This is a genomic window from Rubrivivax gelatinosus IL144 (assembly GCF_000284255.1).
Classification (GTDB): Bacteria; Pseudomonadota; Gammaproteobacteria; order Burkholderiales; family Burkholderiaceae_C; genus Rubrivivax; species Rubrivivax gelatinosus_A.
On the sequence record NC_017075.1, the window covers coordinates 4,252,753 to 4,477,206 of the forward strand.

The window sequence follows — 224,454 nt, forward strand, 5'->3', positions numbered from 1 at the left end:
ACGTCGACGGCGCGCTGGACCTGAAGTTCCTGAAGAAGGGCAGCGTCGCCAAGTTCCCCGACCAGCCCGACGTCGTCGAGGAGATGCGCGCCGCCATCGAGGTGCTGTCGCGCAACCCGAACGGCTTCGTGCTGATGGTCGAGAGCGCGCGCATCGACAAGTACTCGCACTCGATGGACGCCGAGCGTGCGATCTACGACACCATCATGCTCGACGACGCCGTGCAGGCCGCCAAGGACTGGTCCAAGGCGCGTGGCAACGACACGCTGATCCTCGTCACGGCCGACCACTCGCACCCGGTCAGCCTGATCGGCACCGTCAACGACGAAGCCCCGGGCCCCGAGATGCGCAACAAGGTCGGCGTCTACGCCAGCGCCGGCTGGCCCAACTACCCGGCGCCCGACGCCGCGGGCTACCCGGGCACGGTGGACGTCTCGCGCCGCCTGCGCTTCGTCTTCGGCGCCTACCCCGACCACTACGACACCTTCCGCCCCTACCTGGACGGCGAGAACGTGCCGGCGGTGAAGGGCAAGGACGGCGTCGTCGTCGCCAACGAGCAGTACAAGGACGTGCCCGGCGCCGTGCTGCGCATCGGCAACCTGCCCAACACCGGCCCCGACGCCGCGACGCAAGGCATCCACTCCGGCGACGACGTCGTGCTGACGGCCACCGGCCCCGGCGCCGAACGTGTGCGCGGCCAGATGGAGAACACCGAGCTGTTCCGCGTCATCGCCGAGGCGCTGGCGCTGGCGCCGCAGCCGGCCAAGGCCCAGCCCAAGGCCAGAGCGAAAGCCGCCACCGCCCAGTGAAGCCCGTGCTGAACGCCGCCGGCACCCGCCGGCGGCTTTTCCTTTTGAGCGCCGCGCTGCTGCCCTTCGCACCCGCAGCGCGTGCCGACGAGCTGCTCACTTTCGACGGCCTGTACGAAAGCGTCGGCGTGCTCGGCATCCGCTACTCGGAGCGCGCGCGGGCGCTGCGCGGCCAGGCGGTGCGCATGCGCGGCTTCATGGCGCCGCCGCTCAAGCCCGAGAGCCGCTTCTTCGTGCTGACGCGTGCGCCGGTCTCGGTGTGCCCGTTCTGCGCCTCCGATGCCGAATGGCCGGTCGACATCGTCGTCGTCTACCTGCGCGAAACGCTGGCGCCGGTGGACTTCAACCGCCGCGTCGAAGCGACCGGCCGGCTGGAGATCGGCTCCTGGACCGACCCGCATACCGGCTTCGTCAGCCAGGTGCGGCTGGTCGACGCCCAGGTGCACGAGGTCGGGCGGTGAGCGCGGGGCTGAGCGTCGACGGCCTGCGCGTGCGCTTTCGCGGCGAAGCCGCCGACCTGTTCACCATCGACACGCTGACGCTGGCGCCCGGCGCCAGCCTGGGCATCCGCGGGCCTTCGGGCGCCGGCAAGACGACGCTGTTCAACTGCCTGGCCGGCATCGAGACGCCGCAGGCCGGCCGCGTGGCCTGGCAGGGCGAGGACATCGCCGCGCTGCCCGAAGGCGCACGCGACCGCTGGCGGCGGCGCGCCGTCGGCCTGGTGTTCCAGGACTTCCACCTCGTCGACGGCCTGGACGCGCTGGCCAACGTGCTGCTGCCGGCGCACTTCGGCCGCTGGCGCCCGGCGGCCGACGAACGCGAGCGCGCCGCCACGCTGCTGCGCCGCGTCGGCATCACCTCGCCGCGGCGCGAGGTGGCGCTGATGTCGCGCGGCGAACGCCAGCGCGTGGCCATCGCCCGCGCGCTGCTGCACCGCCCGCCGGCGCTGCTGGCCGACGAACCGACCGCCAGCCTGGACCCCGAGCACCGCGCCGAGGTCGCCACGCTGCTGACCGAAGCCGCACGCGAAACCGGCGCCAGCCTCGTCGTCTTCTCGCACGACCTGGAGCTGCTGGCGCGCCTGGACCGCGGCGCCGAGCTGCGCGACGGCCGGCTGACGGAGGCCTGATGCCGCTGCCCAACCCCTTGCCCGTCGTCTGGGCCGACCTGCGCCGCAACCGCCTGCTGGGCGCGGTGACGGTGCTGCTGGTGGCGCTGGCGGTGGCCGTCGGCGTCGCCGTGATCTCGCAGGAACGCGCGCTGCGCCAGGGCAGCGCACGCGCCGCCGACGACTTCGACCTCATCGTCGGCGCGCCCGGCAGCCCGACGCAGCTGGTGCTGAGCACCGTCTACCTGCAGCTGCAGGCGCTGCCGCTCTTGGACGGCGCGGTGCTGGCGCGTGCCGCCAGCGCGCCGGGCGTGGCCTACGCCGCGCCGATCGCCTTCGGCGACCACTGGCAGGGCCACCCGGTGATCGGTACCGTCGCCGCCTTCGCCAGCCGCGGCGGCACGCTGGCGCCGGCCGAGGGCCGGCTGTTCCAGCGCCGCGGCGAGGCCGTCGTCGGCGCCGCGGTGCCGGCCGCGCTGGGCGCTGCGCTGCGGCCGGCGCACGGGCTGCACGACGAGGACGGCGACGAGGACGAGCACGCCGGCCACGACCCGCACCACGCCCACGACCTGAGCTACACCGTCGTCGGCCGCCTGCCGCCGCGCCACAACGCCTGGGACCGCGCGATCCTGGTGCCGGTGGAAGACGTCTGGGCGCTGCACGGCCTGCCCGGCGGCCATGCCGACGGTGACGATCACCTGGGCCCGCCCTGGGCCGCCGAGCGCCTGCCCGGCGTGCCGGCGCTGGCGATCAAACCGGCCAGCGTGGCCGCCGCCTACACGCTGCGCGGCCAGTTCCGCACGCCGCAGAGCGTGGCGCTGTTCCCGGCCGAGGTGCTCAACGAGCTCTACGTGCTGCTGGGCAACGTGCGCGACCTGATGGCGCTGCTGGCGCTGGCGACGCAGGTGCTGGTCGTGGCCGCGGTGCTGGTGGTGCTGCTGGTCGGCTTCCTGGCGCGCCAGCGCCAGTTCGCGGTGTTGCGCGCCATCGGCGCCGGCCGCGGCTACGTCTTCGCGGTCGTCTGGATCGAGGTGGCGGCGCTGATCCTGGCCGGCGCGCTGGCCGGCGCGGCGCTGGGGTATGCCGGCTCGCTGGGCCTGTCGGCCTGGCTGGCGCAGCGCACCGGTTTTGCGCTGCCGGCAACGCTGGGCGCGGCCGAGCTGCGGCTGGTGGCCGGGCTCGTCGTCGCCGGGCTGCTGATCGCGCTGCTGCCAGCGGCACAGGCTTTCCGCCGGCCGATCGCCGCCGGGCTGCGCGGCTGAGCGGGCGGCCCCGCGGCGCGGGCGTCTGTTCATCGACGGCGTGCGGGGAGCGCGCGATCATGCGGGCCACGGGCCCGGCGCGCGAGACACGCCCCGGCCCGGCGAGCGCCGGCGCACTCGCGGCGCATTCGACAGACACCCACGCTGAAGGAGAACCGCATGGCACGCACGATGAAAGCCGCCGTCTTCGTCGAGAAGGGCCGCATCGAACTGCGCGAGAAGCCCATCCCCGAGGTCGGCCCCAACGACGCGCTGCTGCGCATCACGACGACGACGATCTGCGGCACCGACGTCCACATCCTGAAGGGCGAATATCCGGTGGCGCCGGGCCTGACGGTGGGCCACGAGCCGGTGGGCGTGATCGAGAAGCTGGGCTCGGCGGTCGTCGGCTACCAGGAGGGCCAGCGTGTGATCGCCGGCGCGATCTGCCCCAACTTCAACAGCTATGCCGCGATGGACGGCAAGCCCAGCCAGGACGGCAGCTACCTGATCCCGTCGGGCCGCTGCGGCTGCCACGGCTACAAGGCGACGGCCGGCTGGCGCTTCGGCAACCTGATCGACGGCACCCAGGCCGAGTACGTGCTGGTGCCCGACGCCCAGGCCAACCTGGCGCCGGTGCCCGACGGCTTGACGGACGAGCAGGTGCTGATGTGCCCGGACATCATGTCCACCGGCTTTGCCGGCGCCGAGAACGCCGGCATCCGCCTGGGCGACACCGTCGTCGTCTTCGCCCAGGGCCCGATCGGCCTGTGCGCCGCGGCCGGCGCGCGGCTGATGGGCGCCACGACGGTGATCGGCGTCGACGGCAACGACCACCGGCTGGAAGTGGCAAAACAGATGGGCGCCGACTTGACGCTGAACTTCAAGCGCTGCGACGTCGTGGCCGAGGTGATGAAGCTGACCGGCGGCCGCGGCGCCGACGCCGCGATCGAGGCGCTGGGCACGCAGCAGACCTTCGAGGGCGCTCTGCGCGTGCTGAAGCCGGGCGGCACGCTGTCCAGCCTGGGCGTGTACTCCGAAGACCTGCGCATCCCGATGGCGGCGTTCGCCGCCGGGCTGGGCGACCACACGATCAAGACCGCGCTGTGCCCCGGCGGCAAGGAACGCATGCGCCGGCTGATGAACGTCATCGAGGCCGGGCGGCTGGACCTGTCGCCGATGGTGACGCACCACTACCGGCTCGACGACATCGTCGCCGCCTACGAGCTGTTTGCGAACCAGCGCGACGGCGTGCTGAAGGTGGCACTGAAGCCCTGACCCGGCGCGCCGCTGCGGCGGCGAGAACGCCAGGGCGAAAAAGCGGGCAGGTTCCGCACGCGGGCGGCAAATCTGGCGCAGCCGGGTGTTTTGGGTGATTTAGATGACGAAAATAGATAAATCACAAGTGCCGTGCCCGGCCGTGTGTTCCGATGCTGCTTTGCCGCCGCCCGGATCATTCCGGCCACGTCGGCGCTGTCTGAGTCGCGCCGTGGCTGCCGAGCCGGCGCACTCGGCGAGTCAACGGAACGGATTCCAGTGCCCATCAGAACCCTGACGACCATCCGCAAGTCGACCACCGGCGTCCAGGGCCTGGACGAACTCACCGCAGGCGGCCTGCCGTCTGGCCGCCCCACCCTGGTCTGCGGCGGCGCCGGCTGCGGCAAGACCTTGCTCGGCATGCAGTTCCTGGTGCACGGCGCGACGCAGGCGGGCGAACCCGGCGTCTTCATGGCCTTCGAGGAGACCGCTGCCGAGCTGGCCCAGAACGTGGCCTCGCTCGGTTTCGACCTCGAAGACCTGACGACGCGCGGCCTGCTCGCGGTGGACCACGTGCGCGTCGACCGCGACGCGTTCCAGGACAGCGGCGAGTACGACCTCGAGGGCCTGTTCATCCGGCTGGGCCACGCGATCGACCGCATCGGCGCGAAACGCGTCGTGCTCGACACCATCGAGACCCTCTTCGGCGGGCTGCCCGATCCGGCCATCGTCCGGGCCGAACTGAGGCGCCTGTTCCGGTGGCTGAAGGACCGGGGCGTGACGACGCTCGTCACCGGCGAACGCGGCAGCGACCCGCTGGCCCTGACGCGCCACGGACTCGAGGAGTACGTCGCCGACTGCGTCATCGTGCTCGACCACCGCGTGCAAGGCATGGTCTCGTCGCGACGGCTGCGCGTGATCAAGTACCGCGGCTCCAGGCACGGCACCAACGAGTACCCGTTCCTGATCGACGAAACCGGCATTTCGCTGCTCCCGGTGACGGCGCTGGGCCTGCATCACGAAGTCAGCGACGAGCGCGTGCCGTCCGGCGTGGCCGGGCTCGACGAGATGCTCGGCGGCGCCGGCTTCTTCCACGGCAGCAGCGTCCTGATCTCGGGCACCGCGGGCACCGGCAAGAGCAGCCTGGCGGCGCACATCACGGCGGCGGCGTGCGAACGCGGCGAGCGGGTGCTCTACTTTCCGTTCGAGGAGTCGTCCAGCCAGATCATGCGCAACATGCGCTCGATCGGCATCGACCTGGCGCGCTGGGTCGATTGCGGGCTGCTGCAGTTCCACGCCTCGCGCCCGACGCAGGCCGGGCTGGAGCTGCACCTGTCCAGGATGCTCGCGCAGATCGTCGCGTTCGACCCGCAGGTGGTCGTCGTGGACCCGCTCAACAGCTTCGTCACCACCGGCAACGCCGACGACGTCAAGCTGATGCTGCTGCGCCTGATCGACACCCTCAAGCAGCGCCAGACGACCGCGTTCTTCACCAGCCTGACGGCCGGTGGCGAAGGGCTGGAACGCACCGACACCGCGATCTCGTCGCTGATCGACACCTGGCTGCTGGTGCGCGACATCGAAAGCGGCGGCGAACGCAACCGCGGCCTGTACATCCTCAAGTCGCGCGGCATGCCGCACTCCAACCAGGTGCGCGAGTTCACGATCACGCACGACGGCATCGCGCTGCGCGAGCCTTACAACGGCCCGCAGGGCGCGCTGACCGGCTCGGCCCGGCTGGCACAGGAAGCGCGGGAGCAGGCCGATCAGGTGCTGCGGGAAGAAGAGGTCCGCCGCAAGCAGGAAGAGCTGTCCCGCCGCCGGGCGGCGATGGAAGCGCAGATCACCGCGATGCGCGAGGATTTCGCGGCGCTGGAAGCCGAGACCCAGACGCTCGTCGTGCAGGCCCGCACGCGCGAGGAGCAACTGCTGCAGGACCGGCGCGCGATGGCGCGCAGCCGCAAGTCGGAGGCGCAATGAACGAACAGGCACCGGCGGCCCCCGCCGAACACGAGTTCGTCCTGCGCCTGTACGTGGCGGGCCACACGCCGCGCTCGCTGCGCGCGGTGGCCAACATGCAGCGCATCTGTCTGGAGCAGTTGCATGGCCAGTACCAGCTCGAGGTGATCGACCTGTACCAGCAGCCGCAGCTGGCCGAGGGCGAGCAGATCGTCGCGGTGCCCGCGCTGATCAAGCGCCTGCCGCCGCCGCTGCGCATGGTGGTCGGCGACATGTCGGACACCGAGCGGGTCCTGGTCGGGCTCGACCTGCTGCCACGAAGCTGATCGAGCCATGGCGAACGCGCTCGAACCGCCGCACCAGGCGCCGCCGGCCGCGCAAGGCCTGCAGGCGCGGCACGACGCCCTGCTGCGCGAGTGCCGGGCCCTGCAGGCGAAGCTCTCGCGTGCCGAGCAGGCGCTGCGCGGGATCGGCGACGGCGAGGTCGACGCGCTGTTCCTGCCGGGCTCGAACGGCCTGGAGCTGTTCACGCGCGACGGCGCCGACCGGTCCTACCGGCTGCTGATCGAGGAGATGGGCGAAGGCGCGCTGACGCTTACGCCGGACGGCGTCGTCACCTACGCCAACCGCCGCTTCGCCGAGATGCTGCAGCGGCCGCTGAGCCGGGTCATCGGTTCGCTGCTCGCGGACTGCGTCGCCCCCGAGGCGCAGGCCGCGCTGGCGCCGCTGCTGGCGCACGACGGGCAGCCCAAACGCTCCGCCGAACTCGACCTGATCACCGACGGCGGGCAACGCGTGCCCATCCTGCTGACCGTCAACCGCCTGGTCGTCGACGGCCTGCCCGATGCGCTGTGCATGGTCGCGACCGACCTGAGCGGGCAGCGCATCAGCGATGCCGCGGCCCAGGCGCGGCGCGCGCTGTTCGACCTGGTGGCCGAGCAGGCGCGGACCGAAGAGAGCCTGCGCGCCAGCCTGGCCACGCTGCACCTGCGCGACCGCGCGCTGGGGGCGATCTCGCAGGGCGTGATGATCTCCGACGCCGCGGGCCTCATCACCTACGTGAACGCCGGCTGCACCGTGATCACGGGCTACACCGAAGCCGAGATGGTCGGCCGCCCGGCCGCCTTCCTGCACGGCGCCGACACCGACCCCGGCCTGCTGCGCGCCCTGCGCGATGCGCTGCGCACGTCCAGCCCCTTCCACGGCGAGCTGCTGAACTACCGCAAGGACGGCACCCCGTTCTGGAACGAGATGTCGCTCGCGCCCGTGCTCGACGCGCAGGGCGTGACCATCCAGTTCGTCGGCGTGATGTCGGACGTCAGCGCACGCCGCGAACTGGCGGCGCAGCTGCTGCTGGCGGCCAAGGTGTTCGAGCAGAGCGGCGAGGGCTTCTACGTCGCCGACCTGCAGCACCGCATCGTCAAGGTCAACCAGGCCTTCACCACGATCACCGGCTACGACGCGGCCGACGTGCTGGGGCGCACGCCGGACCTGTTCCGCTCCAAACGCCACGACCGCCAGTTCCACGCCGCCATCTGGGCCGAGGCGGCCGAGCACGGGCACTGGCACGGCGAGGTGTGGAGCCGCCGCAAGGACGGCAGCGAATATCCGCAATGGCTGTCGATGAGCCTGGTGGCCGACGCCGGCGGCCAGGCCGCGCACTTCATCGCCTCGTTCATCGACATCACGCGGCGCAAGGACGCCGAGGACAGCATCCGCCGGCTGGCGCATTACGACTCGCTGACCGGCCTGCCGAACCGCGCGCTGCTCAGCGACCGGGCCTCGCACGCGCTGCGTGTGGCGCGGCGCAACCGCGAGTCGATGGCGCTGATGTTCATCGACCTCGACCACTTCAAGATCATCAACGACTCGCTGGGGCATGCCGTCGGCGACGCGCTGCTGGTGGCGCTGGCCGAACGCTTCCGCGGGGCGCTGCGCGAGCAGGACACCTTGTCGCGCACCGGGGGCGACGAGTTCGTGCTGCTGCTGCCCGGCACCGACGCACCGGGCGCGTCGCGCGTGGCGCGCAAGCTGCTGGCGCTGGCCGAGAAGCCCTACCACCTGGAGCAGTACGAGCTGTCGATCACGCCTTCGGTCGGCATCGCGCTGTACCCGGCGGACGGGGCCGACTACAACGCGCTGGCGCAGTCGGCGGACGCCGCGATGTACCAGGCCAAGCAGAACGGCCGCAACCGCTTCTGCTTCTACACCGCCGAGATCCAGGCCCAGTCGGTGCGCATGCTGCTGCTGGAAAACGCGCTGCGCCGTGCGCTCGAGCGCGGCGAGCTGAGCCTGAACTACCAGCCGCAGTTCCGCAGCGACGGCCGGTGCATCGTCGGCGCCGAGGTGCTGCTGCGCTGGCAGCATCCCGAACTGGGTGCGGTGTCGCCCGCGGAGTTCATCCCGGTGGCCGAGAGCAGCGGCCTCATCACCTCGATCGGCGAGTGGGTGCTGCGCACCGCGACGCAGCAGCTGCGGACCTGGCTGACGAACGGCATCCCGGTGAAGACCTTGGCCGTCAACCTGTCGGCGGTGCAGTTCCGGCAGCCGCACCTGGCGGACATCGTCGCGGGCATCCTGTCCGAGGCGGGCATCGAGGCCGGCCGGCTCGAACTCGAACTGACCGAGAGCGTGGCCTCCGACGACCCGGTGGCCGCCGTGACCGCGATGAACGAGCTGCACGCCCGGGGCGTGCAGCTGTCGATCGACGACTTCGGCACCGGCTACTCGTCGCTGAGCTACCTGAAACGCTTCAAGGTCTACAAGCTGAAGATCGACCGCTCCTTCATCGGCGGCGTGATCGACAGCGCCGAGGATCAGGCCATCGTCACGGCCATCATCAACCTCGCCAAGGGCCTGGGCATGCGCACGATCGCCGAAGGCGTGGAGACCGAAGCCCAGGCGCACTTCCTGCGCAAACGCGGCTGCGACGAGCTGCAGGGCTACTGGCTGAGCCGGCCGCTGCGGGCCGACGAGTTCGCGGCCTTCGTCCAGGCGCACCGGGCCATGGCCGCTGACGAGGAGCCGCAGGCACTGCTGCCGGCTTGAGCCCGGCGGCCGGCTCGTCGGCGCGTAGCGCCCCGCCCCCCACCCACCGGCAGCTCCGGCTTCGGCGGTCGGCCCTGCGGGCCGACTGCGCTGCGCTGCTCGGTTTCGCGGTCGCGCGGCCCAACTCGCTGCGCTCACTGACGTGAGCTCCGCTCAAACAGTCGGCCGCGAGTCAGATCACGAAGCGCGCTCAAGCGCGCCGACCGCGAACCCTGCGCTGCTCGCCGCCGAAAAGTCGCAGCCGGCGGGTGGGGGGCGGGGCGCTCGGCAAGGCCCGTTGTTCGCCGTCAGTCGGCTGCGGTGCGCCAGTCCGGCTCGTCGCCCGACCAGCGCTCGCGCACGAAGTCGACGAAGCAGCGGACCTTGGGCGACTTGTGCGCGCCGGGCAGATGCAGCGCGTACAGGCTGCTGCCCAGGTTGCCGTGGGCCTGGTGGTCGGCGAGCACTTGGATCAGGCGGCCCGCGGCCAGATCGTCGTCGACGGCGAAACGCGGCAGCAGCGCGAAGCCCAGGCCGCGCACGGCCAGGTCGCGCACAGCCTCGCTGCTGTTGACCGAGACGCGTGTCGTCACCGGCACTTCCTGCGTCGCCGCGCCTTCCGTGAAGCGCCACCGCGCGCTGCGGCTCTTGAAGCCGTAGAACAGGCAAGGCCGGTCGTGCAGATCGGCCGGCGTGGCGACGCCCGCGCCGTGCGCCAGCCCGGGGCTGGCGACGACGGCGTAGTCGATGGCGCACAGGCGCTGCGCCACCAGGGGGTCGGGCGGGGTGTCGCACAGCCGCAGCAGCACGTCGACACCCTCTTCCACCGGGTCGACGTGGCGGTCCAGCAGGCAGAGCTGCAGTTCCACCTCGGGGTATCGCTGCATGAACGCCGGCACCATCGGGACGAGGTGGCGCGTGCCGAAGGCCACCGAGGCGCTGACGGTCAGCACGCCGCGTGGCTGGCTGCGCAGCGACAGCGTGTCGGCCTGGGTCTGTTCCAGCTCCTGCAGCAGCCGCTGCGCACGTTCGTAGACCTGCGCGCCGGCTTCGGTGAGCACCAGGCGCCGGGTGCTGCGGTGCATCAGCCGCGTGTCCAGCAGCTCCTCCAGCGCGCGCAGCTGGCGGCTGACCGCGCCCTTGTCCAGCCCGAGGCCGGCCGCCGCGCCCGAGATGCTGCCCTGCGCCGCGATGTGCGCGAAGGTGATCATCAGCTTGGCTTGCTGGACGGGGGAGTGGGCCATGTTGTCCTGCAGTCAACGATCGTTTGCCGATTAGACCGCTTCCGCCGCATTGGCGGCGTTTCAACAATGGTGGCCTCTCTCCCCATCGAAGGAGCCGCCATGACCACCACCGCCGCCCCGCTGGCCGCCGCGCCTGGCGCCACCGCCCCGACGACGCCGCTGCTCTGGCCGGCGGTCTTCATCCTGATGTGGAGCACCGGCTACGTGGCCGGCAAGCTGGGCCTGCCCTATGCCGGCCCGTTCACGCTGCTGTTCCTGCGTTTCGGCGTCGCCGCTGCCGTGCTGCTGGTGGTGGCGCTGGCGACGCGCGCGCCCTGGCCGCGCACGGCGCGGCAGTGGCTGCACGTCGTCGTTGTCGGCCTGCTGATCCAGGCGCTGCAGTTCTCCGGCCTGTACGCCGGGCTAGCGCTGGGCGTGTCGGCCGGGGTGTCGGCGGTGATCGTCGGGCTGATGCCGGTCTGCACCGCGCTCGGCGCGGTCGTCTTCCTCGGCGAGCGCATCGGCCTGCGCCAGGTCATCGGGCTGACGCTGGGACTGGCCGGCGTGGCGCTGGTCGTCGCGCACAAGCTGGGCGGCGGTGGCGGCGTGGCCGGCCATCTGGCCGTGGGCCTGGCGCTGCTGGGCATCACCGCCGGCACGCTGTACCAGAAGAAGTTCTGCGCCGGCATGGACCTGCGCAGCGGCGGCGCCATCCAGCTCGGCGCGTCGACGCTGGTCGTCGGCGTGCTGGGCGCCTGGCAGGAAGGGCTGGCAGTGCAGTGGACGCCAGCGCTGGTCGGCGCGTCGCTGTGGCTCAGCCTGGTGAACTCGATCGGCGCCGTCAGCGTGATGTTCGTGCTGCTGCGCCGCGGCGAGGCCAGCCGGGTGGCGAGCTTGTTCTACCTGATCCCGGCGGTGACGGCCGTCATGGGCTATGCGGTGCTGGGGGAGACGCTGACGGTGTGGCAGGGGGTGGGCGTCGGGGTGTCGGCGGCGGGGGTGTATCTGGCGACGAGGCGGGAGTGAGGCTGTTGCTCGGTCTGGTGTGGTGGGGGTGACCGAACCTCGTCAAACTTCGTGGGCGTTACGCCAACAAGGGGTGAGCGGGCTTAAGTTCGGTGGATTGCGCCTTTACTGGTCAGCCGCCGGAAAGCAGAGCCAGTCACAACTATCGGCGGCGATGCCGACAGCCTGGAAGTAGAAGTTACCGTTGACGAGCGGCCGCGCATCGCAAGAGTGCCTGCGCGTGCGCGGATTCCCCTGGAAGAAATCGTAGCCCGCGGCATAGTTTTGCCCTCTCATTACACAGTATCCCAACTTCCGCTCGAACTCCTTCATCGGAATCTCGATGGAGCACGAATAGACCTGCGGATCACCTTCTCGGACCTGCCCCGAGAATTCATGACGAGGCCGGCCCGCGACAGGCCCCGTCTCACTCAAGACGCACTTGTCAGGGCTCACCGATTGATATAGATAGACACGCGCCGGCGGAGTTTTGGAAACAGAGACGCAGCCCGTCATCAGGACGCAAAGAGAAATCGAAACCACGGCTTTCATGACGAAAGCTCCATTTTCGCGTTGCCCCCTCAGGGACTTTTATCACAGCCCGCAACTCGTGCCACAACCCACGACCGCATAAATCCGACCGCACGCCGGCAGAGTTCCCTAGGATGGGGCTGTAGTCGCGCCAATTCACCGAACCCAAGTCCAGGGAAGGCAGGATTGACGCCGTAATTCGTTGATTCGTTCATGATCCTTCCCTCGACAAGGCCGTCACCCATGGCGACCGGAATACTACCCAAACATCCGGTCCCTGCTGCTGATCTTACCGATCTCATCGCCTCGTCGTAGTTTTCCGAGCGGACGCGCCATATCTAATTCTCTCCCGCCTTGAGGCGCTGCCGGCGTTGATCGCCTTGCACCTGCGCGCCACGGCACTGGCCGTGCATCCCCCGCGCAACCCGCAGCTAGGCGACCACTCGCCGCCAACGCCCAGTGCTTCTGTCCGGGACGATTCCGCCCTCGTCGGCCGAACCTCGTCAAACGTCATGCGCGTTGTGCCTATAAGGGGTGCGCGGGCTTAAGTTCGGTGGATTGCATCCCACCACCGGCAGCTCCGGCGGTCGGCCCTGCGGGCCGACTACGCTGCGCTGCTCGGTTTCTCGGTCGCGCGGCCCAACTCGCTGCGCTCACTGGCGTGAGCTCCGCTCAAACAGTCGGCCGCGAGCCAGATCACGAAGCGCGCTATAGCGCGCCGACCGCGAACCCTGCGCTGCTCGCCGCCGAAAAGTCGCAGCCGGTGGGTGGGGGGCGGGCGCTGGGCGGCAGATTTGGCAATGCAGTAAGCAGCGAGAGGCGGGTGACTGCTGTGCGGCGGTTGCGGCCATTCATCTGGCAGGCGTCGAGGTCCGCAATGCAGCCGAAACCAGGCGCACAGAGGTTTCCACTAGGTCGCCGCTGTTGGACGACTCGGCCGCCAGTCGTGGATGTAGAGCACAGCACTGTCACTGAGTTGAATGACGCTCTGCTTTTGCAAAGTCTGAGCAGCCGTCGGCCCATATTTTTGAATCTCATCAAGCGCGATGAACGACTGCTTCTGGATCCTTGCGTACAACCCGATGAGATGGGCGACGGAGTCGTTCGAGATGTTCTTGAAGAGCACAGAATCGTGCGCAATGGCCGGAAGGCTGGTTGCCCGGAAGACCGCCATGTCGAACAGCACAAGCCCAAAGTAGGCTGTCCCAGTGCCGGTGTCCTCGAAAACCTCGAACTTGTAGGTGGAGTCGTCTAGCGACAGACGCGGGCTCTTGCGGTGCTCGCCGACGGCTTCGCTGACGATCTCGCGCATCCCATCGTTCACGCTGGTCTCGATCTCGGTGAGGATGCGTTCCTTCACCTCCGCAAGTGCTTCTCTTGCCTTTCGCAGCGTGTCGACATGCGCTTGCTCGAGTTCGTATCCATCTCTGCTGGCCCGTGCGGTCTGAAGCGACAAAGCAATCTTGTAAACGTGGTCGACCAGCGACCCGGGCTGTTCGACCGATCCCAACGCTGCCGCGATCTCCGAGTCGATTCCTGCAATACTCAGGTCGATGAGCCTCAACTCCTCTGCCAATTGCTCTTTGGACTGCTTCAACTGCTCCTTGAGGATGCGGGCAACGCCGTCATGAAACGCTTCGACCTCGGCGAGCCGTTCGGTGTTGATATCCGGGAAGAACCTTTGGAGATCCAGAAAATTGCCGCCATGGAGGGAGCGCTTCCCCCCGAGGTTACGGTCGATCCGCTGAAGGCGCCCGGCCACGGTCATTCGGCGCTGAAGTAAGTCGTCTTTGCGCTCTTTGAGATCGAGAACCTCTTTGTTGATCACCGCGTTCAGACTTGTCGCGTAGCTGGCCAAGTTTTGACGCACATCTTCAAGATCGCGCTCAAGACCCGCGATCTGCACCTTTGCCTGCGCGTACCCCGTCCTGGTTACCTTCGGAATGAGCTGCTTGCCTGCCGCGGCCCTGATGACCTTCAGGTCTGTGTCGGCCGTTCGCGCTGCATCGTCACGTTCTCGAATCGATTCGAACTTGCCGTACGTCTTGATAAGGTTGTCAATGCAATCCTTGTCCTTCTGCTTCGGAAAAGCGTGAAGCGGTTCGTCAGGAATCAGGTTGGTCTTACCCCAGACACGCAAATGAAGGCCGACGGCGGCGCGGAAAGTTTGGCCCGGCTGCGCGAGGCCGTACGCGTTCTTCAATAACGCGTTGAACTCGTCCAGCTTTATTGCTTCCAGCACCTTGTAGTCCGCATCGCAGACGTATACGGTTTCTGGCGTGATCGTCTCGCGCCGGAAACGATGGAGTTCGCCGTCGAACTCGAAGGCGAAGTCATAGTGATGGTGCCCCAACTCAGCCACGACGTCCTCGTTCCATTCCAGCAGTGTCGAGCCGCCGAATACAAAGTCGACCAGCATCAAAAGCGTGGACTTTCCGATCGAGTTGGTCGCGTTGTCGTCGCCCAGCACGACGTTCAGTCCTGGATGAAACCTGACAACGCCAGCGCGGAATTTCTCGCAGCGAATTTCACGCAGCATAGACAACCTTTTCAGTACCGAAGTCAACGGTCAACCGGTCGAGCAGAAACAGGACATCCAGCGCCAGCAAGAACTGGTCAATGCTCTCGAACTGGTCGCCTACCTGCTGGAACAGGTCCGCCAAGCGGGTCGGGTCCGGCCCCGCCTTCAGCACATGGGTTAGGTGCCCCAACACGGAGGCGGACAACGGTACGACCTTGTTAGGTGTGATCACTCGAAGACCTCGCAGTTCTGAATGAAAAACGAAGCCACGGCCTCAGCCGACTCCAGGGTTTGGGCCTTCGCACGGGCGCGGATCCAATCGACCAGGTTGGCAAACACCTGTGACTGCGGCAGGCCTTGACGCTTCTGCATCAAGTAGAACGCTTTGACCTGGACGAAGATCAGCTCGGAGCATCCGGGGTCGCTGCGCTCAAGCTCCAAGAAGGCAGCCTGGACATGCCGGAAGTAATCTTCTACTGCATTGCGAACCTTTCGCTTGGTGGGGGGCGGCATCGTCGCGTCCAGCTTGTCATCGACCGCCTTTGGAGTGAACGCCAGCGTTGCGTCCCCGGTTTCCTCTACTGAAGCGCTGTGCAAGTGAGCAACGACCGCGGCAATCTGTAACTCGAGTGGGTACTGCGAAGCCAGCGACCGTTGGCGCTCTTGCTGTAGCGCATCGAACTTGATTTGGTACAGGTCGAAGTACTCACCTGCGGTCCGGGGCTTGTCGAACTTCCCGTGGCATTCGACACACAGCGGGATGATGTTGTCCGGGTCGTTTACGTCAGCACACAGCCTAGGCGAGTTCGCTAACTCGACGACCTCCTCTGGACGTGGGTTCAGCGGGTAGATATGCGCCAGCTCGTAACCCTTGTACTGCCGCTGCTTCTTCCGGTAGAAGAGAGGAGCGTCACACAGTGGGCAACGGCTACTTACCTGCGAGAGCAGGGCAGCGATCTCTGCGTTGTTGTAGTCACGCCTCGTGTTCGTCACTCGGCCTCCCTCGTGCTTGAGAGCCGAATGCTCTCGATCTGCTCTTCTGAGTTCGATTTTTGCCGATGTTGAGCCACGTTACCTCAATTCGCGACCGGAAATGACAGATGCTCGCGGCGGCGGTCAGTCCACCGCCAGCGCTGAAAGCTGTATTCAGCCTGAAGCCGCCACTCGCCTCAGCGCCCCGCCGCCTGATGCTCCCTGCAATACTGCAACCCACCAAACCTCTTCTCGTTGTTCCAGCAAAACTTGCCTTCGGCAAACGAAATCTTGGCGCCGCAGGTCGCGCAGATGAGTTTGCGGCGCTCGGGCGCGGCGTCCTGAGGCGCAACGTCCGCCGCTAGTGAAGGTACCGGCGCCTGCACCGGCGCAACAGGCTCGCGCCGCGGCGCAACAGTCGGCGGTACAGCAGCCCCCACCTCCACCCTCGGCTTCATGAACTCCGGCAGCGCCAGCAGATCGCTCGGCCGGTGCTGGCGCACCAGCTTGCGGGCGAATTCCTCGATGGTGTCGGCGCCGCGGATGTTCATCAGCGCGCCGACGAAGCGGCCGGGCGTGAACGTCGTGTTCTGCTGGAACTTCTCGTGCCACGCGCGGAAACCGTCGGCCTTGATGACGTTGCTCGTGTCGAAGGCCTTGGCCGGCGGGCGGTGGGTCAGCGACGACGGGCTGACCAGCACGCAGTGTTCGATCTGCGGGGCGCCGCCGTTGCGGCCGCAAATCTCCAGGCGCTCGAACAGCTTGCGCAGCGGGCCTTCGTGGCGGCGGCTCTGCTCCAGCGGCGACGGGATGCCGAACACTCGTTCGCCGGAATACTCGACCGAGAACTCGCCGTGTTCGTTGATGCGCAGGTTGCCGTTGAAGTTCTTCGTCTCCAGCAGGTAGACGTAGAGGCTGCGCGTGATGATCAGGTGGTCGATCTGCACCACCTCGCCGTCGACCTGGAAACGCAGGTCGTGCAGCAGCATGCGGTCGGGGTCGTCCCGCAGGTAGTTGTCGAGGAAGTGCGCCGCATCGCGCTCGCCGGCGATGCCGCGTTTCAGGCGGAACTGCTCGTCACGCAGCCAGTCGCGCTGGCGGCGGTCCAACAGCGGGGATTTCTGCAAATCCTCGAGCAGTGCGAGCCGCTTCGACTTGTCGTCGGCGGACTTGATCAGCACGCGATGACCTCCCTGGTCACTTTTGCCAGGGATCATGCCACCGCGTTACGCCCGCATACAAAGCTTCGCCCGCCCGATGCGCGCGAACTGCGGCACACGGGGCGGGCGAATGCGGGGCTGTTTCGGCGCGGTTTGCGCCAGGTCTAATTCGGCCGGCCGGGAGGCCGGCCCGGCGCCATGGCGGGCGACCGGGCTTCGCGCCTTACAGCTTGTAGTTCAGCGTCAGCGACACCTGCCGCGGCGCACCGTAGATGGCGCCGTTGGACAGGCCACCGATGTACTTCTTGTCGGTGACGTTGTCGACGTTCAGGCGCAGCGTGGTGCGCTCGTTCCACTCGTAGGCGGCAAAGGCGTTGGCCAGCAGGTAGGCGCCCTGCTCCATGGTCTGGGCGGCGTTGCTGACGTCCGACTGCCAGCGCCCGCCCACGCCCAGGCGCAACTGGGGCAGTGCCGCCAGGCGCGTATCGAAGCGGAAGTTGACCGTCGTGCGCGGCACCCACAGGCTGGTGTCGTGGCCGTCCGGGCCGGTGAGCTTGAGCCGCGTGAAGCCCAGCGTGATGCGCGAATCGGCGCCGATGCGGCCGGTGGCTTCGGCCTCGAAACCGCGCGACTTCACGTCCTCGGGCGTGTACCAGTAGTTGCCGGTGTCGGGGTTGATGCCGGCATAGGTCGCCAGGCCCTTCTGCTCGGCGGTGAAGACGGCGAAGGTGGTCAGCAGCTTGCGGTCCAGCCACTCGGCCTTGACGCCGGCCTCGGTGTTCACGCCCTTCATCGGGTCCAGGTAGACGTTGTCGTAGTCGCTCTGGTCCTGGTTCTGGAAGATCGTCGAGTACGAGACGTAGCCCAGCACCGCCGGCGTGATGTCGTAGGTGAAGCCGACGTAGGGGCTGGTCTCCTTGGTGTCGGGGTAGCTGACGCCGTTGGTGCCGGCGTTGCCGTAGCGGCTGGCGCCTTCGCGCTGCAGCTTGATCGCGTTGACGCCGACGATGGCCTTCAGCCGGTCGGTCAGCGCCAGGCGCGACGCGGCGTACAGGCGGGTCAGCGTCTGCTCGCCGCTGGTCGTCGACGCGACGCCGGTCCATTCGGGCTCGGGGTAGACGTCGCCGCGGTACGGGAAGGCCGGCAGCGGCAGGTCCTGGTACGAGGCGTCGAAGCCCCGGGCGGCGACGTCGCTGGTCTGGCGCGAGCGGCTGAGGCCGGCGATCAGGCTGTGGCGGCGGCCGAAGGCGTCGAATTCGCCGCTCAGGTTCAGGTCGAACAGGTTGTTCGTCGTCGTGCCGTGGCTCTTGTAGGGCCAGCCGACGAGGCCGGTGTTGTCGGGCAGCAGGCCGGGGTAGTCCTTCAGGTAGGCGTAGAGGAGCTGGGTGTCCTCGGTCGTCTCGCGGTGGTTGAAGGTGGCCTTCAGCTCCCAGTCGGGCGCCAGCTCGTGGCGGTACTCGACGAAGGCGTTGTTGCTGCGCGTGTTCCAGTAGGTCCAGTCCTGCGAGGTCGACGACGAACGGTCGAACTCGGCTTGGCCGCCGCCGGCGTAGTTCAGCGTCAGCGAGCCCCACATCGGCGAGTCCTGGTTGCTGCGCTGGTGGCTGAAGCCGAAGGTCAGCATGCCGTGCTCGCCGATCTGGCCGTCGACGACGCCATAGACGGTGCTGCGCAGATCGCGCAGGCCGCGCAGGTAGGAGTCCTTGTCCTCGCGCGCGACGACCAGGCGGCCGGCCCAGCTGCCGTCTTCGGTCAGCACCTTGTTGTAGTCCAGCGCCAGGCGGTTGCTGCCCTGCGGGCCCCAGGTGACGTTGGCTTCGCCGCCGTCCTCGTTGGTCGGGCGCTTGCGCACGTAGTTGATCGTGCCCGAGGCGTTGCCGACGCCGGTCAGCAGGCCGTTGGCGCCGCGGATCAGCTCGATGCGCTCGAACAGGTAGCTGTCCTGCTGGCCGACGACCACGCCCCAGTCGTTGCTCATGCCGACGCCGTCGATCTGCGTCAGCTGGATGTCGAAGCCGCGCGCGTTGAAGCCCACGCGGTTGGTCTCGTACTGCTCGATGTTGATGCCGGTGCCCAGCTGCAGCGCGGCGTTGCTGCCGGTGGCGCCGAAGTCCTCGATGTCCTGGCGCTCGATCGTGCTGATCGACTGCGGCGTGTCCTTGATCTCCATCGGCAGCCCGGTGGCGCCCTTGGAGACGCGGTGCGCGCGTTTGGCGGTGACGACGATCCTCTCGGCAGTGCCGGCCTCGGTGGCCTGGGTGCCGGTGTCCTCGGTCTGGGCCTGGGCCTGCGCCTGGGCGGCCAGGCTGCACACGGCGAGCGCGCAGGCGCTCAGCATCAGTTTGCGGGTCATGCGGGTCTTCGGTGGTGATCGGGCCGTTACCACGCGGCGGTGGCCGGGGCGCCGGGTCGTCTGGGGCGACGTCGTTTGCTCGGATGATAACGGTTCTTGTTTCCATTACCATCTGCGAACCGGCCACCTTGTTCCGGCCACACGAAAGACAGCATGTCCACCGAGTTCCGCCGCCTCTGGGCCTGGCCGCTGGCCCTGGGCCTGCTCACCGCCTCCGGGCTGCTGAGCGCGCTCGTCTCCGACGCCTGGGGCGACGTCTGGGCCTGGGTGGCGCTGGGCGTGCCGGTGGCGGTGGGCGGCTGGTACTCGCTGGCGCGGGGCGCACGATGAAGGCCCGTTCGCTGCGCGCCTGGAGTTGGGTGCACACCTGGACCAGCCTGGTCAGCACGCTGTTCATGCTGCTGCTGTGCCTGACCGGGTTGCCGCTGATCTTCCACCACGAGATCGAGCACCTGTCGGGCGACGCGGTCGAGCTGCCGGCGCTGGCCGCACCGGCGTCGCCGCAGGCGCTGGACACGGTGCTGGCCTCGGCGCGCGCGCTGTACCCGCAGCGTGTCGTGCAGTACGCCGCGCCCGACGAGGAGGAGCCGGCCGTCTGGCACGTCACGCTGACGCCGACGCCGGCGCCCACCGACGACTACAAGTCGGTCGCCGTCGACAGCCGCACGGCGCAGGTGCTGCGCGACGCGAAGACCGGCGAAGGCTTCATGTACTGGATGCAGCGCCTGCACATCGACCTGTTCGCCGGCCTGCCGGGCATGCTGTTCCTGGGTTTCATGGGCCTGCTGATGGTGGTCGCCATCGTCTCGGGCGTGGTGCTGTACGCGCCCTTCATGCGCCGGCTGGACTTCGGCACCGTTCGCCGCGAGCGTTCGCCGCGGCTGAAGTGGCTGGACCTGCACAACCTGCTGGGCATCGTGACGCTGGTCTGGGCCACGGTGGTGGGCTTCACCGGCGTCATCAACACCTGGGCCGACCCGCTGGTGAAGTACTGGCAGTACTCGCAGCTGAGCGCGCTGCTGGCGCCCTACGCCGGCCAGCCGCTGGTGCCCGAGGCCGAACGCGCGCCGGTGCAGAAGGCGCTGGATGCGGCCTTGGCGCACACGCCGGGCCAGCAGGTGTCCTTCCTCGCCTTCCCGGGCACGGCCTACTCCAGCCCGCACCACGTCACCGTCTTCCTGCGCGGCGACACGCCGCTGACGGCCAAGCTGCTGAAGCCGGTGCTGGTCGACGCACGCACGGCCACCGTCACCGCCTCGCCCGCCCTGCCCTGGTACCTGACGGCGCTCTTGATCTCGCAGCCGCTGCACTTCGGCGACTACGCCGGCATGCCGATGAAGATCCTCTGGGCGCTGCTGGACGTGGCGACGATCGTCGTGCTCGGCAGCGGCCTGTACCTGTGGCTCAAGCGCCGGGCGACGCGCTCGCGCGAGGCCGCGGTCGGCGAGACCGAGGACGGCGTGCCGGCGCTGACTTGAGGCGCCTCAGGTCCGCCAGATGCGCGGCGGGTTCGGCTCCAGGCCCCAGAGCACACGCCGCCAGGCGGCACGCAGCTTGACGGCCAGCGCCATCGCCGGCTCGACGCGGTCGCCCAGCACGCGTGCCACGACCACCGGCGCGTGCGGCGAGGTGACGCCGGCGGTGGCGGCCAGCGCGTCGGCGTCGATCACTTCGCGCGCCGCCTCGACCAGCGCCGTGCGCCGCGCGGCGTCGAAACCGGCGCCGCCGGCGGCGCAGAACAGCGTGCCCAGCACACGGTGGCCGGCGAAGCCGCAGGGGCCGTCGAGCAGCACGCGGTCGTCGCCCGCCACGACGCCGGCGTCCAGCCAGACGCCCGGCAGCTCGCAGCGCTGGGCGTAGCGCCCGGCGTCGAAGGCTTCGCCGGCCGCGGGCAGGCCCAGCGCCAGCAGATCCCAGGCGATGGCCTCGGCGCCGGGCGCCAGGCGCAGGCTCAGGCTGTTGTCGGCCAGACAGGCGCGGTGGGCGATGGTCTCCATCGGCAGCCATTCCAGGCGCGCGCCGGCGGCGAGCTCGAAGCTCACGCGCTGGCGCGCGGTCTCGCCGGCGCTGCGGTAGAAGCGTGTCGCGCCGGGCGTCGTCAGCACGGCGTGCGCGCCTTCGGCCAGCATCGCGTCCAGCTCCAGCACGTCGCCGCCGACGATGCCGCCGGGCGGGTGCACCAGCACGTGGTGGCAGATGCCGGGGCCTTCGGGATAGAGCCGCTGCAGCACACGCAGCGGGCCGTGGTGGCGGTCCAGCGCGATGCAGCGTTCGCCGTCGCGGCGGTAGTCGATGCGGAGGTGGCCGTGCCAGCCCATGAACGACGGGCACGCAGCGCCCGGGAGTGAGGTCGGCGTCGAGTGTAGGGGGCTTCAGGCCGCAGCCGGCGTGCGCGCGGCTTCGGCGGCCAGTTCCTGCGCCAGCCGGCCGACACGCGCGACGGCCTCGCGCTGCGCCTCGCCCCAGTCGCCGCCCAGGCTCAGGCGCACGCAGTGGCGGTAGCGGTCGCTGGCGCTGAACATCGTGCCCGGCGCGATGCAGATGCCCAGCGCCAGCGCGCGGCGGAACAGCTCCAGCGAGTCGACGCCGGCCGGCATCTCGGCCCAGAGCATGATGCCGCCGGCCGGGTCGGTGATGCGCGTGCCGCGCGGGAAGTGCGCCGCGACGAGATCGCGCGCCTCGGCCATGCGCGGCGCCAGCGCGCGCCGCAGCCGGCGCAGGCCGGGTTCGTAGCCGGGCTGGGTCAGCAGCTCGGCCATCGCCATCTCGACGACGCCGGTGTTGCCGCCGCCGAAAGCCGGCTTGATGCGCCGCACTTCGGCGCCGTGGCGCCCGGCCTCCAGCCAGCCGACACGCAGCCCCGGCGCCACGGTCTTGGCGAACGAGCCGCAGACCATCACCAGGCCTTCGCTGTCGAAGGACTTGACCGCGCGGCGGTGCTCGTCGCGTTCGGCCAGGTCGTTGTAGATCACGTCCTCGATCATCGGCACCTGGTGGCGCGCCAGCAGCTGCGCCAGGCGGCGGCGCTCGGCCACCGGCATGCAGCCGCCCAGCGGGTTCTGCAGCGTCGGCACGGCGAGCAGCGCACGCACCGGCTGCGTCTGCAGGGCCAGCGCCAAGGCGTCGACCGACAGGCCGTGGCGCGGGTGCGTCGGGATCTCCAGCGCACGCAGGCCCTGGGCTTCGAGGATCTGCAGGAAGCCGAACGAGGTCGGCGACTCCAGCGCGACGGTGTCGCCGGGCCGGGTAACGGCGCGCAGGCACAGCGCGAGGGCTTCGTTGCAGCCGCCGGTGGCGACGATGTCGCGCGCGTCCAGCGCCAGCCCCATCGCCAGCGCGCGGCGCGCGATGGCGCGGCGCAGCGTCTCCTCGCCGAAGCCGCCGGCGTACTGCGTCAGCAGCGCGCGGTGGCGCAGCGTGGCCTGGCTCAGCGCGCGGCGGATGCGCGCCTCGGCGAACAGCGAGGCCGACGGGCAGGCGGCGCCCAGCGAGACGACGCCGGGCGCGCCGTTGAGCTGCATCATCAGCTCGTACAGCGAGGCGATGTCCACCGCCAGCGCCGCCTGCGGCGGCGACGAGGTCGCCGGCTCGGCCGGGCGTTGGCCGCGCTGGGCGCTGGCGACGAAGTAGCCGGATTTGGGCCGCGCCTGCACCAGGCGCTCGTCCTCCAGCGCGCGGTAGGCCTGCAGCACGGTGGCCACCGCCACCTGTTCGTCGCGCGCCGCCTGGCGCACCGACGGCAGCCTCGCGCCGGCCGGCAGCGTGCCGGCGCGGATCGCGGCGGCCAGCCGGTCGGCGAACTGGCGGTACAGCGGGCGGGCGACGTCCATCGGCCCATTGTCGGCGCGGCGCCGGGCAGCGGACCGGTACAGATGGCGACCGAACAGGGCAGCACAGCCGCACGCCACGCGCATCTGTGCCGGTGAAGCCCGCGCCGCGCTGTGGCTGGCGGGCGCCCGGCCGCGCCACGAGCATGAGCGCCATGGACACCACCGCCCTCCTCCTCGCCCCCGGTCAGGCGCTGACGCTGCCGCCGGGCCCCGCCGGCCGCCGGCTGCGTGTGCTGCAGGGGCGCGTCTGGCTGACGGCCAGCGGCTGCGCCGACGACGAGGTGCTGGCCGCCGGCACCGAGCACGTGCTGCCGGCCGGGCGGCGCGGTGCGCTGGTCGTCGAGGCGCTGGACGGGCCGGTGCGCGCCGAGCTGCTGGCGCCGGGCGCGGCGCCTAAGCCCGGCGCCAGAAGTCCCGGTGCAGCGCCGCGATCTCCGGCGTGGCGGCCGGCACCGGGCCGATGACCTCGATGGCGCGCTGGCCGCGTGCGAAGACCTCGCGGCAGGGCAGGTCCAGCGTCGGGTTCTCGGGGTGGGCGCCGGTCAGCGCGAGCAGCTCGCGCTCGGTCATGCCGTAGACCAGCCGGCCGATGCCGGCCCAGTACTGGGTGCCGGCGCACATCGCGCAGGGCTCGACGGTGCTCACCAGCGTGCAGCCGGCCAGGAACTCCGGCGCCCAGCGCCGCGCGGCCTCGCGCGCGAGCACGGCCTCGGCGTGTTCGACGGCGCTGACGTTGCCCTGCTCCAGCAGCACGGTCTCGCCATCGGGGGCGACGAGCACGGCGCCGAACGGGTGCCGGCCTTCGGCCAGCGCATGCGTGGCGACCTCGTTGGCGCGGCGCAGCCAGGCGAGCAGGCGCTCGGGTGTCGTCATGCGTTTCATCCTAGCGACGGCGCGCCAGCAGCAGCACCAGCACGGACACCAGGGCCGCCTGCAGCCACCACAGCGCGGCCGGGCGGCCGCTGGCTTCGATCAGCGCGCCGGCGGCGGTGGGGCCGCAGGCCGAAAGCGCCGTGTAGAGCAGCGAGACCTGTCGCACGCGCTGCGCGATCTCGGCGGCGTCTTGGCCTTCGGCGGCGTGCACCATGCCCAGCGTCAGCAGGCCGGCGCTGGCGCCGCCGATCGCGAACGCGGCGGCGGCGAGCACCGGCGTCGAAGCGGGCCCGACCAGCAGCGCCACGGTCGCCAGCGCGGCGGCGCCGGCGCACCACCATGCGGCCGTGCGCGAGCCGCAGCGGTCGGCGCACCAGCCCAGCGGCACCTGGCAGAGCATGCCGCCGGCGCCCATCGCGGTGAGCAGGCGCGCGGTGTCGGCGCCGTCCAGGCCCTGCGGCGCCAGCGCCACGCCCAGCTGCGCCAGCAGCGCGCCTTCGATCCAGCCGCCGATGCCGGCCAGCCAGGCGCCGGTGCCGACACGCCGCCAGGCCGCGGCGCCGTCGGCCGGCGCCTCGTGCGCGGCCAGCGGCCGCGCCAGCACCAGCGGCAGCAGCGCCGCCCCGCAGGCCGCGGCGCCGACCTGGAAGGCGTCGGCGCGCAGCGTGCCCAAGGCGGCGACGATCAGCGGCCCGGCCACCGACGCGATGCCGATCAGCGTCTCGTGCACGCCGACGATGCGCCCGCGTGCGTGGCCCGGCGCCAGCCGGTACAGCCAGGTCTCGTTGCCGATCCAGCGCCAGCCCAGCCCCAGGCCGATGGCCGCCGAGGGCAGCGCCCAGACGGCGTGCGGCAGCGCCGGCGTGGCGACGAAGGCCGCGGCGCTGCACAGCAGCCCGGCGAGCACCGTGCCGCGGTAGCCCAGAGCCCGCACCAGCAGCCCGGCGCTCAGCAGCCCGGCCAGCATGCCCAGCCAAAAGGCGCTGCCGACGACGCCCACCGCGCCGGCGCCGGCCCCGCGCGCCTGCAGCGCCAGCGGCAGCAGCACCGCGCCCAGCCCGTACTGGCCCAGCTGGGCCAGCAGCGAGACGGCGTTGAGCGCGGCGACGCTGCGCCAGGCGGGTGCGGCGTTCAGTGGTTCTGCGAGCCCCGGTGGGCCCAGCTCGTCGTGCGCTTCTCGATCCAAGAGAACGCCTCGTACATGACCATCGCCATCGCGCCGATCGTCACCAGCCCGGCGAAGGCCAGCGGCATACGCTGCTGGCTGCCGGCGGTCTGCATCAGGTAGCCGATGCCGGAGTCGCCGGCGGTCATCTCGGCGAGCACGGTGCCGACGAAGGCCAGCGTGATCGCGATCTTCAGCGAACCGTAGAAGTACGGCAACGAACGCGGCAGGCCGACCTTGACGAGCACGTCCCAGCGCCGCGCGCCGAGCACCCGCAGCACGTCCTCCAGCTCCGGCTCCAGCGTCGCCAGGCCGGTGGCGATGTTCACCGTGATCGGGAAGAACGAGATCAGGAAGGCCGTCAGGATGCCCGGCCCCAGGCCGATGCCGAACCAGACGACGAGGATCGGCACGATGGCCGCCTTGGGCACGGCGTTGAAGCCGACCAGCAGCGGGTACAGCGCGGCATAGGCGGCGCGCGAGCTGCCGACCAGGAAGCCGAGCAGCACGCCGACGACGATGGCCAGCGCGAAGCCGAGCATCGTCACCCAGAAGGTCTTCCAGGCGGCTTCGAGCAGCGGGCCGCCGAACTCGGTGAACTCGCGGCCGATCTGGATCGGGCTCGGGAAGATGAACTCGGGGATGTCGAAGCCGGCGACGAACAGCTCCCACAGCAGCAGCAGCAGCGCCAGCAGGCCCCAGGGGGCCCAGCGTTCGAAGGTCTTGCCCAGTTTCATGTGCACCTCAGGGCTTCACTGCGGGACGGCGACGCCGCTCTTGCGGATCGCACCGATGTGGCCGCGCAGCTCGTGCACGATCTCGGTGAACTCGGGCGTGTAGGTCACTTCCAGGTCGCGCGGGCGCGGCAGGTCGATCTCGCGGCGCACGACGAAACGCCCAGGGCTCTTGCTCATCACGTAGACGGTGTCGGCGAGGAACACGCTCTCGCGCAGGTCGTGCGTGACGAGGATGACGTTGAACTTCTGCGCCGCCTGCAGGTCGCGCAGCGTGCACCACAGCTCCTCGCGCGTGAACGCGTCGAGCGCGCCGAAGGGCTCGTCGAGCAGCAGCATCTTCGGCTCGTGGATCAGCGCGCGGCAGATGCTGGCGCGCTGCTGCATGCCGCCGGAGAGCTGCCACGGGTACTTGTCCTCGTAGCCGGCGAGGCCGACGCTGGCCAGCAGCTTGCGCGCCTTCTCGACGTACTCGGCCTTCTTCGCGCGGAAGCTGCTGCGGTAGGGCTCGACGATCTCCAGCGGCAGCAGCACGTTGGCCAGCGTCGTGCGCCAGGGCAGCAGGCTGGGCGCCTGGAAGGCCATGCCGGTGATCTTCAGCGGGCCGTCGACCTCGCGGCCGCCGATGATGATCGTGCCGCGGCTGGGCCGTCTGAGGCCCGTCGCCAGCTTCATGAACGTCGACTTGCCGCAGCCCGACGGCCCGACGATGGCGATGAACTCGCCCTCCTCGACCTGCAGCGTGATGTCCTCGACGGCGAACTGGCCCTGGGCCAGCAGCTCGTCGTTGTAGGCGAGCCAGACCTCGCGGAAGTCGACGAAGGCGCTCACTTCTTGACCGGCGGCAGGATGTTCAGCTCGGCCTTGCTCGGCAGGTAGGCGTCGGTCCAGACCGAGGTCGGGTTGACGCGTGTCTTCGTCGCGAACGCGTCGGACACCTGCGAGGCCATCAGCGCCAGGCGCCCCGGCACGGCCTGGCCGAAACCTTCGATGCGCGCGTCGGGGCTGGCGACGACCGAGTCGATCGCCATCTTCAGCCGGCGCTGCTCGAGCGCGACGTTGATGATGCCGTCGCGCGCCTTGACGTACTGGATCGCGCCATCGGGGTCGGCGATCACTTCCTTGGCACCCTTGGTGAAGGCCGACAGGAAGGCTTTCACCGCCGCCGGGTTCTCCTTCAGCAGCTTGGGGCTGGCGATGATGACGTTGCCGTAGAGCTTCACGCCGTACTGGGCGTAGGGCAGCACGACGATGTCCTGCGTCTTGATGCCGCGCGACTCGAGGTTGAGCAGCGAGGTGAACGAGAAGCCGGTGATCGCGTCGACGTCGCCGCGCGCGAGCATCGTTTCGCGCAGCGGCGGGTCCATGCTGACCCAGGTGACGTTGGCGACCTTGTTGGCCTTGGCGAAGATCGGCCAGCCGCGACGGCCGGCGTCGAAGACCGGGGCGCCGAGCTTCTTGCCGGCGAGGTCGGCGGGCTTGGTGATGCCGCTCTTCTTCAGCGCCAGCACCGCGGCCGGCGTGTTGTTGTAGACCATCATCACCGCGACCGGCTTGTTGGCCGCGTCGGGGTTGTTGGCGTGGAACTCCATCAGCGCCGCCATGTCGGCGAAGCCCATGTCGTAGGTGCCCGAAGCCACGCGCGTGACGGTGCCGCCCGAGCCGTTGCCGGCGTCGATCGTGACGTCCAGGCCGGCGGCCTTGTAGTAGCCCTTGGCCTGCGAGGCGAGGAACAGCGCGGCCGGGCCTTCGAAGCGCCAGTCGAGCTGGAACTTGATCGGCGTGGCGGCCTGGGCGAGCGCCAGCGCGGGCGCGGCGAGCAGCGCGCCGGCGGCGAGAAGGCTGCGGCGCTTGAGCGGGAACGAGGTCATTCGGGCGGGCTCCTGAGGGCTGGAACGGGAACTTCTGTATGCAAAACGCAAGTTCCGTGCTCACCCGCGGCGAGCCCGCCGCGCCCTCGCGCCGCCGCTATGCGTCGGCGCGGTGCACCGGGGCGGACAGCAGGTCGAACAAGGTGCGCGCGACGACACGCGTCGCACCGCGCAGGTCGGCCAGGTCGAGGTGCTCGTCGGCACGTTTGGCGTTGCTCTCGAGCACGGTGCGCGGCCCGGCGCCGTAGATGACGGCCGGCACGCCGCGCGCGCCGTACAGGCGCACGTCGGTGTACAGCGGCGTGCCCGAGACCTCGACCGGGTGGCCGAACACGTCTTGCGCATGGCGCTGCAGCGCCGACACCAGCGCGCCGTTGCCGGCCTGGGGCTTCAGAGCCTGGGCCAGCAGGATGCGGCGGATCTCGACACGCACGCCGTGCGAGGTGGCGACCGCGGCTTCGATCAGCGCACGCACCTCGGCTTCGACGGCGGCCGAGTCTTCCTCGGGGATCATGCGGCGGTCGAGCTTCAGCACCACCTTGCCGGGCACGACGTTGGTGTTGCTGCCGCCTTCGATGCGGCCGACGTTGAGATACGGGTGCGTGATGCCGGCGACCTGCGAACGGCGGCCGCGCAGCACGTCGTTGTGGGCGTAGAGGGCGGCCAGCAGCTTGGTCGCCGCCTGCAGCGCGTCGACGCCGGTCTGCGGATAGGCGGCGTGCGAGGCCAGGCCGTGCAGCGTCACTTCCAGCTGCAGGCAGCCGTTGTGCGCGGTGACGACCTGGTGGCTGAAACCCGCGGCGATCAGCAGGTCGGGTTTCGTCAGCTCGTGCTGCAGCAGCCAGCCGGGGCCGAGTTCGCCGCCGAACTCCTCGTCGTAGGTGAAGTGCAGCTCCACGGCGCCGGCCAGCGGCAGGCCCAGCGACTCCAGCGCGCGCAGCGCGAAGGTGTAGGTCGCGAAGTCGCTCTTGCTGACCGCCGACGCGCGGCCGTAGAGCTGGCCGTCGACCACGGCGCCGCCGTACGGGTCCTGCGTCCAGCCTTCGCCCGGCGGCACGACGTCGCCGTGCGCGTTGAGCGCGATCGTCGGGCCGCCGGCGGCGAAGCGCCGGCGCACGATCAGGTTGGTGATCGACTGCAGGCCGTAGGCGTGCACCTGCTCGGCCGGCACCGGGTGGTGCTCGGCTTCGTAGCCGAAGCCGGCCAGCAGCTCGGCGGTGCGTTCGGCGTGCGGCGCGTTGTCGCCCGGAGGCGTGTCGGTGGGCACACGCACCAGCTGCTGCAGGAAGGCCACTTCGTCGTCGAAGTGGGCGGCGATCCAGGCGTCGAGCGCGTCGTAGGCGGTGGGGGTCATTCGCGGGCGAGTTGGTCGAGCAAGGTAGCGAAGGCGGCGACAGCGAGTTCGGCGTCGTCGTCGGTCACGGTTTCGAGCGGGTTGTGGCTGATGCCGAGTTCGCCGCCGCGCACGAAGAGCATGGCTTGCGGCATCAGCCGGTGCAGCGTCATCGCGTCGTGGCCGGCGCCGCTGGGCAGGCGGTGCACCGGCAGGCCGAGCGCGGCGACGGCGGCTTCCCAGCGCGCCAACCAGGCCGGCGCGCTGGGCGCGGCCGGGGCCTGCATCGTCGGCGTCAGCGTGCAGTCGACGCCGCGGCGCTGCGCGATCTCGGCCAGGTCGGCGAGCACGGCGTCGGCCACCGCGTCGCGCGCGGCGTCGCTCGTCGCGCGCACGTCCAGGCTGATGCGGCAGCGCCCGGGCACGACGTTGATCGAGCCGCCGGGCACCTCGAGCATGCCGACGGTGGCGACCGCATCGGGCACGGCGGCGGCGCGGCGTTCGGCGGCGAGCACGAACTCGGCGGCGGCAGCGGCGGCGTCGCGGCGGCGGTCCATCGGCGTCGTGCCGGCGTGGCTGGCCAGGCCGGTGATCTGCCCGGTCCAGCGCCGGCTGCCGTTGATCGAGCTGACGACACCCAGCGGCAGGTCGAGTTCGGCCAGCACCGGGCCTTGTTCGATGTGGACCTCGACGAAACCGAGGTAGTGCGCCGGGTCGCGGCGTTCGGCGGCGATGGCGTCCATCGTCGCCGGCAGGCCGGCGGCGCGCATCGCGTCGCGCATCGTGATGCCGGCGGCGTCGGCCTGGTCCAGCCAGGCGGGGTCGAAATCGCCGGTGAGCGCGCTGGAACCGAGGAAGGTGGCGGCGTAGCGCTGGCCCTCCTCTTCGGCGAAGGCAACGAGCTCGATCGCGAACGGCAGCCGCCGGCCTTCGGCCTTCAGCGCGGCGACGGCTTCGAGCGCGACGAGGATGCCCAGCCGGCCGTCGTGGCGGCCGGCGTTGCGCACGGTGTCGTAGTGGCTGCCGGTGAGCAGCCGCGGCGCGTCGGGCGTGGCGCCCTCGTAGACGCCGACGACGTTGCCGACCGCGTCTTCGCGCACGCTGTCGAAGCCGCAGTCCAACATCCAGCGTGCGAGCAACCGCGCGCAGTCGCGATGCGCGGGGCTCAGGTAGGTGACGGTGAGTTCGCCACGTTCGGCGTACGGCGGCTCGCTGAAGGTGGCCAGCGCCTCGGCGCGGTCCCAGACGCGGCGCCCCCGATGCGGCTGGGTGTCGAGCTTCTCGGCCAGGCGGATCTCGGCGATGCGGTGCACCTGGCGCAGGCACTCGGCGAACTCGACGTCGGGATGCGAGGCCAGCCGGCGCTGCAGCGTCGCGATGATCTCGCTGCGCGTGAGCCCGCTGCCGCGTGGCCCGCGCACCGCGACGATGAAGGGCCAGCCGAAGCGTGCGTTGTAGGCCGCGTTCAGGCGCTGGATGGTCGCGAACTCCTCGGGCGTGCAGGCGGTGAGGCCGGCGCGCTGCTGCTCGCCGCTGCTCTCGGCGGTCAGCGTGCCGGCGACCATCGCCTTGCCGGCGAGTTCCGGGTGGGCGCGCAGCAGCGCGAGTTGCGCGTCGCGCCCGCCGGCGCGAACGGCCTGCACCAGCGCGTGCTTCAGCGCGGCGAGCGTGGCGAACGGCCGCGCGTCCCAGGCCGCCGCGGCGATCCACGGCGAGTGTTCGTAGACGCCGTCGAGCAGCACGACGAACTCGTCGCGCGACGTGGCGTTGAGTGCGGCCAGCGTCGTCATCGTCCGTCCCAGACGTGGGCAGTGGACGCGTCGAACGGATGGTGTTCGGCCCAGTGGCGCGCGATGTCGATGCGGCGGCAGACCCAGACGCCTTCGTGGCGGCCGATGTGGTCCAGGAAACGCTGCAGCGCCGCGATGCGCGCCGGCCGGCCGAGCACGCGGCAGTGCATGCCGACGCTCATCATCTTCGGCCGGTCCAGGCCGGCCGGGTCGCCTTCGGCATACAGCGCGTCGAAGCTGTCGCGCAGGTAGGTGTAGAAGTGCTCGGCGGTGTTGAAGCCCTGCACCTGCACGCAGCGCATGTCGTTGGTGTCCAGCGAATACGGCACGACGAGCTGCGGCGCGAGGCCGCCGTCGCTCTTGCGCACGTTGAGCCAGAACGGCAGGTCGTCGCCGTAGTAGTCGCTGTCGTAGGCAAAGCCGCCGTGGTCGGCGACGAGGCGGCGCGTGTTGGGGCTGTCGCGGCCGGTGTACCAGCCCAGCGGCCACTGGCCATTCGTCAGGCGGCGGATCTTCTGCACCGCCAGCGCGAGGTGCTCGCGCTCGACCGCCTCGTCGACCGCCTGGTAGTGGATCCAGCGCAGGCCGTGGCTGGCGATCTCGTCGCCGCGCTCCATGAAGACCTGGGCCATCTCGGGGTAGCGCTCCAGCGCGTCGGCGACGCCGAAGATCGTCAGCGGCAGCCCGCGGCGGTCGAACTCGCGCAGGATGCGCCAGACGCCGGCGCGCGACCCGTACTCGTACATCGACTCGATCGTCATGTGCCGGTTCGGGAAGGGCTGGGCGTTGATCAGCTCGGAGAGAAAGGTCTCGCTCGCCGGGTCGCCGTGCAGCGGGTTGTTCTCGCCGCCTTCCTCGTAGTTCAGCACGAAGGAGACGGCGATGCGCGCGCCGCCCGGCCAGCGGGCGTGCGGGGGGTTGCGGCCGTGGCCGCGCAGGTCGCGTGCGTAAGGTGTGCTCATGCGGCGGGTCTCAGCAGGTCGGCGAGGTCGCCGACTCTCGGGTGGCGTTGCAGGTTGCCGACGACGTTGCCCAGATGCTCGGCCATCAGGCGCGTGGCGGCATCGGCGTCGCGGCGCTCGATGGCGTCGACGATGGCCACGTGCTCGTCCTGCGAATGGCCGGCGGCGTCGGCCGACTGGTACATCAGCGCGATCAGCGAGCAGCGGCTCAGCAGGTCGGCCAGCAGCTCGGCCAACACGGCGTTGCCCAGGCACTCGGCGAGCACGACGTGGAACTGCGCCAGCAGCCGCGTGCGGCCGGCGACGTCATGCCGGCGCACGGCGTCGGCCTCGGCGGCGAGGTGGGCGCGCAGGCGCGCGAGGTGGGCCGGTTCGGCACGCGCGCAGAGCTCGCGCACCATGCCGGTCTCCAGCAGGCGGCGGGCGTCGAAGACCTGGCGCGCTTCGTCCACGCTGGGGCGGGCGACGAAAGCGCCGCGGCCGGGTTCGAGCGTCACCAGGCGGTCGCGGCTGAGGCGGTTGAGCGCCTCGCGCACCAGCGTGCGCGAGACGCCGAAGAGGTCGGCCACCGCCTGCTCGGCGAGCTTGGTGCCGGGCATCAGCCGGCGTTCGACGATCGCGGTGGTGATGGTGTCGACGATCTGCTGCGTCGTCGCGCCGGCGCCGGGCGCACGCTTGGGCGCCTCGTCGGGCGCGAGCGGCAGGGGGTCGGCGGGCGGGCGCGGCATCGGTGTGGCGGGGGGCGTCGATTAGTGTATACACTTTGGTCGACAACACGAACGGACCTCGCATGGGACACCTCAGCACCCACGTGCTCGACACCGCCCACGGCTGCCCCGCGGCCGGCATGGTGGTGACGCTGCAGCGCGTGCATGGCGACGCGGCGACGACGCTCAAACAGCTGACGCTGAACGCCGACGGCCGCGCCGACGGCCCGCTGCTGGCGGCGCAGGAGATGGCCGCCGGCCGCTACCGACTGCTGTTCGAGGTGGCGCCCTACTTCCGGGCACGCGGCGTCGAGCTGCCCGAGCCGCCGTTCCTGGACACCGTGACCGTGGACTTCGGCATCGCCGACGCCGCCGGCCACTACCACGTGCCGCTGCTCGTCAGCCCGTGGAGCCACTCGACCTACCGCGGCTCGTGAACAGGGCACGGGGCTTGCAAGTGACGACGCGTTAAGCTTTTGCAGTCGCCGTGGGCGGGCGGCCCGGTCTTGCGGGCTGCCCTCGGCGCGACACGATCCGGCTCAGAGCGCCCGCCGTGGTGAGCCCCCTCGCTTCGCGACGATTCCTGCCATGGAAACCTATCTTCTCGACTGGGCCAACCTGCTGCTGCGCTGGGCCCACGTCATCACGGCGATCGCCTGGATCGGCTCCTCGTTCTACTTCGTCTTCCTCGACAGCAGCCTGCTGCCGCCGAGCGACCCCGAGCTCAAGCGCAAAGGCGTCGACGGCGAGCTCTGGGCGGTGCACGGCGGCGGCTTCTACAACCCGCAGAAGTACCTCGTCGCGCCCAAGGCGCTGCCCGAGCATCTGCACTGGTTCTTCTGGGAGAGCTACAGCACCTGGCTGACCGGCTTCGGGCTGTTCACGGTGCTCTACCTGTTCCAGGCCGGCAGCTTCCTCGTCGACCGCACGCGGCTGGACTGGGCGCCGGGCGCCGCGGTGGCCGCGGCGCTGGCCTTCCTGGCGGTGTTCTGGATCGTCTACGACCTCATCTGCCGCACGCTGGGGCGGCGCACCGGCGGCGACAAGCTGGTGGGCGCCGCTATCGCCGTCGTCGTCGTCTTCGCCGCCTGGCTGGCCTGCCAGCTGTTCGCCGGCCGCGCGGCCTTCCTGCTGGTCGGCGCGATGATGGCCACGGCGATGAGCGCCAACGTCTTCTTCTGGATCATCCCGGGGCAGCGCACCGTCATCGCGCAGATGAAGGCCGGCCAGCCGGTGGACCCGGTGCACGGCCAGCGCGCCAAGCAGCGCAGCGTGCACAACACCTACTTCACGCTGCCGGTGCTGATCGCGATGCTGTCCAACCACTACGGCTGGTTGACGCAAGGCACGCACAACTGGCTGGTGCTGGTGGTGCTGATGGCCGCCGGCGCGGCGATCCGCCAGTTCTTCGTCGCCCGGCACAAGGCCAAGCTCAACGGCGTGCAGCCGCCCTGGGGCTATGCGGCGGCCGGTTTCGTCTCGATCGTCGCGCTGATCGTCTGGCTGGCGCCGGCGCCGCGCGCGCCGCAGGCGGCAGTCGCCGCGCCGGTGACGCTGGCGCAGGTGCAGGCCGTCGTCGAGCAGCGCTGCGTGCTCTGCCACAACGCGCAGCTGCAGCAGAAGAACGTCGCGCTGCACACGCCGGAGCTGATCCGCCAGCACGCGCAGCAGATCTACCAGCAGGCAGTGGTGCTGAAGGCTATGCCGCTGAACAACGCGACCGGCATCCGCGACGACGAACGTGCGCTGCTGGCGCGCTGGTACGAAGGAGGCGCCCGCTGAAGCGGCGCCGCGGCGGCGCTCAGCGCAGGTTGGCGGGGTAACCGGCCGGCAGCTCGCTGGCGGCGCGGTCGATCACCGTCTCGTCATCGGGGCCGCAGTCGCGCACCAGGGTGATCGTCGCGAACTCGTCGATGACCTCGGTCGGATAGGCCGGGCCGGCTTCGCGGTAGGCGATCATCTGCGCGATGTGATCGTTCTGGAAGCAGACCGTCTTCTTCGGGTCCTGGATCACCCAGCGCGGGAAGAAGATGGTGCCGTGGTAGACCATGTCGTCGAGGTTGGCGATCAGGCTGACGTCGGTGCCGGTGGGCTCGGTCCACGAGATCTTCCAGACGTTCTCGCCGACACGCGCGATGTAGACGCGCTGGTCCTTGACCCAGCGGCCGCCGACGATGCCGGAGTGGATGCGGTAGTCGATCGTCTGCGCGTTCTTGACGTAGATCTCGTAGTTCCAGCCGTTGTCGTAGGTGTAGACGATGTGCTTGCCGACGAAGCGGGACAGGTCGTGGGGATCGAAGCGGGCCATTGATTTGCTCCAGTTGGATGGCCGGGGTTCCAGCCGATGGAACCAGCTTATGTCGGCCGATTCGATGGATGAGTGCGATATCTCGATCTGATCGATTCGATTTTCAGATCGATTAAGCTCGCACCATGCTGCCCGGGACGACCCTCGAACAATGGGCGGTGCTGCAGGCCATCGTCGAGACCGGCAGCTACGCCAAGGCCGCCGAGCAGTTGCACCGCAGCCAGTCCTCGGTCAGCTACGCCGTCGCCGCCTTGCAGCAGCGCCTGGGCGTGACGCTGCTCGAACTGCGCGGCCGGCGGGCGGTGCTGACCGTCGCCGGCGAGTCGCTGCTGGCGCAGGTGCGGCCGCTGCTGAAGAACTTCGGCGAGATCGAGATGCGCGCGCGCGGCCTGCAGGCCGGCGAGCGCACGGCGCTGACGCTGATCGTCGACAGCGTGTTCCCGAAGGAACTGCTGTTCGCCGCGCTGCGTGGCTTCCAGCAGCGCCACACGGCGGTGAAGCTGCACGTCACCGAGGTGCTGCGCACCGAAAGCGAGCCGCTGCTGGCGGCGCATGAAGCCGACCTGTACCTGATCACCCAGCGCCCGGACGACCCGGCGGCCAGCGACTTTCTGCTGTCGGTGGACTTCGTCGCCGTCGCCGAGCCGGGGCACGCGCTGCACGCCGTCGAACCGCCGCTGAGCGCGGCGCAGCTGGACGCGCACCCGCTAGTCGTCATCGCCGACCGGCAGCTGCAGCGGCTGATCAAGGCGCACCCGGCGTCGCTGTGGTCGTTCACGACCATCGACGCGGCGATCGAGGCCGTGGCGCGCGGCGTCGGCTACGGCTGGCTGCCGCTGCACCGCATCCAGCCGCTGCTCGACGACGGCCGGCTGCGCCGGCTGCCGCTGGCGACGCAGCGGCTGCGCAAGACGCCGCTGTACCTGGTCTACGGCGACGAGTCGCTGAGCCTGGACCCGGTGGTCGCGACGCTGGCCGCGCTGATCCGCGGAGTCTGCAGCGAGCGCTGAGCGGCGCCGGAGATTCAGTCGGGCTGGTCGAGCTGCCAGACCGTCGTGCCCCAGTCGCCGCCCAGTTCGGGCATCACCGCCCCCGCCACGAACCGCCGCCGCGCCGGCGCCGCCGGTGTCGTCCACCAGCCGGTGCGCGGGCAGGCCTCGCCGGCAATGCAGCGCTCGCGGATGCCGGCGAGCCAGGGGTCCGAAGCGCCGGGAATGCCGCCGCCGGAGTCGGCGATCTTTTCGACGAGGGTCCAGGTGGTGGGGATGGCGCGTTCGTCCGTCGTGCGCAGGTCGTCCGGGTCGTCCGGCGGCAAAGCGCCGAGCGCTTCCTGACCCGCAATCAGGAACTGGGCGCAGCCGGCTTCGGCGGGGAGATAGACGCCGCTGACCTCGATCTTGTCGCCGGTCTTGACGCGAACTTGGGGATTGAGGCGGTAGACGGGCCAGGAAGAGGGAGCGTCCAGGGACCCGCGAGCTTCCTCGTTGTAGTCCCAGCTGAGATCACCGGGCTCCCAAACGGACTGGCACGAAAAGTCAATATTGCTTGCCATGCGCCAAGATTCAGTGCGAGCCGACTCAAATCTATCGCGAAAAGGCGACGACATCCATTCAACATCGTAATCCCTCATGATCGCCACAAAAACCGTGGACAAACCACCAGCACTGGAAGCAGCCGCCAGATGACCATGCGACATACGGATGTACGAATTATTCAATCCACCTAGCACACCCGCCATATTAGGGATAACGACTCCACCCCAGACCACGTCAGGCTGCATATTAATAGCCCGACTCCTGTAAGCCCTAGGAAGATTAGCAAGAAGCGCACCCAAAGCATCTTCCGCCGCGCGGACGCAGCCGGAATAGAGATCCCGCATATCACCAAAATAGCTCAACGACACGTAGCGCTCCAAAAGGAACGCCTCGCAAGGGTAGAAAGCAACAGTCATGACACCTCTCTCCCCCAATTATTCTTTACCACAGGGACCCCAATTGGCAAAACCAAGTCGTCGACCTCTTCGTTTGCATAACCCCAATCAGTCTTGAGCCTTCTTTCTAGAAAAGCGGGGTCAAGATTTGCAGGATTCAGCACAAACTGCTCGGTGCCGCCAGGCAACCAGTACATTTGCCCAGCATCATTGAGCACCGCTTCGCCAGATCGTTCCAGCCGCTGGGAAGCCGCTATTCCGCGCCATACAGGGAGTCCGTCACCAGGCGGAACGACATAAATAACGTACTCGCCGTTGCCATTCCAGTGCGACCATACGGCAAGTTTCTCGCGCCACTCCGCCTTACCCTTAAGTAGCAGAAAGTCACTTTCCAGCATCCAGAAAGGACTATCATCACGCGACTGCGGATCCACCACACGAACCAAACGCGTTCCCGGCGTAAGTCGATCTGGAATCGCACGCTTGGAGAAACTCTTGAACGCATTCTTGATTACGGCCGACTTATCCCCGCCGATATCAAAGTGGCCAGGCGGCGTTCGGGGCGCTCTTTTCAGCGCCGGAAAAGGCGCCTTCAAGGACTCCACGACCCAGGGGCGCCGCCCCTCCTGAATCGCTTCGAGCTCCTTGTCAAAAGCTTGCCTCGTAGGCACCAGCTGATGTCTATTCCGGGCATTCACCATCGCCCGGTACTGCATGTCCCCGTGCACCTCCAGCCGCCGAGCCACGCAAGCGAGCCAATATCGCAGGGGTTCCAAGACCTGCGCAAGACCATCGTTCATGCGATCTCGCGCTCGGCCGAGTGAAGCCAACAGTTCGCCGGCGGCACTGCCACTCGCGGCCGTTCCCCAGCGCTGAACGTGCTCCAGCAACCACTCCAGCACCTCGAGCGCACCGTCGTAGGCAGCACGCAGGCTCTTGGCATCGAGCGAGGCGGCCAAGGCGCGGATTTCCGTCGACAGATACTGATAGGGCTCGTCGATCCGAAGCCCGGCCAGCGCCTTGCGCATCGGCGCACTCGCGAGCAAGGCATCCAGCCGCCCGATACCGCGCTCGACGGACTCGGCCGTCTCGTTCCAGAGCTTCTGGCCCTCAAGCCAGTTCCGGCCCTTGTAGGCCCACTTGGCGGCCCGATAGACCTCTCGTCGCGCTTCCGCGACCACGACCTTCAGCCCGGTCTTCACCAGGCTGCCCAAGGTCGGGAACAGCCCGATTAGCGTCAACACCAGCGCCACCCAGCGCCAGGGATCGTTCTCATCCTCCCGCAACGCCCGCACATTGGCCACCAGGTCGCGCAGATCGCTCAGCTGGTCGACCAGCGGGATCATCGAGATCAGGCCGCCGGTGATCGTCTGCGCCGTCGTCGGGTTCTCGGCGAAGTCACCCTGCAGCACGACCCAGACCCACTCGGCCACCGCTTCGGCGTCGCTGCGCCAGCGCTCGGGCGCGCTGGCGAACCAGGCGAGTGCGTTCTCCAAGGGGTCGGCGTCTGACATCGGCGCCTTGATACGCGCCGGCCTGACGGGCCGCATCGCCCCGGCGGGTGGGCCGCCCTTCCGGGCGCCAGTCACCTTGGCGACGCTGCGGGCCACCCCGCATGCAGCGAGGCCGGGGGCTTGGACAGAATGGGCCGCGCCGCCCGTGCCGCGTCGGACACCGGGCCAGGACAAGACCAGGAGACAAGAATGAACGGCCTGATGATGCAGCAGCCGCTGCTGATCTCTTCGCTGCTGGTGCACGCCGAGCGCCACCACGGCGACCGCGAGGTCGTCTCGCGCCGCGTCGAGGGCGACATCCACCGCTACACCTACCGCGAGATGGCGGCACGCGCCCGCCGCCTGGCCAACGCGCTGGCGGCGCTGGGCGTCAAGCCGTCCGAGCGTGTCGGCACGCTGGCCTGGAACGGCTACCGCCACATGGAGCTGTACTACGCCGTCTCCGGCGCCGGCTCGGTGCTGCACACGATCAACCCGCGCCTGCACCCCGACCAGGTCGTCTACATCGCCGACCACGCCGAAGACCAGGTGCTGTGCTTCGACCTGAGCTTCCTGCCGCTGGTGCAGGCGGTGGCCGGGCGCACGAAGACGATCCGCCACTTCGTCGCGATGACCGACCGCGCGCACATGCCGGCGGACCCGAAGATCCCCAACCTGCTCTGCTACGAGGATCTGGTCGCCGCCGAGTCCGACCAGTACGAATGGCCCGAGTTCGACGAGAACACCGCCAGCTCGCTCTGCTACACCTCGGGCACCACCGGCAACCCCAAGGGCGTGCTCTACAGCCACCGCTCGACGGTGCTGCACACCTTCGCGATCGCCCTGCCCGACGCGCTCAACTGTTCGGCCAACGACAGCATCCTGCCGGTGGTGCCGATGTTCCACGTCAACGCCTGGGGCCTGCCGTACGCGGCGTGCATGACGGGCGCCAAGCTCGTCTTCCCCGGCCCGGGGCTGGACGGCAAGTCGCTGTACGAGCTGTTCGAGGCCGAGCAGGTGACGGTCTCGGCCGGCGTGCCGACGGTCTGGCAGGCGCTGCTGGCCTACGTCGACGCCAACAAGTTGAAGTTCAGCTCGATGCGCCGCACCGTCGTCGGCGGCTCGGCCTGCCCGCCGGCAATGCTGCGCAAGTTCGCCGAGGACTACGACGTGCACGTGCTGCACGCCTGGGGCATGACCGAGATGAGCCCCGTCGGCACGGTGGCCGCGTTCAAGCCGCAGCACCTGGCGCTGCCGGTCGAGCAGCGCTACGCGGTGATGGCCAAGCAGGGCCGCGCGGTCTACGGCGTCGACATGAAGATCGTCGACCCGGCCGGCCGCGAGCTGCCCTGGGGCGGCCCGGTCTCGGGTGACCTTCTGGTGCGCGGCCCCTGGGTGCTGTCGCGCTACTTCAAGGGCGACGGCGGCAACCCGCTGCGCGGCGGCTGGTTCCCCACCGGCGACGTCGCGCGCATCGACGCCGAGGGCTACATGCTGATCACCGACCGCAGCAAGGACGTCATCAAGTCCGGCGGCGAATGGATCGGCTCCATCGACCTGGAGAACATCGCGATGGCGCATCCGGCGGTGGCCATCGCCGCCTGCATCGCGGTGCCGCACCCCAAGTGGGACGAACGCCCGCTGCTGGTCGTCGTGCGCAGGCCCGGCGCCGAGCTGACGCGCGAGGAGCTGCTGGCTTTCTACGAAGGCAAGATCGCCAAATGGTGGACGCCCGACGACGTCGTCTTCGTCGACGCGATCCCGCTCGGCGCCACCGGCAAGATGCAGAAGAACAAGCTGCGCGAGATGCTGAAGGACTACCGCCTGCCCGGCGCCTGAGCGGCCGGCGCGCACGGCATCCCCTCGCCGCAGGAGGGCGCGCCGTGCACGCGTCAGGCCACCGGCATGAGGGAAACGCGCGCACGCATCAGGCGCGCGAAGGGCCGCAGGCGATGGAATCGCCTCGTAACCGACCTGAGCGCGGGCAAGCCACTTGTCCTGGCGCAGATGCCGTTTTTCCGGGCCGGCTGCAGCGCCTCCCGCTTGATCTGGCGCAATTGGCGCCCCGGAGGGCTACTGGAAAGTGCCTCCACCCGCCTGTAGGCCGGGTAGGGGTGACAACATGCAACACAGTTTCCAGATGCCCGAAGGCGCCCTGGCTGAACGACCAGCGCGTCCGCCATTGCGTCCGACGACGACGGCTCGCCCGAGCGCCGTGTCGGTGCGCGACGACGACCGGCCCGAGACCCGTGGTCCGGACGCGCGCACCTGGCAAGGTCTTTTCGGCACGCCGGCGCTGTCCACCGCCGAGCAGCTCGCGCTGTCCTCGGTCGCGCGCATGCGCACGGTTCCGGCCGGCGCGGCCGTGTTCGACCGTCGCGACAGCGCCAATGCGCTGGTGCTGGTCCAGAGCGGCGACGTCGCGCTGGGCTATCGCGGCGCCGACGGCGTCTTCCACATCGAACGTCCGGTGCGCGGCCCGGCCTGGCTGGACCAGAGCTCCGCGTGGCTGCACGAGAACCACGCGCTCGATGCCCGCGCGACGACCGAAGCGGTCATCGTCGAGCTGCCGCGTGACGCGGTCCAGGCGCTGATCGAGCGTTACCCCGCGCTCGGCCGCCACCTCGTCGCCAGCCTCGCGCGTGAAGTGCAGACGCTGCAGATGAACACGCACGAGCTGATGCACAAGGACGCGCCGGCACGTTTCGCCGCGTGGCTGGTGCAGCGCATCGAGCTGACCGACGCCGCCGGCCTGCGCGGCGTGGTGCGCCTGACCGAACGCAAGCGCGACATCGCGTCCCAGCTCGCGATCACCCCGGAGACGCTGTCGCGCCTGATGCGCAGCCTCACCCGCCAGGGCGTGATCTCGGTGGCCGGCTACAACGTCCAGGTGCTCGACGCACCGGCGCTGCGCCAGATCGCCACCGGCGGCTGATTCCTCCTCAAGGAACGTCGAAGGTTCGCGGGGGCTTCGGGCCCCCGCTTTTTCTTTGTGCCGTCAGCCGCGCGCGAGCAGCTGCGCGACGACGGCGACGGCGATGACCGCCGGCTCCTTGCCGGCGATGCCCGGCAGCCCGATCGGGCAGACCAGCCGCGCCAGCGCCTCGGCCGAATGGCCGCGGGCTGCCAGCCGGGCGAGGAAACGTTCGCGCTTGGTGCGCGAGCCGATCAGGCAGATCAAACCCAGCTCCGGCCGCGCCAGCGCCGCGTGCACGATCTCCAGGTCGAGGTCGTGGCGGTGCGTCATCACCAGCACGCAGGCGCCGGCCGGCGCGCGTGCCACCTCGTCGGCCGCCGCGGCGGCGGCCACGGCCTGCACCTGAGGCGGCAGCTCGACGCCGGCGAAGGCGTCGTCGCGTTCGTCGACCCATTGCACGCGGCAGGGGATCTCGTCGAGCACCCGCACGATCGCGCGGCCGACGTGGCCGGCGCCGTGCAGCTGCAGCACGAAACGCGGCGCCGGCAGCGGCCAAGTTTCGGGCGGGCAGTCCGACAGCGGCAGGAAGGCCAGCGTCGCATGGCCGCCGCAGCACTGGCCCAGCGCCGGGCCCAGCGGCACGGCCCATTCGGGCTCGACGGCTTCGCCGCGCAGCAGCGCGCGTGCACGCTCGATCGCCTTCAGCTCCAGGTGGCCGCCGCCGATCGTGCCTTCGACGCTGTCGGCCGCGACCAGCATGCGTGTGCCGGCCTCGCGTGGCACCGAGCCGCGCACCGCACGCAGTTCGACGACGACCGCCGGCCGGCGCTCGCGGCGCCAGAGTGCAGCGGTGGCGGCCAGCCTCACGCGGCGCTCCGCACCGCCTGCACGGCGGCGAGGATGGCTTCGCTGGTCGCCGGCGCCGACAGCGGCGGGTCGACGCGGTGGCCGCCGGCCGCCGAAACGGCGTCGCGGATCGCGAAGAAGACCGAGAACGGCAGCAGCAGCGGCGGTTCGCCGACGGCCTTGCTGCGATGGATGCTGTCCTGCGCGTTGGGCCGGCCGAACAGGCGCACGTGGAACTCGGGCGGCACGTCGTTGGCGGTCGGAATCTTGTAGGTGCTGGGCGCGTGCGTGGCCAGCAGCCCGGTCTTCGGGTGCCAGACCAGCTCTTCCATCGTCATCCAGCCCATGCCCTGCACGAAGGCGCCTTCGACCTGTCCGATGTCCAGCGCCGGGTTCAGCGAGGCGCCGACGTCGTGCAGCACGTCGGCACGCAGCAGCCGCCATTCGCCGGTCAGCGTATCGACCAGCACCTCGCTGCAGGCGGCGCCCCAGGCGAAGTAGTAGAAGGGTTTGCCGCTCATCGTCTGGCGGTCCCAGGACAGGCCGGGCGTGGCGTAGAAGCCTTCGCTCCAGAGCTGCACGCGCTCCAGGTAGGCGGCGTTGCAGAGCTCGGCGAAGGACATCGCCTGGCCACCGGCCTGCACGCGGCCGTCGGCGAACTGCACGTCGTCGGCGGCGACGCTCCAGCGCCGCGCGGCGAAGGCCACCAGGCGCTCGCGGATGCGGCGCGCGGCGTCCTGCGCCGCCTTGCCGTTCAGGTCGCTGCCGGTCGAGGCCGCGGTGGCCGAGGTGTTGGCCACCTTCTGCGTGTCGGTCGCGGTCACGCGCACGGCCTCGAATGGCAGGCCGAGTTCGTGCGCGACGACCTGGGCGACCTTGGTGTTGAGCCCCTGGCCCATCTCGGTGCCGCCGTGGTTCACCAGCACCGAGCCGTCGAGGTAGACGTGCACCAGCGCACCGGCCTGGTTCAGGTGCACGACGTTGAACGAGATGCCGAACTTCAGCGGCGTCAGCGCCAGCCCCTTCTTCAGCACCGGGCTGGCGGCGTTGAAGGCGGCGACGGCCTGGCGGCGCGCGGCGTAGTCGCTGCTGGCGGCCAGTTCGTCGACCAACGGCGCGACGATGTTGTCCTCGACCCGCTGGCCGTAAGGCGTGAAGTCGCGCTCACCGACCCCGTAGAAGTTGGCGCGGCGCACGTCCAGCGCGTCGCGGCCCAGGCGGCGTGCGACGCTGTCCAGCGCGTACTCGATCGCGAACGCACCCTGCGGCCCGCCGAAGCCGCGGAAGGCGGTGTTGCTCTGGGTGTTGGTGCGCGCCGCGTAACCCTGCATCGCGACGTCGGGCAGCCAGTAGCAGTTGTCGAAGTGGCACAGCGCACGCGTCATCACCGGGCCCGACAGGTCGGCGGAATGGCCGGCGTTGCTGACCATCGTGACCTCGGCGCCGAGCGCACGCCCGTCGTCGTCGTGGCCCAGCGCGAGCTGGTAGCGGAAACCATGGCGCCGGCCGGTGACGAGGAAGTCGTCGTCGCGGTCCAGCCGCAGCTTCACCGGCCGGCCGGTGCGCACGGCCGCCACCGCGGCGACGCAGGCCGGCAGCGCCGACTGCGACTCCTTGCCGCCGAAGCCGCCGCCCATGCGCCGGCACTCGACCTGCACCGCATGCGACGGCCGGTGCAGCGCGTGCGCGACCAGGTGCTGCATCTCGCTCGGGTGCTGCGTCGAACACAAGACCGTCATGCCGCCCTGCTCCTGCGGCTGGGCGTAGGCGATCTGGCCTTCGAGGTAGAAGTGCTCCTGGCCGCCGACGCCGAAGTCGAGTTCGACACGGTGCGGCGCCGCGGCCAAGGCAGCCGCCGCGTCGCCACGCGCCAGCCGCATCGGCGGCACGACGTACTGGCCGGCGGCGTGCGCCTGCATCGCGTCGAGCACCGGCGGCAGCGCGTCGAAGGTGATGACCTCTTTGGCCAGCGCCGCCGCGCGCCGCGCCGCTTCGCGTGTCGTTGCGACGACGGCGTAGACCGGCTGGCCCAGGTGGCGCAGCACGGCGCCCGGGCCGCCGGCGAGGATGGGCTCGTCCTTGACCAGCGAGCCGCACTGGTTCTCGCCGGGGATGGCGTCGGCGCAGAAGGCGTCGACGACGCCGGGCACGGCGCGCACGCGCTCCAGGTCGACGCCGCGCAGCACGCCGTGCGCCACCGGCGACAGCCCGAGCGCGGCGTGCAGCGTGCCGGCGAGTTCGGGCAGGTCGTCGGTGTAAGGCGCGCTGCCTGCGACGTGGGCCGCGGCCGACTCGTGCGGGCGCGAGCGGCCGACGACGCCGGCCGCAGACAGCGGATGCGCCGGCGCGTTCAAACGCGCACCTCGCGCTGCCAGACGTCCAGCGCCGCAGCGGGCAGCGGCGCGTCGGGCCGGGTCTCGAGCCACAGCCGTTCGAGCAGGTTCTTCGCGACCTGCATGCGGTAGGACGCGCTGGCGCGCAGGTCGCTCAGCGGCGTGTAGTCGGCGTCCAGCGCCGCCTGCGCGGCACGCAGCGCGGCTTCGTCCCAGCGCCGGCCTTGCAGCGCGGCTTCGGCAGCGGCAGCGCGTTTGACCGTCGCCGCCATGCCGCCGTAGGCCAGGCGCACCTGCTGCACGCGGTCGCCGTCCAGGCGCAAGGCGAAGGCGGCGCAGACGGCCGAGATGTCCGAGTCGTGGCGTTTGGAGATCTTCCAGCCGCGCACGACGGTGCCCGGCGCGGCCTGCGGCACGACGATGGCCTGCACGAACTCGCCCGGTTCCAGCCGGTTCTTCAGGTAGTCGACGTAGAACTCGGCGAGCGCCAGATCGCGCACACGTTCGCCGCGGCGCAGCACCAGGCGCGCGTCCAGCGCCAGCAGCACCGGCGCCGAGTCGCCGATCGGCGAGCCGTTGGCGACGTTGCCGCCCATCGTGCCGGCGTGGCGCACCGGCGGCGACGCGAAGCGCCGCCACATCTCGGCCAGCTGTGGGTGCTCGGCCACCAGCGCGGCCCAGGCCTCTTCCAGCGACGCCGCGGCGCCGATGAGCAGCCCGTCGTCGCGGCGTTCGACGCGGCGCAGCTCGGCCACGTCGCCGGTCCAGATCAGCTCGGGCAGCACGCGAAGCTGCTTGGTCACCCACAGGCCGATGTCGGTGCCGCCGCCGAGCAGGCGCGCCTCGGGCCGCGCTTCGCGCAGCGCGGCAAGCTCGCCGACGCTGCGCGGCGCGTGAAAGCCCGAGGCGGTGTGCAGCGGCGGCGCCTCGCGCATCTGCTTCAGCGCGGCGACGACCGGCGCGGTGTCCAGCCGCAGCGGCGGTGCGTCGAACATCGCCAGCCCGGCGTCGAGGATCGGCCGGTAGCCGGTGCAGCGGCAGAGGTTGCCCGACAGCTCGTCGGCCAGCTCCTGGCGTGTCGGCCGCGTGCCGGCCGCCTGGTGGCGTTCGTAAGCCGCCCACAAGGACATCACGAAGCCCGGCGTGCAGAAACCGCATTGCGAACCGTGGTGCGCCACCAACGCCTGCTGCACCGGATGCAGCACGCCGCCGGGCGCGACGTCCTCGACGGTGAACAGCGCGCGCCCGTCCAGCGTCGGCAGGAAGCGGATGCAGGCGTTGACGGTCTCCAGCTTCAGCCGCCCGTCTTCGCCCAGTTCGCCGACGACCACGGTGCAGGCACCGCAATCGCCCTCGGCACAACCTTCCTTGGTGCCGACCAGGCGCTGCTGCTCGCGCAGCCATTCGAGCACGGTGCGCGTGGCCGGCGCGTCGGCGATCTCGACGACGCGCTGGCGGTGGAAAACGCGGATCGGACGGGTTTCGCTCATCGGCAGCATCGAATGCGGTTGGAAGACAGTACAGCGCAAGCGGCGGCGGCGTGCGGCACGGGCAAAATATCGTCACCCGCGACGCGGCCCGGAACAGGGCCGGCGCGAGATCACCACCACCGTGAAGCCCGAACGCAGCGCCCCCGAGGTCGACCTGCGCGCTGCCCTCGGCATGCGCGTGCCTGCCTGCGCCCGGTTTTGCATGCAATCCGCGGGCCTGCCCCGGCGCACCAACGCGGCACGGAGCGCCCGGTGAGCAAGCTCGCGCTCCACGGCGACCTGCTGGACTTCGAGTCCACGCCCGGCTGGGGCGACCCGGCGCTGCACGGCGTTCGCTGGCGCCCCGACCACTGGCTGCTGATCGAGGACGGCCGCATCGCCGGCGCCCTGCCCGGCCGCGAGCCGCCCGGCGAGGACTGGCGGCGCGAGGAGCACAGCGGCCGGCTGCTGATGCCGGGTTTCATCGACACCCACGTGCACTGCCCGCAGCTCGACGTCATCGCGAGCTGGAGCCCGGGGCTGCTGCACTGGCTGGACACCTACACCTTCCCGGCCGAGCAGCGTTTCGCCGATCCCGAGGTCGCCGCCGCCGGCGCCGCGATGTTCCTCGACGCGCTGCTGGCCCACGGCACGACCAGCGCCGTCGTCTTCCCGACGGTGCACGCGGCTTCGGCCGAGGCGCTGTTCGCCGCCGCCTGCGCTCGCGGCATGCGCCTCGTCGCCGGCAAGGTGCTGATGGACCGCGGCGCGCCGCCGGCGCTGACCGACGACGTCGCCGGCGCCGAACGCGACTGCGAGGCGCTGATCGCACGCTGGCACGGCCAGGGCCGCAACGCCTACGCGCTGACGGTGCGTTTCGCGATCACCAGCACGCCCGGGCAGCTGGCGATGGCCGGGCGGCTGCTCGCGCGCCACGAAGGTCTCTACCTGCAGACCCACGTCGCCGAGAACCGCGACGAGGTCGCCGAGGTCGCGCGCCTGTTCCCCGAGGCGCGCAGCTACCTCGACGTCTACCACCGCCACGGCCTGCTGGGGCCGCGCTCGGTGCTGGCGCACGGCATCTGGCTCGACGACGAAGACCGCCGCCTGCTCGCCGACACCGGCGCGCAGATCGCGTTCTGCCCGACGAGCAACCTGTTCCTCGGCAGCGGCCTGTTCGACTGGCAGGCGGCGGTCGACCACGGCCACAAGGTGTCGATCGCCACCGACGTCGGCGGCGGCACCAGCCTGTCGATGCAGCGCACGCTGGCCGAGGCCTACAAGGTGCAGGCGATGCGCGGCACGCGGCTGACCGCCTGGTGCGCGCTGCACGCCGCCACACGCGGCGCCGCCGAGGCGCTGGGCCTGGGCGCCGAGATCGGCCACTTCGACGTCGGCGCGACGGCCGACGTCGTCGCCTGGGACTGGGCGCACGGCGCCGCGGCACTGCACCGCGACGCCGTGGCGCGCGGCGCGGTGGCGACGCTGCCGGCGCAGGATCTGCACGCCCGCGTCTTCGCCTGGATGACGCTGGCCGACGAGCGCAACGTCGCCGCCGCCTGGGTGGCCGGCGTGCCGCGCTTCGAACGCGGCCGCATGCTTCAAAATGTAGACATTGGCACGGCGCTTGCGACCCGTCCCGATCCACGAGACCCCCAACACGCCGACGGCGCCGACGTCCGTTCGCGGCACTCCTGAGTCCATGCACCGCCTCGAACTCGACGGCATCACCAAGCAGTACCCCGCGGTCCGCGCCAACGACGGCGTCAGCCTGCGCGTCAAGCCGGGCGAGATCCACGCCGTGCTCGGCGAGAACGGCGCCGGCAAGTCGACGCTGATGAAGGTGATCTACGGCGCCGTCCAGCCCGACGCCGGCACGATCCGCTGGAACGGCAGCCCGGTGACGGTGCGCAGCCCGGCCGAAGCGCGCGCGCTGGGCATCAGCATGGTCTACCAGCACTTCTCGCTGTTCGACACGCTGACCGCGGCCGAGAACGTCTGGCTCGGCCTGGACAAGGCGATGAAGCTGCCCGAGGTGACGCGCCGCATCACCGAGGTCGCGCACACCTACGGCCTGGACGTCGACCCGCAGCGCCCGGTGCACACGCTGTCGGTCGGCGAGCGCCAGCGCGTGGAGATCGTGCGTGCGCTGCTGACCGACCCGCAGCTCCTGATCCTCGACGAGCCGACCTCGGTGCTGACGCCGCAGGCCGTCGACAAGCTCTTCGTCACGCTGCGCCAGCTCGCCGAGCGCGGCACCAGCATCCTCTACATCAGCCACAAGCTCGACGAGATCCGCTCGCTGTGCCACCACTGCACGGTGCTGCGCGGCGGCAAGGTCACCGGCGAGGTCGACCCGACGCAGGAGAGCAACGCCAGCCTGTCGCGGCTGATGATCGGCGCCGAGCCGCCGCAGCTGCAGCACGGCACGCGGCCGGCGGGCGACGTCGTGCTCGCGGTCAAGGGCCTGTCGCTGGCGCGCGAGGACCAGTTCGGCGTCGACCTGAAGGACATCGGCTTCGACGTGCGCGCCGGCGAGATCGTCGGCGTCGCCGGCGTCTCCGGCAACGGCCAGCAGGAGCTGATGGCCGCGCTGTCGGGCGAGGACACGCGCTCGCCGGCCGGCAGCATCCGCCTGTTCGGCCGCGACATCGCCCACCACGGCGCGCGCAAGCGCCGCCACGAGGGCCTGCACTTCGTGCCCGAGGAACGCCTGGGCCGCGGCGCGGTGCCGACGCTGAGCCTGGCGCAGAACACGCTGCTGACGCGCACCGAGGCGGTGTCACGCGCCGGCTGGATCCCCAGCGGGCGTGTCACGGCGCTGGCCGACACGATCATCCGCCGCTTCAACGTCAAGGCCGGCGGCCCGGGCGCGGCGGCCAAGAGCCTCTCGGGCGGCAACCTGCAGAAGTTCATCGTCGGCCGCGAGATCGACGCCGACCCGAAGCTGCTCGTCGTCAGCCAGCCGACCTGGGGCGTGGACGTCGGCGCCGCGGCGCTGATCCGCGGCGAGCTGCTCAAGCTGCGCGACGCCGGCTGCGCGCTGCTGGTCGTCAGCGAGGAGCTGGACGAACTGTTCGAGATCAGCGACCGGCTGATCGTCATCGCCCAGGGGCGCGTGTCGCCGTCGATTCCCGTCGCCGAGGCGACGATCGAGAAGATCGGCGAATGGATGAGCGGCCTGTGGGCGCCGCGGGAGACGGCCTGATGTTGAAGCTCGAGGCACGGCCCGAGCCGTCGAAGTGGATGTCGATCGCCTCGCCGCTGCTGGCGCTGGCGATCACGGTGCTGATCGGCGTGGTGCTTTTCGTCCTGCTGGGCAAGGACCCGGTGCGCGGGCTGCAGGTGTTCTTCGTCGAGCCGGTGAAGAACCTGTACGCGCTGTCGGAGCTGACGGTGAAGGCCACGCCGCTGGTGCTGATCGCGCTGGGGCTGGCGGTCTGCTACCGCTCCAACGTCTGGAACATCGGCGCCGAGGGCCAGTTCGTCGTCGGCGCGCTGGCCGCCGGCTGGGTGGCGATGCAGGCGCCGTCGCTGGCCTGGATGGGCCGCGGCATCGTCGTCGTGATCCTCTTCGCCGGCGTGCTGGGCGGCATGGTCTGGGCGAGCATCGTCGCCGCGCTGCGCGACCGCTTCCACGCCAACGAGATCCTGGTCAGCCTGATGCTGGTCTACGTCGCCGAGATGGTGCTCGGCTGGCTGGTCTACGGCCCCTGGAAGGACCCGAACGGCTACAACTTCCCGCAGACCGTGACCTTCGACGCGGTGACCAAGATCCCGCGCCTGGTCGACGGCCTGCGCGCCAACATCGGCGTCGTCATCGCGCTCGTCGCGGTGGTCGGCTTCTGGGCCTTCATGTTCCGCACCTACCGCGGCTTTCAGCTGCAGGTCGGCGGCCTGGCGCCGGCGGCGGCGCGTTATGCCGGCTTCTCGTCGCGCAGCGCGCTGTGGACCTCGCTGCTGCTGTCCGGCGGCATGGCGGGCCTGGCCGGCGGGCTGGAAGCGGCCGGGCCGCTGGGCCAGCTGACGCCGTACGTGCCGGCCGGCTACGGCTTCGGCGCGATCATCGTCGCCTTCGTCGGCCGCCTGCACCCGGTGGGCATCGTCTTCTCCGGGATCCTGATGAGCATGTTCTACATCGGCGGCGAACTCGCACAGTCGCGCCTGGGGCTGCCCAAGTCGCTGACCGGCGTCTTCCAGGGCCTGCTGCTGTTCACGCTGCTGGCCTGCGACACGCTGATCCACTACCGCGTGCGCAGCTGGCGCGCCGCCCGCGCCAAGGGCTGAGGACATGGACTTCACCACCCTTCCCCTGCTGATCGCGGCGACGCTCAACGCCGGCACCGTGCTGGCCATCGCCGCGCTCGGCCTGCTGATCAACGAACGCGCCGGCATCGTCAACCTCGGCGCCGAAGGCCTGATGCTGGTCGCCGCGATCGCCGGCTTCGCCACCGCGATGCACACCGGCAGCGACTGGCTGGGCTTCGCCGCCGGCATCGGCGCCGGGGCGCTGCTGTCGGCGCTGTTCGGCCTGCTGGTCATCTGGCTGAACACCAACCAGTACGCCAGCGGCCTGGCGCTGAGCCTGTTCGGCGCCGGCTTCTCGGCTTTCGTCGGCATCGGCTACGTGCAGGGCAAGCTCGGCGAGCGGCCGTCGTTCGCGGTTCCCTTGCTGTCGGACATCCCGTTCGTCGGCCCGGCCTTCTTCCGCCAGCACCCGATGGTCTACCTGGCGATCGTGCTGACCGCGGGGCTGGCCTGGTTCCTCTACCGCTCGCGCGCCGGGCTGGTGCTGCGTGCGGTCGGCGAGTCGCCCGAATCGGCGCACGCGCTGGGCTATCCGGTGCGCAAGATCCGCCTGGCGGCCGTCGTCGCCGGCGGCGCGCTGTGCGGCCTGGCCGGCGCCTACCTGTCGGTGATCTACACGCCGCTGTGGGTCGAGGGCATGGTCGCCGGCAAGGGCTGGATCGCGCTGGCGCTGACGACCTTCGCGACCTGGCGCCCGGCACGAGTGCTGCTTGGGGCTTACCTGTTCGGCGGCGTCACGATGCTGCAGTTCCATCTGCAGAGCCAGGGCGTCGAGATCCCGAGCCAGTTCCTCAGCATGCTGCCCTACGTCGCGACCATCGTCGTGCTGGTGCTGATCTCGCGCAATCCGGCGTGGATCCGGGTCAACATGCCGGCGTCGCTCGGCAAACCGTTCTTCCCCGGCTCCTGAGCCGGACCAATAATTTCCGTTTTCGTCACCCCCTGGAGAAAAGACCGATGTCTTTCGAATCGAAGCGCTCGCTGCTGAAGCTGGCCGGCTGGTCCACGCTCGCGGCGGCCGCCGCCCTCGTCGGCTGCGGCAAGAAGGAAGAAGCGGCGCAACCGGCGGCCGAACCGGCGTCGGCGCCGGCCTCGGCCGCTGCGGCCAAGCCCGAGCCGCTGAAGGTCGCGTTCGCCTACGTCGGCCCGGTGGGCGACGGCGGCTGGACCTTCGCGCACGACAACGCGCGCAAGAAGCTCGAGGCCGAGTTCGGCGACAAGATCGTCACCACCTTCGTCGAGAAGGTGCCCGAAGGCGCGGACGCCGAGCGTGTGTTCCGTGACCTGATCGGCCAGGGCAACAAGCTGATCTTCGGCACGACCTTCGGCTACATGGAGCCGATCCAGAAGGTCGCCGCCGACGCCAAGGACGTGAAGTTCGAGCACGCCACCGGCTACAAGCAGGGCGAGAACATCCGCACCTACGACGCCCGCACCTACGAGGGCGCGTACATGGCGGGCGTGATCGCCGGCTCGATGACCAAGAGCAACACGCTGGGCGTCGTCGGCTCGATCCCCATTCCCGAGGTCATCCGCAACATCAACAGCTTCACGCTGGGCGCGCAGAGCGTGAACCCGAAGATCAAGACCAAGGTGGTCTGGGTCAACGAATGGTTCAACCCGCCCAAGGAAACCGAAGCCGCGCAAAGCCTGATCAACGGCGGCGCCGACATCCTGTTCCAGAACACCGACTCGTCGGCCGTTCTGCAGACCGCGGCGAAGAACAAGAAGTACGCCTTCGGCTGGGACAGCGACATGACGGCCTACGCGCCGGAAGCCCACCTGGCTTCGTCGATCATCGACTGGTCGCCGTACTACATCCAGGCCACGCGTGCGGCGCTGGAAGGCAAGTGGACCGGCGGCACGGCCACCTGGTGGGGCGTCAAGGAAGGCGCGATCGACATCGTCTCGATCAGCGACAAGGTGCCGGCCGAAGCCAAGGCCAAGCTCGACGAAGTCAAGGCCGGCCTGAAGGACGGCAGCTTCGTGATCTGGAAGGGCCCGATCGTCACCAACGCCGGCAAGGAAGTGCTGAAGAAGGACGAGGCCGCGGACGACAAGTTCCTGGGCGGCATCAACTTCTTCGTCAAGGGGGTCGAGGGCAAAGTCCCGACGGGGAAGTAAGAGCCCCCGGCCGCCTGGCGGCCGCCCCCCCGAGGGGGGCAACCTGACCGGACCGGGGGACCCGGATCCGGTCAGGCGCGTTAACACCGCCGCTCCCCCTGACCGCCTTCGGCGGTCTGTCCCCGAGGGGAATGCAGAACAGCCACCGTGGTTCGCCCGGTGGCTGTTTTGTTTGGTACGGGCGAAAAAAAGCGGCACCCGGAGGTGCCGCTGAAGCTGAGGTACCGAGGCGGGCGCCCCCGCCTGGGTCAGGTTCAGAACTTGTGGCGGATGCCGACGGCGTAGGTGTCGCCGGTGTCGAGGCCCGTCACCTTGTCTTGCATGTAGATCGCGTAGACGTCGGTGCGCTTGGACAGGTTGTAGTCGTAGCCCAGGGTCAGCGTCTTGTTGGTCTTGTCGCCCAGACCATCGTCCTTGGCGTGGCCGTACTGGGCCAGGACCTTGCCGCCGGCCAGCGGGATCGAGGCGCCGACGCCCCAGATGTCGGTGCCGGTGTCGGCCGCCGCGCTGGTGTCGATCTTGGTGTACTGACCGAACAGCTTGGCGACGCCGAGGTCGTACGAAGCGCCGACTTGCTTGGTTTCCTGATCCTTGAAGCCGACCGGCGCGCCGAAGGCGTCGTTCTTGACCTTCGAGTACGACACGGTCGCCGCCAGCGGGCCGCTCATGTAGAGCACGCTGCCGCCGAGGTTGTTGCCGAACGCGTTCGCGGCCTTCTCGCCGACGTTGGCTTGCACGTTGAAGCTCAGGCCGTTCCAGCTCTTGCTCTTGAACAGGACCGAGTTGCTCCAGCCGGTGTCGCCGTAGAACTGCAGCATCTCGGCGTGCGGGGTCAGCACTTGCAGGATGCTCGGCGAGAACGCGAAGGAGTCGCCGATCGCGTTGAACATCAGCGTCGACACGAACATCGTCGTCGTCGTGCGGCCGAACTGGTACTCGCCGTAGTTCGTGGCCAGGCCGACGTAGGCGTTGCGGGCCCAGAACTTGTCGCCGTCGAAGCGGCCGGCGGTGCCGGTGTCGGCGCGCAGGAAGTGCTCGATCGCGAACGTGACCTTCAGACCGTTGCCGACGTCTTCGCTGCCGCTGAAGCCGATGAACGAGGTGGTCATGTTGCCGCTCTGGACCTTGGTGGTCGAGTCGGCACCGGCCATCTGGAAGCTACCGACGGCGGCGTCCATCAGGCCGTAGATGTTGACGTTGGACTGGGCCTGGGCCAGACCGACACACAGCAGCGCGGCTGCGCCGGCGACCGCCTTCAGCGAACGGGACATGGGAACTCCTGGGGAGATTGGTGAACAGGAAGAGACGAGAAACAGCTTGTCACGAAGCAAGCGTTATGCCGCAGCTGTATACAAGTCTGCGGTCGGCGTGATTGTGTGACAGCGGGGTGAAGGCTCCGGGGGTTTTCCCTCAACGCACCGCGATGGGCGTGGGCGCGGCACCACAGCCGCGCGCATGCACCGCGCCGAATCGCGCAAACCCATGAAAAAGCCGCCCCGGAGGGCGGCTTCGCGAGGTGAGCGCAGGCTTACTTGGCGGCCGGTTGCAGCTTCGCGGCCTCGGCTTCCATGCGCGTGACGAGCTCGTCGAGCTGGTCGACGACGGCCTGCACCGTCTGGCGCTGGGTCAGGTCGACACCGGCCTTCTGCAGCTGCTTCATCGGCTGGTCGTTGCCGCCCGAGGACAGCAGCGTCAGGTAGCGCTTGACCGCCGCGTCGCGCTCGGCCTTGGGGCCCTGCGTCATCGACTTGAACAGCTTGGCCGACGAGGCGAAGCAGGTCGCGTACTGGTAGACGTAGTACGGCGTGTTGAAGAAGTGCGGGATGCGCGCCCAGGTGTACTTGTAGAAGTCGTCGGCGGTGATCGCGTCGCCCCAGTACTCCTTGAGCACCTGGGCGTAGAGCTGGTTCAGCGCCTCGGTGGTCACGGGCTCGTCGCGCTCGACGAGCTGGTGCGCGCGCAGCTCGAAGTCGGCGAACAGCACCTGCGTGTAGAAGGTGCCGACGATGGCGTCGACGGCCTCCTGCAGCAGCAGGAAACGCTCCTTCGGGTCGGTGGTCTGCTTGAGCAGGTGCTCGAGCAGGAACCGTTCGTTGGTCGTCGAGGCGACCTCGGCGACGAAGATCGTGTAGTCGGCGGTGACGAAGGGCTGGTGCTCGTAGGACAGCACGGTGTGCATCGCGTGCCCCGCCTCGTGGGCGAAGGTGAACATCGCGTCGCGCGTGTCGTTGTAGTTCATCAGCAAGTAGGGGCCGACGCCGTAGACGCCGGCGTTGTAGGCGCCGCTGCGCTTGCCTTCGTTCTCGTAGACGTCGACACGGCCGCCGCTGACGAACTTCTGGTAGCGCTGCACGTACTCCTTGCCCAGCGGCGCCACCGAGGCGATGGCCTGCTGGCGCGCTTCTTCGTAGGGCCAGGTCTTGTCGCTGCGGAACACCGGCACGAACTGGTCGTACAGGTGATAGCTCGGCAGGCCCAGCAGGCGCTGGCGCAGCCTGGCGTAGCGCTGCAGCGGCGAGGTGCCCTTGCGCGCGACGTCGATCAGCGTCTCGACGACCTGGCGCGGGATCGCGTTCTCGTCGAGCGCCGCGTCCAGCGTCGTCGGGAAGTTGCGCGCGCGTGCCAGGAACCAGTCACGCTGCAGGATGCCGTTGTAGATCGCGGCGTAGGTGTGCGCGGTCTGGCCGTAGGTGCCGACGTGGGCGGCGGCGGCGGCGGCGCGGTCGGCCTGCACGCTGCTCTCGGACAGCAGCGCCGAGTAGTTGCCCGGTGTCAGCGTGACCTCCTTGCCGTCGGACAGGCGGATCGTCGGGAACTTGATGTCCGAGGTGCTGAGCTCGCTGTAGGTCTCGTTGGACGCGCGGTTGCTGCGCGAGGCCAGCGCCAGCAGGCGCTCGCCCTTCTCGTCGAGCACGTGCGCCTGGCGGCGGAAGGCCTCGAGGATCGGGAAGCGGTACGGCGCCAGCGCTGGCGTCTTGTCCAGCCACTCGTGCATCGTGGCTTCGGGCACGGTCAACAGCTCGGGCGTGAACCAGGCACTGGCGGCGTCGAACTTGGCGAACATCGCACCGACGCGCTGGAAGCGGCCGGAGACGTTCTGGTCGCGCGTGTCGGTGTCGCGCTGCAGCTGCGGGTAGCGATAGATGCGGTACTGCAGCTTGCCGATCTCGTCGTAGGCCTGGTAGGCGGCGAGCACGGCCTCGGGGCCGTTCTTCAGCGTGCCCTGCAGCTTGACGAAGGCGTCGATGCGCTGGTCCATCTCGCGCATGCCGGCTTCCCAGGCCTCCCAGTCGGCGTAGATCGGGCTGAAGTCCCAGCGGTACTGCGCCGGGATCTCGGCACGCACGCGGGTCGTGGGCTTGGCGGCCATCGCGGAGGCGGCCATCGAGACCGCGGCGGCGCAGACGGCGCCGGCAACGAAGGTGTGCATCTTCAAGGTGTGGCGGGCGCGGCCTCGACGGCCGCACGGGGATTCTGCGGTGGATCGGAACCGGGGGCGGCGGCAGGGTCGGCCCGGCACAAGCGGCCAGTGTTGGAGCCGTGCGCGACGGAGGTCAAGCGCCGTGCGACGAACGGCTCAATTGGCGCGACCAAGCTGCTTGACGCGCGCCATCGCCAGCGCCGCGGCGGCGGTGCGGGTCTCGACGCCCAGCTTCTCGAACACGTGCTCCAGGTGCTTGGTGACGGTGCGGTGGCTGGTGCCGAGGATGTCGCCGATGTCGCGGTTGGTCTTGCCCTGCACCACCCAGTACAGCACCTCGGCCTCGCGCGCGGTGAGTTCCAGCGCCAGCGACATCGCCTCGACGATGGCCGCGTCGTCGCTCTCGCGCATGACGACCAGCCATTCGCCGGGCACCGGCTCGCCGTCGTCGTCGGGCATCGGGTGCAGCGCGAAGCTGATGCGGCGTGCACCGCGCGCCACCGTCAGCCCGGCGGGCTCGGCGCCGGCGCGGCGGCGCAGCGACTCGCGCGCGATCCAGGCCATCAGCTCGGGCGGCGTCGCCGTGTCCTCGCCGCCGAAGTGCTCGGACAGCATGCGCCGCGCCAGCGCCGTCTGCCACAGGCGCCGGCCGTCGCGCTCGCGCACGACCAGCGTCGCGTGGCCGAAGGCGTCGAGCGCGTTGCGCGCCTGGCGCTGGCTGCGCGCCTGGTGCAGGTGGGCGGCGATGCGCGCCAGCACTTCGCGCGGACGGATCGGCTTGGTGACGTAGTCGGTGCCGCCGGCGCCGAAGGCGGCGACGACGTGTTCGGTCTCGGTGAGCCCGGTCATGAAGACGATCGGGATGTGGGCCGTCCCGGCGTCGGCCTTGAGGCGGCGCGCGGTCTCGAAGCCGTCCAGGCCCGGCATCACCGCGTCGAGCAGCACGATGTCGGGCTGGGCGCGCGCGGCCAGCGTCAGCGCCGCCTCGCCCGAGGTGGCGACGAGCACGGTGTAGCCGGCCTCGTCGAGCGCGTCGTTGAGCAGCGCGAGGTTCTCGGGCACGTCGTCGACGACGAGCACGACGTCGGCGGCGTCGGGCGCGTCCAGGCGGGGGTCTTCAGGCGGCTCGGGGTTCATCGAGGGCCTTGTTCAGGATGTCGTTCATCGTCTCGTAGTTGAACTGGCGCGCCAGCAGCCGCATGCGGGCGGCGAAACCGGCGTGCGCCGGGTCGGCGGCCTCGATGGCGTCGAGCTGGCGCGCGACGCCGCGCACGTGGCCCAGGCCGACCGCGTCGCGCAGCGGGCGCAGCAGCTCGGCCGGCGGCAGCGGTGCGTCGGCCGGCGGCGGCGCCGGCGCGGGTTCGGGCACGCGTGCGCCGTAGCGCCAGTCCAGCCCCAGGCGCGCGCCCAGCCAGTCCAGCAGCTCGCCGACACGCACCGGCTTGACGAGGAAATCCTCGCCCGGCAGGCCGACGTCGTTGTCCAGCTTCTTGTCGAAGGCGTTGGCCGAGACCACCGCCAGCGGCATCGTGTGGCCGGCGGCGCGCAGCCGGCGGATCGTCTCCCAGCCGTCGATGCCGGGCATCGCCAGGTCCATGAAGACCGCGTCGTAGGGCGCGTCGGTGGCCAGGCGCGCGAGCGCGGCCTCGCCGCTGGCCGCACCCTCGACCTCGAAACCCAGCGGCTGCAGCAGGTCGGCGACGAGGCGCCGGTCGGCCTCCTCGTTGTCGACCGCCAGCACGCGCCGGCGCCGGCCTTCGTAGCCGACGCGGCGCGCGCGCAGCGTGTCGACCTCGGGCGCCGCCGCCGCCACCTCGGGCAGGAAGAGGCGGATGCGGAAGGTGCTGCCCTGGCCGGGCGTGCTGGCCACCGTCATCTCGCCGCCCATCAGCTCGCAGAGCATGCGTGCGATCGTCAGCCCCAGCCCGGTGGAGCCGACCGACTGGCCGCTGGCCGCCGAGCCGCGCTCGAAAGGCTCGAAGACGCGCGCCAGCTCGTCGGCCGTCATGCCGGGGCCGGTGTCGGCGATCTCGAAACGCGCCATCTCGCGCTGGTGGGCGACGCGCAGCGTCACCTGGCCGGCCTGGGTGAACTTGATCGCGTTGCCCAGCAGGTTGATGAGGATCTGGCGCAGCCGCTTCTCGTCGGCGCGCACCACCGCCGGCAGGCGGCCGTCGACGGCGAAGCGGAAGGCCAGGCCGCGGCCGGCGGCCTGCAGCTCGAACATCCTCGCGATCTCGGCCAGGCCGTCGGCGAAGCGCATCGGCCGCACCTCCAGCGCCAGCTTGCCCGACTCGATGCGTGCGATGTCCAGCGTGCCCTCGATCAGGCTCAAGAGGTGATCGCCGCCGCGGCGGATCACGGCCACCGCCTGGCGGCGGTGCGGCGGCATCGCCTCGTCCTCCTCCAGCAGCTGGGCGTAGCCGAGGATGCTGTTGAGCGGCGTGCGCAGCTCGTGGCTGATGGTCGTGATGTAGCGGCTCTTGGCGCGGTTGGCAGCCTCGGCGTGGCCGCGGGCACGGTCGGCTTCCTCGCGTGCGGCCTGCAGCGCGGCGTCGGTGCGCGCGTGCGACTCGATCTCGCGCTGCAGCGCGAGCGTCTGGCGGTTGGACTCCTCCTGCGCCGCGGCGCGGCTGCGGTGCGCGAGCACGCCCCACCAGACGCCGATGCCGGCGGCGATCCACAGCAGCAGGAAGGTGCTGACGAAGCCCTGGGTCAGCGTCGTGCCCAGCGCAGCGGCCTGGTCGCCCAGCAGGCGCAGCGCCTGGCGGTGGGCGACGCCCAACACCAGCGCCAGCGCTGGCGTCACCAGGCCCATCAGCAGCAGGTAGTCGGCCAGCCCGGCGTCGAGCTGCGGCGCCATGCGCGCCGGCAGCAGCCGCGCGAGCAAGGCGCGCCACTGGGCGAGCAGCTTCGCGCGCGGCTTGCAGAGGTCGTGGCAGCGTGCGTCCAGCGTGCAGCACAGGCTGCAGATGCCGGCCTGGTAGGCCGGGCAGAAGGCCATGTCCTCGGTCTCGTACTCGCGCTCGCAGACCGTGCAACGGTGGCGCAGCCGGGCGTAGCGGCCGTCGGCGGCAGCCGGCTCGGCAACGATCGGGATCGCGCCGGCCGGCAGCGTGCTGGTGCGCGCCAGGTAGTAGCGGCCTTGGGTCGCCCAGGCGATCAGCGGCGAGGCGACGAAGGCGGTGACCAGCGCGATCGCCGCCGAATAGGCCTGCGCCAGCTCGCCGAAGGCGCCCAGGTGCGCGGCCACCGACAGCGCCGAGGCGATGCCCATCGCGCCGACGCCGACCGGGTTGATGTCGTAGAGATGCGCACGCTTGAACTCGATGCCCGGCGGCGACCAGCCCAGCGGCTTGTTGACGACGAGGTCGGCGACGACCGCCATCATCCAGGCGATGGCGACGTTGGCGTACAGCCCGAGCACGTGCGACAGCGCCTGGAAGACGTTCATCTCCATCAGCACCAGCGCGATGGCCGTGTTGAACACCATCCAGACCACGCGCCCCGGGTGGGCGTGCGTCAGCCGCGAGAAGAAGTTGCTCCAGGCCAGCGAGCCGGCGTAGGCGTTGGTGACGTTGATCTTCAGCTGCGAGACGAGCACGAAGGCCGCCGTCACCGCGACCGCGACGCCGTAGTCGGAGAACACCGTCTCGTAGGCCGCGAGGTACATCTGGTTCGGGTCGACGGCACGTTCGGGCGGCACCATGCGCGTGATCGCCAGATAGGCCAGCAGCGCGCCGCCGAGCATCTTCAGCACGCCCGGCAGCACCCAGCCCGGGCCGCCGGCCAGCACCGCCAGGTGCCAGCGCCAGCCGCCGCGGCTGGCCTTCTCCGGCATGAAACGCAGGTAGTCGGCCTGCTCGCCCATCTGCGTGATCAAGGCGATGCCGACCGTCGTCGCGGCGCCGAAGGCCAGCACGTCGAACCCCGCCACGCCGTGTTCACCGCCGTAGCTCGCCAGCCCCGCCAGCAGCCCGGGCTCGGCGTGGAAGACGAAGACGTAGGGCACGACCAGCATCGCGATCCACAGCGGCTGGGTCCAGACCTGCAGCCGGCTGATCGCCGTGACGCCGTGCGTCACCAGCGGGATGACGACCAGCGCGCACAGCAGATAGCCCAGCGCCGGCGGGATGTCCAAGGCCAGCTCCAGCGCGTAGGCCATCACCGCCGCCTCGAGGGCGAAGAAGATGAAGGTGAAGCTCGCGTAGATCAGCGAGGTGATCGTCGAGCCGATGTAGCCGAAGCCGGCGCCGCGCGTCAGCAGGTCCATGTCGACGCCGTGGCGCGCGGCGTAGACGCTGATCGGCCAGCCGGCGAGGAAGATCACGAGGCCGGTGGCCAGGATCGCCAGCGCCGCGTTGACGAAGCCGTACTGCACCAGCAGCGTCGCGCCGACGGCTTCGAGGATCAGGAAGGACGAGGCGCCGAAGGCCGTGTTGGCGACGCGCCACTCGCTCCAGCGGCGAAACGAGCGCGGCGTGAAACGCAGCGCGTAGTCCTCGATGGTCTCGCGCGCGACCCAGGCGTTGTAGTCGCGGCGAGTCTTCACGACGCGCTGCGGCGCTTCGGCGGGGGCGGCAGCGGTGTCGGCCGGCGGACTCATCGGTCACCGGCAATCAAGAAGCGCACCAGCCTTAACATGGCGCCGGACTTGCAGGCGAGGCGCGCATGGACCTGACTCCCCGAGAAAAAGACAAGCTCCTGGTCTTCACCGCGGCCCTGCTGGCCGAGCGCCGCAAGGCGCGCGGGCTGAAGCTCAACGTGCCCGAGGCGATCGCGCTGATCACCGCCGCCATCCTGGAGGGCGCACGCGACGGCCGCACCGTCGCCGAGCTGATGAGCGAAGGCAAGCAGGTGCTGCGTCGCGACGAGGTGATGGACGGCGTGCCCGAGCTGATCCCGGAGATCCAGGTCGAGGCGACCTTCCCCGATGGCACCAAGTTGGTGACCGTGCACCAACCGATCGCATGAGGACGGCGATGATTCCCGGAGAACTGCTGATCGACGAAGGCGAGCTGACGCTCAACCCCGCCCGCCCGACGCTGACCCTGGTGGTCGAGAACACCGGCGACCGCCCGATCCAGGTCGGCTCGCACTACCACTTCGCCGAGACCAACCCGGCGCTCCGCTTCGACCGAGCGGCGGCGCGCGGCCTGCGCCTGGACATCGCCAGCGGCACCGCGGTGCGTTTCGAGCCCGGCCAGCAGCGCACCGTGCAACTGGTGCCCTACGGCGGCGAGCGCCGCGTCTGGGGCTTCCGCGGCGACGTGCAGGGAGCGCTGTGATGAGCACGAGCATCGGACGGCGCGCTTACGCCGAGATGTACGGCCCGACGCTGGGCGACCGCGTGCGCCTGGCCGACACCGAACTGATCGTCGAGGTCGAGGCCGACTACACGCTGCGCGCCGGCGGTTACGGCGAGGAGGTGAAGTTCGGCGGCGGCAAGACGATCCGCGACGGCATGGGCCAGGGCCAGGCGGTCAACGGCCCCGGCCACCACGAGGCGGCCGACTGCGTCATCACCAACGCGCTGATCATCGACCACTGGGGCATCGTCAAGGCCGACATCGGCCTGAAGGGCTGCCGCATCGCCGCCATCGGCAAGGCCGGCAACCCCGACGTGCAGCCGGGCGTGGACATCGTCATCGGCCCGGGCACCGAGATCATCGCCGGCGAGGGGATGATCGTCACCGCCGGCGGCATCGACAGCCACATCCACTTCATCTGCCCGCAGCAGATCGATGAGGCGCTGAACTCGGGCGTCACGACGATGCTGGGCGGCGGCACCGGGCCGGCCACCGGCACCTTCGCGACCACCTGCACGCCGGGGCCGGAGAACCTGCACCGCATGCTGCAGGCGGCCGACGCCTTCGCGATGAATCTGGGCTTCCTCGGCAAGGGCAACGCCAGCCGGCCCGAGGCGCTGAGCCAGCAGATCGCCGCCGGCGCCATCGGCCTGAAGCTGCACGAGGACTGGGGCACGACGCCCAGCGCGATCGACAACTGCCTGGACATCGCCGAGGCCACCGACACCCAGGTCTCGATCCACAGCGATACGCTCAACGAGTCGGGCTTCGTCGAGGACACGATCGCCGCGACCAAGGGCCGCACGCTCTGCGCCTTCCACACCGAAGGCGCCGGCGGCGGCCACGCGCCGGACATCCTGCGGGTCGCCGGCGAGCCCAACTTCCTGCCCAGCAGCACCAACCCGACGATGCCCTACACCGCCAACACGGTGGACGAGCACCTGGACATGCTGATGGTCTGCCACCACCTGGACGCCGGCATCGCCGAGGACCTGGCCTTCGCCGAGAGCCGCATCCGCCGCGAGACCATCGCCGCCGAGGACGTGCTGCACGACCTGGGCGCGATCAGCATGATGAGCAGCGACAGCCAGGCGATGGGCCGCGTCGGCGAGGTCATCATCCGCACCTGGCAGACGGCGCACAAGATGAAGGTCCAGCGCGGCGCGCTGGCCGGCGACAACGCCCGCAACGACAACCAGCGCGTCAAGCGCTACGTCGCCAAGTACACGATCAACCCGGCGATCGCCAACGGCATCGCGCACGAGGTCGGTTCGGTCGAGATCGGCAAGTGGGCCGACCTGGTGCTGTGGCGGCCGGCCTTCTTCGGCGTCAAGCCGAGCCTGGTGCTGAAGGGCGGCTTCATCGCCGTCGCGGCGATGGGCGACCCGAACGCCAGCATCCCGACGCCCCAGCCGGTGCATTACCGGCCGATGTTCGGCAGCTTCGGCGGCGCGCGTGCCGCGACCTCGCTGACCTTCGTCAGCCAGGCGGCGCTGCAGGCCGAGATCGGCGACCAGCTGGGCCTGGCCAAGCGCCTGGCCGCGGTGCAGGGCTGCCGCCAGGTTAAGAAGGGCGACATGGTGCACAACGGCTGGCTGCCGAAGATGGAGATCGACCCGCAGACCTACGAGGTGCGGGCCGACGGCCAGCTGCTGACCTGCGAGCCGGCGACCGTGCTGCCGCTCGCGCAGAAGTACTTCCTGTTCTGAACCACCGCCGCGGCCCATGGCCGGCCGCGGCGGTGCACGATCAGTCGTCGAGGTGGGCGTTCAGCGTGCCACCCCACAGGTGGATCGTGCGGTCACTGGTCAGGCAGTCGTAGCTCTTGAACTTGGACCGCCAGGTCTTGAAGAAGATCGCATAACGACCTTCGACGACCAGGTTGCGCACGTCACCGCGCATCTGCAGCATCGCCTCGTAAGGCGCCGTGTGGTCGCCCGAGTGCCACTCCGTGGCCTTGAACTGCTTCGACTCCTCGTCGTACTGCTCCCAGCGCGCGTTGAAGCTGGCGACGAAGCCGCCGGTGTGGCGCATCGTCACCGTGTGGTCGGCGAGCACCTCGCGGATCGTCTCGACGTAACGTGTCGTCGACCGGATCTGCGACGTGGCGCGGCTGCGCAGGTCGGCCACCATGTAGGCGATCGGGTGGGCGAGGTTGGTCCTCGAGAACTCGATGCCCTTGGAGATCGCGGCGCTCATCGCGTCGACGTCGCCGGCGACGAGATCGGCCGCCGAGTCGCCACCGCCGAGCACCAGCACCCGGAACGACGACGCCCGGGCGATGCGGTCATAACGCTCCTGCATCTCGGCGCTGACCTTCAGCCCCTGCGACTTGTAGTCCAGCGTCGCCTCGGCCTCCTGCGCCGTGACGTGCTGCTGGGTGCTCATCTGGACGACGATCAGCCGGCCGTAGTCGACGCAGCGCACGAGCCCGGGCGGCGCGCTGGACGGCATGTTCACCGGCCCCAGGCTGACCCCGGGCGCGAACAGCAGGCCGGCCTCGTCGGGCTCTTCGACCACCACCGAGAAGTAGATCTGCTTGAAGACGCGGTAGACCACGGTCTCGTCGCCGGTGCTGCCGACCTTCAGCCCGGCCGTTGCCTGGCTGCGGCCCCACTGCGCGCCGAACCCGCACTCGACGCCGATCTGCTCCTTCGAATACGCCGTGTGCGACTCCGAGAACGCGCGCATCGGCGGCCGGTAGCCCTGGGCGTGCTGGACGTCCTGGAACCAGGTGTCGACGATCTTCTGGATCGCCAGGTCCACCGAGACGGCCGTCGGGCGTTCGACTTCGACCACGCCGCGCTCCTCCAGCCCCGGCAGGTCGACACGCAGGCGGATCGGCCGCCGCGACAAGGTGTAGGGCGTCGGCATGCCCTCGGCCAGGCTGCGGTCCTGCTTGACCAGGGCGCCAGGGAAGACGACGCCGGCGGCAGGGTTCAGCAGCAGGTTCTCGGTGAGGCGGGAACTCGCGTCGTGCAGCCGCTTGGTCACGATGACCACGCGGCCGCCCTCGTGGGCGCGGGTTTCACCGGCCGACGCCGGGTCGAGTTCCGCCGGCGTCAGGTCGACCGCCAGCAACTGGTTGAGGTCGTAGGACAGCCCCTGGATGTACGCCGTGTTGGCCGTCACTTCGGTATCGGGACGATCGAGGACCACGGACATGGATGCCTCCTATGAGGTCTCCGGTGGCTGCGCCGCCGCCCCATGCGACGGCGATGCGACCGGTAGAAGGCCAACATAGGAAGCCACCCCGCGACTTCCATGTCGCGGGTCAACCGCCACCCGCCGTGGCGGGGGGCGATCTAGGGGGACGGCGCTCGGGGCCGGCTCAGGCCGCCAGCGCCTCGCCGGCTTCGGCGATGCGGCGCGCCAGATGTTCCAGCGCTTCCTCGACCTGGTCGACGAGCACCAGGCACAGGTCGCCGGGCTCCAGCAGTTCGAGCGCCCGGTCGATGGCGACGAACTCGCCGTGGATCTCCTCGACGCGGCGGGTGCGCGGGGCGCCGCGCAGGCCTTCGCGCAGCAGCGCGATGACTTCGCCGTCGGCACGGCCGCGCTGGGCGGCGTCCTGGTACAGCAGCACGTCGTCGAAGGCGGCGCCGAGGATCTGCGTCTGCTCGCGGATGTCCTCGTCGCGGCGGTCGCCGGCGGCGCTGATGACGACCGAGCGGCGCCGGGCCGGCATCGCCTCGACGGCGCCGACCAGGGCGCGCATCGCGTCGGCGTTGTGGCCGTAGTCGGCGATGATCGTCGCGCCGCGGTAGTCCATGACGTTGAAGCGCCCCGGCGCGTTGTGCGCGTCGTTGACGAAGCTGGCCAGGCCGGCGCTGACGGCGTCGAAGCTGAGCGCGCAGCCCCAGGCCGCGGCGACCGCGGCGAGCGCGTTCTCGACCTGGAAGCCGATCGTGCCGTTGCGCGTCAGCGGCACCTCGCGCAGCGGCACGCGGGCCCGCGCCGAGCCGTTGACGGCGACGATCGCGTCACCGTCGACGAACACCGTGCGCCCGCCCTGGGCGCGGTGCGCGACCATCGCCGGCAGATGACCGTCGACGGCGAACAGGATCACGCCGCCCGGGCAGTGCTGGGCCATCGCCAGCGTGATCGGGTCGGCGGCGTTGAGCACGGCGTAGCCGCTCTCGGCGACGTTCTGCACGATGACGCGCTTGAGCACCGCCAGGTCCTCGACCGTCGTGATGTAGTTCAGGCCGAGGTGGTCGCCGGCGCCGACGTTGGTGACCACGGCGACCTGGCAGCGGTCGAAGCCCAGGCCCTCGCGCAGCATGCCGCCGCGTGCGGTCTCCAGCACCGCGGCTTCGGTGTCCGGGTGGGCGAGCACGTTGCGCGCGCTCTTCGGGCCGCTGCAGTCGCCGCTGTCGATCTGGTGGCCGTCGACCCAGACACCGTCGGTGTTGGTCATGCCGACCTTGTAGCCGGCGGCGTTGAACAGGTGGGCGATCAGGCGCGTGACGGTGGTCTTGCCGTTGGTGCCGGTGACGGCGACGACCGGGATGCGGCCGTCCTGGCCCGACGGGAACAGGCGCTCGACGATGGCCTCGCCGACCGCACGCGGCTTGCCGAAGCTCGGCGCCAGGTGCATGCGCAGGCCCGGCGCGGCGTTGACTTCGACGACGCCGCCGCGCTGCTGCTCCAGCGGCATGCCGACGGTCTCGCAGACCACGTCGACGCCGCAGATCTCCAGCCCGACCATGCGCGCCGCAGCCACCGCACGCGCGGCGACCTCGGGGTGCACGTCGTCGGTGACGTCGGTGGCGCTGCCGCCGGTGCTGAGGTTGGCGTTGTGGCGCAGCACGACCTTCTGGCCGTTGGCCGGCACGGCCTCGGGCGACAGGCCCAGCAGTTCCAGGCGTGCCATCGCGACGTCGTCCAGGCGGATGCGCGTCAGCGCGGTGGCGTGGCCGTCGCCGCGGCGCGGGTCGGCGTTGACCGTGTCGACGAGCTGGCGCACGGTGTGCACGCCGTCGCCGATGACGTAGGGCGGGTCGCGGCGCGCGGCGGCGACCAGCTTCTCGCCGACGACCAGCAGGCGGAAGTCGTGGCCGGGCAGGAACTGCTCGACCATCACCTCGCCGATCTCGTCGGCGACGCGGTAGGCGGTCTCGTACTGGGCGCGGTCGGTGACGTTGACCGTCACGCCCTTGCCCTGGTTGCCGTCGCGCGGCTTGACGACGACCGGCAGGCCCAGCTCGGTGGCCGCGGCCCAGCCGTCCTCGAGGTCGGTGACCGGGCGGCCGCGTGGCACCGGCACGCCGGCCGAGGCCAGCAGGCGCTTGGTCAGGTCCTTGTCCTGGGCGATCGACTCGGCGACGGCGCCGGTGGAATCGACCTCGGCGGCCCAGATGCGGCGCAGGTTTGCGCCCCAGCCGAACTGCACCAGGCTGCCTTCGGTCAGGCGGCGGTAGGGGATGCCGCGCGCGATCGCGGCCGAGACGATGGAGCCGGTGCTCGGCCCCAAGCGCACGTCCTCGTCGATGGCGCGCAGCTCGGCCACCGCGGCTTCGCTGTCGAAGGCCGCGCCGCCGACGGCCGCCGCGAGCAGGCGCTCGGCCAGCTCCAGCGCGCGCCGGCCGACCTTCTCCTCGGTGTACTCGACGACGATCTGGTAGACGCCGGGCTCGGGCGCGGCCGCGGTGCGCGAGAACGAGACGCGGCAGCCGGCACGCGCCTGCAGCGCCAGCGCCAGGCGTTCCAGCCAGCGCGCCATCGTCACCGGCTCGCGGGTGCCGATCGGGCGCACCGGCGAGACGTCGGGCAGCAGCTCGCGCAGCCGGCGCTCCAGCGGGGAACCGGCTTCGATCGCCGTTTCCTCGGGCGTGCAGCGCACGATGGCTTCGATCGCCGTGTGCCGGCTCCAGAGATTGGGACCGCGCAGCGCGCGGATGCGGGTGACGTCCATGGCGTTCTCAGCGGATGTCGGCAGGGGTCTGCAGATCGAAGGTGTCGAGGCCTGCGGCCAGCAGCGCCGGCGCCAGGCCGAAGGCCCAGGCAGCGGCGACGGCCGGCAGCAGCACGGAGGCGTCGGGCAGCGGGTTGCGGCCGCGCACGGCCAGCGGCGTCTCGCCGTGGCCTTCGCACAGCCAGATGCGGCCTTCGCGCAGCAGCACGGCATGGCCGCCGCGTTCGCGGTGGTCGGCCAGCACGGCGGCGTCGGTGGCGTAGAGCGTGACCTCGCCGTCGCAGTGCTCGGCCAGCGCCGCGACACGCGGGTCGTCGGCGTTGAGCACGCCGATGCCGTCGGCGAGCACGACGTCCATCTGCGTGCGCAGCACGCGCGGCAGGTCGTCGGCGCCGTGGATGTCGTGGCGCTCCAGCGTCTCGGCGCCGTCCAGGTCGGTGACGACGCCGATGCGGCAGCGGTCGTAGACCAGGCCTTCGTCGAGGATCGTCGCGGCGCCGTTCTCGAAGACCGCGGCGTCGACCTCGCGGTTGAGCAGCAGGCGCTCGGCGATCACGCCGCGCGTCGCGTCGCGTTCGTCGATGCGGCGCGTGTCCAGGAACAGGCCGTCGCGGCAGGCCAGGCCGACGTGGTGGCCCGACAGCTGCAGCAGCCAGGCCACGAGGCGGGCGATCGGCGTCGCGACCTCGCCGCCGGCGATGCCGACGATGGGGATGCGGCCGTCGTCGCCGGGCGGGAACAGGTGGTCGATGATCGCCTGGCCCACCGGGCGCGGCGAACCGACCGCCGGCTTGGTGTGCGCCAGCAGCCCGGGGCCGGCGTTGACCTCGACGACGGCGGCGTGCTGGCCGCGCAGCGGGCGCGAGATGTCCTGCGCGACGAGGTCGATGCCGGCGATGTCCAGGCCGACGGTGCGCGCGGCCAGCGAGCCGATGCGCGCGAAGTCGGGGTGCAGGTCGTCGGTGCAGTCGATGGCGACGTTGCCGTTGCGCTGGATCAGCACGCGGCGGCCGGCGGCGGGCACGTCGTCCGGGCCCAGGTTTTGGCGGCGCAGGTCGACGAGGATCGCGCCGTCCTCGCGCACGCGGATGCGGCCCAGCGGGTGGTCTTCGGTCTCGCCGCGGCGCGGGTCGCTGTTGAGCTGCGACTCGACCAGCTCGAAGACCGTGCTGCGGCCGTCGCCGACGACCCAGGCGGCTTCGCCGCGTGCGGCGGCGACGACTTCGCCGGCGACGACGAGCAGGCGGTGCTCGTCGCCGGGGATGTAGCGCTCGACGATGACTTCGCTGCCTTCGGCGTCGGCGACGGCGTAGGCCGCCTCGACCTGCTCGCGCGTCGTCAGGTCCAGCGTGACGCCGCGGCCGTGGTTGCCGTCGCTGGGCTTGACGGCCACCGGCAGGCCGACGTCCTCGGCGATGTCCCAGGCTTCGGCGGCGCTGGCGGCGACGCGGCCTTCGGGCACCGGCACGCCGACCGAGGCCAGCAGGCGCTTGGTCAGGTCCTTGTCGCGGGCGATGCCTTCGGCGATGGCGCTGGTGCGGTCGGTCTCGGCGGTCCAGATCCGGTGCTGGCGCTTGCCGTGGCCGAGCTGCACCAGGTTGCCTTCGTTCAGGCGCAGGTGCGGGATGCGGCGTTCGGTGGCCGAGGCGACGATGTGCGCCGTGCTCGGGCCGAGGTAGGCGTCGTCGATCGCGTCGCGCACCGCCTGCACCGCGGCGGCGAGGCCGAACTCGCGGCCGTTGATCGCCGCCATCAGCAGCGCATGGCCTTGCTGCAGCGCACAACGTGCCACGGCTTCGTCGCGGGCCCGGAAGACCATGCGGTAGACGCCGGTCTTGGAGGTGCTGCGCGTCTGGCCGAAGCCGGTGGGCATGCCGGCCAGGTTCAGCAGTTCGATGATGACGTGTTCGAGCACGTGGCCCATCCAGGTGCCGCCGCGCAGGCGCTGGATGAAGCCGCCGCGCTCGCCGACGCCGCAGTGGTGCTCTTCCAGCGCCGGCAGCAGCGCCAGCAGGCGGTCGACGAAACCCGGCAGCTTGTCCGACGGGTGCTGCTCCAGCTCGCCCAGGTCGAGCCAGACCTCCAGCGCCGACCGGTAGGTCCAGAGGTTGGGGCCGCGCAGATAGGTGATGCGCAGCAGGCGGATGTCGTCGAAGGTCTTCATCTTGGTCGTGCGTTCGTCGCCTCGGGGCGAATTGCGGCGCGAATTCTTGTCGGCCGGCGGTCGGCGTAGGGGCCGGCTGGCGCGTTACGCGACAATCGCGCGCTCGCCGCTTGACTCACCCATGCCTTCATCCGATCCGTCTCCTGTGCTCGCCGCGGCGCCCTCCGCACCGCTCGAACCAGGGGAAAACGCGCTGGCCGGCCTGGACGTTGACCTGGACGCGAAGGACCGCTTCGCAACCGGCGAAATAGTTCTCACCGATCGCCGCCTGCTCGCCCGCGACGCCGGGTCCGCCGCCTGGCGGTCCTGGCCGCTTTCGGCGTCGCTGACGCTGCAACATCTCGACCACGGCGGCGTCGGCCAGCTCTCGCTGCACGACGACGACGGCCGCCTGGCCGGCTGGCGCTACACGCTCGGCCGCGACCCGGCGGCGCTGAAGCTGCTCGGCCTGTTCGAGCGCCAGAAACGGCGCCTGGCCAGCGGCGAGACCGATCCGGAAGACGAGGCCGAGGCCGAAGAAACCGATTTCGGCGTCGAATCGGCGACGCCGCCGTCGACCTGGGTGCTGCTGCGCCTGGGCCGTTTCGCGAAGCCGTACCGCTGGCAGCTGCTGCTGGGTTTCGTGCTGACGCTGGCGTCGACCGCCGCGTCGCTGGTGCCGCCGTACCTGACGATCCCGCTGATGGACGAGGTGCTGATCCCGTACCAGAACGGCAAGCAGATCGATTCTCATCTCGTCTGGATGCTGCTGGCCGGGCTGGCCGGCTCGGCGCTCGTCGCCTGGGCGCTGGGCTGGATGCGCACCTGGCTGCTGGCGCTGGTCAGCGAACGCATCGGCGCCGACCTGCGCACCGCCACCTTCGATCATCTGCTGCAGCTGTCGCTGGACTACTTCGGCAGCAAACGCACCGGCGACCTGATGTCGCGCATCGGCAGCGAAAGCGACCGGATCTGCGTCTTCCTGTCGCTGCACGCGCTGGATTTCGCCACCGACGTGCTGATGATCGGCATGACGGCGACGATCCTGTTCAGCATCAACCCGTCGCTGGCGCTGGCCACGCTGGTGCCGCTGCCCTTCATCGCCTGGATGATCCACCTGGTGCGCGACCGCCTGCGCACCGGCTTCGAGAAGATCGACCGCGTCTGGGGCGAGGTGACCAGCGTGCTGGCCGACACCATCCCCGGCATCCGCGTCGTCAAGGCCTTCGCGCAGGAGAAGCGCGAAGCCGAGCGCTTCCGCCGCGCCAACCGCGCGAACCTGGAAGTCAACGACAAGCTGAACAAGACCTGGAGCCTGTTCACGCCGACCGTGTCGCTGCTGACCGAGATCGGCCTGCTCGTCGTCTGGGCCTTCGGCATCTGGCTGGTCAGCCGCGACGCGATCACCGTCGGCGTGCTGAGCGCCTTCATCGCCTACATCGGCCGCTTCTACGGCCGGTTGGACTCGATGAGCCGCATCGTCTCGGTGACGCAGAAGGCCGCCGCCGGCGCCAAGCGCATCTTCGACATCCTCGACCACGTCAGCAACGTGCCCGAGCCGGCGCAGCCGGTGAAGATCGAGCGCGTGCAGGGCGGGCTGTCGCTGCAGGGCGTGGGCTTCCGCTACGGCAGCCGCGCGGTGATCCGCGGCCTGGACCTGGACATCCGCCCGGGCGAGATGATCGGCCTGGTGGGCCACAGCGGCTCGGGCAAGAGCACGCTGGTCAACCTGATCTGCCGCTTCTACGACGTGACCGACGGCGCGATCAAGGTCGACGGCGTCGACCTGCGCCGTTTCGGCGTCGCCGACTACCGCCGCCACATCGGCCTGGTGCTGCAGGAGCCCTTCCTGTTCTTCGGCACCGTCGCCGAAAACATCGCCTACGGCAAGCCCGACGCGACGCGCGAGGAGATCGTCGCCGCGGCACGCGCCGCGCACGCCCACGAGTTCATCCTGCGCCTGCCGCACGGCTACGACTCGGTGGTCGGCGAACGCGGCCAGGGGCTGTCGGGCGGCGAGCGCCAGCGCATCTCGATCGCGCGCGCTCTCTTGATCGACCCGCGCATCCTGATCCTCGACGAAGCGACGTCCTCGGTCGACACCGAGACCGAGAAGGAGATCCAGAAGGCGCTGGACAACCTGGTGCAGGGCCGCACGACGATCGCCATCGCCCACCGCCTGTCGACGCTGCGCCGGGCCGACCGGCTGGTCGTCATGGACCGCGGCCGCATCGTCGAGGTCGGCACGCACGACGAACTGCTGGCGCGCGAAGGCGCCTACTGGCGGCTGTACGAGGCGCAGGCGCGCCAGGTCGACGAGAGCGACGCCGAACGCCCGGTGCTGCCGCCGCCCGCGCCCGCCGCGCACCCCGCCGGCGCTGCCTGAGGACACGCGATGAACACCTTGTCCATCTCGCTGCAACGCGACGCCCACGGCCGCCTGGTGCTGATCGACGCCGAGGGCGTCGAACACGTCGGCGTCGTGCCGGTGCGCGCCTTCCCGCTGTCCGAACCGGGTGGCCCGGTGTCGCTGGTCGGCACCGACGGCCGCGAACGGCTCTGGATCGACCGCCCCGAGACCCTGCCCGCCGCAGCGCGCGAACTGCTGGACGCCGAACTGGCGCGACGCGAGTTCGCGCCGGTCATCGAACGCCTGCTCGAGGTCTCGACCTTCTCGACGCCCAGCACCTGGACCATCGACACCGACCGCGGTCGCACGACGCTGGTGCTCAAGGGCGAGGAAGACATCCGCCGCCTGAACGGCAGCGCCTTGCTGATCACCGACAGCCAGGGCATCGGCTACCGCATCGCCGACGCGAAGGCGCTGGATCGGCGGTCGAAGCGCCTTCTGGAACGGTTCTTGTGAGCCCCCGAGCTCGCTAACGCTCGCTACCCCCCGAGGGGGCCGTCCGCCGACGGCCCGGCGGAGCCGGGCCGTGGCGGGAAGCTTGATCGCGGAGAGCGAGTTGTTTTGCCGGCGCTCGCTGACATCGCTGCGCGGCCTGCAGGGCTGAGCCCGGACGCGATCCGTCCAGTGGACGGATCGCGCCTGGCGAAGAGCCGGGCCACTGGCCCGGCGCGGCCTGCAAGGCCGTCCGCCGCGACCGATGGGGCTCTACCGCGTTCCCTTCGCCTTCTCGTTGTTGTGCTCCGGCTGCACGAACCCGATCGGCCGCTTCGGCGGGTCGGGCGGCGTCATCAGTTCGCGCATGTGCACAGAGGCCCGCACAACGTATACCGACACCTCGATGGCACGCGGGCTGCTCAGCAGGTTCGCGGCCATGATCGCCCCGTGCTCGGTGAAGGCATAAGGCAAGTACTTGCGGTGCTGGCCGCGGCCGCCGGGTGCAGCGTCTAAGGTCGCAAGTTGCGACCTTAGAGTTCCCCACTCCTCGGACGTGAGCTGGAACATGAAGTCGGCCGGGAACTTGGACAGGTTGCGGCGGACCGCCTCGTTGAACCGCTTCGTTTCGACCTCGTAGAGCGCAGCCAGGTCAGCGTCCAGCAGGACGCGCTGGCCACGAACCGTGGCGATGCGCAGCGTGATGGCCTCGGTCGCCAGCAGCGGTGTGATCATGGGCGGTGGCCGCAGGGCTGGTTGTCACGGGCCTTGGCCCTGACCTGGCCGCAGCACCTGAGCAGAGACCGATGCCAGCGCATGTCGAGCTGTTTCACCATGCCATCCTCCTGGCCGGCACTGTCGGCGCGCCCGTGGTCGCCGCCAAGGCGGAATTGGTCCCCCGAAGGGACGGGCTCAGATCAGCGCCGCCACCGCCTCGCCGAGCTCGGTGGTGCTGGCGCTGCCGCCCAGGTCGGGCGTGCGCGGGCCTTCGCGCAGCACGGTTTCGATGGCGCGCACGATGGCGTCGTGGGCGGCGCGGCCGGCGCCTTCGCCGCCGGTCAGGAAGTCCAGCATCAGCGCGCCCGACCAGATCATCGCGATCGGGTTGGCGATGTTGCGGCCGTAGATGTCCGGCGCCGAGCCGTGCACGGGCTCGAACAGCGACGGGAAACGGCGCTCGGGGTTCAGGTTGGCCGACGGCGCCAGGCCGATCGTGCCGGCGGTCGCAGGGCCCAGGTCGGACAGGATGTCGCCGAACAGGTTGCTGGCGACGACGACGTCGAAACGCTGCGGCTGCAGCACGAAGCGCGCAGTCAGGATGTCGATGTGCTGCTTGTCGACGGCGACCTGCGGGTAGGCCTTCGCCATCTCATCGGCACGCGAATCCCACCACGGCATGCTGATCGCGACGCCGTTGCTCTTGGTCGCCACCGTCAGGTGCCGGCGTGCGCGCGACGCGGCCAGCTCGAAGGCGAACTTCAGCACGCGGTCGGTGCCGTGGCGGCTGAAGACCGACTCCTGGATGACGATCTCGCGCTCGGTGCCCGCGAACATCGTGCCGCCGAGGTTGGTGTATTCGCCCTCGGTGTTCTCGCGCACGATCAGGTAGTCCAGGTCGCCCGGCTTGCGCCCGGCCAGCGGACAGGGCACGCCGTCGAACAGGCGCACCGGGCGCAGGTTGACGTACTGGTCGAACTCGCGGCGGAACTTCAGCAGGCTGCCCCAGAGCGAGACGTTGTCGGGCACCGTCGCCGGCCAGCCGACGGCGCCGAAGAAGATGGCGTCCATGCCGCCGAGCTGCTCCTTCCAGTCGTCCGGCATCATCGTGCCGTGCTGCCGGTAGTAGTCGCAGCTCGCCCACTCGATCTCGGTGAACTCCAGCGCCAGGCCGAAACGTTCGGCCGCGCGGCGCACAGCGCGCAGGCCTTCGGGGGCGACTTCCTTGCCGATTCCGTCTCCGGGGATCAGCGCGATGCGATAGGGGCGGCTCATCGGGGGGCCTCGTCGGTCGGGGCGGCCATGCTAATCGGCAGCCGACCGGCGCGTGGCGGGGCGGGCTTCAGCCGAAACGCTCGAAGCGCGGGCGTTCGCGGCCGTCGACGACGACGGTCTCGCCGAACATCGCGAACGGCCGCACCCAGGTGTCGGCGCTGGCGTAAAGCGGCCGGTACAGCACCAGCGGCTGCAGCGTCTCGCTGTGACGCACGACGCCCAGCACCTCGTACTCGCCGCCTTTGTAGTGGCGGTAGCGGCCGGGCGTGATCGTCGGCAGCGGCGGCAGTGCTTCGTTCATCGTGCGGTCCTTCGTGTCTTCGGCGCCGCGGCGGCCTGGCGCAGCGACGCATCGACCAGCGCCTCGGCCATCCAGCCGACGGTGGCGTCGACCTCGGCGTCCGACGCGCCCCACAAGTCCTTCAGCACGACCCGCGCCTCGATGCCGTAGAGCACCGACAGCGCACGGTGCAGCCGCGCCAGCGAGGCCGCCGGCAGCTCGGCGGCCAGCGGCTCGATCGCATGCGCAAGGATGCCGACGCGGTGGCCGCGGCGGTAGGGCTCTTCCTTCAGCCGCCCGGCGCGTTCCAGCGCCCAGTGCTCCAGCGAGAGCTGCACCGCGGCACGCATCTGCGGCTCGAACTCGCGAAAACGCGGGAAGGTCGAGGCGAAGAGTTCGGCCACGCGGCGACGGCCGTCGGGCTCGCTGGAGTCGAAGCTGCGCAGCGGCCCCAGCGAGACGTCGATCACCGCGGTGACCAGCGCGCTGCGGCTGGGGAAATAGCGGTAGGCCGTGGCGCGCGAGACCTCGGCGCGGCGCGCCACCTCGGGCAGCGTCGGCACCTGGCCTTCGCGGATCAGCGCCATCGCCGCGTCGAGCAGCAGGCGCCGCGTCGCGCCGCGGATGCCGCCTTCGATCTCGACGGTCGGCGGCGGGGCGGGCAGCGAGGAACGGGTCGTCTTGGGCATCGCGGGGCGGGGGTTGGCGCGGATTGCAACACAGGTCGCGCGGTGAGACACTCGTCTCATTTTCAGCCTGACGTCTCCATTCCCGAGGAGCAGCATGGACCCGACCGCCCCCCGCTACGCCGTCGTCGCCGGCACTTTCGACACCAAGGCGCGTGAACTCGTCTTCCTGCGCGACTGCCTGGCCGCGATGGGCGTGGCCACGCGCACCGTGGATCTCTCGACGCAGGGCCGCGGCGCCGGCGTCGACGTCACGGCCGAGGAGGTGGCGGCCTGCCACCCGCAAGGCGCGGCGGCAGTCTTCACCGGCGACCGCGGCAGCGCGGTGATCGCGATGGCGCAGGCCTTCGAACACTTCGTGCGCGGCCGCGACGACATCGCCGGGCTGCTGTCGGCCGGCGGCTCGGGCGCCACCGCGCTGGCCACGCCGGCGATGCGCGCCTTGCCGGTCGGCGTACCCAAGCTGATGGTCAGCACCGTCGCCTCGGGCGACGTGCGGCCCTACGTCGGCCCCAGCGACATCTGCATGATGTATTCGGTCACCGACGTGCAGGGCCTCAACCGCATCAGCCAGCGTGTGCTGGCCAACGCCGCGCACGCGATGGGCGGCATGGTGCGCGAACGCGCCGAGTTCACGTCGACGAAGCCGGCGATCGGGCTGACGATGTTCGGCGTCACGACGCCCTGCGTGCAGGCGATGACCGCGCTGCTGGAGCCCGACTACGACTGCCTGGTGTTCCACGCCACCGGCACCGGCGGCCAGTCGATGGAGAAACTCGCCGACTCGCACCTGCTGGCCGGCGTCATCGACGCGACGACGACCGAGGTCGCCGACGAGCTGATGGGCGGCGTCTTCAGCGCCGGGCCGGAACGTTTCGACGCCATCGCACGCAGCCGCGTGCCCTACGTCGGCTCCTGCGGCGCGCTGGACATGGTGAACTTCGGCGCCATCGACACCGTGCCCGAGCGCTACCGCCAGCGCAATCTCTACAAGCACAACGCCAACGTCACGCTGATGCGCACCAGCGTCGACGAGAACGTCGCGATGGGGCGCTTCATCGCCGCCAAGCTCAACCGCATGGACGGGCCGGTGCGTTTCTTCCTGCCCGAAGGCGGCGTCTCGATGCTCGACGCGCAAGGCCTGCCCTTCTGGGACCCGGCCGCCGACGCGGCGCTGTTCGACACCATAGAGCAGGACTTCCAGGCCACCGAAAACCGCCGGCTGATCCGCAGCCCGCTGCACGTCAACGACCCGAGCTTCGCCCGCCAGCTGGTCGAAGCCTTCAAGGAGATCGCCGGCTGAGGCCGGCGCAGGAGAACACGATGGCACGCATTCCCCGCCAGCAGATCCTCGACACCTTCCGCGCCAAGATCGCGCGCGGCGAACCCATCATCGGCGGCGGCGCCGGCACCGGCCTGTCGGCCAAGGGCGAGGAGGCCGGCGGCATCGACCTCATCGTCATCTACAACTCGGGCCGCTACCGCATGGCCGGGCGCGGTTCGCTCGCCGGCCTGCTGGCCTACGGCAACGCCAACGAGATCGTGCTCGACATGGCCAAGGAAGTGCTGCCGATGGTGCGCCGCACCCCGGTGCTGGCCGGCGTCAACGGCACCGACCCGTTCATGCTGCGCGATCACTTCCTGCAGCAGCTGATCGCCGTCGGCTTCTCCGGCGTGCAGAACTTCCCGACCGTGGGCCTGATCGACGGGACCTTCCGCGCCAACCTCGAAGAGACCGGCATGGGCTACGGCCTGGAAGTCGACATGATCCGCGCCGCGGCCGAGCTGGACCTGCTGACCACGCCCTACGTCTTCGACGAGACCAGCGCCGCCGACATGGCGCGCGCCGGCGCCGACATCCTGGTGCCGCACATGGGGCTGACGACCGGCGGCGCGATCGGCGCCGAGACCGCGCTGACGCTGGCCGACTGCGTGCCGCGCATCAACGCCTGGGCCGAGGCCGCGCGCCGCGTGAAGCCCGACATCATCGTGCTCTGCCACGGCGGCCCGATCGCCCAGCCCGAGGACGCGCAGTACATCCTCGACCACTGCCCCGAGGTCAACGGCTTCTACGGTGCGTCGAGCATGGAGCGCCTGCCGGTCGAAGGCGCGCTCGTCGAGCAGACGAAGAAGTTCAAGGCGATTCAGCGCGCATAAACCTCGGCGCCCACGCGGGCGCCGGCCTCGTGTCATCGTCGCGCCCGGCCGCTCCACCCCGGAGCAGGAAGGACGCACGATGACGACTTGGCGCAGGAAGCCGGCGAACGAGCCGTTCGCCGTCGACGAGGTCGAAGCCCGGCTGAAGGACGAACTGCCGGCCTGGCATTACGAAGACGGCTGGATCCGCCGCAAGTACAAGACCGCCGGCTGGAAGGGCACGCTGATGGTCGTCAACACCGTCGGCCACCTCGCCGAGGCCGCCTGGCACCACCCCGACCTGACGGTGTCCTACGCCTTCGTCACGGTGAAGCTGCAGACGCACGACGCCAAGGGCATCACCGAGAAGGACTTCGCGCTGGCGAAGAAGATCGACGAGGTGCTGATGTGGCAGCCCGGACGCGAGGCCGACCCGGTGTTCGAAGGCACGCCCGACGACCCGCGTTTCAAGTACCTCAAGTACGAGTGATCGGCGCCGCTGCGCTGACACAGTGTCCCCGGCGCGGCACAGCGAACGCGCCTTAAAGCGCCGCGATCCGCGCTTTTCTGCGGGTATTCCCGCACGTCGGGCGCCGCGCGCGGCGAAGGAACATGTCTTGCAACGGTGGCGGCATGAGCGCCGTCCACCGTCCGCGAGCCGACCATGCTGTCGCCCCTGCCCGTCCGCGCTGAGGCCCCGGTGCGTGTCGCCGTGCGCGCCCCCGGCCGGCTGCACCTGGGTTTCCTCGACCCGGCGGGCACGCTGGGCCGGCGTTTCGGCAGCCTGGGGCTGGTCATCGACGGTTTCGAGACCGAACTCGAACTGGCTTTCGCCGAGCACGACTCGGCCGTCGCCGACACCGAGGACGGCCAGGCCGAACTGGAACGTGCGCTCGACCACCTCACGCGCCTGCGCGAACTCAGCGGCTTCGACGCGCCGCTGGCGCTGCGCCTGGTGCGGGTGCTGCCGCCGCACGCCGGCTTCGGCTCGGGCACCCAGCTCGCGCTGGCACTGGGCCGGGCCTTCGTCCAGCTTCACGGGCTGCTACTGTCGACACCGCAGATCGCCGCCTGGCTGGGCCGCGGCCGGCGTTCGGGCATCGGCATCGCCGGTTTCGACGCCGGCGGGCTGATCGTCGACGGCGGCCCGGGCCGCGACGGCTCGCCGGCGCCGGTGCTGGCGCGGCTGGCGCTGCCGGCGGCCTGGCGGGTCATCGTCGTGCGCCATCCGGGGCGCCGCGGGCTGTCGGGCGACGAGGAGAAACGCGCCATCGCCGCGCTGCCGCCGCTGCCCGCCGTTGGCGCCGCCGAGCTCTGCCACCAGGTGCTGATGCGCGTGCTGCCGGGCGCCGCCGGCGACGACTTCACGGCCTTCGCCGCCGGGCTGAACCGCGTGCAGGACCTGCTCGGCGGCCATTTCGCGCCGGCCCAGGACGGCAGCGCCTACACCAGCGCCGAGGTCGGCCGGCTGCTGCAGTGGATGCACGCCGAAGCCGGCGACGCCGCCGCCGTCGGCCAGAGCTCCTGGGGGCCGACCGGCTTCGCGATCGTGCCCTCGGCCGCCGCCGCGGCGCGCCTGCTCGACGCGGCGCGCGCCGCCGGCGTCGTCTCCCCGGCGCTGGCCCTCACCACCGTGGCCGCGCGCGCCCATGGCGCCCGCGTCGCCTGAACTCCCAGCCGAGCCAAACGATGGAACGTCCGTACATCCTGCACATGTTCACGCCGGGCAAGCAGATGAGCCCCTTCGACGTCAACATGGCCGCCGACGCCGGCTACCAGCTCGTCGTGCCCTATGGCGAGGTCGGCCTCGACGCGGTGGCCGGCATGACGCAGGACGCGATCTTCTCGCGCGGCCCCAAGGGCGTGGCGCGCACCGGCATCTTCATCGGCGGCCGCGACGCGCTGCTCGCCGCCGACATGCTGAAGAAGGCCCAGGCGGCGATGGTCAAACCCTTCGTCGTCTCGCTGATGGCCGACCCCAGCGGCGCCTACACGACGGCCGCGGCGATGGTCGCCTGCGTCGAGCAGGCGCTGAAGACACGCGGCGAAGGCCTCGCCGGCCAGCGCGTCGTCGTGCTCGGCGGCACCGGGCCGGTGGGCCGCATCGCCGCGGTCATCGCCGCCCAGGCCGGCGCAACGGTGCTGCTGTCCAGCCGCCAGGGCATCGATGCCGCCGAGGAAGCGGCGACCGAGACCGCGAAACACTTCGGCGTCACGCTGCACGGCATCTCCGGCGGCGACGCCAACGCCGTGCGCCACTCGCTCGCCGAAGCCGACGTCGTGCTGTCCTGCGCCAAGGCCGGCGTGCAGGCGGTGTCGGCCGAGGATCTGACACACGCCGGTGCGCTGAAGGTCGCCGCCGACGTCAACGCCGTGCCGCCCGAGGGCATCGCCGGCGTCGGCGTGATGGACGACGCCAAGCCGCTGGCCGGCACCCAGGCGCTGGGCATCGGCGCGCTGGCCATCGGCAACGTCAAGTACCAGACCCAGCATCGGCTGCTGCAGCGCATGCGGGAAGCCGAGAAGGCGGTCTGCTACAGCTTCGGCGACGCCTTCGAGACCGCACGCGGCTGGCTGGCCGAGAAGGCCGCGGCGGGCGGCTGATGCTGGCCGTCGCCGCCCTGTCCGCGCGGGCGCTGGTCGACCTGGCGGCGCTCGACGGCATGGCGGTCGTCGCGCTCGACGTCTTCGGCGACGCCGACACCGTCAAGCGTGCGGCGCACTGGCATCCGATCGGCACGCCGGGCCGGCTGGAGATCGACGGCACGCGGCTGCTCGCCGCGCTGGAAGCGCTGGCGCGCGACGGCGACGTCGACGGCTGGATCGCCGGGGCGGGTTTCGACGGCCGGCCGGGCCTGCTCGAAGCCGGTGCCGAGCGCCTGCCGCTGCTGGGCACCGGCGGCGGCGCGCTGCGCCGGCTGCGCGACCCGCGCGCCTTCTTCGCCGCCCTCGACGACCTGGGCCTGCCGCATCCGGCGGTGAGCTTCGAGCCGCCGGCCGACCCCGCCGGCTGGCTGGAGAAGGACGCCGGCGGCAGCGGCGGCTGGCACGTGCAGGAGGCGGCGCCCGACCGCCCCGCCGCGCCCGGCCGCTACTGGCAGCGCTGGCGCCCGGGCCTGCCGATGTCGGCGACGCTGGTCGCCAACGGCCACGACGCCGTCGTGCTCGGCTTCAACCTGCAGACCGTGCGCCCGGTCGCCGGCCGGCGCTGGGTCTTCGCCGGCATCGTCGGCCCGCTGCCGGTGCCGCCGGCGGTCGAACGAACCATCGTGCGTGCGGCCTCGGTGCTGGCGCGGCGTTTCGACCTGCACGGCCTGGCCAGCCTGGACTTCCTGCTCGACGGCGAGCACGCCGAGCTGCTGGAACTCAACGCCCGGCCGCCGGCCAGCGCCGAGCTCTACCCCGAGGTCGGACGCGGCGGCGCCTTGCGCGCCCACCTGCGTGCGGTGACACGCGCCGAGCTGCCGCCGCCCCCGCCGCCGCCGCGGGTGCTGAACGGCCACGAGATCGTCTTCGCTCGCCGTGCGCTGGTGCTCGACGACATCGCCGCGGCGCGCATCGCCGCCACGCCGCTGGCGCGCGACTGGCCGCGTGGCGGCCAGCGTTTCGACGTCGGCGACCCGGTCTGCAGCCTGGCGGCTGCCGGCGCCGACGCCGCCGAGGTGCTGGCGGCGCTGGCCACGCGCCGCGAGGCCTTGCTCGCCTTCCTGGAGAACCGATGAACGACCGCTCTGCCGCGCCGCTGCCCGGCGCCACGATCGCGCTCAACGAGCACGTCGCACCCTGGGTCGAACGCCTGTGCGACGAGGCCGCGGCGCTGGGCGTCGAGGTCTCGCGCGACGAACGCGGCGTGCGCCTGGTCGACGCCGGCATCGCCGCGCCGGGCAGCGTCGCCGCCGGGCTGCTGGTCGGCGAGATCTGCCTCGGCGGCCTGGGCCGGGTCGAGCTCGCCCCCGGCCCCGACTGGCCGACCTGGGTGCAGGTGCGCAGCTCGCTGCCGGTGCTGGCCTGCCTGGGCTCGCAGTACGCCGGCTGGAGCCTGGCGGCCAGCAAGGAGGAGACCGGCGGCAAGAAGTTCTTCGCGCTGGGCTCGGGCCCGGCGCGTGCGCTCGCCGCCAAGGAAGCGCTGTACGGCGAACTCGATTGGCGCGACCACGGCACGCGCGGCGTGCTGGTGATGGAGGTCGACCGGCCGCCGCCGGCCGTCGTCGTCGACAAGATCCTGCGCGACTGCGCGCTGGCGCCCGAGGCGCTGACGATCGTGCTGACGCCCACACGCAGCGCCGCCGGCACGACGCAGGTCGTCGCGCGGGTGCTCGAAGTGGCGCTGCACAAGGCGCACGAGCTGCACTTCGCGCTCGCCGACGTCGTCGACGGCGTCGGCTGGGCGCCGCTGCCGGCGCCGCACCCCGACGGCGTCGAGGCCATGGGCCGCACCAACGACGCCATCCTCTACGGCGGGCGCGTCCACCTGTCGGTGCGCGGCAGCGACGCCGAGGCCGAGCGCCTGGCGCGTGCCCTGCCCTGCCGCAACTCGCCGGACTACGGCCGCTCCTTCGCGCAGACCTTCCGCGACGCCGGCTTCGACTTCTACAAGATCGACCCGGCGCTGTTCGCGCCGGCCGAGGTCTGGGTCAGCAACGTCGCCACCGGCCGCACCTGGCACGCCGGCGGCACCGACCTCGCGCTGCTGCAGCGCCTGTGGCAGGAGGCGTCGTGAGCGGGAACGGCCTGCGTGTCGCGATCTTCGCCGACGAGACCGGCTGGCACACACGCCGGCTGCAGGCCGCGCTGCGCGCACGCGGCGCGCTCGGCCGCTGCGTCGACCTGGCCGACTGCCGCATCGACACCACCGCCGCCTGGCACGGCCTGGTGATCCCGGGTTTCGGCCGTGAACTGCCCGACGCGGCGCTGGTGCGCGGCATCGCCGGCGGCAGCTTCGAGCAGGTGACCAAACGCCTGGGCGTGCTGCACGCGCTGCGCGCGCTGGGCGTGCCGGTCTACAACGACGCCCGCGCCATCGAGCGCAGCGTCGACAAGTCGGCGACCTCGCTGCTGCTGCACGCCGCCGGCCTGCCGACGCCGCCGACCTGGGCCATCGAGTCGCCGGTCGAGGCCCAGCGCCTGGTGATGCGCGAGAGCGCCGCCGGCCACGCGCTGGTGCTCAAACCCCTGTTCGGCTCGCAGGGCAAGGGCTTGCAGCTCGTTGGCCTCGTCGACGGCGAACACCGGCCGCTGCCGGCGCTGGACGCCGGTTACGGCCGCCTGGCCTATCTGCAGCGCCGTGTGCCGGCGCTTGCCGAGCCCGGCTTCGACTGGCGCGTGCTCGTCGTCGGCGGGCGTGCGGTGGCGGCGATGCGGCGTGTCAGCACGCACTGGGTCCACAACGTCGCGCAAGGCGCACGCTGCCTGCCGGCGGCGCTGGAGCCGGCGCTGGCGCGGCTGGCCGAAGACGCCGCGGCGGCGCTGGAACTCGACTACGCCGGCGTCGACATCATCCCCGCGCCCGGCGCCGCGCCGCTGCAGGTGCTGGAGGTCAACGGCGTCGCCGCCTGGCAGGGGCTGCAGCGTGTGACGCCCTTCGACATCGCCCAGGCCCTGGTCGACGACCTGCTGCAGCGCCGTGTCGCCGCCGGCGCGGCGCGCCGCCGCGCGTGAACGCCGCCGCCGCCTTCACGCTGGCCTGTGCGCTGGACGTCGCGGTGCGCAAGCCCGGCAACGTCAGCCGCGCCTCGCCGGGCCACCGCATGCAGGCCGAAGACTTCGTCGCCAGCGCGGCCGCGGCCGCGGCGCCGATCACCACGCCCGGCACCGCCGTCGGCGAACGCATCGAAGCCGCAGTCGAGGCCACCTGGGCCGCCGTCGGCTGCAACACCAACCTCGGCATCGTGCTGCTGGCCGCGCCGCTGGCGCGTGCCGCCGAAGCGCCGGGCGCGACGGCTTCGCTGGCGGCGCTGGGCGACACGCTGGCCGGCGTGCTGGGCGCGCTCGACGTCGCCGACGCCGCCGCGGCCTTCCGCGCGATCGCCCGCGCGCAACCCGCCGGCCTGGGGCAGGCGCCCGAGCAGGACGTGCGCGCCGCGCCCGACGTCGACCTGCGCGCCGCGATGGCGCTGGCCGCCGGCCGCGACCGCATCGCGGCGCAGTACACCAACGGTTTCGCCGACGTGCTGGCACTCGCCGCGCAGGCGCAGAACGAGGGTTTTCCGGGCGGCGACCGGGCCGCGACGACGGCCGTCGTGCAGCGCCTGCACCTCGAATGCCTGGCACGCTGGCCCGATTCACACATTGTTCGAAAACACGGCGAGGCCGTGGCACAGACTGTCTTGCACGCGGCGCAGCGCTGGCGCGGCCATCCGGCGCCCGAGGCCGACGCCGGCTTCGCCGCCTGGGACGAGCAGCTCAAGCACGAGGGGCTGAACCCCGGCACCAGCGCCGATCTGACGGTGGCCGCGCTGTTCGCCGCCGCACTCGTGGGGGATGCGCCCTGCGAGTGGCATGGAACGTGATTAGGACGCCCCTCGCGGGACGCGCCCACGGCCACCGCCATCCCCACCCACCGAAGGAGACAAACCCCTCATGGCAAAGATCGATCGCATGCTGGTCGGCGAATCACTGGTCGGCGACGGCAACGAAGTCGCCCACATCGACCTGATCATCGGCCCGCGCGGCAGCCCGGCCGAATCCGCGTTCGCGAACGCGCTCACCAACAACAAGGACGGTTTCACCTCGCTGCTGGCCGTCGTCGCGCCCAACCTGCTGACCAAGCCGGCGACCGTGATGTTCAACAAGGTCACGATCAAGGGCGCCAAGCAGGCGGTGCAGATGTTCGGCCCGGCGCAGCGCGGCGTCGCGATGGCGGTGGCCGACAGCGTCGAGGACGGCACGATCCCGGCCGACGAAGCCGACAACCTGTTCATCTGCGTCGGCGTCTTCATCCACTGGCTCGCCGAGGACGACAAGAAGATCCAGGACTACAACTACCGCGCCACGCGCGAGTCGATCCAGCGCGCCGTCGCCGGCACGCCGACCGCGGCGGAAGTCGTGGCCAAGAAGGCGTCTGCGCAGCATCCCTTCGCCGCGGCCTGACCCCACTGCACACCAAGAAAAAGGCCGCCCTCGGGCGGCCTTTTGCATGCGGGCGGCGCGGGTGTCAGCGCCGCGCCGGCGCCAGCCCCGTGCCGAGCAGGTGCACCAGCGCCGCCGTGCGGTCTGGCGGCGGCGCGCGGCGTTCGATCTGCACGCCGACGGCCTGCAGGTCGGCGAACTTGCGCGGCTTGGCGACCTTGACGCGCACCCAGGCGGCGCCGAACTCGCGGATCAGGATCTCGGCCACCGCTTCGGCGAAGGCTTCGAGCAGCTGCACGCGGTGCTCGGCCAGCAGGCGCAGCAGGCGTTCGCGCACGACGCCGTAGTGGATGGTGTCGGCGATGCGGTCGGTGTCGCAGGCACGAAAACGCGACACGCCGGCGTGAACGTCGATGACCAGCGGCTGCGGCGCGTGCAGCTCGCCGTCGTCGATGCCGATCACCGTCTCGCCGGTGAAACCTTCTATGAACACGATGTCCAGCGGCGCCGACGCGTCGGGCTCGGCGTGCGGGCGGGGGGCGGGCAGGGGCAGCATCGGCGTGTCCTTCGTGTAACAACTGCGTCGCCGGCTGCAAGTTGCAGGCCCGGGGCGCCCCCACCCGTGTTTCACCCGGTACGGCGCGGGTGCCGCGTCGCCAAGAATCGAAAAAACCGCGGCGGCGACCGCGGCCCTTGGCGCGACGGAGACAACGCATGAGCCTCAGCCTGCGGGATGCCCACCGGCATGCCGACCGCATTCTCGAACGCGTGCGCGGCGGCGCGCACGACGGCAACGAAGTCGTCGCCCAGTCCTGGACCCGCTGCGTCAACGAGTACCGGCTGGACCCGGGGCGCCGCCACGAGCCGGCCGTCGTCTCGCGCGCCGAACTCGAAGACCGCCGCGCGCGCCGCGCCGACGTCATCGCCTGCGCGCGCTACGAGATGACGACGCTGTTCCAGCAGCTCGCCGACACCGAGTCGGCCGTCGTGCTGACCGACACCGACGGCGTCATCGTGCACATGGTCTCGACGCCCGAGTTCGGCGCCGAGGTCGGCCCGCTGGGGCTGCGTGTCGGCGGCCGCTGGAGCGAAGCCGCCGCCGGCACCAACGGCATGGGCACCTGCCTGGCCGCCGCCGGGCCGGTGTCGGTGCGGCGCGAGGACCACTTCTTTCCCGAGTTCGCCCAGCTCACCTGCTCGGCGGTGCCGGTCTACGACCCGCAGGGCGAGATCGCCGCGGTGCTCGACGTCACCAGCCGCTCCAGCCTGATGCAGCAGCACCTGCTGGTGCTGCTGGGCATGACGGCGCGCATGATCGAGAACCGCCTGCTCGACGCGCGTTTCCGCGCCGCGCACCCGCTGCACTTCCACGCCCGGCCCGAGTTCGTCTACACGCTGCACGAAGGCAAGCTGGCGATCGGCGAGGACGGCCGCATCCTCGCCGCCAACCGCAGCGCGCTGTTCCAGCTCGGGCTGCAATCGATGGACGAGATCCGCGACCGCCGCCTCGACGAACTCTTCGAGACCTCGCTCGAAGACATGCTGCAGCGCAGCAGCTCGGCTTCGTTCCACCCGGTCGTGATGTACCGCGCCAACGCCGCGCTGCGTTTCTTCGCCGTCGCGCGCCGCCCGGCCAGCGACCCGCACGCGCCGGCTCAGGCCGTGGCGCCGGTGGCCACCGCCGCGGCCAACACCGCGCGCGCGGCGGCCCGTGGCGGCGTGCGCACGCCCGACGGCACGACCTTCGGCGACCCGCGCCTCGTGCGCCACCTCGAGACGGCGCGCCGCGTCGTCGCCCGGCGCACGCCGGTGCTGCTGACCGGCGAGACCGGCTCGGGCAAGGAGGTCTTCGCGCGGGCGCTGCACGAGGCCAGCCCGCACGCCGGCGGCGCCTTCGTCGCCGTCAACTGCGCCAGCCTGCCCGAGACGCTGATCGAGTCCGAGCTCTTCGGCTACCGCGCCGGCGCCTTCACCGGCGCGCAGCGCAACGGCCGGCGCGGCAAGATCCTGCAGGCCGACGGCGGCACGCTGTTCCTCGACGAGATCGGCGACATGCCGCTGGAGCTGCAGGCGCGGCTGCTGCGGGTGCTCGACGAGCGCCAGGTCACGCCGCTGGGCACCGAGGAGACGCACCCGGTGGACTTCCAGCTCGTCAGCGCCAGCCACCGCCACCTGCCGACGCTGGTGCGCGAAGGCCGTTTCCGCGAAGACCTGTACTACCGCCTGGCCGGCATCGAACTCGCGCTGCCGGCGCTGCGCGAACGCAGCGACCGGCGCGAGCTGCTGCAGGCCGTGCTGGCCGCCGAGTCCGAAGGCAGCGGCACGCTGACACCCGAGGCCGAACGCCTGCTGATGGACTACGCCTGGCCGGGCAACGTGCGCCAGCTGCGCCACGTGCTGCGCAGCGCCGCGGCGCTGGCCGACGGCCGGCCGATCACGCGCGAGCACCTGCCGTCGCTGCAGGCCACGCCGCTGGCGCCGCCGCCGGTGATCGCGGCCCCGGCCGTGGCGCCGGTGGCCGCCGCGCCCGAGCCGCTGCCGGTCAAGCTCAACCCGATCCAGGCGAACGAACGCCAGGTCCTGCTCCAACTGCTCGAACAGCATCGCTGGAACGTGAGCAACGTCGCCAAGGCGCTCGATGTCAGCCGCAACACCCTGTACCGCAAACTGCACAAGCTCCACATCGAGGTCTCCCACCCCGACTGAGCCGCCGCAGTCCACGGCCGACGGCGACGAGGACTTCGCCAGCCCGCCGGCGCCGCGTTCGCGTTTCGCCTGGTGCATCACCGGCTCGGGCCACTACCTCGAGGAATCGCTGGCGCTGGCGGCGCGGCTGCCGCAGCTGGACCTGTTCCTGTCCTCGGCCGCCGAAGAGGTGCTGGGCATCTACCACTGGACGCTGCCGGTGCTGCGCGAGCGTTTCCCGCCCGGGCTGCGCATCGTGCGCGACAAGACCGCCAGCGCGGTGCCGGTGGGCCGGCTCTACACCGACGTCTATCACACGGTGGTCATCGCGCCGGCGACCAGCAACACCGTCGCCAAATGCGCCTACGGCATCAGCGACACGCTGCCGACCAACATGCTGGCGCAGGCCGGCAAGCTGGGCATCCCGGGCCTCGTTTTTGCCTGCGACACCGAACCGGTGGTCGTCACGAAGGCGCCGCACGACTGGGTGACACTGCGCCCGCGGCGCATCGAGCTCGACAACGTCGAGCGCCTGCGCCAGCTCGACTTCTGCCAGGTCGTCGCCTCGCCGGCCGAACTGGAAACGGCGCTGGCAGAGCGCTTGCATGCGCTGTCGCTCGAATGGACCTCACCTGCTTCCTGATCCCGCGCCTGGTGCGCGCCCCGCGCCGATGAGCACCGAAGCCATCTTCGAAACCGTGGTCACGACGGTCGACCCCGAGGGCCGGCCGCACGTCGCGCCGATGGGCGTGCGTTACCGCGACGGCCGCGTCGTGCTGATGCCCTTCAGGCCGTCGGCGACGCTGGACAACATCCTCGCGACCCGCTGCGCGGTGCTGAACCTCGTCGCCGACGTGCGCGTCTTCGCCGGCTGCGTGACCGGCCGGCACGACTGGCCGCTGGAGCGCGCGCAGCGCATCCGCGGGCTGCGCCTGGCCGCCGCGCTGCGCCACGTCGAGCTGCGCCTGGACGAACTCGCCGACGACGCCGAACGGCCGATGCTGACGCTGACGCCGCTGCACGAGGCGACGCACGCACCTTTCGTCGGCTTCAACCGCGCGCAGGCGGCGGTCGTCGAAGCCGCGGTGCTGGTCAGCCGGCTGTTCATGCTGGCGCCCGAGAAAGTGGACACCGAGATGCGTTACCTGCAGATCGCGATCGACAAGACCGCCGGGCCGGCCGAACGGGAGGCCTGGAGCTGGCTGCTCGACGCCGTCGGCGCCTGGCGCACCCGCACGGAGGCGGCGTGATGAAAATGCTCGTCAGCGTGCGCGACCCGCACGAAGCTCTGGCCGCCGCCGCCGCCGGCGCCGACTTCATCGACTGCAAGGACCCGTCCGCCGGAGCGCTGGGCGCGCTGCCGACGGCCACCGTCGCGGCCATCGTGCGCCTGCTGGCCTGCGGCTTCGGCGGCCCGACCAGCGCGACGATCGGCGACGTCGCCGCCGACGAAGACCCCGCCGCGCTGCTGGCGCGGGTCGCGGCGATGGCCGCCACCGGCGTCTGTTTCGTCAAGGTCGGCATCGAGCCCGGGCCGCTGGCCGCGGCGCGGCTGCGTGCGCTGGCCGGCTGCGGCCACACCGTCGTGCCGGTCTTCGTCGCCGACCGCGGGCTGGACATGGCGCTCGTGGCGCTGGCGCTGGAACTGCGATTCCGGGCGCTGATGATCGACACCGCCGACAAGAACGCCGGCTCGCTGTTCGACCTCGTGCCGCCGGCCGCGCTGGCGGCCTTCGTCGAGGCGGCGCGCGCAGCCGGCGTGCCGGTCGGCCTGGCCGGCGCCCTGCGCACGCCCGATCTGCCGCGGCTGGCCGCGCTGGCGCCGCATTTCGCCGGCTTCCGCAGCGCCGTCTGCAGCAGCGGCCGCGCCGGCACGCTGGAGCCGGCGCGGGTGCGTGCGCTGGCCCAGGCGCTGGCCCAGCCGGCCGTCGCCGCAGCGGCCTGATCAGGCGCCGACGGCGCGCCCTTCGCCGAGCAGCAGCGCGCGCATCCGGCCGAGTTCGGCACGGTGCACGACGTCGATCGGGAAGGCCGCGTCGCGCGCGATGCCGGCGAACAGGCCGTCGAGCACGCCGCGCTGGCCCAGCTCGGCCAGCGTCGCAGTGGGATCGACGCTGCAGGACTTCACGACGACCAGGCGCTCGGCGTTGAGCCGGCGCGCCAGGTCCAGCGCCAGGCTGTCGGAGCTCATCTCCCAGCTCGTCTGCGCGCTCGGCGCGTCGCGCATCGACTCCATCGGCAGCCACAGCGCCGTCTGGCCGGCGTGCAGCACGGCGCGGATCTGCTCCTGGCTGCCGGCCAGCCGCAGCCGCGGCTGCAGCGACTGCGCGAGGTAGGCGGTCTGGGCCATCGCCAGCACCGCCATGTTGTGCGCCGCGAGGTCGTCGAAACGCCAGCGCGCCTGGGCATGGCGCACCTGGTCGGCGAAGCCGCCGCCGCCGCAGACCAGCGTCACGCGGCCGCCGCCCAGCTGCACCAGCAGGTCCAGCCAGGCCGGGAACAGCGCGTCCTCGCTGACGCTGCCGCCGATCTTCACGACCCACATCGGCCGGCCTCCCGCTCGTACAGCGCCGCCACCGCGACGGCAGGCGCCGCGACCTGGGCCCAGGCCGCGGCCCCCGGCGCCGCGCGTGCCGCCATCGCGGCCACCGCGCCGACGTAGGACAGCACACGCCAGCCCGGCGGCACGATCTCGGCGACGAGGAAGCTGCCGCAGCCGGCGGCCACCGCGACGGCGTCGCGCGGCAGGCCCTGGGCCGCGGCCACGCGCGCGAGCTGGCCGCGCAGCTCGGCCGCCTGCTCGGCGCGCCAGGCGCGGGCGAACTCGTCCCACTCGGCGTCCGACGCGTCGCGCGCGTCCAGGCCGATCATGCGTGCCAGCCGCGCGCGGCTGCCGGCCGTGTCCTTGGCGCCGCCGTCGGCGGCCGGGTACTGGTCGTGCGCCGGGTCGAGTTCGCCGCTCAGGCGGTAGAGGTCGGCCGTCGTGGCGAAGAATTCGTTCATCACGTTCAGCGGCCGGCCGCGCCAGGGGATGCGCCGCGCCAGCGCGCACAGCGGCGTGCGCACGACGCCGTGGTAGACGAGCTCGCCGCTGGCCAGGCGGTCGACGTCGCGCCGGCTCGGGCCGAGCACACGGCCGCCGCCGAAGGCGATGAAGTCGGTCGTGGTGCTGCCGACGTCGACCAGCAGCCCGGCCTCGGGCGCCAGCGCGGCGGCGGCGTGGCGCGCGGTGGCCAGCCAGTTGGCCGAGGCCACGGCCTCCCAGCGCGGGCCGCATTCGGCGGCCGTGCACCAGCCGTCGCCGGCGAAGAAACGCGGCGCCGGCAGGCGTTCGGCCAGGCGCGCGGCGATGCGCGCGACGCCGTCCTCGCGGTGGGCGAAGCAGTCGGCCATCTCGCCGGTCATCGTCACCGCGTGCGCGGCGTGCGCGAAGTCGGGCCAGCGCTCCAGCGCGGCGTCGAGCACGCGGTCGAGCTTGTCCAGCCCATGCCACAGCGGGCAAGGCCACTGCACGACGTCGACGACCGCGCCGCCCTCGCAGCGTGCGGCCTTGACGTGCGCGCCGCCGACGTCCCAGCCGATCACCGCCTCAGGCATGCAGCGTCTCCCGGCGCGCGGCGACGATGTCGGCCGCCAGGCAGCGCCCCAGGCGCTCGGACAGGCCGACGAAGGCGCAGGTGGTGCGCGGGTTGACCTCGATGGCCACCGGCCCGCGCGCCGGATGCCAGACGAAGTCGACGCCGGCGAAACCCGCGAGCCCGGGGATCGCCGCCGCCACGCGCCCGGCGAGCGTCGCCAGCGTGGCGCGTCTCGGATCGTTCGGCGACACGCAGTCCAGGTCGACGCCGTCGTAGCGCAGCAGGCCGTCGCCGTCGACGGCGATGCGCTGGCGGTTCACCGACAGCAGCTCGGCATGTCCGGCACGCGCCAGCAGCGACAGGCTCATCGGCTCGCCGTCGACCCAGGGCTCCAGCCAGGCGGCGGCGCCGACGTTCTCGCGCCGACGCGCGTCGGCGGCGGCGGCACCGCGGCTGGTCCAGACCTGGGTCGCCACCGCGCCGGCGCCGTCGTCGGGCTTGACGACCCAGCGTGTCGCTTCGTCGGCCAGATCGTGCGGCGTCGCGATGCCGTGCGCGCGCAGCCGCGCCAGCGTCGCGCCCTTGCTCGAGGCCAGCGCGATCGCCGCCGCGTCGCAGCCCAGCCAGCGCGAGCGGCCGACCGCCGCCTGCATCGCCGCCAGCAGGCCGTCGGATTCGGGCGCCACGGCCCAGACCAGGTCGTGGCGAGCCGCCTGGCGCGCGACGAAGACCTCGGGCGCTTCGCCCGGCGCGGCGCAGACGGCCTGGGTGCCGGCGGGCACCGGGCCGGCGGCGGCGCAGGTCGCCACCGTCACCGGGCCGAGGCGGGCACGCAGCAGGTCGCGCGCCATCGCGTCGCGCATCGCCTGGCCCAGCGGCATCAGCGTCGTGCTGGCGGCCGGGTCGCCGTCGACCAGGCCGCCGCCGCTGAGATACTCGTAAACGAACACGCGCGTCATCGCGCCCCCTTGGTTCTTCTTCGGAGCCCGCCGATGCGGCTGATCCCGGTCGTCGATCTGATGCATGGCGTGGCCGTGCGCGCCCAGCGCGGCGAGCGCGGCACGTACCGGCCGCTGGTCTCGCGCCTGGTCGACGGCCACGAGCCGGTGGCCGTGGCGCGCGCGCTGTGCCGGGCCTGCGCCTCGGCCACGCTGTACGTCGCCGACCTCGACGCGATCGTCGACGGCCGGCCGCAAGCCGATGTGCTTGCCGCGCTGCTGGCGGCGCTGCCCGGCGTCGAACTCTGGCTGGACGCCGGCTTCACCGACGCCACGGCCGCCGCCACGCTGCGTGCGCGGCTCGGCGCCGCGGCGGCGCGTGTGCGGCCGGTGTTCGGCAGCGAATCGCTGGTCTCGCGCGCGGCGCTGGACGCCTGCTTCCCGACGCCCGAAGCCGGCATCCTGTCGCTGGACCGCCGCGGCGCGCAGCGCCTGGACGCCGCCGGCGCCTGGGACAGGCCCGAACGCTGGCCGCGCCAGGTCATCGTGATGACGCTGGAGCGGGTCGGCAGCGACGCCGGGCCCGACCTGGAGACGATGGCCGTGCTGCGCGCGCGTTCACCCGCGACGCGCTTCATCGGTGCCGGCGGCGTGCGCGACGGCGCCGACCTGCGCCGCGCGCGCGAGGCCGGCGCCGAGGCCTGGCTGGTCGCGAGCGCGCTGCACGACGGCCGGCTGGCGCCGGAGGCGTAGGCAAGGGGGCGCGGTCTCGGCATGAGCGCCGCGCGTTCACGTTTCGTGCCACGAACGGTGGCCGTGCCGCGCTGAGGCGGCCGGCAGGCCGCGCCGGGCCGCCGGCGGCGCGCTTCCGAGCCCGCCGCTCGGCGTTTACCCCGAGAGCCGGGACGACGTTTTGCCCGCGGTCCGGGTGGCCCGGCGACACGAAAAGCGCGACACAGTGTTGCGCTTTTGGCCGCTCGCGGGCCGCCTGCGCAGGGACGGTGCGGTGGCACATGTGTTGCGTTAAGCCCGCCATGAGCGAGCTCGCCGCGGCCCCGTCCGCGTGGACCTGTCCTTTCTGCCCGCTGGCCTGCGACCACCTCGGCGTGCGTGTCGGCAGCGGCGACGAGCCGCTGGCGCTGGCCGGCGAGCGCTGCCCCCGTGCCGAGGCGCGGCTGGCGCGTTTCGCCAGCCGTCCGGCCGAGGCCCGCGCCGAGATCGACGGCCGCCCGGCCACCGACGACGCAGCACTCGGCGCCGCCGCCGCGATCCTGGCCGGCGCGGCGCAGCCGCTGTTCGCCGGCCTGGGCACCGACGTCGCCGGCGCCCGGGCGCTCTACCCGCTGGCCTGCGCCACCGGCGCGATCAGCGACGCCGCCGGCGGCGAAGCCTTGTTCGCCGGCCTGCGTGCGCTGCAGGACCGCGGCCAGTTCACGACGACGCTGGGCGAGGTGCGCACGCGCGCCGACCTGATCGTCTTCGTCGGCGGCGTGCCGGCCGATCTGGCCCCGCTGACCGCCTGGCGCTGCGGCCTGGGCGACGCCGACGGCCCGCGCCGCCACGCCGTCGCCCTGGCAGCCCCCGGCGGCGACGACGCGGCGCTGGCCGGCTGGGCCTCGGACACGGTGACGGTCGAGATGCTGCCGGCCGCGCCGGGCGACGACCTCGCGGCGACGCTGCAGCGCCTGCTGAGCCTGGTGCCGCGCCCGCAGGCCGACGACGGCAGCGCGCTCGCGGCGCTGGCCGCGCGGCTGCGCGCGGCGCACTACGCGGTCTTCGTCGGCGCCCCGGCACGCCTGGGGCCCCAGGCGGCGCTGGCCGTCGAGTCGGTGCATGCCACGGTCGGCCACCTGAACCGCACGACCCGCGCCGCGGCGCTGTGGATCGGCGGCGGCGACGGCGCCGCGACCGCCAGCCAGGTCTTCACCTGGCTCTCGGGCCTGCCGCTGCGCACCCGTGCCAGCACGCTGGGGCTGGAGCACGAACCCTTCCTCTACGCCACCGACCGCCTGCTGGCCGACGGCGCCGTCGACGCGCTGCTCTGGGTCTCCAGCTTCGACCCCGATGCCGCGCCCCCGGCCAGCGATCTGCCGATGGTCGTGCTCGGCCACCCCGCCCAGGCCACCGCCTGCCGCCGCCCCGGCACGGTCTTCATCCCCGTCACCACACCCGGCATCGGCCACGACGGCCATCTCTTCCGCACCGACGGCACGGTGCTGATGCCGCTGCATGCGGTGCGCCCCGAAACCCTGCCCTCGGTCGCCCAGGTGGCGCAGGCGCTGCTGCAGGCGGTGCTGGAGGCTCGGCCATGAGGCGTGTAGCTGTGCACGCGTTCCCGCAGCGGCGCGAGAGCCGGGGGGTGGGGCGTATCCCTCCGCTCATGTCCCCCGGCGCCGGCCTGCGGCCGTCGCCTCCTCCTAATACTTCGCTGCGGGACACGCCCCACCCCCCGGCTCCCCAACGGCACAGGCACACCACGGGTGGCACGCCACCTCGGTGGCAGCCGCGGGCGTCGGGTGGCCGGTGGAGTGAAGTATCAGGAGGAGGCCCGGCTTGCCGGGCCGGGGGACATGAACGGAACCGGCCACCCGGCGACCGCGGCTCGCTGCGGCTGAAGCACGCCGGCCGTCACACGCCTCCCAAGCTCACGAAGGAAACGTTGGGGCACGTCCGCGAGCAGCAGCGCAAGAGCCGGCCGCCGGGGCGTGTCCGAACCGCTCGTGGCACACCACGCGCACACCACCACGGGTGGCTGCCGCGGGCGTCGGGTGGCCGGTGGAGTGAAGTATTAGGAGGAGGCCCGGCCTGCCGGGCCGGGGGACATGAACGGAACCGGCCACCCGGCGACCGTGGCTCGCTGCTGCTGAAGCACGCCGGCCGTCGCACGCCTCCCAAGCTCACGAAGGAAACGTTGGGGCACGTCCGCGAGCAGCAGCGCAAGAGCCGGACGTCGGGGCGTGTCCGAACCGCTCGTGGCACACCACGCGCACACCACCACGGGTGGCTGCCGCGGGCGTCGGGTGGCTGGTGGAGTGAAGTATTAGGAGGAGGCCCGGCCTGCCGGGCCGGGGGACATGAACGGAACCGGCCACCCGGCGACCGTGGCTCGCTGCTGCTGAAGCACGCCGGCCGTCGCACGCCTCCCAAGCTCACGAAGGAAACGTTGGGGCACGTCCGCGAGCAGCAGCGCAAGAGCCGGCCGCCGGGGCGTGTCCCTGCGTTCATGTCCCCCGGGCGGGCTACGCCCGCCCTCCTCCTAATACTTCACTCCGGGACACGCCCCGACGGCCGTCTCCGAACCGCTCGTGGCACACCACTCGCACACCACCACCGGTGGCTGCCGCGGGCGTCGGGTGGCCGGTGGAGTGAAGTATCAGGAGGAGGCCCGGCCTGCCGGGCCGGGGGACATGAACGGAACCGGCCACCCGGCGACCGCGGCTCGCTGCGGCGCTCGCACGCACGGCGCGAGCACCCCAACCCCACCCGCCCATGAGCAGCCTCCTGATCCGCAACGGCCAGGTCATCGACCCGGCCAACCCGAACAGCGGCAGCGTGCGTGACATCGCCGTGCTCGGCGGCCGCATCGTCGAGCCTGAAGCGGGCCGCCCCTACGACGAGACCGTCGACGCCAGCGGCTGCGTCGTGATGGCCGGCGGCATCGATCTGCATACGCACGTCGGCGGCGGCAAGGTCAACCTCGCGCGGCTCTTGATGACCGACGACCACCGCGCCGAGGCCGGGCCGATCCCGCTGCCGACGAATGCGCTGGAGCTGCCGTCCTGCGGCCACAGCACGCCCGGCACGCTGGCCACCGCCTACCGTTATGTCGAGATGGGCTACACCGCCGCCTTCGAGCCGGCGATGGTGCCCAGCAACGCACGCCACGCCCACATGGAGATGGGCGACATGCCGGTGCTCGACCACGGCGCCTACGTGATGCTGGGCAGCGACGAGCTGTTCCTCGAACTGCTGGCCGCCGGCGGCCCCGAGCAGCGCAATTTCGCGCAGATCCGCGACTACGTCGCCTGGACCGTCAACGCCAGCAAGGCGATGGGCGTGAAGGTCGTCAACCCGGGCGGCATCTCGGCCTTCAAGTTCAACCAGCGCAAGCTCGACGTCGACGAAGCCCACGTGCACTGGGGCGTGACGCCGCGCCAGGTGGTGCGCACGCTGGCGCGCGCGGTGCACGAACTGGGCATGCCGCACCCGCTGCACATCCACGGCAGCAACCTGGGCGTGGCCGGCAACATCGCGTCGACGCTGGAGACCATCGAGGCGCTCGAAGGCCTGCCGGCGCACCTGACGCACGTGCAGTTCCACGCCTACGGCACCGACGGGCCGAAGAAGTTCTCGTCGGCCGCGCGCGAGCTGGCCGAGGCCGTGGACGCGCATCCGAACGTCAGCATCGACGTCGGCCAGATCATCTTCGGCCAGACCGTCACCGCCTCGGGCGACACGATGCGCCAGCACGCGCAGTCGCAGCTAGCAACACCGCGCAAATGGGTCGGCGCCGACATCGAATGCACCGCCGGCTGCGGCGTCGTGCCCTTCCGCTACCGCGAACAGAGCTACGTCAATGCGCTGCAGTGGGTCATCGGGCTCGAGCTCTTCCTGCTGGTCAAGAACCCCTGGCAGGTCGTGCTGACCACCGACCACCCGAACGGCGGCCCGTTCACCAGCTACCCGCATTTGATCCGCTTGCTGATGGACCGCTCGTTCCGCGAGGAGCAACTCGCCCGGCTGCACCCGGACGTGGCCGCGAACTGCGCGCTGCGCTCGATGAGCCGCGAGCTGACGCTGGACGAGATCGCGGTGATGACGCGCGCCGGCCCGGCGCGCCTGCTGGGGCTGGCCGACCGCGGCCATCTGGGCGTCGGCTCGGCAGCCGACATCGCCGTCTACCGCGACGAGGCCGACCGGGAGGCGATGTTCGCGACGCCGACGCACGTGTTCAAGGACGGCGCCGCGGTCGCACATTCGGGCCGCGTGCTCGCGCTGCCGACCGGCGGCGTGCACTTCGTCGAGCCGGGTTACGACCCGATCATCGAGAAGACGCTGCGCCGCCACTGGGACCAGAACCGCTCGATGCGCTTCGACCACGTGTGCATCACGCACGACGAACTCTGCCGCTGCGGCCGCGGCGGGCGGCTGCTGCCGGCGGCGCTGTTCGACGGGAGTGAGGGATGAGCGAAGCCGTCGTGCTGAACGGCGTCGTCGTCGACGCCACCTTCGCCGAAGCCTTCCCGATGAAGGCCACGCGCATCGTCGTCACCGCGCACACGCCGCACTGGGCCGAGCAGGCCGGGCTGGCGGCCACCGGCTTCGCCACCTCGGTCATCGGCTGCGGCTGCGAAGCCGGCATCGAGCGCCGGCTGTCGCCCGACGAAACCCCCGACGGCCGCCCCGGCGTCGCGCTGCTGTTCTTCGCGATGTCGGGCAAGGAGCTGGCCAAGCAGCTGGAGCGCCGCGTCGGCCAGTGCATCCTGACCTGCCCGACGACCGCGGTCTACTCCGGGCTGGCCGACGACGAGCCGGTGGCGCTGGGCCGGAACCTGCGGTTCTTCGGCGACGGCTGGCAGATCGCCAAGCAGATCGGCGGCCAGCGCTTCTGGCGCGTGCCGGTGATGGACGGCGAGTTCGTCGCCCAGGAATCGACGCCGGTGGTCAAGGCCGTCGGCGGCGGCAACCTGCTGCTGCTGGCGCGCGACACCGACGCCGCGCTCGTCGCCGCCGAAGCCGCGGTCGCCGCGATGCGCCGCGTGCCCAACGTCGTGATGCCCTTCCCCGGCGGCGTCGTGCGCTCGGGCTCCAAGGTCGGCAGCAAGTACCCGGCGCTGTCGGCGTCGACCAACGACGCCTTCTGCCCGTCGCTGGTCGGGCTGGTGGCCAGGACCGAGCTGACGCCCGACGTGGGTTGCGTGATGGAGGTCGTCATCGACGGGCTGTCGGCGGCCGACGTCGCGGCGGCGATGAAAGCCGGGCTGGACGCCGCGCTGGCGCTGGGTGCCGCCGGCGGGCTGCGGCGCGTCTCGGCCGGCAACTACGGCGGCAAGCTCGGGCCCTTCCACTTCCATCTTCACGAGCTGCTGCCCGGAGGCGCGCCATGAGCGGCTGGACGCTGACGCTGCGCCGGCCGCCGCCGCTGCGCCTGGACCTGCGCGCGCTGCAGCCGGCCGCGCTGGCCACGCTGGGTGCCGCCGAGATGGCCCGCCTGCCGCTGGGCCACGGCCGCGGCAAGCTGGCGCTGGGCGAATGCTTCGACGTCGCGGCGCGCGACGACGAGACGCTGGTCATCGCCGGCGACACCGCCCGCTGCGACCGCATCGGCTGGCAGATGGCCGCCGGCCGGCTGCTCGTCGACGGCCCGGCGGGCGACTACGCCGGTGCCGGCATGATCGGCGGCAGGCTGGACGTGCGCGGCGACGCCGGCGCGCTGGCCGGCTGCGAGATGCGCGGCGGCACGCTGGACATCCACGGCAACGTCGGCGACTTCTGCGCCGGCCCGCTGCCCGGCAGCCTGGACGGCATGCGCGGCGGCACGCTCGTCGTGCGCGGCGACGCCGGCGCGCGCCTGGCCGACCGCATGCGCCGCGGCACGCTCGTCGTCTTCGGCAACGCCGGCGACTGGGCGGCGTCGCGGCTGGTGGCCGGCACCGTGGCCGTCGCCGGCCGCGTCGGCGCACACGCCGGCTACGGCATGCGGCGCGGCAGCGTCGTCGTGCTCGGAGACCCCGACGCCGGCCCGCCCGCGCCCAGCTTCGTGCCGTCGCAGGACGACGTGACGGTATTCTGGCGACTGCTCGCGCGCGACCTCGCCCGGCACGGCGGGGTCTTCGCCGACCTGCCCCGGCGCGGCATCGTGCGCCACCGCGGCGACCTCGCCGCCGGCGGGCTGGGCGAGTGGATCGCCGTGCGCTGACCCTCTTGTTGAACGACCGCGAGAACCGACGATGCCCCGCGACTACCTCTTCCACGCCGGCGAAGCCACCGTGCTGGCCAAGGACGGCCAGTTCACCGACGCGATGCCCGAGATCCTGATCGGCCGCACCGACGGCCCGGTGGGCCACGCCTTCGCCAACATGATGGCGCAGAGCAAGGGCCACACGGCGATGTTCGCGATCCGCGCCTGCAACCAGCTCGTGCGCCCGGCGACGATCATGGTGCCCAAGGTGACGCTGAAGGACAGCGCCAACATCGAGCTCTTCGGCGGCGTCGTGCAGAGCGCCACCGCCGACGCGGTGGTCGACTGCCTGATCGAGAACGTGATCCCGCGCGAGATGGCCCACGAGCTGTGCATCGTCAGCCTGGTCTGGATCGACCCGCGCTGCGCCCAGGACCCGAACCTGGACAAGCGCGACATGTACCGCACCAACTATGAGGCGACGAAGCTGGCGATCATGCGCGCATTGAACGACGAGCCATCGGTCGACGAACTGATCGCGAATCGCCACCGCATCAAACACGACATGGACGACTGGTCCTGAACCCGGCCATGGACGTCTGCGCGCTGCTCGACGACCGCGACGCCACGGCCGCGTCGACTACGAGCCGGCTCTACACCGGCTTCGTGCACGAGCACCGCTGCACCGACCCGGCGACGCTGGACGCGACCTGGGACGCCGTCGCGGCCGACCAGCGCGCCGGGCTGCACGCGCTGTTGCTGGCCGACTACGAGTGGGGCGCGAAGCTGCAGCGCGCCGGCACGGCGCGGCTGGCGGCCGACGACGGGTCCAGCCTGCGGGTGCTGATGTTCCGCCGGCTGGAGCTCCTGTCGCGCGTGCAGGCCGACGCCTGGCTCGCCGCCCAGCCCGGCGCCGGCGACGCGGCCGGCGTCGGCGCGCTCGAACCCAGCGTCTCACGCGACGAGTTCCGCACCGCGATCGCACGCATCCACGAGGCCATCGCCGCCGGCGAGACCTACCAGGTCAACTACACCTACCGCCTGCACGGCCGCGCCTGGGGCGCGCCGGTGGCGCTGTACCGCGCCTTGCGCGCGCGCCAGCCGGTGGCCTACGGCGCCTACGTCGTGCTGCCGCCGGGCGGGCCGGCGACGCATGTGCTGTCGTGCTCGCCGGAGCTCTTCGTGCGCCACGAGGCCGGTGTCGTCACCGCGCGGCCGATGAAGGGCACGGCGCCGCGCACCGGTGCGCCCGAAGGCGACAGCGAGACGGCGCGGCTGCTGTCGCTGGACGTCAAGAACCGCGCCGAGAACCTGATGATCGTCGACCTGCTGCGCAACGACCTCGGCCGCGTCGCCGAGATCGGCTCGGTCCAGGTGCCGGCGCTGTTCTCGATCGAGCCCTACGCGACGGTGTTCCAGATGACCTCGACGGTGCAGGCGCGGCTGCGGCCCGAGGTCGGGCCGGCGGCGCTGCTGCGTGCGATCTTCCCCTGCGGCTCGATCACCGGCGCGCCCAAGCTGCACACGATGGGCCTGATCGCCGGGCTGGAGACGACGCCGCGCGGCCTGTACTGCGGCGCCATCGGCTGGCTCGACGCGCCGCCGCCCGGGCGTGCGCTCGGCGACCTGTGCTGGTCGGTCGCGATCCGCACGCTCTCGCTGGCCGCCCCCGACGCCTGCGGCACCCGCGCGCTGACGCTGGGCGTCGGCGCCGGCATCGTGCAGGACAGCCGCGCCGACGACGAGTACGACGAGTGCCGGCTGAAGGCGCGTTTCCTCACCGGCCTGGACCCGGGTTTCGAACTGATCGAGACCGTGCGCGCCGAGGCCGACGGACGTTTGCCGCTGCTGGAGCGCCACCTCGCGCGGCTGGCGGCCAGCGCCGCCGCGCTCGGTTTCACACTCGACGCCGACGCGGCGCGGCGTGCGCTGCAGGCCGCCGCTGCCGCGGGTGCCGGCCTCGCCCAGCGCCTGCGGCTGACGCTGGCGCACGACGGCCGCATCACCGTCGTGCGCGCGCCGCTGGCGCCGCTGCCGCCCGGCCCGGTTCGGCTGCGCTGGGCCGAGGCGCCGCTGCCCGGCCCGCGCCCGCTGGCCGCGCACAAGACCACCGAGCGTGCGCTCTACGACGCCGGCGTGCGCGCCGCCGAGGCCGCCGGCGCCTTCGACACGCTGTTCTGCAACGCCGACGGCCGCGTCGTCGAAGGCGGGCGCTGCACGCTGTTCGCCAGGCTCGACGGCCGCTGGTGCACGCCGCCGCTGGCCGACGGCGCACTGGCCGGCGTGCAGCGGGCCGCGCTGCTGGCCGACCCGGCCTGGGACGCCGTCGAACGGCCGCTGACGCGCGCCGAGGTCGAACGCGCCGAAGCCCTCGTCGTCTGCAACGCGCTGCGCGGGGTGCTCGAAGTCGCCGACATCACCGCCGCGGCCCGCGCTCCGGCGCTGGCCGGATGAGGCTCGCGCTCTTCGACCTCGACCACACGCTGATCGACTTCGACAGCGGCCAGGCCTGGACACGCTTTCTCGTCGCGCGCGGCGCGCTGCCGGCCGACGCCGAGGCCTGTTACCTCGCCTTCTGCCACCAGTACGTCGCCGGCACGCTGGACATCCACGCGATGCACCGCGCGGTGCTGGCGCCGCTGGCCGCCCACGCACCCGGGCAGCTGCGCGCCTGGCGCGAAGCCTTCGCCGCCGAGATCGCGCCGCGCCTGCCGGGCGCGATGCGCGACATCGTCGACGCGCACCAGGCCAACGGCGACCTGTGCGCCGTCGTCACCGCGACCTCGCGTTTCGTCGCCGAACCCTTCGCGCGGGCCTTCGGCATCGAGCATCTGGTCGCCACCGAGGCGGTGCTGGACGTCGAGGGCCGGCCGACCGGCGAGATCGACGGCCTGCCCTGTTTCCGCGAACACAAGCCGGCGCGGGTCGCCGCCTGGCTGGCGGGGCTGGGCGCACGCACGCTGGCCGACTTCGGCGAGAGCTGGTTCTATTCCGACTCGGCCAGCGACCTGCCGCTGCTGCAGGCGGTGACGCACCCGGTCGCGGTGCGGCCCGACGCACGGCTGCGTGCGCACGCCCAGGCCGCCGGCTGGCCGGTGCACGACACGCTTCGAGCGTGACCGAACACCGCGGCGCCGGGGGTTTGTCCGGAGGCTTGCGGCCTCAAACAGGCCCGGCAGCACGCCGATCACAAGGCATGCAGTAGCGCCCGCGGTGGCGCCGGAGGCCGCCATGGAATGGATTCGCCGCGTCAGCCTGGTGCAGCGCGTGACGATCGGCTTCGCGCTCAGCTTCGCGCTGTTCGCCGCGCTGGCCGTCGAAGCCCTGCTGACGAACCCGGCGAACCTGCTGGTCGTGTCGCTGGCGAGCTTCGGCGCGGTGGCCTCGGCGCTCACCGGCTGGGCGATCCGCGCCAGCATCCGCGTCACCGTCGAGCCGACGGTGCACTGCGTCTCGCGCATCGCCGCCGGCGACCTGGAGACGAAGATCGAATCGCCCGGCCGCGACGAGATCGCCTGGCTGCGCGCCGAACTCAACGGCATGCGCAAGAAGCTGCGCACGATGGTGATGGAGGTGCGCCTGGCCGCCGGCAGCGTCGGCGAGGCCTCGCGCGAGATCGCCAGCGGCAACGTCGACCTGTCGGACCGCACCGAGAGCCAGGCCGGCGCGCTGCAGCAGACCGCGAGTTCGATGCAGCAGCTGGCCGAAGCGGTGCAGCGCAACGCCGAGCACACGGCGACGGCGCGTTCGCTGGTCGCCGAGTCCAGCGCCGTGGCCGACCGCGGCGCTTCGACGATGCGCAGCGTCGTGCAGCGCATGGACGAGATCCACGCCAGCGCCGCGCGCATCGGCGAGATCGTCGGCGTCATCGACGGCATCGCCTTCCAGACCAATCTGCTGGCGCTGAACGCGGCCGTCGAGGCGGCGCGTGCCGGCGAACAGGGGCGTGGCTTCGCCGTCGTCGCCTCCGAGGTGCGCGCGCTGGCGCAGCGCAGTTCGACCGCGGCACGCGAGATCAAGACGCTGATCGGCGCCTCGTCGGCCCAGGTCGGCGATGGCGCGCGCCTGGTCGGCGAGGCCGGGCGCACCATGCAGGAGGTGCACGAGAGCATCGCGCGTGTCTCGGCGCTGATCGCCGACATCGCCGAGGCCGGCAGCACGCAAGGCCAGGACATCGGCCAGCTCAGCGAGGCGATCGGCCGGCTGGACACGATGACGCAGCAGAACGCCGCGCTCGTCGAGCAGCTGGCCGCGGCGGCCAAGTCGCTGGAAGGCCAGTCGGACCGGCTGGGCACCGCGGTGACGAGTTTCCGCGTCGGCGGCTGAAGGTCTTCAGCGGCCGCCGGCACGCTCGGCGATCAGCGCGCGCAGCGCCGCGACGCGTTTGCGTGTCGCCGGGTGCGTGGCCGTGTCGGGCTGCATGCCCAGGCTGAGGAAGGCGCCGACCGCGTCCTCGCTGGCGAAACCGAGCCGGGCCAGCAGCTCCAGCGCCCAGGCGTCGGCCTCGAACTCCTGGCGGTGCGCCAGCGCCGAGGCGTCGCGGCCCAGCGCGCCGGCCACCGGGTCGGTGCGCTCGGGCGTCACCTCGCCGGGCACCCAGCGGCGGTAGACACCGCCCATCGCCGCCCAGTGGTCGCGCACGACGTGCCCCAGCTCGTGCGCGAGCACGAAGCTGCGCTGGCCTTCGGGCAAATCGGCCAGGCGCTCGTGGGCGACGATGACGTGGCCTTGCAGCGTCTCGGCGATCGTCTCGCCGGTGATCACACGCAGCTCGACCCGGACGCCGGGTGCGGCGACGCGCAGCAGGCGCTCGAAGCTGGCGCGCACGGCGGCGGCACGCGGTCCTTCGGTGGCGAGATGGAAGGCGTCCAGCCGCTGCTGCTGCGAGTGCTCCAGCACCTCGCCGATCGCCGACGGATCGGCGGCCTGAGCCGCGGCCGTCCAGACCACCACGATCCACGCCGCCGTCGTCGCGCGCATCTCGCACCCCGCTGGCGGCGATACAGCACGGCCGCCTCGTGCGATGGTCCGGCAACGGGCGTGCCGGACCAGCGGGTTTTCCCGCCGCAGCGACGCTGCCTCGCCGCCGGGGCCTCAGTGCGAGGCGCGGCGCTCGACCAGTTCGCGCAGCGCCGCCGGCAGCGGCGCGCGCAGCCGCGCGCCCAGCGCCGCTTCGTGGCGCTGCCAGAGCACGCCGGCGGCGACGAAGCCCAGGCCGATCGCCGTCAGCGCCACCGGGAACAGCAGGCTGTCCTTGAACACCGTGCTCGCGAGGTGACCGAGGTAGAACGCGACGCCCAGGCCGCCGAACACCGCGAACACCCGGCGCGACAGCGCCGCGCCGGTGGCGATCAGCAGCAGGTTGATCGCGGCATAGACGGCCTTGCCGAGTTCGCTGTCCGAGTCCATCGCGCTCAGCCCACCCCAGAAGCTGGCGACGCCGACGATGTAGAGCCAGAACGCGAAATCGAGCGTCGCGCGCGAGCGCACGTCGACCCACAGCGCGACGACCATCAGCGCTGCGCCGTAGGCCAGCGAGATGCGCTTGCCCTCGTCGGAGAAGAAGCCGGCGGTGTCGCCGCCCAGCAGCATCGGCACCAGGTCCATGCCCATATACCAGAGCGTCACCGCCACCGGCATGACGATGAACGGCAGCCGCCAGCGCCACAGCGCGACGACGCCGGCGGCCAGCGTCGCCAGTTCCATCAGCAGCCAGCGCCAGTCGATTCGCGTGTGGAAGGCGCGGTACTGCTGCGCCGGGTCGTCGTCGGACCAGTAGCCCAGCAGGTGCTGCGCGCCGTAGACCGCCAGCGGCACCAGCGCGATCGCCAGCGCCGCGGTGATGCCGGCCGGCAACGACTGCCGGCGGTGCAGCAGCGCCTCGGTCAGCGCCACCGCGACGGCGACGTAGCCCAGCGCGATGCCCAGCAGCCCGGCGCCGCCCAGGCGCTGCCAGCCCAGCGTCATGAACAGCGTCATCGCGCCGATCGCGATCAGGCCGCCCAGGTAGTACAGGATGTGCGCCGGCTTGAAGCCGGGCGTCTCGCGCTGGCGTTCGACCAGGAAGGCCCAGAGCCCGTCGGCCTGTTCGCGCGACAGCAGGCCGCGAGCCGTGGCGTCGGCAAGTTCACCTCGTGTGATCTGCATTCCAGGAGTCCGCAACGGCGCCCGGCGCCGACGCGGCGACGATAGCCGACTAGACCTGGATCAGCCCCCAGCGCAGCGCGACCAGCGTGAGCTCGGACTGGTTGCCCGCACCCAGCTTCTGCTTCACGTGGTACAGGTGGGTGCCGACGGTGCTGGTCGACAGCTTCAGGTCCTCGGCGATCTCGGCGACGCTGCGGCCGCGTGCGAGCTGCAGGAAGACCGAGAACTCGCGTTCGCTCAGCGCCTCGGCCGGGCTCGGGTCGCCCTTGACCTGGACCATCGCCAGCGCGCGTGCCGTCTGCGCGTCGACATAGGCCTCGCCGCGTGCGACCGCGGCCACCGCGGCGATCAGCGCCTCGGGCGCGGCGCGTTTGGTCAGGTAGCCCAGCGCGCCGGCGCGCAGCACACGCTGCGGGTGGGCGGTGTCCTCGTGCGCCGAGAGCACCAGGATGCGCAGCTTCGGGTCCTGCGCGAGCAGGCGGCGCACGGCGTCCAGTCCGCCCATGCCGGGCATCGCCAGGTCCATCACGACGACGTCGGGCTTGAGCCGCGGCGCCGTGCTGCAAGCCTCCTCGCCGCTGTCGCATTCGCCGACGACCTCGACGCCGGCATTGGCCAGCAGCATGCGGAAACCCATGCGCACCAGCGCATGGTCGTCGACGAGCATCACGCGGGTCATGCGGGTCTTTCGGCAAGCGGCGCCTCGGCGCTCGCGGGTTCGGGGGCTTCGACGGCAGTGCGCGGCAGGGACAGGCAGAGTTCGGCGCCGCCGCCGGGCGCAGGCGCCAGCGTCACCGTGCCGCCCAGCGCCTCGGCGCGTTCGGCGATCCAGCGCAGGCCGTAATGGCCGGCACGCGGCGCGCCGCCGTCGGGCAGGCCGCGGCCGTCGTCGCGCAGGCGCAGCGTCACCGCGTCGGCCTCGGCGGCGACCCGCAGCACGAGGCGCTGCGCGCCGCCGTGGTTCAGCGCGTTGGTCAGGCCTTCCTGCGCCGCGCGGTACAGCGCCAGCGCGGCTTCGGGTGCCAGGCGCAGCGCACCGAGTTCGACCGCCACCTCGACGGCGACGCCGGCGTGCGCGGCGCGCGTGCGTTCGGCCAGGTCGTCCAGCGCCTCGGCCAGGCCGAAGGCGTCCAGCACCAGCGGCGCTAGCCGCGGGATGATGCCGTGCATCGCGTCGTACAGCCGCGAGGCTTCGCCGGCGATCAGGCGCGCGGCCTGCGTCGTGTCGGCGTCGGCGCCGGGGCGCTGGGCGATCGACAGCGCGATCGCGCGCATCGCCGTCACCGACTGGCCGAACTCGTCGTGCAGCTCGCGCGCGATGCGCCGGCGCTCGTCCTCGACCTGGCGGTCGACCCAGCGTGCCAGTTCGCGCCGGTCCGACAGCTCGCTCTCGGCGCGCAGCGCCCGGCGTTCGCTCTCCAGCCGCTGCGCGACCTCGCCGACCATGCGGTTGAAGGCCTCGCCGATGGCGCCGGCCTCGCGCCCGGGCAGCGGCGGCAGCACGACGTCGAAACGCCCGGCCTGCAGCGCCTCCAGCGCCTGCACGATGCGTCCGAAGGGCCGCACGGTGCGCCGCACCAGCAGGTCGACGAGCACGTTGACGACGAGCAGCAGCACGACCGCGCCGGCGACCAGGCGCACCAGATAGTCCCAGGCATCCAGCACCGCACGCGAGGCGTTGGAACGCACCTCCAGCCGGCCGTCGGGGAAGTCGACCGCCTGCAGCGCGGGCTCGGGCGCCATCAGGCGTTCGAACCAGTCCGGCGCGTCGCGCCCGGCCTTGTAGGCCGACGGCGGCGAGCGGTAGAGCACCGTGCCGTCGCCGTCGTACAGCGTCAGGTCGTTGCTGCGGATGCGGCCGATGCCTTGCAGATAGGCCAGCATCGCCGGCGTGCCCTGGGCGGCGTAGCGCAGCGCGGTGCGGTTGAGCAACTGCGCGGCGACGCGGTTGGCGGCGACCACCTCCTCGTGCACCGAGGCACGCAGCACCCAGCCCTGCAGCGCGACGACGGCGGCGGCGAAGAGCAGCGTCAGCCCGCCGACGATGAGCCGGATCTGCGCGCTGAGCGTCATGCGCCGCCGCCGAAGTCGCCCTGCGCGACCAGCGCCGCGAGCGCGGCGACGCTGGCGGCGGCCATCGCCGGGTGCGCCGGGTCGTGGCCGGCACCCGGCACCCAGCGCAGCGTGGCCGCCGGCAGCGCCGCGGCGAGCGCACGCGCGCCGTCGGGGCGGCAAACACGGTCGTCGTCGGCGTGCAGCAGCAGCGTCGGGACCGCCGGCACGGCGGCGCAGCGCGCCAGCAGCGGCCGCTCGCGCAGCCAGCAGCCGTGGCGCAGGTAGTGCACCTGCACGCAGTAGCGGTCGGCCAGGGCCGCGGCGTCTTCGCCCTGCACCGGGCCGCGGTCGCCGGCCGACGAGGACAGCGCACGCTCCCAACGCCGCCAGGCCAGCGCGGCGGCTTCGGCGTGTTCGCCGTGCAGCGCCTGCTGCAGCGCCGCCAGCAGCTCCGGCACGGCGACCCCGGCCGGCACGTCGGCCGCGTCGACCAGCGCCGCCCAGGCGGCCGGCGCGAGCGACGCGTCGAAGAAGGCGGCGAGGTCCTCGTCGCGGCCGAGAAAGGCCGAACGCAGCAGCAGCGCGTCGACGGCCCCGGGTTCGTCGGCGGCGTGGGCGACGGCCAGCGTCGCGCCCCAGGAGCCGCCGACGACGGTCCAGCTTGTGATGCCGAGTTCACGCCGCAGCGTGCGCAGGTCGGCGAGCAGGTGATCGGTGGTGTTGCGCACGGTGGTGCCACGCGGTCGGCTCGCGCCCGCGCCGCGCTGGTCAGGCACCAGCACCCGCCAGCGCGCCGGATCGAAGACACGCGCCAGCAGCGCCGACCCGCCCGAGCCCGGCCCGCCGTGCAGCACCAGCGCCGGGCGGCCGCCGGCGGCGCCCCATTCGCGCAGCGCCAGCACGTGGCCGTCGCCCGTCACCCACTCGTGCACGCGGCGCGGCGCGGTCTCGGCAATCAGGGGGCTGGGCTCGGCCATCACCCGACCCATTCTGTCCAGCGCCGCGGCCAACACCAGGGGAGTTTCATGAATTTCACGAGGGCCGATTCATGGCCGGGGGGCTGTGAGCGCGGCGGGCGCGCAGCGACCATGGCTCACGGGAACACGAGTCCCGCGCGCACCGTCCGGTGCGTGCCCACACCGTTAGGAGACACACGATGCAGACCCCGCAATGGCAGACCCCGACCGCCATCGACTGGCGCTTCGGCTTCGAGATCACCCTCTACGTCGCGGCGCGCTGACGCCGCCGGCCGGCGCCCCGCGCCGGCCTCCCCGCATCGCACCATGCGCATCCACATCCTCGGCTCGGCCGCCGGCGGCGGTTTCCCGCAGTGGAACTGCAACTGCCGCCAGTGCGACGGCGTGCGCCGCGGCACGCTGCGCGCCAAGCCGCGCACGCAGTCGGCTATCTTCGTCGCACCCGATGGCGGCGCGGACGGCGTGCTGTTCAATGCCTCGCCCGACCTGCTGCAGCAGATCAAGGCCAACCCGGTGCTGCAGCCGGCGCGCGGCGTGCGCGACACGGCGATCGCCGCGGTGATGCTGGTCGACGGCCAGGTCGACCATGCGACGGGGCTGTTGATGCTGCGCGAGCGCGCACTGCCGCTGCCGCTGTGGTGCACCGACCCGGTGGCCGAGGACCTGACGCAAGGCCTGCCGCTGCTGCGGGTGCTGGGCCATTTCTGCGGCGTCGAACGCCACGTGGTCGAGCCCGACGGCCGCGCGTTCACCATTCCCGGCGTCGCCGGGCTGCAGTTCCGTGCCATCGCGCTGGCGAGCAAGGCCGCGCCCTACTCGCCGCACCGCGACGCGCCGGTGCCCGGCGACAACGTCGGCGTGCTGATCGAGGACACGGCTCGCGGCCGCAGCGTCTTCTACGCGCCGGGGCTGGGGGAGATCACGCCGCCGCTGTTCGACCTGATGTGCGGCGCCGACGCGGTGCTCGTCGACGGCACCTTCTGGACCGACGACGAGATGATCCGCCTCGGCCTGTCGAAGAAGACCGCACGCGACATCGGCCACCTGCCGCAGTCCGGCCCCGGCGGCATGCTCGAGTGGCTGGACCGGCTGCCGGCGCGCACGCGGCGCCTGCTCATCCACGTCAACAACACCAACCCGATCCTCGACGAGGACTCGCCCGAACGCGCCGAGCTGGCGCGCCGCGGCGTCGAGGTCTGCGAGGACGGCCAGACCGTCGAACCATGAGCACACCCTGGACCCGCGACGAGTTCGAGGCCCGGCTGCGCGAGCGCGGCAAGGCCTATCACATCCACCACCCGTTCAACGTCATGCTCAACACCGGGCGCGCGACGCCGGAGCAGGTGCGCGGCTGGGTCGCCAACCGCTTCTGCTACCAGGTGGCGATTCCCGTGAAGGACGCGGCCATCCTCGCCAACTGCCCCGACCGCGAGGTGCGGCGCGGCTGGGTCCAGCGCATCCTGGATCACGACGGCTTCGAGATCGGCGGCCTGCGCGACCCCGGCGGCATCGAGGCCTGGCTGCGCCTGGGCCAGGCCGTCGGGCTGACGCGCGAGGAAGTGCTGGACGAACGCCACGTGATCCCGGCGCTGCGTTTCGCCGTCGACGCCTACGTCAACTTCGCGCGCCGCGTGCACTGGCAGGAGGCAGTGTGCTCCTCGCTGACCGAACTCTTCGCGCCCGAGATCCACAAGCAGCGCCTGGCCACCTGGCCCCAGCACTACCCCTGGATCGAGCCCGAGGGACTGGCCTATTTCCGCAACCGCGTCAGCCAGGCCCGGCGCGACGTCGAGCAGGGGCTGGCGATCACGCTGGCGCACTTCACGACGCAGGCCCAGCAGCAGCGCGCGCTGGACGTGCTGCAGTTCAAGCTCGACATCCTCTGGGCGATGAACGACGCGATGGCGCAGCGTTACGGCGTGACCGCATGAGCGCCAGCACCGCGACGCTGGACAGCCGGCCACGCCTGGCACGCGGTTTCCGCTTCCAGTGGGAGCCGGCGCAGGGCTGCCACGTGCTGCTCTACCCCGAAGGCATGGTCAAGCTCAACGGCAGCGCCGGCGCGATCCTGGAGCGCTGCGACGGCGAACGCCGCATCGCCGACATCGCCGCCGAGCTGCAAGCCGTCTTCGCGGCGCCCGAACTCGCCGCCGACGTGCTGGCTTTCGTCTCGATGGCCGGCGAGCGCCGCTGGCTGGCCTGGGACGGCGCATGACGGCGCCGCGCCCGGGCCCGCCGCTGTGGCTGCTGGCCGAGCTCACCTACCGCTGCCCGCTGCACTGCGTGTTTTGCTACAACCCGGTGGACTACGCGGCGCAGCCCGACGAACTCTCCACCGCCGACTGGCTGCGCGTGCTGCGCGAGGGCCGCGAACTCGGCGCCGTGCAGTGCGGCTTCTCCGGCGGCGAGCCGCTGCTGCGCGAGGACCTCGAGGACCTCGTCGCCGAAGCCCACCGCCTGGGCTACTACACCAACCTGCTGACCTCCGGCGTCGGCCTGACGCCCGAACGTGCCGCGGCGCTGAAGGCCGCCGGGCTGGACCACGTGCAGCTGTCGTTCCAGGACTCGACGCGCGAGAGCAACGACTTCCTCTCGCACACCAAGACCTTCGAGCTGAAGCAGCGTGTCGCCGAGACGATCCGCGCCCACGGCTGGCCGATGGTGATGAACGTCGTGCTGCACCGGCTCAACATCGATCACGTCGACCGCATCATCGAGATGGCGCACCGGCTGGGCGCCGAGTACGTCGAACTCGCGAACACGCAGTACTACTCCTGGGCCTACCTGAACCGCGCGCAGCTGCTGCCGACGCGCGAGCAGCTGCGCCACGCCGAGGCCGTCACCGACGCCTGGCGCACGAAGCTGGGCGACGAGATGCGCCTCTTCTTCGTCGCGCCCGACTGGCACGAAGGCCGGGCCAAGAAGTGCGTCAACGGCTGGGGCAGCATGTTCCTGACCGTCACGCCCGACGGCACCGCCCTGCCCTGCCACACCGCGAAGATGCTGCCCGGTCTGGCCTTCCCGAACGTGCGCGAGATGTCGCTGCGTTCGGTCTGGTTCGAGAGCGAAGGCTTCGCGCGCTACCGCGGCACCGGCTGGATGAAGGAGCCCTGCGCGAGCTGCGAGAAGAAGGAAGAAGACCTGGGCGGCTGCCGCTGCCAGGCGTATCTCGTCGCCCACGACCCCGAGGCCGCCGACCCGGTGTGCCCGAAGAGCCCGCAGCACGGCCTGATCACCGAGGCGGTGGCGCGCGCCGAAGCCGGCGTCGTCGAGCAGCCGCTGGTCTTCCGCGGCCCGGCCGAGTCGCGGCGGCTGGCCGGCGTGCGCTGAGGCGCCGCCGGCCCGGCCCTCACCTGGACATCACGTAGGCCGCCAGCGCCTTCATCTGGGCGTCGTTCAGCGCCTGGGCCTCGGACTTCATCACGTTGCCGTGGCGGCGCAGCGGGGTCTTGAAGGCCTGCAGCTGGCGGAAGACGTACTCGGCGTGCAGCCCCGCCAGGCGCGGCGCGGCGCCGTCGCCCTGGGCATTCGTGCCGTGGCAGCTGGTGCAGGCGCGCACCGTGTGGTCGCCGACGCCCTGCTCGAAGATCTGCTTGCCTTCGGCCTCCAGCTTGGCGTTGCGCGACTTGCCCGGCAGCGGCGTCTGCGCGGCGTAGTAGTCGGCCAGGCCTTCGATCTGCTCGTCGGTCAGCAGCGCCGAGATGCCCCACATGTAGGCCTGGATGTCGGTCTCGGCGCGCGCCTGGTCGCGGAAGTCCTTCATCTGCCGGATCATGTAGTCGCGCGTCTGGCCGGCCAGCGCCGGGTAGAGCTTGTGCGTGCTGCGGCCGAAGTCGCCGTGGCAGGAGGCGCAGACGTGCACCGCACGCTGCACCGCCGGCAGCTCCGATTTGCCCGCCGGCGACGGCGTGCTCGCCGGGTTCTGCGCCCAGGCGGCACAAGCCACGAGCGACAGCACGGCAGCCAGCCCGGCCCGCAGCGGGCGGCGGCGCGCGGCAGGCGCGTGGTCGTGGGCCGTGGCCGGGAGAGGGAGTGCAGTCTCGCTTCGCATGATGGTGGACCCTGGTTGAATCGATGGCGCCGCCCGCGGCGCCCTACTGTTCGAGCCGGAGGATCTCCAGCTGCTCGGGAACGGTCTCGAAAGTGCCGGTGCCCGCGGGCATCGGCATCAACGGCCGCGCCTGGCCGTCGAGCAGCCAGACGCTGGGATAGACGAGCTGGCGCGCACGTTCGTCGCCCAGCGCACGCTGGAACTCGGCATAGGCCTGCGGCCGCGGCCCGGTCTGCAGCCACAGCTTGTCGGCGTGGGTCGCCAGGCTGCTGCGCAGGTCGACGACGATCCAGGCCTTGGCGAACTCGGGCACCAGCTCGGTGGCGTGCTGCTCGAGGAAACGCTCGTAGCGCTTGCAGAAGGCGCAGTCGTGCGCGCCGAGGTAGACGTAGAGCCGCCGGTTCTCGCGCCGCGCCCGTTCCAGCGCCGGGCGCAGGTCGTACTCCTGGTGGCCGTCGACGGTGCGCGGCTGGACGACCAGCGGCGCGTAGGCCGCCGGTACGCCGGCCAGCACGCCGCCGGCGGCCAGCGCCAGCGTCGCGAGCAGCAGGCGGCGCCTCATGCCGCAGGCTCCACGGCCAGCCGGCCGACGAAACGCGCGTCGTGCGTGTCGACGATCTCGGCACGCAGCTCGCCGGCGCCTTGCGGCACGAAGTGGAAGCGCCAGCTCGGGTTCTCGCTGATCGAGAAGTCCAGCTCGGCGTCGAACAGCGGCGCGCCGGCCCAGCGCAGCGACATCGAACGCACGAAGTGCGGCGGGATGTAGAGCAGCGTGCGCTGGTTCAGCTCGAAGCCGGTGTCGTTGGGGTGCAGCACCGCCACTTCGGCCGCCGCCAGCGCACCGCGGCGCGCCGGCTCCAGCAGGCGCACCAGCGTGCTGCCGATGCGTTCGGGCGCGTCGCGGTTGGGCGGCGCCGAGCAGCCGCCGCTGGTCTTCACGTAGCGCGAGTCGGTGTGCAGCGTGCCGTCGGAGAGTTCGGCGACGACACGCACGTGGCTGTACTGGTCGACGCGCAGCCGGGTCTCGAACTCGGCCAGACCCAGTGCCGGCGTCAGCTCCAGCACCGCGGCCACCGGCGAGGGGTTCAGGTCGACGATCAGCGTCAGCCGCTTCACCCAGCGCTCGGGCGTCTGCGCCAGCGCCGGCACGATCTTCACCGGCACCGAAGCGCCGTAGGCCGCACGTCGCGGCACGACCAGGCGCACGGCGTCCTGCACCGCGATCGGCCGCTCGCCGAAGAGCCGCGCGCGCAAGCCGTCCCAGACCGGCGACGAATCGCCGTCGGCGGCCGACGGCAGGCCGCCGGGCGCGGCGCGCAACGCCGGCGCGGCGGCAGCCAGCGCCAGCGCCGCCATCGCCTGAAGACCGCCGCGGCGCGTCGGGCTCATCGCGGCATCTCCCCGAGCAGCAGCGCCCGTTCGGCACGCAGAAAGGCGATCGACGCGTTGCGGCGGTGGATGACGTCGTACTCGTCCCAGCCGGCATAGGCCGGCAGCGACGCCGCCTCGGGCACGTCGATCAGCGAGGCGCCGTCGGCGACCAGGGCCCGGGCGCGCTGGTCCAGCGCGGCGAGGTAGGCCGCGGTCGCGGTGATCGCCTCGGGCCCGGCGGCCGCGCCGTGCGCCGGCACCACCACCTTGGGCTGCAGCGCAGTCAGCGCCGCCAGCGCCCGCTGCCAGCCGGGCAGGTCGGCGTCGTCGATCGCCGGCACCCGGCCGTTCTCGACCAGGCCGCCGGCGAACAGCACACGCCGCGCCGGGTCCCAGAGCGCGACGTCGCCCGGGCCGCTGGCGTGGCCGGGGAAGATCAGCTCCAGCGGCCGGCCGGCCTCGGCCAGCGTCGCCGCGCCGTCGACGACGCGGTCGGGCGCGATGACCGCCGAGCCGGCCATCGCCGCGTCGCCCAGCGCCTGGCGCAGCTGCGTCAGGCAGCCGTCGCAGCGCGAGCGCATCAGGCGCGCGGCCTGGGCGTGCATCAGCACCGGCACGCCGGCTTCGCGGAAGGCGGTGGCACCGAACAGTGCTTCGGGTCGCACGTGGGTGATCAGCGCCAGCGCCAGCGGCCGCTCGGTGGTGGCGCGGATCGCCGCGATCAAGGCGCGGCCATGGGCGTAGGAGGTGCCGGTGTCGACCGCGACGACACCCGCCGGGCCGACGACGAAGCCGCTGTTGCCGATGCGCCCGCCGTTGGCCGGCGCCGGGGCGCCGCCGCTGCCGGCGACCCAGAAAACGCCGTCGGCCAGCGCCCGCGGTGCCGCGGCCCCCGGCGAGGCACACGCGGCCAGCGCCGCCGGCGCGAGCGCCAGGGCGACGAGCAGCGTGTGGCAGCGCCGGCGGTGCATCGTCAGCGGCCCTCGACGAGGCGCTTCAGGTTGCCCAGGCCGGACTTGTAGACGGCGGTGATCGCACGCTCCGCGGCGTCGTCGTTCTGGTCCGGCGGCGGGTCGTTGTTGGGCCAGCCGCGGTAGAAGGCGCCGCGCCACTCGACGACGCTGCCCTCGCCTTCGGCGCGCACGGTGATCGTCGAGGCGTAGTTGGTCACCGGCAGCGCGCCGCCCGGCGCGGCGCGGTAGCTGTAGCTCATCGCCGTGTCGTCCCAGCGCTCCAGGCGCTCGCTGAGCTTGCCGCCGTCCTTGAGCACGATCTCGCGCACCGAGCCGATCTCGTTGCCATGGCTGGCCGGGCTTTGCGCGACCGCCGGGTGCCAGTCCTTCAGCGCGTCGAAGTTGCGGATGCGCGCCCAGACGGCGGCCGGCGGCGCCGCGATCGAGATCGTTTCGGTCACCTTCAGGCGCGAAGGCCCGTGGGCGACGGCGGCGCCGGCGGCCAGCACGAGCGCGGCGACGATGACGGCGGTTCTGCGGGTGGGCATCGGGATCGTTCTCCTCGTGGCTAGGGGGCGGCCGGCGCACCGATGAAGGCGCCGAAACCGCGGCTGTTGCGGCCGGTGGCGATGCGGCGGCGCTCGGCGCCGGTGTCGGCGTCGAGCACGCTGACCGCGTCGTCCATCCAGTTCACGACGACGACGCGGTCGCCCCAGGCGGCCACGCCTTCGGGGTAGCCGAAACCGTGCAGCGTGCGCAGCACGCTCAGGCCTTCGGCGTCGAGCACGCTGACGCTGTCGTCGTGCTGGTTGCTGACGTAGAGCAGCCGGCCGCCGGCGGCCAGCGCGGCGCCGTAGGGCGCGTGGCCGACGGCGACGGTGGCGACGACGGCGGCACGCGCGGTGTCGACGACCGAGACGTCGTCGCTCTGCACGTTGAGCGCATACAGCCGCCCGCGCGGCGCGTCGAGCAGCAGCGCGAAAGGGTGCGAGCCGACGGCCACGCGCGAGCGCACGACGCCGCGTTCCAGATCGACCAGGGCGACGCTGTCGTCGTCGCGTTCGGCGACCCAGGCGCTGCCGCCGTCGGCCGACACCGCGACGCCGGCCGGCGCGCGGCCGACGGCGATCATGCGCGGCGCAGCGTCCAGCCGCGCCGTGTCCCAGACCAGCAGCCGGTTGGCGTACCAGTCGGCGGCCACCAGGCGCCGGCCGTCGGCCGAGGCGTCCAGCCCCACCGGGCCGCTGCCGCCGTCCAGCGTCGCGACGACGCGGCGCTCGCGCATGTCGATGACCGAGATCGTGCGGCTGTCGGGGTTGGAGACGAAGACCCGGCCGGCGGCGCCGGCGGCGACGACGCCGGCCGGCGAGCGCCCGACCGGCACCGTCGCGACGACACGCTCCTCGGCCAGGTCGATCACCGAGACGTCGTGGCTGCCCTGGTTGGTGATCCAGGCATAGGGCGCGGCCTGCGCCGCCGAGGCCGCCAGCGCGAGGGCGAGCGCCGCTCTGACCAGGCGTGCGGCGTCGGGCTGGCGCAGCAAGCGCGCCGGCGTGACTGCGCGCCCGAAGCGGTTCATCGTGCCGCGGCGCCCGGGCCGGTGCCGATGAAGCAGGCCGGCTTCACACGCGCCTGCAGCTCCTTCCAGCGCGTGACCTGCTTCTTGGCGCCGGCGTTGTCGCGCAGCTCGCTGCCGCGTTCGCCGCCGATCGTCATCGCGTTGACGACGGTGTTCATCTCGACGAAGTCGTCGAGGCTGGTCTCGGCGGCGATGCGGTCCAGCGCGCACGAGCACTTGTTGACCATCTCGTAGTACGGCCCGAGGTTCTCGCGCATGCACTGCTGCACGTAGAGCACACGTTCGATGGTCGGATAGTCGTGGCCCGGCTTGGGCGCGGCGACGGCGGCCGTGGCGGCCAGCAGCGGGATCAGGGCGAGCAGCTTCATGTCGGTCTCAGCCCGCCCAAGCGCGCGAGCGTCGTGGTGGCGCCGTCGGCCAGCAACTCCTCGGCGACGAGCGGGGGCGCGCCGACGGCCGGGCCGGCGACGCGGGTGGCGATGGCGTAGACGCCGCCGGGCACGGCCGGCGACAGCGTGAACAGATAGCGCTTGTCGGCCAGGCCCTGGAAACGCGCGCGCAGCGGGTCGTCGACGTAGGGCGCGATCTCGACCTCGCGCGCCGGCACGCGACGGCCGGCGTAGGGCAGCATGGTCTCGCGCACCGTCGCCGACTGCGCCACCGCCATGCGGATGCGCTTGCGGAAGTAGCCCGACTGGCCCTTGGTGCGGCGCTGCATCTCGCGCACGTCGCGCTCCAGGAAGTACAGGATCACCGGGTTGCCCTGGGCGTCCTCGACCTCGGGCAGCTCGAACTGCTCGGCGCCGGAGAGGAATCGCGCCTGCGCCCGGCAGCAGCCGCCGGCGGCGTTGGCGGCCAGCACCAGCGTCACGCGGTCGTCGAGATCGGGCTCCAGGCTGCCGCGGCGGCTGAAGCGGTAGGCCAGCTCCAGCGGCGGCTTCAGCCCGGCCAGGTGCGGCTCGACGAAGAGCGCACGTTCGGCGGCCGAGAACTCGGCCGGCGCAGACGCGGCGTCGGCGGCAGCGTCGGCGGCGAGCGCCGGCCACGCGGCCAGCGCCGGCAAGGCGGCTGCAAGCCGCAGCCACTGCCGGCGCGCGGGGGAGGCGGCGGCGCTCATTTGCCGCCGGCGTCCGTCTCGAGGAGCGGCACGCCGTAGGACTGCAGGATCTGGCGGATCTCGCCCTGGTGGCTGTCGATCAGCTGCTCGACCTGCTGCTTCCACTCGCGTTCGCCGTAGCGCACGCCCATCGCGATCGCGTAGTCGAACTTGACGCCGGGCTCGCTGGCCAGCGGCACGACGACGAGCTTCGGCGCCTTCACGCGCTGGGCGACGAAGCCGGCGATCGGGCCCCAGACGATGGCCGCGTCGAGCTTGCCGCCGGCCAGGTCGCGTTCGAGCATCTGGCCGGGGTTGTTGTCGGGGTCGGGGCTGAGGATCGGATAGGGCACGCCGCTGTCGACGAGGCCGTGCTTGGCCAGCCAGGCCGAGGCCGGCGAGCGGTCGTACAGGCCGATGCGTAGCTTGGCCAAGCGCTCGCGGTCGAGAGCCAGGAACTGCTCGCCGCTGGTGACGCCGTCCAGGCCGCGGCCGCTGGCGTAGACCAGCGCGTAGGTCGAGCGGTAATAGGGTTTGGTCGCCGACACCTGCTCGAAGCCGGCGGGCACGCCGAGCACGACGTCGCAGGGATAGTCCTGGCCAGGCAGCTTGTAGCGCAGCGTGTTGCGGATGAAGTTCATGCGCTGCGGGAAGGCGTAGTAGGTGACCGGCAGGCCCAGGGCCTTGCCGAAGACCTCGGCGATGCGGTTCTCGATGCCTTCGCCGCGCTCGTTGGAGAACGGCAGGTTGTTCGGGTCCTGGCAGACCTTGAACGCCTTGCGGGGGGCTTCCTGCGCGCTGGCGGCGGCACAGGCCAGGGCCAGGGCCGCGGCGACGAGGGCTCGGGTCTTCATTGGGGAATCGGCTCCACCTTGGCACGCGTGATCGCGCCGTCCGAGCGCCCCTTCAGGTAGGCGTAGAGGGCGTCGATGTTGTCCATCACCTGCTGGCTGCTGCCGAAGCTCTGCATGCCCTTGTCCAGGCGGCCGTCGCGCACGGTCTTGACGAAGTCGGCCTTGCTCAGCGTCTTCAGGCTGTTGACCAGCGACGGGCCGACCAGCCCTTCCTGGTTGGCACCGTGGCAGCGGTCGCAGGCCGCGGCGCGCCAGGTGCGGAAGCCCTTCATCGTGAACGGGTCGACCTTGTAGCCGTCGACGACGGTATAGAGCGGGGTCTGGTCCTGGCCGTACGACGCGCCGGCCGCGAACAGCACGACACCCAGCAGCAGTTTCCGAAGCATGGTGCGGAGATCCTCGTGGGAAAGGGAGCGTCGCCGCGTCGGACGCCGCTCCCTCGGGAAAAGCCGGCCGGCGCACGAACGCCGGCCGGCCGGGGAGCGCGTCAGTTCGGCAGTGCGAAGACCGTCAGCGAACCGCCCAGCTCGGTGTACTGGGACAGCTCGCGGTAGCCACCGACGGCGCCCAGGCCTTCCTGGTCCTTCTCCAGACCCGCGGCCATGCCGATGCCGGCCCAGCCGCCGATGCCCGAGAACACGCCGAGGTACTGCTTGCCCTTGTGCTCGTAGGTGAACACGTTGCCGATGATCCCGGAGGGCGTCTTGAACTTGAACAGCTCCTTGGAGATGTTCTTCTTGTCGACGCACTTCAGGTAACCCTCGAGCGTGCCGTAGCAGGCGATGCCGCCGGCGGTGGTCAGCGCGCCGCTCCACACCGAGAACTTCTCGGCCTTGGACTGCACGATCTTGCCGGTGCCCGCGTCCCAGGTGATGAAGTTGCCCATGCCGCCGTGGCTGTTGGGCGCCGGGTACATCGACAGCGTCGCCCCGACGTAGGGCTGGCCGGCGGTGTACTCGACCTGGAACGGCTCGTAGTCCATGCAGACGTGGTTGGTCGGCACGTAGAAGAGCTTGGTCTCGGGGTCGTAGGCCGCGGGCTGCTGGTCCTTGGAGCCCAGCGCCGCCGGGCAGATGCCCTTGGTGTTGACGTCAGGACCGTTCTGCGCCGTCGAGTACTTGGACACGACCTGCGGACGGCCGGTCTTCATGTCGACGTGCGTCGCCCAGTTGACCACCGGGTCGTACTTCTCGGCGACGAGCAGCGCGCCGTTGGTGCGGTCCAGCGTGTAGGCGAAGCCGTTGCGGTCGAAGTGCACCAGGGCCTTGGTCGGCTTGCCCTTGACGTTGATGTCCGCGAGGATCATCTCGTTGATGCCGTCGAAGTCCCACTCGTCGTACGGGGTCATCTGGTAGACCCACTTCACCTTGCCGGTGTCGACGTCACGCGACCAGATCGACATCGTCCACTTGTTGTCGCCCGGACGCTGCGCCGGGTTCCAGGTGGACGGGTTGCCGGTGCCGTAGAAGACCTGGTTCAGCGCCTTGTCGTAGCTGTACCAGCCCCAGGTGGTGCCGCCGCCGATCTTCCACTGGTCGCCCTTCCAGGTCTTCAGCGACGAGTCCGGGCCGACCGGCTTGACCGCGCCGTCCATCCAGGTCGTCGTCGTCTTCGGGTCGATCAGCATCTCGGCGTCGGGGCCGACGCTGTAGCCCTTCCAGACCTGCTTGCCGGTGTTGATGTCGTAGGCGGCCAGGAAGCCGCGCACGCCCCATTCGCCGCCGGAGATGCCGGTGATGACCTTGTCCTTGAAGACGTGCGGCGCGTTGGTGTTGACGGCGCCCAGCTTGGGGTCGCCGTTCTTCACCGTCCAGACCACCTTGCCGGTCTTGGCATCGAGCGCGACGAGGTTGCTGTCGGCCTGCTGCAGGAAGACCTTGCCCTCGGCGTAGGCCAGACCGCGGTTGACCGTGTCGCAGCACATCTGCGGGATCACCGCCGGGTCCTGCTTGGGCTCGTACTTCCAGAGGATCTTCTGCGACTCGAGGTCGAGCGCCCAGACCTTGTTGGGGAACGGCGAGTGCAGGTACATCGTGCCGTCGATGACCAGCGGCGAGCCTTCGTGGCCGCGCAGCACGCCGGTGGAGAAGGTCCACGCGACCTGCATCTTGCCGACGTTGCCGGTGTTGATCTGCTTGAGCTGGCTGTGCCGCTGGTTGTACATGTCGCCCGCCTGCATCGCCCAGTTCTTGGGGTTGGCGGTGAGCTTCTCGACGTCCGCGTTGGCCAGCGCCAGTCCCGGAAGCGCCGCCAACGCCAGACCCAGTCCCGCCCAGGGGAGGCGTGTGTGCCACGAAATCCGCATCGTTGTCTCCTTGCTTTGATGGACCGGTCTTCACGCCTGCGGCCAGCCACCCGATGACCAACCCGCCGCCCGACGTCGAGAACACGGCGGGGCGGCCGACCGCAAGTTCCTTGCCCGGCCGGGACGACGCGGAGACGGCGTTGCCGCGGCATCAGGGCGGCCTGCGGCGCGGCGGGCAGCGGCCGCCCGGCAGCGCACGGGGCCGCGGCGGCCGCCGACCGGCCCGGCCTCCGGAACGACCCGGATAGGGAAAGCACCGGCGAGCGGGCGCGGGGCCGAAACCCGGCGGCCAGCCCCGCCGGCGCGCCGGGCGGACAGGCTGCGCCGAAACCGTGTCATCGCTCGCGGAACAGAGTGTCATCGGCCTGCACCGCCTCCCCGGCCGCCCCCTCGGAGGACGACGGCTGGCGGGTTCCTTGCTGGTTCGTGCGGACGGCGCGTCCGCACGACATCTGGTGGAATCGCCGCACGAGGCCCGTCAAGAGGCCCCCCGTCAGACCCGGACCACAAGGAGACAAGAACGTGCGAGGTTTCCCCCGCGCCGTGGCCGCGATCGCCGTCGCCACCGCCGCCGCCGGCGCCCATGCCGGCACCGCCTGGGTGTCCAGCGAGAAGGACAACGCGATCACGCTGATCGACACGGCGACGCTCGCCGTCAAGGGCACCCTGCCGACCTGCAAACGCGGCCGCCACATCCAGCGCCTGCCCGACGGCCACGTGATGCTGGCCTGCACCGACAGCAACGCCGCCGACGTGCTCGACGCCAACACCGGCAAGTCGCTGCGCCGCGTGCCGCTGGGCGAAGAGCCCGAGGCCTTCGACGTCTCGCCCGACGGGCGCACGATCTACGTCTCCAACGAGGACGAGGCCGAAACCAGCTTCGTCGACGCCCAGACCGGCAAGGTGACGAAGACGATCAAGGTCGGCCAGGAGCCCGAGGGCGTCAAGGTCTCGGCCGACGGCCGCACGCTGTACGTGACCTCCGAGGTCGCGAGCCTGGTGCACGTCATCGACGTCGCCCAGGGCAAGGTGGTGAAGAACGTCAAGGTCGGCAAGCGCCCGCGGCGCATGGCGATCACGCCCGACGGCCAGGAGCTGTGGGTGACCAACGAGATGGACGCCAGCGTCAGCATCGTCTCGACGGCGACGCACGAGGTCGTGGCGACGCTGAAGTTCGAGGTGCGCGGCGCGCGGCCGGAGGACATCACGCCGGTGGGCATCACGATGACGCCCGACGGCCGCCGCGCCTTCGTCGCGCTGGGCAAGGCCAACCACGTGGCCTTCGTCGACGTCGCGGCGCGCAAGGTGACGGCGCTGGCGCTGGTCGGCCGCCGCGCCTGGAACGTCGCGCTGGACAAGGCCGGGCAGCGGCTGTGGGTCGTCAACGGGCTCAGCGACGACGTCACCGTCGTCGACGTCGCCAGCGCCAAGGCGATCAAGAGCATCCCGGTGGGCCGCGTGCCCTACGGCGTGGTGCTGGTCGAATGACGGCCCGCCGCTGGGCGGCCGGTGCCGCGCTGGCGCTGGCCGCGGCCGCGGCGCCGGCGGCGACGCTGAAGGCGACGCTGCTGCTGCCGGCCGACGACGCCCGCCTCGAACGCACGCGGCTGGAACGCGCCTTCCTCGGCCACCCCGGCGGCCCGGCCGGCGACGGCCTGGCGCTGGCGATCGCCGACGCCCAGTTCGAGCTCGACGCCGCCGGCGCGACGGTCGCCGTCGACACGAAGGAAGCCGCGTCGCGCGACGCCGCGCGCACCGCCGCCGCGGCGGCCGAGAAGGCCGGCGCCGCGGCGCTGGTCGTCGACCTGCCGAGCGACTGGACGCTGGCCGTCGCCGACGCGGTGAAGATCCCGGTGCTCAACGTCGGCGACGCCGCCGACCGCCTGCGCGGAGCCGATTGCCGGCCGCGCCTGTACCACCTGCTGCCCAGCGAGCGCATGCGCGCCGACGCGCTGGCGCAGACCCTGGTGGCGCGCAAGTGGAGCCAGGTGCTGCTGCTCGTCGGCCCCTCGCCCGAGGACCGCCTGCGCGCCGCCACCGCGCAGGCGTCGATCAAACGCTACGGCCTGAAGCTCGTCGCCGAGCGGCCGTTCAAGCTCTCGGCCGACCCGCGCGAACGCGAACTCGCCAACCCGCTGCTGCTGACCGGCAACGCGACCTACGACGCCGTCTGGGTCGTCGACAGCGACGGCGAGTTCGGCCGCGGCCTGCCCTACCGCACGGCGCTGCCGCGGCCGGTGGTCGGCGACGCCGGACTGGTGGCGCTGGCCTGGCATGCGCAGTTCGAGCGCTATGGCGCGCCGCAGGTCTCGCGCCGCTTCGCCAAGGCCGCCAAACGCCCGATGACGGCCCAGGACTGGGCCGCCTGGATGGCCGGCAAGGCGCTGGTCGGCGCCGCCGTCGCCGTGCCCAAGGGCCCTGCAGCGGCCTGGGCCAAGGCGCTGGCCACCGGCACGCTGGACGGCTCCAAGGGCACGGCGCTGAGCTTTCGCGCCTGGGACGGCCAGCTGCGCCAGACCATGCTGCTGAGCGACGGCCAGGGCGTCGTCGCCCAGGCGCCGATCGACGGCCTGCTGCACCCGACGAACGTGCTCGACACGCTGGGCGCCGATGCGCCGGAGAAGCTGTGCAAGCTCGCCCGCTGAACCCCCAGCGCCGGCGCCTGCTGGCCGCCGCCGCGCTGGCCGCCGCCGGCAGCGCCGGCGCCAGCGCCGGCACGCCGCACTTCCCGAGCCGGCCGATCACGCTGTGGGTGCCCTGGCCGGCCGGCGGCGCCACCGACCTGACGATGCGCCTGCTCGCTGAACTGGCCGGCGCCCAGCTCGGCCAGCGCGTGCTGATCGAGAACCGCAGCGGCGCCGGCGGCACGCTGGCGATGCCGGTGCTGCAGCAGGCCGAGCCCGACGGCTACACGATCGCCCAGATCCCGCAGCCGGTGCTGCGCGTGCCGCACACCCAGCGTGTGCTCTGGGATCCGATCCGCGACGTCACGCCGATCCTGCAGATCTCCGGCGTGACCTTCGGCGTGCTGGTGCGCGCCACCAGCCCGTTCCGCTCGCTGGAGGACCTGTTCTCGTTCGCGCGTGCCCGCCCCGGCGAGCTGGCGATCGCCACCAACGGCGTCGGCACCACGCCGCACGTCGTGCTCGAGGAGCTGTTCAGCGCGCGCGGCCTGCGCTACATCCACGTGCCCTATCGCGGCACCAGCGAGCAGCTGCTGGCCATCGAGTCCGGTCAGGTGATGGCCGGCGTCAACTCCAGCGGCTTCGCGCCGGCGGTCGACAGCGGCCGGCTCAGGCTGCTGGCGACCTTCGCCGCCCGGCGTTCGCCGCGCTGGCCGACGGTGCCGACGCTGACCGAACTGGGCTTTCCGATCGTCGCCACCTCGCCCTACGGCCTGGGCGGGCCGCGCGGCATGGCGCCGGCGGTCGTCGCCACGCTGCACGAAGCCTTCAAGCGCGCGATGTTCGAGCCGGCCTTCGGCGCCGAACTCGCCAAGTACGACCAGGACCTCGCCTATCTCGGCCCGGCCGACTACGGCCGCTGGCTGCGCGAGGAGTACGAACGTGAACGCATCGCCACCGCCCGCATGGGCCTGGGGCGCAGCTGACATGGCCGCCCCGTCCCGCGACACCGCAGCCCTGCGCCGGCGCTCGGCGCTGGAGCTGGCCGCCGTCGTCGGCGTCGCGCTGGCGACCTGGGCGCTGGCCTCGATGCTGGAGCTGCACGAGTCGCTGTCGGCCTTCTTCCAACGCCACGAGGGCTGGCAGGCCGACGAGCTGGCGATCGCGCTCGGCGTGCTCGCCGCCGGCCTGGCGCTGCACGCGCTGCGCCGCCGCCACGAAGCCGAGCAGGCGCTGGCCGCCGAGCAGCGTGCACTGGCCGACGCGGCGCGGCTGGCCGAACGCAACGCCGAGCTGGCGCGCGGCCTGATCGCGCTGCAGGAAGCCGAACGCGAGGCGATCGCGCGCGAGCTGCACGACGAGATGGGCCAGGCCGGCACCGCGCTGCGCATCGAAACCGCGTTGCTGCGCCGCGCCCTCGCCGCCGGCGACGCCGACGGCGCCGGGGCCGCCGCGGCGCGCGCCGACCTGCAGGCCGAGGCCTTGCTGCGCGGCGTGCGCGCGCTGCTGCAGCGCCTGCGCCCGGTGCACCTGGACACCCTGGGCCTGGCCGCGTCGCTGCAGGACCTGTGCGATGGCTGGCAGGCGCGCAGCGGCGTCGACTGCCGCTTCCACGACCGCGCCGACGCCGCCGCCGGCCTGGCGCCGGAGGTGGAGCTCGTCGTCTACCGCGTCGCCCAGGAGGCGCTGACCAACGTGATGCGCCACGCCCGCGCGCGGCACGCCAGCGTGCTGCTGGCCCGCGAAGGCACGACGCTGGCGCTGGTCGTCGAGGACGACGGCGTCGGCCTGCCGCCCGAAGGCCAGCGCCGCGGCCTGGGCCTGCTCGGCGCCGGCGAACGCGCGGCGGCGCTGGGCGGCACGCTGGCGCTGCACGGCGCGCCGGGCGCCGGCACGCGCATCGTGCTGACGCTGCCGCTGCGGCAGGACGTGGCACGGCACGTGCTGGAGACGGCGTCATGACGATCCGCGTGCTGATCTCCGACGACCACCCGGTGGTGCGCGAGGGCTACCGCCGCCTGCTCGACGCCGCCGGCGGCCTGCACGTCGTCGGCGAGGCCGGCGACGCCGACGCGGCCGAACAGGCCTGGGCGACGCTGGCGCCCGACGTGCTGGTCACCGACCTGGCGATGCCCGGCGGCGGCCTGGCGCTGATCGCCCGCCTGCGCCAGCGCCGCGCCGACGCGGCGGTGCTGGTCTTCAGCATGCACGACAGCGAAGCGATGGTGCGCCGCGCCTTTGAGGCCGGCGCACGCGGCTACCTCACCAAGGCCGCCGCGCCCGAGCTGCTCGTCGACGCGGTGCGTGCGCTGCACGCCGGCCAGAGCTGGCTGGACCCGGGGCTGCCGCCGGGCTGGCGGCGGCGCGACCCGCTGTGCGAAGGCGAGCGCCTGTGCAGCCTGAGCGCGCGCGAGTTCGAGGTCTTCCGCCTGCTCGCCGCCGGCAGTTCGGCGGCCGAATGCGCCCAGGCGCTCGGCCTGTCCGCCAAGACGGTGTCCAACCACCAGAGCGCGATCAAGGACAAGCTCGGCGTCGCGACCACCGCGGCGCTGGCCCACCTCGCCTGGCGCCACGGCGTCATCGCCCCGGCCGGGGCGTGAACTCCCGGAGAGGGCGAACCCGCAGGCCGGGAAATCTTCCCTGGAACCACGCCGCGGCCGCCGCTTACCGTCGGCACACCCGATCCGACCCGCCCCACCCCACGCGAGACAAGGAGCCAGAACCACTCGAACAGGAGACCCCATGTCCGCCCCGCTGCGCCTGACGGCGCCCGCTCTCGCCGCCCTCGCCTGCCTGGCCACCACCGCCCAGGCGCAAGGCCAGCCCGTCGTCGAACGCATCGAGATCATCGGCATCTCGCCGGTGCCCGGCAGCGGCGTCGCCCGCGACCGCGTGCCGGCCAACGTGCAGACCGCCGACGACCAGGACCTGCGGCGCACGCAAAGCCGCAACCTCGCCGACTTCCTGGCGAGCACGCTGCCCGGCGTCAGCGCCAACGAGATCCAGGGCAACCCGTACCAGGTCGACCTCAACTTCCGCGGCTTCACCGCCAGCCCGCTGCTGGGCACGCCGCAGGGCCTGTCGGTCTACCAGGACGGCGTGCGCGTCAACGAGGCCTTCGGCGACGTCGTCTCCTGGGACCTGATCCCGCAGGGCGCGATCGCCTCGATGACGCTGCTGCCCGGCGCCAACCCGCTGTTCGGGCTGAACACGCTGGGCGGCGCGCTGGTGCTGGAGACCAAACGCGGCGACACCCACCCCGGCACCGAAGCCAGCATCGAAGGCGGCTCCTTCGGCCGCATCGAGACCGAGCTGTCGCACGGCCGCAGGATCGGCGAGACCGGCCACCTGTTCCTGGCCGCCAACGCGATGAACGAGGACGGCTGGCGCGACCATTCGCCATCCAAGGTGCGCCAGGTTTTCGCCAAGGGCGGCGCGAAGTTCGGCGCCCTCGACTGGGACCTCGCGCTGACCCACGCCGACAACGCGCTGATCGGCAACGGCCTGCTGCCCGAGACCCTGCTGCGCGCCGACCGCGAGCAGATCTACACCCGCCCCGACCGCACCGACAACCGCATGACGATGCTGGCCTTCAACGGCCGCTTGGACGTCTCGGCGACGCAGCGCCTGGCCGCCACCGCCTACGTCCGCCGGCTCGACGCGCACACGCTCAACGGCGACCTCAACGACGACTACGACCCGCCCGCCGTCGAGGAGACCGGCGTCGAGAACCGCACCTCGACGCGGCAGCGCGGCGAAGGCCTGGCGCTGCAGTCGACCTGGGCCGGCGAGACGCACCGCGTCAGCCTGGGCGCGGCCTACGACCGCTCGCGCAGCCATTTCCGCCAGACCGAGGCCGAAGGCCTGCTCGACGCCACCCGCGCCGTCGTCGACACCGAGGAGGCCGAGGTCGACGCCTGGATCAGCGGCCGCACGCGCAGCACCAGCGTCTGGGCGCTGGACCAGATCTCGATCACGCCGACGCTGCAGGCGACGCTGTCGGCGCGCTGGCAGCAGACCCAGGTGACGACGGTCGACCGCGGCCGCATCGAGCTCGGCCTGGACACCGAACTCGACGCCGACGCACGCTACCGCAAGCTCAACCCCGCCGCCGGCCTCACCTGGCAGGCCAGCCCGGCGCTGACGGTCTACGGCCAGCTGAGCCAGGGCACACGCGCGCCCAGCCCGATCGAGCTCGGCTGCTCCGACCCCGACAACGCCTGCGTGCTGCCCAACGCGCTGCAGTCGGACCCGCCGCTCAAGCAGGTCGTCTCGCGCACCGCCGAAGCCGGCGTGCGCGGCCGCGCCGATGGCTGGCGCTGGAACGCCTCGCTGTTCCACACCGAGAACCGCGACGACCTGCTGTTCATCAGCAACGGCCGCGCCGCCGGCTACTTCAAGAACTTCGGCAAGACGCGGCGCCAGGGCGTCGAGCTCGGCGCCTCGCGCAGCGCCGGGCCGCTGTCGTGGAACGTCGCCTACAACTGGCTGCGCGCGACCTTCGAGTCGCCGGCCTGCCTGGTGGCCGAGGCCAACAGCAGCGCCGGCAGCGACCCGGCCTGCCCGGCCGACGACGAGATCGCCGTGCACCCGGGCGACCGCCTGCCGGGGCTGCCGGCGCACCAGTTCAAGGTCTCGGCGCAGTGGGCGCCGTCGGAGGCCTGGAGCGTCGGCGCGGCCTGGCGCGTGCTGTCGAGCCAGACGGTGCGCGGCAACGAGAACGGTCGCCACCGCGCCGACGGCGAGGACACCATCGGCAGCGGTCGCCTGGGCGGCTACGCGCTGCTGGACCTCACCGCACGCTGGGAGCTGGCGTCGGGCGTCGAGCTGTTCGGCCGCATCGCCAACGTCTTCGACCGCAAGTTCGCCAGCGCCGGCGCGCTGGGCGAGAACGCCTTCGATGCACGCGGCCAGTTGCGCGCCCCGGCCGACTGGACCGACGAACGTTTCGTCGGCCCCGGCGCGCCGCGCGCGGTGTGGGTCGGCCTGCGCATGAGCTTCGAGCGCTGAATTCCGCCTGATCCGCTCGGACACCGCTTCGCCGGGCTCGCTAGACTCGGCGCCGGCCGGGCAGAATGCCCGGCGCTGGAAACCCTCCGCTGCCGGGGGGATGCGAGAAGGCGCGCAACGCAGTACCCGCGCGGAAACAGGCAGCCCATGACTCAATCGCCCGCCACGGCGCGGGATCTTTTCCACCGCCGGCTCGAGCAGAGCCTGCTGGCCGCCTTTCTCCTGATGGTGACGCTGCTGTGCGCCGCCGCCGGCCTCTACGGCCGCCAGGAGCGCCAGGACCGCATCACCAGTGCCACCGAGCAGGCCGCGACGCTGACCCGCGCGCTCGAGGAACACGTGCGCCGCAGCATGGACGCGGTGGACGCCGCGCTCGATTCGTTGGCGCTCGACGCCACCGCGCGTCGCGACGGCGCACAGCGCGACCCGGACGCCATGCAGCGCGAACTGCGGCACAAGCGCGCGCTGCTGCCCCAGGTGCGCTGGCTGGCGGTCTTCGGCCCCGACCTGGAACTCCAGGCGGCCAGCGGCAGCGACGAACTGCTGGGCCAGACCGCCCAGCTGCGCCAGACGCTGGCGCGGCAGATGGAGACCGCCGACACGCGGCTGCAGATCGGCGCGCCGCTGGGCGACCCGCAGGCGCCGGCGATCCCGGTGTCGCGGCGCATCGTCGGCGCCGACGGCAGCGTGCTGGGCATCGCCGTCGCGCTGCTCGACAGCGCGCACTTCGAACGCTTCTACCGCGAGCTGCAGCTGTCGCCGGCACAAAGCCTGGTGCTGTCGCGCGGCGACGGCACGCTGCTGCTGCGCCACCCGCACTACGAGGCCATGAAGCCGGGCCTGGACATGTCGGCGCTGTCGCCGGTCTATCGCCTGCCGCGCCCGCTGGCGGGCCCGGTGACGCTGCTGGCGACCAGCGTGGTCGACGGCGTCGAGCGCCTGCTGACCTACCGCGAGATCGAGCAGCCCTCGCTGATGGTCGGCATCGGCCAGGACCTGGACCCGCTGCTCGCGCCCTGGCGCCAGCGCGTGATGTCGCTGGCCTTCGGCGTCGTCGGCGTCGTCGCCGCGCTGACCGTGCTGCTGTGGGTGGCGCTGGCGCAGATCCACAGCAGCGCCGAAGCCGCGCGCCGCCACCGCGAGACGCTGGAGCACAAGGTGCGCGAGCGCACCGCGGAGCTCGAGCACGCCAACGAGGAGCTGCGCGCCTTCACCTACTCGGCCTCGCACGACCTGCGCGGCCCGCTCAACGGCATCCACGGCGTGATGCAGCTGCTGCGCTCCAGACACGGCCACCAGCTGCCCGACACGGCGCTGGACATCCTGCACCACGCCGAGAACAGCGTCGCGAACATGGTGCGGCTGACCGAGGACCTGCTGACGCTGTCGGGCATCGGCCGGCGCACGCTGGAGCCGCAGCCGGTGGACCTGAGCGCGATGGCCTGGGAGATCGCCGCCGAACTCGCCGACGCCGATCCGGAGTACCACGTCGAGCTGCGTGTCGAGCCCGGGATGAGCGTCGTCGGCGACCCGGGGCTGCTGCGCATCGCGCTGCAGAACCTGCTGGCCAACGCCTGGAAGTACGGCTCGCGCGCCGATCAGCCGCAGGTCGAGGTGATGTCCGAGGTCTTCAACGGCGAGCGCATCTTCATCGTGCGCGACAACGGCGCCGGCTTCGACGCGGCGCACGCGCACCGGCTGTTCCAGCCTTTCCAGCGCCTGCACAGCAGCCGCGAGTTCCCCGGCACCGGCGTCGGCCTGGCGACGGTGGCGCGGGTCGTGCGCCGCCACGGCGGCCGCGTCTGGGCCGACGGCGCGCCGGGTGCCGGCGCGGCCTTCCGCTTCACGCTGCCCGAGCCCGACGATCGCACGCTGGCGCAGCCGGCCTGAGCGGCGGGCGCCCGCTAGACTGTGTGCCCCCGGGCGGCGCGGCCGCCCCGAACAGGATCGCTCCCGATGCTCACCGTCAACAAGCTCATCCCCCAGGGCCGCGGCCTCGCCGGCGCGCTGCTCAAGCGCGCCCCGGCCGTGGAGCTGGACTGGGACACGCGGCAGAAGAGCCGCTTCGACGCCACCGACAGCGCCGGGCGCACGCTCGGCGTCTTCCTGCCGCGCGGCAGCGTGGTGCGCGGTGGCGACGTGCTCGTCGCCGAGGACGGCTCGCTGGTGCGCGTGGCCGCCGCGGCGCAGCCGGTGCTCGTCGTGCGCGCCGCGACGCCTTTCGAGCTGACGCGTGCCGCCTACCACCTGGGCAACCGCCACGTGGCGCTGGAACTGCGCCACGAGCACCTGAAGCTCGAACCCGACCACGTGCTCGCCGAGATGCTGCGCCGCATGGGGCTGGACGTCGCCGAGGCGCACGAAGGCTTCGAACCCGAGGGCGGCGCCTATGCAGCCGAAGGGCACGGACACGATCACGCGCATGACCACGGGCATGACCATGCCCATGAGCACGCCCACGGCGGCTGCGGTCACGACCATGGCCACGAACACGGCGCGGGCTGCGGTCACGATCACGCCCACGATCACGCGCCGAAGCAGCACGGTCACGGCGGCGGCTGCGGTGGCCATGGCCACGGCGGTGGCTGCGGCGGCTGCGGCCACGAGCACTGAGGTGCAGGCGCCGACGCTGCTGCGCCTGATCTGGCTGGCCTCGCCGGCGCTGCCGGTCGGCGGCTTCAGCTACTCCGAAGGGCTGGAAGCGGCGGTCGACGCCGGCCGGCTGCAAGGCGAAGCCGGCGCGCGCGCCTGGCTGCTGGCGCAGCTGGAGCTGACGCTGGCGCGCGCCGACGGCCCCGCGCTGGTGCAGGCCATGCACGCCTGGCGCGACGGCGATGCGGCGCGCGTGCGCGCGCTCAACGACTGGGTGCAGGCCAGCCGCGAGAGCGCCGAGTTCCGGCTGCAGGCCGAGCAGATGGGGCGCTCGCTGGTCGAATGGCTGAAGAACGGCGAGCAGGCCGGCGACGCGCGCATCGCCGCGCTGGCCGCGCTGCCGCCGGCGCCGACCTGGCCGATCGGCTTCGCGCTCGCCGCGGTGCTGGCCGGCGCGCCCGAACGCGAGGCGCTGCTGGCCTTCGGCTTCGGCTGGTGCGAGAACCTGGTGCAGGCGGCGATGAAGGCCGTGCCGCTGGGCCAGGCCGCGGCGCAGCGCATCCTCGCCGCGCTGGCCGCGGCGCTGCCGGCGGCCGCCGAACGTGCGCTCGCCGCCGACGACGCCGGCCGTGTCGCCTTCGCGCCGATGCTGGCGGTGCTGTCGGCGCGGCACGAGGCGCAGTACTCGCGGCTGTTCAGGTCCTGAGCGCGGGCACGCTTGCTGCATGATCTGCGGCATGACGAATGCACTGCACTCCATCCCCGGCCGCACGCGCCGGCTGCCGCCGCTGCGCGTCGGCGTCGGCGGGCCGGTCGGCTCGGGCAAGACGACGCTGCTCGAGATGCTCTGCAAGACGATGCGCGAGCGCTGGGACCTCGTCGTCGTCACCAACGACATCTACACCAAGGAAGACCAGCGCCTGCTGACGGTGGCCGGCGCGCTGGACCCGGAGCGCATCGTCGGCGTCGAGACCGGCGGCTGCCCGCACACCGCGATCCGCGAGGACGCCTCGATCAACCTCGAGGCGGTGGACCGGCTGCTGGAGAAGTTCCCCGACGCCGACATCGTGTTCATCGAGTCCGGCGGCGACAACCTCGCGGCGACCTTCAGCCCCGAGCTGTCGGACCTGACGATCTACGTCATCGACGTCGCCGCCGGCGAGAAGATCCCGCGCAAGGGCGGCCCCGGCATCACCAAGAGCGACCTCTTCGTCATCAACAAGACCGACCTCGCGCCGCACGTCGGCGCCTCGCTGGAGGTGATGGCCGAGGACACGCGCCGCATGCGTGGCGGCAAGCCCTTCGTGATGACCAACCTGAAGACCCAGGCCGGGCTGGCCGAGGTCGTGGCCTTCATCGAGCGCAAGGGCCTGCTGACCGCCTGAGCGCGGCGGTTCACGTTTCTTTGCAGCGTCGGCGTCAACGCCGGGCGGGCGCGGCGCGATGATCGGATATCCCCTCCGCAAGGAGCCTCGCATGCGCAGAACGATCTCCCACCCGCTGAAGTGCGCCGCCGCGGCGCTGGCGCTGCTCGCGGCCGGGGCCGCCAGTGCCCATACCTCGGTCTCGGTCGGCGTCGACCTGGGCTGGATCGGCGCGCCGGTCTACGGCCGCGTCGTCGCCGGCGACCCGTACTGGCCGGGCCCGCGCTACTGGGGGCCGCCGGTCTACCGGCCGTGGGTAGCGCTGCCGCCGCCGGTCATCTACGCGCCGCCGCCGGTGGTCTACGCGCCCCCGGTCGTCGTCGCGCCGCCGCCGCCGCGCGTGCACGGCTCGGAATCGGTGCCGCCGCGCAAACCCGACCCGATCATCTACCCGCGCAACGGCCAGGACGATCGCCAGACCGAGACCGACCGCCAGGCCTGCAACCGCTGGGCGACGACGCAGAAGGCGGCGATGGAGGACGCCTCGGTCTTCCAGCGCGCCGTCGAAGCCTGCATGGACGGCCGCGGCTACTCGATGCGCTGACGCGCCAGCCGCCCAAAAAGACGGGGCCCGCCGGCGACGGCGGGCCCCGTGTGCTTTCGGCAGGTCTTACAGCCCGAACGCCAGCGCGACGTGATAGGTGGCGAAGGCCGCCACGTAGGCCAGCGCGAACAGGTAGCCGGCGGTGACCAGCGGCCACTTCCAGCCGCCGGTCTCGCGTTTGATCGTCGCCAGCGTCGACAGGCACTGCGGCGCGAAGACGAACCAGGCCATCAGCGCCAGCGCGGTGGCCATCGACCAGTCCTGCGCCAGCAGCGGCGCCAGCGCGCTGCCGGCCTCGTCGCCGGCGTCGCCGACCGCGTAGACCGTGGCCAGCGCCGCGACCGCGACCTCACGCGCGCCCATCGCCGGCACCAGCGCGATGCTGATCTGCCAGTTGAAGCCGATCGGCTCGAAGACGACGGCCAGCGCCTGGCCGATGCGCCCGGCCAGGCTGTATTCGATCGCCGGCTGCGTCGCGCCTTCCGGCGGCGCCGGGAAGCTCGACAGCGCCCACAGCACGACCGTCAGCACCAGGATCACGCCGCCGACGCGGCGCAGGAAGATCGTCGCGCGCTGCCACAGGCCCAGCGCCACCGAACGCACCGTCGGCCAGTGGTAGGCCGGCAGTTCCATCATCAGCGTGCGCACCTGGCGCTTGCCGCTGCCGAAACGCTTGAGCACCCAGGCGACGGCGAACGCGCCGAAGATGCCGGCCATGTAGAGCGCGAACAGCACGACGCCCTGCAGCTCCAGCCCGCCGGCCACCTGGCGCGACGGGATGAAGGCGGCGATCAGCAGCGCGTAGACCGGCAGCCGCGCCGAGCAGGTCATCATCGGCGCGAGCAGGATGGTGACGATGCGGTCGCGCGGGTCGGCGATCGTGCGCGTGGCCATGATGCCGGGGATGGCACAGGCGAAGCTCGACAGCAGCGGGATGAACGAACGCCCCGAGAGCCCGACGCCGCCCATCAGCCGGTCGAGCAGGAAGGCCGCTCGCGGCAGGTAGCCCGACTCTTCCAGCAGCAGGATGAAGAAGAACAGGATCAGGATCTGCGGCAGGAAGACGACGACCCCGCCCAGGCCGGCGATCAGACCGTCGACGACGAAGCTGCGCAGCACGCCTTCGGGCAGCGCACCGCCGACCGTCTGGCCAACGGCCGCGGTGGCGGCCTCGATCCAGCCCATCGGGGCCTCGGCCCAGGCGAACACCGCCTGGAAGACCAGGAACAGCAGCAGCGCCAGGATGGCCGGCCCGGCCACCGGATGCAGCACGACGCGGTCGATGCGGTCGCTGGCCGTCTCGGGCATCGCCTTGTCGAGGTCCAGGCGCTCCAGGATGGCCTGCACCGTGTGGTGGTCGCCGTCGAGGTGCAGCTTGTCGTGCGCGGGCTGCGGCGCGCGCCACAGCGTCTTGTCTTCGAGCAGCGCACGCAGCGCGCGGTCGCCGTCGGTCTTGATGCCGACCGTCGGCACGACCGGCACGCCGAGCTCGCGCGACAGCGCCTCGGCGTCGACCGGAATGCCGCGGCGCGCGGCCATGTCGGCCATGTTCAGCGCGACGATGCAGGGCAGGCCCAGGCGCTGCACCGCCAGCACCAGGCGCAGGTTGCGGCGCAGGTTGGTCGCGTCGACGACGCAGACGACGACGTCCGGGCGGCGTTCGCCCTTGGCGCGGCCGTAGAGCACGTCGACGGTGACGCGCTCGTCGGGCGAACGCGGGTGCAGGCTGTAGGCACCGGGCAGGTCGAGCACGCGCAGCGTCTTGCCGGCGGCGGTGCGGAACACGCCTTCCTTGCGCTCGACGGTGACGCCGGCGTAGTTGGCCACCTTCTGGCGGCTGCCGGTCAGCAGGTTGAACAGCGCCGTCTTGCCGCAGTTCGGATTGCCCACGAGGGCGACCAGCTGGCCGCCGGGATGAAAGTGGACGACGGTCTCGTGGCAGCCGCTCATAGCGGCTCGACACGCACGCAGGCGGCCTCGGCGCGGCGCAGCGCGAAGGTCGACTGGCCGACGCGCACGACCAGCGGGTCGCCGCCCCAGACGCTGCGCGTCGTCACCGTGACGCGTTCACCGGGCAGGAAGCCGATCTCGGCCAGCCAGCGCGCCCAGTCGGGCGCCAGCGCCGGCGCGGCCACCGACAGCACGCGGCACGGCAGGCCGGTGGCGGCGGCATCGAGAGAGACTGCGGCGGGCTTGGCGCCCGGGCCCGGCGCCGGAGACGGCGAACTCGCCACCGGCATCAGCGCCGGCGACGGAGTGCGGAAGAAGGAGCCAAAGCCCATGATCGGCATCAAATGCGAATATTTCTCATTATGTGCCTGGACAAAACCCTTGCACAAGCAAAACCGCCTCGCGACTTGACATCGCTCAATCCAGCCGGGGCGGCGCCGCGTCGCCGTGACTTATCGCCGCCGCGGGCGGCCATGCGACACTTCGCTGTCACCTGTCTCCCGTGCCCATGCTGATCAACTGCGTCGCCTACCGCCACGGCGTCAAGCTCGCCGACATCGCGGTCGAGGCCATCAGCGACCACCTCTCCGTCCCCGACACCCTGGTCTGGGTCGCGCTGCGGGATCCGAGCGACGAGGAACTGGCGACGATGCAGCGCGAGTTCGGCCTGCACGAACTGGCCGTCGAGGACGCGCGCCACGGCCACCAGCGGCCGAAGATCGAGGAGTACGGGGACATGCTGTTCACCGTCGTGCACCTGCTCGAGTACGGGCCGACCGACGAGCTGCAGCGCGGCGAGCTGGCGATCTTCGCCGGGCCGAACTACGTGGTCTCGGTGCGCAACGGCAGCACCCAGGGCTTCGTCGGCGTGCGTGCGCGCTGCGAACGTTCGCCCGAACTCCTCAAGCAAGGCGCCGGCTTCGTCTTCTACGCGCTGCTGGACGCGGCGGTCGACCGCTACTTCCCGCTGGTCGAGGAGCTGGAGAACCTCGTCGACGGCATCGAGACGCAGATCTTCGAGCCCGGCGCCGCGCGGCGCAGCATCGAGCAGCTCTACGACGTCAAGCGCCGCCTGGGCGTGCTGCGCCACGCGGTGCTGCCGCTGGTCGACCCGGTGATGCGCCTGCACGGCAGCCGCACGCCGACGGCCTGCACCGGCACGCAGGAGTACTTCCGCGACGTCTCAGACCACCTCATGCGCATCAACGGCACGCTCGACGCGCTGCGCGAAACCGTGACCACCGCGATCCAGGTGAACCTGTCGATGGTGACGATCGAGGAGAGCGAGACCACCAAGCGCCTGGCCGCCTGGGCCGGGATCTTCGCCGTGGCGACGGCCTTCGTCGGCGTCTGGGGAATGAATTTCAAGTACATGCCCGAGCTCGACTGGCGCTGGGGCTATCCGGCGGCGCTGGGCGTCATCGGCTCCGTCTGCGCGCTGATGTACTGGCGCTTCAAGAAACTGGGATGGCTGTGAACCAAGACAAGAAAGACACCTGCCCGCGCTGCGGCGCGTCCTTCCACTGCGGCATCGCCGGGCCCGGCCCCTGCGCCTGCACCCAGGTCAAGCTCGACACCCGCCCGCTGCGCGCGATGATGTCGCTGTACCCCAGCTGTCTGTGCCCGGACTGCCTGCGCGCCATCGCCGCCGGCGCGCCGGTGGAAGCGCCGGCACGGGGCTGAGCCCGCGCCGGCGTCGTTCTCAGCCCTCGCGCGTGCAATCGCGCTCGGGCCTTCGGCAGGCGCAGAACGCCTTCCGGCGTCCTGCGTCCAGGCTCAGTGCGCGCCGCCGGCGTCGGCGGGGGCGGCTCCGGCGCCAGGACGCCGCGGCGAGGTCATCCAGATCAGCGCGACCAGCGCGACGAACAGCAGACCCGACATGTAGAACACGTCGGTCACGGCCATCGTGTAGGCCTGCTGGTCGATCAGCCGGTTCAGCGAAGCGTTGGCCTGATCGGCGCTGTAGCCGGCGGCGGCGAACTGGGCCAGCACGCCCTGGGTCGTCGCGTCGCGTGCGCCGCTGCTGATCGCCTCGACGAGCTGGGCGTGGTGCAGCGAGGCGCGGTTGTCCCACAGCGTCGTGAACAGCGAGGTGCCGACGGCGCCCGCGGTGATGCGCACGAAGTTCGACAGCCCCGAGGCGGCCGGCATCTGCTCGGGCTTCAGGCCGTTGAAGATGATGGCCTGCAGCGGCACGAAGAAGAAGGCCATCGCCGCGCCCTGCAGCACGATGGGCAGCAGGATCACGCTGGGCGGCACCTGGGTGTTGAACCAGGAGCGCATCCACAGCACCAGCCCGAAGCCGAGGAAGGCGACGGTCGCCAGCTTGCGCGGATCCATGCGGCCGACGTTCTTGCCGACCCAGGGCGACAGCGCGATCGCCAGGATGCCGACCGGCGCCGTCACCATGCCGGCCCAGGTCGCCGTGTAGCCCATCCACTGCTGCAGCCACAGCGGCAGCAGCACGACGTTGCCGAAGAACACGCCGTAGGCCACCGACAGCGCCGTCGTGCCGAGCAGGAAGTCGCGCCGGCCGAACAGCCGCAGGTCGACGATCGGATGCCGGTCGGTCAGCTCCCAGGCGAGGAAGAACAGGAAACCGACCGCGGCGACGACCGCCAGCACGACGATCTGCGTCGACGCGAACCAGTCGAGCTCCTTGCCCTTGTCGACCATGATCTGCATCGCGCCGACCCAGATCACCAGCAGCCCGAGGCCGACGCCGTCGACCGGCACCTTGCGCGGCCCGGGGTCGCGCGTGCGGTAGATCGACCAGGTCAGCAGCGCCGCGAACAGGCCCACCGGCACGTTGATGTAGAAGATCCAGGGCCAGGACAGGTTGTCGGTCAGCCAGCCGCCGAGCAGCGGCCCGACCACCGGCGCAACCATCGTCGTCATCGCCCACAAGGCCATCGCCATGCCGGCCTTGGCCGGCGGGTAGCTGGCCAGCAGCAGGGTCTGCGACAGCGGGATCATCGGCCCCGAAACCATGCCCTGGAAGATGCGGAAGGCGATCAGCGACTCGATGTTCGGCGCCATGCCGCACAGCCAGGACGCGAGCACGAACAGCACGACGCTGGCGACGAACAGCCGCACCTGGCCGAAACGCTGCGTCAGCCAGCCGGTCAGCGGCACGGCGATGGCGTTGGCGACGGCGAACGAGGTGATGACCCAGGTGCCCTGCTGCGGGCTGACGCCCAGGTCGCCCGAGATCGCCGGGATCGAGACGTTGGCGATCGAGGTGTCGAGCACCGTCATGAAGGTCGCCAGCGACAGCGCCAGCGTGCCGGCGATGCGCGCACCGCCTTGCAGCGGCGGGAACGCCGGTGCACGCGGCGGCGCGGCAGGCCGCGGCGCCGGAGCCTCGGCCGGCGCGGAAGCGGTGGTGGCGCTCATCTCAGCCCTTGACCGGGCGCCCCAGGTTGCGGGCGATGATCTCGTGCACGCGACGATCGGCGGCTTCGCCGGCGGCGTCGAAGACCGCGGTGCGGTTGGTCGAGCGGTTCACCGCCGCCAGCACCGGCTCGCCGCGCGTGTCGGCGGTGTCGACGCTGGCTTCCATCGACAGGCCGACGCGCAGCGGGTGCTCGGACAGCTGCTTGGCGTCGAGTTCGATGCGCACCGGCACGCGCTGCACGACCTTGATCCAGTTGCCGGTCGCGTTCTGCGCCGGCAGCAGCGCGAAGGCGCTGCCGGTGCCGGCGCCGACGCCGACGACGTGGCCTTCGTACTCGACGCGGCTGCCGTAGAGGTCGGCGGTCAGCTTGACCGGCTGGCCGATGCGCATGTCGCGCAGCTGGCCTTCCTTGAAGTTGGCCTCGACCCAGACCTGCTCCAGCGGCACCACCGACATCAGCGGCGTGCCCGGCGCGACACGCTGGCCGACCTGCACCGAGCGCTTGGCGACCTGGCCGGCGATCGGCGCCGGCAGCTCGGTGCGCTGCAGCGCCAGCCAGGCCTCGCGCACCGCGGCGGCGGCGCGTTCGACGTTGGGATGGTGCTCGGGCGTCGTGCCGTCGGTCAGCGCGCGGTTGGACGTCGCCTGCTCCTGCGCGGCGGCGAGCGCCGAACGCGCCGCGGCCAGCGCGCTCCTGGCCGAGGCCAGCGTGGTCTCGGCGTGTTTCATCTCTTCGCCGCCGACGGCGCCGCTGGCCAGCAGCGGGCGGCGGCGCGCCAGGTCGTCGGCCGCACGCTGGGCCTCGGCCTCCGCCCGCGCGACCTCGGCTTCGCGCAGGCGCACGTTGGCGGCGTAGGTGGCGTCGTTGGCGTAGACGGTGCGCACCTCGCGCACGGTCTGCGCGAGCTGGGCCTCGGCGCGGTCCAGCGCCAGCTTGGCGTCGGCGGCGTCGAGCTTGACCAGCGGCTGGCCGGCCTTGACGAGGTCGGTGTCGTCGGCGAGCACCGCGAGCACGGTGCCGGCGACCTGCGGCGTGATCTGCACGACCTGGCCCTGGACGTAGGCGTTGTCGGTGCTCTCGTGGTGGCGCTGCGTCAGCAGCCACCAGCCGCCGTAGAGGATGGCGGCGGCGGCCGTGACGCCGGCGGCGGCCAGCAGGGCGGGCTTGCGCTTGGCCCCCGGATCGGCGGCGGCGGGGGTGGAAGTCGATTCGCTCATGATGACGTCGGGTTCTGGGTTCAGCGGGAGGCGACGGGCGCGGGCAGCGTGTCGGCGGCGGCGGACCAGCCGCCGCCCAGCGCACGCGTCAGCGCCACTTCGCTGGACAGGTGGCGGGCCTTCAGATCGGTGGCGGCGCGCGACTGCGCGAGCACGTTGGTCTGGGCGTTGAGCACGGTGAGGAAGTTGCCGAGACCGGCCTGGTAGCGCTGGATCGCCAGCGCGTAGGCGGCGTCGGCGGCGGCGCCGGCGTCGGCCTGGGCACGCTGCTGGCGTTCCAGCGACTGCAGCCCGGCGACCTCGTCGGCCACCTCGCGCAGCGCCCGCAGCAGCGCGCCGTTGTAGCCCTCGACCGCGGCGTCGACCTCGGCCGCCCTGGCGCCCAGGTTGGCACGCAGCCGGCCGCCTTCGAAGATCGGCAGCGACAACGCCGGGCCGATGCCCAGGTTGCGCGAGCTGGCCTTGACGAAGTCGTCCAGCCCCAGGCTGGAGAAGCCGGCGAAGGCCGTCAGGCTGACGTTGGGATAGAACAGCGTGCGCGCGACGTCGACGTCGCGCATCGCGGCCTCGACGCGCCAGCGCTGCGCGACGAGGTCGGCGCGGCGGCCCAGCAGGTCGGCCGGCAGCCCGGCGGGCAGCGGCGTCGAATGCAGCGGCGCCAGCGACGGCGTCAGGCCCTCCAGCGCGTTGGGCCCCTGGCCGGTCAGCTCGGCCAGCGCATGGCGGGCACGGGAGGTGGACTCGTCCAGCGCTTCCAGATCGACACGCGACTGGGCGATCAGCCCTTCGGCCTGGCGCAGCTCGACCGTCGTGTCCAGCCCGGCGGCGATGCGCTGGCGCACCAGCGTCAGGATCTGCTCGCGCTGGGCGAGCGACTGGCGCGCGACCTCGCGGTTCTCGACCAGGCGGCCGAGGTTGACATAGGCGCTGACGACGTTGGCCGCCAGCAGCACGCGCGCGGCCTGCAGTTCGGCCTCGGCCGCGCGGCTCTGGCCGAGCGCCGCGGCGATGGTGTTGCGCTCGCGGCCGAAGAGGTCCAGCTCCCAGCTGGCGCCGATCTGGGCGGCGTTGTTCCATTGGTAGGAGCCGGCCAGCGGCGCCGGGTACGGCCCGTTCTCGGTGAAGCGCTGGCGCGTCATGTCGACCGTGCCCTGCACCTGCGGCAATCGGCCGGCCGAGGCGACGCCGACGGCGGCTTCGGCCTGGCGCAGCCGGGCGGCGGCGACCTGCAGGCTGGGCTGGCCGTCGAGCGCGCGGTCGACGAGGCCGTCGAGCGTCGTGTCGCCGAAGCCGGTCCACCAGCGTTCGGCCGGCCAGGGCGTGGCGGTGTCGGTGGCGCCGGCGGCCGAGGCGGTGGCGAGCGTGCGCGCCGCCGGCAGCTCGCCGGGACTGGCGCAGCCGGCGGCGGCCAACGCGGCCGCCAGGGCGATCGAAGCAGGAATGAAGCGGGTCATGCAGCGGGTCTCCCCGGGGCGAAACGGTTGGTGTTGGCGATCAGGCGCGTGATGAAGTCGCGCAGCTGCATCCATTCGTCGTGGCTGAAGCCGGCGAACAGGTCGTTGTGGGCTTCGGCGAGCACGTGCGGCACGACCGCGGCCGCGGTCCGGCCGGCGTCGGTGAGGCGCAGGTGCACGACGCGGCGGTCGGTCTCCGAACGCACGCGTTCGAGCAGGCCCTTGGCCTCGAGCCGGTCGAGCATGCGGGTGATGGCGCCGGCGTCGCAGTCGAGCACACGCGCCAGTTCGTGCGCGGTCTCGGCGCGGCCGATGCTCAGCATGAACAGCGGCTTCCACTGCGCGTCGGTCAGGTCGTGTGCGGCCATGCGCACGTCGACCTCGCGCCGGATCAGCGTGCCCAGCTGCAGGATCTGGTAGCCGATGCTGGTGCCGGGGTCGTAGCAGTCACCGCTGTAGAACGACGCCGCCGGAGGTTTCTCGCTCAATCCTGTGCCCTCGCAATAATTGCTTGGGCAAAGTTTGCCACAACATGGATTGGCGTGCAGTGCGCCGCGGCGCGCCCGCCCTGGCGCCGACGTGGGTTTGAGCGATGAGCCGGCGCGGGCCGGACGTCAGGCCAGATCGGCCATGCCCTGGCCCATGCGCACGATGCGCCCCGGAGCCCAGCTCGGGTTGAAGCGGAGCGGCGCCTTCGGGAACAGCAGCACGACGGTCGAGCCGAGCAGGAAACGCCCCATCTCGGCGCCGCGTTCCAGGCGGATGTCCTGGCCGTCGTAGTTCCAGGTCCGCACGACGCCCGGCCGCGGCGGGTTGACGACGCCGTGCCAGACGGTGGCCATGCTGCCGACGATGGTCGCGCCGACCAGCACCAGCACCCAGGGCCCGGCGACCGGGCCGCCGTCGAAGACGCAGACCACACGCTCGTTGCGCGCGAACAGCCCCGGCACGCCGCGCGCCGTCAGCGGGTTCACCGAGAACAGCTCGCCCGGCACGTGCACCATGCGCAGCAGGCGGCCGGCGCAAGGCATGTGGATGCGGTGGTAGTCCTTGGGGCTGAGGTAGATCGTCGCGAACGTGCCGTCGGCGAAGCGTTCGGCCAGTTCGGCATCGCCGCCGAGCAGCGCGGTGGCGCTGTAGTCGTGGCCCTTGGCCTGGAAGATGCGCCCCTGCTCGATGGCGCCGAACTGGCTGATCGCACCGTCCACCGGGCACAGCAGGTCGGCGCTCTCCAGCGGGCGAGCACCGGGTTTCAGCGGCCGGGTGAAGAACTCGTTGAAGCTGGCGTAGCTCGCCGGGTCGGGGTTCGCGGCCTCGGACAGGTCGACGCCGTAGCGGCCGGCGAACCAGCGGATCGCGGCCGTCGTCAGGCCGCCGGCACGCGCCGAGGCGAAAGCGCCGGCCAGGCGCGTGAGGGCCTGCTTGGGCAGGACGTACTGGGGCAGGACCGCGAGCCGGTCGGACATCGGCAACCTCGGGGAACGGGAGACGGGGAGCGGGGGATCAGCGCATCGGCGACAGCTGGCGCATCGCCTTGACGGCGCCCTCGCCCATCGCGGCGCCGAAACGTTTGGCCAGGCGCTCGGCGACGTTCTCGCGCGGCGTGTAGTCGACGACGTCCTCGGCCTTGACGACCTCGCGGGCGACGTAGTCCAGGTTGCCCATCTTGTCGGCCAGGCCCAGGCGCACGGCTTCCTCGCCGTTCCAGAACAGGCCGGAGAAGGTCTCCGGCGTCTCGTGCAGGCGCTTGCCGCGGCCCTGGCGCACGACGGTGATGAACTGCTGGTGGATCTGGTCGATCATCGCCTGCGCATACGCCGTCTGCTTCGGGTTCTGCGGGCTGTACGGGTCGAGCATGCCCTTGTTCTCGCCGGCGGTGAGCAGGCGGCGCTCGATGCCGAGCTTCTCCATCAGGCCGCTGAAGCCGAAGCCGTCCATCAGCACGCCGATGCTGCCGACCAGGCTGGCCTTGTCGACGTAGATCTCGTCGGCGGCCACGGCGATGTAGTACGCGCCCGAGGCGCACATCTCCTCGACGACGGCGTAGACCTTCTTCTTGTGCAGCAGCTTCAGGCGGCGGATCTCGTCGTTGACGATGCCGGCCTGCACCGGGCTGCCGCCCGGCGAGTTGATGCGCAGCACGACGGCCTGCGCGCCCTGGTCCTCGAAGGCGCTGCGCAGCGCCGACACCAGCAGCTCGGCGCTGGCCTCGGTGTCCGGGGCGATCTCGCCACGCACCTCGACGAGCGCGGTGTGCGGCTTGCTCGGCGCGCTGGGCGTCAGGCGCTCGGACAGCCCGGCCCAGGCGATGGCCACGGCCAGCGCCAGCCAGACGAAACGGAAGAAGATGCGCCAGCGGCGGTCGGCACGCTGCTGGATCATCAGCTCGCGGGCGATCTTCTCGAGGCTGGTCTCCAGGCCGCCGAGGGCGGGAGCGGTGGCTGCGGCGGGAGCAGGTGCAGGCGGGACCGCGCCGGACGGCTGCGCCGGCGTCGGGGTGTCGTCGGTGGGGGTCATGTCGCGCTTTCGTCGGCCGGCGGGGCCGGGCGGATCTCGCGCGAAGGATACCAAGTCACCGTGCCATCGACCTCGGCGACGTCCAGCGGCACGAGCCGCCCGCCGGCGCCCGGGCCGGCGAGGCAGCGCCCGTCCTCGGGCTCGTAGACCGCGCCGTGCATCGCGCAGACGACGAAGCGGCCGTCGGCGTCGAGGAAGCGCCCGGGCTGCCAGTCGAGCTCGGCCGGCAGGTGGGCGCAGCGGTTCAGGTAGGCGACGACGCGGCCGTCGAAACGCAGCGCGAAGGCACGCGCCGGATGGCCGCGTTCATCGAGCACGTCCCAGACGTGGGCCTCGCCGCGTTCGGCCAGCGCGGCCGACGGGCACAGCGGCACGCCGGCGGCGGCGCTCACGCGTTCTCCAGCAGCCAGTCGTGCAGCTCGCGCGTGCTGTGCGCGACGTGCAGCGGCGCGTACTGGGCGAAGGCCTCGGGCTCGTGCGCGCCGTAGCTGACGCCGATGCCGGGCACGCGCGCGTTCTGCGCCATCAGCAGGTCGTGCGTCGTGTCGCCGATCATCAGCGTGCGCTCGGGCTCGGTGCCGAACTCGCGCATCAGCTGCTCCAGCATCAGCGGGTTGGGTTTGCTCGCCGTTTCGTCGGCGGTGCGCGTGCCGTCGAACATCGTCTTCAGGTCGGACGTGCGCAGCGCCTCGTCGAGGCCGCGGCGGCTCTTGCCGGTGGCGACGGCGATCCAGTGGTTGCGCGCACGCAGGTCCTGCAGCAGCTCCAGCGTGCCGGGGAACAGCACGACCGCGTCCTGGCGCGCGAACCAGTGGTGGCGGTAGCGGTTGGCGAGCTCGGGGTAGCGCTCGGGCGGCAGGCCGGGCGCGGCGTGCTTCAGCGCGTCGGCCAGGCCCAGACCGATGACGTAGGCCGCGTCGGTGTCGCTGGGCACCGCGGCGCCGACGTCGCGGCAGGCGTCCTGGATGCAGCGCACGATCAGCGCGGTGGAATCGAACAGGGTGCCGTCCCAGTCGAAGACGATGAGGTCGAAGCGGCGTGGTTTCATGGTGCGGCCAGCAGTGTCTCGCACTCCGGCGGCAGCGGCGCGTGCAAGGTGATGCGCTCGCCGCTGGCCGGATGGTCGAAGGCCAGCTCGACGGCGTGCAGGAACATGCGCGCGAAGCGCTTCTCGCGCGCGACGGTCTTGTTCAGCGCGAAGTCGCCGTACTTCGGGTCGCCGACGATCGGGTGGCCCGAGTGCGCCAAGTGCACGCGGATCTGGTGCGTGCGCCCGGTCTTCAGGCCGATCTCCAGCAGCGAGTACGGGCCGACGGCGCGCACCGAACGCACGATGGTGATCGAACGCCGCGCGTCCGGCGCGTCGGCGGCGACGACCCGCACGTGGCGCTCGCCGGCGGCGTCGGTGCCTTTGTGCAGCGCCAGGTCGAGCACCTTCAGCTTCTTCGGCCAGGCGCCGACGACCAGCGCCAGATAGTTCTTGCCGGTGTCGCGGGCGCGGAACTGGTCCTGCAGCGCGGTCAGCGCGCTGCGCTTCTTGGCCAGCAGCAGCACGCCCGAGGTCTCCTTGTCGAGCCGGTGCACCAGCTCCAGGAAACGCGCGTCGGGCCGCGCGCGGCGCAGCTGCTCGATGACGCCCGAGGACACGCCGCTGCCGCCGTGCACCGCGACGCCGGCGGGTTTGGCGATCGCCAGCAGGTGCTCGTCCTCGAACAGGATCGGGAACTCGCGTGCCGGCACCGCCGCGGCGGCGGGCTTCTCGGCGACACGCACCGGCGGCACGCGGATCTCGTCACCGGCGGCCACGCGCGTGTCGGCGCTGGCGCGGCCCTTGTTGACGCGCACCTCGCCGGAGCGGATGACGCGGTAGACGTGGGTTTTCGGCACGCCTTTCAGATGGCGCAACAGGAAATTGTCCAGGCGCTGGCCGGCGGATTCCTCGTCGACGGTGATTCTCTGCACCGCCGGCGGCGCACTGCCGGCTTTGGCCCCTATAATCCGGCGCTCCACGTTCGTGCGGTAAGTGATTGATTTTCCGGAGTTTACCCGGCGCTTACAGAAACACGACGGGAACGCTGCGGCGGCCGAGGTCGCCACAGCATCAGGTGATGCAGCGCCCGGCCGCGGGCGCGCGGGCCGGCCGCCAGAGCGAGCCGGCGGCGCGTGGCGACGGGCGAACCGAGATTCGAAGAAGAACCCGCCTCGTTTTGGAGGCACCCGAAATCCCGAGGGTCGAGACCCGGAGACACTCCACCTCGATCCCGCGTCCGACAGGACCCCAGAGCTGACGTGCCGTTCATGACGATCCACCACGCCCTCGCCCCGAGGCCCCGGCAAGACGCCGGCGCGGCCGGCGCGACGGCGTCGCCGCGCCACATGCGCTGCGACGGAACGTCGCCGGCGCGGGCAGCCGCCTGCGGAACGCACGCGCCAACGCTGCGCCGCTGATCCGTCGCTGTATCTTTTCAGCGCGGTTCGAACGCAGTCCAGGGCACTTCGCGCCAGTCGGTTCTTCCGCGTTTCTCCTGCATCGAACGAGGCAGCGCGTGCCGCGCATGGGCGGCACGCGAGAGTCGCGTGCGCCCCGCCCTTGGCGAAGCGCATGCCGGGAGAACCGATGAAACGCATGCTGATCAATGCCACGCAGCCGGAAGAGCGGCGCCTGGCGATCGTCGACGGGCAGAAACTGCTCGACTTCGAGACCGAACTCGAAGGCCGCGAACAGCGCAAGGGCAACATCTACAAGGCGGTGATCACCCGCGTCGAACCGTCGCTCGAAGCCTGCTTCGTCGACTACGGCGAGGATCGCCACGGCTTCCTGCCGTTCAAGGAAATCTCGCGCAATTACTTCAAGGACGGCGTCGACCTCAAGAACGCGCGCATCCAGGACGTCGTCAAGGAAGGCCAGGAACTGCTGGTCCAGGTCGAGAAGGAAGAACGCGGCAACAAGGGCGCGGCGCTGACGACCTTCGTCAGCCTGGCCGGCCGTTACCTCGTGCTGATGCCCAACAACCCGAAGGGCGGCGGCGTCAGCCGGCGCATCGAGGGCGAGGACCGCGAGGAGCTCAAAGAGAACCTCGAGCAGCTGCAGTATCCCAAGGGCATGAGCCTGATCGCGCGCACCGCCGGCATCGGCCGCTCGGCCGCCGAGCTGCAGTGGGACCTGAACTACATGCTCAAGCTCTGGGACGCCATCGACGGCGCCTCCAAGGCCGGCAAGGGCGCCTTCCTGATCTACCAGGAAAGCTCGCTCGTCATCCGCGCGATCCGCGACTACTTCACCGCGGACATCGGCGAGATCCTGATCGACACCGACGACATCTACGAGCAGGCGCAGCAGTTCATGAACCACGTGATGCCGGAGTCGGCATCGCGTGTGAAGCGCTACCGTGACGATGCGCCGCTGTTCAGCCGCTTCCAGATCGAGCACCAGATCGAGACCGCGTTCAGCCGCACGGTGAACCTGCCGTCGGGCGGCGCGATCGTCATCGACCACACCGAGGCCCTGGTCTCGGTGGACGTGAACTCGGCGCGCTCGACGCGCGGCAGCGACATCGAGGAAACCGCGTTCCGCACCAACCTCGAGGCCGCCGACGAGATCGCGCGCCAGATGCGGCTGCGCGACCTGGGCGGGCTGATCGTCGTCGACTTCATCGACATGGAAGAGTCGAAGAACCGCCGCGAGGTCGAACAGCGCCTGCGCGACGCGCTGCGCACCGACCGCGCCCGCGTGCAGTTCTCGTCGATCAGCAAGTTCGGCCTGCTCGAACTGAGCCGCCAGCGCCTGCGCCCGGCGCTGTCCGAAGGCAACCACATCACCTGCCCGCGCTGCAACGGCACCGGCCACATCCGCGACACCGAGAGCTCGGCGCTGCAGATCCTGCGCATGGTCCAGGAAGAGGCGATGAAGGAGAACACCGCCGCCGTGCACGTGCAGGTGCCGGTGGAAGTGACCTCCTTCCTGCTCAACGAGAAGCGCACCGAGATCACCAAGATCGAGCTCAAGCAGCGCGTCACCGTCATCCTCGTGCCGAACAAGCACCTGGAGACGCCGAACTACAAGCTCGAGCGCCTGCGCCACGACGACCCGCGCCTGGAGAACCTGCAGGCCAGCTACACGATGGTCGAGGAGCCGGACGAGGAAGTCGGCATCACGCGCCGTCGCGACGCCAACGACAAGGGCCGCAGCAAGCAGGAGCCGGTGATCAAGGGCGTGCTGCCCGACCAGCCGGCACCGCCGGCACCGGCGCCCGCGCCGGTGAAGGCCGCTGCGCCCGCGCCGCAACCGGCCGCCCCGGCCCCCGCGCCGGCAGCGCCGGCCGCGGCCCCGGCCAACGGCGGCTTCTTCGGTTGGTTCAAGCGCATGTTCACGATGCCCGAGCCGACGCCGGCCGCGGCACCGGCTGCGCCGGCCCCGGCCGCCGAAACGGCCCCGGCGACGCCGGACAAGCGTGAAGGCGGCCGCCGCGGTGGCCGTGGCGAGCGCGGCGAACGTGGCGAGCGCGCTGAACGGGGCGAACGCGGCGAACGCAACCGCAACGGCCGCACCGAAGGCCGCCAGGAAGCCCGCGAAGGGCGTGAAGGCCGCGGCGAGAACCGCCGCGACGGCCGCCGCGACGCCGCCGAAGCCGGCAGCGAGACCCGCGAGCCGCGTGCCGAACGTGGGGAACGCACCGAGCGCAGCGAGCGCGCTGAACGCGGCGAGCGTGGCAACCGCGGTCCGCGTGCCGAACGCGCTCCGCGCGCCGAGGAGAGCACCGCCGCCGCCACGCTGGCACCGGCCGCCGCCGAGGCGCTGGCGCCGGTCGACGGCGCTCCGGTCGCCGAGAACGGCGAGACCCGTGAGAGCGGCCGCCGCCGCCGCCGCCGTGGTGGCCGCGGCAACGGCGAAGGCCGGGTCGAGGAAGGCACGCTGGTCGACGGCAGCACCGTGCCGGCCGAGGACGCCGCGCCCGCGGCCACCGACGCCGCGCCGACGGTCGACGAAGCCTCCGCGCCCGAAGGCGTGTTCCCCGAAGCCCACGAACGTGAAGGCGAGCCCGAAGGTGAACGCGAAGGCGGCCGCCGCCGCGGCCGTGGCCGTGACCGCTTCCGCCGCGAACGCCGCGAAGGCGAGGCCGTCGCGACCGAAGGCGTGACCGAGGGCGCGACCGAAACCGTGGTCGGCGAAGACGCCGCGGTGACGCCGCCGGCCCCGGCCGAAGCCGTCGCCGAGCTGCCGGAAACCCCGGTCGCCGAAGCCGTGCCCGCGCCGCAGCCGCCGGCCGCGCCGCGCATCGAGCCCTACGCGCTGCCGACCGAGGCACTGAGCGCGCTGGCCGCCGACGCCGGGCTGCAATGGGTGCAGTCCGACGCCGACAAGGTGCGTGCCGCGCAGGAAGCGATCGCCGCCGAGCCGAAGCCGGTGCACGTGCCGCGTGAACCGAAGCCGGTCGTCGTCGCCGACGAAGGCCCGCTGGTGCTCGTCGAGACGCGCAAGGACCTGTCGCAGCTGAAGCTGCCGTTCGAACTCGGCGCCTGACCGGCCGTCATCGGACGAGGGCCGCCGGCCGCGAGGCCTGCGGCCCTCTTTCATGAAGGGGCGGCTCGCGCCGCGTCCCTCGTCTTCCCGTCGTTTCCGCTTTTCAACAGATGACCAAGACTGCCCTGATGCTGGCCCGCCTCGCGGGCGCCCTGACGCTGGTGATCGGCGCCGCCCACGCCTTCGGCGTGGGCGCGGTGCTGCAGCTGCACATGATCTGCGGCACGGTGTTCGTGCTCGCGCTGTGGGTGCTGGCTTTCGCCGGCTTCCGGGCCGCGCCCAAGCTGGCCGTGCTGGCCTTCAACTGGGGCGTCATCGTCGTCGCCTTCGGCATCTTCCAGCTGCGCCTGCTGCCGGGCGAGTACCACTGGACGATGCAGCTCGTGCACCTGCTGATCGGCCTGAGCGGCATGGCCCAGGCCGAGCGCCTGGCCGGCGCCGTCAAGCGGCGCGAAGCCGCGGCCTGATCAGGGCAGGCGTTCGAGCGCGCGCTGGTAGGCCGGCGCGCGCATCAGCTCGTCCCAGGCCAGCGGCTCGCTCTGCGGCAGCAGCGCCGTGCGCCGCGCCTCCGAGGTCTCGTCGGGCGTCCAGCGGCCGTCGGCGGCCGCCTGCTCCAGGCCTTCGAGCAGCGCGTCGACCGGCGCACCGCCGTCGACCGTCGACTGGTTGCACAGCAGCACCAGGTCGCAGCCAGCACCCAGCGCCAGCAGCGCCGCGTCCAGCGTCGAGCCGACGCCCTTGGCGCCTTCCATGCTGAGGTCGTCGCTGAAGACGGCGCCGTCGAAACCCAGGCGCTCGCGCAGGATCTCCTGCAGCCAGCGCCGCGAGAAACCCGCCGGCAGCGCGTCCACCTTCGGGTAGACCACGTGCGCCGGCATCACCGCCTGCAGGCTGCCGGCCAGCCAGTCGTAGGGCTGGGCGTCGTCGCCGAGGATGGCCTTGAGCGAGCGCCGGTCCACCGGCAGCGCGAGGTGCGAGTCGGCCTTGACGAAGCCGTGGCCGGGGAAGTGTTTGCCGCAGGAGGCCATGCCGGCCTGCAGCAGGCCGTGCATCAGGCTCTTGGCCAGCAGCGCCGCGACACGCGCGTCGCGATGGAAGGCGCGGTCGCCGATCACCTGGCTGGGGCCGTGGTCGAGGTCGAGCACCGGCGTGAAGCTGAAGTCGACGCCGCAGGCGCGCAGCTCGCTGGCGAGCACGTAGCCGGCCGCGGTGGCGGCCGCGGTGGCGCGCATCGCATCGTCCATCCACAGCTCGCCGAAGGCGCGCATCGGCGGCAGGTGGGTGAAGCCGTCGGTGCGGAAACGCTGCACGCGCCCGCCTTCGTGGTCGACGCAGATCAGCAGGTCCTCGCGCAGCGACTTGATCTCGGCGGTCAGCTCGACGAGCTGGCGCCGGTCGGCCCAGTTGCGTGCGAAGAGGATCAGGCCGCCGGCCAGCGGATGGCGGATGCGGCGGCGGTCGTCGTCGTTGAGCGAGGTGCCGGCGATGTCCAGCACGACGGGGGCATGAAGGCTCACGGGAGGTCCTTGGAGGCGGTGGGCGCGGCGGCGTGTTCGACGACGACGAAGGACGTGGCGTAGTCGCTCTCGTCGCTGACGGTGACGTGGGCGACGAGACCGCGCGCGGCGAACCAGGCGGCCAGATCGCCCGACAGGCGGACGAAGGGCTTGCCGCTGGCTTCGTTGAGGATCTGGCAGGCGCGCCAGGTCATCGGCATGTGCAGGCCCAGGCCGATGGCCTTGGAGAAGGCCTCCTTGGCCGAGAAGCGTGTCGCCAGGAAGGCGATGCCGCGCGCCTCGGCACGCGCACGCCGGGCGTGGAAGACGCGCAGCTCGTCGTCACCCAGCACCTTCTCGGCGAAACGGTCGCCGCGCCGCGCCAGCGTCGCCTGGATGCGGCGGATGTCGCAGACGTCGGTGCCGATGCCGTAGATCACGCCGGTCAGCCTTGCGAGGCCGAGCGGATCGACCGCTGGTAGGCGCGCACCGTCTCCGGCAGCCCCAGCTCCAGCGCGTCAGCGATCAGCGCGTGGCCGATCGACACCTCCTGCACGCCGGGCACGGCACGCAGGAAGTCGGGCAGGTTGTCGCGGTTCAGGTCGTGGCCGGCGTTGAGCTGCAGCCCGGCGGCCAGCGCGGCACGGCCGGCGGCGGCGAAACGCTCCAGCATCTCGGCCTGCTTGGGCGTGCCCCAGGCGGCGGCGTAGGGCTCGGTGTAGAGCTCGACGCGGTCGGCGCCGATCTCGCGCGCGATGGCCATCGCCTCGGGGATCGGGTCCATGAAGAGGCTGACGCGCACGCCGAAGGAATGCGCCTCGGCGATCACCGGGCGCAGGCGCTCGACGTCCTCGGGCAGGTTCCAGCCGTGGTCGGAGGTGAACTGCACCTCGCTGTCGGGCACGAAGGTCACCTGCTGCGGGCGCAGCTCGCGCACGTAGGCCATCAGGTTGTGGAAGGGGTTGCCCTCGATGTTGTATTCGGCCTGCGGCCAGTGGCGCAGCAGCGCCGCCAGCTCGTGCACGTCGTGGCCGCGGATGTGGCGCTCGTCGGGCCGCGGATGCACGGTGATGCCGTCGGCACCGGCCTCCAGGCACAGCGTGGCGGCACGCACCACGCTCGGGATGCCCAGGTGGCGGGTGTTGCGCAGCAGCGCGACCTTGTTGACGTTGACCGAAAGCTTGGTCAGGCCGCCGGCGGCGGCCTCGGGAGCGACGAGAGGATTCATCGGGAAGCGGTGTCGACGAGCTTTTGCACGTCCTGGAAGACCTGGCGCGAGCGCAGCCGGGCATGGCCGAGATGATAGTGAAGCACCGTGCGCAGCGGCCCGCGCAGCGCCGGGGCCACCGGCGTGCAGGCGGCGCGCAGCGCCGGTCCGTGGTGGGCGACGAGCGCGGCTTCGAGCCGCACCCAGTCGGCGCCGGTCAGGCCCTCGGCGTCGGCGACGACGCCGGCCTCTGGGTGCAGCGCGTAGCGCCGCGCCGGCGCCAGCGGCGCCAGCGTCAGCGTCTCGGTGCCGAGCTCGGGCAGCAACCCCAGCTCGCGCAGCAGCACGAGTTCGAAGGCACGCAGCGCCGCCGCCTCGTCGGCGGCCAGCGCGGCCAGCGTCTCGGCGTAGGCGTCGAAGAGCTGCGGGAACGCGTCCTGGCGCGCCAGCAGCTTCATCAGCAGCTCGTTGCAATAGAAGGCCGAGAACATCGCCGCCGCCGGCACCGGCGGCACGCCGCCGCCCCATTCGGCGGTGCGCAGCGTGTGGATCTCGGCAGCCTCGTCGGCCGGCGTGCGGCCCAGCTGCACGGCGATGCGCTGGAACGGCAGCAGCACCGGGCGCAGTTGCGAGGTCGGGCGCTTGGCGCCCTTGGCGGCGACGACGACACGCCCGCGCTCGCGCGTGAACAGCTCGACGATCAGGCTGGTCTCGCTCCAGTCCCAGCTGTGCAGCACGTAGGCCGACAGCGGCGCGGCAGCCGCCCGGCTCATCGGCGCGCCTCCCGGCTCACGTCACTCGTAGCCGTAGCTCCTGAGGTGGGCCTCGTCGTCGGCCCAGCCGGAACGCACCTTGACCCACAGCTCGAGGAAGACCTTGGCGTCGAGCAGGCGCTCGAGCTCCTGGCGCGACTCGGTGCCGATGCGCTTCAGGCGCTCGCCACCCTCGCCGATGACCATGCCCTTGTGGGCGTCGCGCTCGACGACGATGGTCGCAGCGATGCGGCGCAGCTGGCCCTCTTCCTCGAACTTGTCGATGACCACCGTCGACGAGTACGGCAGCTCGTCGCCGGTCAGGCGGAACAGCTTCTCGCGCACGATCTCGCTGGCGAGGAAACGGTCGCTGCGGTCGGTCAGCGCGTCTTCCTCGTAGAACCAGGGCTGCTCGGGCAGGTGCGGCTCGACGATGGCGAACAGGCGCTCGACGTCGGCCGCGGTGGTGGCCGACATCGGCACGTACTCGGCGAAGGCGTGGCGCTCCTGCATGCTCTTCAGCCAGGGCAGGATGTCGGTGCGGCGGCGCACCGCGTCGAGCTTGTTGGCGACCAGGATCACCGGCTTGTCCGGCGGCAGCAGCGCCAGCACCTTGGCGTCGTCCAGGCCGAAACGCCCGGCCTCGACCATGAACAGCACCGCGTCGACGTCGGCCACCGAGGCGGTGACGGTGCGGTTGAGCGTCTTGTTCATCGCGCCGCTGTGGCGCTTGAGGTGCGTGGTCTGGAAGCCCGGCGTGTCGACGAAGACGAACTGCGTCGCGCCCACCGTGCGGATGCCGGTGATGCGGTGGCGCGTGGTCTGCGCCTTGCGCGAGGTGATGCTGATCTTCTGGCCGACGAGCGCGTTGAGCAGCGTCGACTTGCCGACGTTGGGCCGGCCGACGATGGCGATCAGGCCGCAGCGCTGGCCCTCGACGGCGGCCGGTGCGGGCGGGATCGGGGGCAGTTCGTAAGCCTGGGACGACGAATCGTCCGGCGCTTCGTCGCCCGGGGAGGGTGTGGTGTTCATCGCGTGGGCGGGCGCTTCAGGAGCGCAAGGGGCCGCCGGGTTTGTCGTCGGCTTTCAAGCCTTCGAGCAGGCGGCGCGCGGCCTCCTGCTCGGCGGTGCGGCGGGAGCGGCCTTCGCCGCGTTCGGCGAGGCCCAGCGTGGCGACGGCGCACTCGACCTCGAAGGTCTGGGCGTGCTTCTCGCCGCGCGTGGCGACGATGCGGTAGGCCGGCACCGGCAGGCGCCGCGCCTGCAGCCATTCCTGCAGCTCGGTCTTGGCGTCCTTGGTCCAGGCGTCGGCCTCGGTGGCGGCGATGACCTCGCCGAAGAGGCGGCGCACGGCAGCCAGCGCCGGCTCGTAGCCGCCGTCCAGGAAGATCGCGCCGATCAGCGCCTCGACGGCATCGGCGAGGATCGACGGCCGCTGGGCGCCACCGCCGCGCATCTCGCCTTCGGACATGCGCAGCACCTCGGGCAGGCCCAAAGTCAGCGCGACGCGGTGCAGGCTGTCCTCGCGCACGAGGTGGGCGCGCACGCGCGTCAGGTCGCCTTCGTCGCTGCCGGAGAAACGTTCGTACAGCAGCGCCGAGACGGCGCAGTTGAGCACCGAGTCGCCGAGGAATTCGAGGCGCTCGTTGTGGTCCGCGCCCCAGCTGCGGTGCGTGAGCGCGCGCGTCAGCAGGCCGGTGCGCTCGAAGCGGTGACCGAGCCGTTGCTGCAGGGCGTCGTGCCGGGTGTCCATCACGGTGCCTTCGCCTGACCCTCGTACTTGAGCAGCAGGTAGACCGGGCCGAACAGCGGGATCTCCTTGTCGTAGGCGAAGCCGATGACGACCTTGTCGTTCTCTTTCGTGATCACGAGGTCCTTGCTGTCGATCGAGGCGATCGAGTACTCGACCTCCTTCTGGCGGTCGAACGCGGTGCGCGCTTCGGCCACCGTGGCCGGCTGGCCGGCGGCGACCTTCTCGACCGCACGCTTGATCGTCAGGTACTCGTTGATGGTCGGCACCGCACGCACCAGCACGTAGCCGATGAAGCCGACGAGCAAGGCCCAGAACAGCAGCCCGAAGAGGGTGATGCCGCGTTGGCTGGCGCGCGGCAGGCGCGGGACCGGAGTCATGTTCGCCTCTCGTTGTACGCTGCTTCGAGGGCCGGGTTCAGTGGAACGATCCGATGCGGCCCAGGTCGCCCAGGTTCATCCAGACGAAGAATGCCTTGCCGACGATGTTCTCGTCCGGAACGAATCCCCAGAAGCGCGAATCCTGCGAGTCGTCGCGGTTGTCGCCCATCATGAAGTAATGCCCGGGCGGCACCTTGCACGTCACGCCTTCGGCGCTGTACTGGCAATTCTCGTGCATCGGGAAGCTCTTGGGCTCCGGGCCGTAGAAGGCCGGGCGGTTCGGGTCGACGAGGATGCGGTGCTCCACGGCGCCCAGCTTCTCCGAGAACATCGGCGAGTAGCGCAGGCGGTCCTCGTTGTAGAAGTCGCCCAGCGGCGTCACCGGCGCCGGCTGGCCGTTGACGTAGAGCTTCTGGTTCACGTAGCGGATCTCGTCGCCCGGCACGCCGACGACACGCTTGATGTAGTCCACGCGCGGGTCGATCGGATAGCGGAAGACGACGACGTCGCCGCGCTCCGGGTCGTGGTTGGCGATGATCTTCTTGTTGATCACCGGCAGCCGGATGCCGTAGTGGTACTTGTTGACGAGGATGAGGTCGCCGACGAGCAGCGTCGGGATCATCGAGCCCGACGGGATCTTGAACGGCTCGAACATGAACGAGCGCAGCAGGAAGATCACGACGATCACCGGGAACAGCCCGGCGGTCCAGTCCAGCCACCAGGGCTGCTCGAGGATCTTCTCCTTGGCCGCGCCGACGTCGCCGTCGACCTTGGCGATGCCCTGGCGCGCGAGGTCTTCGCGGCGCGCGGCGTCCTGGCGCTCCAGCTCCGCGGCCGCGGCCTGCCGGGCCGGGCGGAAGTGGAAGCGCTCGGCCAGCCAGTAGCAGAGGGTGACGGCGCTGAGGAGGAACAGCAGCAGCGAGAAGTTGCCCGTCCACTGCCCGAGGAACCAGCCGCCGAGGTAGACGACCAGGGCGCCGTACAGGACGGCGGTCAGAGTGCTCATCAAGGTGTTTAGTCGTCCACTTGGAGGATCGCGAGGAAGGCTTCCTGAGGCACCTCGACCGAGCCGATCTGCTTCATGCGCTTCTTGCCCGCCTTCTGCTTTTCGAGCAGCTTCCGCTTGCGCGTGATGTCGCCGCCGTAGCATTTTGCCAGCACGTTCTTGCGCAGGGCCTTGATGTTCTCGCGGGCGATGATGTTCGCGCCGATCGCCGCCTGGATCGCGACGTCGTACATCTGGCGCGGGATCTGCTCGCGCATCTTGGCGGCCACGGCGCGGCCGCGGAACTGGCTCTGCGCCCGGTGCACGATCATCGCCAGCGGGTCGACGCGGTCGCCGTTGATCAGGATGTCGACCTTGACGACGTCGGCCGCGCGGTACTCCTTGAACTCGTAGTCCATCGAGGCGTAGCCGCGGCTCACCGACTTCAGCTTGTCGAAGAAGTCCAGCACGATCTCGGCCAGCGGCAGCTCGTAGGTCAGCATGACCTGCTTGCCGTGGTAGGCCATGTTCAGCTGGATGCCGCGCTTCTGGTTGGCCAGCGTCATCACCGGGCCGACCGCGTCCTGCGGCATGTACAGGTGCACCGTGACGATGGGCTCGCGGATCTCGCGGATGCGGCCCATGTCGGGCATCTTGCTGGGGTTCTCGACCTGCAGCACGGTGCCGTCGTTGAGCTCGACCTCGTAGACCACGCTGGGCGCGGTGGTCACCAGGTCCTGATCGAACTCGCGCTCCAGGCGCTCCTGCACGATCTCCATGTGCAGCAGGCCGAGGAAGCCGCAGCGAAAGCCGAAGCCCAGCGCCTGGCTGACCTCGGGCTCGTAGCGCAGCGAGCTGTCGTTGAGCTTCAGTTTCTCCAGCGCGTCGCGCAGCTGGTCGTACTCGCTGGCCTCGGTCGGGTACAGACCCGCGAAGACCTGCGGCTGGATCTCCTTGAAGCCGGGCAGCGCCTCGCTGGCCGGGCCGGCGTTGTTCGGCAGCTTCTTTTCCAGCGTGATCGTGTCGCCGACCTTGGCCGCCTGCAGCTCCTTGATGCCGGCGATCAGGAACCCCACCTCGCCGGCGTTGAGCGCCTCGCGCGGCATAGCCTTGGGCGTGAAGACGCCGATCTGCTCGAGCGGGTAGACGGCGTTGGTCGCCATCATGCGGATGCGGTCGCCCTTCTTCAGCACGCCGTCGACGACACGCACCAGCATCACGACGCCGACGTAGTTGTCGAACCAGCTGTCGATGATCATCGCGCGCGGCGCGCCGTCGGGGTTGCCGCGCGGCGCCGGCATGCGGTGCACGACGGCTTCGAGGATGTCGTCGATGCCCAGGCCGGTCTTGGCCGAGCACGGGATCGCGTCGCCGGCATCGATGCCGATGACGTCCTCGATCTCGGCCTTGGCGTTGTCCGGGTCGGCCTGCGGCAGGTCCATCTTGTTGAGGACCGGGATGACCTCGACGCCCAGATCCAGCGCGGTGTAGCAGTTGGCCACCGTCTGCGCCTCGACGCCCTGGCTGGCGTCGACGACGAGCAGTGCGCCTTCGCAGGCCGACAGCGAGCGGCTGACTTCATACGAGAAGTCGACGTGCCCCGGGGTGTCGATCAGGTTCAGGTTGTAGACCTTGCCGTCGCGCGCCTTGTATTCGAGCGCCGCGGTCTGGGCCTTGATGGTGATGCCGCGCTCGCGCTCGATGTCCATCGAGTCGAGCACCTGGGCTTCCATCTCCCGGTCGGAGAGCCCGCCGCAGCGCTGGATGATGCGGTCGGCCAGCGTGCTCTTGCCGTGGTCGATGTGGGCGATGATCGAGAAGTTGCGGATGTGGTTCATGCGGCTCACCAGCCGGCGGTCGCGGCGCGGTTATCAACCAGGGCCGGACCGGGCAGCACGAGGGCGGGAAACCGCCGTCGCGTCATGCCGTGCCGGAAACAAAAAAAAGGCACGTCCAAGAGGTGACGCGCCTTCCAACAGAACGTATGGCAACTGCTTGTTGGGCGTCCATTGTAGCCAAAAGGCCCCGCCGGCAAGCCCTCCACCGACCGCTTTCCGGGGCTTCGGGTCCGGTCATCCGGCGGACATGTCCACAAGTTTTCCACAAGGCGCGACGCCCTCGGCCTGCGCGCCGGAACGGCCGGCCACTGCATGCGGCCAGCGCGTCGCCGCGCGGCGGGACGGGCTGGATTCTAGACGCTGCGCGCACTAATCCCACGAGACGAAAACCAGAAGTGAGGAGGCGCTCACGTTCTGCCGGCTTGCGCCGTGGGCGGCGTGCGACATCCGACCCGCAGCCGTGGGGGCCGCGGCCGCGAGTTCAGCGCGCAGGGCGGATGACCAGGTAGCTGACCGCGTCGCCGCGGCGCACTAGCACGCTGATCGCCTTCGACTTCTCGGCCTTGGCCGCCAGCGACTGGAACTGGCGCGCGTCGACGACGTCGGTGTTGTCCAGCGCCAGGATCACGTCGCCCGGGCGCAGGCCGGCCCGTGCCGCAGCGCCGTCGACCGATTCGACCCGCACGCCGCCGCGCACGCCGAGCTGGCGCTTCTGCGCCTCGGCGAGGTCGGCGACCGACAGGCCGAGCGCGCTCTTGGCCGCGGGCGCGCTGCCCGGCGCACTGGCCGGGCGGGCGGCACGATCGTCCTGGAACTCGGCGACGGTGACGCTCAGCTCCTGCGTCTTGCCACGGCGGAAGACCGTCAGCCGGCTCTCGCTGCCGGGCTTGATCGCACCGACGATGCGCGGCAGCTCGCCGGAACGCTCGACCGGCTTGCCGTCGACGCGGGTGATGATGTCGCCCGCTTCGACGCCGGCCTTCTCGGCCGGGCCGCCCTTCTCGACGTTGCGCACCAGCGCGCCGGCGGGCTTGCCCAGGCCGATCGCCTCGGCGACCTCCTTGGTCACCGGCGCGATCTGCACGCCGATGCGGCCGCGCACGACACGCCCGCTGGCGCGCAGCTGGTCGGCGACACGGATCGCGTCGTCGATCGGAATCGCGAAGCTGATGCCCATGAAGCCGCCCGAGCGGCTGTAGATCTGCGAGTTGATGCCGACGACCTCGCCGCGCAGGTTCAGCAGCGGCCCGCCGGAGTTGCCGGGGTTGATCGCGACGTCGGTCTGGATGAAGTTCAGGTAGTCGCCGGTGTCGCGCTGCTTGGCGCTGACGATGCCGGCGGTGACGGTGTTGTCCAGCCCGAAGGGCGAGCCGATCGCGACGACCCACTCGCCGACCTTGAGCCGGCCGGCATCGCCGATCTTCAGCGCCGGCAGCCCGGTGGCGTCGATCTTGACGACGGCCACGTCGGTGCGCGCGTCGGCGCCGACGATGCGCGCCTTCAGCTCGCGCTGGTCGGTCAGCGTGACGATGACCTCCTCGGCGCCCTCGACGACGTGGGCGTTGGTCAGCACGTAGCCGTCGGCGCTGATGATGAAACCCGAGCCGACGCCGCGCGGCTGGGTCTGCGGGTTGGCGTCGTCGTCTTCGTCCTCGCCGCCACCGCCGCGCGGCGTCGAGCGCGGCAGCGGGATGCCGAAGCGGCGCAGGAACTCCTCGATGCCGGGATCCAGGTCCTGCGAGCCGCGGGCGCGCACGCGTTCGGTGGTGCGGATGTTGACGACGCCCGGGCCGACACGTTCGACGAGTTCGCTGAAGTCCGGCAACGCAGCGGTCGGCGCGGCCACCGGCACGGCAGCGGTCTGCGCGCCGGCGAAGCCCGGCGAGGACAAGGCCGCGGCGAGCGCGAGCGCGCCCAGCACCGGCGCCAGGCGGCCGGCGGAGGAAACGGCAGGAATCGTTCTGTCGTTCATGGCGATGCGACGGTTGCGATGGAAGACGTGGCGGGCGCCGCTAGTGCTTGCGTTGCAGCGCCTCGGAGAAAGCCTTCAGCGTGAGCGGCGGCACGTCGCCCATCACGGTGATCCAGTACAGCCCCCGGCGCTGGCGCAGCGTGCCGGTGGCACCGACCTGACCGGACAGGTCGGCATAGTCGCGGCGGCCGTCGAAAGGCTCGACGAACAGCGAGACGTGGGTCAGCCCGTCGGTGAACACCGCCTGCAGCACCTCGTCCTTGCCGGCGGCTTCCAGCGGCCGCTTGACGACGCCGGCGAGGCGGAAGCCCGGCACCGGACGCTCCAGCGCCCAGCCTTCGGCTTCGAGCTGGGTCGGCGACAGCTGCGTCTTGACGATGCGGTAGCCGTCGAGCTTGCGGATCGGCTGGGTGACGGTGTCCGGCTGCGGCCGGATGCCGAGCTCCACCGCCGAGAAGGCCGAGGACTCGAGCACGGTGCGGTCGGCCCCGACGATGTCGGCGCGCAGCATCAGCCCGGTCGCGCGGTCGGCCCACAGGCGCTGGGCGTAGCGCCAGGCGTCCTTGGGCTGCAGCAGCAGCACCTGGGCGTCGCGGCCGGCGACACGCTCCACACCTTCGAGCTTGGCGTCGTAGTGGTCGAGCGCACGCGGGTCGACGCTGCGCCGCGCCGCCGGCAGCTTGGCGATCGCCGGGCGGTCCTCGACGACGGCGACGCCGGACTGCGGCCAGATCGTGTGCACCGAGTCGTTGACGCGGTAGACACGCTGCTGGCGGCCGTCCAGCGCTTCCACGCGCTCGTAGGACTGGTCGCCGACGGCGAAGTGCGCGATGCGCGAACTCGACACCACACCGTTGGCGCTGACGACCAGGGTGCCCTGATAGTTGCGCTCGTAGGCCGCGGCGTGGATGCGCGTGAGCCAGGCGCGCGCGTCCGGCGGCGCCGCCACGGCGGAGGTCACGAACGCGAACGGGGCGAACAGCGAAGCGAGCGAGGCGAGCGAGGCGATCGGCAGCCAGTACCGGACGACGGAACGCATCGGCAGCTCAGCGGGAAGCGGCGAGCTCGGGGGCCATCACCTCGACGTTGCGCGGCACGCCGCCGGGCAGCGCGGCCGGGCCGCCGGCCATCGCGTCGCGGTGCGCGCGCAGGTAGGCGTCCAGGCGCGCATCGCGGATCAGCCGGCCCTCGACGACCAGCGCGCGCGGCGCCGCGGCGCCGGTCGTCGCCAGGCTCAGGCCCGGATTGGCGGGCGGCGCGTCGGCGAGCACCGCAGCGCCGGAAGGCGCGAGCGTCGACATGCGCGTCACGACGACGACCCCGGCGACGGCGACGAACCCGGCCGCCACCGCCGCCGGCGCCAGCCAGGCGTGGCGCCGACGGCTGCCCGCCACAGCCACCACGGCCGCCGGCTGGGCGACGGCGGGACGCTCCAGCGGCTGCGGCGCCAGCACCACCGGCTCCTCGGCCAGGCGCGCGCGCAGCCCGGTGAGAAAGGCGCAGTCGCGCGAGGCTGGATTGGCCAGGTCCTCGGAGCGCATGACGTCGCCGATCAGCTGGTAGGCGTGCCAGGTGCGCCGGGCTTCGGGGTCGTCGCGCCAGCGCGCGCAGCCCTCGTCCAGCGCCGACGGGTCGCCGTCGACCAGGGCCGACAACAGGGACGCAGTGGAATCCCCGGGAGGCGTGGCGCTGTTGCGGTTCGGGTTCATCGGATGAGTGGTGGTTCGTCGCGTGCAGGCAGGTGCCGGGTCACCAGCGTTCACCTTCGCGCGTGTCGAGAAGCGGGCGCAGCCGCGTCGCGATGGCCTCCCGGGCGCGGAAGATGCGCGAGCGCACGGTTCCGATCGGGCAATTCATCACGTCGGCAATCTCTTCGTAGCTCAGACCTTCGATCTCGCGAAGCGTGATCGCCTGACGGAGATCCTCCGACAGGGCCTCGATCGCCGCGTTCACGGCCGTCGCGATCTCCCGGCTGGCCATCAAGGCCTCGGGGGTCGCGCCATCGCTTAGTTCGTTTTCGACACGAGAAGTTTCATCGTCATCGCCCGACGATGCCAGCGAGCCCTCCGTGACCAGGGGATCACGGCGCAACTCGACCAGCGCCTTCTTGGCGGTGTTGACGGCGATGCGGTAGAGCCAGGTGTAGAACGCGCTGTCGCCGCGGAACTGCGGCAGCGCGCGGTAGGCGCGGATGAAGCTCTCCTGCGCGATGTCCTGCACCAGGCCGTCGTCGCGCACCATGCGCCCGACCAGGCGCTCGATGCGGCGCTGGTACTTGACGACGAGCATCTCGAACGCCCGCATGTCACCGCGCTTGGCGCGCTCGACCAGCAGGGCGTCGGCATCGGCGTCGGTCATGGAGCGGGCCGCGACGGCGAAGCGGGCGGCAAAGAGGCGGCGGGCGCGGCAGCGCAATATAGCGCCGCACGCAAGAGGTGAATCCGGGAGCCGGCCTCGCGCGCGCCGAGCGCGAGCCAGCGTGTGCCGCCCTCGGCCGACGTCAGGCGCAGCAGCAGCCAGCGGCCGAGATCGATCGAGACCTCGGCGGTGCAGGGTGCGCCGTCGGCGCTCCATTCGGCGCCGTCCCAGCGCAAGGCGAGCGGCCGCAAGGCGGCCAGACGCCAGGCCAGAAGGCCGGCGGCGAGCGCCGCCAGAAAAGCCGCGACCGCCGACGGATGGCCGTCGGCGAGCCAGGCGCTCGCCCAGGCCGCCACCGCGGCGGCCGCAAGGGCCGCCAGCAGCGCCTGGACGGCGCGCCAAGGCGCGCCACCCGAGCAGGTCACGGCGACCGGCGGCGGATGGCGCACGCGCTCGTCACACGCGGCGGAAGACCAGCGTGCCGTTGGTGCCGCCGAAACCGAAGTTGTTCTTCACCGCGACGTCGATCTTCATTTCCCGCGCCTGGTTGGCGCAGTAGTCGAGGTCGCACTCCGGATCGGGGTTGACGAGGTTGATCGTCGGCGGCGAGACCTGGTGATGCAGTGCGAGCACGGTGAACAGCGACTCGATGCCGCCGGCGCCGCCCAGCAGGTGGCCGGTCATCGACTTGGTCGAGTTCACGACCAGCTTCTTCGCGTGGTCACCGAAGGCCAGCTTGATCGCGTTGGTCTCGTTCAGGTCGCCCAGCGGCGTCGAGGTGCCGTGCGCGTTGAGGTACTGCACCTCGTCGGCGTTGATGCCGGCGTTGCGCAGCGCCGCCTTCATCGAGCGCTTGGGGCCGTCGACGTTCGGCGCGGTCATGTGGTACGCGTCGGCACCCATGCCGAAACCGGCGAGTTCGGCGTAGATCTTGGCGCCGCGCTTCTTCGCGTGTTCGTACTCCTCGAGCACGAGCACGCCGGCGCCCTCGCCCAGCACGAAGCCGTCGCGGTCCTTGTCCCAGGGGCGGGACGCGGCCTGCGGGTCGTCGTTGCGGGTGGACAGCGCACGCGCGGAGGCAAAACCACCGATGCCCAGCGGCGAGACGGTCGACTCCGCACCGCCGGCGATCATCACGTCCGCATCGCCGTACTCGATCAGACGCCCGGCTTCGCCGATGCAGTGCAGACCGGTGGTGCAGGCGGTGACGATCGACAGGTTCGGGCCGGTGTAGCCGAAGCGGATCGAGACGTGCCCCGAGATCATGTTGATGATCGAGGACGGCACGAAGAACGGCGAGATCCGGCGCGGACCGCGTTCACCGTACTCGGCCTGCGTCTGCTCGATCATCGGCAAGCCGCCGATGCCCGAGCCGACGATCACGCCGATGCGTTCGGCGGCGGCTTCGTCCAGTTCACTGCCCTGGGGCAGGCCGGCGTCCTGCACCGCCTGGATGGCGGCGGCCATGCCGAAGTGGATGAACGTGTCCATGTGCCGGGCTTCCTTCGCCGGGATGTAATCCTCGACGTTGAAACCCTTCACCTCGCCGGCGATCCGGCAGGCGAAAGCGGACGCATCGAACTTCGTGATCGATCCGATGCCGCTTCTGCCGGCGACGATGTTCGCCCAGCCTTCGGCCACCGAGTTGCCGACCGGGCTGACGAGCCCGAGGCCGGTGACGACGACTCTGCGCCTGGTCATGCGCAGGTCAGGCCTTCTGGTGCGCGACCGCGTAGTCGATCGCGAGCTGCACCGTGGTGATCTTCTCGGCTTCCTCGTCCGGGATCTCGATGCCGAACTCGTCTTCGAGCGCCATCACCAGCTCCACCGTGTCGAGCGAGTCGGCGCCGAGGTCGGCCACGAAGGCCTTCTCGTTGGTGACGTCGGACTCGGGCACGCCGAGCTGCTCGGCGATGATCTTCTTGACACGGGCTTCAATATCGCTCATGACTCCTCCAGGAGGGGGGTATCGGTAAACAGCCCACGATTCTACCGGTGGGGCAAGGGCCGGTTTTTTGACGAAACGACGGCCTCGTCAGGCCATGTACATGCCGCCATTGACGTGCAGCTCGGTGCCGGTCACGTAACCGGCCTCCTCGCTGCACAGGAAAGCGACCGCGTGCGCGACCTCGTCGGCCGCACCCAGGCGGCCCAGCGGGATCTGCGCCAGCAGCGCCGCCTTCTGCGCCTCGGGCAGGGTCTCGGTCATGTCGGTGGCGATGAAACCGGGCGCGACACAGTTGACGGTGATGTTGCGGCTACCGAGCTCGCGGGCCAGGGCACGCGTCATGCCGGCGACGCCCGCCTTGGCGGCGGCGTAGTTGGCCTGGCCGGCGTTGCCCGAGGCACCGACGACCGAGGTGATGTTGACGATGCGGCCCCAGCGCTGCTTCATCATCGGCCGCATCACGGCGCGGCTGAGGCGGAAGACGGCCTTGAGGTTGGTGTCCAGCACCGCATCCCAGTCCTCGTCCTTCATGCGCATCGCCAGCGTGTCGCGGGTGATGCCGGCGTTGTTGACGAGCACGTGCAGCGCACCGTGTTCCTTGACCAGGGCTTCGATCAGCGCGTCGGAGGCGGCGGCGTCGGTGACGTTGAGCACGCGGCCCTGCACGCCGGGCAGCGCAGCTTCGATCGCCGCGGCGCCGGCTTCGCTGGTGGCGGTGCCGACGACACGGAAGCCGTCGGCCGCCAGCGCGGCGGCGATGGCGCGACCGATGCCGCGCGAGGCGCCGGTGACGAGGGCGATGCGTTGAGTGTCGCTCATTGCACGAGTTCCTTGGCAGCGGCCAGCGATTGGGGATCGAGGATGGTCGTCGATGCGATCTCGGCGTCGATGCGGCGCACCAGGCCCGACAGCACCTTGCCCGGGCCGCATTCGATCACGGCCGTGCAGCCGCGAGCACGCAGCGCCTGCACCACCTCGACCCAGCGCACCGGGCCGAAGGCCTGGCGGTACAGCGCGTCGCGGATGCGCGCCGGGTCGGTCTCGACGGCGACGTCGATGTTGTTGATGACGGCAATGGTCGGCGTGGCGACCGGGGTCGTCGCCAGCTTCTCCTTCAGGCGCTCGGCGGCCGGCTGCATCAGCGCCGAGTGGAAGGGCGCGGACACCGGCAGCGGCAGCGTGCGCTTGGCCCCGGCAGCCTTCAGCGCCTGGGCGGCCAGCTCGACGGCGGCCTTGGTGCCGGCGATGACGGTCTGCTTCGGGTCGTTGAAGTTGGCGGCGGCGACACACTCGCCGGCGTCGCGCGCGGCCTGCTCGCAGCAGCGGCGCACGACCTCGCCGTCCAGGCCGAGCACGGCGACCATCGCGCCGGCGCCCACCGGCACGGCTTCCTGCATCGCCTGGGCGCGGAAACGCACCAGCGGCACGGCGTCGGCCAGGGTCAGCGCCCCGGCGGCCACCAGCGCGGCGTACTCGCCCAGCGAGTGGCCGGCAACGGCCGACGGCACGGCGCCGCCTTCGGCGAGCCAGGCGCGGTAGTTGGCGACGCCGGCGACCAGCATCACCATCTGCGTGTTGACCGTCAGGTCCAGCGCTTCCTTCGGGCCGGCGTGGATCAGCGCGGCGACGTCGAGACCGGCGGCGGCCGACGCTTCTTCCAGCGTCGCGCGCACGGCGGGGTGCTCGCCCCAGGCGTCGAGCATGCCGACGGATTGCGATCCCTGCCCGGGAAAGACGAATGCGAACTCAGCCATGGTGTGGTGTCTCCTGTCGTCGGACGGATGCGGCGGCTCAGAAGTCGAGCAGCACCGCGCCCCAGGTGAAGCCGCCGCCGACGCCCTCCAGCAGCACGGTCTCGCCGCGCTGCACGCGGCCGCTGCGCACCGCGGCATCCAGCGCCAGCGGCACCGAGGCCGCCGACGTGTTGCCGTGCTCGTCGACGGTGACGACGAGACGCTCGGGCGCCAGCTTCAGCTTGCGCGCGGTGCCGTTCATGATGCGGATGTTGGCCTGGTGCGGGATCAGCCAGTCGATGTCGGCCTCGGTGCGGCCCGCCTTGGCGAGCACCGCGCGGGCGGCATTTTCCAGCACGCCGACGGCGAGTTTGAACACCGCCTGACCGTCCATGCGCAACAGCGGATGACCGAGCACCTGGCCGCCGGAGACCGTGCCCGGCACGCAGAGGATGCCGGCGTGGCGGCCGTCGGCGTGCAGCTCGGTGGCCAGGATGCCGGGCTCGTCGCTGGCCTCCAGCACCACGGCGCCGGCGCCGTCGCCGAAGAGCACGCAGGTCGTGCGGTCGTCGAAGTCGAGGATGCGCGAGAAGACCTCGGCGCCGACGATCAGCGCGCAGCGCGCGCTGCCGGCGCGGATCATCGCGTCGGCCACGCTGAGCGCGTAGACGAAGCCCGAGCACACCGCCTGCACGTCGAAGGCCGGGCAGCCGTGCACGCCGAGCTTGGCCTGCAGGATCGTCGCCGTCGACGGGAACACCATGTCCGGCGTCGAGGTCGCGACGATGATCAGGTCGACCTCGGCGGCCGAGCGGCCGGCGGCTTCGAGCGCGCGGCGCGAGGCCTCCAGCGCCAGGTCGCTCGAGTTGACGCCGTCGTCGACGAAGTGGCGCGCGCGAATGCCGGTGCGCTCGACGATCCAGGCGTCGCTGGTCTCGAGGCCGCGCGCAGCCAGCAGCTGCACGAAGTCGTCGTTGCTGACGCGGCGCGGGGGCAGATAGCCACCGGTGCCGGTGATGCGGGAGTACGGTACTGCGGTCACGCGTTCAGGCGGCTTGCGGGGCCGCGGTATCGCCGGAGGGCATGGCCTGCAGGGTCTCCGCGATGCGGTGGTGCACGCGGTCGAGCAGGCGGTTGCGCGCGGCGTCGTAAGCCCGCGCCAGCGCCGTCTCGAACGCCAGCGCGTCCGAGGAACCGTGCGCCTTGAAAACGAGTCCGCGCAGGCCCAGCAGCGCGCCGCCGCTGTAGCGGCGATGGTCGACGCGGGCCTTGAAGCGGTTGAGCACCGGCATCGCGACGAGCGCGGCCAGCTTGGTCCACGCGCTGCGCGTGAACTCCTCCTTGATCATCTGCGAGAGCATGCCCGCCAGACCTTCGGAGGTCTTGAGCGCGACGTTGCCGACGAAACCGTCGCAGACGACGAGGTCGGTCGTGCCCTTGAAGATGTCGTTGCCTTCCACGTTGCCGTGGAAGTTGATGTGGCCGCCGGCGTGCGCCGCGCGCAGCAGTTCGCCGGCGCGCTTGATCGTCTCGCTGCCCTTGATCGTCTCTTCGCCGATATTCAGCAGGCCGACCGTCGGCTCCTCGAGGCCGTCGAGCGCCGAGACCAGCGCGCTGCCCATCACCGCGAACTGCAGCAGATGTTCGGCCGAGCAGTCGACGTTGGCACCGAGGTCCAGCACCTTGGTGAAGCGGCCGCGGGCGTTGGGCAGCAGCGCGGCGATCGCCGGGCGGTCGATGCCGTCGAAGGTCTTCAGCAGATAGCGCGACACCGCCATCAGCGCGCCGGTGTTGCCGGCACTGACACAGGCGTGCGCCGCCATCGCCGGATCGGCGAGCTTGATCTGGCCGATGGCCACGCGCATCGACGAGTCGCGCTTCTTGCGCAGCGCGACCTCCACGGGGTCGTCCATCGCGACGACCTCGGAGGCGACGACGCAGCGCGTGCGCGGCAAGCCGGAGGCGGCGGCGAGCGCGTCGGCCGTACCGACGAGCACCAGCTCGGCTGCGGGATGGCGTTCCAGGAACGCGCGGCAGGCCGGCAGGGTGACCGAAGGACCGTGGTCACCCCCCATGCAGTCCACGGCGATGCGGACCAGCGGCAGCGGCTCCAGGGCGGGATGCGGAGACACGGAAGAGCTCAACCCGGGGCTCGCGCCGACAAGACCGGCGCGGACACGAGGAACTGCGGGCGCCGGAGCACCCGGCCGGACGTCAGGCGTCGGCCTTGGTCTTCAGGACCTTGCGGCCGCGGTAGAAGCCGGTCGGGCTGATGTGGTGGCGCAGATGCACCTCGCCGGTCGTCGGCTCGACGGCCGTGCCGGGGGCGGCGACTGCGTTGTGCGAACGGTGCATGCCGCGCTTGGACGGCGACTTCTTGTTCTGCTGGACGGCCATGACAATCTCCTGGGATCGGCGCCGGAACTGCGGTCCTCGCGAGCCGAGCGACATGCTCGGTCCGGCCGGCGGAAAAGCTGTTGCTGCGCCGACTGCACTGTCGCGGCCGTCGCAAAGCCCGCCAGTATAGCACGCAGGTTTCAGCAATAGCCATGGCGGATCAATCGGGCGTCTGGCGCTTGAGCGCCGCGAGCGCGGCGAAGGGGTTCGGCGCCGCTTCTTCTGGCTCGTCGGCCTCGCCGGCGGACATCGGCAGCGGCTCGAGGCAGAGCTCGTGGCGCGGCACCAGCGGCAACGCCAGGATCAGCTCGTCTTCCACCAGTTCGTGCAGGTCGAAGGTGCGCGAGGCGACGAGCACGTCGTCCTCCAGCTCCTCGTCCAGGCGCTCGGCCTCCTGCTCGTCGTCGGCGAAGCGGAACCAGCGCTCGACGGCCAGCGGCTCGGCCACCGGCTGCAGGCAGCGCTGGCACTGCAGCGCGACGGTCGTCGAGGCCGTGAGCCGCAACCAGGTCTGGGGCGTGCCGCCGGTCACCGGACGCTGCTCGCCCTGCACCGACCAGTCGACATCGGCGGGCGCGTCGGCAGCGCCGGGCATCAGCGAAGCGCCGAGGCGCTCGAACCCGGCTTGCGGCCAGGTGGCGGACAGTGCCGCGCCAGCGGCGGCGAACGCACGCACGTCGAGGCGTCGGGGATCGTGGGTCTTCTCGCGGGCCATGTTCGAAAGAGAACCGGGCCGCGCGCCATGTGACAGTCGCATGTCGGTCCGGGGGCGCCGAGTGTAGCCGCCGGGCGGGGGCGGCACGGATGGGACAATCCGGGACATGGACACTCCGCCGCTGATCCTCGGCTCGACCTCGCGCTACCGGCGCGAGCTGCTCGAGCGCCTGCGCCTGCCGTTCACCGTCGTCGCCCCCCAGGTCGACGAGACCCCCGCCCCCGGCGAAACACCGGAGGCGCTGGCCCTGCGGCTGGCGCTGGCCAAGGCGCAGGCCGTGGCCGCTGCGCATCCGCAGGCGATCGTCATCGGCTCGGACCAGGTCGCCGACCTGGCCGGCGAGCCGATCGGCAAGCCCGGCACGCACGAACGTGCCCGCGAGCAGCTGCAGCGCATGAGCGGGCGCGAGGTCGTGTTCCAGACCGCGGTGGCCGTCGCCCGCGCCGACACCGGCTTCGCCCGCGTGCTGCTGGCGCCGGTGCGGGTGCGTTTCCGCACGCTGGGCGACGCCGAGATCGAGCATTACCTGCGGGCCGAGCAGCCTTACGACTGCGCCGGCAGCGCCAAGAGCGAAGCGCTGGGCATCGCCCTGCTCGACGCCATCGAGTCCGACGACCCGACCGCGCTCGTCGGCCTGCCGCTGATCCGCACCTGCGCGCTGCTGCGCGAAGCCGGGCTGGACCCGCTCGCCGCATGACGACCGGCACGCTGCTGCTGGTGCCCAACACGCTGGACCTGGGTGCCGAGACCGTCGACCTGCAGGAAGTGCTGCCGCTGGGCGTGCTGCGCCGCGCCGCCGCGCTGACGCACTGGGCCGCCGAAGACGCCCGCAGCGCGCGTGCGCTGCTCAAGCGCATCGGCGCCGTCGTGCCGCTGGCGCGGCCGCTGCAGGAGATCGCCATCGTCGAGCTGCCGCGCCCTCGCAAAGGCAGCCGCGAGGCCGTACCCGCGGCCGAATGGCAGGCGCTGCTGGCGCCGGCCTTGGCCGGCCACGACCTCGGCCTGGTGTCGGAGGCCGGGCTGCCAGCCGTCGCCGACCCCGGCTCAGCGCTGGTCGCAGCCGCGCACCGCGCCGGCGTGCCGGTGCAGCCGCTGACCGGCCCAAGCTCGCTGATGCTGGCGCTGGCCGCCAGCGGCCTGGAAGGCCAGCATTTCGCCTTCGTCGGCTACCTGCCGCAGGACGCCGGCGCACGCGCGACGCGCATCCGCGAGCTGGAAGGAGTCTCGCGCCGCCTCGGCCAGACGCAGCTGCTGATCGAGACGCCCTATCGCAATGCCGCGATGCTGGCGGCGCTGACCGCGACGCTGGCGCCGGCCACGCGCCTGGCGGTGTCCTGCGGGCTGACGCTGGGTGCCGGCTGGAACCGCAGCGGGCCGGTGGCTGAATGGCGCACGAAGCCACAGCAGATGCCGGAGCGGCTGCCGGCGGTGTTCTCGTTCCTGGCCGGGTAGATTACAAACGTAACCGGCGCCTCCGCCCTGCCCCGCACACCGCTGCGGCACGACCCATGTCCACCGTCATCACCTACGGCACTTTCGATCTCTTCCATATCGGCCACCTGAAGCTGCTGCAGCGCCTGCGGGCGCTGGGCGACCGCCTCGTCGTCGGCGTCTCCACCGACGAGTTCAACGCGCTGAAGGGCAAGAAGACCGTCGTGCCGTACGAACACCGTGTCGAGATCGTGCGCTCGGTGCGCTACGTCGACGTCGCATTCCCGGAACAGACCTGGGAACAGAAACGCGCCGACATCGCGCGCGAACGCGCGACCATCTTCGCGATGGGCGACGACTGGGTCGGCAAGTTCGACGACCTCAACGATGTCTGCGAAGTCGTCTACCTGCCGCGCACGCAGGAGGTGTCGACGACCGAGATCCGCCAGCTCGTGGCCGCGCTGCACGCCGACAAGCTCGCCGAGCTGAAGGCGGCGGCCAACCACCTGCAGCAGGTCATCACCACGCTCTAGGGGCGGGCGGCAGCTCGGCGCGGCGCGGCAGATCGGCGCCCCGGCGCGAGCAGGTGCAGGCCGCGGCCGTCAGCGCGAAGTCCAGCGCGGCAGCCAGATCCTCGCGCCCGAGCCCCAGGCCGCCGGCACACAGCCGGCCGCGTTCGGCCAGCCAGGTGAGCAGCGCCGCCTGCACGGTGTCGCCGGCGCCGACGGTGTCGACCAGTTCGACCGCCGGCGCGGTGCGGTGCAGCTCGGCCACCGCCGTCCAGGCGCTCGCACCCTGCGCGGCACGCGTGACGACGGCGAGTTCGACACCGGCCGCGAGCCAGGCGCGCGCCACGAGCGCCGGATCGACGCCGGGATACAGCCAGGCCAGGTCCTCGTCGCTGGCCTTCAGCAGCCGGCAGCGCGGCGCCATCCATTCCAGGGCTTCGCGCCAGCGCGCCGCATCGGGTTCGACGCCGGGGCGCACGTTGGGGTCGTAGGCGACGACGAGGCGCAGGTGTTCGCGCTCGACCAGCGCACGCAGCACCGAGGCCACCGGCTCGACGACGAGCGCATAGGAGCCCAGCTGCAGCGCCCGGACCTCCGCCGGCAAGGCCGCAGCCGCCGACGCCGGCAGCAGCCGGTCGGCCGCTCCGGCGCCGAGAAAGCGGTAGCCAGGCCGGCCGTCGGCACCGACGTCGACCATCACCAGCGTCGTCGGTGCATCGAGCTCGGGCGCCAGCCGGGTGTCGACACCCTCGGCGGCCAGCGCGGCGCGCAGGCGTCGCCCGGCGGCGTCGGCCGACAGCCCGCCGAGGTAGCCGACCGGCTGGCCCAGGCGCGCCAGACCGATCGCGACGTTGAACGGAGAGCCGCCGCAGCGGGCGTCGAGTTGGAGGCCACAGGCCGTCTCGCCCGCGGCGAAGACGTCCATCAGCGCCTCGCCGCAGACGACGATCACGGCGCCTGGACGAGACGAGCCCGCGTCAGCGCCCGCCGCCGAGCAGCGCGGCGACCTTGCGCTTGGGCCGGATGCTGGGCGTGAGCCCACGCGACGGGGCCGGGCTGGCCGCCGGCGCCGGGGCGGCCGCGATGGCCGACGGCGACGGCTCGTACGGCCGGTCGAAGATCGGGTCGGACGGCGGCGGCGGCGCGCGGCGCGGCGCGGCCTCGGCCCGCGGCGCCTCGTCGCGCTCCTCGTCGAAGCGGCGGCGCGGCCGGCGCGGGCGGTCGTCCTCGATCTCGAAGGGCTCGACCTCGATCTTCTTCTTGATCAGCTTCTCGATGTCCGAGACCAGGCGCGTGTCGTCGCGAGTGATCAGCGTCACCGCCAGGCCCGAGGCGCCGGCGCGGCCGGTGCGGCCGATGCGGTGCACGTAGTCCTCGGCGTTGAACGGCACGTCGAAGTTGAAGACCGCCGGCAGGTCGGCGATGTCCAGGCCGCGAGCGGCGACGTCGGTGGCCACCAGCAGGTCGACCTCGCCGGCCTTGAACGCGGCCAGCGCCTTCAGGCGCTCGTCCTGGCTCTTGTCGCCGTGCAGGGCCTGGGTCTTCAGGCCGTCGCGCTCGAACGAGCGCGCCAGGCGCGCCGCGCCTAGCTTGCTGTTGACGAAGACGATGGCCTGCGACAGCTCGCGCTGGCGCAGGATCTGGCGCACCGTGGCGCGCTTGTCGTCGTCGGAGACGCCGTAGAAGCGCTGCTCGACGGTGGACGCGGTGGCGTTGGGCCGCGCGACCTCGACCGTCACCGGCTCCTGCAGGTAGCTGCCGGCCAGGCGCTTGATCTCGGGCGAGAAGGTCGCCGAGAACAGCAGCGTCTGGCGCGCCTTGGGCAGGTAGGACAGGATGCGCTGCAGATCGGGCAGGAAGCCGATGTCGAGCATGCGGTCGGCTTCGTCGAGCACGACGTACTCGACCTGGTTGAGCACCGCGTTCTTGGCCTCGATGTGGTCGAGCAGCCGGCCCGGCGTGGCGATCAGGACCTCGACGCCGGCCTTCAGCTCCAGCGTCTGCGGCTTCATGTCGACGCCGCCGAAGACGACGGCCGAACGCAGCCGGGTGTGCTTGGCATAGGTCTTGACGTTGGCGGCCACCTGGTCGGCCAGCTCGCGTGTCGGCGCCAGCACCAGCGCGCGCACCGGGTGGCGCGCCGGGGACATGCTGGTGTTCTCGTGCCGCAGCATCTTCTGCAGCAGCGGGATCGTGAAAGCGGCGGTCTTGCCGGTCCCGGTCTGGGCGGCGCCCATCACGTCGCGGCCGGCCAGGACGATCGGGATCGCCTTGGCCTGGATCGGGGTCATCGAGGTGTAGCCGGCATCGGCCACGGCGCGCAGCAGCTTCGGATCGAGCGGCAGCGTGTCGAAAGCGGGAGCAGGCGCGGCGGGTTCGGTGGCCGCGGCGGCCGCGTCATCCACCGACGCGGCAAGGGGAGTATTGACGTTCATCTGGGCCCCATTATCCGCCCGATGCCGTCAAAACACCGCCAGGCAAGCGCCAACCCCGCGCGGCGGCGGCTGCGCCCGGCCTCAGCGCAGGCGATGCAGGTGCAGCCAGCGCGGCGAGCGAAAGCGCACGATGCGCCAGTACAGGCCGGTGTAGACGATGCCGAAGACGACGATGAAGCCGGCGAGCAGCGGCGTGCTGTTCCAGAACAGCATGGCCGGCACGATGGCCACCGAACACAGCAGCCACAGGTACGGCGACGTCATCGAGTTGCGGCGCACCTGCGAGCGCGGCCGGCGGCGTCCCTCGGCCCAGCGCATCACGCGACGGTAGATCAGCGAATGCAGATGGATGCCGTCGGGCGTGCTGGCCGACTGCTCGCGCAGCATCACGCGGCGGTAGATCGAGAACACGGTCTCGAACACCGGATAGACGCAGACCAGCAGCGGGAACATCGGCGACACGCCGGGGTTGCGCGCCATCAGCAGCACCGCCAGCTCGGCGACCATGAAGCCGAGGAAGTAGGCGCCGCCGTCACCGAGGAAGATCAGGCCGAGCGGGAAGTTGCAGACGAAGAAGCCCAGCACCGCGCCGACCAGCGCCACCGACAGCCAGACGATCAGCATGTCGTCGACCTGGAAGGCGACGTAGCCGATGGCCACCAGCATCAGCACCGCACACATCGACGCCAGGCCGTTGAAGCCGACGATGATGTTCAGCGAGTTGGCCACGCCGGTGACGGCGAACACCGTGAGCAGCGCCGCGACCGGGTAGAAGGACACCGCCCAGTCCAGCCCCGGGATGTCGGTGCGAGTGATCGTGGCGTCGAGCAGCGCGACCCCCAGCGCCGCGGCGATGGCCGTGAAGAACAGCCGCCGGCGCGGGCTCTGCGTCTTGGTGAGGTCTTCCGTGACCCCGGAGCCGAACGCCGGCAGCGAACACAGCAGCAGCAGCGCCGCCGGGCGCCAGACCTCGGGCGCGAGCAGGAACAGCAGCCCCGCCGCGGCCACCGAGCCGCAGAAGATGCCGACGCCGCCGACCCGAGGCACCGGCGCCGAGTGGAATTTCTGCGGCCCGGACAGGTCGTGGTCGGTAAGGTGGTGGGCGCCGCAACGTGCGTGATGGACCATCAGCAACGTGATCGACAGCGAGACCGCGAAGGCGCACAGCAGGATCCACATGAGTCTGATTCTACCGAGGCGGCGCGGCGCGTTACCGCCGATGTCGGCCGAGTTAATGAACGAAAAGAGGGGCCAGCGGGGCCGCTAGAATCCCTCGCGCGATTGCTTTGCGACGGCACCATCCGCGACTTGCAAGCCCCGCCCCGGGCTTGATAGCAACCCAGGCTTACAGCCAGCCTTCCAGGATCATCCGGCCCCCAATATGCATTGCGTTGATTCCATGTCTCGCTTGCGGCGGAACTTTGTCGCCATCTGTTTCGGATTGAGTGCCGCGTTCGCCGCCTACGCGCAGGACTCGGGCAGCACCCAGGTCGACACGGCGCCCGCCAGCAGCTCGATCCGGCTGCGCCAGGAGCCCGCCCAACAACAGCAGCAGGACCGGCGGCAACTTCCCTACGCGTCGAGCGCAGCGGATGACAAGGACAACGCGCTGCTTCGCCGCCGGCTGCCGCCGCCGGTCAGCGAGTTCGAGCGCTATGCGCGCAAGGCCGCCAACGAACCCGATCTGCGCCGCTTCGGCTACGACCTGGTCGAGCGCCTGCAGGAAGACCGCAGCGCCGACTACAACCCGTCGATCCCGGCCGACTACCTGGTGCGCGTCGGCGACGAGCTCGTCGTCACGCTGTGGGGCTCGGTCGATGCCGACCTGCGCCTGATGGTCGACCGCGGCGGCCGCATCAGCATCCCGCGCGTCGGCCCGGTGCTCGTGTCCGGCGTGCGCTACGCCGACTTGCCCGACGTCATTTCACGCCGGGTCAGCCAGGTGTTCCGCAACTTTCAGGTCAGCGTCGCGCTGGGCCAGCTGCGCGGCATGCGCGTCTACGTGACCGGCTTCGCCGACTCGCCGGGCCCGGTGGTCGTCAACAGCCTGTCGACGATGTCCCAGGCGCTGCTGGCCGCTGGCGGCCCGGCGGCGTCGGGCAGCTTCCGCAACATCGTGCTGCGCCGCGGCAAGACCATCGTCGCGCAGTTCGACCTTTACGATCTGTTGCTCAAAGGCGACCGTAGCGCCGACCAGATCCTCCAACCAGATGACGTGATCCACGTCGGCCCGATCGGCCCGCAGGTGGCGGTGGTCGGCAGCGTCAACCGGCACGCGATCTTCGAGATCAAGCGTGGCGAGACGGTGGACGATGCATTGCAGATGGCCGGTAGTTTCACATCGGTCGCCGACCTGAACCGCATTGCGTTGGACCGTCTCGGTAATGGCAATGCGAATCGATTGCTGCAATTGAGTCTGCCGGAGTCCGCCGCAATGCCGCTGGTCAACGGCGATATCCTGCGCGCATTCAACGCCGGGGATTTGGAGCGACCGGCAGGCACGCAACAAAAACGCGTTCGCGTTGAAGGCGAGGTCGCCCATCCGGGCGAATATGTCATGCCGGTGACGAGCACCGTCGCCGATGCCGTGCGCGCTGCAGGCGGGCTGACCTCCAACGGCTACCTCTACGCGACGGAGTTCACCCGCGAGAGCGTGCGCCGGACACAGCAACAGAACTACGAGCGGGCGCTGCGCGACCTGGAAGCCGACATCAACACGCAGGCTGCCACCCGGCGTGCGACCACGGCTGAAGAGGCCAATGGCATCGTCGCGACGACAGCCGTGACCAAGCGCTGGCTCGACCAGTTGCGCGAGCTGAAGCCGACTGGCCGCCTGGTGCTCAACCTGACGCCGTCCTCGGTGGAACTGCCCGATTTAGCCCTCGAAGACGGCGACCGCATCTTCGTGCCGGCACGACCGACGACGATCGGCGTCTTCGGCAGCGTCTTCAGCGCCGGCAGTTACCTTTACAACCCAAGCCGCAATGTCGGCGACTACCTGCGCCTGGCAGGCGGCCCGAAGAAAGGCGCCGACCAGAGCAGCGTGTTCGTCGTGCGAGCCAACGGCACGGTCGCCAGCAGCCTTCAGGAGTCCGGCTGGTTCACGCGAGGCAACGCGCTGGCGTCGACTGGTGTCCAGCCGGGCGACACGATCTTCGTGCCGGAAGAGATGGACAAGACGACGTGGATCCAGAACGCGAAGGACTGGACGCAACTGCTGTATCAGTTCGGCATTGGGCTGGCTGGTATCAAGAGCGCGGTGAACTGATACCAAACGAGTATGAACCAAGACCTGCGCCCTGAAGAACACTCTTCGCAAGCACCTGGCTCTGATACAGAAACGGCACTAACCCCTGCGGACATCCTCGCAGCCCTAAGATCGCGCCGGAAGCTTTTGACTCTTGCGCCAATATGCACCGGCATTGTGGTGCTGGGCGCCAGCTTCATGATCAAGCCGACCTTCACGGCAAGAACGACTTTTCTTCCACCCCAGCAACAGCAGAGCGCCACCTCCGCGGCGATTACTCAGCTCGGCGCACTTGCCGGCTTAGGGGGGAGCGCAGCGCTTAAGAGTCCGGCAGATCAATACGTCGCGCTGATGCAAAGCGAAACCGTATCGGACCGCATCATCGAAAAGTTCGATCTGATGCAGACCTATGAAGCAAAATATCGCTTCGAAGCGCGAAAGATACTCACAGAAAGCATCCGAATTTCAGTCGGAAAGAAAGACGGACTTATAACCGTCGAGGCAGATGATCATAGCCCAGAGCGCGCCGCAGAAATGGCCAATCAGTACGTCGTAGAACTTCGCCGTATGACCAGCGACCTCGCCCTGACGGAGGCGCAGCAGCGCCGGGTGTTCTTCGAGCAGCAGTTGAACTTGACACGAGACAGGCTCGAAAAAGCTCAACTCGCCCTCCAGGCCAGCGGGTTCAATCCTGGCGCCCTTAAAGCCGAACCCAAAGCTGCTGCCGACACCTATGCACGATTGGGCGCCGAAGTCACCGCCGCCGAGGTGCGCCTACAAACCCTGCGGCGTACCCTCGCAGACGGAGCGCCAGAAGTACAACAGCAGCTTGGTACTCTAACTGCACTGCGCTCGCAGTTGGCGAAAGCCGAAGCCTCCGGCCACACGAGTGACGCCGGAAGTGCCGATTACGTCAGCAGATACCGAGATTTCAAGTATCAAGAAACATTGTTTGATCTGTTCTCGCGACAGTACGAGATGGCGCGACTTGACGAGAGCCGCGAAGGCGCACTGGTGCAGGTGGTCGACGTCGCGCAGACGCCAGAGTGGAAGAGCAAACCGAAGCGGGCGCAGCTGACGATCACCGCCGGGCTGATCACTCTTGTGTTGCTGACACTGCACGTCCTTTGGCGCGAGTTCAATCCTTGGGCCACACGCAGGGCCTGATCCACGCTCAACCCCCAAAGTTCTCCCGTCCAAGAGCACCGCACGCCCAGTCACGGCCCCATTTGGAGTGGTACAGTTGCAGCGTTCAACGCATGAACACCGCCAGACCCATGCACCGTGACGAGACCGATCTTCAGGTACTGCGACAGCTTTTCGCCACGCCCGATGACAGCCAAAGGGCACTCGCCGCCCGACTGGGAATTAGCGTTGGAAAGCTGAATTATTGCCTACAGGCTTTGATTGCCAAGGGCTGGGTGAAAGTCAACAATTTTCGTCATTCAAACAATAAGCTCGCCTACACCTATCTTTTAACCACAAGGGGCATGCACGCCAAATTTAGTCTAACAAGATCTTTCATCGAACGAAAAGAAGAAGAGTTCGAGGCACTCCAGATTGAAATCAGGGACCTAAAGCGGGAGTTGGAAGCGGCGGGCATTGGGCGGGACTCGCCGCCATTCGACGAATCTATCGAGACATCCACTGGTCGATTTTTCCGAAACACTGAGGAACCTACGAGTCACGCCGACGATCACCTTAGCTTGCTCGGCAAGGCGTAACTCGGCTTCGGCCGCCGTAAACGGGCCGACAGCCAACTCCGGAATAGCGCATGCCCAAGAGAAAAGTTTCACTCATTACCGGCGTAACGGGCCAAGACGGCGCGTACTTGGCGGAACTCCTGCTCGCCAAGGGTTATGAGGTGCACGGCATCAAGCGTCGGGCGTCGCTGTTCAACACCGACCGCATCGACCACCTGTACCAGGATCCGCACGAGAAGAACCCGCGTTTCAAGCTGCACTACGGCGACCTCGCCGACAGCACCAACCTGATCCGCATCGTGCAGCAGGTGCAGCCCGACGAGATCTACAACCTCGGTGCGATGAGCCACGTGGCGGTCAGCTTCGAGGAGCCGGAGTACACGGCCAACGTCGACGGCATCGGCACGCTGCGGCTGCTGGAGGCGATCCGCATCCTCGGACTGGAGAAGAAGACGCGCTTCTACCAGGCGTCCACCTCGGAGCTCTACGGCCTCGTGCAGGAGATCCCGCAGAAGGAGACCACGCCCTTCTACCCGCGCAGCCCGTACGCGGTGGCCAAGCTCTACGGCTACTGGATCACGGTCAACTACCGCGAGGCCTACGGTCTGTACGCCTGCAACGGCATCCTGTTCAACCACGAGAGCCCGCTGCGCGGCGAGACCTTCGTGACGCGCAAGATCACGCGCGCCGTCGCCCGCATCGCGCTCGGCCTGCAGGACTGCCTGTACCTGGGCAACCTGTCGGCGCTGCGCGACTGGGGCCACGCCCGCGACTACGTCGAGATGCAGTGGCTGATGCTGCAGCAGGACCGGCCGGAAGACTTCGTCATCGCCACCGGCGTGCAGCGCAGCGTGCGCGAGTTCGTGCAGCTGGCCGCGGCCGAACTCGGCATCGAGGTCGCATTCACCGGCGAAGGTGTAGACGAGGTCGGCGTCGTCGAACGCGTGACCGGCAAGCGTGCACGCTGCAAGCCCGGCGAGGTCATCGTGCGCGTCGACCCGCGCTACTTCCGCCCGACCGAGGTCGAGACCCTGCTCGGCGACCCGACGAAGGCCCGCGAGAAGCTGGGCTGGACGCCACGCACGACGCTGGCCGAACTCGTCAAGGAGATGGTCGAGGCCGATTACGAGGCCGCGCGCCGCGACAGCCTGGTCAAGCTGGCCGGCTTCACGGCCTACGACCACCACGAGTGAAGCCCGCACACGGTCCAGCAGGACGAGTGATGAAACGCATCGACGCACGCACCGCGCGCGTGGTGATGACCGCAGGAGCTACTTACCTAGGTCGCTTCGGCACAGGGGTCGTTGTACTCATCACGCTTCCGATGGCAAAGCAGCATCTCCACCCGGAGTTATTTGGTGTCTGGATGATGCTGAGCGCCTTGCTCGGCTTCATGGCATTCGCTGACCTCGGAATCGGCAACGGCGTACTAAACAGGACCACTCATGCGCAGGCAACAAACGACAAGAAATTGCTGCTGCGCACACTGGCATCAGGGTATGCATGCACGACATTCGTAGCATCCGCATTATTTGCCGCATGGATTACCTGGGCGCATTACAGCGAAGAGCCGACAATAATCGCCGGCACAATAGCACAAACACATAAATCAGACGTACTCACGGCCTTGACGGTTTTCGCCGCCGTGTTGGCCTTAAACATACCGGCCAGTCTGATCCAGCGTGTACAGCTAGGCATGCAGCAAGGCTATTGGAACGGCATCGCCCAGTTCGTCTGCGCCATATTAACACTAGCTGCTGTGCCGTTGACGCTCCAGCATGACGGAAGCGTGGCGGGACTGGTGCTTGCGACCCTAGGAATACAAGCGGGCGTAAATATCGTCAACACCCTCATCTGGCTGGCCCGCCACGGCCTGCTTGACCCGAGCGAATGGCGCAACACGTTGGATTTCCCGACCGTAGGCGCATTACTGCGCAGTGGAAGTCTATTCTTATCACTGCAACTGGCGGCAGCTTTCGCTTTTCAATCTGACTCGATCGTAATTACCCAAACACTAGGACAGGCGGCCTACGGGGATTTCGCCGTGACGCAGAAGCTATTTCTTTTCGTGTCCATGGTTCTCAGCGCATCACTAGTAGGACTATGGCCAGCCTTCGGCGACGCAATCGCCAAAAGGAACACCGATTGGATTATCAAGACGCTTTGGCGCAGCGCTATCGGCGCCGCTTCTGTCGCACTCGCATCAGTCCTCGCCCTGTCCGCCGCTATGCCGTGGATTATGAAGAACTGGATGCATGGGCAGGTTAACCCTAGCTGGAGTCTAGTGGCGGCACTTGCTACATGGACAGTCATCGATGCCGCGGCGAATGTTCTAGGAGCATTCATGAACGGCGCAAATATTCTCCGGGCTCAGCTTTTCTTCGCAGTCACAATGGCCATTTGCGCATTTGGCGCAAAATGGTTACTCACACCCACACTTGGAACCACCGGCGCAGTACTCGCCACCATTCTAGCCTATTGCCTCATCTCGGTTCCGGGGCAAGTTTATATATTCAAGAAGGCACTTAAATCGTAGGAGCCACAACGTGAGCCAAATCAAGATCCCGATCTATAAGCCCGACTTGGGCGGCAACGAAAAGAAATACGTCAACGAGTGCCTCGACACGTCTTGGATTTCATCTCGTGGACGGTTCGTCAATGACTTTGAACTCAGCTTCGCCCGACGCATAGGCATCGAGCACGCCGCGTCAGTGAGCAACGGAACCGTCGCCCTGCACTTAGCGCTGATGGCGCTGGGCGTTGGACCGGGGGACGAAGTCATCGTACCAACCTTGACCTATATCGCCTCTGCCAACGCCGTCGCATACACCGGCGCGACACCGGTTTTCGTTGATTCGCTTCGTTCCACTTGGCAACTCGATCCAGAAGACGTTCGCCGCCATATCACTCCACGAACCCGCGCGATCATGCCAGTCCACCTGTATGGGCAGGCATGCGACATGGACGCGTTGGCGGCGATTGCCGAGGAACATCGACTGTTTATCGTTGAGGATTGCGCCGAGGGTTTCGGCACCCTCTACAAGGGGCGCCATGTCGGGACATTCGGTGACATTTCAACGTTTAGCTTTTTCGGCAACAAAACGATTACCACCGGCGAGGGCGGAATGGTGGTATCCAACGACAAGACGCTGATCGAACGCGCTCGTCATTTGAAGGGACAAGGGCTCGCGGCCCATCGCGAGTATTGGCACGATGTTGTCGGCTACAACTATCGGATGACAAATATCCAAGCCGCCATCGGATTAGCGCAACTGGAGCGCGCAGATGAGTTCATTCAAAATAAGCGCGAATTGGCAAGCCGGTACGAGAAGGCATTAAGCGACCTACCATTGGAGCCCCACGCGGAGGCACCAGAAACAGTTCACAGTTATTGGATGTATTCAGTCTTAGTGAAGCATCCAGATTTGCGCGATCCGTTGCGGCGACACTTGGCCGCGGCAGGCGTTGAAACCCGCCCATTGTTCTATCCGTTGCATACGATGCCGATGTATTCACGCAGCTATCGCAAACACAGCGTGGCGGAAGACCTTGCCTGGCGGGGAATTAACTTACCAAGCTGGCCCAGCATCCCCGATGACCAGTTCGCCCACATCGTCGCTACGATCCGAGACTTCTATGATCACAGATCGTGATTGCCTCGGCTCGGCTCAAGCGCAGGTGATCATCGTTGGTGCAGGCGGCTTTGCCGAAGAGGTGATCGATTATCTCCGCGCTACGTCCGGAGTATGTATAAGCGGGATTGTTGACGATTACCTGCGAAACGATGTCCCGACACATGTTCGCGGAGTGCCATTCCTAGGATCACTGGCAGCGGCCATGGCGCAGCATCCGGAAGCCAGATTCGTGGTTGCCGCAGGTAAACCGGCGTTTCGCGAAGAGGTCTGCGAAGCTTTGTTGAGCCAGGACCGCCAGTTGCATACAGTTATTCACCCATCGGCATTGGTCGCGTCCGATGCTTCCATCGGCGCCGGATGCATCATCGCACCATACGCCATTGTCAATGCGGGGGCGGATCTGGAGATCGGGAGCGTGCTGAACGTTTTCTGCAGCGTCGGCCATGGAGCGAGCGTCGGCCCGTACTCGGTGCTTTCACCATATGCCGCAATCAACGGATGGGCCAAGGTCGGTCGGGCCTGTTTTTTAGGTACTCGCGCGACTGTATACCCGCGGGTTCGAGTTGGTGACCGTTGCGAGATCGACACCCACTCTTACGCAAAGGCAGACGTAGACGACCGAATGATAGTAACCGTTCGCGGCGAATACAGAGTGCTAAAGAATCGTTTGGAGAAACAGCAATGATTAATCAAGAAAAACTGGTGCAAGCTTTCGTCATTGCCCTCGGAATCTCGGAGTCGTCCGTTGTCGACACGCTTACTTATGAGAGCATTCCGCAATGGGATTCAGTAGCGCACATGGCGCTAGTCACTGAACTAGAGGCCGCCTTTGACGTTATGTTGGATACAGAAGAAATCCTCGCGATGAGCTCCGTCGCAGCAACGCGAGAAATCTTAATTAAGCACGGCGCTGAGTTCTGATGGAGACGCCGTTGAACCCGACAAGCCTTTCGGGAAAAATCTGTCTGATTACCGGTGCTACACGAGGCATCGGTTTGGCATCAGCACGACTGTTCGCGGAAAACGGCGCCACGGTGGCGTTAGTCGGGCGCAATCAAAGCGAACTTGAGCGACATGCCTCCGAGCTTGATGCAATGGCGGGGCGTCCATGTGCAAGCACGTTTGTTTGCGATGTGTCGGATGACACTGCGGTCAGGGAACTGTTCCAGGCGGTGTTCAGGCAGTACAGGCGCCTCGACGTGCTGCTGTCCAACGCTGGAGTCCTGGATGATGCCTTGCTTGGCATGATCACCCGTGGACAAATTCAGCGCGTTTTCGGAACAAATACATTCGGGCTACTGTACTGCGCGCAGTATGCGAGCCGCCTCATGGCGCGCAGTGGCGGCGGCAGCATTATCAATGTCGCTTCAATTATTGGCGCCAACGGCAATGCCGGACAAGCTGTTTATGGGGGCAGCAAGGCAGCCGTGATCGGAATCACCAAATCCCTCGCAAAGGAGCTTGCCCCAAACCAGATCCGGGTAAACGCCATTGCTCCCGGCTTTATCGACACCGCAATGACCCGAGGCTTGCCGCCGGCAAAATTTGAGCAGCGCCTTGCCAGCATCGCGATGGGACGCATCGGAACGCCAGACGATGTCGCACGTACCGCACTGTTTCTTGCGAGCGATTTATCGGCTTATGTGACCGGCCAATGTATCGGTGTTGATGGCGGCATGTTGATATGACCCGTTTTTGGGAAGACTATGCGCTGCGTCGGGCCAAGGTGTATGCCGGCGAAGGGACCGGCTGGATTGGCGGAGGCGAACTCGGGGTCCTGGCCGATGCGGCCGTTAGTCATTTGCCCTCGCGCACCGTATTCGCGCTGCTTTTCGCCTCGAACCTCCCAAGCGTCGCCACATACCTTGGCGCTCTGCGCAATGGCCATATTCCGCTGCTCCTGTCGAGCGAACTATCAGAAACCTTGTTGGCAACGCTCTGTGAGCGTTACGACATCGGTTTTGTATTTGATGGTGGCGCCGAGGCTTGGCGTCGTGCCAGCACTGTTGCAGAGGCGGGGCCACTAGTCCATCCCGCGCTCGGCTTGCTGATGTCGACATCGGGTAGCACGGGCTCACCAAAGTTAGTGCGTCTGTCGCTTGATAACCTGGCCAGTAACGCTGCGAGCATTTGTCAGTATCTCAGCTTAACCCTTGATGACCGAGCGATGACTTCGCTTCCCTTGAGCTACTCGTATGGGCTCTCGGTGTTGAACAGTCATTTGGCCGCAGGAGCAGGGGTGGTACTCAGCGAAGCCGCAATTACGACCCAACCGTTTTGGCAGCTGTTCCGCGCACAGAAGGTCACGGGCCTTGCCGGGGTTCCCACTAGTTGGCGCATGTTGCGGAGAATGCGGTTCGAACGCATGCAGCTGCCCAGCCTCCGATACATGACACAGGCTGGGGGTAAGCTGGATCCGGATGAGATCATTTGGCTTGGCGAGTTGGCGGCAAATACTGGGCGAAGCGCGTACATAATGTACGGCCAGACCGAGGCTACTGCCCGAATCGCATACTTGCCGCCGGACCTGATCTTACAGAAACCGGGAAGCATCGGACATGCGATTCCCGGAGGTGAACTGGGAATCGTCGATGCCCTAGGTGAAGCTATAGAGGAGCCGGACATCGAAGGGCAACTGACGTATCGGGGACCGAACGTCATGCTAGGGTACGCAGAGTCGGTGGCAGATTTTGCCCGCGGCCCCGATGTTGAATCACTAAATACCGGAGACTTAGCGCGACGCGACCGCGATGGCCATTACTGGATCACCGGGCGGATGAAAAGTTTTGTCAAACTCTTTGGCAACAGATTCGGATTGGACGAAGTAGAGCAAGAACTTCGGCGAATGGGATTTGAAGCTGGCGCAGTCGGTCGAGACGACTTACTGATGATCGGCGTCGTTACGTCGCCGGAAAAGATCCCGGCACTTCGCCAACGGTTAGCTGAACACTATCGCTTACATCAATCAGCACTAAGCTTTTTTTCTCTTGACCGACTTCCACGCAACGACGCGGGTAAGCTGCTACATGGGGAACTGCAGCACATACTCGATCACCTTGCCGCATCGCCCACGAACACACCAAAATGGTAACCAGTTTTCTGGATTGGCCGGTCTATGGCTTGGGTGCAACCGACAAACGTGCACGCCTTGACTCGTTGCTCAATAGCTTGACTAAGCATCATAGGGACCATTGCGAACCCTACGCTCGCATACTGGCCGCGCGTGGTTACCGTGTACAAACAGTCGCTGCGGCGGAAGACATACCGTGGTTGCCGGTGCGTCTTTTCAAGATGTACGACTTGCGTAGCGTGACTTCTAACCACATATTTAAGACACTAACATCTTCCGGCACCACAGGCCAATCGCCGTCGCGCATCGCGCTGGACAAGTCAACTGCCGCAAATCAAACGACTGCACTCGTACGAATAATGCAGGAATTTTTGGGCAAGGCGCGTTTGCCAATGCTCATCATCGACCATCCAGGCGTCATTAAGGACAGATCTAGTTTTTCAGCGCGCGGCGCCGGAATCTTGGGCCTTGCTAACTTCGGGCGCGGTCACGTCTACGCGCTGAACGACGACATGAGCCTGAACATAAACGCCGTTCGCAATTTTTGCCGACAGTATTCCGGAACGCCGAAGCTGGTGTTTGGATTTACGTTCATGATCTGGCAATATTTCCTACATGAACTCGAAATGCTGGGCGAGACCCTCAACTTGACTGATTCGACACTGTTTCATAGCGGTGGCTGGAAGAAACTAGAGGCAATCGCGGTTGATAACCAGGAGTTTAAACGCCGTTTGCGCGCCGCGTGTGGCGCCATACGCATCCACAATTTCTACGGCATGGTCGAACAGGTTGGATCTGTTTTCGTTGAATGCGAGCAGGGACATCTTCATGCCCCAGCGTTTGCAGACGTAATTGTGCGCGATCCCATCACGTGGCAAGTCATGCCCGCACACAAACCGGGAGTTATTCAGGTTCTTTCGGCATTGCCGCAAAGCTATCCTGGGCACAGCCTGCTGACAGAAGATCTTGGTACGCTGCTAGGCGAAGACGATTGCAGCTGCGGACGTCGAGGGCGTTACTTCCATGTGCATGGGCGCATGCCGCGCGCCGAGATTCGCGGCTGTAGCGACACGCAAACCACTCCAACCCGCGCCTCGAAATGACGTCAGCCGATCTGGATGTAGTCCTTCCAAAAGGAGCGACCGTCGAAGCTGTCGTCAGCTCCAGCAATCTTCCACCGTTTGGTAAAGTTCAATTGGCTTTTGCCAATGAGTTGGCGAAGGCGCTTACCAGGTCGCCTGCAGTACGGGCCTTTCCGGAGCTCGTCGCTTTGGGTTTTTGGCTGCGGGCCGCAAATCTCACGAAAATCATAGATAGTTTTTTATCCACACGATTGGATGAAATCCATCTTGCGCGAGGCTTGGTCTTCCATGTGTCACCGTCAAACGTTGACACAATCTTCGTTTACTCATGGTTTGTGTCGCTACTGTGCGGAAACCGAAACATCATTAGGCTATCAAGCAAGAGCAGCCCGCAAACCTCCGCACTTCTCACAGTGCTGGAACGCCTGCTATCACAGGATGAATGGAATGACATCGCCAAGCGGACCTTGATAGTGCGCTATGGACATGACGTAGCGGCTTCTTCTGCACTTAGCGCCTGCTGCGACGTACGCGTGATCTGGGGCGGCGACGCGACAATCAATACCTTTCGTAGCATTCCCCTTAATCCAAGAGCCACCGAGCTCGCGTTTGCAAACAAGTTCTCCCTTGCGGTACTCGACGCCTCTTCGGTGGCAAACGCGCAAGATAGAGCGACACGCCAGCTCGCAGCCAACTTTTACAACGACGTTTACTGGTTCGGGCAGATGGCGTGTTCATCGCCACGAATGGTCATCTGGCTCGGTTCTGCCGAAGAGGTTGAGCTGGCGTGCAGTTCATTCTGGCCCGCACTAAAGAACGAGCTCGATCGGCGGGAATTTGCAATCGCTGCGCCGGACCATATGAATAAAGAGGTTCTTGCAGACGCGCTTGCCATTGACGATCCGTCGGTGAGGATTACAGAACCAGACGCCAGGATTACCAGAGTTTGGATGAGCTTGGCACGTGCACGCGATGACTTGCACTGCGGCGCCGGCCTGTTCCACGAAGCTCGCATCAACTCTCTGGACGAACTGAACTCAATCCTTGACCGAAAGATTCAGACCGTAAGCTACTTCGGGATTCCCCTTGAGGATTGGTCGAAATACTTGCGCACTTGCCTGCCCACGGGTATCGACCGGATTGTGCCGATAGGCAGCGCTTTGAATTTTGATTCAGTATGGGACGGACAAGACATGCTTGTTTCGTTCACCCGACAGATTACGATTCGATAAAGTCCACAAATAGCTAGGCCGGCACCCCATCTTACGCCCCGCAAACAAGTAGATATCACTCGGTCCAGCCAGGCATGCTGCAGAAAAACACAATTCAAACCTTAGAAGGACGATCAGCCGAAGCCGGCTATGGGATAGTTGGCGGCAGCCACGATGGCACCGCGCCTTTCCCAACTACCTTGGTTCGTCGTATCGGCATCCTTGCCGAAGGGTTTGCGGAGTGGGGGGGAGGAATTGACTTCCTAAGGCTAATCTGTAGCAGCATTCTCGCTGCGGACCCGACGGTCGAACTACATCTTTTGCTGCCAGACCGCGGCCCCCGCCTCGCGACGATTAGGGCTTTGCGCGGAGTGAAGCGAGCGCTGATCTCGACGTTGGTAGGTTACAGCGTCAGCGAAGAAGCAAAGCGACCGACCAGTCAGCATATTGCCGACCTCATCGGAGAGGCGGAAGCAGTGATTCACGCGCACACGATCGATATCGGATCTGGAGCGGTAGCGCGCGCGGCCCGTCGACTTAAGCTCGATGCAGTACTACCTGCGATTAAACCTCTTCAAGTCGGCAAGGATCTTCCTTGGCTCGGGTATATCTACGACTATCAGCACGTTCATCTGCCACAGCTGTTCTCACCCCAGGAAATCAAGCGTCGCGACGACGATTTTTCTCGGATGTTAGAACTCGCTCGTTGCGTTATTGTCAACGCTAGAGCCGTTGCGGCGGATATCAAGACCTATCATCCTCAACATCGCGCCAAGATACTTACATTACCCTTCGCCGCAGCACCCAACCCTCGCTGGCTAGAGTCCGCGCAGGCACCGACAGCGAAGTACGGCATCACCGGTAGATATTTCATCGTCTCCAACCAGTTCTGGCAGCACAAGGACCACCTGACCATCTGGCGCGCGTTCGCACGAATAAGGCAAGATCATCCTGACATCAGATTGGTTTGTACCGGCGAGACCCAGGACTACCGAAATCCCAACCACATGGCAACGTTGTCCGCGGAGGCAGATCGACTGGGAATTACGGATCGACTACATATACTCGGTCTTATACCAAAATCGGACCAAATCGCGCTGCTGCGTAACGCCATCGCGGTGATTCAGGCCACCTTGAGTGAAGGAGGTCCGGGTGGAGGGTGCATTTTCGACTCGGTATCACTCGGTGTTCCTAGTATCGTTTCGAATATACCAGTCAATCTGGAGCTGAATGAACCGACAGTGAGGTTCTTTAGAACAGGGGATCCGGATGCTCTAGCAGGCGCCATGCATGAGCACATAGTACGCCCGCCTTCCGCCCCGCCGTCCAAGGATCACCTCGTTGGTGAAGGGCAGAGACGCCGCATCGCCTGCGGACGGAGTTTACTGATTGCCGCCGCGGAAATGATGGTTTGAAACAAGAATTATTTTGGGCGTCGTTTCATAGCATGATTTGCTGACACCTCACGTAGCACACGTTTTGTCTGCATATAGACCGCGCAGGTACAGTGGCGCCCTCGAATCACCGCCCTGAGAAATCGCGCGACGCGTAGCAGGCATTCGCAATATTTTCGGGCCGCATCAAGAACGCTGTTTTCACTCGGGGCTCGACACGAAACATTACTGTTATCCCGATGGCGAAGCTCACTATTGGAATAGTAACCTACAACGCCGCCCAGGTATTGGAATGCGCGCTTCTTAGCATTATCCAGAAAAAGTCTACAGCGGTAGAGCTTATTGTCGTCGACGGCGCATCGACCGACGGAACCGTCGAAATCATTCGACGATACGCGAACAGTATCGATCACTGGGTGTCTGAGCCAGATCTTGGCATATATGACGCCATGAACAAGGTCTGCGCGTTGGCAACAGGTGACTGGTTGCTTTTCATCGGAGCAGACGATGAGCTTGCAGCTTCACCCGAGAACATTCTTCAACATCTAACCGAAGCTAACTCGATCTACTACGGCAACGTTCAGATTCAACGCACTGGCAGGGTTCAGGGGGGTCGATTTACAAGATATCGACTGATGCAAGAAAACATCTGCCATCAGGGCCTGATGTATCCGAGAAGCGTCTACAAGAACTGTGCGTACAAAATCGATGCGGGCATGATGGCAGATCACCTCTACAACATCGAGAGATGGGGCCAAGGATTCAGATTTCGGCATCTAAACTTGACAATTTGCCGCTTTAATGACGCGGGGCGCTCGAGCATTCCGGATGCAAGTTTGGAAGCAAGGAAACTTGTAGCCATTCGCGATAGCTTCGGTCTTGCTTGGTACTTCTTGAAGCGCGCGCGCAGTACCGCGGCGAATCTATTGAAACACAGAAATGCCGCCACTTGAATATATAAGTCAATCGCTCGAGTGGTGGGATCTATATGCCCTACTGGCAGTAGCCGCAGTTATCGCACACTGGTTACTAATTCGCCGCTGGACTGTCGGAATCTATGATCCGCTGCTGCTTGTTTTGTTGTCAAATGCGTTTGGCTGGGCCATCGTCATATTCATGACGATTCGGCACGATATCCAAAACGTATATACGGGCTCGTTTCTCGCATCGCAGCTGGCGTTATATTTGGGAATGGAGTTGGCTGGTCGACAACGACCCACCACTTGCGTTAATCGTGTGGTGCATCGAGTCAAGGATGACCCTTGGGTGCCGGTACTTATATTCGGGACTTCTGCCCTGGCTCATAGCGTCAGCACCCTGGCAACCTGGACTCTAGTTGGCATCCCGCTCTTTCGCGCATCTCGTTTGGGCGCTTTTCAAGGGTCAGGTGGCCTTGGTGTCATTGAGCGCTTATCAGACTCTTGCGCGCTCATCGCCGCATTTTCTCTAGTCTACTTGCTGGTATTTCGCCCGAAGTTGCGGCGCAACGTCTTCGTCATTGCCTACGCGATATTTCATCTCACAGCGCTCGCATTGTCGGGCTCCAAAGGTGCGCTGATGAGTGCGGTCCAGATTGTTCTGTCGCTACTGTTCGTCTTCACTGCACTGAGCGGAAAGCGGGATCGTTTCTGGGGAGGCAGGGCGGGGAAGATTTTTCTCCTGTCAGCAGTTGCTTTTGCCGTCATCGTCCTCACGATTCAAGAAGATAGTGATCTCACCTTGGCAGTACTCGGCCTGGTTTATCGAATCGTTAGCTACGGTGACGTTTACATTTACGCGTATCTGAACTCGACTGTAGAACTGATCGTCGGCGACAATCCCGTGATTGGCATGCTCGGCGGTTTTCTAAGCACTTTTCGCCTTCTTCCCGTAGACTCGATATATCCCAGCATGGGATACCAGCTTACAAACCTCATATTTCCGGAGGTAGACGTCATTGTAGGCCCCAACCCGCAGCACGCGGTCTTTGCCTACCACTACTTCGGCATATTTGGTTTTATTTTTTCATTTTTCATTGGCTGCGCTATTCGCGCAGCACAGAAAACTTTTTATTTTGGCCAGCAACGCACTTTCGTTAGCGGTCTGTCGGCATTTTGTCTGTACTTTTGTATAGCAGGCTTGTGCGTTGATTTCGAATACGGCCTATCGCGCCTCGCGAGCTTGCTGATTGGCTATTGCGTGACAGTCGCGCCCGCGCTCTATCTACGCCCGCATGCTCCTCTTGCTTTGATGCGAAATCGGCACTTGGACGTCAATTGAAATACACATACTGAATGCTTGAAAAAACTCCGGTGTGCGCCGTCGGGGTCTGCTATGACCTTGATCCTGTGAGCTTCGCATCTCGTCTCCGGAAAATCGCTCGTCGACATGGCGCGACATTAGACCTCGTTGTCGTTGCGAACAATCCCCGGCACGCTATGGCGATGGCACCAAGTTGGTTTGATCTCGTCCCGGGAAGCAATGAGTTGCTAGATTTTTCGGGGTACTTTGAGGGCCTTCAGCGACATCAAAGCAGGGCCTCAATAATACAATGTCGCAGTGTACTCTTTGTTAATGACAGCCTATTTACCAAACACGCTGCCGAACAGATTCTTGGGCGTGTTCTGCGGCTGGAGCCACTAGTTCAACAAATACTCCCCCCAGCAATCTGCGGGAAACTGGATTGCTATCGTTCGTTCGCCATGAACAATCCTTGGAGTGGACTGCCAGGCTATATCACTTCGTTTTGCTTCGCCCTCAACAAAGAGGCTTTGCAGTCTCTGGAACGGCTGCCAGCTCTCGCAGAGCTTGATGGGGTAGACAGCACACTGATGCCTGATAGTTCGGACTGGGGACGAGGGTTGCCGACTGTTATCCGCGAATATCTGAGGGCTCACTTGTCCTATCCCAGCTCGCCGTATCGCTGGCCGCGCGCCGCAAACGCCTCAACCCAACTGCTCAGCCGCAAGGCGGCATGCGCGTATTTTGAGCATCGCATGTCCGGCGTCATTGGATCGAGCGGCGTATTGCTACCAATCAATGCGGGTCCGCGAGCCGAGGCGTGTATTGCGTTCAGCGAGGCGCTCGCACGTGTCACACGCCGCCTGGGAAGGTGAAAATGATCGGCGTGATTACTGCGGTAGATATTGGACTCGCGGCCTTGAATTTCGGTCAAAGTCTTTTATGCCGTCTGCCCGGAAGCAAGAGAACGCCGACCGCAGACGTGCGTTCGCGCCCGGCTGTGCTGGTGGTACGATGCGACGCAAAAATTGGTGATTCGCTGCTTTGTCTTCCGTTTATTCGATATGTACGACAGTCATATCCTGAGCACGAAATTCATTTGCTACATCACGCTAGCGCCAGGGCGATATTTGAGCAATGTTCGGACATTGATCGTCGTATCGAAATTACGTGGAATCCTTCTTCGCCATTGTCCATTTGGCATAGGAGAAAACTCTGCGCCGCCACATTCGAGGCCATAGAGCCTGGAGTTTCTTATGATGCGGCGTTTGCCCCACGATGGGATTACGACCTATTTGGACCGTTTATGCTCTGGTATTCCGGCGCAAAACAGCGCATTGGATTCTCCAGCAAAAATAATCTTCGACGCCGCCTACGAAATTTTGGGAGCGACAGCCTATTTACCCGCACAGTAACTGACGTTTCCGTTCGTCACGAATCAATACGCGCCATCCGCCTGCTTGACAGGGATATAGCCGGACTTTCGAAATCACTACCATCGATTAACTACCGATGGTCGGCAGGTGATTTTCAATGCGTATGCGAAAGGTTGGCGGCGCTACGGATCGATACACGCCGATTGGTGGCGCTTGCCCCAGGTGCGGCCGGCGCCAGACGCCAATGGCCGCTTGATCGTTTCGCTGAACTTGGGCGGAGATATACGCAAGCGTTGGGTGCGGAAGTTATTTTGCTCGGAGCGCCTAGCGAAGCACAGGCTTGTGAAAGAATCTGCGCTGAAGCAGGAGTTCGTCTTCAAAACAACTTCGCGGGCAGATTGACACTCGCGCAGAATGCTGCGTTGTTGTCGCTAGTGGAGCAGTTCGTTGGCAACGATAGTGGCTTATCCCACTTAGCCGCAGCAGCAGGTTGTCCAAGCATCGTGCAGATATCCTGCCACCCATTGACGGGCGACGACAATCACGCAAATTCACCACTGAGGTTCGGCCCAAGCAGTCAGTACGCTACAGTTCTACAACCCAGCGTGCCTGCAGCACCCGAATGCAAGCATGGCTGCACGCATGATGATGCACCACACTGCATTCTAGGCGTCACAGTAGATCAGGTATGGGACGTAGTTGTAGGTACTCGGCGAAATTAGTTCGCGCCAACAGGCTCACGCATCATTGAAGATTTTCGGCACAGCTAGCATTTAGGCGCGCTTTCATGCCTTTAACAAAAATCCGACTTAACCGGCACACAGGCGAGGCAACCTGAGTTAATACAAATTGCGCAACTAGACCTCAGCAACGCCATGAGTCGCTGCGACACTGCAATCAAGGGACTGTATTAATGGGATCGGGCGTATCAATTTCAGTTATTACCGCCACCTGGAACTGCGCGAACACATTGACCGACTGCCTTCAATCGGTCGCCGACCAGGATTATAAAAATCGCGAGCACATCATTGTTGACGGCGCTAGTACTGACGGCACCATTGAACTCATAAACAGCCGAATCAATCAGATATCGATGTTCATGAGTGAACCCGACACAGGAATTTACGATGCATTGAACAAAGGTCTCAGACTCGCAAATGGCGATATTGTTGGATTCCTGCATGCCGATGACATCTTCGCGCATCGCAGCGTTCTTTCGCGAGTATCGGAAGCCTTTCGGGATGATAGAGTCTGCGCCGTATATGGCGATCTCGAGTATGTGCAGCAAGGCGATTTAACGAAGGTCGTTCGTCGCTGGCAGAGCAGAGAATTTCGGCAACGTGACCTCAAATGGGGCTGGATGCCCGCACATCCCACCCTTTACGTGCGGCGGGAGTGGTATTCAAGAATCGACGGCTTCGATTCCAGTTACCGTATATCTGCCGATTACTTTAGCGTGCTGAAACTTTTCACGCAGCCCGATTTTCACGCCGAGTACATACCTGACGTACTTGTTAAGATGCGACTTGGTGGCGCGAGCAACAAGTCGCTACGGGCAATCGCACGAAAGACGCGGGAGGACTGGCGCGCGCTACGGTCATGCAACATCGGAAGGGTCGGCGCCGCCTGTGCAATAACTTGGAAGAACCTGAGCAAACTTCCCCAGTTTTTGCCATAGACCAAGCGGTCGATCATCAGAATCCCGGACACAGCACGGTCAGTATCGCGCGCGATGCAGCAAAGCCGACAAGGACCGAATGTTGCGAGCGGTTAGCGACGCGATATTTGTGGCTGCGAGTGGCGCCCTTTTTTCCCCGATGATGAGGCAGCGCCTGTTTTCGATCGGACGGCTGCAACGCCGAGCCCGCGTATAGGGAAGATCGTTGGTCTCGCCAGTGTCACGCAGGCAGATCCTGCTGGACGACGCTATCAGGCGCTCCGCAGCGCTCGTGTCGTACCAAGGCGCGGCGGACATTGCTGAGTGTTGGCGAGGCGACCAATGCCACACACACCGTTCTACGCGCCTGCACGCCGTTAGCGGCGTCTGCAGCCTTAGCGGGATCTCTGGCTGTCGAGGTGCTTCCCGCGCTTTGAGCTGCTGGTGTCACCGGCCCGGTCGACGCGGCAGTTTCGCAGTGCGGGGCCCACGGCTCCAAAACAGTCTGTGTTACGAGGGGCCGGGCGCGAACGAAACGCGGTGCGTCCTCGGACCGCTCGGCGACGCCTCGACGTCAGGCCTTCCGTTTTCTCATTACGCGTTCGGGATACCGACATCAAAGGCGCGGCCAGGGGAAACAGCGTCTCTCACTCAAGACCGGGAGCCGTAGCGTCGCGCTCTGCAACTCTCAACGCCGTGTCAGCTGGCACGCGCCAATCGATACCGATCTGTGCATCGTCCCAGCGAATGACCCGCTCGCACTCCTTCGCATAGACGTCCGTCGTTTTGTAGAGGAAGTGCGTGTCGTCCTCCAGAGCCAGGAACCCGTGGGCGAAGCCTTCCGGGATCCAGAGCTGGCGCTTGTTCTCGGCCGTCAGTTCGACCCCGAACCACTTCCCGAAGTGCTCCGACCCGCGCCGGATGTCCACCGCGACGTCGAACGCCCTGCCCCGGACCACGCGCACCAGCTTGCCCTGGGGGTGCGGCGGCAACTGGTAGTGCAGGCCGCGCAGCACGCCGGCGCGGCTGCACGAGTGGTTGTCCTGGACGAAGGGGCGGGGCAGCGGCTCGCCAAGATCTTCCAGCGCGCGGCGCCAGCGCGGCTCGTTGAAACTCTCCATGAACCAGCCGCGCTCATCGCCGAACACGGCGGGTTCCACGATTAGCACGCCCGGCAGTGGTGTCTTCACCAGCTTCATCAGAAGGCCTTCTGTTCGGTCAGCAGCATCAGGTAGCGGCCGTAGCCGTTCTTCAGCATCGGTTGCGCCAGACGCTCCAGCGCCTCGGCGTCGATCCAGCCCGAGCGGTACGCGATCTCCTCCGGGCAAGCCACCTTCAAGCCCTGGCGCTTTTCCAGCGTGGCGATGAACTGCCCGGCTTCGAGCAGGCTGTCGTGCGTGCCGGTGTCCAGCCAGGCGTAGCCGCGGCGCATGATCTGGACGTCGAGCTGGCCCTGCTCGAGATAGCGCGCGTTGACGTCGGTGATCTCCAGCTCGCCACGTGCGCTCGGGCGGATGTCGGCGGCGATGTCGCAAACCTGCTCGTCGTAGAAGTACAGCCCGGTGACCGCGTAGTTGCTCTTCGGGACCTTGGGCTTCTCCTCGATCGACAGCGCGCGCTGGCCGGCGTCGAACTCGACGACGCCGTAGCGCTCGGGATCCTGCACGTGGTAGGCGAAGACGCTCGCGCCGCGCTCTCTGGCATCTGCGCGCAGCAGCAGCGCCTGAAAGTCGTGGCCGTAGAAGATGTTGTCGCCCAGCACCAGCGCGCTGGGCTGGCCGCCGATGAACTGCCGTCCCAGGATGAAGGCCTGCGCCAGGCCGTCGGGACTGGGCTGCACGCAGTACGACAGCGACAGGCCCCAGCGGCTGCCGTCGCCCAGCAGCGCCTCGAAGCGCGGCAGGTCCTGCGGCGTGCTGATGACGAGGATGTCGCGGATGCCCGCCAGCATCAGCGTCGACAGCGGGTAGTACACCATCGGCTTGTCGTACACCGGCAGCAGCTGCTTGCTGAGCGCCAGCGTCGCCGGGTGCAGGCGAGTGCCGGAACCCCCGGCCAGGATGATGCCGCGTCGCGCCATTTAACGGTCTCCAGCGGGAGTCAGGATCTCGTCGAGCATGCGCCGCACGCCGTCCTGCCAGGGCGGCAGGTGCAGGCCGAAACGCTCGCGCAGCGCGCTGGTGTCCAGGCGCGAGTTCAGCGGGCGCCTGGCCGGCGTCGGGTAGTCGCTGGTCGGCACCGGCTCGATCGCCTCGGGATCGATGCGCAGCGTGTGTCCGGCGGCGCGGGCGTGCTCGACGACGAGGCGGGCATAACCGTGCCAGCTCGTTTCGCCGCCGGCGACGCAGTGGTAGGTGCCGGCCAGCGCCGGGTCGGCGATCGCCTGGCGCAGCGCATGGGCGGTCACGTCGGCCAGCAGGTCGGCGCCGGTGGGCGCGCCGATCTGGTCGGCGACGACACGCAGCTTCTCGCGCTCGGCGGCCAGCTTGAGCATGGTCTTGGCGAAGTTGGCGCCGCGTGCCGCGTAGACCCAGCTGGTGCGCAGGATCAGGTGGCGGCAGCCGCTGGCGCGCACCAGCTCCTCGCCTTCGAGCTTAGTGCGGCCGTAGACCGACAGCGGCCCGGTCGGCGCGTCCTCGGCGCGGGCGTGGCTGCCGCTGCCGTCGAAGACGTAGTCGGTCGAGTAGTGCACCAGCCAGGCGCCGCGCGCCGCCGCTTCGCGCGCCAGCAGGCCCGGCGCCTCGGCGTTGATCCTGCGCGCCAGCTCGGGCTCGCTCTCGGCGCGATCGACCGCGGTGTGCGCGGCGGAGTTGACGATGACGTCGGGCCGGTGCGCGTCCAGCAGCGCCGGCAGCGTCTCGGGGCGCGAGAAGTCGGCGCCGGTGTCGCGGTCGAAGGCGACGATCTCGCCCAGCGGCGCCAGCGCGCGCTGCAGCTCCCAGCCCAGCTGGCCGCCACAGCCCAGCAACAGCAGCTTCATGCCGTCTCCCCGTAATGGCGTTGCAGCCAGTCGCGGTAGGCGCCGCTCTGCACGCGCGCCACCCATTCGGCGTGTTCCAGGTACCAGGCCACCGTCTTGCGGATGCCGCTCTCGAAGGTCTCGGCCGGGCGCCAGCCCAGCTCGCGCTCGATCTTGCGCGCGTCGATCGCGTAGCGGCGGTCGTGGCCGGGGCGGTCCTTCACGTGCGTGATCAGGCGCGCGTAGGGGCCGGCCGGGTCGGGCCGCAGCTCGTCGAGCAGCGCGCAGACGGTGTGCACGATCTCGATGTTGGGCTTCTCGTTCCAGCCGCCGACGTTGTAGGTCTCGCCGGGGCGGCCGCGCTCGAGCACGGTGCGGATCGCGCTGCAGTGGTCGCCGACGTAGAGCCAGTCGCGCACCTGACGGCCGTCGCCGTAGACCGGCAGCGGCTTGCCGGCCAGCGCGTTGACGATCATCAGCGGGATCAGCTTCTCGGGGAAGTGGAAGGGCCCGTAGTTGTTGCTGCAGTTGGTCGTCAGCACCGGCAGACCGTAGGTGTGGTGCCAGGCGCGCACGAGATGATCGCTGGCGGCCTTGCTGGCGCTGTACGGGCTGTTGGGCTCGTAAGGGTGGGTCTCGGTGAAGGCCGGCGCGTCCGGGGCCAGACTGCCGTAGACCTCGTCGGTGCTGACGTGGTGGAAGCGGAAGGCCGCGCGTTCACCCTCGGGCAGCGTGCTCCAGTAACCGCGTGCCGCCTCCAGCAGCGCGTAGGTGCCGTTGACGTTGGTGCGGACGAAGTCGCCCGGGCCGTGGATCGAGCGGTCGACGTGGCTCTCGGCGGCGAAGTGCACGACGGCGCGCGGCCGATGCGTGGCGAAGAGCTGCTCGACGAGCACGTGGTCGCCGATCTCGCCACGCACGAACACGTGACGATCGTCGCCACGCAGCGTCGCCAGGTTCTCGGGATTGCCGGCGTAGGTCAGCGCGTCGAGGTTGACGACGGTCTCGTCGTTCTGCGCCAGCCAGTCCAGAACGAAGTTGCTGCCGATGAAGCCGGCGCCGCCGGTCACGAGGATGGTCATGGCTGAATGCGTCCGTAGGTGTCTTCGATGCGCACGATGTCGTCTTCGCCGAGGTAGCTGCCCGACTGCACCTCGATGATCTCCAGCGGCAGCTTGCCGGGGTTGCGCAGCCGGTGCACCTCGCCCAGCGGAATGTAGGTGCTCTGGTTCTCGGCCAGCAGGATGACCTTGTCGCCCACCGTCACCTCGGCGGTGCCGCTGACGACGATCCAGTGCTCGGCGCGGTGGTGGTGCATCTGCAGGCTCAGGCTCGCGCCCGGCTTGACCAGGATGCGCTTGACCTGGTGGCGCGGCCCCGAGTCGATGCTGTCGTACCAGCCCCAGGGACGGTGCACCTTGCGGTGCAGCGTGTGCTCGCCGCGGCGCTGGCTGCCCAGCTCGGCGACGATCTGCTTGACCTCCTGGCTGCGCTCGCGGTCGGCCACCAGCACCGCGTCGGGCGTCTCGACGACGACGATGTTGTCCAGCCCGACGGCGCCGACCAGCCGGCTGGTGGCGTGCACCAGCGTGTCGCGGCTGTCGCGCACGATGGCGTCGCCGACCGTGGCGTTGCCCTGCGCGTCCTTGGCCGCGACCTGCCAGACGGCTTCCCAGGCGCCCAGGTCGTTCCAGCCGGCGTCGAGCTCGACCATGCGGATGTCCTGGCCGCTGCCGGGGCACTTCTCCATCACCGCGTAGTCCACCGACTCGGCCGGCACGGCGGCGAACTCGGCCTTGCCCGGGCGCACGAAACGCTGGTCGGTGCTGCGTGCCGCCCAGGCGGCGCGGCAGGCCGCGGCGATGTCCGGGCGCCAGCGCTCCAGCGCCGCCATCCAGACGCTGGCCTTGAGCACGAACATGCCGGCGTTCCAGAAGTAGCCGCCGTCGGCGAGGTAGCGCGCCGCGGTCTCGGCGTCGGGCTTCTCGACGAACTGGGCGACGACCCGCGCGCCGGTGCTGCGTTCGGTGCGCACGTAGCCGTAGCCGGTCTCGGGCCGGTCGGGCGTGATGCCGAGGATGACGACGGCGCCTTGCGCGGCGACCTCGATCGCGCTGGCCATCGCGGCGGCGAACGCGGCCTCGTCGGCCAGCGTCTGGTCGGCCGGCGTGACGACGAGCACCGGGTCGGCGCCGCCTTCGAGCGCCTGCAGCGCCGCCAGCGTCAGCGCCGGCGCGGTGTTGCGGCCCGTGGGCTCCAGCAGCACGGCGGCCGGCTCGATGTCCAGCTCGCGCAGCTGGTCCAGCACGAGGAAGCGGTGCTCCTCGTTGCCGACGACCAGCGGCGCGGCGGCCTTCACGGCGCCCTGGCCCAGCGCCTGCAGCCGGGCGACGGCCTGCTGGAACAGGCTGGTGTTGCCCGACAGGACCAGGAACTGCTTCGGATAACCGGCGCGCGACAGCGGCCACAGCCGCGTGCCCGAGCCTCCGGCCATGACGACCGGTTGGACGGCAATGCTCATGCTTCGAAACCCTGAATTTTTTATGTGGCCCCCGCGGGGCGCCGAGACATCGGACGCCGGCACGCGGCCGCGAGAGGGCGGTCCCGCGATTGTTTCACGCCGTCGGACGGTACTCGGCGACCACCTGCCGCAGCGCGTCCCTCACATCGGTGTCGTGGGCAGACGTGGTCTCCTCGGCCCAGCGCAACAGCGCCCCGACCTCCCCCGGCTCCTCCGCCAGCCGCGCGATGCGCAGCCGCGGCACCGGGGTCGGCAGCGTGTTGTCGGCGTCGGCGAGCAGCTCCTCGTAGAGCTTCTCGCCGGGGCGCAGGCCGGTGAACTCGATGCGGATCTCCTGCGTCGTGTGGCCGGCCAGGCGGATGAGGTCGCGCGCCAGGTCGACGATCTTCACCGGCTCGCCCATGTCCAGCACCAGCACCTGGCCGCTCTCGCCCACCGCGGCGGCCTGCAGCACCAGGCGCGCGGCCTCGGGGATGGTCATGAAGTAGCGGATGATCTCCGGGTGCGTCACCGTCACCGGGCCGCCGCGCGCGATCTGCTCCTTGAACTTCGGGATCACGCTGCCGCTGGAGCCCAGCACGTTGCCGAAGCGCACGGCCATGAAACGCGTGCCCTTGTGCTGCGCGGCCATCGTGCTGACCACCATCTCGGCGGCGCGTTTGGTGGCCCCCATCACGTTGGTCGGGTTGACGGCCTTGTCGGTGCTGATCAGCACGAAACGGCCGCAGCCCGCCTCGGCCGCGGCCAACGCCGCGTGATAGGTGCCCAGCGTGTTGTTGCGCAGCGCGGCCAGCGCGTTGTCGCCCTCTTCCATCAGCGGCACGTGCTTGAAGGCGGCGGCGTGGAACAGGACCTCGGGGCGCCAGGCGGCGCAGGCGGCGCGCAGATGCGCCAGGTCCTTGACGTCGCCGATCAGGCGCACCAGCTCGACGTGCGGGAAGCCGCGCGCCAGGTCCTGCTCGATCGAATAGAGGTTGAACTCGCTCAGCTCGTACAACACGATGCGCGCCGGCTGGAACTGCGCCACCTGACGGCACAGCTCGCTGCCGATGCTGCCGCCGGCGCCGGTGATCAGCACCGTGCGGCCGGCGATGACGGCGGCAACGCCGCGGTCGTCGAGCTTCACCGGCTCGCGGCCCAGCAGGTCCTCGGGCTGGATCTCGCGCAGGCGCTCGATGCGGCTCTTGCCGGTGCGCAGCTCGTCGACGCTGGGCACGGTGACGACCGGCAGCCCGGTGCCGGCGGCCAGGTCCAGCGCGCGCCGGCGCTGCGCCCGGCTGGCCGAGGGCAGCGCGACGACGACGTGCGTCGCGGCGCCGCGCACCGCCTTGTCGGCGATGGCGTCCAGCGGCCCCAGCACCGGCACGCCGGCGATGCGCGCGCCCTGCTTGGCCGGGTCGTCGTCGAGCAGGCCCAGCACGATCCAGCCCTGCTCGTGGATGCCCGCCAGCAGCAGCCGCGCCGCGGCGCCGGCGCCCATCACCACGGCGCGCCGGATCTCGCGCTCGCTGCCGGTGATGCGCTGGCGCGCGTGCTCGTAGAGCATGCGGTAGCCGATGCGCACGACGCACACGCCCATCAGCGCGACGAAGGGATGAAGCGCCAGCACCGCACGCGGCACCTGCGCCAGCCCCAGCCCCATGACGACGGCCGCCGAGACGCTGCCGGCCAGCACGCAGGCCAGCGTCAGCCGTTTGACTTCGCCGAAGCCGGAGAAGCGCCACATCGCCTGCGGCACGCGCAGCGCCGCGAAGGCGGCGAGGTAGGCGGCGACCACGCCCAGCATCACCCAGGGGTCGTAACCGGGGCGGGCCTCGATCCAGCGCTCGAAGCCCAGACGGAACAGGTAGGTGACGTTCCAGCAGAAGGCGATGACCAGCGCGTCGGCCAGCAGCGACAGCGGCTCGCGGTGCGGGCGGATTCGCGCCAGCACGAGGTCCAGGCGGTGCCAGACGGTGGGCGGCGTGGACCTCATGCGCGTGTCGGGAAGACGATCGGGATTCGACACGGACGGCGCACGCAAGGCCAGGCAGAGGGCAAGCCGGTCATTCTATGAGCGCCCCAGCAGCACGCCGACGCTGCGCAGCAGCACGCCCAGGTCGGTCCACAGCGTCGCGCGCTCGGCATAGGCGGCGGCGGCCTGAAGCTTGCGCGGCAGCAGCACCTCGACGTACTCGCGTTCGGGGTCGGCGGCGCGCGCCAGCAGCTCGCTCTCGTCGGCATAGGCCAGCGACACCGGGTCGGTGATGCCCGGGCGCACCGACAGCACACGCTCGCGCAGCTCGGGCGGATAGAACTCGACGTAGCGCGGCACCTCGGGGCGCGGGCCCACGAGGCTCATCGTGCCCTGCAGCACGTCGATGAACTGCGGCAGCTCGTCGATGCGCGTGCGCCGCAGCCAGCGGCCGACACGCGTGATGCGCGGGTCGTCGCCGACGGTGATCTGCAGCCCCGGCACGCCCTCGCGCATCGTGCGGAACTTGTGGATGCGAAACGGCACGCCGCCGCGGCCCACCCGCTGCTGGCGGAAGAACACCGGCCCCGGCGAGTCCAGCTTGACGGCCAGCGCCGCGGCCAGCAGCAGCGGCGACAGCAGCAGCAGCGCGACGGCGGCGCCGACGAGATCGAACAGGCGTTTGGTCAACGGATCAGGCGACAGGGGGCGCGTCGACGCCGTCGAAGAGTTCGCTCATCGGAATGCGACCGTCCAGGCAGGCGACTTCCAGCGTGTCGGACTCGCTCATGTCGTGGATGAACCACTGGCCGGCGGCGTCGCGGCGGAAGGCTTCGACACGGCGCGAGTCCGGATCGACGACGAGGTACTCGCGCAGCGACGGGACGCGGCGGTAGAGCGCGAACTTCAGCCCGCGGTCGTAGGCGACGGTCGACGGCGACAGCACCTCGACGACGAGCAGCGGCGAACGGAAGACGATGTCGGTCGCCAGGTCGGCCTTGTCGCAGGTGACGAAGACGTCGGGATATAGGACGGTGTCGTCGCCGATCTGGAGCTTGGCGGACTCGCCGAAGACGCGGCAGCCCGAGCCCTTGACGTGCTGCCGCAGCCCGGCTCGCAGGTTGTCGACGACGACGGCATGCACACGCCGCGCCCCGACCATCGCGAACACCTCGCCGCGATGGAACTCGTGGCGCTCGGGCTGTTCGTTCTCCCAGGCGAGAAAGGCTTCCAGACCGAGGACAGGCTTGGCGAGCACGTTCATCGCAGGCACCTCCGTGGCGCCATCCTAGCGCCCCAGCGCCACACGCACCGCCGCGGCGACACGCTCGACATCGGCGTCCGTCATGCGCGTGTAGATCGGCAGGCTGGCGATGCGCTCGTACGTGTGCTGGGCGCGCGGGAACTGCGCCGGGTCCAGGCCGTAGCGCTCGCGCCAGTACGGGTGCAGGTGCAGCGGGATGTAGTGCACGCTGCAGCCGATGCCCTGCTCGAACATCTTCTCGATGAAGCGCTCGCGGGTGACGCCGGCCTCGTCCGTCAGGCGCACCGGGTACAGGTGCCAGGCGTGCACATCGCCGGCGGCGGGTTTCGGCGGCAGCAGCAGCGGCAGGCCGGCGAGCAGTTCGTCGTAGCGCGCCGCGATCGCCGCGCGGCGCTGCTGGAAGGCGTGGGCGCGCTTCAACTGATGGATGCCCAGCGCCGCAGCGATGTCGGTCAGGTTGTACTTGAAGCCCGGCGCGACGATCTCGTAGTACCAGCTCGGCACCTTGGCGGTGAAGCGGTCGAAGGCGTCGCGGCTCATGCCGTGCAGGCGCATCACGCGGGCGCGTTTGGCCAGCTCGGCGTCACGCGTGACCAGCATGCCGCCTTCGCCGGTGGTGATGGTCTTGTTGGCGTAGAAGCTGAACACCGTGGCGTCGCTGGCCAGCGTGCCGACCAGCGCGCCGCCGCAGGTGGTGGGCAGCGCGTGCGCCGCGTCCTCGACGACCTTGAGGCCGTGGCGGCGTGCGAGGTCCAGGATCGCCGGCATGTCGGCCGCCAGGCCGCCGTAGTGCACCGGCAGGAGGGCCTTGGTGCGCGGGCCGATCGCCGCTTCGACGGCGGCCGGGTCGATGTTCAGCGTCGCCGGGTCGTGGTCGACGAGCTTCACGTCGGCGCCCAGGTAGCGCACGACCTCGGCGGTGGCGGTGAAGGTCCAGGTCGTCGTGATGACCTCGTCGCCGGGGCCGACGCCGGCGGCTTCCAGCGCCAGGTGCAGGCCGGCGGTGGCCGAGTTGACGGCGATGCAGTGGTACTCGTCGCCGCCCAGGAAGGCGGCGAAGTCCTGCTCGAAGCGGCGCGCCTTGGGGCCGGTGGTCACCCAGCCGGAACGCAGGGTGTCGACGACTTCGGCGATCTCGTCCCCGCCGATTTCCGGCAGGGCGAAGGGAAGAAAGGGCTGGCTCACGCCGGGGCTCCTGGCAAACGGTTCAGGGGTTCAGAGGGAATTGTCTCAAGCCGGCTTGGCGATCCAGGCCAGCACATGGGTGCTGAGCCCCGGCACCGCCGCCAGCGGCCGGTACAGCGCCGGGTGCAGCGCGCAGGCGGCGCGCGCCAGCGGCGGCGCCAGCGTCAGGCGTTCGGCGTGCACGCGGCCTTCGGGGAACAGCGCGCGCACGCGCTTCAGCGGCACGCCGCGCACGTCGCGGTTCTTCGGGTTGTCGACGGTGAAGTCGTACCAGAGCACGGCGCCGCCGGGTTTCAGCCAGCGCCACATCGCAGCGGCCAGGCGCTGCTGGAAAGCGTCGTCGAGCAGCGAGGAGAAGACGGTGTACTGCAGCACCAGGTCCTGGCTGGCCGGCGGCACCGGCGCCACGCAGGCGTCCCCCAGCCAGACCGCGGTGGCCGGCGGCAGCACGTGCCGCGCCTGGGCGTGGCGCTCCGGCAGCAGCTCCAGCCCGGTCAGGTGTTCGGGCGAGGCGCCCAGGCGCAGCAGCCCCAGCAGGTTGCCGCCGCCACCGCAGCCGACCTCGGTGATGGCCAGCGGCGCCAGGCTGCGCAGTCCGACGGCGGCCAGGCGGCGCAGCAGCGCACGTTCGCGTTCCTGCACCGTCTGCCAGACCTCGGGGCGCAGCGGCGAATAACGGTCGCCGTCATGGCGCCGGGCGTAGCGCGCGGCGACGGCGTCGGGCTCGTCGTCGGCGCAGCTCATCAGCGCAGGGCCTCGAGAAAACGCCGAGCCAGCACCGGGTAGGTGTGCTCCGCGAGCACGAAGGCGCGGCCGCGTTCGCCCATCGCGCGGCGCTCGTCGGCCGGCAGCGCCGCCAGCCGGCGCAGGCCGTCGGCGACGGCCGCCGGGTCCTGCGGCGCGACGGTCAGGCCGCAGCCGGCTTCGGCCACCGGGTCGTTGCCGGCCTCGACCGAATGCAGCACGGCGCGGCGCGCCATCATGTAGTCCATCAGCTTGTTCGGCGCGATGCCGAAGCGGTAGATCGGCACGCGCTGCCAGCCGATGTAGGCGATGTCGCAGCGCGCCAGGAAGGCCGGCACCTGGGCCTTGGGGATCGGCGGCAGCATCGTCACGTTCGCCAGCCCTTCGTCGGCCACACGCCGCGCCAGCCGCGCCTGCTCGTGGCCGCCGCCGACGAGCACGAAACGCAGCGGCTCGTGCTGCACCAGCTTGGCCGCGTCGAGCAGCGTGTCGAGCGCGTTCGGCAGCCCCATCGAGCCGGCGTAGCCGACCACCGTGCCGCCGGCGGCCGCGGCGGCCAGCGCGGCGGCGACGTCCTCGCGCAGCGGCGGCGGCTCGGCCTCCCACTCGTCGAGCGTGATGCCGTTGGGCACGACGTGCAGCCGGGCCAGGTCCAGCCCGCGCGAGGCCATGTAACCGTGCACCTTGGGTAGCATCGAGATCACGCGGTCGGCGTGGCGGTAGGCGTGGTCCTCGGCGGCCTGGCACAGCAGGATGAACGGGTGCCGGCGCGACATGCCCGACAGCTCGATCGGGCTCAGCGGCCAGAGGTCGTGCACCTCGTAGACGAGTTTCGCGCCGGCGCGCCGCGCGATGCGCTGCGCCACCCAGATGTCCATCGGGTAGGTGCTGGACGCGACGACGACCTCGGGGCGGAACTCGCGCACCAGGCGCGGCGTGTCGGCCCAGACGGCGCGCAGATAGGCCCAGATGTTCTTCACCCGCCCCAGGCCGTTGCCCTGGTACGGCGGCGTCTTGTAGAAGCGATAGCCGATGCCGTCGACGGTCAGGTCGCCGGGCGGCGGCTGGCGCGTGCGCACGTGCGAGAAGTCGGCGCCCAGCAGCAGCGCCTCGTGGCCGGCGCGCACCCATTCGCGCGCCAGGTAGTAGGGCCGGTACTCCATGCCCAGCGCCGGCGAGCCGACGTAGTGGTTCAGCACCAGCAGCCTCATCGCGGCTCCAGCGCCAGCAGGCGGTCGACGAAGGCGCGCACGCGCGGTGCGAACAAGGCCTCGCGTTCGACCCAGTCGCGGTTGGCGGCGGCGATGGCCCCGGCGCGTGCGGCCAGCGGCGCCAGGCGCTCGGGCGTCAGGCGTTCGCCGGCGGCGAGCACGATGCCGTTGTCGCCGTCGCGCACCAGCTCGCGGTTGGCCGGCAGGTCCGAGACGATGGGGATGCAGCCGTGGGCCATCGCCTCCAGCACCGAGACCGAGACCGAGTCACTGGTCGGCAGGCTCAGGTACCAGAGAGAGCGCGCGTACCAGCCGGCCTGGGTGTCGGCGTCGAGGCGGCCGACGAAGGCGGTGCGGGCGTCGGCCATCGCCTGCAGCTCCTTGCGCAGCGAGCCGTCGTTGGCGACGACCAGGCGCAGCCCGTCGCCCGGCAGCGAGGCGAAGGCCTGCAGCACACGCTCGGGCGCGTAGATCGGCTCCAGCCCGCGGTTGGCGAAGAACAGCGCCGGGTCCTTGGCCGGCGGCAGCGGCGGCATGGTCTCCAGCCCGAAGGGGAAGACCATGATGTCGAACGCGCCCAGGGCCCGCATCTTCTCGGCCATGGCCTGCGAATCGCTGGTGGTCAGCGCGCAGGCACGCAGCACGCGGCGCGTCAGCGCGCGCAGCGCGGTGCTCTTCTGCGGCGCGACGAGGATGTCGCTGCCCCAGGCCGAGCCGACGAGCCGGCCGCGCACGCCGTACAGCCGCTGCGCCAGCCAGGCCAGCGTGCCGTGCGAGGTGAGGTAGTGCGCGTGCAGCCACTCGGGGTGCACGCGGTGCAGCCAGCGCGCCAGCCGCGGCAGCTGCTTGAGCAGGCCGATGTTGCCGCCGCCGGCGTCGGGGCGAGTGGCCAGCGCCAGCCGCCGCGCGGGCGGCACGATGGCGTCGAAACCGGAAAGGAAACCGCGGCTGGACGCGACCCAGAGCTCCAGCTCGGGCAGCGCCGCCAGCGCCCGCGCCCACTTCAGCAGGTGCGGACTCTCGGCGTCGCCGATCAGCGCGTAACGGATGGGAGAAGTCATCGGGAAGTTAACGCGAGCGCGGGCACACCGGGACGACGCGCGACATCAAGCGCCGCCCGGGCCGGTGCGCCGCACCCACTCGTCGTAGTCGGCGCGCGAGCCGGGGTGCTGCGCGAACCAGGCTTCGTCGGCCTCGCGCGTGTCGCCGATCACGCGCGCCGGCTGGCCGGCGACGATCGCGAAGTCGGGCACCTCGCCGCTGACGTAGCTGAAGGCGCGCACCAGCGCTCCGCGGCCGATGCGGCTGCCTGGCGCGACGACGCTGTGCGCACCGATGAAGCTGTAGGCGCCGATCGAGGTCGGCGCGCGGCGGTAGCCGGGCGGGTCGGCCTCGCCCCAGTAGCTGCGGCCGGCCAGGCGCACGGCCTGGTGGCTGGAATGGCTGAGCACGACGCAGTGCGTGGAGATCTGGCAGCCCTCGGCGATCGTCAGCCCGCCGGAGGCGTCGATGAAGTTGAACGGACCGATGTAGACGTGGTCCTCGATCTGCAGGCGCTCGGGCGCCTCCAGCCGCGAAGCGCCGCTGATGCGCGTGTGCGCCAGCCAGACGCCGTCGCCGCGCCGCCAGCCGTAGAACATGCGCGGGCCGAACAGCGTGCGCCACCAGCGCTGCAGCGTCTCCTTCATCGCCCTGGACCTCCGGTGCGGGATGCTAGCGCCCGCAGGCCGTCGGCCCAGTGACGCCCCGGGCGCAGCACCGTCGCCAGCGGCCAGCCGGCGGCGGCGGCGAAACGCCGTGCCAGCAGCAGCACCGAAACGCCGTAGGCGAGCGAGGCCGCCAGCGCCGCACCCGCCGCGCCCCAGTGCGGCACCAGCAGCACGGACAGCGCCGCGTTCGCCGCCAGCGAGCCGGCGGCGATGCGCGCCGGCACCTGCGGCTGGCCGGCGTGGTTGGTGAAGAAGGCCGACATCGCCGACGCGCCGCCGAAGGCCAGCACGCCGGGTAGCAGCAGCGCCAGCGGCAGCAGGCTGTCGGCATAGGCCGGCCCCAGCGCCCGCGGCAGGATCAGCGCCGCCGCCAGCCAGAGCAGCGGTGCCGCCGCCAGCAGCGCCAGCCAGCTGAGGTGAAGCGCACGCAGCGTGGTCTGTGCCGCGCGCTCGCGGTCGGGCGTGCCGATGCGGCCGTAGACGGCCTGCGTCAGCGAACCCGAGACGAACCACAGCAGCTCGGCGACCATCACCGCGATCGAATAGACGCCGGTGGCCGAGAGCCCGAGCACGCGCTCGACGACGAACAGGCCGACGCGGTAGTTGGCCAGCGAAACGAGGTTCGTCAGCGCGATCGTCGCGACGAAGGGCAGTTCGGCGCGCAAGGCGCCGAGGTCCGGCGAGGCCAGCCGGCCGCGGCGCGCCAGCAGCACCAGCAGCGTGATCCCCACCGCGACCTTGGCCGCCACCCAGCAGGCCAGCAACGCCGGCAGCGCCAGCGCCTGGGCCAGCGCGACGGCGCCCAGCGCGGCCAGCGCGAGCGCCGGTGGCGCCACCGAAACCAGCGCCATCGGCGCCATGCGCCCCTGCCCCAGCCAGAGCCCAGCGACGTTGGGCGCCAGCAGCAGCAGCGGCGCGGCCAGCGCCAGCAGCCACAGCGAGGCGTAGGCCGGCGGGCCGACACGCGAGAAGATCCACAGCCCCAGCCCGGCCACGGCGCCGGCGGCGACGCAGGCCAGGACCACCGCGCCCAGCAGCGCCGGCGAGGATTCGCCGTGGTGCGAAACACGCCGTGCCAGCGCGACGCCGAAACCCGACATCAGCGCCAGCAGCAGCCCTTCGACGCTGGTGAACAGCGCGAACACACCTTGCTGCTCGGTGCCCAGGCGCGCGGCCACCGTCGTCAGCGCCAGCACCAGGCCGACGGCGGCCAGCCGGGCCGCGAGGTTGATCGCGGTGCCGCGGGCGACGGCGCGGCTCATCGCGGCCGGCGCGCCCTCAGGCCAGCGCGCGGCGCAGCGCCGCGGCGACGGTGTCCTGGTCGGCCTCGCTGAGGTCGGCGCTCATCGGCAGGCTCAGCACACGCTGCGCCAGGCGCGCGGCCACCGGGCAGGCGTCGGGCGTGGCGTAGGCGGCATAGGCCGGCTGGTGGTGCAGCGGCACCGGGTAGTGCACGGCGGTCGGCACGCCGGCGGCCTTCAGCGCGGCCTGCACCGCTTCGCGTTCGTCGACCATCACCGTGTACTGGGCGTAGACCGAGTTGCGGTCGGGGCGCACCGTGACCTGCTCGACGCCGGCCAGCAGCTCGCGGTAACGCGCGCCGATCGCCGCGCGGCGCTCCAGCTCCCAGCCGAAACGTTCGAGTTTGGCGAGCACGACGGCGCACTGCAGCGTGTCCATGCGGCCGCCGACGCCCAGCCGGGTGTGGCGGTAACGTGCGCTCTGGCCGTGCACGCGGATCTCGCGCGCCGCCTGCGCCAGCCGGTCGTCGCTGGTGAACAGCGCGCCGCCGTCGCCGTAGCAGCCCAGCGGCTTGCTCGGGAAGAAGCTGGTGGCGCCGAAGGTCGACAGCGCGCACGAACGCCGGCCGCGGTAGACGGCACCGAAGCTCTGCGCCGCGTCTTCGATGACGGCCAGCCCGTGGCGGGCGGCGATGGCGTTGATCTCGTCGAGGTCGGCGACCTGGCCGTACAGGCTCACCGGCACGATGGCCTTGGTGCGCGGGCCAATCGCCGCTTCGAGCAGCGCGACGTCGAGGTTGGCGGTGTCGGGCTCGACGTCGACGAAGACCGGGCGCGCGCCGGCGAGCACAATGGTCTCGGCGGTCGCGGCGAAGCTGAACGGCGTCGTGATGACCTCGTCGCCGGGCTGCAGGTCCAGCGCCATCAAGGCGATCAGCAGCGCCTCGGTGCCGCTGGCGACCGTGATGCAGTGTTTCGTGCCGGCGAAGGCGGCGAGCGCGCTCTCGAGCTCGGCGACTTCGGGGCCCATGATGTACTGGCCATGGTCGAGCACACGCTGGATGCGCGCGTCGATCGAGCCCTTCAGCGCCGCGTACTGCGACTTCAGGTCGGTGAACTGCATGGAATGAGGGTGTCGCCGTCGAGGCGGTAGCGTTCGCCGGTGGCCGGGCACTCGGCCTCGCCGTGGCCGCTGGGCGGCAGCGCGAGGCGTTCGCCGTGGCGGCTCATCCAGCCGATGCGGCGCGCCGGCACGCCGACGACCAGCGCGTACGCCGGCACGTCGCGGCTGACCACCGCGCCGGCGCCGACGAAGGCGTATTCGCCGATCGTCGTGCCGCAGACGATGGTGCAGTTGGCGCCCAGCGTCGCGCCGCGGCGCACCAGCGTGCGCCGGTACTCGTGTTTGCGCGGCACCGCCGAACGCGGGTTGAAGACGTTGGTGAAGACCATGCTCGGGCCGCAGAAGACGTCGTCCTCGAGCGTGACGGCGTCGTAGACCGAGACGTTGTTCTGGATCTTGACGTTGTCGCCGATGACGACGTCGTTGCCGACGTAGACGCCCTGCCCCAGCGAGCAGCCGGCGCCTATCGTCGCGCCGCCGCAGACGTGGGCGAAGTGCCAGACACGCGTGCCCTCGCCCAGCGTCGCGCCGTCGTCGACGATGGCGCTGGGGTGCACGGCGGCGTTCACGGCCACGCTCAGAAGACCAGCGGCAGGCCGACGCGGCAGCCGTCGCGTGCGCTGCGGTAGGCGGCGATGATCACTTCGAGCGAGCGCAGGCCTTCGTAGCCGTCGACCTCGGCGCTCTTCTCGCCGCGCAGCGTGCCGATGACGTTGTCGTAGTACAGCGGGTGGCCGGGGCCGTAGACCGAGGGCGCGGCGTAGCTGGCGTTCTTCACCGCCTCGTCCTCGGGCGCCGGGCTGTCGAACTCCCAGTGCTGGATCTGGTTGACGGCGACGCCGCCAATGCGCACCGTGCCGCGCTCGCCGAGGATCGTGATGCTGCCCTCGAAGTTCTTGCCGTGGGTCAGCATCGTCACGTTGATCGAGGCCAGGCCGCCCTTGCGCAGGCGCAGCGACATCACGCCGGTGTCCTCGGCCTCGATGTCGCGGCCCAGCGTGGCGGTGTAGGCGTGCACGTTGTCGACCGGGCCAACCAGCCAGTCGACCATGTCGACGTAATGGCTGGCCTGGTTCAGGAAGGCGCCGCCGTCCAGGTCCCAGCGGCCGCGCCAGGGCGCGTCGTCGTAGTACCTCTGCGGGCGCGTCCAGAAGACGTTGACAACGACGCAGTGGATGCGCCCGAAGCGCCCGGCGTCGACCGCGTGCTTGAGCAGCTGCATCGTCGGGTTGAGCCGGTTCTGCTTGACGACGAAGAGCTTGACGCCTGCGTCGCGGCAGACGCGCACCATCTCCATGCCCTCGTCCCACTTGGTCGCCATCGGCTTCTCGGTGAGCACATGGCGGCCGGCGCGTGCGGCCTTCATCGCCTGGCGCGGGTGCAGGCCGCTGGGCGTGGCCAGTGTGACGATGTCGCAGTCGCTGGCCTCGAGCAGTTCGTCGAGGCTGGCGTAGCCGGCGGCGCCGGTCTTGGCGACCGCGGCGGCGAGCGCTTCGGGGCGGTTGTCGCAGACGGCGACGAGTTGGGCGCGGTCGGCGTGCTGGCGCAGCGCCTCGATGTGATTGGCCGAGATGCGGCCGCATCCGACCAGCGCGAAGCGGATCGGGCGCTGCACGATCGGCAGGCTGGGGCTGACTTTCATCGAACCGCTCATTCTAGGCTGCGCCTAAAATTGCGGCACATCACCGGGCCCCCCATGACCGACGACAACCAACTGATCGCCGAACGCCGCGAGAAGCTGCAAGCCATCCGCGCCGCAGGCGTCGCTTTCCCCAACGACTTCAAGCCGCGCCACCACGCCGCGGACCTGCACCACAAACACGGCCAGGTGCCCAACGAGGAACTCGAGCCGCAGGCCGTCACGGTCTCGGTCGCCGGCCGCATGATGTTGAAGCGCGTGATGGGCAAAGCCTGTTTCGCGACGCTGCAGGACGCCACCGGCCGCATCCAGCTCTACGTCACGCAGGACGCCGTCGGGCCCGAGACCCTGGCCGCGTTCAAGCGCTGGGACCTGGGCGACATCCTCGGCTGCGAAGGCACGCTGTTCCGCACCAAGACCGGCGAGCTGTCGATCAAGGCGACCCGCGTTCGCCTGCTGACCAAGAGCCTGCGGCCGCTGCCGGACAAGTTCCACGGCATGACCGACCAGGAACAGAAGTACCGCCAGCGCTACGTCGACCTGATGACCGACGACGCTGCGCGCGCGCGTTTCGTCGCCCGCAGCAAGGCCGTCAGCTCGATCCGCCAGTACATGGTCGAGCACGGCTTCCTCGAGGTCGAGACGCCGATGCTGCATCCGATCCCGGGCGGCGCGAACGCCAAGCCTTTCGTCACGCACCACAACGCGCTGGACCAGGAGATGTTCCTGCGCATCGCGCCCGAGCTCTACCTGAAGCGGCTGCTGGTCGGCGGCTTCGAGCGGGTGTTCGAGATCAATCGCAACTTCCGCAACGAGGGGATCAGTGTCCGGCACAACCCCGAGTTCACGATGATGGAGTTCTACGCGGCGTACTGGACGCACCACGACCTGATGGACTTCACCGAACAGGTCCTGCGCCACGCCGCACGCGCCGCCACCGGCAGCGCCAAGCTGAGCTACGCCGGCCGCGAGGTCGACCTCGACCAGCCGTTCGCGCGCCTGTCGGTGCGCAACTCGCTGGTCGTGCACGCCGGCGTCAGCGAGAGCGAGGCCGACGACGCCGCGGCGCTGCACGCCAAGCTCAAGGAACTGGGCGAAGAGCCGCCGGCGCACTGGACGCTGGCCGAGCTGCAGTTCGGCCTGTTCGAAGCCGCGGTCGAAGAAAAGCTCTGGCAGCCGACCTTCATCGTCGACTATCCGGTCGAGGTCTCGCCGCTGGCGCGTGCGTCGGACAGCAACCCGTCGATCACCGAACGTTTCGAGCTCTTCATCACCGGGCGCGAATACGCCAACGGCTTCTCCGAGCTCAACGACGCCGAGGACCAGGCGGCACGTTTCCAGGCCCAGGTGGCGAACAAGGACGCCGGCGACGAGGAGGCGATGTATTACGACGCCGACTTCATCCGCGCGCTGGAGTACGGCATGCCCCCGGCCGGTGGTTGCGGCATCGGCATCGACCGGCTCATCATGCTGCTGACCGACAGCCCCAGCATCCGCGACGTGATCCTGTTCCCCGCCCTGCGGCGCGAGGCCTGACGCGAAGGACAGCGGCGAGTCGGCAGCGGGAGACGAAGAAGAATGGACGAACGCCTGCACGACCTCGCCGCCATCGAGGACGCCGTCTGGCACGAACTGGGCCGCTCGACCGATTCGGCCCACGACTGGCACGTCGGCGTGCTCGCCACCACCGACGGCCAGCGCGCCGACGCCCGCAGCGTCGTGCTGCGCGAGGTCGAGCCGGCGGCGCACTCGCTGATCGTCTACACCGACGCCCGCAGCCCCAAGGTCGAGCACGTCCAGGACCATCCCGAAGGCGTGCTCGTGCTCTGGTCGGCCAGCCGCGGCTGGCAGCTGCGGCTGCACGTGCACATCACGGTCGAGACCTCGGGCCTGGGCGTCTGGTCGCGCTGGGCCAAGCTGATGATGACGCCGGCGGCGCAGGACTATCTGTCGCCGCTGCCGCCCGGCAGCCGCATCGTCAAGCCGGTGCCCGAACGCGGCACACGCGCCCACTTCGCGATGATGACGATGCGCGTGGACGCGCTCGACTGGCTGGAACTGCACCCCGAAGGCCAGCGCCGCGCGCTGTTCGACGCCGAGGGCGGGCACTGGCTGGCACCTTGACACGCGGCCGGTCGCGATCCGAAGGGGCTAGACCGCCCTGACGCAACGGAAGTTTGGCAATATGCCGGAATAATGCTGGCTATGGATCCGGCGACACTGGCGACACCGTTAACGTCCCGGATAGCAAGAACACGGTTTATTCAATTCCCATCAGAGACTGTTACATGTCCAAGAAAGCAATCATTACCGGCGTAACGGGCCAAGACGGCGCGTACTTGGCGGAACTCCTGCTCGCCAAGGGTTATGAGGTGCACGGCATCAAGCGTCGGGCGTCGCTGTTCAACACCGACCGCATCGACCACCTGTACCAGGATCCGCACGAGAAGAACCCGCGTTTCAAGCTGCACTACGGCGACCTCGCCGACAGCACCAACCTGATCCGCATCGTGCAGCAGGTGCAGCCCGACGAGATCTACAACCTCGGTGCGATGAGCCACGTGGCGGTCAGCTTCGAGGAGCCGGAGTACACGGCCAACGTCGACGGCATCGGCACGCTGCGGCTGCTGGAGGCGATCCGCATCCTCGGACTGGAGAAGAAGACGCGCTTCTACCAGGCGTCCACCTCGGAGCTCTACGGCCTCGTGCAGGAGATCCCGCAGAAGGAGACCACGCCCTTCTACCCGCGCAGCCCGTACGCGGTGGCCAAGCTCTACGGCTACTGGATCACGGTCAACTACCGCGAGGCCTACGGTCTGTACGCCTGCAACGGCATCCTGTTCAACCACGAGAGCCCGCTGCGCGGCGAGACCTTCGTGACGCGCAAGATCACGCGCGCCGTCGCCCGCATCGCGCTCGGCCTGCAGGACTGCCTGTACCTGGGCAACCTGTCGGCGCTGCGCGACTGGGGCCACGCCCGCGACTACGTCGAGATGCAGTGGCTGATGCTGCAGCAGGACCGGCCGGAAGACTTCGTCATCGCCACCGGCGTGCAGCGCAGCGTGCGCGAGTTCGTGCAGCTGGCCGCGGCCGAACTCGGCATCGAGGTCGCATTCACCGGCGAAGGTGTAGACGAGGTCGGCGTCGTCGAACGCGTGACCGGCAAGCGTGCACGCTGCAAGCCCGGCGAGGTCATCGTGCGCGTCGACCCGCGCTACTTCCGCCCGACCGAGGTCGAGACCCTGCTCGGCGACCCGACGAAGGCCCGCGAGAAGCTGGGCTGGACGCCACGCACGACGCTGGCCGAACTCGTCAAGGAGATGGTCGAGGCCGATTACGAGGCCGCGCGCCGCGACAGCCTGGTCAAGCTGGCCGGCTTCACGGCCTACGACCACCACGAGTGAGCGCCGCGATGGACCTGGACGAAAGCATCTTCGTCGCCGGCCACCGCGGCCTGGTCGGCAGCGCCATCGTGCGCCGGCTGCAGGCCGCCGGCCACCGCCGGCTGCTGCTGCGCACGCACGCCGAGCTCGACCTCACCGACGCCGCGGCAACCCGCGCCTTCTTCGCCGCCGAGCGCCCGCGCCACGTCTTCCTGGCCGCGGCCAAGGTCGGCGGCATCGTCGCCAACAACGACTTCCCGGCCGACTTCATCCGCGAGAACCTGGCGATCCAGACCAGCGTCATCGACGCCGCCTGGCACGCCGGCGTCGAGCGCCTGCTGTTCCTGGGCTCGAGCTGCATCTACCCGAAACACGCGCCGCAGCCGATGCCCGAGAGCTGTTTGCTGACCGGGCCGCTGGAGCCGACCAACCGCGCCTACGCGCTGGCCAAGATCGCCGGCATCGAGATGTGCTGGAGCTACAACCGCCAGCACGGCACGCGCTACCTGGCGGCGATGCCGACCAACCTCTACGGCGCCGGCGACAACTACCACCCGACGAACAGCCACGTCATCCCGGCGCTGCTGCGCAAGTTCCACGAAGCCAAGACGCGCGGCGAGCCCAGCGTCACCGTCTGGGGCAGCGGCACGCCGCGGCGCGAGTTCCTGTGCAGCGACGACATGGCCGACGCCTGCGTCTTCCTGATGAACCTGCCCGATGAGCGTTTCGACGCGCTGCTGGGCAGCGACGAGGCCAAGACCGGACGTTTCGAGCCGCCGCTGGTCAACGTCGGCGTCGGCGAGGACGTGACGATCGCCGAACTCGCCGAGCTGGTGCGCCGCACCGTCGGCTACGAAGGCGCCATCGTCTACGACCGCAGCAAGCCCGACGGCACGCCGCGCAAGCTGATGGACGTCTCGCGCCTGGCCGCCGCCGGCTGGCGCGCCAGCACGACGCTGGCCGACGGCCTGGCGCTGGCCTACCGCGACTTCCTCGCCAGCGAAGCGCGGCGCTGAACGCCGCGCCCGCGGCGCGGTGCTTCTTCAGCGCTGCTTGAACGCCGGCTTGCGCTTGGCGACGAAGGCTGCCATGCCTTCCTTCTGGTCCTCGGTGGCGAACAGCGCGTGGAACAGCCGGCGCTCGTAGCCCAGGCCGTCGGCCAGGCCGGACTCGAAGGCGCGGTTGACGCACTCCTTGGCCATCATCACGCTGGGCCCGCTCTGGGCGTTGATGAGCTCGGCGGCGGCCAGCGCCTCGTCGAGCAGCGCGGCCGCCGGCACGATGCGCGACACCAGCCCGGCACGCTCGGCCTCGGCGGCGTCCATCATGCGGGCCGTCAGGATCATGTCCATCGCCTTGGCCTTGCCGACCGCACGCGGCAAACGCTGCGTGCCGCCGGCGCCGGGGATGATGCCGAGCTTGATCTCGGGCTGGCCGAACTTCGCCGTGTCGGCGGCGATGATGAAGTCGCACATCATCGCCAGCTCGCAGCCGCCGCCGAGCGCGAAGCCCGAGACCGCGGCGATCACCGGCTTCCTGACGCGCAGGATGCGCTCCCAGTTGCGCGTGATGAAGTCGCCCTTGTAGGCGTCCATGAAGCTGAAGCCGGCCATCGCGGTGATGTCGGCGCCGGCGGCGAAGGCCCTCTCGCTGCCGGTGATGACGATGCAGCCGACCGTGTCGTCGGCGTCGAAGGCGGCGAGCGCGTCGCCGAGCTGGTCCATCAGCGCGTCGTTCAGCGCATTGAGCTGCTTGGGCCGGTTCAGCGTGAGGAGCGCGGTGCGGCGTTCGCCGTCGCCGCGCAGTTCGGTCAGCACCAGGGGCTCAGGGGTCGTCATGCGGCATGTCTCCTGTGGTCGGTGAAGCGCCCGTGCGGGCTCGGCGCCGACTATGCCGCAAGTGCTCAGGTCGGCGCCGACTGGCGCGGCAGCTGGCGGATCAGCAGGTCGACCCAGGTGTCATCGTCCTGGCGGATGACGATGCGCACCGGCAGGTACTGCAGCGTCGGCGCGACCCACATCTCGGCGGTCAGCTCCTTGCCCGGCCGCGGCGCGCGGCGCGGCTTGACGTGCAGCGTCTCGATGTCGCCGAAACGCGTGTGCAGCGTCTCGTGGCCGATGACGTCGTAGGTCCAGACGTCGGCGCTGCGCGGCAGCGCCAGCGGCAGCTGCACCGACTTGCCGGGCTGCAGCAGCGAAGGCTGGGTCGTGAACAGCCAGGTCAGCTGCACGAACTGGCTGGCGCTGTCCTGCACGCCCGGCGGCACCGGGCCTTCGCGGCCGTTGGCGAAGCGGATGACGTCGTCGCCGAACTGCACCGTCAGGTGCTTGGGGTCGCGGAACGCGGCGCGTGTCGTCTCGTCGTAGCGCCGCGGGCGCAGGCCGTGCTCGGTGACCTCGCCGTCGCTGGACAGCCGGCGCGTGACCAGCGGCGCGAACGACGGGCCGATCGAGACCTCCAGGTGCACCTGGTAGCGCGGGCCCTCGCGCAGCCATTCCACCGTCGCCTGGCCCTGCACCGGGCCGCGGTAGTTGCCGGTCAGGTCGTAGGCGAGCTGGGTCGACGGCGGCCAGTCGAACGGCGCCGCTTCGGCCTCGCCTTCGCCGGCCGACGGCGCCGACGCGGTCGAGGCCGGCGCCGGCAAGGGATTGGCCTGGGCGAGTTGTTCATCGCCGATCGGCGGCAGCGGCTCGGAGGCCGGCGACGGCTCGGCCAGCACCTCGTCGGGCGCCGACGCGGCCGAGGCCGGTGCCGAGGCGGCCTCGGCCACCACCGCGGCCGGCTTGGGCTTGCGTGGCGCGGGACGGGCCGCGGCCGGCGGCGGCGGCGGTGGCGCACTGGGCTGCAGCGTCTGCACGAAGTGCACGTCCAGCGGCTTGGGCGGCGGGTCCTCGTCGCCGCCCAGGCCCGAACGCAGCACCTGGTCGGCAAGTTCGAGGTGCACGGCGACCAGCGCCAGCGTCAGCAAGGCCAGCGCCGCCCATCGCCGCGTGCGCCGCGCCATCAGCTGCCCAGCCAGTCCTTGCGGCGAGCCTGGGCCGCGGCAGGGGCAGCGGCATCGGCCGCCAGGCCGACGGTCGGCGCGGCCGCGGCACCCGGCACCAGCTGCAGCCGGTGCAGGCGCTGGTCGCGCGCGACCAGCAGCTCGAAGGGCGCGCCGGGCGCCAGCCATTGCGCCGCCTCTTCCAGCCGGCGCAGCCGCCAGCCCTCGGCGGCCAGCAGTTCGTCGCCGGGCGCGACACCGGCAGCCTCGGCGGCGCTGCCGCGCAGCACCTGGCGCACCACCGAGCCGGCTGCGCCTTCCGAGAGGCGCAGCCCCAGGCGCTGGGCCAGCGTGCCGGTGCCGAGTTGCGTGGCGACGCCGAAACCGGCCAGAGCATCGGCCACCGGCAGCTCGCCGGTGCCGTGCACCCAGGCCGCCAGCTCCTCGGCGAGGCCGGGCACGCCGTCGGTGAGTGCGGCAAACAGGTCGGCTTCGTCGACCGGGCGTTCGGCGTGGCGCTTCCACAGCCGGCGCATCGCCTCGTCCAGCGAACTGCCGGCGGCGCGCCGGCGCAGGTCGACGAGCAGCGCCAGCAGCGCGCCCTTGGCGTAGTAGCTGACGGTGGCGTTGGGCGTGTTCTCGTCGGCGCGGTAGTAGCGCGTCCAGGCGTCGGCCGCGGCCTGGGCGACGCTCTGCACGCGCCGGCCCGGCGTCGCCAGCACGCCGGCCAGCTGCTTGCCGAGCAGCGCCAGGTAGCGCTCGCGCGTGACCAGGCCGGTGCGCAGCAGCGACAGGTCGTCGTAGTAGGACGTGAAGCCCTCGAAGAACCAGAGCAGCGAGGTCGGCGCCTCGCGGCCCAGGTCGGCACCGACCAGCGAGCGCGGACGCAGCCGCTTGACGTTCCAGGTGTGGAAGTACTCGTGGCTGAACAGGCCCAGCAGGCCCACGTAGGCCTCGCCCGGCTCGGCCTCGCCGCGGCGCGGCAGGTCGCGACGCGAGGCGATCAGCGCCGTGCTGGCGCGGTGTTCCAGGCCGCCGTAGGCGTCCTCGGCGGCGTGCAGCAGGAAGAGGTAACGCGAGAACGGCGGCTTGCCGCGCGCGCCGTGCCAGAAGCGGATCTGCCAGCGGCAGATGCGCTCGACGTCGGCCAGCAGGCGCTCGCCGTCGAAGTTGGGCCAGGCGCCGTCGACGGCGATCTCGTGCTCGGCACCGGCGACCTCGAAACGCCCGCGCCAGAAGCGGCCGAAGGCGAAGGGGTGGTCGATGGCCTCGTCGTAGTCGGCGGCCTGCCAGCGCCGGCGGCCGGCGGCGGGCATCGCGGTGGCGACCTCCCAGCCGGTGGGCAGCGGGCCGAGCTCGATGACGTGCGGCTCGTGCTCGCGGCCCTCGGCGCGCAGCAGCCCGCTGGTGCCGTTGAAGAAGCCGCGTGAACCGTCGAGGAAGGCGCCGCGCACCGACGGGTCGTTGGCGTAGACGGTGGCCGTGACGACCAGAGCCTCGGCGCCTTCGCAGCGCGCCAGCCAGCTCGTCTTGTCCATCGGCTCCAGCACGACGTCGCGCTCGCCCTGGCGCGCCTGCAGCCCGACCAGGTGGCGCGCGAAGTCGCGGATCATGTAGCTGCCCGGGATCCACGCCGGCAGCGCCAGCCGCTGCGCCGCGGCCGGCCGCGGCAGCGTCAGCGTGACGCGGAACAGGTGGGCGTGGAGGTCGGCGAACTCGATGCGGTAACGCGGCATCTCAGCTCCCCGCGCCGGCGGCGCCCAGGAAACAGCTCAGCGAGGCGATCGCACTCAGGCGGAAACGCAGCGTCAGCCAGTGGCCCATGCCGTGGCGCTGGTAGACGCCGCGGTCCATCAGGTAGCAGACGACGAGCATCACGCCGAGCACGACGAGGCCGGCGTTGGCCGGCATCATCACGCCGGCCCAGGCGACCAGCGGCGGCACGACGCCGTTGACGAAAAGCCGGCCCTCGGGCTGGGCCTCGCGAAAGCCGATGCCCCAGTGGATGCCGCCGAGGAAGGAGACGACGGTCGCCGCATAGGCCGCCAGCGACAGCGTCGCATAGGGCAGCACCTCGGGGTGCACGATCCAGACCAGGGCGGCGCCCAGCACGAAAGGCACCAACCCGGCATAACCGAGCCGCAGCGCGGCAGGAGACAGCGTGGGAGTCATGCGGCGATTGTCGCCGCCGGAGGTCAACTCTTCCTGGACGCGGCCGCCAACAGCTTCTCGACCTGGTCGATCGGGATGGCGCCGGGCTTGCGCGTGCCGTCCTCGAAGACCACCGCCGGCGTGCCGTTGATGCGGTGGCGCTGGCCGAGCGCGACGTTGCGCGCCAACGCGTTGGCGTCGCAGGCGCCCATGGTCTTGGGCGGCACGACGCCGTCGAGCATCCAGGCGCGCCAGGTCTTGGCAGGGTCCTTGTTGCACCAGATGTCGCGCGACTTGGCGTTGGAATCCGGGCCCAGGATCGGCATCAGGAAGGCGTGGATCGTCACGTCCTTCAGGCCGGCGATGTCGCGCTCGAACCGTTTGCAGTAACCGCAGTTCGGGTCGACGAAGACCGCCAGCTGGCGCTTGCCACTGCCCTGGCGCAGCGTGATCGCGTCCTTGAACGGCAGCTTGGCGAAGTCGATCGCCGTCAGCTGGTCCTGGCGCGCCTCGGTGAGGTTGGTCAGCGTCTTGGTGTCGAGGATGGCGCCCTGGACGATGTACTCGCCCTTGGCGTCGGCGTAGAGGATCTCGGTGCCGCCGTAGCGCACCTCGTAGAGGCCGGCGATCGGGCTGGGGCGCACTTCGTCGATCTTGGGCATCGTCGGCAGGCGTTCGGCGAGCGCCTTGCGGATCGCGGCTTCCTGCGCCGCGGCGCTGCCGCAGGCGATCACGGCGGCGGCAGCCAGGGCCAGCCGCACGGTCGTCGTCTTCATCGGGGTTCCTTCGAAACGGCGGGGGGACGGTCCAGCGCACGCTCGGTGAGGAAACGCTTGAGCGGCGGCAGACGGTTCACCAGATCCAGGCCACGGTTGCGAAGTTCCCTGACCAGCGGTTCTTCGCTCGCGAACAGGTGCAGCAGCGCGTCGGTGAGCTGGCCCATCGCACGCGTCGGCAGCTCGCGTTCACGGGCGTAGCGGCGCAGCAGCTTCTCGTCGCCCAGCGCGCGCCAGGGCTCGCGCCCGGCGACAGCCGCCGACAGCGCGGCGACATCGGCCAGGCCCAGGTTCAGCCCCTGGCCGGCCAGCGGATGCACGACGTGGGCGGCGTCGCCGACCAGCACCCAGCCCGGGCCGCAGAGGCGTTCGGCGCGGCCGAAGGCGAGCGGGAAGTCGGCGCGCACGCCGGCCAGGCGCAGCGCGCCGGCGGCGCCGCCGGTGGCTTCGGCCAGCGCGGCTTCGAAACCGGCATCGTCCAGCGCCATCAGCTCGGCGGCACGCGATTCGGGCACCGACCAGACCAGGCCGTAGCCGTGGCCGGCGCGCGGCCGGTCGAAGGGCAGCAGCGCCAGGATGTCGGGCGAGCGGAACCACTGGCGCGCCAGGCCGGCATGCGCCTGCTCGGTCTGCAGCCGCGCGCAGACCGCCCGCTGGCCGTAGGGGTGCAGCGCCATCTTCACGCCCAGGCGCTCGCGCGTCGCCGAGGCCTTGCCTTCGGCGAGCACGACGAGTTCGGCCGGCACCTCGCTGCTCACGCGCTCCAGATGCGGCGCGAAGCGTGCGGCGGTGCCCAGCGCGTGTTCGAGTTCGGCGGCGTCGACGATCCAGGCTAGGGCGTCGGCGCCCTGCGACCAGGCCGAGAAGTCGAGCGAGTTGCCCGGCACGTCGCCTTCGACGCGCATGTCGTGCACCGGCGTGCGGGCATCCGGGGGCAGCGCGTCCCAGACCCGCAGCGACTGCAGCAGCGCGACCGAGGCGGCGTTGAGCGCGTAGGTGCGGATGTCGGCGCGGCCGGCCGGCGCGACCGGCGGCGTGCTGCCGAGCAGCGCAACACGCAGGCCCTGGCGGGCGAGGGACAGAGCACCGGCCAGCCCCACGGCGCCGGCGCCACGGACGAGGACGTCGCAGGAGGCCATGCGGCGGATTGTAGGGAGCGGGCCGCGCGCGCCGGGTCGACGCCGCGCAAGCCCGCGACGGCGTCACAGCGGGATCAGCCGCGTCGGCTCGGGCGCTGCGCCGTGGTTCAGCGGCCCGCTGCCGGCGCCGGTGCGCACCGCCGCGCCGGCGGCCAGCGCCTGGCGCACGTAGGCGTGCGCGGCGCGCACCGCGGTCTCCAGCGTGTCGCCCAGCGCCAGCCGCGCGGCGATCGCCGACGACAGCGAGCAGCCGGTGCCGTGCGTGTTGGCGCTGGCGATGCGCGGCGCACGCAGCCAGAGCCGGCCGCCGTCGTGCGTGGCCAGCAGGTCGGCGACCTCGTCGCCCGGCAGATGGCCGCCCTTGAGCAGCACCGCCGGCGCGCCACGCGCCAGCAGCTCGTCGGCCGCGGCGGCCATGCCGGCTTCGTCGTCCAGCCGGCGGCCGGTCAGGAAACCGGCTTCGTCAAGGTTGGGCGTGACCAGCGCGGCGCGCGGGAAGAGCTCGGCGACAAGCGCCTGCACCGCGTCGTCCTGCAGCAGGCGCGAGCCGCTGGTGGAGATCATCACCGGGTCCAGCACCACCGGCGCCAGGCGGTGGGCGTCGAGCGCGCCGGCGACGGCGTGCACGATGTCCGGCGCATGCAGCATGCCGATCTTCACCGCGTCGGTGCCGATGTCCTCGGCGACGGCGTCGATCTGGGCGCGCAGCATCGCCGGCGGCACGCCGTGGATCGCGCGCACGCCCAGCGTGTTCTGCGCCGTCAGCGCGGTGATCGCCGTCATGCCGTAGGCGCCGAGCGCGGCGACGGCCTTCAGGTCGGCCTGGATGCCGGCGCCGCCGCCGCTGTCCGAGCCGGCGACGATCAGCACGCGCGCATAGCGGTGGGTGAAGGGCGGCGGCGTCATCGGGCGCCCTCCCCGACCACGCGGGCCAGTTCGCGCGCCGCCGCTTCCGGGTCGGCGGCGGCGCAGATCGCGCTGACGACTGCGACGCTGTCGGCGCCGTGCGCGATGGCCAGCGCGGCATTGCCGGCGTGCAGTCCGCCGATCGCGACCAGCGGCAGCGCCGTCGCCTCGCGCGCGGCGCGCAGGCCCTCCAGCCCCCAGGGCGGCGCGGCGTCGGTCTTGGTCGCGGTCGCGAAGACCGGGCTGGTGCCCAGGTAGTCCAGCGGCAGCGCGGCGGCGCGGCGCACGTCGTCCAGGGTCTCGACCGACCAGCCGATGAAGACTTCGGCCGGCAGCAGCCGGCGCGCGTCCTCGACCGGCATGTCGCTCTGGCCCAGGTGCACGCCGTCGGCGCCGATGGCCAGCGCGACGTCGACGCGGTCGTTGACGACCAGCGGCACCCGCAGCGGCGCGAGCAGCGCCTTCAGCGCCCGGGCACGTTCGACGAAGGCCCGCGTGCCGAGCCGCTTCTCGCGCAGCTGCACGCAGCGCACGCCGCCACGCACCGCGGCGGCGACGATCGCCTCCAGCGACCGGCCGCCACAAAGCGTCTCGTCGGTGACCAGCATCAGCCGCAGCGCCTCGACGCCCCAGCCCTGCATCGGCGTGCGGCGCTCAGTCATCGACGATCCTCGCGCGGGCCAGGAAACCGGCTTCGTCGACGAGCTGCAGCGCGTCGACCAGCAGCGCGGCCATCGTGCCGACGCCGGCGCCAAGGGCGCGCGCCTGCTCGGCGGCGATCTCGCCGGCCACGCCCATCAGCGCGGTGGCCGCGGCGGTGGCGCGCCAGGCGTCGGGCTGCACGGCGCAGAAGGCGCCGACCAGCGCCGTCAGCGAGCAGCCGACGCCGGTGATGCGCGTCATCCATTCGTGGCCGTTGTCCAGGCGCAGCACTCGGCCGTCGGGTGCGACGACGTGGTCGACGGCACCGCTGACGCAGACCACGGCGCCGTGGTTGGCCGCCAGCGCCAGCGCCGGCTCCAGCGCGGCCTCGGTGCCGGCGCTGCTGTCGACGCCGCGCGTGGCGACGGCTTCGCCGGCCAGGCTCATGATCTCCGAGGCGTTGCCGCGGATCGCCGTCGGCCGCCCGGCGGCCAGCAGCGCCGCCAGCGTGCGGTTGCGGTAGGCGGTGGCGCCGGCGCCCACCGGGTCCAGCGCCACCGGCACGCCGCGCGCGTTGGCGGCGCGCAGCGCGATCGTCATCGCCTCGACGGCATAGGCGTCGAGCGTGCCGATGTTGATGACCAGCGCCTGGGCGATGGCCACCATGTCCTCCAGCTCCTCGTGCGCCTGGGTCATCACCGGCGAAGCCCCGGCGGCCAGCAGCACGTTGGCGTTGAAGTTGGTCACCACCACGTTGGTGATGCTGTGCACCAGCGGGCGGCGCTGGCGCAGGGCGTGGATGTCGGCCCAGAGATCGCGGGCCTGGAGTGTGGTTCTTGCCATGACGTCCTTGAAACGAAATGGCAGGTCGGCCGGCTCCGGAAGCGGCGGCGCAGCGGCACGGCGGCGGCGTCCGGACTCGACTTCCCTGCGCGAGGATTACCTCAATCAGGTTCTAAGGGACTCTCTCAGCCGGCCTGGCCGTCGGACGACGGCGGGGCCAGCACCCCCAGCGAGACCGCGCCCGGGGCGCGGTGACCGGCATTCTAGAAGCCGCCGGCGCTCACAATCGGCGCTTCTCCCGCCCATCGGAGGCCTGTTTGAGCGATCTCGACTGCCGCGTCGCGCAGCTGTTCGTCCACCCCGTCAAGTCCTGCGCCGGCATCGCCTGCAACGAGGCGCTCGTCGTCGAGACCGGCCTCGACCTGGACCGCGCCTGGATGGTGGCCGACAAGGACGGCCGCATGCTGACCCAGCGCCAGCTGCCGCGTTTGGCGCTGGTCTCGACGACGCTGCGCGGCGACGAACTGGTGCTGCGTGCGCCCGGCATGCTGACGCTGCATCTGGCGATCGACAACGTCGAGAGCGCCACCCGCGCCCGCGTCTGGGACGACGAGGTCGCGGCCTGGGACCTGGGCGCGCTGGCGGCGCAGTGGTTCAGCGACTTCCTCGGCCGCCCGGCGCGGCTGCTGCGTTTCGACCCCGAGCAGCGTCGGCTGTCCTCGCGCCGCTGGACCGGCGACATCGAGGCCGAGAACCAGTTTTCCGACGGCTTCCCGATCCTGGTCGCCTCCACCGCCTCGCTGGCCGAGCTGAACCAGCGCCTGGCGGCACGCGGCCAGCCGCCGGTGGGCATCGAACGGTTCCGCCCCAACCTCGTGCTCGACGGCCTGCAGCCCTTCGACGAGGACCATCTCGACGAGATCGTCATCGAGGCCGACGGCGGCCCGGTGCGGCTCAAGCTCGTCAAGCCCTGCGTGCGCTGCTCGATCCCGAACGTCGACCCGGCCAGCGCCGAGACCGGCGCCGAGCCCGGCGCGACGCTGGCCGGTTTCCGCGCCGACGCGCGCATGGACGGCGGCATCACCTTCGGCATGAACGCGGTGATCGTCGAAGGTTTCGGCCGCACGCTGCGCCGCGGCCAGGCCGCTGGCGCAAGCTGGGCCTTCTGAACACGCACGGCGGGCGCCGGCTGTAGGAAAATCGCCGCCTTCGCGACGGCGCCTGCCGCCGTCGCCCCGAACGCCCCCTTTCGCGAAAGCCCCTCCATGAGCCTCAAGTGCGGCATCGTGGGCCTGCCCAACGTCGGCAAGTCCACCCTCTTCAACGCCCTCACCAAGGCCGGCATCGCCGCCGAGAACTACCCGTTCTGCACGATCGAGCCCAACGTCGGCGTCGTCGAGCTGCCCGACCCGCGCCTGGTCAAGCTCTCGGAGATCGTCAAGCCCGAACGTGTCGTGCCGGCGATCGTCGAGTTCGTCGACATCGCGGGCCTCGTGGCCGGCGCCAGCAAGGGTGAAGGCCTGGGCAACCAGTTCCTGAGCCACATCCGCGAGACCGACGCCATCGTCAACGTCGTGCGCTGCTTCGACGACGAGAACGTGATCCACGTCGCCGGCCGCGTCGACCCGATCGCCGACATCGAGGTCATCCAGACCGAGCTCTGCCTGGCCGACCTGGGCACCGTCGAGAAGAGCCTGGTGCGCTACTCCAAGCAGGCGCGTGCCGGCGGCGACAAGGAGGCCCAGCGCCTGGTCGACGTGCTGCAGAAGTGCCAGGCGGCGCTGAACGAGGCGAAGCCGGTGCGCTCGATCGACTTCAGCAAGGAAGAGCTGGTCGTGCTGAAGCCGCTGTGCCTGATCACCGCCAAGCCGGCGATGTTCGTCGGCAACGTCGCCGAGGACGGCTTCGAGAACAACGCCTACCTCGAGCGCCTGCGCGAGTACGCC

213 protein-coding genes (2 of these 213 cut by a window edge) are annotated in these 224,454 nt (G+C 70.3%); 96 read left to right on the plus strand and 117 right to left on the minus strand.

The window, feature by feature from the left end:
* From RGE_RS19320 to RGE_RS19355, 8 genes are all read left to right on the plus strand, one after another.
* Positions 1–809, plus strand: the 3' portion of a protein-coding gene (locus RGE_RS19320) for an alkaline phosphatase (RefSeq protein ID WP_014430143.1). The gene continues 1,003 nt to the left of window position 1, outside the view; only the last 809 of its 1,812 coding nucleotides appear in the window; its start codon lies off the left edge, out of view; the stop codon is at positions 807–809.
* On the plus strand, positions 806–1,270 hold the full coding sequence (locus RGE_RS19325) for a hypothetical protein (RefSeq protein WP_173391627.1): 465 nt from the start codon (positions 806–808) through the stop codon (positions 1,268–1,270). The genes RGE_RS19320 and RGE_RS19325 overlap by 4 nt, the downstream gene beginning before the upstream one ends.
* Positions 1,267–1,938 (plus strand): ABC transporter ATP-binding protein, encoded by a 672-nt coding sequence (locus tag RGE_RS19330; protein WP_014430145.1) that lies wholly within the window; start codon positions 1,267–1,269, stop codon positions 1,936–1,938. Before RGE_RS19325 ends, RGE_RS19330 begins: the two co-directional genes overlap by 4 nt.
* A complete protein-coding gene (locus tag RGE_RS19335; RefSeq protein WP_014430146.1) occupies positions 1,938–3,179 on the plus strand; it encodes an FtsX-like permease family protein in 1,242 nt (413 codons plus the stop codon). The genes RGE_RS19330 and RGE_RS19335 overlap by 1 nt, the downstream gene beginning before the upstream one ends.
* A 159-nt stretch (positions 3,180–3,338) precedes the next feature.
* Positions 3,339–4,436: an NAD(P)-dependent alcohol dehydrogenase gene (locus tag RGE_RS19340; RefSeq protein WP_014430147.1), complete on the plus strand. Its 1,098-nt coding sequence runs from the start codon at positions 3,339–3,341 to the stop codon at positions 4,434–4,436.
* Positions 4,437–4,694: 258 nt separating this feature from the next.
* Entirely contained in the window at positions 4,695–6,395 is a 1,701-nt protein-coding gene (kaiC, locus tag RGE_RS19345; RefSeq protein WP_014430148.1) for a circadian clock protein KaiC, read from the plus strand.
* Positions 6,392–6,700: a circadian clock KaiB family protein gene (locus RGE_RS19350; RefSeq protein ID WP_014430149.1), complete on the plus strand. Its 309-nt coding sequence runs from the start codon at positions 6,392–6,394 to the stop codon at positions 6,698–6,700. Before kaiC ends, RGE_RS19350 begins: the two co-directional genes overlap by 4 nt.
* A gap of 7 nt (positions 6,701–6,707) precedes the next feature.
* Positions 6,708–9,422, plus strand: coding sequence for a sensor domain-containing protein (locus RGE_RS19355; RefSeq protein ID WP_014430150.1), 2,715 nt, complete (start codon positions 6,708–6,710; stop codon positions 9,420–9,422).
* Positions 9,423–9,709: 287 nt separating this feature from the next.
* On the opposite strand, the gene RGE_RS19360 is transcribed toward RGE_RS19355, so the two are convergent.
* Positions 9,710–10,645 carry a LysR family transcriptional regulator gene (locus RGE_RS19360; protein ID WP_014430151.1) on the minus strand — a complete coding sequence of 312 codons (936 nt, stop codon included), beginning with the start codon at positions 10,643–10,645 and terminating at the stop codon, positions 9,710–9,712.
* Positions 10,646–10,744: 99 nt separating this feature from the next.
* On the opposite strand from RGE_RS19360, the gene RGE_RS19365 reads away from it, so the two are divergent.
* Complete coding sequence (locus RGE_RS19365; protein ID WP_014430152.1) at positions 10,745–11,650, plus strand: DMT family transporter; 906 nt, start codon at positions 10,745–10,747, stop codon at positions 11,648–11,650.
* 105 nt (positions 11,651–11,755) lie between these two features.
* Here the strand turns inward: RGE_RS19365 and RGE_RS24170 are convergent, their stop codons facing one another.
* From RGE_RS24170 to RGE_RS19395, 6 genes are all read right to left on the minus strand, one after another.
* Complete coding sequence (locus tag RGE_RS24170; protein ID WP_148280243.1) at positions 11,756–12,181, minus strand: hypothetical protein; 426 nt, start codon at positions 12,179–12,181, stop codon at positions 11,756–11,758.
* Positions 12,182–13,070: 889 nt separating this feature from the next.
* Positions 13,071–14,699 (minus strand): DUF2326 domain-containing protein, encoded by a 1,629-nt coding sequence (locus tag RGE_RS19375; RefSeq protein ID WP_014430154.1) that lies wholly within the window; start codon positions 14,697–14,699, stop codon positions 13,071–13,073.
* Positions 14,689–14,913, minus strand: a complete 225-nt coding sequence (locus RGE_RS19380) for an ABC-three component system middle component 7 (RefSeq protein WP_043784297.1) — start codon at positions 14,911–14,913, stop codon at positions 14,689–14,691. Before RGE_RS19380 ends, RGE_RS19375 begins: the two co-directional genes overlap by 11 nt.
* Positions 14,910–15,674 (minus strand): ABC-three component system protein, encoded by a 765-nt coding sequence (locus tag RGE_RS19385; RefSeq protein ID WP_014430155.1) that lies wholly within the window; start codon positions 15,672–15,674, stop codon positions 14,910–14,912. Before RGE_RS19385 ends, RGE_RS19380 begins: the two co-directional genes overlap by 4 nt.
* Positions 15,675–15,850: 176 nt before the next feature.
* Positions 15,851–16,834 (minus strand): nuclease-related domain-containing protein, encoded by a 984-nt coding sequence (locus RGE_RS19390; protein WP_014430156.1) that lies wholly within the window; start codon positions 16,832–16,834, stop codon positions 15,851–15,853.
* Positions 16,835–17,036: 202 nt separating this feature from the next.
* Positions 17,037–19,166, minus strand: coding sequence for a TonB-dependent siderophore receptor (locus tag RGE_RS19395; RefSeq protein WP_014430157.1), 2,130 nt, complete (start codon positions 19,164–19,166; stop codon positions 17,037–17,039).
* 153 nt (positions 19,167–19,319) lie between these two features.
* Between RGE_RS19395 and RGE_RS24405 the strand changes: the two genes are divergently transcribed.
* Complete coding sequence (locus RGE_RS24405; protein WP_014430159.1) at positions 19,320–19,496, plus strand: hypothetical protein; 177 nt, start codon at positions 19,320–19,322, stop codon at positions 19,494–19,496.
* On the plus strand, positions 19,493–20,644 hold the full coding sequence (locus tag RGE_RS19400; RefSeq protein WP_014430160.1) for a PepSY-associated TM helix domain-containing protein: 1,152 nt from the start codon (positions 19,493–19,495) through the stop codon (positions 20,642–20,644). The genes RGE_RS24405 and RGE_RS19400 overlap by 4 nt, the downstream gene beginning before the upstream one ends.
* A gap of 6 nt (positions 20,645–20,650) precedes the next feature.
* Here RGE_RS19400 and RGE_RS19405 read toward each other — a convergent pair whose 3' ends face one another.
* Both RGE_RS19405 and RGE_RS19410 read right to left on the minus strand, forming a co-directional pair.
* Positions 20,651–21,484 carry an urease accessory protein UreD gene (locus RGE_RS19405; protein ID WP_014430161.1) on the minus strand — a complete coding sequence of 278 codons (834 nt, stop codon included), beginning with the start codon at positions 21,482–21,484 and terminating at the stop codon, positions 20,651–20,653.
* Between the two features lie 54 nt (positions 21,485–21,538).
* Complete coding sequence (locus RGE_RS19410; RefSeq protein ID WP_014430162.1) at positions 21,539–22,996, minus strand: aminotransferase-like domain-containing protein; 1,458 nt, start codon at positions 22,994–22,996, stop codon at positions 21,539–21,541.
* A gap of 152 nt (positions 22,997–23,148) precedes the next feature.
* On the opposite strand from RGE_RS19410, the gene RGE_RS19415 reads away from it, so the two are divergent.
* Entirely contained in the window at positions 23,149–23,460 is a 312-nt protein-coding gene (locus tag RGE_RS19415; protein WP_148280244.1) for a DUF2917 domain-containing protein, read from the plus strand.
* On the opposite strand, the gene RGE_RS19420 is transcribed toward RGE_RS19415, so the two are convergent.
* The 9 genes from RGE_RS19420 to RGE_RS19460 form a co-directional block, all read right to left on the minus strand.
* Complete coding sequence (locus RGE_RS19420) at positions 23,390–23,869, minus strand: nucleoside deaminase (RefSeq protein WP_043784299.1); 480 nt, start codon at positions 23,867–23,869, stop codon at positions 23,390–23,392. The genes RGE_RS19415 and RGE_RS19420 overlap by 71 nt on opposite strands.
* A gap of 10 nt (positions 23,870–23,879) precedes the next feature.
* Positions 23,880–25,055, minus strand: coding sequence for an MFS transporter (locus RGE_RS19425; protein ID WP_014430165.1), 1,176 nt, complete (start codon positions 25,053–25,055; stop codon positions 23,880–23,882).
* The gene (locus tag RGE_RS19430) at positions 25,001–25,771 is read right to left on the minus strand and encodes an ABC transporter permease (RefSeq protein ID WP_014430166.1); all 771 of its coding nucleotides are present in this window, start codon (positions 25,769–25,771) and stop codon (positions 25,001–25,003) included. Before RGE_RS19430 ends, RGE_RS19425 begins: the two co-directional genes overlap by 55 nt.
* Positions 25,772–25,786: 15 nt before the next feature.
* On the minus strand, positions 25,787–26,599 hold the full coding sequence (locus RGE_RS19435) for an ABC transporter ATP-binding protein (protein ID WP_014430167.1): 813 nt from the start codon (positions 26,597–26,599) through the stop codon (positions 25,787–25,789).
* Positions 26,596–27,639: an ABC transporter substrate-binding protein gene (locus RGE_RS19440; RefSeq protein ID WP_014430168.1), complete on the minus strand. Its 1,044-nt coding sequence runs from the start codon at positions 27,637–27,639 to the stop codon at positions 26,596–26,598. Before RGE_RS19440 ends, RGE_RS19435 begins: the two co-directional genes overlap by 4 nt.
* A 97-nt stretch (positions 27,640–27,736) precedes the next feature.
* Positions 27,737–28,993, minus strand: a complete 1,257-nt coding sequence (locus RGE_RS19445; protein ID WP_014430169.1) for a M20/M25/M40 family metallo-hydrolase — start codon at positions 28,991–28,993, stop codon at positions 27,737–27,739.
* Positions 28,990–30,762 carry a 2-oxo-4-hydroxy-4-carboxy-5-ureidoimidazoline decarboxylase gene (gene uraD / locus RGE_RS19450; RefSeq protein WP_014430170.1) on the minus strand — a complete coding sequence of 591 codons (1,773 nt, stop codon included), beginning with the start codon at positions 30,760–30,762 and terminating at the stop codon, positions 28,990–28,992. Before uraD ends, RGE_RS19445 begins: the two co-directional genes overlap by 4 nt.
* On the minus strand, positions 30,759–31,724 hold the full coding sequence (gene puuE, locus RGE_RS19455; RefSeq protein ID WP_014430171.1) for an allantoinase PuuE: 966 nt from the start codon (positions 31,722–31,724) through the stop codon (positions 30,759–30,761). The genes uraD and puuE overlap by 4 nt, the downstream gene beginning before the upstream one ends.
* Complete coding sequence (locus RGE_RS19460; RefSeq protein WP_014430172.1) at positions 31,721–32,452, minus strand: GntR family transcriptional regulator; 732 nt, start codon at positions 32,450–32,452, stop codon at positions 31,721–31,723. Before RGE_RS19460 ends, puuE begins: the two co-directional genes overlap by 4 nt.
* Positions 32,453–32,514: 62 nt before the next feature.
* On the opposite strand from RGE_RS19460, the gene uraH reads away from it, so the two are divergent.
* Together uraH and RGE_RS19470 are read left to right on the plus strand one after the other, a co-directional pair.
* A complete protein-coding gene (gene uraH, locus RGE_RS19465; RefSeq protein ID WP_014430173.1) occupies positions 32,515–32,868 on the plus strand; it encodes a hydroxyisourate hydrolase in 354 nt (117 codons plus the stop codon).
* A gap of 151 nt (positions 32,869–33,019) precedes the next feature.
* Positions 33,020–34,213 (plus strand): urate hydroxylase PuuD, encoded by a 1,194-nt coding sequence (locus RGE_RS19470; protein WP_014430174.1) that lies wholly within the window; start codon positions 33,020–33,022, stop codon positions 34,211–34,213.
* A 19-nt stretch (positions 34,214–34,232) separates the two neighbouring features.
* On the opposite strand, the gene RGE_RS19475 is transcribed toward RGE_RS19470, so the two are convergent.
* Positions 34,233–34,739 carry a phenolic acid decarboxylase gene (locus RGE_RS19475; RefSeq protein ID WP_014430175.1) on the minus strand — a complete coding sequence of 169 codons (507 nt, stop codon included), beginning with the start codon at positions 34,737–34,739 and terminating at the stop codon, positions 34,233–34,235.
* A 125-nt stretch (positions 34,740–34,864) separates the two neighbouring features.
* Here RGE_RS19475 and RGE_RS19480 point away from each other — a divergent pair, with 125 nt between their 5' ends.
* Positions 34,865–35,749, plus strand: a complete 885-nt coding sequence (locus RGE_RS19480; protein WP_014430176.1) for a LysR family transcriptional regulator — start codon at positions 34,865–34,867, stop codon at positions 35,747–35,749.
* A 14-nt stretch (positions 35,750–35,763) separates the two neighbouring features.
* Here the strand turns inward: RGE_RS19480 and RGE_RS24755 are convergent, their stop codons facing one another.
* Together RGE_RS24755 and RGE_RS19490 are read right to left on the minus strand one after the other, a co-directional pair.
* Positions 35,764–36,690 carry a hypothetical protein gene (locus tag RGE_RS24755; protein ID WP_232504959.1) on the minus strand — a complete coding sequence of 309 codons (927 nt, stop codon included), beginning with the start codon at positions 36,688–36,690 and terminating at the stop codon, positions 35,764–35,766.
* Positions 36,687–38,183: a hypothetical protein gene (locus RGE_RS19490; protein ID WP_043784301.1), complete on the minus strand. Its 1,497-nt coding sequence runs from the start codon at positions 38,181–38,183 to the stop codon at positions 36,687–36,689. Before RGE_RS19490 ends, RGE_RS24755 begins: the two co-directional genes overlap by 4 nt.
* 189 nt (positions 38,184–38,372) lie before the next feature.
* Between RGE_RS19490 and RGE_RS19495 the strand changes: the two genes are divergently transcribed.
* Positions 38,373–40,001, plus strand: a complete 1,629-nt coding sequence (locus tag RGE_RS19495) for a 3-(methylthio)propionyl-CoA ligase (protein WP_014430179.1) — start codon at positions 38,373–38,375, stop codon at positions 39,999–40,001.
* 376 nt (positions 40,002–40,377) lie between these two features.
* Positions 40,378–41,097 carry a Crp/Fnr family transcriptional regulator gene (locus RGE_RS19500; RefSeq protein ID WP_014430180.1) on the plus strand — a complete coding sequence of 240 codons (720 nt, stop codon included), beginning with the start codon at positions 40,378–40,380 and terminating at the stop codon, positions 41,095–41,097.
* Between the two features lie 63 nt (positions 41,098–41,160).
* On the opposite strand, the gene xdhC is transcribed toward RGE_RS19500, so the two are convergent.
* From xdhC to xdhA, 3 genes are read right to left on the minus strand one after another with little or no spacing between them, the layout of a single operon-like run.
* Positions 41,161–41,946 (minus strand): xanthine dehydrogenase accessory protein XdhC, encoded by a 786-nt coding sequence (xdhC, locus tag RGE_RS19505; protein WP_014430181.1) that lies wholly within the window; start codon positions 41,944–41,946, stop codon positions 41,161–41,163.
* Complete coding sequence (xdhB, locus tag RGE_RS19510; RefSeq protein WP_014430182.1) at positions 41,943–44,279, minus strand: xanthine dehydrogenase molybdopterin binding subunit; 2,337 nt, start codon at positions 44,277–44,279, stop codon at positions 41,943–41,945. The genes xdhC and xdhB overlap by 4 nt, the downstream gene beginning before the upstream one ends.
* A complete protein-coding gene (xdhA, locus tag RGE_RS19515) occupies positions 44,276–45,757 on the minus strand; it encodes a xanthine dehydrogenase small subunit (protein ID WP_014430183.1) in 1,482 nt (493 codons plus the stop codon). The genes xdhB and xdhA overlap by 4 nt, the downstream gene beginning before the upstream one ends.
* A gap of 243 nt (positions 45,758–46,000) precedes the next feature.
* On the opposite strand from xdhA, the gene guaD reads away from it, so the two are divergent.
* From guaD to RGE_RS19540, 5 genes are read left to right on the plus strand one after another with little or no spacing between them, the layout of a single operon-like run.
* Positions 46,001–47,425: a guanine deaminase gene (gene guaD, locus RGE_RS19520; protein ID WP_014430184.1), complete on the plus strand. Its 1,425-nt coding sequence runs from the start codon at positions 46,001–46,003 to the stop codon at positions 47,423–47,425.
* 4 nt (positions 47,426–47,429) lie between these two features.
* Entirely contained in the window at positions 47,430–48,935 is a 1,506-nt protein-coding gene (locus tag RGE_RS19525; RefSeq protein ID WP_014430185.1) for an ABC transporter ATP-binding protein, read from the plus strand.
* Positions 48,935–50,014, plus strand: a complete 1,080-nt coding sequence (locus RGE_RS19530) for an ABC transporter permease (RefSeq protein ID WP_014430186.1) — start codon at positions 48,935–48,937, stop codon at positions 50,012–50,014. Before RGE_RS19525 ends, RGE_RS19530 begins: the two co-directional genes overlap by 1 nt.
* 4 nt (positions 50,015–50,018) lie before the next feature.
* The gene (locus tag RGE_RS19535) at positions 50,019–50,945 is read left to right on the plus strand and encodes an ABC transporter permease (RefSeq protein ID WP_014430187.1); all 927 of its coding nucleotides are present in this window, start codon (positions 50,019–50,021) and stop codon (positions 50,943–50,945) included.
* 47 nt (positions 50,946–50,992) lie between these two features.
* Complete coding sequence (locus RGE_RS19540; RefSeq protein WP_014430188.1) at positions 50,993–52,159, plus strand: BMP family ABC transporter substrate-binding protein; 1,167 nt, start codon at positions 50,993–50,995, stop codon at positions 52,157–52,159.
* A gap of 254 nt (positions 52,160–52,413) precedes the next feature.
* On the opposite strand, the gene RGE_RS19545 is transcribed toward RGE_RS19540, so the two are convergent.
* From RGE_RS19545 to RGE_RS19560, 4 genes are all read right to left on the minus strand, one after another.
* Positions 52,414–53,430 carry a porin gene (locus RGE_RS19545; protein WP_014430189.1) on the minus strand — a complete coding sequence of 339 codons (1,017 nt, stop codon included), beginning with the start codon at positions 53,428–53,430 and terminating at the stop codon, positions 52,414–52,416.
* A 257-nt stretch (positions 53,431–53,687) separates the two neighbouring features.
* The gene (gene pepF, locus RGE_RS19550; protein WP_232505035.1) at positions 53,688–55,589 is read right to left on the minus strand and encodes an oligoendopeptidase F; all 1,902 of its coding nucleotides are present in this window, start codon (positions 55,587–55,589) and stop codon (positions 53,688–53,690) included.
* Positions 55,590–55,736: 147 nt separating this feature from the next.
* On the minus strand, positions 55,737–56,717 hold the full coding sequence (locus RGE_RS19555; protein WP_014430191.1) for a response regulator: 981 nt from the start codon (positions 56,715–56,717) through the stop codon (positions 55,737–55,739).
* Complete coding sequence (locus RGE_RS19560; protein ID WP_014430192.1) at positions 56,698–60,186, minus strand: hybrid sensor histidine kinase/response regulator; 3,489 nt, start codon at positions 60,184–60,186, stop codon at positions 56,698–56,700. The genes RGE_RS19555 and RGE_RS19560 overlap by 20 nt, the downstream gene beginning before the upstream one ends.
* Before the next feature lie 65 nt (positions 60,187–60,251).
* Here RGE_RS19560 and RGE_RS19565 point away from each other — a divergent pair, with 65 nt between their 5' ends.
* From RGE_RS19565 to ureC, 3 genes are read left to right on the plus strand one after another with little or no spacing between them, the layout of a single operon-like run.
* A complete protein-coding gene (locus RGE_RS19565; protein ID WP_014430193.1) occupies positions 60,252–60,554 on the plus strand; it encodes an urease subunit gamma in 303 nt (100 codons plus the stop codon).
* Positions 60,555–60,562: 8 nt separating this feature from the next.
* Complete coding sequence (locus RGE_RS19570) at positions 60,563–60,868, plus strand: urease subunit beta (RefSeq protein ID WP_014430194.1); 306 nt, start codon at positions 60,563–60,565, stop codon at positions 60,866–60,868.
* Entirely contained in the window at positions 60,868–62,598 is a 1,731-nt protein-coding gene (gene ureC / locus RGE_RS19575) for an urease subunit alpha (RefSeq protein ID WP_014430195.1), read from the plus strand. Before RGE_RS19570 ends, ureC begins: the two co-directional genes overlap by 1 nt.
* A 40-nt stretch (positions 62,599–62,638) precedes the next feature.
* Here the strand turns inward: ureC and RGE_RS19580 are convergent, their stop codons facing one another.
* The 3 genes from RGE_RS19580 to RGE_RS19590 all read right to left on the minus strand — a co-directional run bounded on the left by RGE_RS19580 (position 62,639) and on the right by RGE_RS19590 (position 68,970).
* Positions 62,639–64,054, minus strand: a complete 1,416-nt coding sequence (locus RGE_RS19580) for a thiol-activated cytolysin family protein (protein ID WP_014430196.1) — start codon at positions 64,052–64,054, stop codon at positions 62,639–62,641.
* Positions 64,055–64,220: 166 nt separating this feature from the next.
* The gene (cphA, locus tag RGE_RS19585; protein ID WP_014430197.1) at positions 64,221–66,806 is read right to left on the minus strand and encodes a cyanophycin synthetase; all 2,586 of its coding nucleotides are present in this window, start codon (positions 66,804–66,806) and stop codon (positions 64,221–64,223) included.
* 7 nt (positions 66,807–66,813) lie between these two features.
* Positions 66,814–68,970: a cyanophycin synthetase gene (locus RGE_RS19590; RefSeq protein ID WP_014430198.1), complete on the minus strand. Its 2,157-nt coding sequence runs from the start codon at positions 68,968–68,970 to the stop codon at positions 66,814–66,816.
* Positions 68,971–69,091: 121 nt separating this feature from the next.
* On the opposite strand from RGE_RS19590, the gene RGE_RS19595 reads away from it, so the two are divergent.
* Positions 69,092–71,335 carry a cyanophycin metabolism-associated ABC transporter gene (locus tag RGE_RS19595; protein WP_050985409.1) on the plus strand — a complete coding sequence of 748 codons (2,244 nt, stop codon included), beginning with the start codon at positions 69,092–69,094 and terminating at the stop codon, positions 71,333–71,335.
* Positions 71,336–71,344: 9 nt separating this feature from the next.
* Complete coding sequence (locus RGE_RS19600; protein WP_014430200.1) at positions 71,345–71,815, plus strand: cyanophycin metabolism-associated DUF1854 family protein; 471 nt, start codon at positions 71,345–71,347, stop codon at positions 71,813–71,815.
* A 249-nt stretch (positions 71,816–72,064) separates the two neighbouring features.
* Here RGE_RS19600 and RGE_RS19605 read toward each other — a convergent pair whose 3' ends face one another.
* The 4 genes from RGE_RS19605 to RGE_RS19620 form a co-directional block, all read right to left on the minus strand.
* Complete coding sequence (locus RGE_RS19605; protein WP_014430201.1) at positions 72,065–72,526, minus strand: ORF6N domain-containing protein; 462 nt, start codon at positions 72,524–72,526, stop codon at positions 72,065–72,067.
* 177 nt (positions 72,527–72,703) lie between these two features.
* Complete coding sequence (locus RGE_RS19610; protein WP_014430202.1) at positions 72,704–73,783, minus strand: tartrate dehydrogenase; 1,080 nt, start codon at positions 73,781–73,783, stop codon at positions 72,704–72,706.
* Between the two features lie 67 nt (positions 73,784–73,850).
* A complete protein-coding gene (locus RGE_RS19615; RefSeq protein WP_014430203.1) occupies positions 73,851–74,084 on the minus strand; it encodes a DUF1653 domain-containing protein in 234 nt (77 codons plus the stop codon).
* Positions 74,081–74,752: a TetR/AcrR family transcriptional regulator gene (locus RGE_RS19620; RefSeq protein WP_014430204.1), complete on the minus strand. Its 672-nt coding sequence runs from the start codon at positions 74,750–74,752 to the stop codon at positions 74,081–74,083. Before RGE_RS19620 ends, RGE_RS19615 begins: the two co-directional genes overlap by 4 nt.
* Positions 74,753–74,846: 94 nt before the next feature.
* On the opposite strand from RGE_RS19620, the gene RGE_RS19625 reads away from it, so the two are divergent.
* The 10 genes from RGE_RS19625 to fae (RGE_RS19670) all read left to right on the plus strand — a co-directional run bounded on the left by RGE_RS19625 (position 74,847) and on the right by fae (RGE_RS19670) (position 83,974).
* Positions 74,847–76,052 carry a Tm-1-like ATP-binding domain-containing protein gene (locus RGE_RS19625; protein WP_014430205.1) on the plus strand — a complete coding sequence of 402 codons (1,206 nt, stop codon included), beginning with the start codon at positions 74,847–74,849 and terminating at the stop codon, positions 76,050–76,052.
* 20 nt (positions 76,053–76,072) lie between these two features.
* Positions 76,073–76,906, plus strand: a complete 834-nt coding sequence (locus tag RGE_RS19630; protein ID WP_014430206.1) for a phosphoenolpyruvate hydrolase family protein — start codon at positions 76,073–76,075, stop codon at positions 76,904–76,906.
* 79 nt (positions 76,907–76,985) lie between these two features.
* The gene (locus RGE_RS19635) at positions 76,986–77,375 is read left to right on the plus strand and encodes a 4a-hydroxytetrahydrobiopterin dehydratase (protein ID WP_014430207.1); all 390 of its coding nucleotides are present in this window, start codon (positions 76,986–76,988) and stop codon (positions 77,373–77,375) included.
* A 174-nt stretch (positions 77,376–77,549) separates the two neighbouring features.
* Complete coding sequence (locus RGE_RS19640) at positions 77,550–78,554, plus strand: beta-ribofuranosylaminobenzene 5'-phosphate synthase family protein (RefSeq protein WP_014430208.1); 1,005 nt, start codon at positions 77,550–77,552, stop codon at positions 78,552–78,554.
* Positions 78,555–78,574: 20 nt separating this feature from the next.
* A complete protein-coding gene (locus RGE_RS19645; RefSeq protein ID WP_014430209.1) occupies positions 78,575–79,489 on the plus strand; it encodes an NAD(P)-dependent methylenetetrahydromethanopterin dehydrogenase in 915 nt (304 codons plus the stop codon).
* Positions 79,489–80,607 (plus strand): ATP-grasp domain-containing protein, encoded by a 1,119-nt coding sequence (locus tag RGE_RS19650; RefSeq protein ID WP_014430210.1) that lies wholly within the window; start codon positions 79,489–79,491, stop codon positions 80,605–80,607. The genes RGE_RS19645 and RGE_RS19650 overlap by 1 nt, the downstream gene beginning before the upstream one ends.
* The gene (gene mch, locus RGE_RS19655) at positions 80,604–81,605 is read left to right on the plus strand and encodes a methenyltetrahydromethanopterin cyclohydrolase (protein ID WP_014430211.1); all 1,002 of its coding nucleotides are present in this window, start codon (positions 80,604–80,606) and stop codon (positions 81,603–81,605) included. Before RGE_RS19650 ends, mch begins: the two co-directional genes overlap by 4 nt.
* Positions 81,602–82,543 (plus strand): ATP-grasp domain-containing protein, encoded by a 942-nt coding sequence (locus RGE_RS19660; RefSeq protein WP_014430212.1) that lies wholly within the window; start codon positions 81,602–81,604, stop codon positions 82,541–82,543. The genes mch and RGE_RS19660 overlap by 4 nt, the downstream gene beginning before the upstream one ends.
* Complete coding sequence (locus tag RGE_RS19665) at positions 82,540–83,394, plus strand: triphosphoribosyl-dephospho-CoA synthase (RefSeq protein WP_014430213.1); 855 nt, start codon at positions 82,540–82,542, stop codon at positions 83,392–83,394. Before RGE_RS19660 ends, RGE_RS19665 begins: the two co-directional genes overlap by 4 nt.
* 70 nt (positions 83,395–83,464) lie before the next feature.
* Positions 83,465–83,974 carry a formaldehyde-activating enzyme gene (gene fae / locus RGE_RS19670; protein WP_014430214.1) on the plus strand — a complete coding sequence of 170 codons (510 nt, stop codon included), beginning with the start codon at positions 83,465–83,467 and terminating at the stop codon, positions 83,972–83,974.
* A gap of 64 nt (positions 83,975–84,038) precedes the next feature.
* On the opposite strand, the gene RGE_RS19675 is transcribed toward fae (RGE_RS19670), so the two are convergent.
* Positions 84,039–84,509: a dihydroneopterin aldolase gene (locus RGE_RS19675; protein ID WP_014430215.1), complete on the minus strand. Its 471-nt coding sequence runs from the start codon at positions 84,507–84,509 to the stop codon at positions 84,039–84,041.
* A 158-nt stretch (positions 84,510–84,667) separates the two neighbouring features.
* Between RGE_RS19675 and RGE_RS19680 the strand changes: the two genes are divergently transcribed.
* Genes RGE_RS19680 through RGE_RS19695 form a run of 4 tightly spaced genes read left to right on the plus strand, consistent with a single transcriptional unit; the run spans position 84,668 to position 88,583 of the window.
* Positions 84,668–86,659, plus strand: a complete 1,992-nt coding sequence (locus tag RGE_RS19680; protein ID WP_014430216.1) for a sigma-54-dependent Fis family transcriptional regulator — start codon at positions 84,668–84,670, stop codon at positions 86,657–86,659.
* Entirely contained in the window at positions 86,592–87,281 is a 690-nt protein-coding gene (locus RGE_RS19685; RefSeq protein ID WP_014430217.1) for a flavoprotein, read from the plus strand. The genes RGE_RS19680 and RGE_RS19685 overlap by 68 nt, the downstream gene beginning before the upstream one ends.
* Positions 87,282–87,309: 28 nt before the next feature.
* Complete coding sequence (locus RGE_RS19690) at positions 87,310–87,888, plus strand: DUF447 domain-containing protein (protein ID WP_014430218.1); 579 nt, start codon at positions 87,310–87,312, stop codon at positions 87,886–87,888.
* A complete protein-coding gene (locus RGE_RS19695) occupies positions 87,888–88,583 on the plus strand; it encodes a (5-formylfuran-3-yl)methyl phosphate synthase (RefSeq protein ID WP_043784307.1) in 696 nt (231 codons plus the stop codon). Before RGE_RS19690 ends, RGE_RS19695 begins: the two co-directional genes overlap by 1 nt.
* Here RGE_RS19695 and RGE_RS19700 read toward each other — a convergent pair whose 3' ends face one another.
* From RGE_RS19700 to RGE_RS19710, 3 genes are read right to left on the minus strand one after another with little or no spacing between them, the layout of a single operon-like run.
* Entirely contained in the window at positions 88,584–89,183 is a 600-nt protein-coding gene (locus RGE_RS19700; RefSeq protein WP_014430220.1) for an amino acid kinase family protein, read from the minus strand.
* Entirely contained in the window at positions 89,171–90,235 is a 1,065-nt protein-coding gene (locus RGE_RS19705) for a hydantoinase/oxoprolinase family protein (RefSeq protein WP_014430221.1), read from the minus strand. Before RGE_RS19705 ends, RGE_RS19700 begins: the two co-directional genes overlap by 13 nt.
* On the minus strand, positions 90,228–91,175 hold the full coding sequence (locus tag RGE_RS19710) for an ATP-grasp domain-containing protein (RefSeq protein ID WP_014430222.1): 948 nt from the start codon (positions 91,173–91,175) through the stop codon (positions 90,228–90,230). The genes RGE_RS19705 and RGE_RS19710 overlap by 8 nt, the downstream gene beginning before the upstream one ends.
* A 33-nt stretch (positions 91,176–91,208) precedes the next feature.
* Between RGE_RS19710 and RGE_RS19715 the strand changes: the two genes are divergently transcribed.
* The 9 genes from RGE_RS19715 (at position 91,209) to RGE_RS19755 (ending at position 102,381) form a co-directional block, all read left to right on the plus strand.
* Positions 91,209–91,907 (plus strand): HisA/HisF-related TIM barrel protein, encoded by a 699-nt coding sequence (locus RGE_RS19715; RefSeq protein WP_014430223.1) that lies wholly within the window; start codon positions 91,209–91,211, stop codon positions 91,905–91,907.
* 281 nt (positions 91,908–92,188) lie between these two features.
* Positions 92,189–93,466 carry a molybdopterin-binding domain-containing protein gene (locus tag RGE_RS19720; RefSeq protein ID WP_014430224.1) on the plus strand — a complete coding sequence of 426 codons (1,278 nt, stop codon included), beginning with the start codon at positions 92,189–92,191 and terminating at the stop codon, positions 93,464–93,466.
* Between the two features lie 1,177 nt (positions 93,467–94,643).
* Entirely contained in the window at positions 94,644–96,341 is a 1,698-nt protein-coding gene (locus RGE_RS19725) for a formylmethanofuran dehydrogenase subunit A (RefSeq protein ID WP_014430226.1), read from the plus strand.
* Positions 96,338–97,261, plus strand: coding sequence for a formylmethanofuran--tetrahydromethanopterin N-formyltransferase (fhcD, locus tag RGE_RS19730; RefSeq protein WP_014430227.1), 924 nt, complete (start codon positions 96,338–96,340; stop codon positions 97,259–97,261). The genes RGE_RS19725 and fhcD overlap by 4 nt, the downstream gene beginning before the upstream one ends.
* Positions 97,258–98,073, plus strand: a complete 816-nt coding sequence (locus tag RGE_RS19735; protein WP_014430228.1) for a formylmethanofuran dehydrogenase subunit C — start codon at positions 97,258–97,260, stop codon at positions 98,071–98,073. The genes fhcD and RGE_RS19735 overlap by 4 nt, the downstream gene beginning before the upstream one ends.
* Before the next feature lie 31 nt (positions 98,074–98,104).
* Positions 98,105–98,638 carry a formaldehyde-activating enzyme gene (fae, locus tag RGE_RS19740; protein ID WP_014430229.1) on the plus strand — a complete coding sequence of 178 codons (534 nt, stop codon included), beginning with the start codon at positions 98,105–98,107 and terminating at the stop codon, positions 98,636–98,638.
* Between the two features lie 8 nt (positions 98,639–98,646).
* Positions 98,647–100,509 carry an aminodeoxychorismate synthase component I gene (gene pabB / locus RGE_RS19745; RefSeq protein ID WP_014430230.1) on the plus strand — a complete coding sequence of 621 codons (1,863 nt, stop codon included), beginning with the start codon at positions 98,647–98,649 and terminating at the stop codon, positions 100,507–100,509.
* Positions 100,506–101,174, plus strand: coding sequence for an HAD family hydrolase (locus RGE_RS19750; RefSeq protein ID WP_014430231.1), 669 nt, complete (start codon positions 100,506–100,508; stop codon positions 101,172–101,174). The genes pabB and RGE_RS19750 overlap by 4 nt, the downstream gene beginning before the upstream one ends.
* A gap of 112 nt (positions 101,175–101,286) precedes the next feature.
* The gene (locus RGE_RS19755) at positions 101,287–102,381 is read left to right on the plus strand and encodes a methyl-accepting chemotaxis protein (RefSeq protein ID WP_014430232.1); all 1,095 of its coding nucleotides are present in this window, start codon (positions 101,287–101,289) and stop codon (positions 102,379–102,381) included.
* Between the two features lie 6 nt (positions 102,382–102,387).
* Here the strand turns inward: RGE_RS19755 and RGE_RS19760 are convergent, their stop codons facing one another.
* The 5 genes from RGE_RS19760 to RGE_RS19780 form a co-directional block, all read right to left on the minus strand.
* Complete coding sequence (locus RGE_RS19760; RefSeq protein ID WP_014430233.1) at positions 102,388–103,035, minus strand: M48 family metalloprotease; 648 nt, start codon at positions 103,033–103,035, stop codon at positions 102,388–102,390.
* A 114-nt stretch (positions 103,036–103,149) separates the two neighbouring features.
* Complete coding sequence (locus RGE_RS19765) at positions 103,150–104,202, minus strand: DUF2157 domain-containing protein (RefSeq protein ID WP_014430234.1); 1,053 nt, start codon at positions 104,200–104,202, stop codon at positions 103,150–103,152.
* Positions 104,203–104,251: 49 nt separating this feature from the next.
* Positions 104,252–104,881 (minus strand): response regulator, encoded by a 630-nt coding sequence (locus tag RGE_RS19770; protein WP_014430235.1) that lies wholly within the window; start codon positions 104,879–104,881, stop codon positions 104,252–104,254.
* Entirely contained in the window at positions 104,878–106,275 is a 1,398-nt protein-coding gene (locus tag RGE_RS19775) for a HAMP domain-containing protein (protein WP_014430236.1), read from the minus strand. Before RGE_RS19775 ends, RGE_RS19770 begins: the two co-directional genes overlap by 4 nt.
* Positions 106,272–107,234, minus strand: a complete 963-nt coding sequence (locus RGE_RS19780; protein WP_052311025.1) for an alpha/beta fold hydrolase — start codon at positions 107,232–107,234, stop codon at positions 106,272–106,274. The genes RGE_RS19775 and RGE_RS19780 overlap by 4 nt, the downstream gene beginning before the upstream one ends.
* Positions 107,235–107,383: 149 nt before the next feature.
* On the opposite strand from RGE_RS19780, the gene pqqA reads away from it, so the two are divergent.
* From pqqA to pqqE, 5 genes are read left to right on the plus strand one after another with little or no spacing between them, the layout of a single operon-like run.
* Positions 107,384–107,497, plus strand: coding sequence for a pyrroloquinoline quinone precursor peptide PqqA (gene pqqA, locus RGE_RS19785; RefSeq protein WP_193385196.1), 114 nt, complete (start codon positions 107,384–107,386; stop codon positions 107,495–107,497).
* A 43-nt stretch (positions 107,498–107,540) separates the two neighbouring features.
* Positions 107,541–108,461 (plus strand): pyrroloquinoline quinone biosynthesis protein PqqB, encoded by a 921-nt coding sequence (pqqB, locus tag RGE_RS19790; protein ID WP_014430238.1) that lies wholly within the window; start codon positions 107,541–107,543, stop codon positions 108,459–108,461.
* The gene (pqqC, locus tag RGE_RS19795) at positions 108,458–109,165 is read left to right on the plus strand and encodes a pyrroloquinoline-quinone synthase PqqC (protein WP_014430239.1); all 708 of its coding nucleotides are present in this window, start codon (positions 108,458–108,460) and stop codon (positions 109,163–109,165) included. Before pqqB ends, pqqC begins: the two co-directional genes overlap by 4 nt.
* Positions 109,162–109,449 carry a pyrroloquinoline quinone biosynthesis peptide chaperone PqqD gene (gene pqqD / locus RGE_RS19800; protein WP_014430240.1) on the plus strand — a complete coding sequence of 96 codons (288 nt, stop codon included), beginning with the start codon at positions 109,162–109,164 and terminating at the stop codon, positions 109,447–109,449. Before pqqC ends, pqqD begins: the two co-directional genes overlap by 4 nt.
* The gene (gene pqqE, locus RGE_RS19805; RefSeq protein ID WP_014430241.1) at positions 109,446–110,564 is read left to right on the plus strand and encodes a pyrroloquinoline quinone biosynthesis protein PqqE; all 1,119 of its coding nucleotides are present in this window, start codon (positions 109,446–109,448) and stop codon (positions 110,562–110,564) included. Before pqqD ends, pqqE begins: the two co-directional genes overlap by 4 nt.
* Before the next feature lie 19 nt (positions 110,565–110,583).
* On the opposite strand, the gene RGE_RS19810 is transcribed toward pqqE, so the two are convergent.
* From RGE_RS19810 to RGE_RS19860, 11 genes are all read right to left on the minus strand, one after another.
* On the minus strand, positions 110,584–111,285 hold the full coding sequence (locus tag RGE_RS19810) for a c-type cytochrome (RefSeq protein ID WP_148280246.1): 702 nt from the start codon (positions 111,283–111,285) through the stop codon (positions 110,584–110,586).
* Positions 111,286–111,328: 43 nt separating this feature from the next.
* The gene (locus tag RGE_RS19815) at positions 111,329–111,847 is read right to left on the minus strand and encodes a thioredoxin domain-containing protein (RefSeq protein WP_014430243.1); all 519 of its coding nucleotides are present in this window, start codon (positions 111,845–111,847) and stop codon (positions 111,329–111,331) included.
* Complete coding sequence (locus RGE_RS19820) at positions 111,844–112,674, minus strand: quinoprotein dehydrogenase-associated SoxYZ-like carrier (RefSeq protein ID WP_014430244.1); 831 nt, start codon at positions 112,672–112,674, stop codon at positions 111,844–111,846. Before RGE_RS19820 ends, RGE_RS19815 begins: the two co-directional genes overlap by 4 nt.
* Positions 112,671–113,627: an MBL fold metallo-hydrolase gene (locus tag RGE_RS19825; protein WP_014430245.1), complete on the minus strand. Its 957-nt coding sequence runs from the start codon at positions 113,625–113,627 to the stop codon at positions 112,671–112,673. Before RGE_RS19825 ends, RGE_RS19820 begins: the two co-directional genes overlap by 4 nt.
* A 2-nt stretch (positions 113,628–113,629) precedes the next feature.
* Positions 113,630–114,157 (minus strand): SRPBCC family protein, encoded by a 528-nt coding sequence (locus tag RGE_RS19830; RefSeq protein WP_014430246.1) that lies wholly within the window; start codon positions 114,155–114,157, stop codon positions 113,630–113,632.
* A 20-nt stretch (positions 114,158–114,177) separates the two neighbouring features.
* Complete coding sequence (locus RGE_RS19835) at positions 114,178–115,188, minus strand: YncE family protein (RefSeq protein WP_148280247.1); 1,011 nt, start codon at positions 115,186–115,188, stop codon at positions 114,178–114,180.
* Entirely contained in the window at positions 115,185–115,556 is a 372-nt protein-coding gene (locus RGE_RS19840; RefSeq protein WP_014430248.1) for a hypothetical protein, read from the minus strand. Before RGE_RS19840 ends, RGE_RS19835 begins: the two co-directional genes overlap by 4 nt.
* Entirely contained in the window at positions 115,553–116,305 is a 753-nt protein-coding gene (locus RGE_RS19845) for a hypothetical protein (RefSeq protein WP_014430249.1), read from the minus strand. The genes RGE_RS19840 and RGE_RS19845 overlap by 4 nt, the downstream gene beginning before the upstream one ends.
* Positions 116,302–117,138: a substrate-binding domain-containing protein gene (locus RGE_RS19850; RefSeq protein ID WP_014430250.1), complete on the minus strand. Its 837-nt coding sequence runs from the start codon at positions 117,136–117,138 to the stop codon at positions 116,302–116,304. Before RGE_RS19850 ends, RGE_RS19845 begins: the two co-directional genes overlap by 4 nt.
* Positions 117,135–117,524, minus strand: coding sequence for a c-type cytochrome (locus RGE_RS19855; protein WP_014430251.1), 390 nt, complete (start codon positions 117,522–117,524; stop codon positions 117,135–117,137). The genes RGE_RS19850 and RGE_RS19855 overlap by 4 nt, the downstream gene beginning before the upstream one ends.
* A 101-nt stretch (positions 117,525–117,625) precedes the next feature.
* Positions 117,626–119,443, minus strand: a complete 1,818-nt coding sequence (locus RGE_RS19860; protein WP_014430252.1) for a methanol/ethanol family PQQ-dependent dehydrogenase — start codon at positions 119,441–119,443, stop codon at positions 117,626–117,628.
* A gap of 522 nt (positions 119,444–119,965) precedes the next feature.
* Here RGE_RS19860 and RGE_RS19865 point away from each other — a divergent pair.
* The 11 genes from RGE_RS19865 (at position 119,966) to RGE_RS25020 (ending at position 131,637) form a co-directional block, all read left to right on the plus strand.
* Entirely contained in the window at positions 119,966–120,931 is a 966-nt protein-coding gene (locus RGE_RS19865) for a PQQ-dependent catabolism-associated beta-propeller protein (protein ID WP_014430253.1), read from the plus strand.
* Positions 120,928–122,088 (plus strand): type 1 periplasmic-binding domain-containing protein, encoded by a 1,161-nt coding sequence (locus RGE_RS19870; RefSeq protein WP_014430254.1) that lies wholly within the window; start codon positions 120,928–120,930, stop codon positions 122,086–122,088. The genes RGE_RS19865 and RGE_RS19870 overlap by 4 nt, the downstream gene beginning before the upstream one ends.
* Complete coding sequence (locus RGE_RS19875; RefSeq protein WP_014430255.1) at positions 122,070–123,053, plus strand: tripartite tricarboxylate transporter substrate binding protein; 984 nt, start codon at positions 122,070–122,072, stop codon at positions 123,051–123,053. The genes RGE_RS19870 and RGE_RS19875 overlap by 19 nt, the downstream gene beginning before the upstream one ends.
* Position 123,054: 1 nt before the next feature.
* On the plus strand, positions 123,055–124,029 hold the full coding sequence (locus RGE_RS19880; protein WP_014430256.1) for a sensor histidine kinase: 975 nt from the start codon (positions 123,055–123,057) through the stop codon (positions 124,027–124,029).
* Positions 124,026–124,667, plus strand: coding sequence for a response regulator transcription factor (locus tag RGE_RS19885; protein WP_014430257.1), 642 nt, complete (start codon positions 124,026–124,028; stop codon positions 124,665–124,667). Before RGE_RS19880 ends, RGE_RS19885 begins: the two co-directional genes overlap by 4 nt.
* Before the next feature lie 142 nt (positions 124,668–124,809).
* Positions 124,810–127,077, plus strand: a complete 2,268-nt coding sequence (locus tag RGE_RS19890; RefSeq protein ID WP_014430258.1) for a TonB-dependent receptor — start codon at positions 124,810–124,812, stop codon at positions 127,075–127,077.
* 147 nt (positions 127,078–127,224) lie between these two features.
* Positions 127,225–128,967 carry a sensor histidine kinase gene (locus RGE_RS19895; protein WP_014430259.1) on the plus strand — a complete coding sequence of 581 codons (1,743 nt, stop codon included), beginning with the start codon at positions 127,225–127,227 and terminating at the stop codon, positions 128,965–128,967.
* Positions 128,968–129,033: 66 nt separating this feature from the next.
* Positions 129,034–129,690 carry an urease accessory protein UreE gene (ureE, locus tag RGE_RS19900; protein WP_014430260.1) on the plus strand — a complete coding sequence of 219 codons (657 nt, stop codon included), beginning with the start codon at positions 129,034–129,036 and terminating at the stop codon, positions 129,688–129,690.
* Positions 129,647–130,375, plus strand: coding sequence for an urease accessory protein UreF (locus RGE_RS19905; protein WP_052311026.1), 729 nt, complete (start codon positions 129,647–129,649; stop codon positions 130,373–130,375). The genes ureE and RGE_RS19905 overlap by 44 nt, the downstream gene beginning before the upstream one ends.
* Before the next feature lie 31 nt (positions 130,376–130,406).
* Positions 130,407–131,054 (plus strand): urease accessory protein UreG, encoded by a 648-nt coding sequence (gene ureG, locus RGE_RS19910; RefSeq protein WP_043784314.1) that lies wholly within the window; start codon positions 130,407–130,409, stop codon positions 131,052–131,054.
* Positions 131,055–131,145: 91 nt separating this feature from the next.
* The gene (locus RGE_RS25020) at positions 131,146–131,637 is read left to right on the plus strand and encodes a hypothetical protein (protein ID WP_014430263.1); all 492 of its coding nucleotides are present in this window, start codon (positions 131,146–131,148) and stop codon (positions 131,635–131,637) included.
* A gap of 66 nt (positions 131,638–131,703) precedes the next feature.
* Here the strand turns inward: RGE_RS25020 and feoB are convergent, their stop codons facing one another.
* A complete protein-coding gene (gene feoB / locus RGE_RS19920) occupies positions 131,704–133,587 on the minus strand; it encodes a ferrous iron transporter B (protein ID WP_014430264.1) in 1,884 nt (627 codons plus the stop codon).
* Positions 133,584–133,919 carry a FeoA family protein gene (locus RGE_RS19925; RefSeq protein ID WP_043785835.1) on the minus strand — a complete coding sequence of 112 codons (336 nt, stop codon included), beginning with the start codon at positions 133,917–133,919 and terminating at the stop codon, positions 133,584–133,586. The genes feoB and RGE_RS19925 overlap by 4 nt, the downstream gene beginning before the upstream one ends.
* A gap of 176 nt (positions 133,920–134,095) precedes the next feature.
* Between RGE_RS19925 and corA the strand changes: the two genes are divergently transcribed.
* Together corA and RGE_RS19935 are read left to right on the plus strand one after the other, a co-directional pair.
* Positions 134,096–135,064, plus strand: coding sequence for a magnesium/cobalt transporter CorA (corA, locus tag RGE_RS19930; RefSeq protein WP_014430266.1), 969 nt, complete (start codon positions 134,096–134,098; stop codon positions 135,062–135,064).
* The gene (locus RGE_RS19935; RefSeq protein WP_231384582.1) at positions 135,055–135,270 is read left to right on the plus strand and encodes a cysteine-rich CWC family protein; all 216 of its coding nucleotides are present in this window, start codon (positions 135,055–135,057) and stop codon (positions 135,268–135,270) included. The genes corA and RGE_RS19935 overlap by 10 nt, the downstream gene beginning before the upstream one ends.
* Positions 135,271–135,363: 93 nt before the next feature.
* Here RGE_RS19935 and RGE_RS19940 read toward each other — a convergent pair whose 3' ends face one another.
* The 9 genes from RGE_RS19940 to RGE_RS19980 all read right to left on the minus strand — a co-directional run bounded on the left by RGE_RS19940 (position 135,364) and on the right by RGE_RS19980 (position 144,135).
* Positions 135,364–136,983, minus strand: coding sequence for a DHA2 family efflux MFS transporter permease subunit (locus tag RGE_RS19940; RefSeq protein WP_014430268.1), 1,620 nt, complete (start codon positions 136,981–136,983; stop codon positions 135,364–135,366).
* A 1-nt stretch (position 136,984) separates the two neighbouring features.
* Positions 136,985–138,202, minus strand: a complete 1,218-nt coding sequence (locus tag RGE_RS19945; protein ID WP_014430269.1) for an HlyD family secretion protein — start codon at positions 138,200–138,202, stop codon at positions 136,985–136,987.
* A 20-nt stretch (positions 138,203–138,222) separates the two neighbouring features.
* Positions 138,223–139,656 carry an efflux transporter outer membrane subunit gene (locus RGE_RS19950; protein WP_014430270.1) on the minus strand — a complete coding sequence of 478 codons (1,434 nt, stop codon included), beginning with the start codon at positions 139,654–139,656 and terminating at the stop codon, positions 138,223–138,225.
* Positions 139,653–140,144: a MarR family winged helix-turn-helix transcriptional regulator gene (locus RGE_RS19955; protein WP_014430271.1), complete on the minus strand. Its 492-nt coding sequence runs from the start codon at positions 140,142–140,144 to the stop codon at positions 139,653–139,655. The genes RGE_RS19950 and RGE_RS19955 overlap by 4 nt, the downstream gene beginning before the upstream one ends.
* Before the next feature lie 126 nt (positions 140,145–140,270).
* Positions 140,271–141,122 (minus strand): archaetidylserine decarboxylase, encoded by an 852-nt coding sequence (asd, locus tag RGE_RS19960; RefSeq protein WP_014430272.1) that lies wholly within the window; start codon positions 141,120–141,122, stop codon positions 140,271–140,273.
* A gap of 37 nt (positions 141,123–141,159) precedes the next feature.
* Positions 141,160–142,173, minus strand: a complete 1,014-nt coding sequence (locus RGE_RS19965; protein WP_014430273.1) for a S49 family peptidase — start codon at positions 142,171–142,173, stop codon at positions 141,160–141,162.
* Complete coding sequence (locus RGE_RS19970; RefSeq protein ID WP_014430274.1) at positions 142,170–142,565, minus strand: Rieske (2Fe-2S) protein; 396 nt, start codon at positions 142,563–142,565, stop codon at positions 142,170–142,172. The genes RGE_RS19965 and RGE_RS19970 overlap by 4 nt, the downstream gene beginning before the upstream one ends.
* Positions 142,562–143,221, minus strand: coding sequence for an HAD family hydrolase (locus RGE_RS19975; RefSeq protein ID WP_043784317.1), 660 nt, complete (start codon positions 143,219–143,221; stop codon positions 142,562–142,564). The genes RGE_RS19970 and RGE_RS19975 overlap by 4 nt, the downstream gene beginning before the upstream one ends.
* Positions 143,218–144,135: an RluA family pseudouridine synthase gene (locus tag RGE_RS19980; RefSeq protein ID WP_014430276.1), complete on the minus strand. Its 918-nt coding sequence runs from the start codon at positions 144,133–144,135 to the stop codon at positions 143,218–143,220. Before RGE_RS19980 ends, RGE_RS19975 begins: the two co-directional genes overlap by 4 nt.
* A 655-nt stretch (positions 144,136–144,790) precedes the next feature.
* On the opposite strand from RGE_RS19980, the gene RGE_RS19985 reads away from it, so the two are divergent.
* Together RGE_RS19985 and RGE_RS19990 are read left to right on the plus strand one after the other, a co-directional pair.
* Positions 144,791–147,694: an Rne/Rng family ribonuclease gene (locus RGE_RS19985; RefSeq protein WP_014430278.1), complete on the plus strand. Its 2,904-nt coding sequence runs from the start codon at positions 144,791–144,793 to the stop codon at positions 147,692–147,694.
* 128 nt (positions 147,695–147,822) lie between these two features.
* Entirely contained in the window at positions 147,823–148,161 is a 339-nt protein-coding gene (locus RGE_RS19990) for a hypothetical protein (protein ID WP_014430279.1), read from the plus strand.
* Here RGE_RS19990 and nagZ read toward each other — a convergent pair whose 3' ends face one another.
* The 22 genes from nagZ to RGE_RS20100 form a co-directional block, all read right to left on the minus strand.
* Entirely contained in the window at positions 148,162–149,211 is a 1,050-nt protein-coding gene (gene nagZ / locus RGE_RS19995) for a beta-N-acetylhexosaminidase (RefSeq protein ID WP_014430280.1), read from the minus strand. It lies immediately after the preceding gene.
* Positions 149,208–149,630, minus strand: coding sequence for a holo-ACP synthase (gene acpS, locus RGE_RS20000; RefSeq protein WP_014430281.1), 423 nt, complete (start codon positions 149,628–149,630; stop codon positions 149,208–149,210). Before acpS ends, nagZ begins: the two co-directional genes overlap by 4 nt.
* 5 nt (positions 149,631–149,635) lie before the next feature.
* Positions 149,636–150,418: a pyridoxine 5'-phosphate synthase gene (locus RGE_RS20005; RefSeq protein WP_014430282.1), complete on the minus strand. Its 783-nt coding sequence runs from the start codon at positions 150,416–150,418 to the stop codon at positions 149,636–149,638.
* Positions 150,415–151,170: a DNA repair protein RecO gene (recO, locus tag RGE_RS20010; protein WP_014430283.1), complete on the minus strand. Its 756-nt coding sequence runs from the start codon at positions 151,168–151,170 to the stop codon at positions 150,415–150,417. The genes RGE_RS20005 and recO overlap by 4 nt, the downstream gene beginning before the upstream one ends.
* A 21-nt stretch (positions 151,171–151,191) precedes the next feature.
* Positions 151,192–152,181: a GTPase Era gene (gene era, locus RGE_RS20015; RefSeq protein ID WP_014430284.1), complete on the minus strand. Its 990-nt coding sequence runs from the start codon at positions 152,179–152,181 to the stop codon at positions 151,192–151,194.
* Between the two features lie 16 nt (positions 152,182–152,197).
* The gene (gene rnc / locus RGE_RS20020) at positions 152,198–152,902 is read right to left on the minus strand and encodes a ribonuclease III (protein ID WP_014430285.1); all 705 of its coding nucleotides are present in this window, start codon (positions 152,900–152,902) and stop codon (positions 152,198–152,200) included.
* Positions 152,902–153,279 carry a DUF4845 domain-containing protein gene (locus tag RGE_RS20025; protein ID WP_014430286.1) on the minus strand — a complete coding sequence of 126 codons (378 nt, stop codon included), beginning with the start codon at positions 153,277–153,279 and terminating at the stop codon, positions 152,902–152,904. Before RGE_RS20025 ends, rnc begins: the two co-directional genes overlap by 1 nt.
* A 37-nt stretch (positions 153,280–153,316) precedes the next feature.
* Entirely contained in the window at positions 153,317–154,285 is a 969-nt protein-coding gene (gene lepB, locus RGE_RS20030; protein WP_014430287.1) for a signal peptidase I, read from the minus strand.
* 8 nt (positions 154,286–154,293) lie between these two features.
* The gene (gene lepA / locus RGE_RS20035) at positions 154,294–156,102 is read right to left on the minus strand and encodes a translation elongation factor 4 (protein ID WP_014430288.1); all 1,809 of its coding nucleotides are present in this window, start codon (positions 156,100–156,102) and stop codon (positions 154,294–154,296) included.
* A 481-nt stretch (positions 156,103–156,583) separates the two neighbouring features.
* Positions 156,584–158,074, minus strand: coding sequence for a DegQ family serine endoprotease (locus RGE_RS20040; RefSeq protein WP_014430290.1), 1,491 nt, complete (start codon positions 158,072–158,074; stop codon positions 156,584–156,586).
* 40 nt (positions 158,075–158,114) lie between these two features.
* Positions 158,115–159,113, minus strand: coding sequence for a MucB/RseB C-terminal domain-containing protein (locus tag RGE_RS20045; RefSeq protein WP_014430291.1), 999 nt, complete (start codon positions 159,111–159,113; stop codon positions 158,115–158,117).
* A 7-nt stretch (positions 159,114–159,120) separates the two neighbouring features.
* Entirely contained in the window at positions 159,121–159,783 is a 663-nt protein-coding gene (locus RGE_RS20050; protein ID WP_052311027.1) for a sigma-E factor negative regulatory protein, read from the minus strand.
* Positions 159,784–159,823: 40 nt separating this feature from the next.
* A complete protein-coding gene (gene rpoE / locus RGE_RS20055) occupies positions 159,824–160,432 on the minus strand; it encodes an RNA polymerase sigma factor RpoE (protein ID WP_014430293.1) in 609 nt (202 codons plus the stop codon).
* A complete protein-coding gene (locus tag RGE_RS20060) occupies positions 160,429–160,881 on the minus strand; it encodes a hypothetical protein (RefSeq protein WP_014430294.1) in 453 nt (150 codons plus the stop codon). Before RGE_RS20060 ends, rpoE begins: the two co-directional genes overlap by 4 nt.
* A gap of 7 nt (positions 160,882–160,888) precedes the next feature.
* Positions 160,889–162,133, minus strand: a complete 1,245-nt coding sequence (gene fabF, locus RGE_RS20065) for a beta-ketoacyl-ACP synthase II (protein WP_014430295.1) — start codon at positions 162,131–162,133, stop codon at positions 160,889–160,891.
* Between the two features lie 7 nt (positions 162,134–162,140).
* Positions 162,141–162,380 (minus strand): acyl carrier protein, encoded by a 240-nt coding sequence (gene acpP / locus RGE_RS20070; RefSeq protein ID WP_009856507.1) that lies wholly within the window; start codon positions 162,378–162,380, stop codon positions 162,141–162,143.
* Positions 162,381–162,467: 87 nt separating this feature from the next.
* A complete protein-coding gene (gene fabG / locus RGE_RS20075; protein ID WP_014430296.1) occupies positions 162,468–163,199 on the minus strand; it encodes a 3-oxoacyl-ACP reductase FabG in 732 nt (243 codons plus the stop codon).
* Entirely contained in the window at positions 163,196–164,134 is a 939-nt protein-coding gene (fabD, locus tag RGE_RS20080) for an ACP S-malonyltransferase (protein WP_014430297.1), read from the minus strand. Before fabD ends, fabG begins: the two co-directional genes overlap by 4 nt.
* A 37-nt stretch (positions 164,135–164,171) precedes the next feature.
* Positions 164,172–165,155 (minus strand): beta-ketoacyl-ACP synthase III, encoded by a 984-nt coding sequence (locus tag RGE_RS20085; RefSeq protein ID WP_014430298.1) that lies wholly within the window; start codon positions 165,153–165,155, stop codon positions 164,172–164,174.
* Between the two features lie 4 nt (positions 165,156–165,159).
* Positions 165,160–166,212, minus strand: a complete 1,053-nt coding sequence (plsX, locus tag RGE_RS20090; protein ID WP_043785841.1) for a phosphate acyltransferase PlsX — start codon at positions 166,210–166,212, stop codon at positions 165,160–165,162.
* Positions 166,213–166,327: 115 nt separating this feature from the next.
* Positions 166,328–166,510 carry a 50S ribosomal protein L32 gene (gene rpmF, locus RGE_RS20095; RefSeq protein ID WP_014430300.1) on the minus strand — a complete coding sequence of 61 codons (183 nt, stop codon included), beginning with the start codon at positions 166,508–166,510 and terminating at the stop codon, positions 166,328–166,330.
* A gap of 160 nt (positions 166,511–166,670) precedes the next feature.
* The gene (locus tag RGE_RS20100; RefSeq protein WP_014430301.1) at positions 166,671–167,225 is read right to left on the minus strand and encodes a YceD family protein; all 555 of its coding nucleotides are present in this window, start codon (positions 167,223–167,225) and stop codon (positions 166,671–166,673) included.
* Between the two features lie 106 nt (positions 167,226–167,331).
* Between RGE_RS20100 and RGE_RS20105 the strand changes: the two genes are divergently transcribed.
* From RGE_RS20105 to RGE_RS20115, 3 genes are read left to right on the plus strand one after another with little or no spacing between them, the layout of a single operon-like run.
* Positions 167,332–167,922 carry a Maf family nucleotide pyrophosphatase gene (locus RGE_RS20105; protein WP_014430302.1) on the plus strand — a complete coding sequence of 197 codons (591 nt, stop codon included), beginning with the start codon at positions 167,332–167,334 and terminating at the stop codon, positions 167,920–167,922.
* Entirely contained in the window at positions 167,919–168,677 is a 759-nt protein-coding gene (locus tag RGE_RS20110; protein WP_014430303.1) for an SAM-dependent methyltransferase, read from the plus strand. The genes RGE_RS20105 and RGE_RS20110 overlap by 4 nt, the downstream gene beginning before the upstream one ends.
* A 56-nt stretch (positions 168,678–168,733) precedes the next feature.
* A complete protein-coding gene (locus RGE_RS20115) occupies positions 168,734–169,189 on the plus strand; it encodes an adenylyltransferase/cytidyltransferase family protein (protein WP_014430304.1) in 456 nt (151 codons plus the stop codon).
* Here the strand turns inward: RGE_RS20115 and RGE_RS20120 are convergent.
* From RGE_RS20120 to RGE_RS20130, 3 genes are all read right to left on the minus strand, one after another.
* Positions 169,176–170,117: a carbohydrate kinase family protein gene (locus tag RGE_RS20120; protein ID WP_014430305.1), complete on the minus strand. Its 942-nt coding sequence runs from the start codon at positions 170,115–170,117 to the stop codon at positions 169,176–169,178. The genes RGE_RS20115 and RGE_RS20120 overlap by 14 nt on opposite strands.
* 25 nt (positions 170,118–170,142) lie before the next feature.
* Positions 170,143–171,600, minus strand: coding sequence for a DEAD/DEAH box helicase (locus RGE_RS20125; protein ID WP_014430306.1), 1,458 nt, complete (start codon positions 171,598–171,600; stop codon positions 170,143–170,145).
* An 81-nt stretch (positions 171,601–171,681) separates the two neighbouring features.
* Positions 171,682–172,779, minus strand: coding sequence for an MraY family glycosyltransferase (locus RGE_RS20130; RefSeq protein ID WP_014430307.1), 1,098 nt, complete (start codon positions 172,777–172,779; stop codon positions 171,682–171,684).
* 220 nt (positions 172,780–172,999) lie between these two features.
* On the opposite strand from RGE_RS20130, the gene RGE_RS20135 reads away from it, so the two are divergent.
* From RGE_RS20135 to RGE_RS23420, 17 genes are all read left to right on the plus strand, one after another.
* On the plus strand, positions 173,000–174,868 hold the full coding sequence (locus RGE_RS20135; protein WP_158443103.1) for an SLBB domain-containing protein: 1,869 nt from the start codon (positions 173,000–173,002) through the stop codon (positions 174,866–174,868).
* A 12-nt stretch (positions 174,869–174,880) separates the two neighbouring features.
* Complete coding sequence (locus tag RGE_RS23410) at positions 174,881–176,014, plus strand: Wzz/FepE/Etk N-terminal domain-containing protein (RefSeq protein WP_014430309.1); 1,134 nt, start codon at positions 174,881–174,883, stop codon at positions 176,012–176,014.
* Between the two features lie 92 nt (positions 176,015–176,106).
* The gene (locus RGE_RS23810; RefSeq protein ID WP_232504960.1) at positions 176,107–176,571 is read left to right on the plus strand and encodes a MarR family EPS-associated transcriptional regulator; all 465 of its coding nucleotides are present in this window, start codon (positions 176,107–176,109) and stop codon (positions 176,569–176,571) included.
* A 50-nt stretch (positions 176,572–176,621) separates the two neighbouring features.
* Positions 176,622–177,743 (plus strand): GDP-mannose 4,6-dehydratase, encoded by a 1,122-nt coding sequence (gmd, locus tag RGE_RS20145; protein ID WP_014430311.1) that lies wholly within the window; start codon positions 176,622–176,624, stop codon positions 177,741–177,743.
* Positions 177,744–177,772: 29 nt separating this feature from the next.
* Complete coding sequence (locus RGE_RS24175; protein ID WP_014430312.1) at positions 177,773–179,086, plus strand: lipopolysaccharide biosynthesis protein; 1,314 nt, start codon at positions 177,773–177,775, stop codon at positions 179,084–179,086.
* A gap of 10 nt (positions 179,087–179,096) precedes the next feature.
* The gene (locus tag RGE_RS23815; RefSeq protein WP_014430313.1) at positions 179,097–180,203 is read left to right on the plus strand and encodes a DegT/DnrJ/EryC1/StrS family aminotransferase; all 1,107 of its coding nucleotides are present in this window, start codon (positions 179,097–179,099) and stop codon (positions 180,201–180,203) included.
* Positions 180,145–180,870, plus strand: a complete 726-nt coding sequence (locus tag RGE_RS24180) for an acetyltransferase (RefSeq protein ID WP_148280248.1) — start codon at positions 180,145–180,147, stop codon at positions 180,868–180,870. Before RGE_RS23815 ends, RGE_RS24180 begins: the two co-directional genes overlap by 59 nt.
* Entirely contained in the window at positions 180,867–181,106 is a 240-nt protein-coding gene (locus tag RGE_RS20150; protein WP_014430315.1) for an acyl carrier protein, read from the plus strand. The genes RGE_RS24180 and RGE_RS20150 overlap by 4 nt, the downstream gene beginning before the upstream one ends.
* Entirely contained in the window at positions 181,106–181,873 is a 768-nt protein-coding gene (locus RGE_RS23415; protein ID WP_014430316.1) for an SDR family NAD(P)-dependent oxidoreductase, read from the plus strand. The genes RGE_RS20150 and RGE_RS23415 overlap by 1 nt, the downstream gene beginning before the upstream one ends.
* Positions 181,870–183,276, plus strand: coding sequence for an AMP-binding protein (locus RGE_RS23820; RefSeq protein ID WP_014430317.1), 1,407 nt, complete (start codon positions 181,870–181,872; stop codon positions 183,274–183,276). Before RGE_RS23415 ends, RGE_RS23820 begins: the two co-directional genes overlap by 4 nt.
* Entirely contained in the window at positions 183,270–184,358 is a 1,089-nt protein-coding gene (locus RGE_RS20160; protein WP_014430318.1) for a LuxE/PaaK family acyltransferase, read from the plus strand. The genes RGE_RS23820 and RGE_RS20160 overlap by 7 nt, the downstream gene beginning before the upstream one ends.
* Complete coding sequence (locus tag RGE_RS23500; protein ID WP_014430319.1) at positions 184,355–185,569, plus strand: acyl-CoA reductase; 1,215 nt, start codon at positions 184,355–184,357, stop codon at positions 185,567–185,569. The genes RGE_RS20160 and RGE_RS23500 overlap by 4 nt, the downstream gene beginning before the upstream one ends.
* A 74-nt stretch (positions 185,570–185,643) precedes the next feature.
* Entirely contained in the window at positions 185,644–186,963 is a 1,320-nt protein-coding gene (locus tag RGE_RS23825) for a glycosyltransferase (protein ID WP_081528272.1), read from the plus strand.
* A 218-nt stretch (positions 186,964–187,181) separates the two neighbouring features.
* Positions 187,182–187,895: a glycosyltransferase gene (locus RGE_RS23830; protein ID WP_014430321.1), complete on the plus strand. Its 714-nt coding sequence runs from the start codon at positions 187,182–187,184 to the stop codon at positions 187,893–187,895.
* Entirely contained in the window at positions 187,882–189,201 is a 1,320-nt protein-coding gene (locus RGE_RS25040; RefSeq protein WP_014430322.1) for a hypothetical protein, read from the plus strand. Before RGE_RS23830 ends, RGE_RS25040 begins: the two co-directional genes overlap by 14 nt.
* Before the next feature lie 838 nt (positions 189,202–190,039).
* Entirely contained in the window at positions 190,040–191,260 is a 1,221-nt protein-coding gene (locus RGE_RS23840; RefSeq protein ID WP_081528298.1) for a glycosyltransferase family 9 protein, read from the plus strand.
* Between the two features lie 191 nt (positions 191,261–191,451).
* Positions 191,452–192,216, plus strand: coding sequence for a glycosyltransferase family 2 protein (locus RGE_RS23420; protein ID WP_014430325.1), 765 nt, complete (start codon positions 191,452–191,454; stop codon positions 192,214–192,216).
* A 626-nt stretch (positions 192,217–192,842) separates the two neighbouring features.
* Here the strand turns inward: RGE_RS23420 and rfbC are convergent.
* The 17 genes from rfbC to RGE_RS20255 all read right to left on the minus strand — a co-directional run bounded on the left by rfbC (position 192,843) and on the right by RGE_RS20255 (position 209,748).
* Positions 192,843–193,394: a dTDP-4-dehydrorhamnose 3,5-epimerase gene (gene rfbC / locus RGE_RS20175; protein WP_014430326.1), complete on the minus strand. Its 552-nt coding sequence runs from the start codon at positions 193,392–193,394 to the stop codon at positions 192,843–192,845.
* Positions 193,394–194,275 carry a glucose-1-phosphate thymidylyltransferase RfbA gene (gene rfbA / locus RGE_RS20180; protein WP_014430327.1) on the minus strand — a complete coding sequence of 294 codons (882 nt, stop codon included), beginning with the start codon at positions 194,273–194,275 and terminating at the stop codon, positions 193,394–193,396. Before rfbA ends, rfbC begins: the two co-directional genes overlap by 1 nt.
* Entirely contained in the window at positions 194,276–195,175 is a 900-nt protein-coding gene (gene rfbD / locus RGE_RS20185; protein ID WP_014430328.1) for a dTDP-4-dehydrorhamnose reductase, read from the minus strand.
* The gene (gene rfbB / locus RGE_RS20190) at positions 195,172–196,236 is read right to left on the minus strand and encodes a dTDP-glucose 4,6-dehydratase (protein WP_014430329.1); all 1,065 of its coding nucleotides are present in this window, start codon (positions 196,234–196,236) and stop codon (positions 195,172–195,174) included. Before rfbB ends, rfbD begins: the two co-directional genes overlap by 4 nt.
* The gene (locus tag RGE_RS20195; RefSeq protein ID WP_014430330.1) at positions 196,233–197,675 is read right to left on the minus strand and encodes a mannose-1-phosphate guanylyltransferase/mannose-6-phosphate isomerase; all 1,443 of its coding nucleotides are present in this window, start codon (positions 197,673–197,675) and stop codon (positions 196,233–196,235) included. Before RGE_RS20195 ends, rfbB begins: the two co-directional genes overlap by 4 nt.
* Before the next feature lie 94 nt (positions 197,676–197,769).
* Positions 197,770–199,650, minus strand: coding sequence for a polysaccharide biosynthesis protein (locus RGE_RS20200; protein WP_014430331.1), 1,881 nt, complete (start codon positions 199,648–199,650; stop codon positions 197,770–197,772).
* A gap of 75 nt (positions 199,651–199,725) precedes the next feature.
* Entirely contained in the window at positions 199,726–200,319 is a 594-nt protein-coding gene (locus tag RGE_RS20205; RefSeq protein ID WP_014430332.1) for a sugar transferase, read from the minus strand.
* Positions 200,320–200,323: 4 nt separating this feature from the next.
* On the minus strand, positions 200,324–200,893 hold the full coding sequence (locus RGE_RS20210; RefSeq protein ID WP_014430333.1) for a Uma2 family endonuclease: 570 nt from the start codon (positions 200,891–200,893) through the stop codon (positions 200,324–200,326).
* A 24-nt stretch (positions 200,894–200,917) separates the two neighbouring features.
* Complete coding sequence (locus tag RGE_RS20215) at positions 200,918–202,078, minus strand: DegT/DnrJ/EryC1/StrS family aminotransferase (RefSeq protein ID WP_014430334.1); 1,161 nt, start codon at positions 202,076–202,078, stop codon at positions 200,918–200,920.
* Between the two features lie 45 nt (positions 202,079–202,123).
* Positions 202,124–202,822, minus strand: a complete 699-nt coding sequence (locus RGE_RS20220; protein ID WP_014430335.1) for a class I SAM-dependent methyltransferase — start codon at positions 202,820–202,822, stop codon at positions 202,124–202,126.
* Positions 202,822–204,033: a glycosyltransferase family 4 protein gene (locus tag RGE_RS20225; RefSeq protein WP_014430336.1), complete on the minus strand. Its 1,212-nt coding sequence runs from the start codon at positions 204,031–204,033 to the stop codon at positions 202,822–202,824. Before RGE_RS20225 ends, RGE_RS20220 begins: the two co-directional genes overlap by 1 nt.
* Positions 204,030–205,094 carry a glycosyltransferase gene (locus tag RGE_RS20230; protein ID WP_014430337.1) on the minus strand — a complete coding sequence of 355 codons (1,065 nt, stop codon included), beginning with the start codon at positions 205,092–205,094 and terminating at the stop codon, positions 204,030–204,032. Before RGE_RS20230 ends, RGE_RS20225 begins: the two co-directional genes overlap by 4 nt.
* Positions 205,095–205,139: 45 nt before the next feature.
* Positions 205,140–205,721 carry an acyltransferase gene (locus RGE_RS20235; protein WP_014430338.1) on the minus strand — a complete coding sequence of 194 codons (582 nt, stop codon included), beginning with the start codon at positions 205,719–205,721 and terminating at the stop codon, positions 205,140–205,142.
* Positions 205,718–207,004, minus strand: coding sequence for an MATE family efflux transporter (locus RGE_RS20240; RefSeq protein WP_014430339.1), 1,287 nt, complete (start codon positions 207,002–207,004; stop codon positions 205,718–205,720). Before RGE_RS20240 ends, RGE_RS20235 begins: the two co-directional genes overlap by 4 nt.
* A gap of 16 nt (positions 207,005–207,020) precedes the next feature.
* Entirely contained in the window at positions 207,021–208,106 is a 1,086-nt protein-coding gene (locus tag RGE_RS20245; protein ID WP_014430340.1) for a DegT/DnrJ/EryC1/StrS family aminotransferase, read from the minus strand.
* Positions 208,088–208,675 (minus strand): acyltransferase, encoded by a 588-nt coding sequence (locus RGE_RS20250; RefSeq protein ID WP_014430341.1) that lies wholly within the window; start codon positions 208,673–208,675, stop codon positions 208,088–208,090. The genes RGE_RS20245 and RGE_RS20250 overlap by 19 nt, the downstream gene beginning before the upstream one ends.
* Positions 208,676–208,683: 8 nt before the next feature.
* Positions 208,684–209,748 (minus strand): Gfo/Idh/MocA family protein, encoded by a 1,065-nt coding sequence (locus RGE_RS20255; RefSeq protein WP_014430342.1) that lies wholly within the window; start codon positions 209,746–209,748, stop codon positions 208,684–208,686.
* Positions 209,749–209,802: 54 nt separating this feature from the next.
* Between RGE_RS20255 and lysS the strand changes: the two genes are divergently transcribed.
* The 4 genes from lysS (at position 209,803) to RGE_RS20275 (ending at position 214,144) form a co-directional block, all read left to right on the plus strand.
* A complete protein-coding gene (gene lysS / locus RGE_RS20260; RefSeq protein ID WP_043784330.1) occupies positions 209,803–211,281 on the plus strand; it encodes a lysine--tRNA ligase in 1,479 nt (492 codons plus the stop codon).
* A gap of 42 nt (positions 211,282–211,323) precedes the next feature.
* Positions 211,324–211,869, plus strand: a complete 546-nt coding sequence (locus RGE_RS20265; RefSeq protein WP_014430344.1) for a PNPOx family protein — start codon at positions 211,324–211,326, stop codon at positions 211,867–211,869.
* Between the two features lie 164 nt (positions 211,870–212,033).
* Entirely contained in the window at positions 212,034–213,149 is a 1,116-nt protein-coding gene (gene gmd / locus RGE_RS20270; protein WP_014430345.1) for a GDP-mannose 4,6-dehydratase, read from the plus strand.
* 8 nt (positions 213,150–213,157) lie between these two features.
* Positions 213,158–214,144, plus strand: a complete 987-nt coding sequence (locus RGE_RS20275) for a GDP-L-fucose synthase family protein (protein WP_014430346.1) — start codon at positions 213,158–213,160, stop codon at positions 214,142–214,144.
* A 27-nt stretch (positions 214,145–214,171) separates the two neighbouring features.
* On the opposite strand, the gene RGE_RS20280 is transcribed toward RGE_RS20275, so the two are convergent.
* The 9 genes from RGE_RS20280 to thiM all read right to left on the minus strand — a co-directional run bounded on the left by RGE_RS20280 (position 214,172) and on the right by thiM (position 222,568).
* Complete coding sequence (locus RGE_RS20280; RefSeq protein WP_014430347.1) at positions 214,172–214,966, minus strand: enoyl-CoA hydratase; 795 nt, start codon at positions 214,964–214,966, stop codon at positions 214,172–214,174.
* Between the two features lie 65 nt (positions 214,967–215,031).
* The gene (locus tag RGE_RS20285) at positions 215,032–216,132 is read right to left on the minus strand and encodes a DUF3108 domain-containing protein (RefSeq protein ID WP_014430348.1); all 1,101 of its coding nucleotides are present in this window, start codon (positions 216,130–216,132) and stop codon (positions 215,032–215,034) included.
* The gene (locus RGE_RS20290; protein ID WP_014430349.1) at positions 216,132–217,847 is read right to left on the minus strand and encodes a M61 family metallopeptidase; all 1,716 of its coding nucleotides are present in this window, start codon (positions 217,845–217,847) and stop codon (positions 216,132–216,134) included. Before RGE_RS20290 ends, RGE_RS20285 begins: the two co-directional genes overlap by 1 nt.
* A 1-nt stretch (position 217,848) precedes the next feature.
* Entirely contained in the window at positions 217,849–218,283 is a 435-nt protein-coding gene (locus RGE_RS20295) for a DUF3429 domain-containing protein (RefSeq protein WP_043784332.1), read from the minus strand.
* Positions 218,284–218,306: 23 nt separating this feature from the next.
* On the minus strand, positions 218,307–219,038 hold the full coding sequence (locus RGE_RS20300; RefSeq protein WP_014430351.1) for a DsbC family protein: 732 nt from the start codon (positions 219,036–219,038) through the stop codon (positions 218,307–218,309).
* On the minus strand, positions 219,035–220,177 hold the full coding sequence (locus RGE_RS20305; RefSeq protein ID WP_014430352.1) for an FAD-dependent monooxygenase: 1,143 nt from the start codon (positions 220,175–220,177) through the stop codon (positions 219,035–219,037). Before RGE_RS20305 ends, RGE_RS20300 begins: the two co-directional genes overlap by 4 nt.
* 63 nt (positions 220,178–220,240) lie before the next feature.
* Positions 220,241–221,083, minus strand: coding sequence for a bifunctional hydroxymethylpyrimidine kinase/phosphomethylpyrimidine kinase (gene thiD / locus RGE_RS20310; protein ID WP_014430353.1), 843 nt, complete (start codon positions 221,081–221,083; stop codon positions 220,241–220,243).
* On the minus strand, positions 221,080–221,745 hold the full coding sequence (thiE, locus tag RGE_RS20315) for a thiamine phosphate synthase (RefSeq protein ID WP_052311029.1): 666 nt from the start codon (positions 221,743–221,745) through the stop codon (positions 221,080–221,082). The genes thiD and thiE overlap by 4 nt, the downstream gene beginning before the upstream one ends.
* The gene (gene thiM / locus RGE_RS20320; RefSeq protein WP_014430355.1) at positions 221,738–222,568 is read right to left on the minus strand and encodes a hydroxyethylthiazole kinase; all 831 of its coding nucleotides are present in this window, start codon (positions 222,566–222,568) and stop codon (positions 221,738–221,740) included. The genes thiE and thiM overlap by 8 nt, the downstream gene beginning before the upstream one ends.
* Positions 222,569–222,825: 257 nt before the next feature.
* Here thiM and RGE_RS20325 point away from each other — a divergent pair, with 257 nt between their 5' ends.
* Both RGE_RS20325 and ychF read left to right on the plus strand, forming a co-directional pair.
* Positions 222,826–223,677, plus strand: a complete 852-nt coding sequence (locus RGE_RS20325) for an MOSC domain-containing protein (RefSeq protein ID WP_014430356.1) — start codon at positions 222,826–222,828, stop codon at positions 223,675–223,677.
* Between the two features lie 96 nt (positions 223,678–223,773).
* A protein-coding gene (ychF, locus tag RGE_RS20330; RefSeq protein WP_014430357.1) for a redox-regulated ATPase YchF crosses the window boundary here: on the plus strand, positions 223,774–224,454 show its 5' portion. The gene runs 414 nt beyond the window's last position; 681 of the gene's 1,095 nt are visible here — the first part of the coding sequence; the start codon lies at positions 223,774–223,776; the stop codon falls past the right edge of the window.

Excerpts from the sequence above, each read along its gene's own strand:
- RGE_RS19890 (WP_014430258.1), top strand. The coding sequence starts at position 124,810 with ATGTCCGCCCCGCTGCGCCTGACGGCGCCCGCTCTCGCCGCCCTCGCC.
- RGE_RS19445 (WP_014430169.1), bottom strand. The coding sequence starts at position 28,993 with ATGACCCCCACCGCCTACGACGCGCTCGACGCCTGGATCGCCGCCCAC.
- RGE_RS19540 (WP_014430188.1), top strand. The coding sequence starts at position 50,993 with ATGTCTTTCGAATCGAAGCGCTCGCTGCTGAAGCTGGCCGGCTGGTCC.
- RGE_RS19965 (WP_014430273.1), bottom strand. The coding sequence starts at position 142,173 with ATGACCCCCACCGACGACACCCCGACGCCGGCGCAGCCGTCCGGCGCG.
- RGE_RS19680 (WP_014430216.1), top strand. The coding sequence starts at position 84,668 with ATGAGCCTCAGCCTGCGGGATGCCCACCGGCATGCCGACCGCATTCTC.
- RGE_RS19840 (WP_014430248.1), bottom strand. The coding sequence starts at position 115,556 with ATGAAGCTGCTCGCCCTGATCCCGCTGCTGGCCGCCACGGCCGCCGTC.
- RGE_RS19945 (WP_014430269.1), bottom strand. The coding sequence starts at position 138,202 with ATGAGCGAATCGACTTCCACCCCCGCCGCCGCCGATCCGGGGGCCAAG.
- pqqD (WP_014430240.1), top strand. The coding sequence starts at position 109,162 with ATGAGCGCCAGCACCGCGACGCTGGACAGCCGGCCACGCCTGGCACGC.
- RGE_RS20220 (WP_014430335.1), bottom strand. The coding sequence starts at position 202,822 with ATGAGCTGCGCCGACGACGAGCCCGACGCCGTCGCCGCGCGCTACGCC.
- RGE_RS19530 (WP_014430186.1), top strand. The coding sequence starts at position 48,935 with ATGTTGAAGCTCGAGGCACGGCCCGAGCCGTCGAAGTGGATGTCGATC.
- RGE_RS19335 (WP_014430146.1), top strand. The coding sequence starts at position 1,938 with ATGCCGCTGCCCAACCCCTTGCCCGTCGTCTGGGCCGACCTGCGCCGC.
- corA (WP_014430266.1), top strand. The coding sequence starts at position 134,096 with ATGCTGATCAACTGCGTCGCCTACCGCCACGGCGTCAAGCTCGCCGAC.
- RGE_RS19635 (WP_014430207.1), top strand. The coding sequence starts at position 76,986 with ATGACGACTTGGCGCAGGAAGCCGGCGAACGAGCCGTTCGCCGTCGAC.
- fae (WP_014430214.1), top strand. The coding sequence starts at position 83,465 with ATGGCAAAGATCGATCGCATGCTGGTCGGCGAATCACTGGTCGGCGAC.
- RGE_RS19645 (WP_014430209.1), top strand. The coding sequence starts at position 78,575 with ATGGAACGTCCGTACATCCTGCACATGTTCACGCCGGGCAAGCAGATG.
- RGE_RS19820 (WP_014430244.1), bottom strand. The coding sequence starts at position 112,674 with ATGAGCCCGACGCGCCGCGGCGGTCTTCAGGCGATGGCGGCGCTGGCG.
- RGE_RS19590 (WP_014430198.1), bottom strand. The coding sequence starts at position 68,970 with ATGAAGACCTTCGACGACATCCGCCTGCTGCGCATCACCTATCTGCGC.
- RGE_RS19555 (WP_014430191.1), bottom strand. The coding sequence starts at position 56,717 with ATGAACCCCGAGCCGCCTGAAGACCCCCGCCTGGACGCGCCCGACGCC.
- RGE_RS19775 (WP_014430236.1), bottom strand. The coding sequence starts at position 106,275 with ATGACGCTCAGCGCGCAGATCCGGCTCATCGTCGGCGGGCTGACGCTG.
- RGE_RS19405 (WP_014430161.1), bottom strand. The coding sequence starts at position 21,484 with ATGGGCTGGCACGGCCACCTCCGCATCGACTACCGCCGCGACGGCGAA.
- RGE_RS19430 (WP_014430166.1), bottom strand. The coding sequence starts at position 25,771 with ATGAAACTGGGCAAGACCTTCGAACGCTGGGCCCCCTGGGGCCTGCTG.
- RGE_RS19835 (WP_148280247.1), bottom strand. The coding sequence starts at position 115,188 with ATGAACCGCTTCGGGCGCGCAGTCACGCCGGCGCGCTTGCTGCGCCAG.
- RGE_RS19690 (WP_014430218.1), top strand. The coding sequence starts at position 87,310 with ATGAGCACCGAAGCCATCTTCGAAACCGTGGTCACGACGGTCGACCCC.
- gmd (WP_014430311.1), top strand. The coding sequence starts at position 176,622 with ATGCCCAAGAGAAAAGTTTCACTCATTACCGGCGTAACGGGCCAAGAC.
- RGE_RS19415 (WP_148280244.1), top strand. The coding sequence starts at position 23,149 with ATGGACACCACCGCCCTCCTCCTCGCCCCCGGTCAGGCGCTGACGCTG.
- RGE_RS25020 (WP_014430263.1), top strand. The coding sequence starts at position 131,146 with ATGCGCAGAACGATCTCCCACCCGCTGAAGTGCGCCGCCGCGGCGCTG.
- rfbD (WP_014430328.1), bottom strand. The coding sequence starts at position 195,175 with ATGAAGCTGCTGTTGCTGGGCTGTGGCGGCCAGCTGGGCTGGGAGCTG.
- RGE_RS24170 (WP_148280243.1), bottom strand. The coding sequence starts at position 12,181 with ATGAAAGCCGTGGTTTCGATTTCTCTTTGCGTCCTGATGACGGGCTGC.
- RGE_RS20150 (WP_014430315.1), top strand. The coding sequence starts at position 180,867 with ATGATTAATCAAGAAAAACTGGTGCAAGCTTTCGTCATTGCCCTCGGA.
- fabF (WP_014430295.1), bottom strand. The coding sequence starts at position 162,133 with ATGACCAGGCGCAGAGTCGTCGTCACCGGCCTCGGGCTCGTCAGCCCG.
- RGE_RS19610 (WP_014430202.1), bottom strand. The coding sequence starts at position 73,783 with ATGAGCCGCCCCTATCGCATCGCGCTGATCCCCGGAGACGGAATCGGC.
- RGE_RS19705 (WP_014430221.1), bottom strand. The coding sequence starts at position 90,235 with ATGCCTGAGGCGGTGATCGGCTGGGACGTCGGCGGCGCGCACGTCAAG.
- RGE_RS20005 (WP_014430282.1), bottom strand. The coding sequence starts at position 150,418 with ATGAATCCTCTCGTCGCTCCCGAGGCCGCCGCCGGCGGCCTGACCAAG.
- acpP (WP_009856507.1), bottom strand. The coding sequence starts at position 162,380 with ATGAGCGATATTGAAGCCCGTGTCAAGAAGATCATCGCCGAGCAGCTC.
- cphA (WP_014430197.1), bottom strand. The coding sequence starts at position 66,806 with ATGGACGTCACCCGCATCCGCGCGCTGCGCGGTCCCAATCTCTGGAGC.
- RGE_RS19985 (WP_014430278.1), top strand. The coding sequence starts at position 144,791 with ATGAAACGCATGCTGATCAATGCCACGCAGCCGGAAGAGCGGCGCCTG.
- RGE_RS24405 (WP_014430159.1), top strand. The coding sequence starts at position 19,320 with ATGTCCACCGAGTTCCGCCGCCTCTGGGCCTGGCCGCTGGCCCTGGGC.
- RGE_RS19720 (WP_014430224.1), top strand. The coding sequence starts at position 92,189 with ATGAGCGAGCTCGCCGCGGCCCCGTCCGCGTGGACCTGTCCTTTCTGC.
- RGE_RS19460 (WP_014430172.1), bottom strand. The coding sequence starts at position 32,452 with ATGCCGCGCCCGCCCGCCGACCCCCTGCCGCTCGCGCCCGACGAGGCG.
- RGE_RS23810 (WP_232504960.1), top strand. The coding sequence starts at position 176,107 with ATGAACACCGCCAGACCCATGCACCGTGACGAGACCGATCTTCAGGTA.
- RGE_RS19855 (WP_014430251.1), bottom strand. The coding sequence starts at position 117,524 with ATGCTTCGGAAACTGCTGCTGGGTGTCGTGCTGTTCGCGGCCGGCGCG.
- RGE_RS20295 (WP_043784332.1), bottom strand. The coding sequence starts at position 218,283 with ATGACTCCCACGCTGTCTCCTGCCGCGCTGCGGCTCGGTTATGCCGGG.
- RGE_RS19375 (WP_014430154.1), bottom strand. The coding sequence starts at position 14,699 with ATGCTGCGTGAAATTCGCTGCGAGAAATTCCGCGCTGGCGTTGTCAGG.
- RGE_RS19715 (WP_014430223.1), top strand. The coding sequence starts at position 91,209 with ATGCGGCTGATCCCGGTCGTCGATCTGATGCATGGCGTGGCCGTGCGC.
- RGE_RS19595 (WP_050985409.1), top strand. The coding sequence starts at position 69,092 with ATGCCTTCATCCGATCCGTCTCCTGTGCTCGCCGCGGCGCCCTCCGCA.
- RGE_RS19735 (WP_014430228.1), top strand. The coding sequence starts at position 97,258 with ATGAGCGGCTGGACGCTGACGCTGCGCCGGCCGCCGCCGCTGCGCCTG.
- RGE_RS19620 (WP_014430204.1), bottom strand. The coding sequence starts at position 74,752 with ATGCCCAAGACGACCCGTTCCTCGCTGCCCGCCCCGCCGCCGACCGTC.
- RGE_RS20225 (WP_014430336.1), bottom strand. The coding sequence starts at position 204,033 with ATGAGGCTGCTGGTGCTGAACCACTACGTCGGCTCGCCGGCGCTGGGC.
- RGE_RS20025 (WP_014430286.1), bottom strand. The coding sequence starts at position 153,279 with ATGACTCCGGTCCCGCGCCTGCCGCGCGCCAGCCAACGCGGCATCACC.
- uraD (WP_014430170.1), bottom strand. The coding sequence starts at position 30,762 with ATGACGACGCTGGCCGCACTCAACGCCACGTCGCGCGACGAGTTCGTC.
- RGE_RS19815 (WP_014430243.1), bottom strand. The coding sequence starts at position 111,847 with ATGAGGCGCCGCCTGCTGCTCGCGACGCTGGCGCTGGCCGCCGGCGGC.
- RGE_RS19845 (WP_014430249.1), bottom strand. The coding sequence starts at position 116,305 with ATGAGCGCCGCCGCCTCCCCCGCGCGCCGGCAGTGGCTGCGGCTTGCA.
- RGE_RS23410 (WP_014430309.1), top strand. The coding sequence starts at position 174,881 with ATGAACCAAGACCTGCGCCCTGAAGAACACTCTTCGCAAGCACCTGGC.
- thiE (WP_052311029.1), bottom strand. The coding sequence starts at position 221,745 with ATGACTGAGCGCCGCACGCCGATGCAGGGCTGGGGCGTCGAGGCGCTG.
- asd (WP_014430272.1), bottom strand. The coding sequence starts at position 141,122 with ATGTCCGACCGGCTCGCGGTCCTGCCCCAGTACGTCCTGCCCAAGCAG.
- RGE_RS19935 (WP_231384582.1), top strand. The coding sequence starts at position 135,055 with ATGGCTGTGAACCAAGACAAGAAAGACACCTGCCCGCGCTGCGGCGCG.
- RGE_RS19365 (WP_014430152.1), top strand. The coding sequence starts at position 10,745 with ATGACCACCACCGCCGCCCCGCTGGCCGCCGCGCCTGGCGCCACCGCC.
- RGE_RS20280 (WP_014430347.1), bottom strand. The coding sequence starts at position 214,966 with ATGACGACCCCTGAGCCCCTGGTGCTGACCGAACTGCGCGGCGACGGC.
- RGE_RS19625 (WP_014430205.1), top strand. The coding sequence starts at position 74,847 with ATGGACCCGACCGCCCCCCGCTACGCCGTCGTCGCCGGCACTTTCGAC.
- RGE_RS19355 (WP_014430150.1), top strand. The coding sequence starts at position 6,708 with ATGGCGAACGCGCTCGAACCGCCGCACCAGGCGCCGCCGGCCGCGCAA.
- RGE_RS20300 (WP_014430351.1), bottom strand. The coding sequence starts at position 219,038 with ATGAAGACGACGACCGTGCGGCTGGCCCTGGCTGCCGCCGCCGTGATC.
- RGE_RS25040 (WP_014430322.1), top strand. The coding sequence starts at position 187,882 with ATGCCGCCACTTGAATATATAAGTCAATCGCTCGAGTGGTGGGATCTA.
- RGE_RS19685 (WP_014430217.1), top strand. The coding sequence starts at position 86,592 with ATGTCAGCCGCAACACCCTGTACCGCAAACTGCACAAGCTCCACATCG.
- rfbA (WP_014430327.1), bottom strand. The coding sequence starts at position 194,275 with ATGGCGCGACGCGGCATCATCCTGGCCGGGGGTTCCGGCACTCGCCTG.
- RGE_RS19600 (WP_014430200.1), top strand. The coding sequence starts at position 71,345 with ATGAACACCTTGTCCATCTCGCTGCAACGCGACGCCCACGGCCGCCTG.
- RGE_RS19535 (WP_014430187.1), top strand. The coding sequence starts at position 50,019 with ATGGACTTCACCACCCTTCCCCTGCTGATCGCGGCGACGCTCAACGCC.
- xdhA (WP_014430183.1), bottom strand. The coding sequence starts at position 45,757 with ATGCTGCCGATGAGCGAAACCCGTCCGATCCGCGTTTTCCACCGCCAG.
- RGE_RS20265 (WP_014430344.1), top strand. The coding sequence starts at position 211,324 with ATGGACGAACGCCTGCACGACCTCGCCGCCATCGAGGACGCCGTCTGG.
- uraH (WP_014430173.1), top strand. The coding sequence starts at position 32,515 with ATGGGACACCTCAGCACCCACGTGCTCGACACCGCCCACGGCTGCCCC.
- pqqB (WP_014430238.1), top strand. The coding sequence starts at position 107,541 with ATGCGCATCCACATCCTCGGCTCGGCCGCCGGCGGCGGTTTCCCGCAG.
- RGE_RS20275 (WP_014430346.1), top strand. The coding sequence starts at position 213,158 with ATGGACCTGGACGAAAGCATCTTCGTCGCCGGCCACCGCGGCCTGGTC.
- rpmF (WP_014430300.1), bottom strand. The coding sequence starts at position 166,510 with ATGGCCGTCCAGCAGAACAAGAAGTCGCCGTCCAAGCGCGGCATGCAC.
- RGE_RS20195 (WP_014430330.1), bottom strand. The coding sequence starts at position 197,675 with ATGAGCATTGCCGTCCAACCGGTCGTCATGGCCGGAGGCTCGGGCACG.
- RGE_RS19885 (WP_014430257.1), top strand. The coding sequence starts at position 124,026 with ATGACGATCCGCGTGCTGATCTCCGACGACCACCCGGTGGTGCGCGAG.
- gmd (WP_014430345.1), top strand. The coding sequence starts at position 212,034 with ATGTCCAAGAAAGCAATCATTACCGGCGTAACGGGCCAAGACGGCGCG.
- RGE_RS19565 (WP_014430193.1), top strand. The coding sequence starts at position 60,252 with ATGGACCTGACTCCCCGAGAAAAAGACAAGCTCCTGGTCTTCACCGCG.
- ureE (WP_014430260.1), top strand. The coding sequence starts at position 129,034 with ATGCTCACCGTCAACAAGCTCATCCCCCAGGGCCGCGGCCTCGCCGGC.
- RGE_RS19895 (WP_014430259.1), top strand. The coding sequence starts at position 127,225 with ATGACTCAATCGCCCGCCACGGCGCGGGATCTTTTCCACCGCCGGCTC.
- RGE_RS19850 (WP_014430250.1), bottom strand. The coding sequence starts at position 117,138 with ATGAAGACCCGAGCCCTCGTCGCCGCGGCCCTGGCCCTGGCCTGTGCC.
- RGE_RS20100 (WP_014430301.1), bottom strand. The coding sequence starts at position 167,225 with ATGGCCCGCGAGAAGACCCACGATCCCCGACGCCTCGACGTGCGTGCG.
- RGE_RS19400 (WP_014430160.1), top strand. The coding sequence starts at position 19,493 with ATGAAGGCCCGTTCGCTGCGCGCCTGGAGTTGGGTGCACACCTGGACC.
- RGE_RS19990 (WP_014430279.1), top strand. The coding sequence starts at position 147,823 with ATGCTGGCCCGCCTCGCGGGCGCCCTGACGCTGGTGATCGGCGCCGCC.
- RGE_RS19870 (WP_014430254.1), top strand. The coding sequence starts at position 120,928 with ATGACGGCCCGCCGCTGGGCGGCCGGTGCCGCGCTGGCGCTGGCCGCG.
- RGE_RS19860 (WP_014430252.1), bottom strand. The coding sequence starts at position 119,443 with ATGCGGATTTCGTGGCACACACGCCTCCCCTGGGCGGGACTGGGTCTG.
- fabG (WP_014430296.1), bottom strand. The coding sequence starts at position 163,199 with ATGAGCGACACTCAACGCATCGCCCTCGTCACCGGCGCCTCGCGCGGC.
- RGE_RS23420 (WP_014430325.1), top strand. The coding sequence starts at position 191,452 with ATGGGATCGGGCGTATCAATTTCAGTTATTACCGCCACCTGGAACTGC.
- thiM (WP_014430355.1), bottom strand. The coding sequence starts at position 222,568 with ATGGCAAGAACCACACTCCAGGCCCGCGATCTCTGGGCCGACATCCAC.
- RGE_RS19350 (WP_014430149.1), top strand. The coding sequence starts at position 6,392 with ATGAACGAACAGGCACCGGCGGCCCCCGCCGAACACGAGTTCGTCCTG.
- RGE_RS19760 (WP_014430233.1), bottom strand. The coding sequence starts at position 103,035 with ATGCGCGCGACGACGGCGGCGTGGATCGTGGTGGTCTGGACGGCCGCG.
- RGE_RS19340 (WP_014430147.1), top strand. The coding sequence starts at position 3,339 with ATGGCACGCACGATGAAAGCCGCCGTCTTCGTCGAGAAGGGCCGCATC.
- RGE_RS19710 (WP_014430222.1), bottom strand. The coding sequence starts at position 91,175 with ATGACGCGCGTGTTCGTTTACGAGTATCTCAGCGGCGGCGGCCTGGTC.
- RGE_RS19770 (WP_014430235.1), bottom strand. The coding sequence starts at position 104,881 with ATGACCCGCGTGATGCTCGTCGACGACCATGCGCTGGTGCGCATGGGT.
- RGE_RS19700 (WP_014430220.1), bottom strand. The coding sequence starts at position 89,183 with ATGTGGGTCGTGAAGATCGGCGGCAGCGTCAGCGAGGACGCGCTGTTC.
- fhcD (WP_014430227.1), top strand. The coding sequence starts at position 96,338 with ATGAGCGAAGCCGTCGTGCTGAACGGCGTCGTCGTCGACGCCACCTTC.
- RGE_RS19360 (WP_014430151.1), bottom strand. The coding sequence starts at position 10,645 with ATGGCCCACTCCCCCGTCCAGCAAGCCAAGCTGATGATCACCTTCGCG.
- RGE_RS20210 (WP_014430333.1), bottom strand. The coding sequence starts at position 200,893 with ATGAACGTGCTCGCCAAGCCTGTCCTCGGTCTGGAAGCCTTTCTCGCC.
- pepF (WP_232505035.1), bottom strand. The coding sequence starts at position 55,589 with ATGCACACCTTCGTTGCCGGCGCCGTCTGCGCCGCCGCGGTCTCGATG.
- RGE_RS24180 (WP_148280248.1), top strand. The coding sequence starts at position 180,145 with ATGACCAGTTCGCCCACATCGTCGCTACGATCCGAGACTTCTATGATC.
- RGE_RS20305 (WP_014430352.1), bottom strand. The coding sequence starts at position 220,177 with ATGGCCTCCTGCGACGTCCTCGTCCGTGGCGCCGGCGCCGTGGGGCTG.
- era (WP_014430284.1), bottom strand. The coding sequence starts at position 152,181 with ATGAACACCACACCCTCCCCGGGCGACGAAGCGCCGGACGATTCGTCG.
- RGE_RS20245 (WP_014430340.1), bottom strand. The coding sequence starts at position 208,106 with ATGCAGTTCACCGACCTGAAGTCGCAGTACGCGGCGCTGAAGGGCTCG.
- RGE_RS19975 (WP_043784317.1), bottom strand. The coding sequence starts at position 143,221 with ATGAAACCACGCCGCTTCGACCTCATCGTCTTCGACTGGGACGGCACC.
- RGE_RS19580 (WP_014430196.1), bottom strand. The coding sequence starts at position 64,054 with ATGTCCGTGGTCCTCGATCGTCCCGATACCGAAGTGACGGCCAACACG.
- RGE_RS19755 (WP_014430232.1), top strand. The coding sequence starts at position 101,287 with ATGGAATGGATTCGCCGCGTCAGCCTGGTGCAGCGCGTGACGATCGGC.
- RGE_RS20125 (WP_014430306.1), bottom strand. The coding sequence starts at position 171,600 with ATGAACGTCAATACTCCCCTTGCCGCGTCGGTGGATGACGCGGCCGCC.
- lepA (WP_014430288.1), bottom strand. The coding sequence starts at position 156,102 with ATGAACCACATCCGCAACTTCTCGATCATCGCCCACATCGACCACGGC.
- rfbC (WP_014430326.1), bottom strand. The coding sequence starts at position 193,394 with ATGAAGCTGGTGAAGACACCACTGCCGGGCGTGCTAATCGTGGAACCC.
- RGE_RS19410 (WP_014430162.1), bottom strand. The coding sequence starts at position 22,996 with ATGGACGTCGCCCGCCCGCTGTACCGCCAGTTCGCCGACCGGCTGGCC.
- pabB (WP_014430230.1), top strand. The coding sequence starts at position 98,647 with ATGGACGTCTGCGCGCTGCTCGACGACCGCGACGCCACGGCCGCGTCG.
- RGE_RS19695 (WP_043784307.1), top strand. The coding sequence starts at position 87,888 with ATGAAAATGCTCGTCAGCGTGCGCGACCCGCACGAAGCTCTGGCCGCC.
- RGE_RS20160 (WP_014430318.1), top strand. The coding sequence starts at position 183,270 with ATGGTAACCAGTTTTCTGGATTGGCCGGTCTATGGCTTGGGTGCAACC.
- rnc (WP_014430285.1), bottom strand. The coding sequence starts at position 152,902 with ATGGACACCCGGCACGACGCCCTGCAGCAACGGCTCGGTCACCGCTTC.
- RGE_RS20235 (WP_014430338.1), bottom strand. The coding sequence starts at position 205,721 with ATGAAGGAGACGCTGCAGCGCTGGTGGCGCACGCTGTTCGGCCCGCGC.
- RGE_RS19440 (WP_014430168.1), bottom strand. The coding sequence starts at position 27,639 with ATGACCTCGTTCCCGCTCAAGCGCCGCAGCCTTCTCGCCGCCGGCGCG.
- RGE_RS23825 (WP_081528272.1), top strand. The coding sequence starts at position 185,644 with ATGCTGCAGAAAAACACAATTCAAACCTTAGAAGGACGATCAGCCGAA.
- RGE_RS23840 (WP_081528298.1), top strand. The coding sequence starts at position 190,040 with ATGATCGGCGTGATTACTGCGGTAGATATTGGACTCGCGGCCTTGAAT.
- RGE_RS20130 (WP_014430307.1), bottom strand. The coding sequence starts at position 172,779 with ATGTGGATCCTGCTGTGCGCCTTCGCGGTCTCGCTGTCGATCACGTTG.
- RGE_RS19570 (WP_014430194.1), top strand. The coding sequence starts at position 60,563 with ATGATTCCCGGAGAACTGCTGATCGACGAAGGCGAGCTGACGCTCAAC.
- puuE (WP_014430171.1), bottom strand. The coding sequence starts at position 31,724 with ATGAGCACACCTTACGCACGCGACCTGCGCGGCCACGGCCGCAACCCC.
- RGE_RS19615 (WP_014430203.1), bottom strand. The coding sequence starts at position 74,084 with ATGAACGAAGCACTGCCGCCGCTGCCGACGATCACGCCCGGCCGCTAC.
- thiD (WP_014430353.1), bottom strand. The coding sequence starts at position 221,083 with ATGACGCCGCCGCCCTTCACCCACCGCTATGCGCGCGTGCTGATCGTC.
- rpoE (WP_014430293.1), bottom strand. The coding sequence starts at position 160,432 with ATGACCGACGCCGATGCCGACGCCCTGCTGGTCGAGCGCGCCAAGCGC.
- RGE_RS19630 (WP_014430206.1), top strand. The coding sequence starts at position 76,073 with ATGGCACGCATTCCCCGCCAGCAGATCCTCGACACCTTCCGCGCCAAG.
- RGE_RS19605 (WP_014430201.1), bottom strand. The coding sequence starts at position 72,526 with ATGATCACACCGCTGCTGGCGACCGAGGCCATCACGCTGCGCATCGCC.
- RGE_RS20290 (WP_014430349.1), bottom strand. The coding sequence starts at position 217,847 with ATGCCGCGTTACCGCATCGAGTTCGCCGACCTCCACGCCCACCTGTTC.
- RGE_RS20135 (WP_158443103.1), top strand. The coding sequence starts at position 173,000 with ATGTCTCGCTTGCGGCGGAACTTTGTCGCCATCTGTTTCGGATTGAGT.
- feoB (WP_014430264.1), bottom strand. The coding sequence starts at position 133,587 with ATGAGCGGCTGCCACGAGACCGTCGTCCACTTTCATCCCGGCGGCCAG.
- RGE_RS23830 (WP_014430321.1), top strand. The coding sequence starts at position 187,182 with ATGGCGAAGCTCACTATTGGAATAGTAACCTACAACGCCGCCCAGGTA.
- RGE_RS19940 (WP_014430268.1), bottom strand. The coding sequence starts at position 136,983 with ATGAGCGCCACCACCGCTTCCGCGCCGGCCGAGGCTCCGGCGCCGCGG.
- RGE_RS19810 (WP_148280246.1), bottom strand. The coding sequence starts at position 111,285 with ATGCGAAGCGAGACTGCACTCCCTCTCCCGGCCACGGCCCACGACCAC.
- pqqE (WP_014430241.1), top strand. The coding sequence starts at position 109,446 with ATGACGGCGCCGCGCCCGGGCCCGCCGCTGTGGCTGCTGGCCGAGCTC.
- RGE_RS19825 (WP_014430245.1), bottom strand. The coding sequence starts at position 113,627 with ATGCACCGCCGGCGCTGCCACACGCTGCTCGTCGCCCTGGCGCTCGCG.
- RGE_RS19490 (WP_043784301.1), bottom strand. The coding sequence starts at position 38,183 with ATGTCAGACGCCGACCCCTTGGAGAACGCACTCGCCTGGTTCGCCAGC.
- RGE_RS24755 (WP_232504959.1), bottom strand. The coding sequence starts at position 36,690 with ATGACTGTTGCTTTCTACCCTTGCGAGGCGTTCCTTTTGGAGCGCTAC.
- fae (WP_014430229.1), top strand. The coding sequence starts at position 98,105 with ATGCCCCGCGACTACCTCTTCCACGCCGGCGAAGCCACCGTGCTGGCC.
- RGE_RS23500 (WP_014430319.1), top strand. The coding sequence starts at position 184,355 with ATGACGTCAGCCGATCTGGATGTAGTCCTTCCAAAAGGAGCGACCGTC.
- RGE_RS19765 (WP_014430234.1), bottom strand. The coding sequence starts at position 104,202 with ATGCAGATCACACGAGGTGAACTTGCCGACGCCACGGCTCGCGGCCTG.
- RGE_RS20285 (WP_014430348.1), bottom strand. The coding sequence starts at position 216,132 with ATGGCGCGGCGCACGCGGCGATGGGCGGCGCTGGCCTTGCTGACGCTG.
- RGE_RS19650 (WP_014430210.1), top strand. The coding sequence starts at position 79,489 with ATGCTGGCCGTCGCCGCCCTGTCCGCGCGGGCGCTGGTCGACCTGGCG.
- RGE_RS19480 (WP_014430176.1), top strand. The coding sequence starts at position 34,865 with ATGCTGCCCGGGACGACCCTCGAACAATGGGCGGTGCTGCAGGCCATC.
- RGE_RS20110 (WP_014430303.1), top strand. The coding sequence starts at position 167,919 with ATGACGACCGGCACGCTGCTGCTGGTGCCCAACACGCTGGACCTGGGT.
- RGE_RS19475 (WP_014430175.1), bottom strand. The coding sequence starts at position 34,739 with ATGGCCCGCTTCGATCCCCACGACCTGTCCCGCTTCGTCGGCAAGCAC.
- RGE_RS19780 (WP_052311025.1), bottom strand. The coding sequence starts at position 107,234 with ATGGCCGAGCCCAGCCCCCTGATTGCCGAGACCGCGCCGCGCCGCGTG.
- fabD (WP_014430297.1), bottom strand. The coding sequence starts at position 164,134 with ATGGCTGAGTTCGCATTCGTCTTTCCCGGGCAGGGATCGCAATCCGTC.
- RGE_RS23820 (WP_014430317.1), top strand. The coding sequence starts at position 181,870 with ATGACCCGTTTTTGGGAAGACTATGCGCTGCGTCGGGCCAAGGTGTAT.
- mch (WP_014430211.1), top strand. The coding sequence starts at position 80,604 with ATGAACGACCGCTCTGCCGCGCCGCTGCCCGGCGCCACGATCGCGCTC.
- RGE_RS19640 (WP_014430208.1), top strand. The coding sequence starts at position 77,550 with ATGCTGTCGCCCCTGCCCGTCCGCGCTGAGGCCCCGGTGCGTGTCGCC.
- lysS (WP_043784330.1), top strand. The coding sequence starts at position 209,803 with ATGACCGACGACAACCAACTGATCGCCGAACGCCGCGAGAAGCTGCAA.
- RGE_RS19675 (WP_014430215.1), bottom strand. The coding sequence starts at position 84,509 with ATGCTGCCCCTGCCCGCCCCCCGCCCGCACGCCGAGCCCGACGCGTCG.
- RGE_RS19560 (WP_014430192.1), bottom strand. The coding sequence starts at position 60,186 with ATGAGTCCGCCGGCCGACACCGCTGCCGCCCCCGCCGAAGCGCCGCAG.
- RGE_RS19470 (WP_014430174.1), top strand. The coding sequence starts at position 33,020 with ATGGAAACCTATCTTCTCGACTGGGCCAACCTGCTGCTGCGCTGGGCC.
- RGE_RS20240 (WP_014430339.1), bottom strand. The coding sequence starts at position 207,004 with ATGAGCCGCGCCGTCGCCCGCGGCACCGCGATCAACCTCGCGGCCCGG.
- RGE_RS19830 (WP_014430246.1), bottom strand. The coding sequence starts at position 114,157 with ATGCCCACCCGCAGAACCGCCGTCATCGTCGCCGCGCTCGTGCTGGCC.
- RGE_RS20200 (WP_014430331.1), bottom strand. The coding sequence starts at position 199,650 with ATGAGGTCCACGCCGCCCACCGTCTGGCACCGCCTGGACCTCGTGCTG.
- RGE_RS19495 (WP_014430179.1), top strand. The coding sequence starts at position 38,373 with ATGAACGGCCTGATGATGCAGCAGCCGCTGCTGATCTCTTCGCTGCTG.
- RGE_RS20050 (WP_052311027.1), bottom strand. The coding sequence starts at position 159,783 with ATGAACCCGAACCGCAACAGCGCCACGCCTCCCGGGGATTCCACTGCG.
- RGE_RS19880 (WP_014430256.1), top strand. The coding sequence starts at position 123,055 with ATGGCCGCCCCGTCCCGCGACACCGCAGCCCTGCGCCGGCGCTCGGCG.
- ureC (WP_014430195.1), top strand. The coding sequence starts at position 60,868 with ATGAGCACGAGCATCGGACGGCGCGCTTACGCCGAGATGTACGGCCCG.
- ureG (WP_043784314.1), top strand. The coding sequence starts at position 130,407 with ATGACGAATGCACTGCACTCCATCCCCGGCCGCACGCGCCGGCTGCCG.
- RGE_RS20045 (WP_014430291.1), bottom strand. The coding sequence starts at position 159,113 with ATGCGTTCCGTCGTCCGGTACTGGCTGCCGATCGCCTCGCTCGCCTCG.
- RGE_RS19750 (WP_014430231.1), top strand. The coding sequence starts at position 100,506 with ATGAGGCTCGCGCTCTTCGACCTCGACCACACGCTGATCGACTTCGAC.
- RGE_RS20115 (WP_014430304.1), top strand. The coding sequence starts at position 168,734 with ATGTCCACCGTCATCACCTACGGCACTTTCGATCTCTTCCATATCGGC.
- pqqC (WP_014430239.1), top strand. The coding sequence starts at position 108,458 with ATGAGCACACCCTGGACCCGCGACGAGTTCGAGGCCCGGCTGCGCGAG.
- RGE_RS19925 (WP_043785835.1), bottom strand. The coding sequence starts at position 133,919 with ATGGGCTTTGGCTCCTTCTTCCGCACTCCGTCGCCGGCGCTGATGCCG.
- RGE_RS19420 (WP_043784299.1), bottom strand. The coding sequence starts at position 23,869 with ATGACGACACCCGAGCGCCTGCTCGCCTGGCTGCGCCGCGCCAACGAG.
- RGE_RS19950 (WP_014430270.1), bottom strand. The coding sequence starts at position 139,656 with ATGACCCGCTTCATTCCTGCTTCGATCGCCCTGGCGGCCGCGTTGGCC.
- RGE_RS20105 (WP_014430302.1), top strand. The coding sequence starts at position 167,332 with ATGGACACTCCGCCGCTGATCCTCGGCTCGACCTCGCGCTACCGGCGC.
- lepB (WP_014430287.1), bottom strand. The coding sequence starts at position 154,285 with ATGAGCACTCTGACCGCCGTCCTGTACGGCGCCCTGGTCGTCTACCTC.
- recO (WP_014430283.1), bottom strand. The coding sequence starts at position 151,170 with ATGAGCCGGGCGGCTGCCGCGCCGCTGTCGGCCTACGTGCTGCACAGC.
- RGE_RS19725 (WP_014430226.1), top strand. The coding sequence starts at position 94,644 with ATGAGCAGCCTCCTGATCCGCAACGGCCAGGTCATCGACCCGGCCAAC.
- RGE_RS19525 (WP_014430185.1), top strand. The coding sequence starts at position 47,430 with ATGCACCGCCTCGAACTCGACGGCATCACCAAGCAGTACCCCGCGGTC.
- RGE_RS20255 (WP_014430342.1), bottom strand. The coding sequence starts at position 209,748 with ATGAAAGTCAGCCCCAGCCTGCCGATCGTGCAGCGCCCGATCCGCTTC.
- rfbB (WP_014430329.1), bottom strand. The coding sequence starts at position 196,236 with ATGACCATCCTCGTGACCGGCGGCGCCGGCTTCATCGGCAGCAACTTC.
- RGE_RS20040 (WP_014430290.1), bottom strand. The coding sequence starts at position 158,074 with ATGAACGACAGAACGATTCCTGCCGTTTCCTCCGCCGGCCGCCTGGCG.
- RGE_RS19905 (WP_052311026.1), top strand. The coding sequence starts at position 129,647 with ATGGCCACGGCGGTGGCTGCGGCGGCTGCGGCCACGAGCACTGAGGTG.
- RGE_RS24175 (WP_014430312.1), top strand. The coding sequence starts at position 177,773 with ATGAAACGCATCGACGCACGCACCGCGCGCGTGGTGATGACCGCAGGA.
- RGE_RS23415 (WP_014430316.1), top strand. The coding sequence starts at position 181,106 with ATGGAGACGCCGTTGAACCCGACAAGCCTTTCGGGAAAAATCTGTCTG.
- RGE_RS19545 (WP_014430189.1), bottom strand. The coding sequence starts at position 53,430 with ATGTCCCGTTCGCTGAAGGCGGTCGCCGGCGCAGCCGCGCTGCTGTGT.
- RGE_RS20230 (WP_014430337.1), bottom strand. The coding sequence starts at position 205,094 with ATGACTTCTCCCATCCGTTACGCGCTGATCGGCGACGCCGAGAGTCCG.
- RGE_RS19395 (WP_014430157.1), bottom strand. The coding sequence starts at position 19,166 with ATGACCCGCAAACTGATGCTGAGCGCCTGCGCGCTCGCCGTGTGCAGC.